General features: G+C 71.7%; 197 protein-coding genes, 1 other RNA gene and 5 pseudogenes (2 of these 203 running past the window's edge). 90 read left to right on the top strand and 113 right to left on the bottom strand.

Going from position 1 to position 226,626, the window contains the following annotated elements:
* Positions 1 to 52: the 5' portion of a MarR family winged helix-turn-helix transcriptional regulator gene (locus BS80_RS36060; protein ID WP_035805898.1), read on the bottom strand. Its footprint begins 479 nt before the window's first position; 52 of the gene's 531 nt are visible here — the first part of the coding sequence; the start codon lies at positions 50 to 52; its stop codon lies off the left edge, out of view.
* A gap of 117 nt (positions 53 to 169) precedes the next feature.
* On the opposite strand from BS80_RS36060, the gene BS80_RS36055 reads away from it, so the two are divergent.
* The 4 genes from BS80_RS36055 to BS80_RS36040 all read left to right on the top strand — a co-directional run bounded on the left by BS80_RS36055 (position 170) and on the right by BS80_RS36040 (position 4,690).
* Positions 170 to 1,483, top strand: coding sequence for an MFS transporter (locus tag BS80_RS36055; RefSeq protein ID WP_035805896.1), 1,314 nt, complete (start codon positions 170 to 172; stop codon positions 1,481 to 1,483).
* 70 nt (positions 1,484 to 1,553) lie between these two features.
* Positions 1,554 to 3,119, top strand: coding sequence for a dolichyl-phosphate-mannose--protein mannosyltransferase (locus BS80_RS36050; protein ID WP_051967645.1), 1,566 nt, complete (start codon positions 1,554 to 1,556; stop codon positions 3,117 to 3,119).
* Positions 3,120 to 3,124: 5 nt separating this feature from the next.
* The gene (locus BS80_RS36045; protein ID WP_035805894.1) at positions 3,125 to 3,907 is read left to right on the top strand and encodes an ABC transporter permease; all 783 of its coding nucleotides are present in this window, start codon (positions 3,125 to 3,127) and stop codon (positions 3,905 to 3,907) included.
* A 204-nt stretch (positions 3,908 to 4,111) separates the two neighbouring features.
* Positions 4,112 to 4,690: a TMEM165/GDT1 family protein gene (locus tag BS80_RS36040; protein ID WP_035805892.1), complete on the top strand. Its 579-nt coding sequence runs from the start codon at positions 4,112 to 4,114 to the stop codon at positions 4,688 to 4,690.
* 12 nt (positions 4,691 to 4,702) lie between these two features.
* On the opposite strand, the gene BS80_RS36035 is transcribed toward BS80_RS36040, so the two are convergent.
* Positions 4,703 to 5,296: a peptidoglycan-binding domain-containing protein gene (locus BS80_RS36035; protein WP_051967644.1), complete on the bottom strand. Its 594-nt coding sequence runs from the start codon at positions 5,294 to 5,296 to the stop codon at positions 4,703 to 4,705.
* 638 nt (positions 5,297 to 5,934) lie between these two features.
* Between BS80_RS36035 and BS80_RS36030 the strand changes: the two genes are divergently transcribed.
* Complete coding sequence (locus BS80_RS36030; protein ID WP_051967643.1) at positions 5,935 to 8,010, top strand: MFS transporter; 2,076 nt, start codon at positions 5,935 to 5,937, stop codon at positions 8,008 to 8,010.
* Positions 8,011 to 8,038: 28 nt separating this feature from the next.
* Here the strand turns inward: BS80_RS36030 and BS80_RS36025 are convergent, their stop codons facing one another.
* Positions 8,039 to 9,595, bottom strand: coding sequence for a DUF2207 family protein (locus BS80_RS36025; protein WP_035805891.1), 1,557 nt, complete (start codon positions 9,593 to 9,595; stop codon positions 8,039 to 8,041).
* Positions 9,592 to 10,173 (bottom strand): LemA family protein, encoded by a 582-nt coding sequence (locus BS80_RS42190; protein ID WP_198045702.1) that lies wholly within the window; start codon positions 10,171 to 10,173, stop codon positions 9,592 to 9,594. Before BS80_RS42190 ends, BS80_RS36025 begins: the two co-directional genes overlap by 4 nt.
* A gap of 236 nt (positions 10,174 to 10,409) precedes the next feature.
* Between BS80_RS42190 and BS80_RS36015 the strand changes: the two genes are divergently transcribed.
* From BS80_RS36015 to BS80_RS36000, 4 genes are all read left to right on the top strand, one after another.
* A complete protein-coding gene (locus BS80_RS36015) occupies positions 10,410 to 10,967 on the top strand; it encodes a carboxymuconolactone decarboxylase family protein (RefSeq protein WP_035805890.1) in 558 nt (185 codons plus the stop codon).
* Positions 10,968 to 11,104: 137 nt separating this feature from the next.
* The gene (locus BS80_RS36010) at positions 11,105 to 11,941 is read left to right on the top strand and encodes an RNA polymerase sigma-70 factor (protein WP_051967740.1); all 837 of its coding nucleotides are present in this window, start codon (positions 11,105 to 11,107) and stop codon (positions 11,939 to 11,941) included.
* A gap of 138 nt (positions 11,942 to 12,079) precedes the next feature.
* Positions 12,080 to 12,397 carry an antibiotic biosynthesis monooxygenase family protein gene (locus BS80_RS36005; RefSeq protein ID WP_035805885.1) on the top strand — a complete coding sequence of 106 codons (318 nt, stop codon included), beginning with the start codon at positions 12,080 to 12,082 and terminating at the stop codon, positions 12,395 to 12,397.
* 102 nt (positions 12,398 to 12,499) lie between these two features.
* On the top strand, positions 12,500 to 12,895 hold the full coding sequence (locus tag BS80_RS36000; protein ID WP_035805883.1) for a nuclear transport factor 2 family protein: 396 nt from the start codon (positions 12,500 to 12,502) through the stop codon (positions 12,893 to 12,895).
* On the opposite strand, the gene BS80_RS35995 is transcribed toward BS80_RS36000, so the two are convergent.
* The 10 genes from BS80_RS35995 to BS80_RS35950 form a co-directional block, all read right to left on the bottom strand.
* On the bottom strand, positions 12,837 to 13,736 hold the full coding sequence (locus BS80_RS35995) for an ECF transporter S component (RefSeq protein ID WP_035805881.1): 900 nt from the start codon (positions 13,734 to 13,736) through the stop codon (positions 12,837 to 12,839). The two genes, BS80_RS36000 and BS80_RS35995, sit on opposite strands and share 59 nt — an antisense overlap.
* Positions 13,733 to 15,343 (bottom strand): ABC transporter ATP-binding protein, encoded by a 1,611-nt coding sequence (locus BS80_RS35990; protein WP_035805878.1) that lies wholly within the window; start codon positions 15,341 to 15,343, stop codon positions 13,733 to 13,735. The genes BS80_RS35995 and BS80_RS35990 overlap by 4 nt, the downstream gene beginning before the upstream one ends.
* Positions 15,340 to 16,533, bottom strand: a complete 1,194-nt coding sequence (locus BS80_RS35985) for an energy-coupling factor transporter transmembrane component T (RefSeq protein WP_408607474.1) — start codon at positions 16,531 to 16,533, stop codon at positions 15,340 to 15,342. The genes BS80_RS35990 and BS80_RS35985 overlap by 4 nt, the downstream gene beginning before the upstream one ends.
* Before the next feature lie 4 nt (positions 16,534 to 16,537).
* Complete coding sequence (locus BS80_RS35980) at positions 16,538 to 17,188, bottom strand: SCO2322 family protein (protein ID WP_035805876.1); 651 nt, start codon at positions 17,186 to 17,188, stop codon at positions 16,538 to 16,540.
* On the bottom strand, positions 17,185 to 18,426 hold the full coding sequence (locus BS80_RS43715; protein ID WP_035805874.1) for a prenyltransferase/squalene oxidase repeat-containing protein: 1,242 nt from the start codon (positions 18,424 to 18,426) through the stop codon (positions 17,185 to 17,187). The genes BS80_RS35980 and BS80_RS43715 overlap by 4 nt, the downstream gene beginning before the upstream one ends.
* A gap of 34 nt (positions 18,427 to 18,460) precedes the next feature.
* Entirely contained in the window at positions 18,461 to 19,093 is a 633-nt protein-coding gene (locus BS80_RS35970; protein WP_035805871.1) for a DUF6629 family protein, read from the bottom strand.
* Positions 19,094 to 19,105: 12 nt separating this feature from the next.
* The gene (gene ctaF, locus BS80_RS35965) at positions 19,106 to 19,498 is read right to left on the bottom strand and encodes an aa3-type cytochrome oxidase subunit IV (RefSeq protein WP_035805869.1); all 393 of its coding nucleotides are present in this window, start codon (positions 19,496 to 19,498) and stop codon (positions 19,106 to 19,108) included.
* The gene (ctaD, locus tag BS80_RS35960) at positions 19,495 to 21,156 is read right to left on the bottom strand and encodes an aa3-type cytochrome oxidase subunit I (RefSeq protein WP_035805868.1); all 1,662 of its coding nucleotides are present in this window, start codon (positions 21,154 to 21,156) and stop codon (positions 19,495 to 19,497) included. The genes ctaF and ctaD overlap by 4 nt, the downstream gene beginning before the upstream one ends.
* A complete protein-coding gene (qcrB, locus tag BS80_RS35955) occupies positions 21,153 to 22,826 on the bottom strand; it encodes a cytochrome bc1 complex cytochrome b subunit (RefSeq protein WP_408607465.1) in 1,674 nt (557 codons plus the stop codon). Before qcrB ends, ctaD begins: the two co-directional genes overlap by 4 nt.
* A 76-nt stretch (positions 22,827 to 22,902) precedes the next feature.
* The gene (locus BS80_RS35950; protein WP_035805867.1) at positions 22,903 to 23,499 is read right to left on the bottom strand and encodes a TetR family transcriptional regulator; all 597 of its coding nucleotides are present in this window, start codon (positions 23,497 to 23,499) and stop codon (positions 22,903 to 22,905) included.
* A 219-nt stretch (positions 23,500 to 23,718) separates the two neighbouring features.
* Between BS80_RS35950 and BS80_RS35945 the strand changes: the two genes are divergently transcribed.
* The 3 genes from BS80_RS35945 to BS80_RS35935 are packed head-to-tail and all read left to right on the top strand — an operon-like array spanning position 23,719 to position 26,916.
* Positions 23,719 to 25,050, top strand: coding sequence for a glycosyltransferase family 4 protein (locus BS80_RS35945; RefSeq protein ID WP_051967641.1), 1,332 nt, complete (start codon positions 23,719 to 23,721; stop codon positions 25,048 to 25,050).
* Between the two features lie 55 nt (positions 25,051 to 25,105).
* Positions 25,106 to 25,840 carry a class I SAM-dependent methyltransferase gene (locus BS80_RS35940; RefSeq protein WP_035805865.1) on the top strand — a complete coding sequence of 245 codons (735 nt, stop codon included), beginning with the start codon at positions 25,106 to 25,108 and terminating at the stop codon, positions 25,838 to 25,840.
* On the top strand, positions 25,837 to 26,916 hold the full coding sequence (locus BS80_RS35935) for a prenyltransferase/squalene oxidase repeat-containing protein (protein WP_035805863.1): 1,080 nt from the start codon (positions 25,837 to 25,839) through the stop codon (positions 26,914 to 26,916). The genes BS80_RS35940 and BS80_RS35935 overlap by 4 nt, the downstream gene beginning before the upstream one ends.
* A 62-nt stretch (positions 26,917 to 26,978) precedes the next feature.
* On the opposite strand, the gene BS80_RS35930 is transcribed toward BS80_RS35935, so the two are convergent.
* From BS80_RS35930 to BS80_RS35915, 4 genes are all read right to left on the bottom strand, one after another.
* The gene (locus BS80_RS35930; protein ID WP_083975744.1) at positions 26,979 to 28,031 is read right to left on the bottom strand and encodes a hypothetical protein; all 1,053 of its coding nucleotides are present in this window, start codon (positions 28,029 to 28,031) and stop codon (positions 26,979 to 26,981) included.
* Between the two features lie 166 nt (positions 28,032 to 28,197).
* A complete protein-coding gene (locus tag BS80_RS35925; protein ID WP_408607464.1) occupies positions 28,198 to 28,854 on the bottom strand; it encodes an N-acetylmuramoyl-L-alanine amidase in 657 nt (218 codons plus the stop codon).
* 276 nt (positions 28,855 to 29,130) lie between these two features.
* A complete protein-coding gene (locus BS80_RS35920) occupies positions 29,131 to 30,237 on the bottom strand; it encodes a hypothetical protein (RefSeq protein ID WP_035805862.1) in 1,107 nt (368 codons plus the stop codon).
* A 160-nt stretch (positions 30,238 to 30,397) separates the two neighbouring features.
* A complete protein-coding gene (locus tag BS80_RS35915; RefSeq protein WP_035805860.1) occupies positions 30,398 to 31,054 on the bottom strand; it encodes a class I SAM-dependent methyltransferase in 657 nt (218 codons plus the stop codon).
* 228 nt (positions 31,055 to 31,282) lie between these two features.
* Here BS80_RS35915 and BS80_RS35910 point away from each other — a divergent pair, with 228 nt between their 5' ends.
* A complete protein-coding gene (locus BS80_RS35910) occupies positions 31,283 to 32,359 on the top strand; it encodes an alcohol dehydrogenase catalytic domain-containing protein (protein ID WP_035805859.1) in 1,077 nt (358 codons plus the stop codon).
* Between the two features lie 82 nt (positions 32,360 to 32,441).
* Here the strand turns inward: BS80_RS35910 and BS80_RS42185 are convergent, their stop codons facing one another.
* The 3 genes from BS80_RS42185 to BS80_RS35900 form a co-directional block, all read right to left on the bottom strand.
* Positions 32,442 to 32,600: a hypothetical protein gene (locus BS80_RS42185; RefSeq protein ID WP_198045701.1), complete on the bottom strand. Its 159-nt coding sequence runs from the start codon at positions 32,598 to 32,600 to the stop codon at positions 32,442 to 32,444.
* A gap of 192 nt (positions 32,601 to 32,792) precedes the next feature.
* Complete coding sequence (locus BS80_RS42180; RefSeq protein ID WP_051967639.1) at positions 32,793 to 34,787, bottom strand: S9 family peptidase; 1,995 nt, start codon at positions 34,785 to 34,787, stop codon at positions 32,793 to 32,795.
* Entirely contained in the window at positions 34,784 to 36,391 is a 1,608-nt protein-coding gene (locus BS80_RS35900; RefSeq protein ID WP_035805857.1) for a protein kinase family protein, read from the bottom strand. Before BS80_RS35900 ends, BS80_RS42180 begins: the two co-directional genes overlap by 4 nt.
* Before the next feature lie 381 nt (positions 36,392 to 36,772).
* Here BS80_RS35900 and BS80_RS35895 point away from each other — a divergent pair, with 381 nt between their 5' ends.
* From BS80_RS35895 to BS80_RS35885, 3 genes are all read left to right on the top strand, one after another.
* A complete protein-coding gene (locus BS80_RS35895; protein ID WP_035805855.1) occupies positions 36,773 to 37,615 on the top strand; it encodes a Nif3-like dinuclear metal center hexameric protein in 843 nt (280 codons plus the stop codon).
* An 83-nt stretch (positions 37,616 to 37,698) separates the two neighbouring features.
* The gene (locus BS80_RS35890; RefSeq protein WP_035806955.1) at positions 37,699 to 38,442 is read left to right on the top strand and encodes a zinc ribbon domain-containing protein; all 744 of its coding nucleotides are present in this window, start codon (positions 37,699 to 37,701) and stop codon (positions 38,440 to 38,442) included.
* A gap of 4 nt (positions 38,443 to 38,446) precedes the next feature.
* The gene (locus BS80_RS35885) at positions 38,447 to 39,631 is read left to right on the top strand and encodes a bifunctional RNase H/acid phosphatase (protein ID WP_035805852.1); all 1,185 of its coding nucleotides are present in this window, start codon (positions 38,447 to 38,449) and stop codon (positions 39,629 to 39,631) included.
* 12 nt (positions 39,632 to 39,643) lie between these two features.
* Here BS80_RS35885 and yaaA read toward each other — a convergent pair whose 3' ends face one another.
* The gene (gene yaaA / locus BS80_RS35880; protein ID WP_035805850.1) at positions 39,644 to 40,435 is read right to left on the bottom strand and encodes a peroxide stress protein YaaA; all 792 of its coding nucleotides are present in this window, start codon (positions 40,433 to 40,435) and stop codon (positions 39,644 to 39,646) included.
* Positions 40,436 to 40,577: 142 nt separating this feature from the next.
* Between yaaA and BS80_RS35875 the strand changes: the two are divergent.
* Positions 40,578 to 42,053: pseudogene (locus tag BS80_RS35875) on the top strand (DHA2 family efflux MFS transporter permease subunit); the annotation flags it as partial.
* Between the two features lie 5 nt (positions 42,054 to 42,058).
* Positions 42,059 to 42,459: RNase P RNA component class A (gene rnpB / locus BS80_RS38430), an RNA gene on the top strand.
* A 183-nt stretch (positions 42,460 to 42,642) separates the two neighbouring features.
* Here rnpB and BS80_RS35870 read toward each other — a convergent pair.
* Positions 42,643 to 43,632 carry an XRE family transcriptional regulator gene (locus BS80_RS35870; protein ID WP_232246771.1) on the bottom strand — a complete coding sequence of 330 codons (990 nt, stop codon included), beginning with the start codon at positions 43,630 to 43,632 and terminating at the stop codon, positions 42,643 to 42,645.
* Positions 43,633 to 44,110: 478 nt separating this feature from the next.
* Between BS80_RS35870 and BS80_RS35865 the strand changes: the two genes are divergently transcribed.
* The 3 genes from BS80_RS35865 to BS80_RS35855 are packed head-to-tail and all read left to right on the top strand — an operon-like array spanning position 44,111 to position 46,793.
* On the top strand, positions 44,111 to 45,103 hold the full coding sequence (locus BS80_RS35865) for a Gfo/Idh/MocA family protein (RefSeq protein ID WP_051967637.1): 993 nt from the start codon (positions 44,111 to 44,113) through the stop codon (positions 45,101 to 45,103).
* Entirely contained in the window at positions 45,100 to 46,353 is a 1,254-nt protein-coding gene (locus tag BS80_RS35860) for a DegT/DnrJ/EryC1/StrS family aminotransferase (RefSeq protein WP_035805845.1), read from the top strand. The genes BS80_RS35865 and BS80_RS35860 overlap by 4 nt, the downstream gene beginning before the upstream one ends.
* Positions 46,350 to 46,793: an NUDIX domain-containing protein gene (locus BS80_RS35855; RefSeq protein ID WP_083975742.1), complete on the top strand. Its 444-nt coding sequence runs from the start codon at positions 46,350 to 46,352 to the stop codon at positions 46,791 to 46,793. The genes BS80_RS35860 and BS80_RS35855 overlap by 4 nt, the downstream gene beginning before the upstream one ends.
* 196 nt (positions 46,794 to 46,989) lie before the next feature.
* On the opposite strand, the gene BS80_RS35850 is transcribed toward BS80_RS35855, so the two are convergent.
* Entirely contained in the window at positions 46,990 to 47,469 is a 480-nt protein-coding gene (locus BS80_RS35850; protein ID WP_035805844.1) for a macro domain-containing protein, read from the bottom strand.
* A gap of 112 nt (positions 47,470 to 47,581) precedes the next feature.
* Here BS80_RS35850 and BS80_RS35845 point away from each other — a divergent pair, with 112 nt between their 5' ends.
* Positions 47,582 to 47,941 carry a hypothetical protein gene (locus tag BS80_RS35845; protein WP_035805843.1) on the top strand — a complete coding sequence of 120 codons (360 nt, stop codon included), beginning with the start codon at positions 47,582 to 47,584 and terminating at the stop codon, positions 47,939 to 47,941.
* 32 nt (positions 47,942 to 47,973) lie between these two features.
* Here the strand turns inward: BS80_RS35845 and BS80_RS35840 are convergent, their stop codons facing one another.
* Complete coding sequence (locus BS80_RS35840) at positions 47,974 to 49,113, bottom strand: PucR family transcriptional regulator (protein WP_035805841.1); 1,140 nt, start codon at positions 49,111 to 49,113, stop codon at positions 47,974 to 47,976.
* A gap of 87 nt (positions 49,114 to 49,200) precedes the next feature.
* Here BS80_RS35840 and BS80_RS35835 point away from each other — a divergent pair, with 87 nt between their 5' ends.
* The 3 genes and pseudogenes from BS80_RS35835 to BS80_RS41400 all read left to right on the top strand — a co-directional run.
* Positions 49,201 to 50,256 carry a ferredoxin reductase gene (locus tag BS80_RS35835; RefSeq protein WP_035805839.1) on the top strand — a complete coding sequence of 352 codons (1,056 nt, stop codon included), beginning with the start codon at positions 49,201 to 49,203 and terminating at the stop codon, positions 50,254 to 50,256.
* A gap of 7 nt (positions 50,257 to 50,263) precedes the next feature.
* Positions 50,264 to 51,382 (top strand): fatty acid desaturase family protein, encoded by a 1,119-nt coding sequence (locus BS80_RS35830; RefSeq protein ID WP_035805838.1) that lies wholly within the window; start codon positions 50,264 to 50,266, stop codon positions 51,380 to 51,382.
* A gap of 693 nt (positions 51,383 to 52,075) precedes the next feature.
* Positions 52,076 to 52,312, top strand: a pseudogene (locus BS80_RS41400) (tyrosine-type recombinase/integrase); the annotation flags it as partial.
* A 149-nt stretch (positions 52,313 to 52,461) separates the two neighbouring features.
* Here BS80_RS41400 and BS80_RS40075 read toward each other — a convergent pair.
* Together BS80_RS40075 and BS80_RS35820 are read right to left on the bottom strand one after the other, a co-directional pair.
* Positions 52,462 to 52,923 carry an SUKH-3 domain-containing protein gene (locus tag BS80_RS40075; protein WP_083975741.1) on the bottom strand — a complete coding sequence of 154 codons (462 nt, stop codon included), beginning with the start codon at positions 52,921 to 52,923 and terminating at the stop codon, positions 52,462 to 52,464.
* 603 nt (positions 52,924 to 53,526) lie between these two features.
* Positions 53,527 to 54,042 (bottom strand): hypothetical protein, encoded by a 516-nt coding sequence (locus tag BS80_RS35820; protein WP_157536774.1) that lies wholly within the window; start codon positions 54,040 to 54,042, stop codon positions 53,527 to 53,529.
* Between the two features lie 218 nt (positions 54,043 to 54,260).
* Between BS80_RS35820 and BS80_RS35815 the strand changes: the two genes are divergently transcribed.
* The 3 genes from BS80_RS35815 to BS80_RS35805 are packed head-to-tail and all read left to right on the top strand — an operon-like array spanning position 54,261 to position 57,498.
* A complete protein-coding gene (locus BS80_RS35815; protein ID WP_063772151.1) occupies positions 54,261 to 55,982 on the top strand; it encodes a replication initiator in 1,722 nt (573 codons plus the stop codon).
* Complete coding sequence (locus BS80_RS35810; protein WP_035805832.1) at positions 55,979 to 56,164, top strand: helix-turn-helix domain-containing protein; 186 nt, start codon at positions 55,979 to 55,981, stop codon at positions 56,162 to 56,164. Before BS80_RS35815 ends, BS80_RS35810 begins: the two co-directional genes overlap by 4 nt.
* Complete coding sequence (locus BS80_RS35805; RefSeq protein ID WP_035805830.1) at positions 56,164 to 57,498, top strand: tyrosine-type recombinase/integrase; 1,335 nt, start codon at positions 56,164 to 56,166, stop codon at positions 57,496 to 57,498. Before BS80_RS35810 ends, BS80_RS35805 begins: the two co-directional genes overlap by 1 nt.
* 96 nt (positions 57,499 to 57,594) lie before the next feature.
* Here the strand turns inward: BS80_RS35805 and BS80_RS44230 are convergent, their stop codons facing one another.
* The gene (locus tag BS80_RS44230; RefSeq protein WP_083975740.1) at positions 57,595 to 58,065 is read right to left on the bottom strand and encodes an SUKH-3 domain-containing protein; all 471 of its coding nucleotides are present in this window, start codon (positions 58,063 to 58,065) and stop codon (positions 57,595 to 57,597) included.
* 2 nt (positions 58,066 to 58,067) lie between these two features.
* Positions 58,068 to 66,266 carry a polymorphic toxin-type HINT domain-containing protein gene (locus tag BS80_RS43710; protein WP_051967636.1) on the bottom strand — a complete coding sequence of 2,733 codons (8,199 nt, stop codon included), beginning with the start codon at positions 66,264 to 66,266 and terminating at the stop codon, positions 58,068 to 58,070.
* Between the two features lie 418 nt (positions 66,267 to 66,684).
* On the opposite strand from BS80_RS43710, the gene BS80_RS35795 reads away from it, so the two are divergent.
* A complete protein-coding gene (locus tag BS80_RS35795; protein WP_198045699.1) occupies positions 66,685 to 70,935 on the top strand; it encodes a ricin-type beta-trefoil lectin domain protein in 4,251 nt (1,416 codons plus the stop codon).
* Between the two features lie 81 nt (positions 70,936 to 71,016).
* On the opposite strand, the gene BS80_RS35790 is transcribed toward BS80_RS35795, so the two are convergent.
* Together BS80_RS35790 and hemC are read right to left on the bottom strand one after the other, a co-directional pair.
* Positions 71,017 to 71,211 carry a hypothetical protein gene (locus BS80_RS35790; RefSeq protein ID WP_035805824.1) on the bottom strand — a complete coding sequence of 65 codons (195 nt, stop codon included), beginning with the start codon at positions 71,209 to 71,211 and terminating at the stop codon, positions 71,017 to 71,019.
* A gap of 133 nt (positions 71,212 to 71,344) precedes the next feature.
* Positions 71,345 to 72,298, bottom strand: a complete 954-nt coding sequence (hemC, locus tag BS80_RS35785) for a hydroxymethylbilane synthase (protein WP_051967635.1) — start codon at positions 72,296 to 72,298, stop codon at positions 71,345 to 71,347.
* Between the two features lie 110 nt (positions 72,299 to 72,408).
* On the opposite strand from hemC, the gene BS80_RS35780 reads away from it, so the two are divergent.
* Positions 72,409 to 73,869, top strand: a complete 1,461-nt coding sequence (locus BS80_RS35780; RefSeq protein ID WP_051967634.1) for a DUF2079 domain-containing protein — start codon at positions 72,409 to 72,411, stop codon at positions 73,867 to 73,869.
* Between the two features lie 103 nt (positions 73,870 to 73,972).
* Here the strand turns inward: BS80_RS35780 and BS80_RS38390 are convergent, their stop codons facing one another.
* Complete coding sequence (locus BS80_RS38390; protein ID WP_157536772.1) at positions 73,973 to 75,013, bottom strand: lytic transglycosylase domain-containing protein; 1,041 nt, start codon at positions 75,011 to 75,013, stop codon at positions 73,973 to 73,975.
* Positions 75,014 to 75,278: 265 nt separating this feature from the next.
* Here BS80_RS38390 and BS80_RS43325 point away from each other — a divergent pair, with 265 nt between their 5' ends.
* Positions 75,279 to 77,378: an NEW3 domain-containing protein gene (locus BS80_RS43325; protein WP_083975737.1), complete on the top strand. Its 2,100-nt coding sequence runs from the start codon at positions 75,279 to 75,281 to the stop codon at positions 77,376 to 77,378.
* A 363-nt stretch (positions 77,379 to 77,741) separates the two neighbouring features.
* Here BS80_RS43325 and BS80_RS35765 read toward each other — a convergent pair whose 3' ends face one another.
* On the bottom strand, positions 77,742 to 78,320 hold the full coding sequence (locus tag BS80_RS35765; RefSeq protein ID WP_035805820.1) for a TetR/AcrR family transcriptional regulator: 579 nt from the start codon (positions 78,318 to 78,320) through the stop codon (positions 77,742 to 77,744).
* 144 nt (positions 78,321 to 78,464) lie between these two features.
* Here BS80_RS35765 and BS80_RS35760 point away from each other — a divergent pair, with 144 nt between their 5' ends.
* The gene (locus tag BS80_RS35760; RefSeq protein WP_035805818.1) at positions 78,465 to 79,226 is read left to right on the top strand and encodes an SDR family NAD(P)-dependent oxidoreductase; all 762 of its coding nucleotides are present in this window, start codon (positions 78,465 to 78,467) and stop codon (positions 79,224 to 79,226) included.
* A 105-nt stretch (positions 79,227 to 79,331) separates the two neighbouring features.
* Here BS80_RS35760 and BS80_RS35755 read toward each other — a convergent pair whose 3' ends face one another.
* Positions 79,332 to 79,835 carry a DinB family protein gene (locus BS80_RS35755; RefSeq protein WP_035805816.1) on the bottom strand — a complete coding sequence of 168 codons (504 nt, stop codon included), beginning with the start codon at positions 79,833 to 79,835 and terminating at the stop codon, positions 79,332 to 79,334.
* Between the two features lie 526 nt (positions 79,836 to 80,361).
* Here BS80_RS35755 and BS80_RS35750 point away from each other — a divergent pair.
* A complete protein-coding gene (locus tag BS80_RS35750) occupies positions 80,362 to 80,994 on the top strand; it encodes a hypothetical protein (protein WP_198045719.1) in 633 nt (210 codons plus the stop codon).
* A 122-nt stretch (positions 80,995 to 81,116) separates the two neighbouring features.
* Here the strand turns inward: BS80_RS35750 and BS80_RS35745 are convergent, their stop codons facing one another.
* The 5 genes from BS80_RS35745 to BS80_RS35725 all read right to left on the bottom strand — a co-directional run bounded on the left by BS80_RS35745 (position 81,117) and on the right by BS80_RS35725 (position 84,065).
* Positions 81,117 to 81,689, bottom strand: a complete 573-nt coding sequence (locus BS80_RS35745; protein WP_035805812.1) for a hypothetical protein — start codon at positions 81,687 to 81,689, stop codon at positions 81,117 to 81,119.
* Between the two features lie 68 nt (positions 81,690 to 81,757).
* Positions 81,758 to 82,036, bottom strand: a complete 279-nt coding sequence (locus BS80_RS35740) for a hypothetical protein (protein ID WP_157536771.1) — start codon at positions 82,034 to 82,036, stop codon at positions 81,758 to 81,760.
* Positions 82,017 to 82,319, bottom strand: coding sequence for an ImmA/IrrE family metallo-endopeptidase (locus BS80_RS35735; RefSeq protein ID WP_035805807.1), 303 nt, complete (start codon positions 82,317 to 82,319; stop codon positions 82,017 to 82,019). Before BS80_RS35735 ends, BS80_RS35740 begins: the two co-directional genes overlap by 20 nt.
* Before the next feature lie 171 nt (positions 82,320 to 82,490).
* Complete coding sequence (locus BS80_RS35730) at positions 82,491 to 83,279, bottom strand: TnsA-like heteromeric transposase endonuclease subunit (RefSeq protein WP_232246770.1); 789 nt, start codon at positions 83,277 to 83,279, stop codon at positions 82,491 to 82,493.
* An 81-nt stretch (positions 83,280 to 83,360) separates the two neighbouring features.
* Entirely contained in the window at positions 83,361 to 84,065 is a 705-nt protein-coding gene (locus BS80_RS35725) for a hypothetical protein (protein ID WP_035805802.1), read from the bottom strand.
* 684 nt (positions 84,066 to 84,749) lie between these two features.
* Between BS80_RS35725 and BS80_RS44225 the strand changes: the two genes are divergently transcribed.
* A complete protein-coding gene (locus BS80_RS44225) occupies positions 84,750 to 85,133 on the top strand; it encodes a PadR family transcriptional regulator (RefSeq protein ID WP_051967632.1) in 384 nt (127 codons plus the stop codon).
* 19 nt (positions 85,134 to 85,152) lie between these two features.
* Here BS80_RS44225 and BS80_RS35715 read toward each other — a convergent pair whose 3' ends face one another.
* Complete coding sequence (locus BS80_RS35715; protein ID WP_198045698.1) at positions 85,153 to 85,347, bottom strand: hypothetical protein; 195 nt, start codon at positions 85,345 to 85,347, stop codon at positions 85,153 to 85,155.
* Positions 85,348 to 85,706: 359 nt separating this feature from the next.
* Here BS80_RS35715 and BS80_RS35710 point away from each other — a divergent pair, with 359 nt between their 5' ends.
* Positions 85,707 to 86,411 (top strand): bifunctional DNA primase/polymerase, encoded by a 705-nt coding sequence (locus BS80_RS35710; RefSeq protein WP_035805798.1) that lies wholly within the window; start codon positions 85,707 to 85,709, stop codon positions 86,409 to 86,411.
* 38 nt (positions 86,412 to 86,449) lie between these two features.
* Here BS80_RS35710 and map read toward each other — a convergent pair whose 3' ends face one another.
* Positions 86,450 to 87,298, bottom strand: coding sequence for a type I methionyl aminopeptidase (gene map, locus BS80_RS35705; RefSeq protein WP_408607463.1), 849 nt, complete (start codon positions 87,296 to 87,298; stop codon positions 86,450 to 86,452).
* A gap of 94 nt (positions 87,299 to 87,392) precedes the next feature.
* Between map and BS80_RS35700 the strand changes: the two genes are divergently transcribed.
* The gene (locus tag BS80_RS35700) at positions 87,393 to 87,626 is read left to right on the top strand and encodes a hypothetical protein (RefSeq protein ID WP_035805796.1); all 234 of its coding nucleotides are present in this window, start codon (positions 87,393 to 87,395) and stop codon (positions 87,624 to 87,626) included.
* Between the two features lie 7 nt (positions 87,627 to 87,633).
* Here BS80_RS35700 and BS80_RS35695 read toward each other — a convergent pair whose 3' ends face one another.
* Entirely contained in the window at positions 87,634 to 88,959 is a 1,326-nt protein-coding gene (locus BS80_RS35695) for an MFS transporter (protein ID WP_051967631.1), read from the bottom strand.
* A 126-nt stretch (positions 88,960 to 89,085) separates the two neighbouring features.
* A complete protein-coding gene (locus BS80_RS35690; protein ID WP_083975733.1) occupies positions 89,086 to 89,718 on the bottom strand; it encodes a hypothetical protein in 633 nt (210 codons plus the stop codon).
* Between the two features lie 257 nt (positions 89,719 to 89,975).
* Between BS80_RS35690 and BS80_RS35685 the strand changes: the two genes are divergently transcribed.
* Complete coding sequence (locus BS80_RS35685; RefSeq protein WP_035805793.1) at positions 89,976 to 90,161, top strand: hypothetical protein; 186 nt, start codon at positions 89,976 to 89,978, stop codon at positions 90,159 to 90,161.
* Positions 90,162 to 90,185: 24 nt separating this feature from the next.
* On the opposite strand, the gene BS80_RS35680 is transcribed toward BS80_RS35685, so the two are convergent.
* Positions 90,186 to 90,995 (bottom strand): site-2 protease family protein, encoded by an 810-nt coding sequence (locus BS80_RS35680; RefSeq protein WP_035805790.1) that lies wholly within the window; start codon positions 90,993 to 90,995, stop codon positions 90,186 to 90,188.
* Between the two features lie 53 nt (positions 90,996 to 91,048).
* On the opposite strand from BS80_RS35680, the pseudogene BS80_RS44220 reads away from it, so the two are divergent.
* Both BS80_RS44220 and BS80_RS35675 read left to right on the top strand, forming a co-directional pair.
* Positions 91,049 to 91,991 (top strand): annotated as a pseudogene (locus BS80_RS44220) (AfsR/SARP family transcriptional regulator).
* A gap of 89 nt (positions 91,992 to 92,080) precedes the next feature.
* The gene (locus BS80_RS35675) at positions 92,081 to 94,540 is read left to right on the top strand and encodes an ATP-binding protein (RefSeq protein ID WP_232246768.1); all 2,460 of its coding nucleotides are present in this window, start codon (positions 92,081 to 92,083) and stop codon (positions 94,538 to 94,540) included.
* A 25-nt stretch (positions 94,541 to 94,565) separates the two neighbouring features.
* Here the strand turns inward: BS80_RS35675 and BS80_RS35670 are convergent, their stop codons facing one another.
* From BS80_RS35670 to panB, 3 genes are all read right to left on the bottom strand, one after another.
* A complete protein-coding gene (locus tag BS80_RS35670) occupies positions 94,566 to 95,399 on the bottom strand; it encodes an ABC transporter permease (protein ID WP_035805788.1) in 834 nt (277 codons plus the stop codon).
* Positions 95,396 to 96,424, bottom strand: a complete 1,029-nt coding sequence (locus tag BS80_RS35665; RefSeq protein ID WP_051967628.1) for an ATP-binding cassette domain-containing protein — start codon at positions 96,422 to 96,424, stop codon at positions 95,396 to 95,398. Before BS80_RS35665 ends, BS80_RS35670 begins: the two co-directional genes overlap by 4 nt.
* Before the next feature lie 101 nt (positions 96,425 to 96,525).
* Positions 96,526 to 97,422, bottom strand: coding sequence for a 3-methyl-2-oxobutanoate hydroxymethyltransferase (panB, locus tag BS80_RS35660; RefSeq protein ID WP_083975732.1), 897 nt, complete (start codon positions 97,420 to 97,422; stop codon positions 96,526 to 96,528).
* 230 nt (positions 97,423 to 97,652) lie between these two features.
* On the opposite strand from panB, the gene BS80_RS35655 reads away from it, so the two are divergent.
* The 3 genes from BS80_RS35655 to BS80_RS35645 all read left to right on the top strand — a co-directional run bounded on the left by BS80_RS35655 (position 97,653) and on the right by BS80_RS35645 (position 101,114).
* Positions 97,653 to 99,269 carry a DHA2 family efflux MFS transporter permease subunit gene (locus tag BS80_RS35655; protein WP_035805783.1) on the top strand — a complete coding sequence of 539 codons (1,617 nt, stop codon included), beginning with the start codon at positions 97,653 to 97,655 and terminating at the stop codon, positions 99,267 to 99,269.
* Positions 99,270 to 99,292: 23 nt separating this feature from the next.
* Entirely contained in the window at positions 99,293 to 99,955 is a 663-nt protein-coding gene (locus tag BS80_RS35650) for a TetR/AcrR family transcriptional regulator (RefSeq protein ID WP_083975730.1), read from the top strand.
* Between the two features lie 130 nt (positions 99,956 to 100,085).
* Entirely contained in the window at positions 100,086 to 101,114 is a 1,029-nt protein-coding gene (locus tag BS80_RS35645) for an endonuclease/exonuclease/phosphatase family protein (protein WP_035805779.1), read from the top strand.
* A 7-nt stretch (positions 101,115 to 101,121) separates the two neighbouring features.
* On the opposite strand, the gene BS80_RS35640 is transcribed toward BS80_RS35645, so the two are convergent.
* Complete coding sequence (locus tag BS80_RS35640) at positions 101,122 to 102,876, bottom strand: NAD+ synthase (protein ID WP_035805777.1); 1,755 nt, start codon at positions 102,874 to 102,876, stop codon at positions 101,122 to 101,124.
* 190 nt (positions 102,877 to 103,066) lie between these two features.
* Here BS80_RS35640 and glnA (BS80_RS35635) point away from each other — a divergent pair, with 190 nt between their 5' ends.
* Both glnA (BS80_RS35635) and BS80_RS35630 read left to right on the top strand, forming a co-directional pair.
* Complete coding sequence (glnA, locus tag BS80_RS35635) at positions 103,067 to 104,428, top strand: type I glutamate--ammonia ligase (RefSeq protein WP_035805776.1); 1,362 nt, start codon at positions 103,067 to 103,069, stop codon at positions 104,426 to 104,428.
* A gap of 250 nt (positions 104,429 to 104,678) precedes the next feature.
* Entirely contained in the window at positions 104,679 to 105,944 is a 1,266-nt protein-coding gene (locus BS80_RS35630) for a hypothetical protein (RefSeq protein WP_035805775.1), read from the top strand.
* Here BS80_RS35630 and BS80_RS35625 read toward each other — a convergent pair.
* The gene (locus tag BS80_RS35625; RefSeq protein WP_051967627.1) at positions 105,908 to 107,062 is read right to left on the bottom strand and encodes an acyltransferase family protein; all 1,155 of its coding nucleotides are present in this window, start codon (positions 107,060 to 107,062) and stop codon (positions 105,908 to 105,910) included. The two genes, BS80_RS35630 and BS80_RS35625, sit on opposite strands and share 37 nt — an antisense overlap.
* Positions 107,063 to 107,171: 109 nt before the next feature.
* Here BS80_RS35625 and BS80_RS35620 point away from each other — a divergent pair, with 109 nt between their 5' ends.
* Entirely contained in the window at positions 107,172 to 110,198 is a 3,027-nt protein-coding gene (locus BS80_RS35620; protein WP_035805774.1) for a bifunctional [glutamine synthetase] adenylyltransferase/[glutamine synthetase]-adenylyl-L-tyrosine phosphorylase, read from the top strand.
* Between the two features lie 22 nt (positions 110,199 to 110,220).
* Here BS80_RS35620 and BS80_RS35615 read toward each other — a convergent pair whose 3' ends face one another.
* On the bottom strand, positions 110,221 to 111,186 hold the full coding sequence (locus tag BS80_RS35615) for a phosphatase PAP2 family protein (RefSeq protein ID WP_083975728.1): 966 nt from the start codon (positions 111,184 to 111,186) through the stop codon (positions 110,221 to 110,223).
* Between the two features lie 456 nt (positions 111,187 to 111,642).
* Here BS80_RS35615 and pulA point away from each other — a divergent pair, with 456 nt between their 5' ends.
* Positions 111,643 to 117,111, top strand: coding sequence for a pullulanase-type alpha-1,6-glucosidase (pulA, locus tag BS80_RS35610; RefSeq protein WP_198045697.1), 5,469 nt, complete (start codon positions 111,643 to 111,645; stop codon positions 117,109 to 117,111).
* 252 nt (positions 117,112 to 117,363) lie between these two features.
* Complete coding sequence (locus BS80_RS35605; RefSeq protein ID WP_035805771.1) at positions 117,364 to 119,115, top strand: carbohydrate-binding module family 20 domain-containing protein; 1,752 nt, start codon at positions 117,364 to 117,366, stop codon at positions 119,113 to 119,115.
* Between the two features lie 57 nt (positions 119,116 to 119,172).
* Here the strand turns inward: BS80_RS35605 and BS80_RS35600 are convergent, their stop codons facing one another.
* On the bottom strand, positions 119,173 to 119,928 hold the full coding sequence (locus BS80_RS35600; RefSeq protein WP_035805768.1) for an SDR family oxidoreductase: 756 nt from the start codon (positions 119,926 to 119,928) through the stop codon (positions 119,173 to 119,175).
* 218 nt (positions 119,929 to 120,146) lie between these two features.
* Between BS80_RS35600 and BS80_RS35595 the strand changes: the two genes are divergently transcribed.
* Both BS80_RS35595 and BS80_RS35590 read left to right on the top strand, forming a co-directional pair.
* Positions 120,147 to 121,427 (top strand): ROK family transcriptional regulator, encoded by a 1,281-nt coding sequence (locus tag BS80_RS35595; RefSeq protein ID WP_051967626.1) that lies wholly within the window; start codon positions 120,147 to 120,149, stop codon positions 121,425 to 121,427.
* 26 nt (positions 121,428 to 121,453) lie between these two features.
* Positions 121,454 to 122,536, top strand: a complete 1,083-nt coding sequence (locus BS80_RS35590) for an enolase C-terminal domain-like protein (RefSeq protein WP_198045696.1) — start codon at positions 121,454 to 121,456, stop codon at positions 122,534 to 122,536.
* Between the two features lie 297 nt (positions 122,537 to 122,833).
* On the opposite strand, the gene BS80_RS43310 is transcribed toward BS80_RS35590, so the two are convergent.
* A complete protein-coding gene (locus BS80_RS43310) occupies positions 122,834 to 123,043 on the bottom strand; it encodes a hypothetical protein (RefSeq protein ID WP_232246767.1) in 210 nt (69 codons plus the stop codon).
* Here BS80_RS43310 and BS80_RS35585 point away from each other — a divergent pair.
* The 3 genes from BS80_RS35585 to BS80_RS35575 all read left to right on the top strand — a co-directional run bounded on the left by BS80_RS35585 (position 123,024) and on the right by BS80_RS35575 (position 125,920).
* Entirely contained in the window at positions 123,024 to 123,851 is an 828-nt protein-coding gene (locus tag BS80_RS35585) for an alpha/beta hydrolase (RefSeq protein ID WP_232246766.1), read from the top strand. The two genes, BS80_RS43310 and BS80_RS35585, sit on opposite strands and share 20 nt — an antisense overlap.
* Positions 123,852 to 124,033: 182 nt before the next feature.
* Positions 124,034 to 124,756 (top strand): hemerythrin domain-containing protein, encoded by a 723-nt coding sequence (locus BS80_RS35580; RefSeq protein ID WP_035805763.1) that lies wholly within the window; start codon positions 124,034 to 124,036, stop codon positions 124,754 to 124,756.
* A 201-nt stretch (positions 124,757 to 124,957) separates the two neighbouring features.
* Positions 124,958 to 125,920 (top strand): DUF1152 domain-containing protein, encoded by a 963-nt coding sequence (locus BS80_RS35575; protein ID WP_035805761.1) that lies wholly within the window; start codon positions 124,958 to 124,960, stop codon positions 125,918 to 125,920.
* A 56-nt stretch (positions 125,921 to 125,976) separates the two neighbouring features.
* On the opposite strand, the gene BS80_RS35570 is transcribed toward BS80_RS35575, so the two are convergent.
* The gene (locus BS80_RS35570) at positions 125,977 to 126,528 is read right to left on the bottom strand and encodes a DUF1697 domain-containing protein (protein WP_035805760.1); all 552 of its coding nucleotides are present in this window, start codon (positions 126,526 to 126,528) and stop codon (positions 125,977 to 125,979) included.
* 79 nt (positions 126,529 to 126,607) lie between these two features.
* On the opposite strand from BS80_RS35570, the gene BS80_RS35565 reads away from it, so the two are divergent.
* Positions 126,608 to 127,084: a pyridoxamine 5'-phosphate oxidase family protein gene (locus BS80_RS35565; RefSeq protein WP_035805758.1), complete on the top strand. Its 477-nt coding sequence runs from the start codon at positions 126,608 to 126,610 to the stop codon at positions 127,082 to 127,084.
* Between the two features lie 22 nt (positions 127,085 to 127,106).
* On the opposite strand, the gene BS80_RS35560 is transcribed toward BS80_RS35565, so the two are convergent.
* Positions 127,107 to 127,484, bottom strand: a complete 378-nt coding sequence (locus tag BS80_RS35560; protein WP_035805756.1) for an ArsC/Spx/MgsR family protein — start codon at positions 127,482 to 127,484, stop codon at positions 127,107 to 127,109.
* Between the two features lie 100 nt (positions 127,485 to 127,584).
* On the opposite strand from BS80_RS35560, the gene BS80_RS35555 reads away from it, so the two are divergent.
* From BS80_RS35555 to BS80_RS35535, 5 genes are all read left to right on the top strand, one after another.
* Positions 127,585 to 128,796, top strand: a complete 1,212-nt coding sequence (locus tag BS80_RS35555; protein WP_035805754.1) for a cytochrome P450 — start codon at positions 127,585 to 127,587, stop codon at positions 128,794 to 128,796.
* A 198-nt stretch (positions 128,797 to 128,994) separates the two neighbouring features.
* Positions 128,995 to 130,275, top strand: coding sequence for a PP2C family protein-serine/threonine phosphatase (locus tag BS80_RS35550; protein ID WP_157536769.1), 1,281 nt, complete (start codon positions 128,995 to 128,997; stop codon positions 130,273 to 130,275).
* A 54-nt stretch (positions 130,276 to 130,329) separates the two neighbouring features.
* Positions 130,330 to 130,695 (top strand): hypothetical protein, encoded by a 366-nt coding sequence (locus tag BS80_RS35545; RefSeq protein WP_035805751.1) that lies wholly within the window; start codon positions 130,330 to 130,332, stop codon positions 130,693 to 130,695.
* Positions 130,696 to 130,927: 232 nt separating this feature from the next.
* Entirely contained in the window at positions 130,928 to 131,581 is a 654-nt protein-coding gene (locus BS80_RS35540; RefSeq protein WP_051967622.1) for a TetR/AcrR family transcriptional regulator, read from the top strand.
* Positions 131,571 to 133,244: an FAD-binding dehydrogenase gene (locus BS80_RS35535; RefSeq protein WP_035805748.1), complete on the top strand. Its 1,674-nt coding sequence runs from the start codon at positions 131,571 to 131,573 to the stop codon at positions 133,242 to 133,244. The genes BS80_RS35540 and BS80_RS35535 overlap by 11 nt, the downstream gene beginning before the upstream one ends.
* A gap of 152 nt (positions 133,245 to 133,396) precedes the next feature.
* Here BS80_RS35535 and BS80_RS44215 read toward each other — a convergent pair whose 3' ends face one another.
* From BS80_RS44215 to BS80_RS35495, 8 genes are all read right to left on the bottom strand, one after another.
* Positions 133,397 to 133,606 (bottom strand): hypothetical protein, encoded by a 210-nt coding sequence (locus tag BS80_RS44215; RefSeq protein ID WP_035805745.1) that lies wholly within the window; start codon positions 133,604 to 133,606, stop codon positions 133,397 to 133,399.
* 3 nt (positions 133,607 to 133,609) lie between these two features.
* On the bottom strand, positions 133,610 to 134,446 hold the full coding sequence (locus BS80_RS35525; RefSeq protein WP_157536768.1) for an FAD:protein FMN transferase: 837 nt from the start codon (positions 134,444 to 134,446) through the stop codon (positions 133,610 to 133,612).
* Positions 134,447 to 134,451: 5 nt separating this feature from the next.
* Positions 134,452 to 134,949 (bottom strand): FMN-binding protein, encoded by a 498-nt coding sequence (locus BS80_RS38745; RefSeq protein ID WP_035805742.1) that lies wholly within the window; start codon positions 134,947 to 134,949, stop codon positions 134,452 to 134,454.
* 15 nt (positions 134,950 to 134,964) lie between these two features.
* Complete coding sequence (locus tag BS80_RS35515; protein ID WP_035805740.1) at positions 134,965 to 136,374, bottom strand: ferredoxin reductase family protein; 1,410 nt, start codon at positions 136,372 to 136,374, stop codon at positions 134,965 to 134,967.
* A 283-nt stretch (positions 136,375 to 136,657) separates the two neighbouring features.
* Positions 136,658 to 137,614, bottom strand: coding sequence for a hypothetical protein (locus tag BS80_RS35510; protein WP_035805738.1), 957 nt, complete (start codon positions 137,612 to 137,614; stop codon positions 136,658 to 136,660).
* The gene (locus BS80_RS35505) at positions 137,611 to 138,273 is read right to left on the bottom strand and encodes a cytochrome b N-terminal domain-containing protein (RefSeq protein WP_051967621.1); all 663 of its coding nucleotides are present in this window, start codon (positions 138,271 to 138,273) and stop codon (positions 137,611 to 137,613) included. Before BS80_RS35505 ends, BS80_RS35510 begins: the two co-directional genes overlap by 4 nt.
* The gene (locus BS80_RS35500; RefSeq protein ID WP_035805736.1) at positions 138,270 to 138,458 is read right to left on the bottom strand and encodes a hypothetical protein; all 189 of its coding nucleotides are present in this window, start codon (positions 138,456 to 138,458) and stop codon (positions 138,270 to 138,272) included. The genes BS80_RS35505 and BS80_RS35500 overlap by 4 nt, the downstream gene beginning before the upstream one ends.
* A 241-nt stretch (positions 138,459 to 138,699) precedes the next feature.
* On the bottom strand, positions 138,700 to 139,413 hold the full coding sequence (locus BS80_RS35495; RefSeq protein WP_035805734.1) for a VIT1/CCC1 transporter family protein: 714 nt from the start codon (positions 139,411 to 139,413) through the stop codon (positions 138,700 to 138,702).
* A gap of 379 nt (positions 139,414 to 139,792) precedes the next feature.
* Between BS80_RS35495 and BS80_RS35490 the strand changes: the two genes are divergently transcribed.
* From BS80_RS35490 to BS80_RS35485, 3 genes are all read left to right on the top strand, one after another.
* Entirely contained in the window at positions 139,793 to 140,266 is a 474-nt protein-coding gene (locus BS80_RS35490; protein ID WP_035805732.1) for a hypothetical protein, read from the top strand.
* 159 nt (positions 140,267 to 140,425) lie between these two features.
* The gene (locus BS80_RS43705; RefSeq protein WP_269676609.1) at positions 140,426 to 140,548 is read left to right on the top strand and encodes a hypothetical protein; all 123 of its coding nucleotides are present in this window, start codon (positions 140,426 to 140,428) and stop codon (positions 140,546 to 140,548) included.
* Positions 140,549 to 140,851: 303 nt separating this feature from the next.
* Entirely contained in the window at positions 140,852 to 141,376 is a 525-nt protein-coding gene (locus BS80_RS35485; RefSeq protein ID WP_035805731.1) for an RICIN domain-containing protein, read from the top strand.
* Positions 141,377 to 141,570: 194 nt separating this feature from the next.
* On the opposite strand, the gene BS80_RS40060 is transcribed toward BS80_RS35485, so the two are convergent.
* A complete protein-coding gene (locus BS80_RS40060) occupies positions 141,571 to 143,535 on the bottom strand; it encodes a PAS domain S-box protein (RefSeq protein WP_083975726.1) in 1,965 nt (654 codons plus the stop codon).
* 194 nt (positions 143,536 to 143,729) lie between these two features.
* Positions 143,730 to 143,996 carry a DUF1918 domain-containing protein gene (locus tag BS80_RS35475; protein ID WP_063772149.1) on the bottom strand — a complete coding sequence of 89 codons (267 nt, stop codon included), beginning with the start codon at positions 143,994 to 143,996 and terminating at the stop codon, positions 143,730 to 143,732.
* 206 nt (positions 143,997 to 144,202) lie between these two features.
* Here BS80_RS35475 and BS80_RS35470 point away from each other — a divergent pair, with 206 nt between their 5' ends.
* Entirely contained in the window at positions 144,203 to 144,640 is a 438-nt protein-coding gene (locus BS80_RS35470) for a universal stress protein (RefSeq protein WP_035805729.1), read from the top strand.
* 383 nt (positions 144,641 to 145,023) lie between these two features.
* On the opposite strand, the gene BS80_RS35465 is transcribed toward BS80_RS35470, so the two are convergent.
* The gene (locus tag BS80_RS35465) at positions 145,024 to 145,413 is read right to left on the bottom strand and encodes a DUF302 domain-containing protein (RefSeq protein WP_035805726.1); all 390 of its coding nucleotides are present in this window, start codon (positions 145,411 to 145,413) and stop codon (positions 145,024 to 145,026) included.
* A 158-nt stretch (positions 145,414 to 145,571) separates the two neighbouring features.
* Between BS80_RS35465 and BS80_RS35460 the strand changes: the two genes are divergently transcribed.
* On the top strand, positions 145,572 to 146,258 hold the full coding sequence (locus BS80_RS35460) for a pyridoxamine 5'-phosphate oxidase family protein (protein WP_051967620.1): 687 nt from the start codon (positions 145,572 to 145,574) through the stop codon (positions 146,256 to 146,258).
* Between the two features lie 33 nt (positions 146,259 to 146,291).
* Here the strand turns inward: BS80_RS35460 and BS80_RS35455 are convergent, their stop codons facing one another.
* The 11 genes from BS80_RS35455 to BS80_RS35405 form a co-directional block, all read right to left on the bottom strand.
* Positions 146,292 to 147,149 carry a universal stress protein gene (locus BS80_RS35455; RefSeq protein WP_035805724.1) on the bottom strand — a complete coding sequence of 286 codons (858 nt, stop codon included), beginning with the start codon at positions 147,147 to 147,149 and terminating at the stop codon, positions 146,292 to 146,294.
* 256 nt (positions 147,150 to 147,405) lie between these two features.
* Positions 147,406 to 148,602: a DUF5994 family protein gene (locus tag BS80_RS43960; protein WP_063772148.1), complete on the bottom strand. Its 1,197-nt coding sequence runs from the start codon at positions 148,600 to 148,602 to the stop codon at positions 147,406 to 147,408.
* Positions 148,599 to 149,612 (bottom strand): Acg family FMN-binding oxidoreductase, encoded by a 1,014-nt coding sequence (locus tag BS80_RS35445; protein ID WP_035805723.1) that lies wholly within the window; start codon positions 149,610 to 149,612, stop codon positions 148,599 to 148,601. Before BS80_RS35445 ends, BS80_RS43960 begins: the two co-directional genes overlap by 4 nt.
* A gap of 27 nt (positions 149,613 to 149,639) precedes the next feature.
* A complete protein-coding gene (locus tag BS80_RS35440; RefSeq protein WP_157536767.1) occupies positions 149,640 to 149,921 on the bottom strand; it encodes a dsRBD fold-containing protein in 282 nt (93 codons plus the stop codon).
* Positions 149,922 to 150,187: 266 nt separating this feature from the next.
* On the bottom strand, positions 150,188 to 153,154 hold the full coding sequence (locus tag BS80_RS35435) for a cation-translocating P-type ATPase (RefSeq protein WP_063772147.1): 2,967 nt from the start codon (positions 153,152 to 153,154) through the stop codon (positions 150,188 to 150,190).
* Positions 153,155 to 153,161: 7 nt separating this feature from the next.
* On the bottom strand, positions 153,162 to 153,611 hold the full coding sequence (locus tag BS80_RS35430) for a CBS domain-containing protein (protein WP_035805722.1): 450 nt from the start codon (positions 153,609 to 153,611) through the stop codon (positions 153,162 to 153,164).
* Complete coding sequence (locus BS80_RS35425) at positions 153,608 to 154,309, bottom strand: CBS domain-containing protein (protein WP_035805719.1); 702 nt, start codon at positions 154,307 to 154,309, stop codon at positions 153,608 to 153,610. Before BS80_RS35425 ends, BS80_RS35430 begins: the two co-directional genes overlap by 4 nt.
* Before the next feature lie 13 nt (positions 154,310 to 154,322).
* Entirely contained in the window at positions 154,323 to 155,036 is a 714-nt protein-coding gene (locus BS80_RS35420; protein ID WP_051967613.1) for a CBS domain-containing protein, read from the bottom strand.
* A 110-nt stretch (positions 155,037 to 155,146) separates the two neighbouring features.
* Positions 155,147 to 155,368, bottom strand: coding sequence for a cupin domain-containing protein (locus BS80_RS35415; RefSeq protein ID WP_051967611.1), 222 nt, complete (start codon positions 155,366 to 155,368; stop codon positions 155,147 to 155,149).
* 117 nt (positions 155,369 to 155,485) lie between these two features.
* Complete coding sequence (locus BS80_RS35410; protein WP_051967609.1) at positions 155,486 to 155,869, bottom strand: DUF6069 family protein; 384 nt, start codon at positions 155,867 to 155,869, stop codon at positions 155,486 to 155,488.
* 83 nt (positions 155,870 to 155,952) lie between these two features.
* Positions 155,953 to 157,548 carry a CocE/NonD family hydrolase gene (locus BS80_RS35405; protein WP_035805717.1) on the bottom strand — a complete coding sequence of 532 codons (1,596 nt, stop codon included), beginning with the start codon at positions 157,546 to 157,548 and terminating at the stop codon, positions 155,953 to 155,955.
* 105 nt (positions 157,549 to 157,653) lie between these two features.
* Between BS80_RS35405 and BS80_RS35400 the strand changes: the two genes are divergently transcribed.
* From BS80_RS35400 to BS80_RS35390, 3 genes are all read left to right on the top strand, one after another.
* Complete coding sequence (locus BS80_RS35400; protein ID WP_051967607.1) at positions 157,654 to 158,271, top strand: TetR/AcrR family transcriptional regulator; 618 nt, start codon at positions 157,654 to 157,656, stop codon at positions 158,269 to 158,271.
* 103 nt (positions 158,272 to 158,374) lie between these two features.
* On the top strand, positions 158,375 to 158,836 hold the full coding sequence (locus BS80_RS35395) for a universal stress protein (protein ID WP_035805715.1): 462 nt from the start codon (positions 158,375 to 158,377) through the stop codon (positions 158,834 to 158,836).
* 55 nt (positions 158,837 to 158,891) lie between these two features.
* Complete coding sequence (locus tag BS80_RS35390) at positions 158,892 to 160,634, top strand: GAF domain-containing sensor histidine kinase (RefSeq protein WP_035806886.1); 1,743 nt, start codon at positions 158,892 to 158,894, stop codon at positions 160,632 to 160,634.
* Here the strand turns inward: BS80_RS35390 and BS80_RS35385 are convergent.
* Positions 160,626 to 161,345 (bottom strand): response regulator, encoded by a 720-nt coding sequence (locus BS80_RS35385; RefSeq protein ID WP_035805713.1) that lies wholly within the window; start codon positions 161,343 to 161,345, stop codon positions 160,626 to 160,628. The genes BS80_RS35390 and BS80_RS35385 overlap by 9 nt on opposite strands.
* A gap of 224 nt (positions 161,346 to 161,569) precedes the next feature.
* Between BS80_RS35385 and ppsA the strand changes: the two genes are divergently transcribed.
* Positions 161,570 to 163,939, top strand: coding sequence for a phosphoenolpyruvate synthase (ppsA, locus tag BS80_RS35380; RefSeq protein ID WP_035805710.1), 2,370 nt, complete (start codon positions 161,570 to 161,572; stop codon positions 163,937 to 163,939).
* Between the two features lie 367 nt (positions 163,940 to 164,306).
* Positions 164,307 to 165,329, top strand: coding sequence for a 1-phosphofructokinase family hexose kinase (locus BS80_RS35375; RefSeq protein ID WP_083975722.1), 1,023 nt, complete (start codon positions 164,307 to 164,309; stop codon positions 165,327 to 165,329).
* A 98-nt stretch (positions 165,330 to 165,427) separates the two neighbouring features.
* Here BS80_RS35375 and BS80_RS35370 read toward each other — a convergent pair whose 3' ends face one another.
* Both BS80_RS35370 and BS80_RS35365 read right to left on the bottom strand, forming a co-directional pair.
* Complete coding sequence (locus BS80_RS35370; protein ID WP_035805708.1) at positions 165,428 to 165,871, bottom strand: universal stress protein; 444 nt, start codon at positions 165,869 to 165,871, stop codon at positions 165,428 to 165,430.
* Positions 165,872 to 165,992: 121 nt separating this feature from the next.
* On the bottom strand, positions 165,993 to 167,138 hold the full coding sequence (locus BS80_RS35365) for a site-2 protease family protein (protein ID WP_051967603.1): 1,146 nt from the start codon (positions 167,136 to 167,138) through the stop codon (positions 165,993 to 165,995).
* Positions 167,139 to 167,321: 183 nt separating this feature from the next.
* Between BS80_RS35365 and BS80_RS35360 the strand changes: the two genes are divergently transcribed.
* Complete coding sequence (locus tag BS80_RS35360; RefSeq protein WP_232246765.1) at positions 167,322 to 168,812, top strand: MBL fold metallo-hydrolase RNA specificity domain-containing protein; 1,491 nt, start codon at positions 167,322 to 167,324, stop codon at positions 168,810 to 168,812.
* A 194-nt stretch (positions 168,813 to 169,006) separates the two neighbouring features.
* On the opposite strand, the gene BS80_RS35355 is transcribed toward BS80_RS35360, so the two are convergent.
* Positions 169,007 to 169,315: a hypothetical protein gene (locus tag BS80_RS35355; RefSeq protein WP_051967602.1), complete on the bottom strand. Its 309-nt coding sequence runs from the start codon at positions 169,313 to 169,315 to the stop codon at positions 169,007 to 169,009.
* A gap of 288 nt (positions 169,316 to 169,603) precedes the next feature.
* Between BS80_RS35355 and BS80_RS35350 the strand changes: the two genes are divergently transcribed.
* Entirely contained in the window at positions 169,604 to 170,281 is a 678-nt protein-coding gene (locus BS80_RS35350) for a sigma-70 family RNA polymerase sigma factor (protein WP_035805706.1), read from the top strand.
* Positions 170,282 to 170,443: 162 nt separating this feature from the next.
* Here BS80_RS35350 and BS80_RS35345 read toward each other — a convergent pair whose 3' ends face one another.
* The 3 genes from BS80_RS35345 to BS80_RS35335 all read right to left on the bottom strand — a co-directional run bounded on the left by BS80_RS35345 (position 170,444) and on the right by BS80_RS35335 (position 175,231).
* On the bottom strand, positions 170,444 to 170,980 hold the full coding sequence (locus BS80_RS35345) for a potassium channel family protein (protein ID WP_051967601.1): 537 nt from the start codon (positions 170,978 to 170,980) through the stop codon (positions 170,444 to 170,446).
* A gap of 141 nt (positions 170,981 to 171,121) precedes the next feature.
* Positions 171,122 to 172,258: an FUSC family protein gene (locus tag BS80_RS35340; RefSeq protein ID WP_035805704.1), complete on the bottom strand. Its 1,137-nt coding sequence runs from the start codon at positions 172,256 to 172,258 to the stop codon at positions 171,122 to 171,124.
* Positions 172,259 to 172,507: 249 nt separating this feature from the next.
* Positions 172,508 to 175,231, bottom strand: a complete 2,724-nt coding sequence (locus BS80_RS35335) for a bifunctional acetate--CoA ligase family protein/GNAT family N-acetyltransferase (protein WP_035805701.1) — start codon at positions 175,229 to 175,231, stop codon at positions 172,508 to 172,510.
* 250 nt (positions 175,232 to 175,481) lie between these two features.
* Between BS80_RS35335 and BS80_RS35330 the strand changes: the two genes are divergently transcribed.
* Positions 175,482 to 176,372, top strand: a complete 891-nt coding sequence (locus BS80_RS35330; RefSeq protein WP_083975717.1) for an MIP/aquaporin family protein — start codon at positions 175,482 to 175,484, stop codon at positions 176,370 to 176,372.
* A 90-nt stretch (positions 176,373 to 176,462) separates the two neighbouring features.
* Entirely contained in the window at positions 176,463 to 177,371 is a 909-nt protein-coding gene (locus tag BS80_RS35325) for a universal stress protein (RefSeq protein ID WP_051967600.1), read from the top strand.
* 29 nt (positions 177,372 to 177,400) lie between these two features.
* On the opposite strand, the gene BS80_RS35320 is transcribed toward BS80_RS35325, so the two are convergent.
* The gene (locus BS80_RS35320; protein ID WP_035805699.1) at positions 177,401 to 177,724 is read right to left on the bottom strand and encodes an MDR/zinc-dependent alcohol dehydrogenase-like family protein; all 324 of its coding nucleotides are present in this window, start codon (positions 177,722 to 177,724) and stop codon (positions 177,401 to 177,403) included.
* A 182-nt stretch (positions 177,725 to 177,906) separates the two neighbouring features.
* Here BS80_RS35320 and BS80_RS35315 point away from each other — a divergent pair, with 182 nt between their 5' ends.
* Complete coding sequence (locus BS80_RS35315) at positions 177,907 to 178,416, top strand: flavodoxin domain-containing protein (RefSeq protein WP_035805697.1); 510 nt, start codon at positions 177,907 to 177,909, stop codon at positions 178,414 to 178,416.
* Between the two features lie 61 nt (positions 178,417 to 178,477).
* Here the strand turns inward: BS80_RS35315 and BS80_RS35310 are convergent, their stop codons facing one another.
* The 3 genes from BS80_RS35310 to chrA form a co-directional block, all read right to left on the bottom strand.
* A complete protein-coding gene (locus BS80_RS35310) occupies positions 178,478 to 180,865 on the bottom strand; it encodes a glycoside hydrolase family 65 protein (RefSeq protein ID WP_035805695.1) in 2,388 nt (795 codons plus the stop codon).
* Positions 180,866 to 181,010: 145 nt separating this feature from the next.
* Positions 181,011 to 181,865 carry a universal stress protein gene (locus tag BS80_RS35305; RefSeq protein ID WP_035805694.1) on the bottom strand — a complete coding sequence of 285 codons (855 nt, stop codon included), beginning with the start codon at positions 181,863 to 181,865 and terminating at the stop codon, positions 181,011 to 181,013.
* Between the two features lie 243 nt (positions 181,866 to 182,108).
* Positions 182,109 to 183,287, bottom strand: coding sequence for a chromate efflux transporter (gene chrA, locus BS80_RS35300; RefSeq protein WP_083975715.1), 1,179 nt, complete (start codon positions 183,285 to 183,287; stop codon positions 182,109 to 182,111).
* 243 nt (positions 183,288 to 183,530) lie between these two features.
* Here chrA and BS80_RS35295 point away from each other — a divergent pair, with 243 nt between their 5' ends.
* Complete coding sequence (locus BS80_RS35295; protein ID WP_035805692.1) at positions 183,531 to 184,574, top strand: zinc-dependent alcohol dehydrogenase family protein; 1,044 nt, start codon at positions 183,531 to 183,533, stop codon at positions 184,572 to 184,574.
* Positions 184,575 to 184,720: 146 nt separating this feature from the next.
* Here the strand turns inward: BS80_RS35295 and BS80_RS35290 are convergent, their stop codons facing one another.
* Positions 184,721 to 185,503, bottom strand: coding sequence for a CBS domain-containing protein (locus tag BS80_RS35290; protein WP_157536765.1), 783 nt, complete (start codon positions 185,501 to 185,503; stop codon positions 184,721 to 184,723).
* A 254-nt stretch (positions 185,504 to 185,757) separates the two neighbouring features.
* On the opposite strand from BS80_RS35290, the gene BS80_RS35285 reads away from it, so the two are divergent.
* The gene (locus tag BS80_RS35285) at positions 185,758 to 186,753 is read left to right on the top strand and encodes an Acg family FMN-binding oxidoreductase (protein ID WP_035805690.1); all 996 of its coding nucleotides are present in this window, start codon (positions 185,758 to 185,760) and stop codon (positions 186,751 to 186,753) included.
* Positions 186,754 to 186,781: 28 nt separating this feature from the next.
* Positions 186,782 to 187,201, top strand: coding sequence for a pyridoxamine 5'-phosphate oxidase family protein (locus tag BS80_RS35280; RefSeq protein WP_198045695.1), 420 nt, complete (start codon positions 186,782 to 186,784; stop codon positions 187,199 to 187,201).
* 243 nt (positions 187,202 to 187,444) lie between these two features.
* Here BS80_RS35280 and BS80_RS35270 read toward each other — a convergent pair whose 3' ends face one another.
* Complete coding sequence (locus BS80_RS35270; RefSeq protein WP_035805685.1) at positions 187,445 to 188,122, bottom strand: MmyB family transcriptional regulator; 678 nt, start codon at positions 188,120 to 188,122, stop codon at positions 187,445 to 187,447.
* A 390-nt stretch (positions 188,123 to 188,512) separates the two neighbouring features.
* Between BS80_RS35270 and BS80_RS35265 the strand changes: the two genes are divergently transcribed.
* From BS80_RS35265 to BS80_RS35255, 3 genes are read left to right on the top strand one after another with little or no spacing between them, the layout of a single operon-like run.
* Positions 188,513 to 189,490 carry an aldo/keto reductase gene (locus tag BS80_RS35265; protein WP_035805682.1) on the top strand — a complete coding sequence of 326 codons (978 nt, stop codon included), beginning with the start codon at positions 188,513 to 188,515 and terminating at the stop codon, positions 189,488 to 189,490.
* Positions 189,487 to 189,684 (top strand): hypothetical protein, encoded by a 198-nt coding sequence (locus BS80_RS35260; protein ID WP_035805680.1) that lies wholly within the window; start codon positions 189,487 to 189,489, stop codon positions 189,682 to 189,684. The genes BS80_RS35265 and BS80_RS35260 overlap by 4 nt, the downstream gene beginning before the upstream one ends.
* Before the next feature lie 40 nt (positions 189,685 to 189,724).
* Positions 189,725 to 190,576 carry an aldo/keto reductase gene (locus tag BS80_RS35255; protein WP_035805677.1) on the top strand — a complete coding sequence of 284 codons (852 nt, stop codon included), beginning with the start codon at positions 189,725 to 189,727 and terminating at the stop codon, positions 190,574 to 190,576.
* Positions 190,577 to 190,639: 63 nt separating this feature from the next.
* Here the strand turns inward: BS80_RS35255 and BS80_RS35250 are convergent, their stop codons facing one another.
* Together BS80_RS35250 and BS80_RS35245 are read right to left on the bottom strand one after the other, a co-directional pair.
* On the bottom strand, positions 190,640 to 191,485 hold the full coding sequence (locus BS80_RS35250) for an SDR family oxidoreductase (protein ID WP_035805675.1): 846 nt from the start codon (positions 191,483 to 191,485) through the stop codon (positions 190,640 to 190,642).
* 93 nt (positions 191,486 to 191,578) lie between these two features.
* Entirely contained in the window at positions 191,579 to 191,911 is a 333-nt protein-coding gene (locus BS80_RS35245) for an SDR family oxidoreductase (protein WP_083975712.1), read from the bottom strand.
* A 117-nt stretch (positions 191,912 to 192,028) separates the two neighbouring features.
* On the opposite strand from BS80_RS35245, the gene BS80_RS35240 reads away from it, so the two are divergent.
* Positions 192,029 to 192,913, top strand: coding sequence for a helix-turn-helix transcriptional regulator (locus BS80_RS35240; RefSeq protein ID WP_035805673.1), 885 nt, complete (start codon positions 192,029 to 192,031; stop codon positions 192,911 to 192,913).
* Positions 192,914 to 193,723: 810 nt separating this feature from the next.
* Here the strand turns inward: BS80_RS35240 and glnA (BS80_RS35235) are convergent.
* The gene (glnA, locus tag BS80_RS35235) at positions 193,724 to 195,139 is read right to left on the bottom strand and encodes a type I glutamate--ammonia ligase (RefSeq protein ID WP_035805669.1); all 1,416 of its coding nucleotides are present in this window, start codon (positions 195,137 to 195,139) and stop codon (positions 193,724 to 193,726) included.
* 302 nt (positions 195,140 to 195,441) lie between these two features.
* Here glnA (BS80_RS35235) and BS80_RS35230 point away from each other — a divergent pair, with 302 nt between their 5' ends.
* On the top strand, positions 195,442 to 195,909 hold the full coding sequence (locus BS80_RS35230; RefSeq protein ID WP_035805666.1) for an RDD family protein: 468 nt from the start codon (positions 195,442 to 195,444) through the stop codon (positions 195,907 to 195,909).
* Positions 195,910 to 196,006: 97 nt separating this feature from the next.
* Here BS80_RS35230 and BS80_RS35225 read toward each other — a convergent pair whose 3' ends face one another.
* From BS80_RS35225 to BS80_RS35200, 7 genes are all read right to left on the bottom strand, one after another.
* Positions 196,007 to 196,696: a DUF4191 domain-containing protein gene (locus BS80_RS35225; RefSeq protein WP_035806860.1), complete on the bottom strand. Its 690-nt coding sequence runs from the start codon at positions 196,694 to 196,696 to the stop codon at positions 196,007 to 196,009.
* A 77-nt stretch (positions 196,697 to 196,773) separates the two neighbouring features.
* A complete protein-coding gene (locus BS80_RS42175; RefSeq protein ID WP_198045722.1) occupies positions 196,774 to 196,938 on the bottom strand; it encodes a hypothetical protein in 165 nt (54 codons plus the stop codon).
* 148 nt (positions 196,939 to 197,086) lie between these two features.
* A complete protein-coding gene (lipA, locus tag BS80_RS35220) occupies positions 197,087 to 198,040 on the bottom strand; it encodes a lipoyl synthase (RefSeq protein ID WP_035805663.1) in 954 nt (317 codons plus the stop codon).
* A gap of 105 nt (positions 198,041 to 198,145) precedes the next feature.
* Positions 198,146 to 198,922 (bottom strand): lipoyl(octanoyl) transferase LipB, encoded by a 777-nt coding sequence (gene lipB / locus BS80_RS35215; RefSeq protein WP_035806858.1) that lies wholly within the window; start codon positions 198,920 to 198,922, stop codon positions 198,146 to 198,148.
* A gap of 82 nt (positions 198,923 to 199,004) precedes the next feature.
* The gene (locus tag BS80_RS35210; protein WP_035806856.1) at positions 199,005 to 201,008 is read right to left on the bottom strand and encodes a helix-turn-helix domain-containing protein; all 2,004 of its coding nucleotides are present in this window, start codon (positions 201,006 to 201,008) and stop codon (positions 199,005 to 199,007) included.
* 16 nt (positions 201,009 to 201,024) lie between these two features.
* Positions 201,025 to 202,362, bottom strand: coding sequence for an MFS transporter (locus BS80_RS35205; protein WP_035805661.1), 1,338 nt, complete (start codon positions 202,360 to 202,362; stop codon positions 201,025 to 201,027).
* Between the two features lie 77 nt (positions 202,363 to 202,439).
* Positions 202,440 to 203,225 carry an SDR family oxidoreductase gene (locus BS80_RS35200; RefSeq protein WP_035805659.1) on the bottom strand — a complete coding sequence of 262 codons (786 nt, stop codon included), beginning with the start codon at positions 203,223 to 203,225 and terminating at the stop codon, positions 202,440 to 202,442.
* Positions 203,226 to 203,532: 307 nt separating this feature from the next.
* On the opposite strand from BS80_RS35200, the gene BS80_RS35195 reads away from it, so the two are divergent.
* On the top strand, positions 203,533 to 205,254 hold the full coding sequence (locus tag BS80_RS35195) for a regulator (RefSeq protein WP_232246764.1): 1,722 nt from the start codon (positions 203,533 to 203,535) through the stop codon (positions 205,252 to 205,254).
* A gap of 196 nt (positions 205,255 to 205,450) precedes the next feature.
* On the opposite strand, the gene BS80_RS35190 is transcribed toward BS80_RS35195, so the two are convergent.
* The 3 genes from BS80_RS35190 to BS80_RS35180 all read right to left on the bottom strand — a co-directional run bounded on the left by BS80_RS35190 (position 205,451) and on the right by BS80_RS35180 (position 209,436).
* On the bottom strand, positions 205,451 to 206,680 hold the full coding sequence (locus BS80_RS35190; RefSeq protein ID WP_035805657.1) for a cation:proton antiporter: 1,230 nt from the start codon (positions 206,678 to 206,680) through the stop codon (positions 205,451 to 205,453).
* A gap of 132 nt (positions 206,681 to 206,812) precedes the next feature.
* On the bottom strand, positions 206,813 to 208,144 hold the full coding sequence (locus tag BS80_RS35185) for an NAD(P)/FAD-dependent oxidoreductase (protein ID WP_232246763.1): 1,332 nt from the start codon (positions 208,142 to 208,144) through the stop codon (positions 206,813 to 206,815).
* A gap of 386 nt (positions 208,145 to 208,530) precedes the next feature.
* The gene (locus tag BS80_RS35180) at positions 208,531 to 209,436 is read right to left on the bottom strand and encodes a TIGR01777 family oxidoreductase (RefSeq protein WP_035805655.1); all 906 of its coding nucleotides are present in this window, start codon (positions 209,434 to 209,436) and stop codon (positions 208,531 to 208,533) included.
* 154 nt (positions 209,437 to 209,590) lie between these two features.
* On the opposite strand from BS80_RS35180, the gene BS80_RS40055 reads away from it, so the two are divergent.
* Positions 209,591 to 209,902: a DUF2510 domain-containing protein gene (locus BS80_RS40055; RefSeq protein ID WP_035805652.1), complete on the top strand. Its 312-nt coding sequence runs from the start codon at positions 209,591 to 209,593 to the stop codon at positions 209,900 to 209,902.
* Positions 209,903 to 209,942: 40 nt separating this feature from the next.
* Here BS80_RS40055 and BS80_RS35170 read toward each other — a convergent pair whose 3' ends face one another.
* Complete coding sequence (locus BS80_RS35170; protein ID WP_157536764.1) at positions 209,943 to 210,326, bottom strand: hypothetical protein; 384 nt, start codon at positions 210,324 to 210,326, stop codon at positions 209,943 to 209,945.
* Positions 210,327 to 210,396: 70 nt separating this feature from the next.
* Between BS80_RS35170 and BS80_RS35165 the strand changes: the two genes are divergently transcribed.
* Positions 210,397 to 210,696: a hypothetical protein gene (locus BS80_RS35165; protein WP_035805646.1), complete on the top strand. Its 300-nt coding sequence runs from the start codon at positions 210,397 to 210,399 to the stop codon at positions 210,694 to 210,696.
* A 30-nt stretch (positions 210,697 to 210,726) separates the two neighbouring features.
* Here BS80_RS35165 and BS80_RS35160 read toward each other — a convergent pair whose 3' ends face one another.
* From BS80_RS35160 to cobU, 7 genes and pseudogenes are all read right to left on the bottom strand, one after another.
* Positions 210,727 to 211,242, bottom strand: a complete 516-nt coding sequence (locus BS80_RS35160) for a DUF4240 domain-containing protein (RefSeq protein WP_035805645.1) — start codon at positions 211,240 to 211,242, stop codon at positions 210,727 to 210,729.
* 162 nt (positions 211,243 to 211,404) lie between these two features.
* Positions 211,405 to 213,182, bottom strand: a pseudogene (sucB, locus tag BS80_RS35155) (2-oxoglutarate dehydrogenase, E2 component, dihydrolipoamide succinyltransferase).
* Positions 213,183 to 213,238: 56 nt separating this feature from the next.
* A complete protein-coding gene (gene lpdA / locus BS80_RS35150; protein WP_035805643.1) occupies positions 213,239 to 214,627 on the bottom strand; it encodes a dihydrolipoyl dehydrogenase in 1,389 nt (462 codons plus the stop codon).
* A 468-nt stretch (positions 214,628 to 215,095) separates the two neighbouring features.
* A complete protein-coding gene (locus BS80_RS35145; protein WP_035805640.1) occupies positions 215,096 to 216,589 on the bottom strand; it encodes a leucyl aminopeptidase in 1,494 nt (497 codons plus the stop codon).
* A 225-nt stretch (positions 216,590 to 216,814) separates the two neighbouring features.
* On the bottom strand, positions 216,815 to 217,567 hold the full coding sequence (locus tag BS80_RS35140; protein ID WP_232246762.1) for an adenosylcobinamide-GDP ribazoletransferase: 753 nt from the start codon (positions 217,565 to 217,567) through the stop codon (positions 216,815 to 216,817).
* Between the two features lie 3 nt (positions 217,568 to 217,570).
* Entirely contained in the window at positions 217,571 to 218,689 is a 1,119-nt protein-coding gene (locus tag BS80_RS35135; RefSeq protein WP_035806848.1) for a nicotinate-nucleotide--dimethylbenzimidazole phosphoribosyltransferase, read from the bottom strand.
* A 25-nt stretch (positions 218,690 to 218,714) separates the two neighbouring features.
* Positions 218,715 to 219,281, bottom strand: a pseudogene (cobU, locus tag BS80_RS35130) (bifunctional adenosylcobinamide kinase/adenosylcobinamide-phosphate guanylyltransferase); the annotation flags it as partial.
* A gap of 115 nt (positions 219,282 to 219,396) precedes the next feature.
* On the opposite strand from cobU, the gene BS80_RS35125 reads away from it, so the two are divergent.
* The gene (locus BS80_RS35125) at positions 219,397 to 219,597 is read left to right on the top strand and encodes a hypothetical protein (protein ID WP_035805637.1); all 201 of its coding nucleotides are present in this window, start codon (positions 219,397 to 219,399) and stop codon (positions 219,595 to 219,597) included.
* A 19-nt stretch (positions 219,598 to 219,616) separates the two neighbouring features.
* On the opposite strand, the gene BS80_RS35120 is transcribed toward BS80_RS35125, so the two are convergent.
* Both BS80_RS35120 and BS80_RS35115 read right to left on the bottom strand, forming a co-directional pair.
* On the bottom strand, positions 219,617 to 220,336 hold the full coding sequence (locus BS80_RS35120; RefSeq protein ID WP_198045718.1) for a class I SAM-dependent methyltransferase: 720 nt from the start codon (positions 220,334 to 220,336) through the stop codon (positions 219,617 to 219,619).
* A gap of 272 nt (positions 220,337 to 220,608) precedes the next feature.
* The gene (locus BS80_RS35115; RefSeq protein WP_035805635.1) at positions 220,609 to 221,208 is read right to left on the bottom strand and encodes a DUF3043 domain-containing protein; all 600 of its coding nucleotides are present in this window, start codon (positions 221,206 to 221,208) and stop codon (positions 220,609 to 220,611) included.
* Positions 221,209 to 221,472: 264 nt separating this feature from the next.
* Here BS80_RS35115 and BS80_RS35110 point away from each other — a divergent pair, with 264 nt between their 5' ends.
* Positions 221,473 to 222,306 (top strand): PspA/IM30 family protein, encoded by an 834-nt coding sequence (locus BS80_RS35110; RefSeq protein ID WP_232246761.1) that lies wholly within the window; start codon positions 221,473 to 221,475, stop codon positions 222,304 to 222,306.
* Positions 222,307 to 222,338: 32 nt separating this feature from the next.
* Positions 222,339 to 222,632 carry a PspA-associated protein PspAA gene (gene pspAA, locus BS80_RS35105; RefSeq protein ID WP_035805630.1) on the top strand — a complete coding sequence of 98 codons (294 nt, stop codon included), beginning with the start codon at positions 222,339 to 222,341 and terminating at the stop codon, positions 222,630 to 222,632.
* A 69-nt stretch (positions 222,633 to 222,701) separates the two neighbouring features.
* Here pspAA and nadA read toward each other — a convergent pair whose 3' ends face one another.
* Entirely contained in the window at positions 222,702 to 223,895 is a 1,194-nt protein-coding gene (nadA, locus tag BS80_RS35100; RefSeq protein WP_035805627.1) for a quinolinate synthase NadA, read from the bottom strand.
* A gap of 160 nt (positions 223,896 to 224,055) precedes the next feature.
* Between nadA and BS80_RS35095 the strand changes: the two genes are divergently transcribed.
* The 3 genes from BS80_RS35095 to BS80_RS35085 form a co-directional block, all read left to right on the top strand.
* A complete protein-coding gene (locus BS80_RS35095; protein ID WP_035805626.1) occupies positions 224,056 to 224,982 on the top strand; it encodes an NADP-dependent oxidoreductase in 927 nt (308 codons plus the stop codon).
* 70 nt (positions 224,983 to 225,052) lie between these two features.
* Positions 225,053 to 225,517, top strand: coding sequence for an Lrp/AsnC family transcriptional regulator (locus BS80_RS35090; RefSeq protein WP_035805624.1), 465 nt, complete (start codon positions 225,053 to 225,055; stop codon positions 225,515 to 225,517).
* Positions 225,518 to 225,692: 175 nt separating this feature from the next.
* Positions 225,693 to 226,626, top strand: partial view of a pyridoxal phosphate-dependent decarboxylase family protein gene (locus BS80_RS35085; RefSeq protein WP_035805622.1) — the 5' portion only. 413 nt of this gene lie beyond the right edge of the window; only the first 934 of its 1,347 coding nucleotides appear in the window; its start codon is at positions 225,693 to 225,695; its stop codon lies off the right edge, out of view.

Here is a 226,626-nt window from a genome sequence, read left to right as displayed (position 1 = left end):
CGTCGACGGACAGCTCTTGGGCGGTCGTCGGCGCGGGTCTGGGAGCGGTCATGGTTCCCAGTCTCCCACGCTCCGCTGCTCCGGTTAAGCCTTTGACATCACACTCTTACGGTTTGTATATTTTAGCTCTGAAATCTTGCAGCCTAAAAACTTGAAGGGGTGTCCACCCATGAAGAAGCAGCACACGTCCGGAGCGGGTGGCCCCCTGCGCCGGGTCCAGGTCGGCAACGCGCTGAGCGCGTTCGGCAGCGGGTTCACGATGCCGTACATGTTCGTGTACGTGGACCAGGTGCGCGGGCTCGGTTCGCTCGCCGCCGGCATGGTCTTCACCGTCTTCGCGCTGGCCGCGCTCTTCGTGCTGCCGTTCGCGGGCCGCGGCATCGACCGGTACGGGCCGCGCCCGGTGCTGCTCGCCGGCGCCGCGCTGGCCGCCACCGGCGCGTTCAGCTTCGGGCACGCCACCGGCACGGCCGCGCTGCTGGTCTCCTCCTTCCTCTTCGGCGGCGGCGTCACCACCTGCCAGCCGGCGCTGGCCACGATGATCGTGCGCTGCTCCACCCCGAAGACCCGCTCGCACGCCTTCGCGCTGCAGTTCACCCTGGTCAACCTGGGCATGGGCTTCGGCGCGCTGGTCGGCGGCCAGATCGTCGACGTCTCCGACCCGGCCAGCCTGACCCGGCTCTTCACCATCGAGGCGCTGGCCTTCCTGGCGCTGGGCGCCGTCACCGGCACCGCCAAGATCGCCCGGGACCACGGCCTGACCGCCACCCCGGTGGCGCTGGCGGCCGTCTCCGACGCTCCGAGCGGGCTGCGCGCGCTGAAGGCGGACAAGGCGATGCTGCGGCTCTGCCTGCTCGCCGGCCTGATCTTCTTCACCTGCTACGGCCAGTTCGAGTCCGGTGTGGCGGCCTTCGCCACCGACACCGTGCGGACCGCGCCCGCCACCCTCGGCATGGCGCTCGGTGCCAACGCGCTGACCATCGTGGTGCTGCAGATGTTCATGGTGAAGATCACCGCGCGGCACCGCCGGACCACCGCGATGGCGGCCACCGGAGTGATCTGGCTGGGCGCCTGGGCCGCCGCACTGCTCGCCGGCCTGATCCGCGGCGAGGCGATGGCCGCGACCGTCGCGATCGTCTCCATCTATGTGCTCTTCGGGATCGGCGAGTCGATGCTCGCCCCGACCCTGGGCCCGATCGTCGCCGACCTGGCGCCGACCCGGCTGCTGGGCACCTACAACTCCGCGTTCGCGCTGGTGAAGCAGCTGGCCATCGCGGTCGGCCCGGCCGTCGGCGTGCTGCTGATCGGCACCGGGATGTGGCCGGTCTACCTGGCCGCGATGACCGGCTGCACGCTGCTGATCGTCGTGCTGGCGCTCGGTCTGCGGCGCTACCTGACGCCGGCCCAGGACAACGTCCGGGGCGCGGAGGCCACCCCGGAGGCGGTCCTCGTGCCGGTCCGTGAGCTCCAGACGGCGGCATGAGAGGGTGACGAGGCTGGCCACCGGGACATAGGGTCAGTCCTCTGGTCAGCGCGTCGACATCGGTGGGGTCATGGCAGAAACGGCAGTCACCGAACGGCTCGACATCGGTCCGCGGGACGCCGGGCCGCCGCCCGTCCTGAACGTGCTGGACACGCTGGCCGGGCGGACGTCCTGGCTAGTGCGCCACTCCGGCTGGCTCGGCCCGATCGCCGTCGCGCTCTTCGCGGGCGTGCTGCGGTTCTGGAACCTCGGGCTGCCCAACGCCTTCGTCTTCGACGAGACGTACTACCCCAAGGACGCCTGGTCGCTGCTCCAGCAGGGCTACGAGGGCACCTGGCCGGCCACCGCCAACGACCAGATCCTGGCGGTGCCGCAGGTCATCCCGCTCTCCCCGGAGCCGGCCTTCGTCGCCCACCCGCCGCTCGGCAAGTGGGTGATCTCGCTGGGGGAGTGGGGTTTCGGTCTGCACCCCTTCGGCTGGCGGCTGATGGTCGCGGTGGCCGGCACCCTGTCGGTGCTGATGCTGGCCCGGATCGGCCGCCGGCTCTTCGGCTCCACGCTGATCGGCTGCACCGCGGCGCTGCTGATGTCGGTGGACGGCCTGCAGTTCGTGATGAGCCGGGTCGGGCTGCTGGACGGCATCCTGATGTTCTTCGTGCTGGCCGCCTTCGGCTGCCTGCTGATCGACCGTGACCAGACCCGGGCCCGGATGGCGGGCGTCGACGGCGACCGGGTGCGACTGGGCCTGCGGCCCTGGCGGCTGGCCGCCGGACTGCTGCTCGGCGCCGCCTGCTCGGTCAAGTGGAACGGTGTCCAGATCCTGGCCGCCTTCGGTCTGCTGACGGTCCTCTGGGACCAGGCCGCCCGCCGTCGGGCCGGTGCCCGCCACCCGCTGCGCAGCATGCTGCGGCGCGACGCGGCACCGGCCTTCGGCTCGCTGGTCCTGGTGGCCGCCGGGACCTACCTGGCGGCCTGGTCCGGCTGGTTCGCCACCAGCGGCGGCTACGACCGGCACTGGGCGGACGGCCGCTCCGGCCTGCTGCCCGCCGCGCTGCGCAGCTGGTGGCACTACCAGGCGGAGATGTACCGCTTCAACACCACGCTCACCTCGCCGCACCAGTACCAGTCCAACCCCTGGAGCTGGCTGGTCCAGGGCCGTCCGGTCTCGATGTACGTGGAGAACTCCTCGGCCGGCCAGCACGGTTGCACCGCCGTCGACGGCTGCACGGCGCAGATCCTGGCGCTCGGCACCCCGCTGCTCTGGTGGACGGCCTGCTTCGCGCTGCTCTACCTGCTGTGGCGGTGGTTCTTCCGCCGGGACTGGCGCTCGGGCGCGGTGCTGTGCGCGGTGGCGGCGATCTACCTGCCGTGGTTCGGCTTCCAGCAGCGGACCATCTTCTCCTTCTACATGGTGGTGCTGGTCCCCTTCCTCTGCCTGGCGGTGGCCCAGATGCTGGGCGCGATGCTCGGCCCGGAGGGCAGCAGCCGGCAGCGGCGCGCGATCGGCGCGACGGCGGCCGGGGCGATCGTGCTGGCGGTGGTGGTCTGCTTCGCCTACTTCCTGCCGCTGTACACCGGAGCGGTGATCCCCACGACCGTCTGGCGGGACCACATGTGGTTCGTCAGCTGGATCTGACCGCCATGCCGCTCGCCGCCTCGGCGAACAACCAGCTGTTGCCGGTGACCCCGGTCCTCGGCGTCGCCATGGTCCTGCTGCTGGTCGTGGCGGTGGCGGTGGCCGGCTGGGGGATGCTCGGGCAGGGCCACGCGGTGCTGCGCGCCGGGCTGCGGGCGGTGGTGCAGCTGGCGGCCGTCGCCTTCGTGATCACCTGGGTGGTGCACTCGCTCTGGTGGACGGCGCTGTTCGTGCTGCTGATGTTCTCGGTGGCGGTGCGCACGGCCGGCCGGCGGATGACGGACGCCCCGGGGTGGGAGTGGGCCTGGGCGGCGGCTCCGATCGGCGCGGGCGTGCTGCCGGTGCTGGCGCTGCTGCTCGGCGCCCGGCTGCTGCCCTGGCAGGGCCTGTCGATCGTCCCGGTGGCGGGCATCCTGATCGGCGGCGGGCTGACCGCGACCTCGCTGGCCGGCCGCCGGGCACTGGACGAACTGGCCCAGCGGCACGGCGAGGTGGAGGCCGCGCTGGCGCTCGGTTTCGACGACCGGGACGCCCGGCTGGAGATCTGCCGGACGGCCGCGGCCACCTCGCTGGTACCCGCGCTGGACCAGACCCGGACGGTGGGCCTGGTCACCCTCCCCGGCGCGTTCGTCGGCATGCTGCTCGGCGGTGCCTCGCCGGTCTCGGCGGGGGCGGTGCAGCTCTTCGTCCTGGTGGCGCTGCTGGCGGTCGAGGCGGTGGCGATCGTGGTGGTGCTGGAGCTGGTGGGCCGGGGCCTGGTACGGCGTCCGGTACAGTGGGGGCGTTGAAGGGGAGTAGCCCTCCACCGGACCGTCGACATACTGGCGTCCCGCTCGCGCGGGAGGCCCGGCGCCCGGGACATCCGCGGTGACCGGGGTGTTGGCGAGACCTTCGGCCGCAGTGCTGTGATCATGACCAGTGCTGCCGGGCCGGGGTCTCTTTTTTTATGAGGCGGATCGGCCGGGCAGCCCCAACCTAGGGAACCGACCCCGATGGATCTGAGCGTATTCGCCGTCACCTTCGGCATCATCTTCCTGGCCGAGCTGCCGGACAAGACGGCGCTGGCCGCGCTGATGCTCGGCACCCGCTACCGGGCCGCGTACGTCTTCGCCGGGGTGGCGGCGGCGATGGCGGTGCAGGTCGGCCTGGCGCTGGTCGCCGGCAGCCTGCTGGCGCTGCTGCCGCACCGCTGGGTCGAGGGCGTCACCGGCGCGCTCTTCCTGGCCGGCGCGGTGATGCTGCTGCTGCACAAGGACGAGGAGGCGCACGAGGCGAAGGAGCCGTCCTCCAGCAGCTTCTGGAAGGTGGCCGGGACCAGCTTCCTGGTCGTCGCGGTGGCCGAGTTCGGCGACCTGACCCAGATCATGACCGCCAATCTGGCCGCCAAGTACGCCGACCCGCTCTCGGTGGGCCTGGGCGCCTGGCTGGCTCTGTGCGCGGTGGGCGGCCTGGCGATCGTGGGCGGGCAGAAGCTGCTGAAGCACGTCCCGATGAAGGTGATCATCCGGGTCGCGGCTGCCGCGATGCTGGTGCTGGCGGGGATCAGCATCGTCGGGGCGATCACCGGCTAGAGCTTGCGCGGCTCAGCAGGTGGTGCCGGACTCCAGGGCGGCGCGGGTCTGCGGGCCGTAGACGCCCCACTGGTCCTGCCAGAGCTGGTTCTCCTCCTGGAGGAGGACCACCGCCTGTTCGGTCGCGTCGTCGTAGACGCCGCTGTTCAGGTGCCGGCCGCAGCCGGCGGTCATCAGCTGGTGTTGAAGCGTCGTCACCTGGGGGCCGCGGTCGCTGTAGCTCAGCGTCTGTGCCGGGGCCGAGGTGCTCGGGGCGGCGGACGGGCTCGGTGGCGGGCTGCTGGGGCTGGGCGGGGCGGAGCTGGGGGCGGGCGCGGACGGCGCGGGGGCGCTGGTGACCGAGACCGGGGTCTGCGTGGTCGGGCGGGCCGCGGGTCTGGAACGCGAGGCGGACGCCGACGGTTTGGCCGAGGTGGCGGGTGGGCTGCTGGGAGCGAGGGTGGGCGGCGCGCTGGTGGGCGGCGGGGTGGGAGCGCCGGTCGGCGCCTGGTCCGGGACGCTGGTGGGCAGCGGCACCAGCGCGTCGTGCTGGACGTCCGGCGGGGATCCGAGCGCGAAGGCCAGCCCGACGCCGAGGGCCACCACGCCGGCGCCCGCCCCGACCACCGCCAACCTGGCGGCGCGGTGGCGTCCCCCGCGGCGCGCGGCGACCCGTCCGGGGCGGGCTGCGGCGCGGCGGAGAGGGGGTAGAGGCCGAGCTCGCGCGGCGTCGACGGTGCCGCGGTCGGCTGCGTGGGGATGTAGGGCATCGGCCCCGCGGCCGCAGGCGCGGGCGGCTGGGTGGGCGGGCCGGGCGGCGCCGCCGGCATGGCGGGGAGCACCGCTGTGCCGTACAGGTCCTCGGACCACTCCGCGGCCGCGCTGACGGCGGGCACGTACGGCCGGACCAGCGGTGGGCCCTCGACCTGCGGCAGGACCGCAGTCTCCGTGGCGTCCGCAAAGCAGCCGCAGCCGTAACCGGTCTGTGCGGCACCGCATGCGGGGCAGTGGCCTCCCTGCATGGGCCGTTCCTCCTCGGATCGCTGACAGCGGGTCGAACGCGCCCGATTATGCAGGACGCGGCGGTGGGCGAACAGAGCTGACCGCCGGTTTCGGGCTTACGGATGGCCCAGTCCCGTGCTGCAAAACGGGGCAAATCTGACACGATAGGAAATCGGAGTGATCATCAGATTGTCGATGTGTCGATTCGTCGCGCATCGACTCGTCAGCTGATCGCCGCATCAGCGCCCAGCAAGGAGGACCCGATGGCGGACCCGGCTGCCGAGCCCGAGCGCATCGACGCGCAGCCCGAACCGCCGATCTCCCAGGAGGCGGGCGTCCACAACCTCTGGGTGCCGATCGGGGCGCTGCTGCTGGCGCTGCTGATCGCCGCGCTCGACCAGACCATCGTCTCCACGGCGCTGCCCACCATCGTCAGCGACCTCGGCGGCCTCGAACATCTCTCCTGGGTGGTCACCGCCTATCTGCTGGCCTCCACGGCGGCCACCCCGCTCTGGGGCAAGCTCGGCGACATGTACGGTCGCAAGCGCTTCTTCCAGGCCTCGATCGTGATCTTCCTGATTGGCTCGGTGCTCTGCGGAATCGCCCAGAACATGGGCGAGTTGATCGCCTTCCGGGCCTTGCAGGGCCTGGGCGGCGGCGGCCTGATCGTGCTGAGCCAGGCGATCGTCGGCGACCTGGTGCCGCCGCGCGACCGGGGCAAGTACCAGGGCCTGTTCGGCGCGGTGTTCGGCGCCACCAGCGTGCTCGGCCCGCTGCTCGGCGGGCTGTTCGTGGACAACCTGTCCTGGCGCTGGGTCTTCTACATCAACGTGCCGATCGGCATCGTCGCGCTGGTCGTCATCGCCGCGGTGCTGCACACCAGCGAGACCAAGCGCCAGCACCGGATCGACTACCTGGGCACCGTGCTGATCGCCTCGGTCGCCACCTGCCTGGTCCTGATGACCTCACTGGGCGGCGTCACCTGGCCGTGGGCCTCCTGGCAGGTGATCGGTCTGGGCGTGCTCGGCGTGCTGCTGCTGGTGGCCTTCATCGCCGTCGAGCGCCGGGCCGACGAGCCGGTGCTGCCGCCGCGGCTCTTCGCCTCGCGCACGTTCAGCCTGGTCGCGGTGATCTCCTTCGTGGTCGGCTTCGCGATGTTCGGCGCGCTGACCTTCCTGCCGACCTTCCTCCAGGTGGTGCAGGGCGTCTCACCGACGCTCTCCGGTATCCACATGCTGCCGATGGTGCTCGGCATGCTGCTCACCTCGATCGGCTCCGGCCAGATCGTCGCCCGGACCGGGCACTACCGGATCTTCCCGATCGCCGGGACCGCCGTGGTGACGGTGGGCCTGCTGCTGCTCTCCCGGCTCACCCAGGACAGCAGCACGCTGGTGATGAGCCTCTACTTCCTGGTCTTCGGCCTGGGCCTGGGCCTGGTGCTCCAGGTGCTGGTGCTGATCGTGCAGAACTCCGTCGGCTACCAGGACCTCGGCGTGGCCACCGCCGGCGTCACGTTCTTCCGCTCGATCGGCGCCTCCTTCGGCGTCTCGATCTTCGGCACGATCTTCACCAGCGGCCTCAACCGGCGGCTGAACGACGCGCTGGCGGGCGTCCCGCTCCCGGCCGGATTCTCGCCGAGCGCGATCACCTCCGACCCGCAGGTGGTGAAGAGCCTGCCGGCGCAGGTCCAGCACGACGTCCTGCACGCCTACTCCTCGTCGATCACCCAGGTCTTCCTGTACGCGGTGCCGGTGGCGGCGGTGGCCTTCGTGCTGGCGCTCTTCGTCCGTGAGCAGCCACTGCGCGCCACCGTCACCGCGCCGGACCTCGGCGAGGCGATCGGGATCAACCCGGTGGAGCGCTCCTCGGTGGACGAGATCGCCCGCGCGCTGACCGTCCTGAACAGCCGGGAGGCCAGGCGCGATCTCTACCGGCGGATCACCGCCGAGGCCGGGCTCGACCTCCAGCCGGCCTCCAGCTGGCTGCTGATGCAGATGCACCGCCAGGGCTCGGTGGAACCGGCCGAGCTGGCCGAGCAGAGGATCATCCCCCCGCAGGTGGTCGAGGCGGCGGCCCGGGAGGTCGAGGGCCGGGGGCTGGCGCACCGCAACGGCCTGCCGATGCGGCTCACCGAGACCGGTGAGGCGATGGCCGTGAAGCTGCTCGCCGCCCGCCGCTCCCAGCTCTCCCAACTGCTCGGCGACTGGGACGAGAAGCAGTTCGCCGACCTCGCCGCACTGCTCACCCGCCTCAGCAACAACCTCTGCGGCGACGTCGGGGACCGGCCCGACCCCACGCCGCAGGAGCACGTCCCGCACAGCGAGGGCCGCTCGTTCTGAGCGGCCCCGGTGGCTCCTGCGGCTGGCCTCAGCTGATGGTGCTGTTCGGCTCGCGCTGCTGCGCCTTGTAGTCCGCGCCGAGGGCGAGGACCTGGACGACGCGGACCCGGCGGGTGGACGGCGTCACGGTCAGCCGGACCGTGCTGCCGGTGGCGAAGCCACTGGGCGGCCCGGGCAGCGCCCAGGCGACCGTGCGGTCGGCCGAACCGTCGTCCACGGCCAGGAAGTTCGGCCACTTCTCGTTGTAGCGCGACTCGATCCGCAGCACCTCGCCGGTGATCGTCACGCCCGGCCTGCTGTCCAGGACGGCCAGCGCCAGATAGAACCCGGCCACCGCCGCGAAGACCCCGATCGCGACCCACTCGCCGAGCAGCGGGCCCGACCCGTCCAGTGCCCGGTCTCCGATCCGGTCGCCGAGGGCGCCGTTGGCGAACGCCCCCGCGAAGAACACGAGACCCGCCGTCAGCCGGCTGAAGCGCCCGGCCAACGCGATGCCGAGCCACGCGAGCACCATCCAGCCGAGCGCCAGCACCGCGTGGCCGGTGCCCAGGGTGCCGCCGCCGTCCGTCCAGGACTGCTGCCGGAGCTCGGCGAAGAGCGCGAGCCCGCCCGACACGACGGCCGCGGCCAGGGCCCGTTGCAGCAGACCGCGGTTGGTGGCGCCGTAGCCGGGCCACACCCGCGGGTAGCGGATCCGCACCTCGCGCCAGGTGCCGCCGTACCCGGACCAGACCCGGCGGCGGTTGCCGGTGCCGAAGTCGAGCAGCTGGTTGACCCGTACGGTGACGTCCAGCGCCGCGCCGTACGCCAGGTAGCGCTCCCACACCGTGACGGCGGCGGGCGGCAGTTGGGTGAAGCTCTCGTGCGCTTCGAGCCACTGGCGCACGCCGGCCCAGTGCCCGGCCCGGTCCAGGCCCGCCGGGGTGGCGCGCTCGGTGACCGCCGTGGCCAGCAGGAAGACCAGCACGATGAAGGTCACCGCGCCGGCCAGGAGACCCGCGCGGATGCCGTGCGAGCCCCCGATGGTCAGCAGTGCCAGGCCGAACAGCACGGCCGGGACGACCGCCGCCGCCATCAGCGTCGTGCCCAGGGCGCTGCCGATGCGAGGCCGGGAGAGCCCGCGTTGGCGGGCCTCCGCGACGATCTCCCGCCGCAGCAGCCGGTTCCAGGTCGCCGCCTGCTTCGCCGCGCGGAACGCGACGGCTCCGATCGGTGCGCCGTCGGTGCCGGCCTGGGCGGTCACCCGGGCCAGCACCCGGTGCTCGTAGGGCCGCAGGACGGTCGGGGCGTTGTCCGTGAGGTGCACGGTGGTGTCGGCCGGGTTCTCGCCGGCCTGGCGCAGTTCGAGATGCCCGCGCGCCGCGAGGTCGAGCAGGGTGGACTCGGCCGCGTGGGCCGTGGAGCGCCAGCCGTTGGCGAGCAGGCTCACCACGGCGGGCGGTTCGGGGGAGTCGCCGAGCTCCTGGGTGGCCGGGCCGGCCTGGACCGTCCCGTTGCGGGTGGCGAGCAGGACCAGCCCGAAGGCGAGCAGCCACAGGACGACGGCCGCCGCGCCGCCCGCGCCGAACTCCGCGCTGACGCTCACCGGAATCTCACCTGGACGCTCTCGCGGCTCTCGGCCCCGGCCTCGAAGTACTCCTGGCGCGCGTGCTCGGACAGGCCGGCGACCAGGTTGCCGGGGAAGGACTCCTGCGCGGTGTTGTAGGACTGCACGGCGGCGTTGTAGAACTGCCGGGCGTAGGCGATCTTGTCCTCGGCGCCGGCCAGCTCGCTCTGCAGTCGGAGGAAGGTCTGGCTGGCCTTCAGCTCCGGGTAGGACTCGGCGGTGACGAGCAACCTGGCCAGCGTGGAGGAGAGTGCGTTCTCCGCCTCGGCGCGCTCGGCCGTCCCGAGGTCGGGCGAGGCGGCGGCGCCGCGGGCGGTGGTGACCGCCTCGAAGGTGCCGCGCTCGTGGGCGGCGTACTCGGCGGCCGTCTCGACGAGGTTGGGGATCAGGTCGTGCCGCCGCTTCAGCTGCACGTCGATCTGGGCCCACGAGGCCCGCGTCTGGTTACGCAGCCTGATCAGCCGGTTGTAGGAGCGGACGACCGTCCATACCAGTCCGACGACGACTATGGCTATGACTGCGCCGACCGCGCCCACGACGACACCCATGGTGTCCATCCCCCGTATCCACTCTGTGCAGAGTTCCAGCTCATGTGACCAGCCTCAAAGCGGATCATCGAGATAGTAAACCCTTCGTCAAGTGCCCGGCTCGAGGTTTATCGCCGCACAGGGCCGCACAGGGCCGAGCGGGCCCGGCAGGCCGGCCTGCTCGGCCCGTGTCACGTTTTCGGTGGCTGTCCTGTCAGTCCTGTGGAGGGGCCGCCCGGCCCCCGGCTCCGGAGGAGGACGACGTCATGGCTCGCATCTCGCTCAACCCGCCGCGCACGCTGCTGGTGCGGTTCGGGGAGTGGTACTCGCGCCGCACGTACGGCAAGGTACTGGACCCCGGGCAGGCGTACGGGCACCACAGCGGCGTGCTGATGGGCTACGCGCGCTTCGAGCGCGGGGTGGCCAAGTGGAACAAGCTGGACCCGCTGCTGAAGACACTCGCCGTGATGGCGACGGCGGTGCGGATCAACTGCTCGTGGTGCACGGACTTCGGCTACTGGGAGGGCACCCGGCACGGCCTGGACGCGCTGAAGATCAGCAAGGTGCCGGTCTGGCGCGAGGCGCCCGAGGTGTTCAGCCCGTTGGAGCGGCTGGTCATGGAGTACGCGGAGGCGATGACCGACACCGCGCCGACCGTCACCGACGCGATGGCCGCCGAGTTGATCGCCCGCCTGGGCGAACCGGCCTTCGTGGAGCTCACCACGATGGTCGCGCTGGAGAACATGCGCTCCCGGGTGAACAGCGCATTCGGCCTGACCAGCCAGGGATTCTCCGAGGCCTGTGCGGTACCGTCGGCCGGGTGATCGACCGACAGGACGGGCCGGACCCGCAGGACTTGGCCGGGCAGGACGTCGCCCGGCAGGACGTGGCCCGGCAGGACGTGGCCCGGCAGGGCTTGGACGCTTCGGAACGGGCGGCCGCCTTCTCCGAGCACCGGCGGATGCTCTTCGGCATCGCCTACCGGATGCTGGGCAGCGTCGCCGACGCCGAGGACCTGGTGCAGGACACCTGGATCAGCTGGAGCCAGGCCACCGCCCAGGTCGCCAACCCGGGCGGCTACCTGGCCCGTACCGTCACCAACCTCTCGCTGAACCGGCTGCGTTCGGCCGTCGTCCAGCGGGAGGCGTACGTCGGGCCGTGGCTCCCCGAGCCGCTGGTGACCGCTCCGGACGCGTCGGCCGACGCCGAACTCGCCGAGGCGGTGTCGCTGGCGATGCTGGTGGTGCTGGAAAGCCTGTCGCCGCTGGAGCGTGCGGTCTTCGTGCTCAAGGAGGTCTTCGCCTTCTCGTACAAGGAGATTGCCGAGGTGCTGGAGCGCGGCGAGGCCGCCGTCCGGCAGCTCGGCAGCCGGGCGCGCGCACACGTCCAGGCGCGCGACGCCCGCTACGACGCGCCGGCCGAGACCCGCCGGCAGGTCACCGACGAGTTCCTGGCCGCCTGCGTGGGCGGCGACCTGAACCGGATGCTGGAACTCCTCGCCCCCGACGTCACCGCCTGGACCGACGGCGGCGGCAAGGTCCGGGCCGCGCTGCGCCCGGTCCACGGCGCCGACAACGTCGCCCGGTTCATCCTCGGCATCATGGCGCGCCGGATCCCCGACTTCGGCGTGCGGGCCGTGCTGGTCAACGGGCAGCCCGGCCTGCTCGTCACCAGCGAGGGGCGGACCGACACGGTGGCCTGCTTCGAGGTCGCGGACGACCGGGTGGCGGCGATCCACCTCGTACGCAACCCCGACAAGCTCACGCACGTGCGACCGGCGGACCTCGCGGGCGACTGACCTGTTCCCCGTCCTGGCGGTATGTCAGGCCTGGAAGAGCGTCGGCCCGCTGCCGTCGATCCTGCTCCTGTCGGGGCACTTCTCGCTGTCGCACACACAGTGCTCACCCGCCGCCAGCCCTTGAGGCAGGATGGAGCCATGAGCATCGTCAAGATCAATGTGCTGACCGTCCCCGCCGAGCAGCGGGAGGTGCTGGAGAAGCGGTTCGCGTCGCGGGCCGGGTCTGTGGAGAACTCCGACGGGTTCGAGTGGTTCGAACTCCTCCGCCCGGTGGAGGGGACGGACCAGTACCTCGTGTACACGCGGTGGGCGACGGAGGAGGCGTTCCAGGCCTGGATGTCGGGGCCGATGCAGGCTGCGCACCGGCCGAGTGGGGATGCGCAGGCGCGGCCGGCGGCTTCGGGGTCGACGCTGTGGTCGTTCGAGGTGGTGCAGTCCACGGGCCCGAAGGGCTGAGGTTCGTGGCGTGAACCCGGCCGGTGTGGGTGATCCCTGCCGGCCGGGTTGCGGGGGGACACGGTGGTGCCAGGGTGGTGGGTAGGAAGGTGGTGAGGTGCCATGGCTGAGCATCCACATGCGGCGCTGGTTCGCAAGGGTTACGAGGCGTTCTCGCGCGGTGACATGGACGCCCTCAGAGGGATGATGACGTCGGACTGCACGCATCACGTCCCTGGAAACAGCCCAATCTCCGGCGACCAGAAGGGCATCGACGCCGTCCTCGGTCACTACGGGCGGCTCGCGGCGGAGACGAACGGGACGTTCCGGGTCGAGTTGCGGCACGTGCTGGTGGACGGCCGGGGGCATGTGATGTCGGTGCACGGGTTCACCGCTGAGCGCGGCGGCCGGAAGATCGACGCGAGGGGCGGCATCGTGTTCCGGGTGGTCGGGGACAAGATCACCGATCTTGACGAGTGTGTGGAGGACATGGAGGAGTCGGACGCGTTCTGGGCGTGAGCTCACCGTTGTGGTCCGGCTGCGGGGGGACGAAGGCGACCGGGGCGGCGAAGGCGGCTCGGCGGGTGGCCCGGCGCAGGGCGCGCAGGACGGGGGTGCCGAGGGTGAGGCAGAGGACGGCGGTGAGGACGGCGCGGGGGAGGTCCCAGCCGAGGGAAGTGGTCAGGCAGTAGACCAGGAACCGCGGCAGGTTGGCGCTGAGCGGGTCACCGGGGACGAACGCCACCGAGCTGCTGAGGCCGCCGATGTAGGGCCAGCCCTGGAGGTTCATGATCGTGCCGTAGAGGACAGCGGAGACCGCGCCGTAGCCGGCGAGCAGCAGCAGTTCGCCGCGTCCGCGCAGGGTGGCCGGGCGGGGGAGCAGGCCGGCGCCGAGACAGACCCAGCCCATGCTGAGCATCTGGAACGGCAGCCACGGGCCGACCCCGCCGGTGAGCAGCGCGGAGGCGAACATCGAGACCGAGCCGAGGACGAATCCGAAGCCCGGTCCGAGCGCGCGCCCGGCGAGCACCATCAGGAAGAACATCGGCTCCAGGCCGGCCGTCCCCGCGCCGAGCGGGCGCAGTGCGGCGCCGGTGGCGGAGAGCACACCGAGGAGGGCGACGGCCTTCGGGTCCAGGCCGGACTCGGAGATCTGCGCGACCACCACGGCCAGCAGCAGCGGGAGCAGCAGCGCGAAGAGCCAGGGCGCGTCGGCGGAGTGGCCGACCGCGGCGGAGCCGGTGCCCGCGAGCAGCGGCCAGCCGAAGGCGGCGACGCCGATCAGCGAGGTCAGGACGAGGACGGCGATCGAGCGGTGGCCGAGCGGGACGGGCCGGGCGAGGGGCATCGCGGGAGTCATGAGGACGACTCCAGCGCGGCGGCGACCTGGCGGACGGTCAGCCACGGTTCGGGCTGCAGCACCTTGGCGACCTGCGGCGCGAACGCGGGCGAGCCGAGCACCACGTCCGCCGACGGCCCGTCGGCCACCACCTCGCCGTCCGCCAGGACGACCGTGCGGTGGGCGAGTTCGGCGGCGAGTTCGACGTCGTGGGTGGCCAGCAGGATGGCGTGCGAGTCCGCCGCCAGTGCGCGGAGGATCTCCACCAGCCGTGCTTTGGCGGCGTAGTCGAGGCCGCGGGTGGGCTCGTCGAGCAGCAGCAGGGCCGGGCGGGCGGTCAGCACGACGGCGAGTGCGAGGCTGAGCCGCTGGCCCTCGGAGAGGTCGCGTGGGTGGGTGTGGTCGGCGATGCCGGGGAGCAGGCGCTCGACCAGGGCGCGGCAGGTGCCGGCGGCGGCGCCGGCGTCGTGGTCGGCGGCCGTGCACTCGGCCTCGACCGTCTCGCTGTAGAGCAGGTCGCGCGGGTCCTGCGGGACCAGCGCGACCTGGCGGATCAGCTCCTGCGGGCGGGCCTTGTGCGGGGTGAGCGCGCCGATCCGGACCGTGCCGGAGGCGGGGGCTTGCAGGCCGGCCAGGGCGCCGAGCAGGGTGGACTTGCCGGCGCCGTTGCGTCCCATCAGCGCGGTGACCTCGCCCGGGCGCAGCGCCAGGTCGACGCCGCGCAGGGCCGGGACGGGCCCGCGCCGCACGGTCAGCCGGGCGGTCTCGGCGAGCGGTTCGGCCGCGACGGGTGCCGGGACCTCGGGCCGCAGGCCGGCCAGCCGCGCGCGCAGCGGTGCGGCCCGCCGCCGGGCGTCGCGGACGCTGAGTGGCAGCGGCGACCAGCCGGCCACCCGGCCCAGGCCCACCACGGGCGGGAAGACCGGCGAGTGCGCCAGCACCTCGGCGGGCTCCCCGAGGACCGGCGGCTGCCCGCCGCCGGGCAGCAGCAGCACCTGGTCGGCGTACTGGACGACGCGCTCCAGCCGGTGTTCGGCCATCAGCACGGTGGTGCCCAGATCGTGCACCAGCCGTTGCAGGACGGCGAGCACCTCCTCCGCCGCGCCCGGGTCCAGCGCGGAGGTGGGCTCGTCCAGCACCAGCACCTTGGGGTGGACGGTGAGCACCGAGCCGATCGCCACCCGCTGCTGCTGGCCGCCGGAGAGCGTGCCGAGCGCCCGGTCGCGCAGGTCGGCCAGGCCCAGCAGGTCCAGCGTCTCCTCCACCCGGCGGCGCATCACCTCGGGCGCGATGCCCAGCGACTCCATGCCGTACGCGAGTTCGTCCTCGACCGTGTCGGTGACGAAGTGGGCGCGCGGGTCCTGGCCCACGGTGCCCACCACGTCGGCGAGTTCGCGCGGACGATGGGTGCGGGTGTCGCGTCCGGCGACGGTCACCCGGCCGTGCAGGACGCCGCCGGTGAAGTGCGGGACGAGCCCGCTGACGGTGCCGAGCAGGGTGGACTTGCCGGCGCCGGACGGGCCGACCAGCAGGCAGAGTTCGCCCTCGGGGAGGGTCAGGTCCACGCCGGTCAGGGCGGGTTCGGCGGCGTCGGTGTAGTGGACCGAGACCTGCTCGAAGGTGATCACGACTGATCGGGCTTTCTGTCGGCCCTCGCGGTGGAGGGCAGCGCGCCGGAGGGCGGCGAGGGGGCGGCGAAGGCGGGCAGCAGGCCGAGCAGGACGGCGGCGGCAGCGGCCAGTGGCAGCACGGGCGCGGCCGGCGGGACCACGGAGGTGGCGAAGGCCGCCGGGTCGCGCCCGGAGAGCCAGATCGTCGCACCGGCCACCGCGAGGCCGGAGCCCGCCACCAGCCACTCCGCACGGGCCCAGGGATCGGGCCGGTAACGGGTTCTGACGGTCCGTCGGCTGCCGAGCAGCAGCCCGCCGCCGGCCGCGCCGAGGCCGAGCAGCAGGACGGGCACGGTCCAGTCGCCGCTGCCCGCGGTGAGCAGCCCGTAGACGGCGGCGCAGATGCCGAGCAGTCCGCAGACGGTGAGTGCGGCGGTGGCCCGGGCGATCGACCGCGGGACGGGCGCGGTGCGGCCGAAGCCGCGGGTGTCCATCGCGGCGGCCAGCGCGACCGAGCGCTCCAGCGCGCTCTCCAGTACCGGCAGCCCCACGCTGAGCACCGAGCGGATGCCGTGGTCCGCCCGCCCGCGCAACCGGCGTGCGGCGCGCAGCCGTTGGACGTCCGCCACCAGGTTCGGCGCGAACGAGGTCGCCACCACCGCGGCCACCCCCACCTCGTAGAGCGCGCCGGGCAGCACCCGCAGCAGTCGGGCGGGGGAGGCGAGGGCGTTCGCGGCGCCGACGCAGATCAGCAGGGTGGCCAGCCGCAGCCCGTCGTACAGCGCGAAGAGCACCGCCTCCAGGGTCACCCGGCCGCCGATCCGGACTCCCTGCGCCCAGCCGGGGAGCGGCAGTTGGGGCAGCGTGAAGAGGACGTGCGAGCCGGGGACGGGCGAGCCGAGCAGCACCGCGAAGAGCACCCGGACGGCCAGCACGGCCAGTCCGATCCGCAGGAAGGCACCGTAGGAACGGGACCAGGGGGCGTCCGAGCGCCGGGCGGTGACCACATAGGCGGCCACCGCGACGATGAGCAGGAGCAGCAGGGGATTGGTGCTGCGCGAGGCCGCCGCGGCCAGCCCGAGCGACCACAACCACCAGGCGCCGGGGTGGAGGTGGCGCGGGCCCAGGGCTGAGCGGGTGCCGCGCGTGCGGGTCGCCGGGGTGGCCGGGGTGGCCGGGGGCACCGGGGTGGCTGGGGTCACCGGGATGCCCTCAGCCCTGCGACCGGCGCCGGCCGGCCTGCCACCAGGCGCCCGCGCCGAGCAGCACGACGAGCGCGCCGCCGGCGATCAAGCCGAGGTTCGGGCCGGCGCTCTTCGCCGCGCCGGCCGGGGCGGCGACACTCGCAGCCTCGCCGCAACCGCTGGTCGGGTAGCCCGCGATGGCGCAGATCAGGCCCGCCGAGCTGTAGCGCAGCGGCGGGGCGACGGCTGCCAGCGCGTCGGCGGAGCTGGCGCCGGGGGCCAGCGCCGCGCAGCCGGTGCGCGGCGCCGACGCCGGGACGGCCTCGGCGACCCCGTCGGCCGGGGTGCCGTAGTCCAGCACCAGGGCGACCCGCTTCTTGCCGGGCTGCGGCGGGGTCTTGGCGCAGATGGTGGCGAAGTCGCCGCCGGCGCCGGGGCGTTCGGTGTCCGCGGCGCCGTCGGGGCTGAGCGTGAAGCGCCAGCCGTCCACCGAGCCGTCCGCCGGGACGTAGCCGGTCGCACCCTGTTGCTGATACGTCCAACTGTCGCCGCCCCAGCGCCAGAAGGACCAGTAACGGTAGCTGGTGGCACTCGCCGGGGCGGCCGCCAGCAGGGCGACCAGGCCGAGCAGGACGGCGGCGAGCAGGCCCGCCGCCGTCCGTCGAAGCGCCGTGGTCACTTCCCGGTCCGCTGGCCGCGCTTGCGGTTCATGCTGATGTACATCCCGGCGCCGATGCCGCCGAGCAGGCCGAAGCCGATGACGAGGAGCGGGGAGCCGGCCTTCTTCGCACTGCTCGCGGCGGCCTTCGGCGTGGGGCCGGCCGCGGTGAGCTGGGCGACCAGGTCGGTGCCGCCGAAGGCGTGCAGGTTGTGGCCGGTGGCCTCGGCGGCCAGCAGCAGCGTCGCGGTGGCCGAGGCGTCCGTGCCGGACGGGCCCTTGGCCCAGCTGCCGGCGGTGTCGGCCAGCCAGGCGACGGAGTCGGCCGCCTGCTGCGGGTGGCCGGCCCGGACCAGGCTGATCGCGGCCCAGGCGGTCGCGTTGTAGTCGGGCGTCGGGGTGGCACCGGGCATGGCGAGCATCAGGTGCTTGCCGCCGGTGGCCAGCTGGCCCGCGAGGTAGGCGGAGGCGCCCTCGGCCGATCCGGCGCCGGAGAGCTTGGCGGTGGCGTCGGCGCAGGCCGGCGCGGTGGGGGCGGGCCCGGTGGGGCTGCCGGCGGCCACCGGCAGTGAGCCGCCGGCGGCGGCCAGCGCGGCCTGCGAGGTGGCCAGCGCGTTGGCGGCGAGTGCGCCCTTGGCGTCCGGCTGGTAGCCGAAGGCGCCGCGCTGGTCGGCCGGGGCGTCGCAGCCGAGCTGGAAGGCCTCCAGGCCCTGCAGGCCGTTCCGGCCCGCCTTGGCGACCGTCGACGGGTCGGTCTTCGCGGCCCGCAGCGCGCTGACGACCAGGCCGGTGGAGTTCGCGTCACCGGGGGTGCCGGGGTTGTAGGACCAGCTGCCGTCGGCGTTCTGGTTGCTCTTGATCCACTGCACGCCCTTGTCCACGGCGTCCTGGTGCCCGCCGAGGGTGGTCAGCGCCTGGATCGCGACCGAGGTCGCGTTGCTGTCCTCGGCCGAGGGGATGCAGGACATCGCGGTGTTGGCCCGGAAGGAGGGCCAGCCGCCGTCCGCGCACTGCTGGCCGGTCAGCCAGGAGACCGCCGAGTCGGCAGGGTTGATCTTGGCGGCGGCCAGCGCGGTGAGCGCCAGCGACTGGCGCCAGACACCGTCGTACGTCGGGTCGCTCTTGCCGTACAGCGCGGCGGGGGCCGCGACCGGCGAGGGCGACGGCGAGGCGGAGTCGGCGACAGCGGGCCCGACGGCGAGGCCCGCCAGCAGGCCGGCGGTCAGGAGGGCGGCGCCGGTGCGGGCGGGGGAGAGCATGAGAACGCTGGGCCTTTCGAGCGGGTGGACGGCCTTAAGACTGTACCTGCCGTCTCGCGGCGCCCACCCAGACCAGCAACAGCAGGCTCGCCACGGCGGCCAGCGCACACCAGGTCGACACGAACGCCAGCTGCCACACCAGCGCGCAGATCCCGGCGCCCACACCCACCACCGCGCCGAGCAGCCGCAGCAGCGCGTCGCCGCTCACCAGCAACGTCCCCACCGTGGCCAGCAGGTAGCCGGTCAGCAGCAGCGCCGCGTGCGGCACGCCCACCCCGTATGCCAGGGTGTGCCCGTGCACCCGCGCCGTGACGGGGTGCGCCGCCACCGCCGCCGCGAGCGGGACGCCGACGGCGACCCCCAGCACCGCGAACGCCGCCACCCGCGCGCGGCCGGTGGCGCACCACACCCCCACCGGGACGAGCACCGGCAGCAGCGGCAGCGCGATCACCGCCCACAGGGTCCGTGCCCAGGCGGTCGGGCCGGCTCCGGCTCCGCCGTCCGCCCCCAGCCAGACCACCGCCTCCAGCAGCTGGTGCAGGCCCAGCACCAGCGGAAGCGCCGCGAGCGGCAGGTCCCGGGCCCGCCGGACCCGGGCCAGGCAGGCCAGCCCGAGGCCGGTGACGACGGTGCCCGCCACCAGGTCCGCCTGCGCGCTCCAGCACATCGGCGGGCCGGCTCAGCCGTCGTCGCGTCCGGCGTACTGGAGGACGAAGCCGATGACGGCCCCGGCCACCAGCGCGAAGCCGACCGCGACCAGCCAGAGGGCGAAGACCACCCCCAGCGCCAGCACGGTCAGCCCCAGCGCGACGGCCACGGGCCAGCCGCTGCGCGGCGGGAAGAAGCCCAGCGGCCCGGCGGTGTCGGCGATCCGGCCGGTGCCGGTGTCCTGCGGGCGCGGCCCGCAGCGGCGGTACTGCACGTAGTAGAAGAACCCGACCAGCGAGGACATCAGGAACCCGACGGTCAGCGCGGTGGTCCCGGCCGGCTCCCGGGCGAAGATCCAGTAGACCAGCGCGGTGCCACCCAGGAACAGCGCGAGCCCGCCGAACAGGCGCCCCTCCAGCTTCATCGGACGACCTCCTGGCGCGCGGAGGCCTCGACCTCGGGGTGGTGCAGGTCGAGCGCGGGGGACTCGGAGCGGATCCGCGGCAGGCTGGTGAAGTTGTGCTTGGGCGGCGGGCAGGAGGTCGCCCACTCCAGCGACCGCCCGTACCCCCAGGGGTCGTCCTCGGTCACCCGCGGGGCGTGCCGCGCGGTCCACCAGACGTTGTAGAGGAAGACCAGCGTCGAGGAGCCCAGCACGAACGAGCCGATCGAGGAGACCGTGTTGAGCGTGGTGAAGCCGTCGGAGGGCAGGTAGTCGGCGTAGCGGCGCGGCATGCCGATCGCGCCCAGCCAGTGCTGCACCAGGAAGGTGGTCTGGAAGCCGACGAAGAGCAGCCCGAAGTGGATCCGGCCCAGCCGCTCGTCCAGCATCCGCCCGGTGAACTTGGGCCACCAGAAGTAGAAGCCGCCGAAGGTGGCGAACACCACCGTGCCGAACAGCACGTAGTGCATGTGGGCCACCACGAAGTAGCTGTCGGTCACATGGAAGTCGATCGGCGGCGCGGCGAGCAGCACGCCGGTCAGGCCGCCGAAGAGGAAGGTCACCAGGAAGCCGATCGACCAGAGCATCGGCGTCTCGAAGGAGAGCGAGCCCTGCCACATGGTGCCGATCCAGTTGAAGAACTTCACCCCGGTGGGCACCGCGATCAGGAACGACATCAGCGAGAAGAACGGCAGCAGCACCTGGCCGGTGGCGAACATGTGGTGCGCCCAGACCGTCATCGACAGCGCGGTGATCGCGATGGTCGCGCCGACCAGGCTGGCGTAGCCGAAGACCGGCTTGCGGCTGAAGACCGGCAGGATCTCGCTGATGATGCCGAAGAACGGCAGCGCGACGATGTAGACCTCCGGATGCCCGAAGAACCAGAACAGGTGCTGCCACAGCAGCGCGCCGCCGCTGCCCGCGTCGAAGACGTGCGCGCCGAACTTGCGGTCCGCCTCCAGCGCGAGCAGGGCCGCGGTCAGCACCGGGAAGGCCATCAGCACCATGATCGAGGTGAAGAGCACGTTCCAGGTGAAGATCGGCATCCGGAACAGCGTCATCCCGGGGGCCCGCAGGCAGGTGATGGTGGTGATGAAGTTGACCGCGCCCAGGATCGTGCCCAGACCGGCCACCACCAGGCCCATCGTCCACAGGTCGGCCCCCGAACCGGGCGAGAAGACCTGGCCGTTGAGCGGCGCGTAGGCGAACCAGCCGAACGCGGCGGCGCCCTGGGCGGTCAGGAAGCCGCTCAGCACCATCAGCGCGCCGAGCAGGAACGCCCAGTAGGTGAACGCGTTCAGCCGGGGGAACGCGACGTCCGGCGCGCCGATCTGCAACGGCATCACCGCGTTGGCGAAGCCGACGAAGGTGGGGGTGGCGAAGAGCAGCAGCATGATCGTGCCGTGCATCGTGAACAGCTGGTTGTACTGCTCGTTGCTGACGAACTGCAGCCCGGGACGCATCAGTTCGGCCCGCATCAGCATCGCCAGGACACCGCCGACCAGGAAGAACCCGAAGGAGGTCGCCAGATAGAGGTTGCCGATCATCTTGTGGTCGGTCGAGGTCACCCAGCGCAGCACCGTGCGGCCCTGGCGCACCGCCGCCCGGCCGGTGGTCGGTTCGGTGACGACGGCCGTCATGCGTCCTCCTGCTGGTGGTCGGTGCCCGCGCGGGCCGGGGGTGCGACGGCGGCGGCGATCGCGCGGCGCTGCTGTTCGGTGGCGGGCAGCTCGACCCGGTCCGCGTGGAACCAGCGGCTGAGCGCCGTGCGCACGCGGGCCAGCAGGCGCAGCACCCGCGGTCCGCGTACCGGCGGCGCCGCCAGCGGGTCGGGGACGTCCCGGGCCAGCAGGACGTAGCGCTGCCCGGCGGTCAGCGCCCGGTGCCGCTCGGTGTAGCCGCCCTCCACCGACTGGACGACGTCGCCGCTCTCGTCGCCGCCCAGCAGCCGTTCGCGGTCGTGCGCCTGCAGGGCCAGGCAGAGCCGCTTGGTCAGCAGGAAGCAGAGCGGCGGCAGCAGGACCAGCAGGGCGCGGAAGGTCCAGACGAAGGCGTTCACCGACAGGCCGAAGGCGTAGACGATCACGTCGTCGCCGCCGGCCACCAGCAGCACCCCGTAGAACGCGATGCCGGCCACCCCGAGGCCCGTCCGGGTGGGCTGGTTGCGCGGCCGGTCGCACAGGTGGTGCTCGCCCCGGCCGCGGGTGATCCAGCGCTCGGCGAACGGGTAGAGGTAGAGCGCCGTGAAGATCACCCCGGGCAGCAGCACCGCCGGGACGAACGCTCCCCAGGAGATGCTGTGCCCCAGCGCCCGGGTCTCGGTGGCCGGCATCAGGCGCAGCGAGCCCTCCAGGAAGCCCATGTACCAGTCGGGTTGCGAGCCGGTCGAGGCCTGGTCGGGGCGGTAGGGGCCGAACAGCCAGATCGGGTTGATCTGGGCGAGTGCGCCGAGCGCCGCCAGGACGGCGGCCACCGCCAGGAAGAGCCCGACGGTGCGGGTGAGGAACTGCGGGAAGAACGGCAGCCCGACCACGTTGCGGTTGGTCCGCCCGGGCCCGCCCCAGTGGGTGTGCTTGAGGGTGAAGACCAGCTGGAGGTGCGCGCCGACCAGCGCCACCAGCAGGCCCGGGATCAGCAGGATGTGCAGCGAGTACAGCCTCGGGATGATGTCGGTGCCCGGGTACTGGGAGCCGAACAGGAAGAACGCCAGGTAGCTGCCGACCAGGGGCAGCGAGAGGGTCACGCCCTCGGCGATCCGCAGGCCCTCGCCCGAGATCAGGTCGTCCGGCAGCGAGTAGCCGGAGAAGCCCTCCAGCAGGGCGAGGACGAACAGCGTCACGCCCAGCAGCCAGTTCAGCTCGCGCGGGCGGCGGAAGGCGCCGGTGAAGAAGGCCCGCAGCATGTGCACGCTGAGCGAGGCGGTGAACACCACCGCCGCCCAGTGGTGGATCTGACGGATCAACAGACCGCCGCGGACGTCGAAGGTGATGCCCAGCGCCGACGCGTACGCCTCGGTCATCCGCACGCCGCTGAGCGGTCGGTACGAGCCCTGGTAGATGATCTCGCCCATGCCCGGCCGGAAGAACGCCGTCAGGTAGACGCCGGTCAGCAGCAGGACGGCCAGCGCGTAGAGGGCCAGTTCACCGAGCAGGAACGACCAGTGGTCCGGGAACACCTTGCGGACCACGCCCTTGGCGACGTCCAGCAGCGGCAGCCGCTGGTCCAGCGCGGTCGCGGCGGCCTCCAGCCTCGGCGTGCCCCGCGCCCACGCGAACGCCGTCCGCCGCTGCGGCCCGCTCTGCTTCGTCACACGCGGTGACGCTAGCCGGGTGGGCCATCCGGAGGCGGCGGGCTCGCCGTGCTGTCCCCGGGACGGAGCACAGGGCTCAGAGCGAGAGCAGCCGGGCGGCGGTGCCCAGGTCGGCCCGGACCTCGTCGAGCGAGGAGCGGCCGGACAGCCAGCTGACCAGCGCCGAGTGCCAGGTGTGCTCGATCACCCGGACCGCCGCCCGCTGCCCCTCGTCGGGGCTCTCCGGACGGCCGATCGCGTGCAGGATGATCGCCGAGGTGAGCTTGCTGACCTCGTCCACCTCCACGCTCACCGAGCGGTCCGCGAAGGAGAGCGCCCGCACCATCGCCTCGGCCAGCTGCGGCTCGCGTTGCAGCGCGTGGAACGCCCGGGTGAGCGCGTCGGCCACCCGGGCCGCCGGGTCCTCCCCGGTCGGCGGGTGCCGGCGAACCTGGTCGAGCAGCCGGCCGAGCTGATCCTGCATCACCGCGACCAGCAGGTGGACCTTGGACGGGAAGTACCGGTACAGGGTCCCCAACGCGACCGAGGCGTCCTCGGCCACCTCGCGCATCTGCACGGCCTCGTAGCCGCCGCGGCAGGCCAGCGCGGTGGCGGCGGCCAGCATCCGGCGTCGCCGTTCGGCCTGGCGAGGCGTCAGTGCGAGGCGGGCGGGCGGATGGGCGGTGGCACTCAACGGGACCCCTGACGGCGCACGGCGGCGGCATGGCGGCAGCACGGCCGCAGCGTGTCGCGAATCACCAGCCCTGCTTCCGACGGCGAAGCTACGGGCCGGTATCTTCGAGGTCTCTCATTGTTCACATGTCCAATGACGAATTCCACACCACCATGAAACTTGATCTACTTTTCCGCTGAGGCCGGCCGGCCGGGGGGAAGTGGGCAGAAGGGGCCGACCATGACGGGGCAGCCACCCTCCACTGCCGCCCGGCGGCCGCTGCGGATCGCGCTGCTCTCCTACCGTGGCGACCCGTTCTGCGGCGGGCAGGGCGTCTACGTCCGCCACCTCTCGCGCGAGCTCGCCCGGCTCGGTCACCACGTGGACGTCATCGGCGCGCAGCCGTTCCCGGTGCTGGACGAGGTGGCGGGCCCGGGCTCGGTCCGCCTGGTCGAGCTGCCCAGCCTGGACCTGTACCGCGCGGACGACCCGTTCCGCACCCCGCGGCTGGACGAGTTCCGCGGCCCGGTGGACCTGCTGGAGGTCGCCGGCATGTGGACCGGCGGGTTCCCCGAGCCGCTGACCTTCTCGCTGCGCGCCCGCCACTACCTGGCGCGGCACAAGGGCCGCTACGACGTCGTGCACGACAACCAGACCCTCGGCTACGGTCTGCTGGGCCTGGAACGGCACGGGTTCCCGCTGGTCACCACGATCCACCACCCGGTCACGGTGGACCGCCGACTGGAGCTGGAGGCGGCCCCCACCCGGCTGAGGCGGCTCTCGCTGCGCCGCTGGTACGCCTTCACCCGGATGCAGCGCCGGGTGACCGGGCGCCTGGAGCACATCATCACCGTCTCCGGCAGCTCGAAGGCCGAGATCACCGCGCAGCTGGGCGCCGCGCCCGGCGCCGTCTCGGTGGTGCCGATCGGCGCGGACACCCGGCTCTGGTCGCCGTCCGAGGCGGTCGCCGTGGTGCCCGGACGGATCGTGGCGACCTCCAGCGCGGACGTGCCGCTCAAGGGCCTGGTCCACCTGGTCGAGGCGCTGGCCAAGGTGCGTACCGAGCGGGACGCGCACCTGGTCGTGGTCTGCAAGAAGCAGGGCACCGGACCGGTCGCGGACGCGGTGCGGCGCTTCGGCCTGGAGCCGTACATCGACTTCCGCACCGGGCTGACCGACCAGGAGCTGGTGGACCTCTACCGCTCCGCGGAGGTGGCCTGCGTGCCCTCGCTCTACGAGGGCTTCTCGCTGCCGGCCGCCGAGGCGATGGCCACCGGCACGCCGCTGGTCGCCACCACCGGCGGGGCGATCCCGGAGGTGGCGGGCCCCGACGGCGAGACCTGCCTGGCCGTGCCGCCGGGCGACGCCGGCGCGCTGGCGCAGGCGCTCGGGCGGCTGCTGGACGACCCGGAGCTGCGTGCGCGCCTCGGTGCGGCCGGGCGCGAGCGGGTGCTCGCCCGGTTCACCTGGGAGCGGGCCGCCGAACTGACCGCCGACCGCTACCGCGCGGCCCTCGCCACCGGCGTCGGGCAGCGGGCCCGGGCCGGCGCCGGCTGGCGCTACGTCGCCTGATCTGCCCGACCCGCACACCAGACCTGACCCTCCGTCACCCTCCAGGAGACCCGCAGTGCTGACCGTCGACTTCTCCCGCTTTCCGATCGCTCCTGGCGACCGGGTGCTCGACCTGGGCTGCGGCGGGGGCCGGCATGCGTTCGAGTGCTACCGCCGCGGCGCCAACGTGGTGGCGCTGGACCAGAACGGCGAGGAGATCGCCGAGGTCAAGAAGTGGTTCGACGCGATGGCCGCCGCCGGCGAGGCCCCGGCCGGCTCCTCCGCCGTCGCGATGGAGGGCAACGCGCTGGCCCTGCCGTTCGAGGACGAGAGCTTCGACAAGATCATCATCTCCGAGGTGATGGAGCACATCCCCGACGACAAGGGCGTGCTCGCCGAGATGGCCCGGGTCCTCAAGCCCGGCGGGCTGCTCGCGGTGACCGTGCCGCGCTGGCTGCCGGAGAAGATCTGCTGGGCGCTCTCCGACGAGTACCACGCCAACGAGGGCGGGCACATCCGGATCTACCGCGGCGACGAGCTCCTGGAGAAGCTGGGCTCGGCCGGCCTCACCCCGTACGGCACCCACCACGCGCACGCGCTGCACTCGCCGTATTGGTGGATCAAGTGTGCCGTGGGCGTCGACAACGACAAGGCGCTGCCGGTGAAGGCCTACCACCAGCTGCTGGTCTGGGACATCGTCGGCACCCCGGTGATCAGCAAGCTCACCCGCGCCGCCGAGGCCGCGCTCAACCCGGTGATCGGCAAGAGCTTCGTCGCGTACGCCAGCAAGCCGAACCGGCCCGGCGCATGATCCCGGGGGAGGGGCTGGCCGTCTCCGAGGCGCTGCTCCTGCCGGGGGTACTGGACGCCGCCCAGGCCGCCGCCACGGTGCGCAGCATCCTGGCCGAGCAGCGGGCCGACGGCGCGATCCCGTGGTTCACCGGTGGCCACCTGGACCCGTGGGACCACACCGAGGCCGCGATGGCGCTGGACGCGGCCGGTGAGCACGCCGCCGCCGAGCGCGCCTACCGCTGGCTGGCGCAGCGGCAGAATCAGGACGGCTCCTGGTATGCCGGCTACTTCGGCGACGGCGCCGAGGGCGTCTCCAACGCCGCCGTGGAGAGCAACTTCTGCGCCTACGTCGCGGTCGGCGTCTGGCACCACCACCTGAGCACAGGGGACGACGGGTTCCTGGACCTGATGTGGCCCATCGTCCGGCGCGCGCTCGACTTCACCGTCGGGCTCCAGCTGCCCGGCGGCCAGGTGGCGTGGCGGCTGGACGAGGACGGCGGCGCCGTCCAGGAGGCGCTGCTCACCGGCTCGTCCAGCATCCTGCACGCCCTGCGCTGCGGCCTGGCGATCGCCGAATACCGCGAGGAGCCGCAGCCGGACTGGGAGCTGGCGGCCGGCCGGCTCCAGCACGCGGTGGCCCGCCACCCCGAGCGGTTCCTCGACAAGGCCCGCTACTCCATGGACTGGTACTACCCCGTGCTCGGCAGCGCGCTGCGCGGTCCGCAGGCGCAGCGGCAGATCGCCGAGGGCTGGGACCGCTTCGTCGTCCCCGGCCTCGGCGTGCGCTGCGTCAGCGACCGGCCCTGGGTGACCGGCGGGGAGAGTGCCGAACTCGCGCTCGCCCTCTGGGCGGTGGGCCAGTCGGACCGCGCCCTGGAGATCCTGCGCTCGATCGGTCACCTGCGGCACGAGGACGGCTCGTACTGGACGGGATACGTCTTCGAGGACGACGCGATCTGGCCCGACGAGCGCACCACCTGGACGTCCGGCGCCCTGCTGCTCGCGGTGGCGGCGCTCGGCGGCGACCCGGCGACGGTGGCCGTCTTCGGCGCCGACCAGCTGCCGGCCGGGCTGGCCATCGAGGGCTGCTGCTGACTGCGCGGACACAGCAGGAGGGCCCGGCGGGAAACTCCCGCCGGGCCCTCCGCGTGTGGGGATCAGCCGCGCTGGATGCCCGAGACGTCGTTCAGCACGCCCTGGGTACCGTCCTGCAGCTGGGCGACCAGCGCGCTGCCGCGCTGCTCGACGGCCAGGTACCAGGTGCCGGGCACCAGGTCGCCGACGACCGGGCCCGGGGCACCGTCCTTCGGGGTGAGCCGGCGGGGCTCCGGGACGGCGAACCAGAACGGCGCGAAGTCGGCGGCCGGGGCGGCCGCGGCGGCCGCGGCCGGAGCGGGTGCCGGGGCGGCCTCCTGGGCCTGCGGGGCGTGCTGCCCGAAGGCGGGCGCCTGCTGGGCGGCCTGCTGGCCGAAACCTGCCTCGGGCTGGCCGACCGCCGGGGCCTGCTGAGCCTGCTGGGCCTGCTGGCCGAACGGGGACGGCTGGGCGGCCTGCTGGCCGAAGCCGGCGTCCTGCGGCTGACCGGCACCCGGCGCCGGGAATCCGTAGCCGCCCTGCTGGGGCTGGGGCTGGGGCTGGCCGCCGAAGCTCTGGCCGCCCGGGTAGCCGTAGCCGCCCTGCTGGGGCTGCGGCTGGCCGCCGCCGAAGGTCTGGCCCGGGCCGGGGTAGCCGCCGCCGACCGCGCCGGGGTACGCCTGCTGGGCGGGGACCGCCGGCTTGTCGCTGACCAGCGGGCCCGCCAGCGCGGGCACCAGCGGGCCGGCCAGGGCGGCACCGGTGAGCACGATCAGCGAGAGGATCCCGAGGTAGGCGCCGATCGAGTGGTTGGAGCCCGCGCCGAGCGACCAGAGCGAGGTCCAGAGCGCGACCACGGCGAACGAGCTGCCCCACTGGTCCAGCCGCAGGCCCAGGATCTGACGGGTCTTCGCCGCCTCGCCCTGGAACTTCTGAAGCAGGATCAGCGCCGCCGCGGCGATGCCGAGCAGGTAGATCGAGGGCAGCACCGGCAGGAGGTTGGTGGCCCACGCGCTCGACGAGCAGGCGGAGGCCGAGCAGTCCACGGACCAGTAGGGCAGGAAGGACGAAATCAAAAGCAGGACGGCCGCACCTGCGATGGCGGCGTCTCCCCTGGTGAGAGCGCGCAGATTCACTAACATTCCCCTCGCTGGTGTGTCGTGGACGGCATGACGGGGTGTGATTGTACTGAGCGCACGCACATCCGGTCGGACCAAGAGCCTAGGGCCATCGTGTCAAGCGGTGCACGGCGGGCTCCCGGAACCGGACAAGGACCGTCCCCGCCGAGCGGGTTGGCCGCGGTCATCCGGAAGCCGTGGTCAGGTAGGCCGTGAAGGCGTCGGCGATGCCCTGAGCGGCCTTCTGGCGCCACTGAGGGTCCGTCATCCGTCCGGCGTCGCCGGCGTTGCGCATGTTGCCGCATTCGATGAAGACCTTCGGCACCGTGGAGAGGTTGAGACCGCCCAGATCACTGCGGGTGTCCAGCCCCTGCTGCGCGACGTAGTCGGCGTACGGCTCGGCGGTGGCGGCCTGGAACTTCTCGCGCAGCAGCAGGCCGAGGCGGTGCGAGGGCGCGACGATCGGGCCGGTGTCGGCGGCCCCGCCCTTCACTTCGGCGGGCATGATCACGTGGAAGCCGCTGCCGGTGGCCGGGCCGCCGTCGCCGTGGATCGAGATGGCGGCGTCCGCGTGGGCGGCGTTGCCGATCGCGGCGCGCTCGGTGACGCACGGGCCCCAGGGCCGGTCGCCGTCCTGGGTCAGCACCACCTTGGCGCCCAGGGTCTGCAGGAGGTCCCGCAGCCGGTTGGAGACGTCCAGGGTGTAGGCCGCCTCGGAGTAGCCGGCGTCGGTCTCGGTGCCGGTGGTGTCGCACTCCTTGTGGCCGTTGCCGACGTCCACCTGGGCGTTGATCTCGGTGGTGTGGTCGACGTTGCCGGGGTTGTGGCCCGGGTCGATCACGATGGTCCGGCCGGCCAGTGGCTCGGCGGACGGGGTCGCCGCGGGCGTCGGGGCCGCGCTCGGTGGCGGCGTCGGCGCCGCCGACCCGGACGGCGGGGGCCGGCCGGGGAGGCGACGGGTGCCAGTGCGGCGGCTGCCGGGGGTTCGCCGGCCGGTGCGCCGGCGGCCGTACCGCAGCCGGTCAGGCCGGTCAGCAGGAGCGGGGCCGCGAGCAGCAGCCGCAGGCGGCGGGAGCGCGGGGTCGGGGGGTGCGGGTGCGGATGGTTCAAGGGAGTGTCAGATCCTGTCCCAAGTCCGTGCGGCCAGGCCGTACGTGCTCGCCAGCGCGTTCCACTTGGCGACGAAGTCCTGCTTGGACTGCGTGGCCTGCGGATTGAGGTCGTCGGCATGCTGCTTGTCGGGGGTACTGGGGGCGGTCCTGGAGGTGCCGCAGCCCTGGGCGCCGACCGTGCGTGCCCAGGCGGCGTAGGAGCGGTCGATGTCCTCGGACTGCTGCCAGGCGGTCTTCAGGCTCTGTGCGGCGTCGTTTCCGCCCGGCAGGTCGCTGAAGCTGAGTTTGCCGAGCTGGCCGAGCAGCTGGTCGCGCTGGGCGGCGCCGGAGTCCAGGATCTGTGCCGCGCTGTCGATGTCGGCCTTCGCGGGGCAGCTGGCGACCATCGCCACCGCGTTGCCGATCGGCGCCTTGGCGGCCTCGCCCTGGGTCAGCAGGCTGTCCAGCGCCTGGGCCTGGCCCAGCGCGTTCGGCCCGGCACTGTCACCGACGCCCGGTCCGGTGCCCGCGCCGGTGCTCGCGCCACTGCTAACGCTGCTGCCCGGGCTCGGCGCGGCGCTCGACGGGGTCGAGGGGGCCGAGCCGGACGGCGTGCCGCCCGGGTGCTGCGAGGCGGTGGCGGGCGGCGCGGGGTTCGCCTGGGCCTTGCTGGAGCCGCCGCTGTTCTGCAGCGCCAGCGCGACGCCGCCGCCGACGGCGAGCAGCAGCACGACGCCGACGCCGACCAGCAGCGGGTTGCGCTTGGCCGCAGTCGGCTCGGCGGCCGGGACCGGCTCGTACCGGTAGGGCTGCGCCGGTGGCTGCTGCGGGGAGAGTGGCGGGTACGGCGGGGGCAGCGGTGGCGGCGTAGGCGTCGGCGTCGGTGCCTGGACCGGCGGGGTGGGCTGGACGGTCGGGGCGTCCAGGAAGGACTGGAGATAGGGGCGCGCCGTCAGCGGCGGACCCTGGTCACCCACCGAGCCGGCCCCCGGCTGCGGCGCCACCGGGCCGACGACGGGCGCCGCGGGCGTCGCGGGGCGCGCCTGGGAGGGCGACCGGCGGACCCAGCCGCCGGCGCCGTCCCGCGCGGTCGGGTCCCAGATCGCCGGTGTCGGCTCGTTCTGGTCCGTCATGGTGTGGCCCCCGCCTCCGTGCGCCTCGCCCGATCCCGGAGCCCCGTGTTCCGCAGAGCCTGCGGGTCACGGAGCCGTTTGGCTCTTAGCCCGACACCGTACCGGCCGATGGTGTGGCGGCGGCGGCGCCTCCCGGAGGAGGCCGGGAATCACCGTCCGGTCAGCCGCGGGCCGTTCGGCGCAGCACGCGCAGCGAGCCCGTGACCGAGATCTCCTCGAATCCCTCGGCCAGCGCCCGCAGGTAGACCCGGTAGGGAGCCTGGCCGCCGTCCGCCGGGTCGGGGAAGACGTCGTGCACCACCAGCAGACCGTCCTCGGCCAGGTGCCGCACCCAGCCCTCGTAGTCGCCGGTGGCGTGTTCGTCGGTGTGCCCGCCGTCGATGAAGACCAGGCCGAGCCGGCCGCCCCAGAGGGCCGCGATCTGCGGGGACCGGCCGACCAGCGCGACCACGTGGTCCTCCAGGCCGGCCGCGTGCAGGGTGCGGCGGAACCGGGGCAGGGTGTCCATCAGGCCGACCTCCGGGTCGACCAGGCTCGGGTCGTGGTACTCCCAGCCCGGCTGCTGCTCCTCCGAGCCGCGGTGGTGGTCGACGGTCAGCGCGACCGTCCCGGCCTCGCGGGCGGCGGCGGCCAGCAGGATCGCGGAGCGACCGCAGTAGGTGCCGATCTCCAGCACCGGCAGCCCGGTGCCGCGGGCCGCCTCGACCGCGGCGGCGTAGAGCGCCAGGCCCTCGTCGACGGGCATGAAGCCGGTCGCCGCCTCGAACGCCGCGAGCACCTCGGGTGCGGGGAGGGACTGCGCCCGGGGGTCGGTCATCTGGTGGCTCCCTGTGTCCTGCCGTGTCCGGCGTGGCGGGGCGCCGCGCCTCGTCCGGGACCCTACTCGATGGGCCGACGCCGACGGTTACCGGCCGGTAGAGGGTTTGTCCCGGCCTTTCCCGGCCTTCCCGGCTCCCGGCCGGTGCGGTATAGCTGCGGTGTACGGGACAATTCCGCACGGTAGAACGGGTTCTACCTTTCTCTGGCGACAACCGGGAGGGCCAGCATGCGCGCAGCGGTTCTGCACACCATCGGCGACCAGGAGCTGGAGGTGCGCGACGACGTCGAGGCGGTCGGTTTCGGGCCCGGCCGGGTCCGGGTCCGCCTGCGGGCGGCCAGCCTCTGCCACTCGGACCTCTCGGCGATGAGCGGTGTCCTGCCGCAGCCCGCGCCGTTCGTCCCCGGGCACGAGGGCGCCGGTGACGTGGTGGAGGTCGGCGAGGGGGTCCGCGGCCTCGCGGCCGGCGACCGCGTGGTGCTCTGCTGGATGGCCCCGTGCGGCCACTGCCCGCACTGCCGGCGCGGCCAGGGCCACCTCTGCGTGGACAGCCTCGGCCGGCTGCGCGTGCCGGGCTTCCGGATCGGCGCGGACACCGACGCCTTCGGCTTCTACAGCACCGGCACCTTCGCCGAGGAGGTCGTGGTCGCCGCCGAGAGCGTCCTCAAGGTGCCGGCCGACATGCCGTACGAGCTGGCCGCGCTGGTCGGCTGCGGGGTGACCACCGGGCTCGGCGCCGCCGTCAACACCGCGCGGGTCGAGCCGGGCGCCGCGGTCGCGGTGATCGGCGCGGGCGGCGTGGGCATCGCCGCCGTCCAGGGCGCCCGGGTCTGCGGGGCGGCCCGGATCACCGTGATCGACCCGGTGGCCTCCCGCCGCGAGCGCGCACTCGCCTTCGGCGCCACCGACGCGATCGCCCCGGAGGAGCTGAAGGGCGCGGCCAGGAGCCTGCCCTCGGGCGGCTACGACTACGTCTTCGAGGCGGTCGGCCACGGCGACACGGTGCGCGCGGCCTACGACGCGGCGCGGCGCGGCGGCGCGGTGGTGGTGATCGGCGCGGGCGCCCGGGACGACATGGCGCAGTTCAGCATGGCCGAGCTGTTCTTCAACGAGAAGCGGCTGCTGCCCTCGATGTACGGCGGCGGCGAGGTGGCCCGCACGGTCGCGCTGGCGGTCGAGCTCTGGCGGACCGGCCGACTGGAGCTGGCGGGCATGGTCACCCACCGGGTGAAGCTGGACGAGGTGAACCTCGCGCTGGCCCAGATGCGCAGCGGCGAGGCGCTGCGGACCGTGATCACGCTCTAGCCGTACGGACTCGTACGGACTCGTACGGATGTGACGGAGGCCCGCCGCGCCGAGCGCAGCGGGCCCCGAGGGTGCGGACGGATCAGGAGGCGTCGGCGGCACCCAGCCGGTGACGCCCGTGCGGGTCGGCCTCGGGGGTGTCGTCGGGAGCGGTCACACCGCGGTGCCGGCCGTGCAACTGGTCCTCGGCGGTGGCCTCGTCGGCGCCGTGCTCGGTGGTGTCGGTGAGGGTTTCGGACATCTGAATCGTCTTCTCCGTGCGAGGGTACGGGTCTGTGGCGCCGCAGGACGCCGTCGGCCGTGAGCCGGCCGACCGTGGGGAGTGTTCCCCCGGAGCGCCGCAGTACCCCACGCCACGCCGGGACTCGCACGCCCCATCCGTGCGTCACCCTAGCCGCCGATTCGAACGGAAAGCCATCGAGGCACGTGCGCCTCAGCCGACCCGCCCGGTGCGCAGGAACCCCGCGAGCAGCTCGTGCAGCGCGGTCGAACCCTCCTCGGCGAGCAGTTCGTGCCCGGCACCCGAGGCCTCGACGTACCGGAAGTCGACGCCCTCGACGCGGCCCTGGCGCAGCAGTTCGTGCCGCAGCGCGCGCGACTGGCCGACCGGCACGGCCTCGTCCCGGTCGCCGTGCAGCATCAGCAGCGGCGCGGTGAGTCGGTGGACGAGCCGGAGCACGTCGCGCGGGCCGCGCTCGTCGTCGATCGGGTCGGCGCCGCCGAGCCGGGTGGTCAGCGCCTGGACCGCCGGTGACGCCTCGGCCAGCAGGCGGGCCCCCGACAGGAAGGGGGCGACCACCGCGCAGCGCGAGATCCGGTCGGCGGGCGCGTGGGCGGCGGTCAGCAGGGCCAGGAACGCGCCGTAGCTGACCCCGAAGAGAGCCGGGGCCTCCAGGCCGAGCGCGGCGCGCTGCCCGGCCAGGCCGTCCAGCAGCATCAGGACGTCCGCCAGGTCCGGGCCGCCCCAGGCGCCGTGCACGGCCATCGCGTGCGGCAGGCCGTACCCGGTGCTGCCGCGCTGGTTGGGTGCCAGTACGGCCAGGCCGGCGGCGGCCAGCCGTTGCAGGGCCGGGTCGAACTCCAGCCGCCAGGCGTCGGCCGGACCGCCGTGCAGCGCGACCACCAGGTGTGGACTGCTCAGCCAGGCCTCGTCGCCGTAGAGCACGGACTCGATCGGGCCGGCCGGGCCGGCCAGCTCCACGCTGCGCGCGGGGAGCCAGCGGCCGCCGTCGGCGGGCGGGGCACTGCCGTCCAGCCGCCAGCCGGCGCGTCCGACGGTGGGCGGCGGGCTGGTCCTCGGTGACTGCGGGCCGATGCCCCGGCCCGCGCCCAGCGGCGCGAACTGCAGCGGCAGCGGGACGGCGCCCGCGGCGGGTCCGGCGGCGGACGCGAGCAGGGCGTCGACGTCCAGGGTGGCGAGCGCGGCGGGCCGGTCCGGCGCGGAGTAGGGCATCCGGAGCCCGGCCGCCGACCAGTGGCCCACCGCGCCCAGTCTCCCGGGCGGCACCGGGAGTGGTTCGAGCCGTCCGTCGGCCGGGCGCCACAGCGCGAGCGTGGAGGCGGCGCCGCGGTCGATCTGGACGGCCACCCGGCTCTGTGCCGCCTCGGGGGCGCCCGGCTCCAGGGCGACCGGGCGCGGGAACAGCCCGGGCAGCTGGAGGCATTCGGGGAAGCGCACCGGCTCCGGGCTGCCGAGCACCCCCCAGCCCAGCCGGTCGGTGCCCGGCGCGTCGCTGCGCAGCACCAGGAGCCGGGTGTCCGGGTCGAACAGCACCAGGCGGTCGTTGCTGCTCTCGGCGATCTCCAGCAGCGGGGTCACCGAGCCGTGGTCGAGATCCAGGACGACGCTCTTGACGGCTCCCGCGTGCACCCGGTCCAGCGCGAGCAGGCGTCCTGCCCGGTCCAGCCAGACGCCGCCGCCGTGCAGGCCGGGGAACTCGGCGACCTGGCGCGGCTGGCCGCCGTCCGCCGTGATCAGCCAGACGGTGGTCACCGGGCCGGCCTCGCTGCCCAGGGCGATCGCGACCGGTCGGCCGGGCGGTGCGTCGGCCGTGTGGGCCGTCGGCAGTGGGAGTAGTCGCAGGCCCGGCAACTGTACGGTGGCCAGCGGGAGTTCGATGGTTCTCCGGTCGGGGTCCGGGTCGGCGGCGAGCAGGACCAGGTCGTGCCGGTCGCGCTCGTGCCGGCAGAGCAGCACCCGGCCGTCGGGCAGCGAGACCAGCTGGGAGTGCAGACTCTCCGAGCGGCCGCCGGGCAGCGGCAGCGCGGTCGGGTGGGCGGGCTCCGCGCCGTCCAGCCGCCAGCTCTCGGTGTACCAGCGGCCGTCGGTGCCGGCGGCCAGGCAGGCGGCGTGCGAGCCGTCCGGCGCGAAGGTGAAGCTCAGGCGGCGCAGTGAGCGGGTCGCGGTGGCGTGCAGGGCGGCGCTCATCCGGCGGCCGCAGGGGTGCGGGGGAGCGGGGTGGCATGTCGCAGCCGGAGCAGGAAGGCCAGCGGGTGGGCGATGTGGGCGGGGGCCTCAGGGAGTGGTGGGATCAGCAGGTGGCCGTCCCGCAGGGTTGCTCCGGCCGCCAATTGGCGGGCGGCGTGTTCGGCGCCCGAGCGGAACCGGGCCTCCCCGGTGGCCTCGGCCAGATCGAGCAGGAACGCGCCGTCGTCGGCCGGTCCGTGGCAGCCGCAGGCGTCCGGGCGGCCCAGCAGCGTCAGGCCGGCCGCGTGTGCGCGGTCGAGCGCGGCCCGGTCAGCGGTGGCCCGCCAGCGCCGGAGCTCTCGCAGGCCGACGGCGGCCGCGCTGCCACAACCGTCGCGCGCTGCGCCGCCGTCCGGGCGGTCCGGGCGGCGGCAGGGCAGTGGCAGGCGTCCGGCGAGGCGGTCGGCCCGGGCGGCGAGGCCGGGATCGTCGAGCACGTCGGCCGCGTCGCGCAGTGCCCGCAGGTCGGAGCCGTCGAGCAGGGCCGGGATGCCCCCGGCGGCGCAGCGTCGCGCCAACCAGTCGGCGGCCGTCCGGGCGGTCCGGGCGGCGCTCGCGCGCAGTTCGGGCGGCAGGCCGGTGGTGACCGCGGCCCGGACCAGCACGGCGAGGGCCGGCCCGGCGGGGAGGTCCGGCCAGAGGCGGTCGGGCCGGTGCGGGGTGATGCTCTCGGCGAGGTGGCGCAGTCCGTCGTGCAGCACGCGCTCCACCGGCGGCGCGGTGGGCCGGTCGGTGGGCCGGTCGGTGGTTGGGTCCGCCGCGGGTGGTCCCAGCGCCTCGCGCACCCGGGCCGGCTGCCAGCGCTGCTGCGGGCGCTCGGCGCGGAGGCCCAGCACGGCGGGCGCGAGCCGGCGGGCCGTCAGCCCGTCGCGGGCCGCCAGGCTCAGCCAGCGGCCCAGGGCCTGTCCGGCCGATCGCGTCGGGCGCGCGAGGTTCGGCCATGCGTGGACCGGGCGGGCCCGGGGCAGATCCTCGGGCAGCTGCGGGTGGTGGCCGGTGGCGAGCAGGAAGAAGAGGCCGCCCAGGGCGTACCGGTCACCTTCCGGTTCGGCGGGGCAACTCCCGTACCGGCGCCCGACGATGGACGTCGGTGCCTGCTCGGGGGCGCGGTAGCCCGGGCAGCTGTCCCGGTCCTCGCCCGGTCTCGCGTCGGTACCCGCCGGGCGGAGAGCCGCGAGGTCCACCAGGATCGGACGCCCGCCCGGCAGGACGATCACCCGGTCCGGTGCCAGGTCGCGCAGCACCAGGCCGGCCGCGTGCGCCCGCTCGACCAGGTCGAGCAGCGCCAGGGCCATCGGACGGGCCTCGGCCCACGGGACGCCCGGCGTGCCGTCCGTCGACAGCCGGGCGGCGACCCAGCTGTCCAGCGGCCGGCCCGGTGGGCGTTCCCGGACGGGCAGCGGCGCGTCGTCCCGCTCCACCAGGTGCAGCGGGCGCGGGGCGGGCCCGCTGCCGCCCGGCAACGCCCGCCGACCGCCGCCGTCCCCCGCCGCCCTGCCGTCCCCGGTCGACCCCCTCCCCTCGACGGGGTCGACCGGCTGGGCCTCCCCGCCCCGGTCGTCCACCGGTCCCGGTCCCCCAGCAGGCCGCAGTGGTGTGCGTGCCCACATCTGCCTCACACCCCTCGGTTGTCCGGCTGTTCCGGAATCGGTCGTGGCGGTCGTGGCGGCCGTCGGCGGTGCCCGACCCCGCGCCCGGCCCACCCGTGCCCTGTACGCCCCCGGGCCGGGCGGCTTGCGTGGCCGGGACAACTCCCTTTCGCCTCAGTGAAGTTACTTTCCGGCCCAGGACGGCTCAACGGCTACACCGGTCACTTCACTCATTAGGGTGATCCAGATCCGATTCGGCATCGCCACCCCCGCCCCGGTGTGGTGCGCACCTGTACGCGGCCCGGCCCGCACCGGCCTCTGCCCCGGTCGGGTGGCTGCGCGCGGTAGTCTCAACGGGTGCCGAAACTGTCCGACGTCATCAGCGTGCTCGAAGAGCGTTACCCGCCGCGGTGGGCCGAGTCCTGGGATGCCGTCGGCCTGGTCTGCGGCGACCCCGACGACGAGGTGCGGCGCGTGCTGTTCGCCGTCGACCCCGTCCAGGCGGTGGTCGACGAGGCCATGGAGTGGGGCGCCGACCTGGTCGTCACCCACCATCCCCTCTATCTGCGCGGCACCACCAGCGTCGCCGCGACCGGCTTCAAGGGCCGGGTGGTGCACACCCTGATCCGCGCCGGGATCGCCCTGCACGTCGCCCACACCAACGCCGACCACGCCGACCCGGGCGTCTCCGACGCGCTGGCCGAGGCGGTCGGCCTGCGGATCACCGGCCCGCTGGTGCCGGACCCGACCGACCCGGCGGGTCGCCGGGGCGGCGGCCGGATCGGCGAGCTGCCCGAGCCGATGGCGCTCTCCGCCTTCGCCGCCCAGGTGGCGGCCGGACTGCCGGCCACCGCGGCCGGCGTGCGGGTGGCGGGTGACCCGGACCGGCCGATCAGCCGGGTCGCGGTCTGCGGCGGTTCGGGCGACAGCATGCTCGCGGCCGTCCGGGAGTCCGGCGTCGACGCGTACGTCACCGCCGACCTGCGTCACCACCCGGTCTCGGAGGCCACCGAGGCCACGCCGCTCGCCCTGATCGACGCGGCCCACTGGGCCACCGAATGGCCCTGGCTGGCCGCGGCCGCCCGTGAGCTCGGGGTGGACGCGGAACGGCTCGGCTGGCCGCTGGAGACCCGGGTCTCCACCCGGGTCACCGATCCGTGGACGGCCCACGCGCCGATGCCCTTCACCGCCTCGCCCTGATCCCTCCGGATCTCCCGCGCCGGGACACCGCGCGCACCGACACGTCCGCCCCGCTCGACATCTTCACCTCAGGAGCCCCCCGCTTGAACGCCGCGCCCGCCGACCAGATCCGTCTCCTCGACCTGCAGGCCATCGACGCCAAGCTCGACCAGTTGGCCCACAAGCGCCGCTCCCTGCCCGAGCACGCCGAGATCGACAAGGCCACCGCCGACCACACCGCGCTGAAGTCCCTCGTCGTCGCCGCCGAGGCCCAGCTCAGCGACACCTCCCGCGAGCTGACCAAGGCCGAGCAGGACGTCGAGCAGGTCCGCGCCCGCTCCACCCGCAACCAGGAGCGGATGGACTCCGGCTCGGTCACCTCCGCCAAGGACCTGGAGAACCTCCAGCACGAGAACGGCTCGCTGACCAAGCGCCAGGCCGACCTGGAGGACGTCGTCCTGGAGGTCATGGAGCGCCTGGAGTCCGCGCAGACCCGGGTCACCGAGCTGACGGCCCGTCTGGAGCACTCCACCGTCGTCCTGGAGGAGGCCGTGGCCCGCCGCGACGCCGCCTTCGCCGAGATCGACGTCGAGGTCGCCAAGGTGGCCCGCGACCGCGAGACCGTCGTCGCGGTGATCCCGGCCGACCTGCTCAAGCTCTACACCCGGCTGCGCGAGCAGCAGGGCGGCGTCGGCGCGGCCCGCCTCTACCAGCGCCGCTGCGAGGGCTGCCGGGTGGAGTTCTCCACCAACGACCTGAACGCCATCAAGGCCGAGCCGAAGGACGCCGTGGTGCGCTGCGAGAACTGCGGCCGGATCCTGGTCCGCACCGCCGACTCGGGCAACTGATCCCGTGACGGCCCGCAGGTTCATCATCGAGGCGGACGGCGGCTCCCGGGGCAACCCGGGCCCGGCCGGCTACGGCGCGGTCGTCCGCGACGGTGACACCGGCATGATCATCGCCGAGGCGGCCGAGTTCATCGGCCGGGCGACCAACAACGTCGCCGAGTACAAGGGCCTGATCGCCGGTCTGCGGGCCGCGTACGAGATCGATCCGTCGGCCGCCCTGGACGTCCGGATGGACTCCAAGCTGGTCGTCGAGCAGATGTCCGGGCGCTGGAAGATCAAGCACCCGGACATGCAGCCGCTGGCCGCCGAGGCGCGCACGGTCTTCCCGCGTTCGCAGGTCACCTACTCCTGGATCCCGCGCGAGCGGAACAAGGACGCCGACCGGCTCGCGAACGAGGCGATGGACGCGGGCCAGGCCGGCCGCCAGTGGGAGCCGAAGGGCCGTCCGGCCGCTGGCGCCGCTGCCGTCGCTGATGCTGCTGGCGGCGTTGACGCCGCTGTCGTCGTCGAGGCCGAGTCCGAGACGGCCGCGCCGAAGGCCGGCTGGTCGCAGGCGGCCGACCTGGGCATCGCCACGACCTTCGTCCTGCTGCGGCACGGCGAGACGGCGCTGACCCCGCAGAAGCGGTTCTCCGGCAGCGGCGGCAGCGACCCCGAGCTCTCCGAGAAGGGCCTCTGGCAGGCCGAGCGGGCCGCCGAGGCGTTCGCGGCGCGCGGCAGCGTCGAGGCCGTGGTCAGCTCGCCGATGCGGCGCACCCGGCAGACCGCCGAGGCGGTCGCCCGCCGGCTCGGCCTGGAGGTCCGGATCGAGGAGGGCCTGCGCGAGCTGGACTTCGGCGACTGGGAGGGCCTGACCTTCGCCGAGGTGCAGCAGCGCCACCCCGAGGACCTCAACGCCTGGCTGGCCTCCAGCAGGGTGAAGCCGACCGGCAGCAACGAGAGCCTCGCCACGCTGAGCCAGCGGATCGGTGTGACCCGGGACAGGGTCCTGGCCCGCTACGCCGGGAAGACCGTGCTGCTGGTCTCGCACGTCAGCCCGATCAAGACGCTGGTCCGGCTGGCGCTGGGCGCCCCGCCGGACGCGGTCTACCGGATGGAGCTCTCGGCGGCCTCGGTCTGCGCGGTGCAGTACTACTCCGACGGCAACGCCTCGCTGCGGCTGCTCAACGACACCAGCCACCTGCGCTGATCCGTACTTCCGCTAGTGCACGTCGGTCACCACGACGTCGAGCTGCCACGGCTTGCGGGCGGTGCCCTGCGCCGCCACCTCGACGGTGTAGCCGAGCCCGCGCAGCGCGTCCACCAGCTCGTCCGGCGCGGTCGGTTCGGCGCCGGAGACCAGCAGGTCGCGGACCAGACGGCCCTTGGTGGCCTTGTTGAAGTGGCTCACCACCGAGCGCTTCCCGTCGCGCTCCTGGAGCACCCGGACGGTCGCCGTCCGGGCCACCAGCTCGCCGGCCGGCTTCCAGGACGCCGCGTACGCCGCGCTGCGCAGGTCCAGCACCAGGCCGGGCGCCTCAGCCGGCAGCACGTCCGCCATCTCGCGCCGCCAGTACGCTCCGAGCGCCCCCAGCGGAGGCAGTTTCACCCCGCCCGAGCAGCGGTAGGACGGGATCGCGTCGCCCACCCGGACCGCGCCCCAGAGCCCCGAGAAGACCAGCAGCGAGCGTTCCGCCCGGGCGTACGCCTCGTCGTCCAGCTTCGCCAGCCCGAGCGCGTCGAAGAGCACCCCGGTGTACACCTCGCCGGCCGGCAGCGTGCCCGCCGTCCGCAGCCCGGCGTTGCGGGCGATCTCGCCGCGCAGCCCCTGGCTCAGCCCGAGCACCTCGGCGGCGGCGTCCTCGCCGCCCCGGCAGAGCTCCACCAGCGCGTCCAGGACCCGGGCCCGCGCGTCGTTCAGCCCGGGCAGCGACAGCGCGGCGAGATCCAGCGGCGCGCCCTCCCGGGTGGGGGCCTTGCCCTCCGACGGCGGCAGCAGGACCAGGAACGGCATCGGTGGATCTCCTCAGAACGTGGAACTACGGGAAGCAATCTACCCGGGCCCGGCCCGCCGCCCGCCGGTCCGTTCCAGCTGGTGAGACCCCCGGGGACGGCATGGCCGCAATTCATCCCACCAATGCGACAATGCAGACGTGATGGACGAAAGCACCCAGCTGACCCGCCGCAGACGACTGTTGATCCTGGCGATCTGCTGCCTGAGCCTGCTGATCGTCGGGCTGGACAACACCATCGTGAACATGGCGCTGCCCTCGATCCAGCGCGATCTGAACGCCCCGGCGTCCGGCCTGCAGTGGATCATCGCTGCCTACACCCTGGTGCTGGCCTCGCTGCTGATGCTCTCCGGCTCGGTCGCCGACCGCTTCGGCCGGCGCCGGATCTTCCAGACCGGCCTGCTGCTCTTCGTCCTCGGCTCGCTGCTCTGCAGCATCGCGCCGAGCCTGGGCTGGCTGATCGCCTTCCGCGCGCTGCAGGCGGTCGGCGGCTCGATGCTCAACCCGGTGGCGATGTCCATCATCACCAACGTCTTCACCGACCCGCGCGAACGGGCCCAGGCGATCGGCGTCTGGGGCGGCGTGGTCGGCATCAGCATGGCGCTCGGCCCGCTGGTCGGCGGGCTGCTGGTGGAGAGTGCCGGCTGGCCCTCGATCTTCCTGATCAACGTCCCGATCGGCCTGCTCGCCTGGCTGCTGGCCGCCCGTTACGTCCCCGAGTCGCGGGCCGAACACCCGCGCCGGCTCGACCCGGTCGGCCAGCTGCTCGCGCTGGTCGCCCTCGGCGCCGGGACGGCCACCATCATCGAGGGCCCCGGCCACGGCTGGACCTCGCCCGCCATCCTCACCCTCGGCGCGGTGGCGCTGGCCGCGCTGACCGCCTTCCCGCTCTGGGAGCGGCGCTGCGCCGAGCCGCTGCTCGACCTGCGGTTCTTCCGCAGCGTCCCGTTCACCGGCGCGACGGTGATCGCGGTCTGCTCGTTCGCCTCGCTCGGCGGATTCCTCTTCCTGAACACCCTCTACCTCCAGGACGTCCGCCACTTCAGCCCGGTCGAGGCCGGCCTCTGGACGCTCCCGATGGCCGGGCTCACGCTGGTCTGCGCACCGCTCTCGGGACGGATCGTCGGCGCGCGCGGCCCCCGGGTGCCGCTGCTGATCGCCGGCGGCTCGTTCGTCGCCAGCGGCCTGCTGCTCACCGGCCTGAGCGCGACCTCCCCGGCGGCCCTGCTGCTCGTCGCGTACGCGTTGTTCGGGCTCGGCTTCGGCATGGTCAACGCCCCGATCACCAACGCCGCCGTCTCCGGCATGCCGCGCTCGCGGGCCGGCGTCGCGGCGGCGGTCGCCTCGACGAGCCGTCAGGTCGGGCAGTCGCTGGGCGTCGCGGTGGTCGGCACCGTGGTCACCTCGGCCGTGGTCGGCCCGATGGCGACGGGCTTCGCCCCCGCCAGCCACGCGGGCTGGTGGATCATCACGGGCCTCGGCCTGGTCGTCCTCGTCCTGGGCGTGGTCACCACCACCCCCTGGGCCCGCGCCACCGTCGCCGCCGCCCTCGCCGACGGCCGCCGCTCCGACCCGCCCGGTCCGAGCGGCCCCGCCCGACCGGCTACGATGACCAGTACGGCGGACGAGCCGGCCGGGCGGTCGCGTCGGGTCCCGTGAGGGTCCCGCCGAGGAACGTCCGGGCTCCACAGAGCAGGGTGGTGGGTAACGCCCACCCGGGGTGACCCGCGGGACAGTGCCACAGAAAACAGACCGCCTGCGGCTTCGGCCGCAGGTAAGGGTGAAACGGTGGTGTAAGAGACCACCAGCGACCGAGGTGACTCGGCCGGCTCGGTAAACCCCACCCGGAGCAAGGTCAAGATCGGTGCCTCCGGGCACCGTGCGCGGATGACCGAGGGCTGCTCGCCCGAGTCCGCGGGTAGACCGCACGAGGCTGTCGGCAACGGCAGCCCTAGATGGATGACCGCCTCCCCGAAGGCCGCAAGGCCGAGGGAGACAGAACCCGGCGTACAGGCCGACTCGTCCGTCCCTCATCTGAGGAGAGGCCTCCTGATCTGCGAGTGAGCAGGCCAGGAGGCCTTTTCTGCGCTTCGGATCTTGTAGTAGCTCGCTGACTCTTCGTGTCTTTTGCTGCCTGTTTCCGGGTGGTGAGTGGAAATCATGTGGAAGTGGGACTCGATCTTCTGGCCAGCGGGCTGCCGCCGCTCTGTCAGCTGGCCTTGAGGCGTTCGAGGAACTCCGGGACGCCGTCCACCTGTCGGTAGAGCCTGAAGGCCGGTGCGAGCTCGCGGACGAGGGCGACGCACCGTGGCGCGCCGATGCGGGTGGCCAGGTCCAGCGACTCGCCAGTGACCGCGAGCGCCTGTTCGACGTCGTTGGCCTGGAGGTAGCCCTTGGCCTGGTAGGTCAGGAAGATCCCGCGCGTCTTGTCCCTGGCGCGGGGCAATAGCGCCATGCCCTCAGCCATGCGCGCGTGTGCTTCGCCGGTTCGGCCGAGGTCCAGAAGGCATTGGCCCGAGTCGACGGCCAGGTCGGCCGGGCTCATCCACGCGCACCAGCCAGGTGCGGGGTCGGCGGCCTCGATGGCCAGCGCGGTTTCGGCCTCGGACAGGTCGCGATAGCAGGCAGAGCGATCACCGAGGGCGGCGTGGGCCCTGGCTCGGCGGAGGAACAGCAGCGACCGGGCGGTGGGGTGCTCGGTGCCGGACAGCGCGTATCCGAGTTGGTCCACCGAGACCTGTGGCTGGCCGAGCCAGTTCGACTGGTAGGCGAAGTCGGACAGTACTCCGGCGCCGAAGTCGCGGTCGTCGGCGGCGTGCGCGGAGTGCAGGGCAGCCCCCCAGAACTTTCCGGCCACCCAGTGCTGTCCGAGGTCGAATCGGTGCCAGCCGCAGGTGGTGGCGAGGGAGGCGGCGAGCAGGTGGAGCCGCTGACCGGTCGTTTCGCTGTAGCGACCGTCCTCGATCAGGTCGGTCACCGTGGCGAGGTGGGCGTCCATCAGGCGGATCGTGTGTTGGCGCTGTTCGGTGGGCAGAGCCGTCAGTTTCGCGCTGGTGTCCTCCAGCCAGTCCACGAGTTCCGAGTCCACCCGTTTGCCGCTGAGGGCCGAGGTGAGACGGTCCGGTTCCAGGGTGGCCCACTGGGCGGCGAGGCCGGCCAGTGAGACGGCGCTGTAGGTCATGAAGCTGCGGCGGTCCATGGCGGCTCTCTGTGCGTCTCGGAGTGCTTGAGCGGTGCAGCCGGACCCCAGCGGCAATGGTTCGTCTCGCCCGGGAAGCCAGTGGGGCCAGCCGTACGCCTCCGTGTCAGAGACCGGGACGCCGAAGGCTTCGGCGATCAGGAGCTGGGAGTTGAGGTCCGGTGTCTTGCGCCAGTGCTCCCACCTGCTGATGGCCGTCTTGTCGGCACCGGAGCGGAGTCCATGGCTGCGGGCGGCGATGGCGAGCCGGGCGACGAGGTCGCCCTGCGACCAGCCGCGCTGTTCGCGTGCATAAGCGAGGGGGTGCCGGATTGGGTCGTTCACGGGCCAATCCCATCATCGACAGTGACGGTGAGCCTACTGCCGGCGAGGGCGGGACAACCCCAGGACTACGGACAATGCCTGTTCGGTGGCTGTCCGTTGGGCTGTACTCGACACGCATCGACAAGTTCCCTTGCGAAGCGGAAGGAGTCTGCCCATGAAGCGACGCGCTGCGGTCATCGGTCTCGGCCGCCAGGCTCTCGAAGACCACCTGCCCGGCTTGCTCGGTTCCGGCAGAGCCGGACTGGTCGGGGTCTGCGACAGCGACCCTGACGTTCTGCGCCATCGTCGGAGATCGTTCCAGGTACCGGCTTTCACCAAGGTGGCCGACCTGTTGGAGGCGGTGGAGCCGGACTTCGTGATCGTCGCGGTCCCGCATCACGCGGGCCGGACCGTGATCGAGGAGTGCGCCGCCCGAGGCGTCCACGTCCTCAAGGAGAAGCCGTTCGCCATCTCGCTCAGCGAGGCCCGCGAACTCACCGCCATCTGCGGTGCCGGGCGAGTGGAGTTGATGGTCACGCTCCAACGCAGGTTCAACCCGATCCACACCAGCATGCCGAGTCTGCTGGACCAGATCGGCACCCCGTTCCTCATCGACGGCCAATACACGTTCCACGCCGACGACCCCGGAGCAGGCTGGCGCGGGAACGTGGAGCAGGCCGGTGGCGGCTGCATCATCGACATGGGCTACCACCTCATCGACCTGCTCCTCTGGTACTTCGGCATGCCCAGCCGGGTGATAGCCGATTTCTCCGCCTCCGCCCTGCCCGACGTCGGCTACGACGCCGAGGACACCGCCGTCATCCAACTCGGTTACGACGCCGATCTGTACGGATCGGTCCTGCTGTCGCGCTGGGCGGCCCCGAAGACCGAGAAGCTGCACGTCGTCGGCACGCGGGGCGCTGTGTTGCTGACGAGAGACCAGGTCCAGCGACTCGACCTCAACGGCAGGGTCGTGGAGGAACTGACCCGCCCGCAAGCCCCCGCGAGCGTGGCCAGCGCCCAGATCGACTACTTTTGCCGGGTCCTGGACGGTCAGCGCCCGAACACCTCCGGCCCTGAACAGCACTTGGCCCACGCCGCCTTCATCGCCGCCTGCTACGAGTCCAAGGCAGCCGGGTGCTACATCAACCCGAAGGAGATGCTGTGACCTCCACCCTCGCTCTGCTCGGCGGAGTACCCGCCGTGACCGCCAGCGGTCCTCACTTCGAGTGGCCGCCGATCGACGGCACCACCCGTTCCAAGGTCGCCGCCCAGCTGGATGCGGCCGTGTCCATTCCCGGCCGGGCCGGCATCGTCGCCGAGCTGGAGGACGGCCTGCAAACGTACTTCGGCGTGCGGCACGCGGTCACCACGAGCTCCGGCACGGCAGCTCTGCACGCGCTCTACTCGGCCGTTCGGATCAAGCCCGGAGACGAGGTGATCGTTCCGGCCTGGACCTTCCACGCCACCGCCTCTCCGCTGTTCCACTTCCGCGCGGTGCCGGTGTTGTGCGAGACCGGTCCGGACGGCAACATCGACCCGAACCGGGTCGAGGAGCTGATCACGCCGCGTACCCGGGCGCTGATGGTCACGCACCTCTGGGGTCGCCCGGCCGACGTGGCCGCTCTCGCCGAGATCGCCCAAGTTCACGGTCTGGAGCTGTTGGAGGACGGCTCGCACGCGCATGGCGCCAGCGTCCAGGGGCAGAAGGTCGGCACCTTCGGCATCGCCTCGGCATTCTCCCTGAACGGTCCCAAGCCGCTGAGCGGGGGTGAGGGCGGGTTCGTCCTCACGGACGACGATGACACCTACTACCGGGTGCTGACGTTCGCCCACTGCAACAAGCGGTGCAGGTCGGAGATCCCGCAAGGCCATCCACTCGCGCGGTACGCGGTCACCGGGTCCGGTCTCAAGCTCCGTATCCACCCGCTGGCCGCCGCGCTCGCCGTCGACCAACTCGGTCGGCTCGACGGCTACCTGGCCGGCCGGGCGGAGATCGCCCGGCGCCTCACCGAGCGGTTCAGCCGGGTACCGGGGTTGGAAGTCGTGCCGGTGAACGATGGGGTGGTCCCCTCCTGGTACGGATTGACGCTCACCTATCGGCCCGACGAGCTGGGCGGTCTGCCCATTGAGCGGTTCCAGCAGGCCCTGCTCGCCGAAGGTGCGGTGGAGTTCGACCGGCCGGGATCCACCCGTCCCCTCCACGAACTGCCGCTCTACCAGAACCCCGACCTGCTGTTCCCTGGCCACCCGCACCACCACCGGCAGTACTCGCCAGGCGCGTTCCCGGTCGCCGAGCACGCCTACCGGCACACGATCAAGCTCCCGGTCTGGCATCGTGAGCAGGATCTCGCGCTGGCGGAGCAGTACGTCCGCGCGGCCGTCAAGGTGAGCGACCACCACGAGGAGTTGCTGTGACCATCCCCTCCGCCGAGTTCCTGGCCGGCCTCGTCAGCGACGCCCGGCGGGACGGCGTCACCCGCCTCGTAGCCGCTGCCATTGTGACCGATGGCGACCGGGTCCTCCTGGTGCGGCGCAGGCCTGACGACTTCATGGGCGGGATGTGGGAGATCCCCTCGGGCAAGGTCGAGGAGGGCGAGAGTCTCCTGGAGGCGCTCCACCGTGAGACCGCCGAGGAGACCGGCCTGATTATCGACGGCGTACACAGCTACGTCGGGCATTTCGACTACCCGAGCAGTCGCGGCGGCACGACCAGGCAGTTCAACTTCGCTGTCACGGTCGAGAAGAGCGAGCCGGTCGCCCTCACCGAGCACGACGCCCACCAGTGGGCCGTGCCCAGTGATCTGCCCGAGGTGAGCGACGCAGTGCGCGGGCTGATCGCGCGTCGCGACAGCTGAGAACGAAGCTGCCGTCCGGGGTGTGGCGATACGGTGGCGATTGGGCCCACCCGGACGGTGTTCTCACAGGTCACTGCCCTGAAGAGACTGTTCCCGGCGTACAGGCCGACTCGTCCGCTGCCACCAGCAGCTTTGCCCCGGAGAGGGCCTCTGACCTGCGTCGGAGGCCCTCTCCGGTTTTCGGGGGCTTGATAGGTCAGTCGTGGTCGTACACGGTCACGGCGATGCTGCGGCCCGTCAGCCGCGCGAGGACCAGTGGTTCGACCCGCTCCCATCGGCCGCCTGACAGCCCGCAGCCGATGCGGGGCATGTGGACGGACGCGCCGAGCTCGACCGCGCGTTCGGCGAGGGCGTCCAGCGCGGTGTCGATGGCCTCGTAGCGCACGGGGACGCCCTTGCTGCCGGTGCGTATCCCGCGCTGGCCGACCATGTTGGCGACCCACAGCAGTCGGTCGACCTGCACCACCTGGACGGCTCCGAGGCCGAAGTCGTTGCCCGCCCGCTCACGGTGCCAGCGCCGGTACGCCGTCTCGGGCTCGGGCCAGCGTCGGGAGAGGGCCAGGACGAAGCCCTTGCCCCAGCCGCCCAGGTCGTTGCAGACATGCGCGATCACCTTCGGGCCCTTGCCCAGTGGCGTGGTCGCGTCGCCCCGCACGTACTCGATCCCCGTTGCCATACCGCGCACGGTAGCGGGTGGCACTGACAACGAGGCAGTGATTATCCCGTGGTCCTCGGCTCGGGGTGGCTACTACGGTGGGCAGTCGATCAGGTGAGCGAAGGAGACCACGATGCCTCAGGCAGAGCTGACGACGCTGTGGCGTCCGACCGGCCCCGAGGAACTCGCGCTGGTCGAAGCGTCGGGTTGGCGGGCCTGGCCGCCGCGCCTGCCCGAACAGCCCATCTTCTACCCGGTGCTCAACGAGGACTACGCGATCCGCATCGCGAGGGACTGGAACGTGCCCGCCTCCGGGGTCGGTTATGTGACCCGGTTCGAGGTCGACGCCGAGTTCCTGGCGCGCTACCCGGTTCGTCAGGCGGGTGGCGAGACGATCCTGGAGCTGTGGGTGCCGGCCGAGGAGCTGGCGGAGTTCAATCAGCACATCATCGGCTTGATTGAGGTCGTCCACGAGTTCCGGCCGCAGGCGTGAGCGTCTAAACGCTGGACCGTTCGAAGGACACGTCAGCCCACCCGGAGACCGACCGCCAGCGTCAGTTCGAGGACCCGCTGCGGCGATCCGAGATCCGGAAACAGCTCCCGTAGCTGCGACATCCGGTACCGGACGGTCTGGGGATGGACGAACAACGCCGCCGCCACCTCGTCCCGCCTGCCCTGGTGCAGCAACCACGCCCGCAACGTCTCCTCCAGCCGCCGCGCGGTCGCGGCAGGCAGGGTCCGCAGCGGTGCGAGGGCTCGGGCGCGCAGGTCGGCGAACGCGTCCGCGTCGGCGCTCAGTACCAGCTCGGGCAGGTGCTCCTCGGTGTCGCGGATATCGGAGGAGAGGGAGCGCGCCCGTACGGCTCGTGCGTAGGAGGCGGACGCACGCGTCCATGGCCGGGCCGGGCCGACCACGGTGGTGCGGTCGGGCAGCTGCCTCAGGAGATGTGCTCGGTCGGCATCGGGGACGAAGAGCACGCCGGAGGCGTCCGGCAGATCGTCCAGGACAAGGGTGCCCGGGTCGAGCGTGCGGTAGGCGGGCCGGGCCTGGGCGGCGGGCAGCAGGACTGCGGTCAGCGAAACCGGCGGCTGCCACCCGGCCCGTTGAGCGGCAGCAAGGAGCACGTCCGGGCTCGCGCCGGCGAGGAGGTCGCGGGCGAGTTGTTCCAGGTGGCGTTCGTGGGCCCGGCCCCGGGCGGCCAGTTCGTCGGCGTGGCCCGCGGCGCTCGCGGCGGAGAGCTCGTCGATGTAGGCGAAGGTCAGCTCGGCGAACTTGGCGACCTCGGCGGCGGGCAGACCTGCGGGTACGGCACCTGCGGCCAGGCCTCGCCAGGCCACGCGGGCGCCGACCCGGTAGGCGCTGAGCAGGGCGTCCATCGAACGGCCGTCGCGGACCTCGCCGCGGCCCAGCTCGTAGGCCGCGTCGCCGGCGTCGCCGCCCGTGGCGTTCCCGCTAGCGAGGTCCAGGTAGAGGCCCAGGGCGGTGCGGACGGCTCGGCGGATGGTGGCGCCCATGCGGCCCGAAAGCGCGTTGGCGTAGGGAGGGACCTCGTCGATGATCGCCTGGACGACCTCGTCGGCGGTGGTCCTCAGCGCGGCCCGAAGCGCGGCGACCGTCGTCTCGTCCAGGACCAGTTCGCTGGCCCTCCGGATTGCTTGGCTCACGTTTTTGTTCCTTGCGAACAATTCCACCGATCAGATTCACGTCCTACGTACAGGACTTTACCCTCGGAAGCGCACCAAGCTGGGGTCATGACGACTGCAGCCCTCCGCAGTAGGGCGTGGAAACTGCTGGAGATGGTCACGACGCCGCTGCTGCCGTCGGACTACCTCGACCTGGTCAGCCCGCTGCGCGCGGGTGCCGACCTGCGGGGGCGCATCGAGGCCGTGCACCCCGAGACGGGTGACGCCGCGACCGTCGTGATCAGGCCGGGACGGGACTGGCGCGGCCACACGGCCGGTCAGTATGTGCGGATCGGGGTCGACGTCGACGGGGTGCGCCTGTGGCGTGCCTACTCCATCACCTCGCCGACCAACCGCCAGGACGGCCGCATCACGATCACCGTGAAGGCGATCGCGGACGGCAAGGTCAGCAACCACCTGGTCCGCGGGGCGAAACCGGGCACGCTGATCCAGCTCGGCCAGGCGACCGGTGACTTCGTGCTGCCGGAGGCCAAGCCCGCCAAGGTGCTCTATCTGACGGCCGGCAGCGGCATCACGCCGGTGATGGGCATGCTGCGCGACACCGGGCTCGAGGACGTCGTCCTGGTCCACTGCGCGCCGCGGCCGCATGACGTGATCTTCCGCGACGACCTGCACGACCTGGTCGCGGACAAGAAGCTGCGGCTCATCGAGGTGCACACCGACACCGACGGCAGGCTCGACATCGCCCGTCTCGACGAACTCGTCCCCGACTGGGCCGAGCGCGAGACCTGGGCGTGCGGGCCCGCGGGCCTGCTCGACGCCGCCGAGGAGCACTGGACCGGGCACGGCGTCCCGGAGCGCCTGCACACCGAACGCTTCCGTCCCAGCGTCGTCGTCGCCGGCGACGGTGGCCAGGTCACGTTCAGCACCACCGGCAAGACCGTCGACGCGGACGGCGCCACGCCGTTGCTGGACGTCGGCGAGGAGGCCGGCGTGCTCATGCCGTCCGGGTGCCGGATGGGCATCTGCTTCGGCTGCGTCACGCCGCTCAAGGCGGGCGCCGTCCGCGACCTGCGTACCGGCGAGATCACCGAGGCCGAGCCGGGCGTCCTCATCCAGACCTGTGTGTCCGCCGCGGCGGGCCCCTGCGACATCGAACGGTAGGAGCGCCTTGACCGCCATCGACCCCACCGCCCACCTGACCGCGGAGCAGATCGAGGAGCTCGGCCGCGAGCTGGACGCGATCCGCGACGAGGTGATCGCCGGCCGCGGCGAGAAGGACGCCGCCTACATCCGCAAGGTCATCTCGGCGCAGCGCAAGCTCGAGCTGGCGAGCAGGGGCGTGCTGCTGTTCTCGATCTTCCCGCCCGCGTGGCTGATCGGCACCGCCGGCCTCTCCGTGGCGAAGATCATGGAGAACATGGAGATCGGCCACAACGTCCTGCACGGCCAGTGGGACTGGATGCGGGACCCGAAGATCCACTCCACCACCTGGAACTGGGATCACGTCTCGCCGGCCGACCAGTGGAAGCACTCGCACAACGAGCTGCACCACACGTACACCAACGTGATCGGCAAGGACAACGACCTCGGCTACGGCATCATGCGCGTCGACGAGGACCAGAAGTGGCACCCCTTCCACCTCGGCCAGCCGCTGTGGAACTTCCTCAACGCCTGCTTCTTCGAGTACGGCATCGCCGCCTACGACCTTGAACTCGGCAAGAACCTGCACAAGCGCCGCCGCAAGAACCCGGAGTTCCGCGCGCGGGTCAGGGCCGTGGGCCGCAAGATCCGCAAGCAGGTGCTCAAGGACTACGTGATCCACCCGCTCCTTTCGGGCCCGTCGTTCCTCACCACGCTCGCCGCCACGTTCACCGCGAACCTGGTCCGCAACCTCTGGACCCACTCGGTGATCATGTGCGGGCACTTCCCCGAGGGCGTGCAGGTCTTCGAGCGCCGGTCGATCGAGGGCGAGACGCGCGGTCAGTGGTACCTGCGCCAGATGATGGGCTCGGCGAACATCAGCGGCAGCAAGGCCATGCACTTCATGACCGGCAACCTGTCGCACCAGATCGAGCACCACCTGTTCCCGGACCTGCCGAGCAACCGGTACGCCGAGGTCGCGGTGAAGGTGCGCGCGCTGTTCGAGAAGTACGAGCTGGCATACGTCACCGGGCCGCTGCCCAAGCAGGTGTACTCCGCGTGGCACAAGGTCTTCCGGCTCTCACTGCCGAACAAGAAGCCCAAGGTCACGACCCCGGACCGCGAGCGGGAACTCGTCGCGGCCTGATCCCGGTAGGGGTTCGAATCCTTCGGCCGTACCGGTGGCACCGCCGGTCTCGGTGAGATCCATTGGAAGGCCCGGTTCGCCACACCCAACTCGTTGACGTGGGCGTACCGGTGCCCCGGACGGTTCAAGGCATCGGAGCGGTCCTCTGCCGCCTGCTCATCAACCGACTTAGGTGCGTTTTCCTGACACAGAGCAATGATCGGACCTGTGGCTCGGCACGGTGAGGGCATGCTCTCCTGAGGATCGATTCCTGGTCACCGATGAGACCAACGCACCAACGTCGTTTGGGAGGCTACGCCCTGTGCTTACCTTACTGAACTTGATTGAGTGAAGCCGGGCTGTTCTCCTGACGGCGCGGGTTCGGGTCCGGTAGATAATGGCGGGAGTGCGGCGAGGGCGGGGTCCACGTTCCGCAAGGCGTAATGAGTCCTTACCCCACCACTTGCTCCCATCGGGCGCCGGTCGAACCCGCCTCTGACTCGCCTGCTCTCGGACGGCCCCTGCACCGGCCTCATGCACTGGTCCAACCCTTGTCGGTCGGCGACGTCGGGCCAGCTCCAGCGGGCTGGTCCCGCCGTGAGCCGCGTAGAGAAAATCTGGACGCACGCCTCCGGCCGGCACCGGGGGTTGGGAATTGCGAGCCTGCCGGAGTGGGGTGGCTGGTCAGCAGAGCCGGACGCGGGTGATGACATAGACCTGCGGCACTCGACCGCGACTCTCCTTCTCGAACAGGGCATCGAACTCGTCGTGATCAAGGAGCTCCTTGGCCACGCCCACATCGGCGTCACCGCCACCGTGTATGCCCACGTCCGGCTCCGCCTCCAGCGTGACGCCATCGACCTCCTCAGCCGCACGCTCGGCAAGCCTCCCGAGGCCGCCACCGAGCCCGACAACGACGACGACCCGCCGCTTTGTGCAGCACTCGTTCGCGACGTTGCCGTCAACTACTGCCGTCAAGGCACGACGCATTTTCGCAGGTGCGCACCATATCCCTACGCGGAGGAGCCTCACCGAATCACGCTTCGGTGAGGCTCCCCACAGGCATTCAAAGAGGCCAGGCGCCCGACAGACCCCACGGATCAGATCGGAGACAAGTCCGCTCTCCGGCCAATAGCTTGAAGCGCGTGGTATCCATCATCGGCCACTTTGGCGAGAAATCGGTCATGCCCCCCGTATGTGGCCCCATCCGGCGCCATGTACAGAAATAGGTTTCCGCTCGCCGAATAGCCGATGGGGCACAGTTCGACGCCAAGTCTCTCCTCGTAATCCATCACGAGCGACCGGGCGACCTGTTGCGCCGAAAATGCCCCAGAGACCAGGCATCCATGCGTTCCACCGACTGCCGGATGTCGGGGGTAATCAAACTGGAGACCGCTACACTCCGACATGAATTCTAGAACGGAGCCGGAAGCGGCGTACCCCTCAGTTGACCATGCCTCAAGATCGCCCTGCAGATCGACATATCGTCCGGGGAACCATCCGATTCCTTCCAGGAAGTCAATCAAATTGGCATCCCTGGCCGGAAAGTCGAGCAAACCCATTAGTTCACCGCCTCCCTTGCGCCGCCGCCACCCAACAGGAATCGACAATTGTCGCAGGATGGGAAATTCAATCCAGTTTTTCTGACAATGGTGGCGTACCCAACCTCATCAAGGCGCGCCGTTGGCACCTTGAAGAGCAGATTATTGCAGGCGTTGAATTCTGCACATTCACCAGCTGGCCATGATTCCAAGGGCCCTCCGTGCTGCTCCATCAAATCATCGAGGCGCCCGCGCAGTTGAGGATGAATCCGTGCAGGTACTGTGCCGCTCTCCCCATATGCCCACTCCCCTGTGTAGGTATCGCGGGCGACCGCCCCAGCAGTATTGGAAGTGGTTGACTTCGCCGATTCGGCTGGCCAAATCGTGCAGATCACAGTTGTGGACGAGGGCCGGCGTCGTCCCCGCCAGCACATAGTACGTGTGCGGATTGATGAACAGCGAGGCGGTGCGAGGGCGGCCGAGCATGTCAGCCTTCCGCTCACCTTCGATGCAATCCCAAGTAAGACGATGAGAGGCCTGCCCAAAAAGGTGAATCTGGGCAGGCCTCTCATCGTGCCTCAGCTTTTCACTTGGCCGTTACGATATCATTTCGACAACAGATGATCACGACCACTCCTCCTCCGGAGAAAACAGCGCGTTATAGACCTTCGCGTGCTCAATTCCCGGAAATGTCAAGTCAATAGCTGCGGCCAGCTGAACGTCCGAAAGTACACGGAAGCCCCGTGTCATCAGTAGCCGCAATACATCCCGCTCAAAGTCGGACGAACAGGTTGCATGTGAATGTATAAATTTGACAGCCCTTTCATCATGCGATCTGGCAAAGGTGACATACGGGCCGACCATCGAAAGACGGACGAAAAACAAGCCGTCCAACTCAAGCATGTAGGTGAAGCACACGTCACAGTTGATATCAGTGTCGTCCGTCACGCTGGCCATCGCGCCCAAGGCGCCGATGAGATCTCGGTACGGTTGCTGCCGCGCAGCGGTCAGCGCGAAGGCCCTTCTTGGATTACGGAGATCCTCATACGCAATTCGCACATTTTGCATCAACTCGTCCCAGGCCTGCCAGGGCCAGGAGAGTTTCGCGTCTGCAGAATTCCGCTTCTTCATCTCACTCATCAAAGTATTCGGGGCCGGCTGGGTGCGCGTGTATCTTGCCCGACTGGTCAATATGAGCCCGCACCTTTGTCTGCCATCCACCATTTGGGCCTCTGCCTACCGGTTGGCCATACTGGTAATCGCGAACATTGGAACGGCCAGGCACCGGAGTCCCATTCTCCCATGCGTGTTGCGCGTAGGCATCCGCTTCGCTGCGAGTACTGAATACTGATGTCGGCGTGCCATTACTCCCCGCCCCCGCAACCACCTCCACTCCCGCCAGCACGGAGTTCGCCGCACCGGCGCTCACCACCAGCGCCGACACGTCCGCGAACAGGAACTCGGCGCTGGAACGCCGGGCGCGGCTGACCGCCAGGCTGGCCAAGCTCGCCGCCGCCGGACACCTCGCACCCCTGGCCCGGCAGATCGGCTCCCTGGGCGGCTGCGCCCGCCCGATCCGCCTGACCGGGCACCGCACCCGCGTGGACCGTGCGACCGGCCAGATCCTCGACCACCTCGACACCTGCCACCTGCCCGCCGGCGAACTCCTGGTGCGCTGCGGCAACCGCCGCACCACCCGCTGCCCGGCCTGTTCCACCCTCTACCGCTACGACACCTACCAGCTCATCGCCGCCGGACTGCGCGGCGGCAAGACCGTCCCCACCACCGTCGCCACCCACCCCCGCGTCTTCGCCACCCTTACCGCCCCCGGCTTCGGCCCCGTCCACAACCAACCCGGCACCACCCCCTGCACCTGCGGCACCCGGCACGCCGACGGCGACCCCCTCCTCGGCACCCCGCTGAACCCACAGCGGTACGACTACACCGGCGCGGTGCTGTGGAACGCCCACGCTCCCGCCCTGTGGTCCCGCTTCACCACCCACCTGCGCCGCGAGATCGCCAACGCCGCCGGACTCACCCAGCGCACCCTGCGCCACCACGCGACCCTGTCCTACGCCAAGGTCGCCGAATACCAAAAGCGCGGCCAGATCCACTTCCACACCGTCATCCGCATCGACGGACCCACCGGCCCCAGCAGCACCCCGCCTGCCTGGGCCACCACCGCGCTCCTCGACCACGCCGTCCGCGCCGCCGCCAACCGCACTCGCGTCCAGCACCAACACCCCTCCCGGGCCGGGGAGGCCGACCCGGCACAGTCGGCAGAGCCCATGGTGTTTCGCCTCGGGCGGCAGATCGACGTCCGCGCCATCCGCAGTACCGACTTCACCGGCGACGCCCCCGTCACCGACCGCCACGTCGCCGCCTACATCGCCAAATACGCCACCAAGGGCGCCGAAACCACCACCGGCACCCTCGACCGCCGACTCCGCCTCCTGGCCGAACTCGCCCAGCACGACCTCACCGACCACGCCCGCCGCATGATCCACACCGCCTGGCACCTCGGAGCCCAGCCCCAGCACACCCACCTCCGCCTGCGGCAGTGGGCCCACATGCTCGGCTTCCGAGGCCACTTCTCCACCCGCACTCGCCACTACTCCACCACCCTCACCCACCTCCGCGCCGAACGCACCACCTGGCGCACCCGCCAAGACGACGCCACCTCTGCCTCGACGCCGCTCGACCCGGCAGCTGTTGGCCGACACGCCGGTCAGGAACCGACCGATGAGGGCCAGCCGGCCACTGACCGGCACAGTGACCGCGAGGACCGCGCTGACCTGACCGCCGGTCACACCGACCCCGGCCCCGGTCACCGCGCAGGTCACCGCGCGAAGGACAGGCGGCGTGGCGGCGCGGACACGACTCTGGTGATCTCGCACTGGCAGTACGCGGGAACCGGCCTCCTGCCCGAACTCGCCCACCTCGCTGACCTCCTGTCCACCACACCGCGCACCCGGACCGAACAACCAAGCCGCCCCCGGCAGGCGCGGCGCGCCAGTGACCCGGCCGGTCACACCACCGACCCGCTGACCACCGCCGTCCAGACGGGGGCGATCGCGTGACCGCCGAGGCCGAACTCCTCACCGTTCCCGAGGTCATGGCACGCCTAAAGATCAGCCGCTCCACCGTCTACGACCTCATCCGCACCCGGCGACTGGCCTCGATCACCATCGGCCGCGCCCGCCGCATCCCCACCCACGCCCTGTACACCCTCGTACACCACCAACTCGCAGAGGCAGCCTGATGACCACCCCGGACACCAACCCCACCACCGGTTCTCGCAGGGTTCGCGCCAACGGTGACGGCACCGTGTACCAGCGCAAGGACGGCCGCTGGGAAGCCGCCGGCTACGTCCTCGCCACAGGCGACACCCGCAAGCGCGTCAGCGTCTACGGCACCACCCGCAAGGACGCCCTCGCCAAGCTCACCGAGAAGACCGCCGCCAGCAACCGCGGTGTCCCCGTGGTCTCCGCCCAGGGCAGCCTCGGGGCGTACCTGACGTACTGGCTGGAGAACGTCGCCGTCCATCAGCTCCGCGAGAACACCCACACCCGCTACGCTGCCGTCGTGCACCAGTACCTCATCCCGGGGCTGGGCCGGAAGAAGATCGCCAAGCTTGCCGCCAAGGACGTCCGCACCTGGCTGAACGAGCTGCGGACCGTCTGCCAATGCTGCGCACGCGGCATCGACGCCCGACGCAAGCCCGACGCGCAGACCGACCGCCGCCCGCGCTGCTGCGCGCTCGGGAAATGCTGCGGCAAGCACCTCTCCCCGCTGACGCTCGCCTACCTCCACTCCGTACTGAAGTCCGCGCTGGAGCACGCGGTACGCGAGGAAGAGATCCCTCGCAACGTCGCCCGCAACGTCCGCACCGGCACACCCCGACCGCGCCGCTTCGAACCCCTCACCACCGACGAAGCCCGCACCTTCCTCTTCGCCGTGCAGGGTCACCGCCTGCACGCCCTGTTCGAACTCGCCCTCCGCACCGGACTCCGCAAGGGCGAACTCCTCGGCCTGCGCTGGGAAGACCTCAACCTGACGGCCAGCACCGCCAGCATCCGACGCACCCTCCAGCGCACCAGCACCGGCGGCCTGACCACCCTTCCCACCAAGACCGTCAGCTCCGAACGTCGCATCGCCCTGCCCGCTCCCTGCCTGCGCTCACTGCGCGACCACCGCGACAAGCAGACCCGGGAACGGAAGAAGGCCGGCCGGAACTGGAAGGAGAGCGGTCACGTCTTCACCCGGCCTGACGGCCACCCGATCGAACCCGCCACCCTCACCCGACACTTCAAGGCACTCCTCCGCCGAGCCGGACTCCGTCAGATCCGCTTCCACGACCTCCGACACTCGACCGCGACCCTTCTCCTGGAACAGGGCGTCGAACTCGTCGTCATCAAGGAAATCCTCGGCCACGCCCACATCGGCGTCACCGCCACCGTCTACGCCCACGTCCGACTCCGCCTCCAGCGCGACGCCATCGACCTCCTCGGACGCGCCCTCCACAACCCCGCCGAGACCACCACCCAGCCCGACGATGGCGACGACCCGCCTCTTTGTGCGGCCCACGTCCGCTGACGTTGCCGTCAACTACTGCCGTCAGACGCCACAGAGGCCCCGCAGGAAACAAATCCAGCGGGGCCTCTGCAAGCTCCTCAATAAACTGACCAGAACTTACAGCACCCAGGCCCCTATAAGCTGCGGCCTGGTTCCATCAGCTAGCTTCGCAAAGAATTCGTCAGCAGAGCCCGAATATGCGAATACCGAAGCGTCCATCCCGGCGAAGAACTTGCCGGAAGGCGAAATGTACACAGTGAGGTGGAATCCGTCAATTCCCACTGGGCACAGTGATTCACCGGCCACCTCAGAGCACAGGGTCGCAGTTCTCGCATCGCGCTCCGTGCATACCCGAGTCGGATCGAATTCGGTCCAGCAGAATAGGTCTTTTCCATCTATGTTGATGCTTGGCTGATGCTCGATCCGCAGGCGCCAGAACTCTTCTAGGAACTTGTGGGCCGCAGTTGATACATCGAAGCCGACACGCCTCATCTCATGGATAAGTCCGGAGATGTCGACCGCCCGCTCGGGGCTCCAGCCTGCCGCTTCAGCCAGACTGCGACCTCGGCCACGGATAGCGAAGTCCATGCTCACCCTCTCGATAGGTCAGTCGCGCCACGCCGCACAAGCGCGCTCTGACAGGATAGGCATGCTGCCTCTGGCGCGCCATTGAAGCTTCTGACCGTCAGAAATTCGATGTCGCTGAGCTGCAATGGACGCCCGAACGTTTCCTCGAAATCTGCTGCATGATTAGCAAACAGGGCATTGCATGCACGCATCTCCGCGCAGTTTGCTGCGTCGCCCCCGAACATCTGCCCGCCGTCGGCAGCGGCGTCCTCGATCTCAGGTTCAAGGAAAGCAGGGCGAGAAGAGGGTCCGGAGTAACCAATTTCCGTGATGTTTGTATCCTTGATGCGCGCAACTGCAGTCATTGTTGCATCCTGAGGCGCATTCTTCGCGGCTGCACGGGCAGCAGCTCCCATATCTGGCCCACAGGAATTGTGGACCAAGATCGGCGTGGTACCTGCGAGCACATAGTACGTGTGGAGGTCGGCGACCGTGAGGTTGTAGGCGGTCTGCTCAGGGGTCTCGTAGTTCCGTACCGAACGGACGGTGACAGTGCTGCCGTCCGTGGTCAGGAGCTGGTCGCCGACGTGGAGGTCGGCGGCGTCGGTCCAGCGGTGGGTGGTGACGTTCCAGTAAGGGTGGTGCTGGGTGGAGGTGAGGGCGGCCGCGGTCTGACTCGTGGTGGTCAGGGTGAGGGCGGTGAATGCGTGGTCATCGGGGGTGACGATGGTCTGGGTCACCGGTTCGGCCAGTGTCAGGCTGGTCTGCGGATCGGTCGAGGCGACCTGGTCGCCCGTTGTGAGTTTGTCGATGGCCTTGGTCGCACCGTTGGCGAGCAGGACCAGAGTGCCAGCGGGGAAGCTGTTGGAGCACGGGTTGAGGAAGTCCGCGAGCTTGCCGAGGACGGGCTTCGCGGCGATGCCCACTCCTTCTCCGACGATGGCGCTGTATTCGCCGCTCGCTGCTCCGTCGAGGATGCTCTCCTGTTGGCCGCCAGAACTCAGCAGATTGTGCGCTGCGGTACTGGCAGCACCAGCCACTGCACCACAGCCGGCCACGCCGGCTACCAGGGTTGCCCCGGCCGTTTCTGCCGCGCCGAGTCCGGCTACCGCATAGCAGCCTGCGAAGACACCCGCGTAGGTGACGGCCTCCGCGATGTCGGCCTTGTGGTCCCAGCTCCAGCCGACCGGGTCCTTCCAGAAGGACTTCTTCTTTGGTTTGCCGTTGCCGCCCTTACCCGAGCCGTTTCCAGGCGAGGATGCCGGCTTGCCGAGGCCGGTAGGCGCTTGGATCGTGGGTTCCGGGGTGTTGTCCAGGCTGCAGCCGGTGGGGTCGGTGCAGGCGGTCTCGCCGGCGCCACCGCTGTAGTAATCGGCCTGGTGCATGCGGCCCGTGGGGTCGGAGCTGTTGACCGGGTCGTTGTTGCTGTAGGCGTAGCCGTTCCACTGCTGGGGGTCGGAGGTGTCCAGGAGTGGATCGGGGTTGAGGAAGCGGCCGTGGACGGGGTCGTACTCGCGGGCCCCGAGGTTGGTGAGGCCGGTGACGGGGTCCAGGGTGCCGCCGACGAAGCCCTTGTCGCCGGCCCAAACGCCGGAGTCGAGCGGGTTGCCGCGGGGGTTGCCGAAGGGATCGGTGAGGCGGCGGGTGACGGTCTGGGCCGGGTCGGTGCCGATCTGGACGCTGTTGGTGCCGTGCGGGTCGGCGGCCTGGTAGACGGTGGTGCCGCCGGGGTTCTGAGCGGTGAAGGTCCTTGTGATGGTGATGCCACCGGACGAGCCGTAGTAGCGGACATCGCTCAGCGAGTTGTCGGAGGTGGAGAGAGTCAGTTCGTCGGTGCCGAGGTTGACCGTGGTGCTCGATGGCTCGTAGCGGATGAGCTGGTTGCCGTCGGCGTCGTAGAGGTAGCTGGTGCTCCCGTTGTGGCCTGTGGTCGAGACGGAGGCCAGCTGGTCCTCGTTGTTCCAGACCATGCTGGTGGTGCCGGAAGTCCCGGTGACGGAGGTGGTGTTGCCGAGCTGGTCGTACTGGTAGCTGGAGGCGCCGGTGGAGGCTCCGGTGGTCGTAGTGGAGAGCAGTGCGTGCGGGCCGCCCGTGCCGCCGCCGGTGTTCGGGGCCTGGGTGGAGGTATTGACGGTCTTGGCTGCGCCGAAGGTTTGGGTAGTCGTCGTCGGGTGGTCGGTGATCACCTGCTGGGAGAGTGTCGCCCAGGCGTTCCAGCCCAGGCTGACACCGTTGCGCATGGTGTAGCTGACATTGCCCGCGCCGGCGGTGAGGATCTTGAGGTTGGCGCCGGTGCTGGTGGCGGCGATCGTGGTCTGCGACGAGATCGCGCCGGCCGCGCCGGTGACGTCACCCCAGCTCTGCCAGGTGCCGTCGTTGTGGCGGATGGTGTGCCACGGGGTCCCGCCCGAGAGGGCGATGACCTGCAGGCCTGTCGAGGTGCCCGTCAGGCCGAGTTGGCCCCCTCCCGGCAGACCGTGCGGCAGCGCTCCGGTCTCCCCGTAGACGTTGCCCCAGGCCTGCCAGGTGCCGTCGCTGTGGCGGACGGTGTGGTTCAGTGTGCCGCCGGCCGTGACGATCACCTCCATGCCGGAGGGTGTTGCCGCAACGGCGACCTGGGAGGGTGAGGTGAGGGCCCCGGCCGCGCCGTAGACGTCGCCCCAGACCTCCCAGGTGCCATCGGCGCGGCGCACGGTGTGCAGCAGTCGGCCGCCGGACAGCGCCATGATCTCCAGGCCGGAGCTCGTCGCGACGATCGCGACCTGAGTGGCGGCTTGGGCGAGTGCTCCGACGGCCACGGTCAGGTCGGTCCAGCCGCTCCAGGTACCGTCGGCGTTGCGGGTGGCCTGCCAGGGCTTGCCGTTCGCGAGGGCCACGACGGTCAGCTGGCCGTTGTACCAGGTGGCGGCCACGGAGGTGACTCCGCTGAGCTGGCCGGAGGTTGCCGTCACGCTGGTGAAGGGGACCCAGCTGCCGTCCGGGTTCTGCTGGGAGGCCCAGACCGTGCCGCCGGCCACGCCGACCCCGAACGTCTGGTTGGCGCCGTCGCTGGCGATGGCCAGTCCGGTGACCTGGGACGGGTCGAGTGGTCCCTTGGCCGACGAGACCTGGTGGGAGGTCAGGCCGGTCCGGTTGCCGGTTGCGTCGTAGGTGTAGCTCTGCCAGTACGGTGACGGACCGCCCACGCTGGCGGGCCCGGCCGGGCCGCCGGCGTTGTTGCAGCCACCGATACCGGGGACGGAGATCGAGGTGCCGGAGCCGATCGGCGCGCCGCCGGAGGAGTCGTTCCAGGTGCCGGTCGGACGAGTCTGCGTGCCGCCGGTGTCCGTCCAGGCGCTACTGAGGCGCCCGAGATAGTCGTAAGTGAAGCACTGGGTGTCGGTGGCCGCGGTGCTCTGGTTGTCGCTGACCGAAGTGACGTTGCCGGAGGGGTCGTAGGTGTACGTGTACTGGTCGGCGGCAGATGTGGCGTTCTGCGGACCGACATAGGAGCTGATGACGCGCCCGGAGGCCTGGTCGTACTGCTGGGTGGAGGTGACGGCATTGCCGGGTGCGCCGACGGTGGTTTTGACCGGCCGGCCGTAGGCGTCGTAGTTGACTGCCTGGACCAGCTTGTTGTTGCCGCCGGAGTCGATCAGATAGCCGGTGAGAGTGCGGTCGTAGCCCACCTTCTCCGCCGGAGTTCCGGCTGGTAGGAAGGGCAGCGCCGGCATCGTACTGGAGGCGAGAGTGCCGAGGACCGGGTCATAGGTGTTGGTGGTGGTGTACGTACCGGCCAGCTTCCCCTCCGTGGACGGGATGGTGATGCTGGTGCCGAGCGGGTGGTAGGCGGTGTCGTAACCGGTGGTCGCCTCGACGTAGGCCGGGCCGCTGGTGCCGCCCTTTCCGTAGCGGGTGGAGGAGGTCAGCTGTCCCAAGGCCAGGGTGTCGTAGGTCCAGCCTGCCTGCTGGTTGGCAGGTGCGACGGTGCCGTTGTAGAGGCCGGTCTTGCGGCCGAGCAGGTCGTAGCTGTAAGCGAGGGTGTTGCCCTTGGCGTCCGTGGTGTGGTCGACCCGTGCGTCGGCGTCGTAGACCGTCTTCGTGACACCGGTGTCCGGGTCGGAGGAGGACGTCTGGCGGCCGAGCAGGTCGTAGGTGTAGCTCCAGGTGTTTCCGGCAGCGTCCGCCCGCGAGGCCGGTTGCCCGCTCGGGGTGTAGCTGTAGGACGTGACGTCGGCGTCGGTGGCGTTACCGGTCGCGGTGGGGGTGTGGTACTGCCACAGGGCGGTGGTGTGTCCGCGAGAGTCGGTCACGGTGCTGGTGGGCGTTCCGCCCTGGGGCGGAGTCACATCGGTGCGGTCGGCGCCCGGGTAGGCGGTGTTGGTACCCCACTGCGGCACGTTGTACGACAGGAACTCGCTCTGGGTGACCCGGCCCATCCCGTCGTAGATGGTCTTGGTCTCGCCGGGGACCTGGGAGTCAATCGAGTCAATCGGCTTGACGAGCGTGCCGTTCGGGAGGGTGTTGATGTCGAAGTACGGCGACCTGGTGAGGACGGCCCAGCCGTGCGAGTCGTACACGGTGTCGGAGATCAGTCGTCCGTTGCCCGTCTGGGGGACGGTGGTCTGGGTCTGCACCAGCCGGCCCAGGCCGTCGTAGAGCTCGGTCTTCCAGGAGAAGTCGCTGATCTCGGTGTTGTTGCCGTTGGTCTCGCGCTGGGTGCGGGTGGTGACCACGGACGGAGCCTTGACCCCGTCGATCGCGTAGGAGTACTCGACGTTGGAGGTCTGGTCGGTGGAGCGGCCGGGTTGCCAGACGTCGACCAGGCGACCGAGGCCGTCGTAGTGCTCGGTGGTCACCCGCTTGTTGGGATCGCTCGATGTCAAGGGCAGCGAGCGGCCCGGGTCCAGGGTGACCGTGCTTGTCCAGCCGAGCGGGTTGGTGGTGGTGATGGAGGTCGGAACCGCGCCGGTGGCCGGGGTGTAGGCGGTGGTCGTGGTTGCCACTGCCGTGTTCGGGCCGGTCAGTTGATTTCCGGCGGTGTCGTAGGTCGAGCCGTCGGTCGTGGAAACGCTCAGGGTTCGCCCGTAGACATCGGTGGGGGCCAGGCTGCCCGACAGGACGTAGACCGGACTTCCGCTGGTGTCGTAGTGGTCCAGCGCCTGACTACTGGACGGGTCGCCGAGCGCGCCGAGTTGGCCGAAGGGCTTGCCGTCGTACAGGGTCCGAGTGTCGGACACCGTGTTGGCTGCCGTCGCCGTGGTACCGCAGGCGCCCGCGACGGCCTGCTTCTCACTGACTGCCGAGAGCACCGCACTGGTGGGCACGGTGGGGTCGGTGGGACCGGTCGCATACTTGATGTGGGTGCAGATCTCCGGGGCCGCGCTGGTCCCGTCACCCTTGTCGTCGCTCCAAGTCAGGCGGGCACCGTAGGCCTGATCGATGGTGTCTACCTTGGTGGTGGTCCGCCAGGTGGTTCCGTCGGCCAGGCGCGCCATGACCTTCGACGTGAGTTGCGTGGCCGGTGTGCGTGCGATCAGCGCTGGGGCGCCGTTGGTCGGCGCAGGCGTCTGAGTGGCAGTGGGCTTCTGGTCGGTACTCGACGTGGTCCCGGTCATCGACTGGACCGTGCCGTTGGCCTGGTCGTAGACCTGAGTGGCCAGGACCGAACCGGCAAGCCAGTCGCTGTCGGTGACGTTCGGGCCGCCGAGCGGGTTGGCGACCTGGCCGGTGCACTGCGAGTTGGTGGCCCAGGCATCGCCGTCCATGCCGCGCAGGTAGGTGACGGTCTGCTGGGTTCTGGGTGTCTCTCCGGCGTTCGTGCTGCCGGTCGTGGTGGTGACCGTCTGGTAGCCGCGGAAGTTGTCCCAGGTCCGAGTGACCGGATCGGTGAACGGGGAGTCGTTCTGGTGCCAGGCCGCGCCCCCGCAGCCGCCGTAGGTGTAGTGGGTCGACTTGATGATGCCGGTGACCGCATCCTGCTCGGTCACGTCGGTGACCAGGTACTTCTGGAACCAGTCGCTGACCGGTGTGGTGGTACTGCCCCCCGGGAAGTACCACTTGACGGGCATGCAGGGCTGCGTGTTGGCGGCGGGCGACGGAGCCGAGGAGGAGGTGAACGAGCAGGGTTTCGGGTTGGTGCCCGATTGGTCGGTGTCGTTGTAGATGATGTTGATCTGACCACCGGTTTCAGTGGTGATCGTCTTCATTCGCGGCTGGTTGAACAGCGGCAGGCCCAGCGTCTGTGGCGGCACTGCGTCAGGTTTGGCGACGGTCGTGGTGACCCGGTTCGCCATCTCGCCGCCGCCGAACATCACCGGCGGCAGCGGGGTCGGGTTACCGCTGGTGTACCCGGTGCGGATGATCGAGTCCAGCCACAGCGACTTCGGGGTTCCGTCTCCGGGATCGGCCCATGACTGGGCGAGGGCCCACGAGTCCACAGCTGAGTAGGAGGAGCCAACCAGCACCTTCGTGGAGATGGAGGTCAGCCGCTTGGTGCTGAAGAAGGTCGGACTGGTGTTCGTGCAACTAGCGCCGGTGCAGACCTGGTCGACGGGGATGTCGTGCCAGGCAGCGGCGTCGGCGGTCGTCAGCTCGCTCTCGTTCGGGGCACAGGTGACCGTGGCGTTCGGCTCGCACCGCTCGCCGGTACCGAAGGTCACCACGGAGGCCGGTGACAGCTTGCCCTTGGCCGCGATCTGGTCGGGGAGCCGCTGGCCGTAGAAGATCTGTGAGAGTGTGCCACCGCGGATGTAGGACGCGGGCTTTCCGCCGCCCTTGTTCTGGCCGCCGCCCTGCTGGTAGTTGTTGGTCTCGGGGTTGTAGGTGTAGCTGATCAGGTTCTGGTGGACGTCGACCACGTAGTCGAGGTTCCAGCGCCAACCCATGGTGCACGACGAGCCCGCGCCGGTGGCGTCGTTGTAGCAGGGGCCGTCTGCCTTGTTGGGAGAGTAGACGGGCTCGGACCAGGCCGAGTTGGAGGGCGCGTCGGTGCCGTCGCCACCCGGCAGACGGTTCTGTCCGAAGTAGTACTTCGTGCCGTCGTCCGTGGTGACCAGCCAGTACTCGCCTGTCGGAAGCAAGTTGGGGGCGCCGGTCAACTGCCGAACGGTGGTCCCGTCGTCATTCTGGGGATGCCACAGGGTCTTGTCGTTCTGGTCCTGGACGAGGGGGCCTGAGTGGCCCGCAAGGCTCATGGTGGCATTCTGACCGGCCCAGCAGTTGTCCCCGCTGCCGGGGATGCCGTCCTTGGAGCAGCTCTGGTAGGAGCGCTCGATGAAGCCCGGCTGGTAATCCCAGCCGGTGCCGACCCAGGAGGACTGCGCGTTCTGCGACGACGTCATGCCGTCCACCGCGGAGGAGTCGTAGGACAGTGCCACGGAGGGCGCTACGCCGCTCACCGAGGGCGGCAGCTGGACCGGGTAGGAGTAGGTGAAGTTGCCGACGTTGGACCCTGAGTTCCAGGCCATTGACGGATTCAGCGACGTGGCAGCGTAGTTGCCTCCCGAGCCGGCTGCCGTCGCGATGGCGCCCAGCAGGATCTTGGGCGCCTCCGACGTACTGCCGGACGCCGCGGGGGAGAGGGAGACCTCGGCTGTGAGTGTGCCCGAGGCTGGGTCCACTGTTGAGGTGACCGGTGTCTGCACGCGGCAGTCGGTCGCGTCCGGCGTCGTCAACGCACAGGCGGGCACGGCCACGAGACGGGCACGGTCGGCCCACAGTTGGCCGCCCAGTGGCTTCAGGTCCAGGGCGACGTTGACCTTGCCGTCCGTGGCGCCCTTGTCGGCGTCGGTCAGGGTGACGAGGGGTGTCGGGATGCCGACGGCCTTGCCCTTGGCCGGGTCGGAGACGGTGACCTGAACGGTGCGCGCGGCGCCGGTCGTGTCCGTGCCCACCGAGACCGGGAGCTGTCCGGCCTGTACCAGTGTGGAACCGCCGGAGGCCGGAGAGCCGCCACCGGTGGCCGCACGGGCTGCCCGCGCCTCGGTCGAGTCGACGCCGAGCTGGACCGTCGCGCTGCCGGTGTGCAGGGGCGGTGCGGCGGGCGTCGGCGTGCTCGTCGGCGCCGCCGCCGGCTTCAGCGGCGTGATCTTCACCGGGCTGACGCTGACGGACTTGGTCGGCGCGTTGAGCGGGGTGCCCGTTGGGCTCCAACTCTTGCCGGAGGAACCTGCGTTGAGTGCTGACGCTGTGGGTGCGGTCAGCAGTGCGAGCAGGACCGCGAACACGAGCGACAGGCTCATGCCGCTCGTGCGGGGACGCCGTTTGCGTCCCGAAGGCGTACGCGTACGCCGAACCCCCACCACAGGCACTCCCCAGTGCTGTTCAACCTCACGGAGCGTCACGAGATGAGTCCGGTGACGCGATCTCACCAGACCCTAGGCGAACGAATATTCGGATCACCAGCCCGTTTGCCGTCGACTTGAAAGACTTTGTAAACCCTTGACCTATCTGCTGGAACCAAACCGGGCATGTCATCACAACTTGCCGTATCGGCTTGACCCTGGCCGGGTCAAGCAGCAGGGTTCCGAATCGAACGCCTGCTCGTGGAGTGGGCTGTAGGGAGGGACGAGGATCGTCATGTCACAAACTGAACGCATCTGGCGCAAGACAGCACCACACAGGAAACGGTCAAGTGCCGCCCACCTGCTCACTCTGGGGGTGAGCGGAGCGCTCGCAGTGGGGATGCTCGTCGCCCCCGCTGCCCAGGCCGAGACCCCGGTTCCCGTACCGGTGCCAACCGGTGCGACGGCGACGGGCTCGGCCGCGCCCGCACTGTCGCCGACCGCGCAGGCGATCCTCGACGCACGCACCAAGGCGAAGACGAGCGGGCAGGCTGTCGCCGTCGATGCCCTCACCACGGGCTCGTCCACGACGGTGGTCAACCCCGACGGTACGCTCAGCACCACCGATTACACGGCTCCCGTACGGATCAGGCAGAGCGCCGGCTGGGCCGCCATCGACGCCACCCTGCGAACGAACACCGACGGGACCCTGAGTCCTACCGTCTCGCCGACCTCGTTGAAGCTGTCGGGCGGTGGCAGTGGTGCTCTCGCGACGCTGACCACCCCGGACGGCAAGCAGCTGTCCGTCACGGCTCCCTTCACACTGCCCAAGCCCACCCTGTCCGGGGCAACGGCCACCTACGCGGGTGTGCTGACGCCCGATGTCGACCTTCAGGTGACCGCAGACCCCCAGGGTGGCTGGCGGGATGTCATCGTCGTCAAGACCGCTGCCGCCGCTGCCAATCCGGCACTGACGTCCCTTCACTTCCCGATCTCGACGACAGGGTTGACCGCCGGATCGGACGCGGCTGGCAACCTTGCCTTCACCGACAGCACCGGGGCCGTGCGGCTGCACGCCCCGACGCCGATGCAGTGGGATTCCACGCCGCCGCCACCCGCCGTTCCGACCGCCTCGGGTGCCGTGGCTGCCCGGGCCCGTTCGCTTTTCGCGGCTCCCGCACCCCAGCCCACGAGTGGGTCCACACCTGACGCGCCCGGCGAAGGCGCGAACGTCGGCACGATCGGTGTCACGGCCAGCTCCGATGCCATCGACCTGACCCCGGATCAGAGCGTCCTTGGGAAGGGCGTCGGGCCTTGGTACCTCGACCCCAGCATCAGCGTGAACAGCGCTGCCCAGGCCTGGGACATGGTCCAGGAGAACCATCCCGACACCAAGAACTACATGGCACCGGCAGACCTGGGCATCGGCTATTGCGGCTACGGCGACTGCACCGGCTACGGCAGGTACCGCGCCTATGTCCAGATCGGGATCAACCCAGCCATCTACACTCAGCCCGGCGGCGCTCCGGCGCCCCCGACCGTCTACAACTCCACGCTGTTCGTGAACATCACGGACGCCTCCAGCCCGTCCACCCAGACCCCGCTGGGTCTCTACTGGACGGACCCGATCAACGGCGACACCAACTGGAACAACCAGCCCTGCGGCACTGGCGGGACCATGCTCGGATGCAGCAAGATCGGTTCCAGCATCGTCACCGGTACCGGGCCGATCACCTTCGACGTCACCTCTCAGATGCAGACGGCCGCCCAGCAGAAGTGGGGCAACTGGACGATCGGCATCGCACCCGACGACGAGAACAACGCGCTCTACCGCCACCACATCGGCAACAACCCGCACATCGTCACCACCTACGACATCGCCCCCAGCCTCTGGTGGCCGCGCGTCACCCCGCAGCCGGGCTTCGCCAACGCTGACGGCAGCGGCCACCCGACAGGCTCCGACTGCGCCACCAGCAGTACGAACGCCCCTTGGGTCGGCGGCAACCAGAACGTCACCCTCACCGCCTCCAACTTCTCCCCCGCCGGGATGAACCTGCACACCGTCTTCCGCCTGTGGAACGACGCCGGGTGGTCCTGGACCGGCGACAGTGGCTGGGCCGCCTCGCAGAACTCCAACGTCAGCGTCAACATCCCGGGCACCTCGCTGGCCGACGGCCACCTGTACGCGTGGACGGCCAACGCCTACGACTCCGATCCGCCGAGCGGAGGCCTTGGCTCCCCGGACGTCGCGGCCTGCTTCTTCCGGATCGACAAGACCTCACCTACCCTCGCCGTCAACTCGAGTGAGTTCCCGCCCTCCGGCACTCCCAACCCCCACCCCACCGTGTACGCGGGCAGCAGCGTGGGGGGGACTTTCACGCTGACCGGCAACGACCCCGCCCCCGCCGGCGGCACCGCCTCCGGCACGGCCTGCTACCGCTGGAGTACGGACCCGACCCCCGTCACCGGTTGGAAGTGCTCCGACGGCGCCGGGGCCGGCATCGTCCTCCAGTCCAGCCCCAGCTTCACCTACACCCCGGGCTCGGCGAGTTGGGGGACGAACATCGTCTATGTGCAGGCCCAGGACAACGCCGGCAACTACGGCCAACCCGCTGCCTACTCGTTCTTCGCACCCTGGAACCCGAAGGGCACCTCGGCCTACGGCGACGTGACCGGCGACAGCAAACCCGACATCCTGCTGCCGGACGCCGTCGGCAATCTCCGGATCGTCACCGCCGGCGTCGACCCCGCGAACGCCATCAGCGCCTATGCCACGGCGGCGCCCACCGAGAACTGGAACACCGTCCAGGTCACTCACCGGGGCAACCTGGACGCGGGCACGGTGGATGACGTCGTCGCGCTCAATAGCGCTGACAGTACTCTCAGGTGGTACAAGAACTACGGGAACGGCACGTTCTCTTCTTCCGGAAATGTCAAACCGGCTCCCACGAGCTGCACGGACCTGAGCGGCAAGGCATTGCCGGGCGTCTGCCCGTTCACCGGAGCTCAGCCCTGGGCGGGGGTCACCCAGATCCTCGCGCTCGGCACGCCCAGCGGTGAAAGCACCAGTGCCGCTTCGATCGGGCGCACGTCGCTGCTCGTGGTCGACGGCTCCCAGCTCTGGCTGCTGAACTCCGCAGCACCCGGCGCCAACTCAGACCAGCTGGACGGCACAGCTCATCTGGTCTCCACCGCGGACTGGAGCAACTACGACCTGATCAACCCCGGCCCGGCCAACGGTCCCAGCCTGAGCGCCGGCGGTGCGATGCAGCCGACGCTCTGGGCCCGTAACCGCAAAACCGGCCAGCTGACCGCCTACCCGATCACCGGCGGTAGTGTCCCCAACTACAGCCAACTGGCCGATCCCACCAAGGGTCTTACCATCGCGGGGGTCAACCTCCAGGTGACGGACTACCCCCAGGTCGGCTCGTCCGGTGACCTCAACGGCGACGGCGTCCCCGACCTGTGGGCGACCACCTCGACCGGCCAGCTCGTCATCTGGACCGGCAGCACCACGGGTTGCCCCGCGTCGACGTCGTACACCTGCTTCATCTCCACGAGCCAGACCCATCCGGCCGATCTGCGCACCCCCGTCGGCCGCTGGCCGTTCACCGGGAAAACGACGGGGCCCACCGGCGTCATCACGACTCCAGATGCCCTGAACCAGCACGCTGGTGTCGTTACCGGTGCGGTCACCTTCCTCCCTGACGCCATCGACGGCGTCGCGACCAACGTCGCGCAGCTGGCCTCGAACGGCGTCGGCGAGATCGACATGACGGGCAGCACGCTCGACACCAGCAAGTCCTTCACCGTCAACGTCTGGGCCAAGCCGACCGCTGCCGGCGGGATCGTGGCGAGCGAGGACGGCATCAGCGCCAGCGGCTTCATGCTCTGGCCCGACAAGAACACCAACACCTGGCGGTTCGCCCTCAGCAACGCCGACAACAACGGCTGGCCCTACGACCAGACCGACGACGTCATCAGCAGCTCCGGCACAGTCCAAACCGGCGTCTGGACGCACCTCGTCGCCAGCTACGACGCCGACAGCCACCAGACCAGCCTCTACGTCAACGGCACACTGGCTGCCAACGGCCACCACACCACCAACTCCGGCATCAAGGGTCCCCTCGTGGTTGGCCGTTACCAGCTGGCCGGGCAGCCCAGCTCCTACTACGACGGCTCGGTCGCCGACCTCGTGGTCTCGCCCTACGCCACCAACACCGCCAACCCCGTCCCCAACCGCATCATCTCGGGCATCGGGGCCAACAAGTGCCTCGACGACAACGGCGCCGGCACGGTGCCGGGTGCCGTCATCCAGATCACGGACTGCAACGGGACGATCGCCCAGAACTGGACTGTCAACGCCAACGGCACGCTCAACGTCATGGGCGGCTGCCTCGACAACACCAACGCCGTCAACAGCAACGGCAACCTCCTCCAGTGGAACACCTGCACGGGCAGTCCCGCCCAGCAGTGGATCCCGCGCGCCGACAGCAGCATCTACAACCCGGCCACCGGCCGCTGCCTGGACGACCCCGGCGGCAGCACGGCCAACGGGACCCGTCTCCAGCTCTACGACTGCAACGGCAGCCCCGCGCAGCGGTGGCTGATCGCGCCGGGTAGCTGATTCGCCCGTTCCCTCGACACGCAGGGCCCGCTTTCCCCGGCCTGACGCCCGGTGGAGGCGGGCCCTCTGCGCTGTCCGGTCCTACCGGTGGGTGCCCATGACGTGGCCGCAGAGGCGGCAGCGGCGGGTGAGGGCTTCGGAGAGGCCGAGGGTGGCGAGGGCGGCGGTGCTGCGGACGGTGCCTCGGACGGTTGCGCGGGCGGCGTTGCCGAGGGGGGAGCCGGTGCAGCGGGAGCAGTCGCGGCAGCTGCTCTCGATCTTGACTCGCTTCGCCATGGTGACCTCTGACCTCTGGAGTAGCCGTCGCCGGTGAGGATCGTGCCGCTCCCATGGTAGGGGGCGGCACGACCGCTTCGGGGGTGGTTTCCGGTCATCAAGGGGCGGAGCGTGGACGGATTTTGACGGGATGTCAGTGCGGGATGCTGTCGATCAGCTCCCGCGCGCCCTGCCGGAGCAGTGCGACGGCGACCGAGGTGCCGAGGGTGGCGGGGTCGAGGGGGCCGGCCCATTCGTGGGCGTCCAGGACGGTCTTGCCGTCGGGGGAGAAGACCCGGCCGCGCAGTGAGAGCCGGCCGTCCCGTTCGGCGCGGGCGAAGCCGGCGATCGGGCTGTTGCAGTGGCCCTGGAGGACGTGCAGGAACATCCGTTCGGCGGTGGTCTCCCGCCAGGCGCCCGCGTCGCCGAGGCCCGCGACGGCGGCGCTGGTGACGGCGTCGTCCTCGCGGCACTGGAGGGCCAGGACGCCGGCGCCGATCGGCGGGCACATCGTCTCGACCGAGAGGATCTCGGTGATCCGCTCGGTGAGCCCGATCCGGGCCAGTCCGGAGGCGGCGAGGAGGAGGGCGTCGGCCTCGCCGGCGTCGAGCTTCTCCAGCCGGCGGTTGACGTTGCCGCGGAACGGGACGCAGGTCAGCTGAGGGTGTGAGACGGCCAGTTGGGCCACCCGGCGGACGGACGAGGTGCCGATCCGGGTGCCGGGCGGCAGCTCGTCGAGGGTCAGGCCGCCGGGGTGCACCAGCGCGTCGCGGATGTCGTCGCGGCGCAGGAAGGCGGCGAAGACCGTACCGGCCGGGAGCGGGCGGTCGGCGGGGACGTCCTTGACGCAGTGCACGGCGAGGTCGGCCTCGCCGGCCAGCAGTGCCGCGTCCACCTCCTTGGTGAACGCGCCCTTGCCGCCGAGCTCGGAGAGCGCGCCGGTCCAGCGGTCTCCGGAGGTGGTGACGGGCACCACCTCGGTGCGCAGGCCGGGGTGGAGGGCGGCCAACTCGGTTCTGACGCGCTCGACCTGGGCCAGGGCCATGGGGGAGGAGCGGGAGACGATCCGGATCGGACCGATGGGGGCGGGCGGCGGCGACGACGGCATGGCGACCACGATAGAGCGCCACGCCCCACTGGTGGGACTGCCGACACCATGTGGTCTCGCGGTAGCGTGCGTCAGTCGCACGAGAAATCGAGTAGTCGAGAGAGGTTCGGATGGCCGAGACCCTGGGGACCGCGGTTCCGGCCAGGCGGGTGCCCAGCTGGGGCCGGGCGGCCCGGGTGGCCCGCGCCGCCGGAGCCGGGCGGCTGGACGACGTCCTGCCGCACGTCGCACTCGCGGCGTTCTTCCTGCTCGGCTACACCGTCCTGGCGGTCCTGCGCTACCAGCGCTTCGGCTCGCCGTCCTGGGACTTGGGCATCTTCACCGAGGCGGTGAAGGGCTACGCGCACTTCCACGCTCCGGTGGTCTCGATCAAGGGGCCCGGTTTCAACGCGCTCGGCGACCACTGGTCGCCCGTCCTCGCGTTGCTCGCGCCGTTCTTCTGGGCCTTCCCGTCCGCGGTGACCCTGCTGGTCGCCCAGGCCGTGCTGTTCGCCTGGTCGGTCGGCGTGGTCTCGGACACCGCTGCCCGGCTGCTCACGCCCAACCGGGGGCTGCTGATCGGCGTCGCGTACGGGCTGTCCTGGGGCCTGCAGCGGGCGGTGGACGCGGAGTTCCACGAAATAGCTTTCGCCGTGCCGCTGTTGGCCCTGGTCGGCCGGCAGCTGCTGTTCGAGCGCTGGGAGCGCGCGGCGTGGTGGGCGCTGCCGCTGGTGCTGGTCAAGGAGGACATGGGGCTGACGGTCGCGGCGGTCGGCGTCGTGCTGGTTCTGATGGCCCGGCGGTGGTTCACCGGGGGCGTGCTGGTCGTCTTCGGCCTGGCGTTCACCGCGCTCTCGGTCCTGGTGCTGATTCCGCACTTCAATCCGCAGCACCACTTCGACTACTGGTCCAAGCTGCCGGGCGGCACCCATCCGAAGATCTGGCAGGTGCTCATCGGTCCGTTCACCCGGCTGACGGTCTGGAAGACCAGCGGGTGGATCTTCGGCATCGTCGGGTTCCTGGCCCTGCGCTCGCCGCTGGTGGTCCTGGCGCTGCCCACGCTGGCCTGGCGGTTCGGCTCGTCCAACCCGATGTTCTGGGGCCCGGACTGGCACTACAACGCGACCCTGATGCCGATCGTCTTCCTCGCGCTGGTGGACGCGGTGCAGCGGATGGGCCGCTCCGAGCGCCCGGGCGTACGGGCGTTCGCGGACGGGATGGTGCCGGCCGCGCCGGCCATCGCGGTGGCCTGCCTGGTGAGCCTGCCGGTCGGCTTCGGCGGCCTGACCGACCCGTCGGCCTGGAGCGGCGGCACGCACGCGGCGGCGCTGCGGGCGGCGATCGCGCAGATCCCGCCGGACGTCCGGGTGGAGTCCTCGATGGGGCCGCTGGCGGCGCTGGCCGCGCGCGACGACACGTACTGGCTCGGCGGCTGCAAGCCGGCGGCGCCGGACTACCTCCTGGTGGACCGGGACGGCTGGGGCGACGCGCCCGCCGACATGCCCGGGTACGCGACGGCGCTGCACCCGGGCGCGCGGTACGGCGCGGTCTTCGACCAGGACGGCGTCGTCGTGCTGCGCCGGCTGCCCTGACCCGGCGTCGGCGACGACGGCTCCGACGTGGTGCCGTGACGACGGCTCCCACGTGGTGCCGGGCAGGCTGCCCGCAGGCGGTCGGCGCGGCACCACGCGGGGGTCAGCCCAGACAGCTGCAGTTGGTCATCAGCGCCTCGACGCTCTTCACATAACCCGGGTTGGGGATCACCTCGGTGCCGGTGGCGGTGACCAGGCCGCTGGCCGGGTCGGTGCTGCTGACGGTGTTGTAGTGGACGTTGCCGGCGCCCGCGTTGTAGGCCGCGACGACCACGTCGAGCAGCGGGCTCTTGCCGGTGACCGGGTCCGGCGACAGGTCGTACTTGCCGCCGAAGTCCGAGTCGCCGTAGTAGGCGACCAGTTCGTCCAGCAGCTCGGCGCCGAGGTCGGTGTTGCCGGCCAGCGTCTGGACGTCGTTCTTCGTACCGAACTTGCCGTTCATCCAGGTCGCGGTGGCGGGCATGATCTGCATCGTGCCGATGCCGCCGTCGCAGGCCAGGATGGCCGACTGCCAGCCGCTCTCCTGCCAGGCGATCGCCTTGACCAGGTTGACCGGCAGCGGCGGGAGCTTGTCGGTGCCGCCGCTGCCCAGCGTCAGCGTCCTGGACTTTCCCGCGGCGGCGGTGAGGGCGGCGCCGACGTCGCTCTGCGGCTGGTTGGTACCGGTGAAGCTCTTGCAGCCGCCCTGGGCCGGCGGGGTCTGCGGGGCGGTGACGGGCGGAGGCGGCGGTGCGACCGGGCCGGGCTTGGCGGTCGGCGCGGGCGCGGCGGAGGCGGCGGCCTGGGTCTTCGGAGTCGTGCCGCCGGGCTGCGTGGAGGCGGTCGCGGACGAACCGCGCGAGGTCGAACGGCTCGCCGAGGCACTGGGCGAGGCGCTGCGCGAGGCACTGGCCGAGGCGCTCGCGGACGGGCTCGCGCTCGCGCTCGGCGACGGGAGCGCGGAGTCGCTCGGCGGGCCGGTCGGGGACGGGACCTGCCCGGCGGGCGGGTCGGCGACCGTGACGGTCCGTACGTCGGCTGTGGTGTGTTTCGCCCCCAGCTCCGAGACCCCGTAGGCGCCGAACGCGCCGGCCACCGCCACCGCCGCGAGTCCTGCCGCGGCCTTCTGGCGCCTGCCCATGCCCGTGCCCATGCCGATGCCCATGGTCCCCACCCCCGTTGTGTTCGTCGCGCCTGTGCTCACACAGGAGTTCGTCATGCTACCCATCGGTTGGGCGGTGATCGGTGCCAGGTTCGACTGTTGAAGTTTGGGTGATTCTGCCGACTTTCCGCGTCCATGGCTTCAGTTTGGTGTGAGTTATTGACCGATGATGTGGAGTTTTGATTCCCTGGGTCCGCCATGCGCATGGCGGACGCACCACGCACGAGCACCCTCCCTCCCCAGCACCTCTCACCACCCAGGAGATGGCATGAAGAAGGCGTGGGCCGCGCTGCTCGCCGCCGCGATGACGGCGGTGCCGCTGACCGTCGTCACGGCGACGGCGACACCGGCGGCCGCAGTGGACAACGGACTGGCGAAGACGCCCCCGATGGGCTGGAACGACTGGAACACCTTCGGCTGCGACGTCAGCGAGAAGCTGGTCGAGCAGATCGCCGACAAGCTGGTGGCCAGCGGCATGCAGCAGGCCGGCTACCAGTACGTCAATATCGACGACTGCTGGATGAGCAAGTCCCGCGATGCGGCCGGCAATCTTGTGCCCGATCCGGTCAAGTTCCCGGACGGCATCACCGGCGTCGCCGCGTACGTGCACAGCAAGGGCCTCAAGCTCGGCATCTACGAGAGCGCGGGCACGATGACCTGCGCCGGCTACCCGGGCAGCCTGGGCCACGAGGACGCGGACGCCGCCTCGTTCGCGTCCTGGGGTGTGGACTACCTCAAGTACGACAACTGCTACAACCAGAACATCCCGAGCCAGCAGCGCTACAAGGCGATGGGCGCGGCGCTCGCGAAGACCGGCCGTTCGATCGTCTACTCGCTCTGCAACTGGGGCAATGAGAACGTCGCGTCCTGGGGGGCCGGCGTCGGCAACCTGTGGCGGACCACCGGTGACATCAGCGCCGACTTCGGCTCGATGCTGGGTAACTTCCACACCAACGTCGCGCTGGCCGCCGGTGCCGGCCCGGGCGCCTGGAACGACCCGGACATGCTGGAGGTCGGCAACGGCATGACCCCGGCCGAGGACCGGTCCGAGTTCTCGCTCTGGGCCACGATGGCCGCGCCGCTGATCTCCGGCGCCGACCTGCGCGCCGCGTCCGCACAGACCATGGCGATCTACACCAACCGCGACGTCATCGCGGTCGACCAGGACCCGCTGGGCAAGCAGGGCGTGGAGATCGCGCACAGCGGCGGCCTGGACGTACTCGCCAAGCCGTTGGCGGACGGCAGCGTGGCAGTCGCGCTGTTCAACGAGAACGCGACCACCGCGACGATCAGCACCACCGCCCAGGCCGTCGGACTCGGTGCGGCCAAGGGCTACACGCTGCGCGACCTGTGGAGCAAGGCGACCACCGAGACGCCGGGCACCATCAGCGCCGCCGTCCCGGGCCACGGGACCGTCCTCTACCGGGTGGCGAAGACCGACAAGCCCGGCCAGTTCGCGCCGAGCATCTCCCTGAACACCGCGATCCCCGCCCAACTGGACGGCGCCACCGCCACGGTGACCTCCTCGTTCACCAACAACGGCAGCTCGGCGGTCGGTCAGGTCACCCTCGGGCTGAACGCGCCGGCCGGCTGGACGGTCGAGCCGCTCACCGCCACCGGGTTCGGCACGGTGCGCCCCGGCCACATGGCCATCGCGGCGTTCCGGATCACCGCGCCGACCGTGCTCAGCGTGCCGATCGAGACCGACACGCTGACCGGAACGGTCGCCGCCCGCTGGAGCGGCGGCAGCACCGCGGCCGACTCGGCGGGTACCGTCCGGGTGACCGCCCCGGTGCGCGCGCCGTACCTGACCTACAGCGACACCACGGCGGTCTTCGGGCAGTCCGGCACACGGCTGGGCGTGCTCGGCGGCGGCGCCGACGCCTGGGGCAGCACGGACGAGTACAGCACCGTCTACCAGAAGGGCGCGGAGCACGACGGCTCGACCACCGTCGTGCAGGTCACCGCCCAGGCCGCCACCAGCAGTTGGGCCAAGGCGGGCATCATCGTCCGCAACGACGTGACGGCGCCGGGCAGTTCGCCCGGCTACCTGATCCTCGCCGTCACCCCCGGCAACGGCTACGTGCTGCAGTGGGACAGCACCGGCAGTGGCCGGCTGGACAGCAACTCCGCTCCCTCGAACTCGGGCCTCGGCACGGCGAGTTACCCGACCTGGCTGAAGCTGGTGCGGACCGGCGGCAGCTACACCGGCTCCTACTCGACCGACGGCACCACCTGGACGACGGTCGGCACCGCCACCGTCCCCGGCGCCGCGTCGGCCCAGGACGCCGGTGTGTTCATGACCGCCCACAACAACGGCGGCGGCACCACGGGAGAGGTGGACTTCGACCAGCTGACCCAGAACTGACACGACTGAACGGCATTGTGGGGGCGGGTCTCGACAGAGATCCGCCCCTGCGGCGTCCGCTGCCGGTGTGAAACTCCCGCCGCGTCGACCCCATCGTCAGATAGCCGAAGTAGGAGCCCAGTTCAATGCCGCTCTCGACAAGCGAAGAGCGCATCCTCCGTCATGCTCTGGCACATGTAGTGAGCGTTCGCCCCCATACCATCCCCGACGTTGACTACCAGCAGGCGGTGGAGACTTCGGTCGCGTGGCCCAAGTCCTGACGCAAGTGGGTGGGGTGCGGTAGGGCGGCGCCGGCACACCGCGTTGCTCCGTGACGGCTGGCGGGACTCCGACATGTTCAGCCTCCTCGAAGGGGTGATCGCATCAGTCCGTCACGCCGTACCTGAGGCCGTCCAGGATGAGGTCCAGGAGGTGTTCGGCCTGCTCGCGCTGTTCGGGCCTTCCCGAGGCGAGGGCGACGCCGGTCAGGGCGGCGAACATGTCGGTTGCCGCGATGTCCGCCCGGATGGTGCCGGCCGCGGCTGCGGCGTCCAGCAGCGAGGTGAGTGCGGTCATCATCAACTCCCGGCTGTGGGCATAGGGGTTGACGCCGGAGTCGACGACGGCGCGCAGGGCGTCGGCCATGCCCAGTTTCGCCGTGGCGTAGTCGATGAAGTGGCCCATCCAGGCACGCAGCGCCGCGCGTGGCGGCATGGTCGCGAGCAGTTCGGGGGCGGCCTCGCACAGTCGGTTCAGTTCGTTGCGGTAGGCGGCCTCGATCAGGAGTTCCCGGGTCGCGAAGTTGCGGTAGAGCGTGCCGGTCCCGACCCCCGCTTCCCTGGCGATGTGCTCCAGGTGCGCATCCAGTCCCTGTTCCGCGAAGACGCGTACCGCGGTGGAGAGGATCTTCTCCCGGTTGCGCCGTGCGTCGGCCCGCAGCGGGCGCCCGGTGTCCGTACTCATGGGAGGGCTCTTTCGTTGACGAGTTGCTAAGTGGCGGCGCCTCCGCTTACCTTGGCGAAAGTGGCGGCGCCTCCACTTTCGAGTGTAGGGCACCCTGCCGCTGCCGTCCGCAGGCTGCGGGCAACTCACTCAGAGGAGAAAACGATGAGCCTCCCGCTCGAAGGCAAGGTCGCTGTGGTCACCGGTGGCGCGTCCGGGGTCGGCCTGGGTATCGCCCAGGAGTTCGTGGACCAGGGCGCCCGTGTGGTCATCACCGACCTCCAGCAGAAGCAGCTGGACGAGGCGGTCGCCGTGATCGGACCGAACTGCTCGGGCATCGTGGCCGACGTCACCGCGCTCACGGACATGCAGGCCGCGTACGAGGAGGTCAAGGCCCGGTACGGGCGGCTCGACGCCGTCGTCGCCAACGCCGGAATCGGCGCACACGCCCCGCTCGGCGAGATCACCGAGGAGCAGTTCGACCGGACCTTCAACGTCAACGCCAAGGGCGTCCTGTTCACCGTCCAGCCGGCACTGCCGCTGCTGCCGCCCGGCGGCACCGTCGTCATCATCGGCTCGACGGCCTCCATCCAGCCGCCGCGCGGAATGGGCCTGTACGGCGGCTCGAAGGCCGCGGTGCGCGCCTTCATCCGGTCCTGGATCCAGGACATCAAGGGCTCCGGCATCCGCATGAACGTCCTCAGCCCCGGTGCGGTCGACACCGAGTCCCTGCGGCGCGCGCTGGCGATGGCACAGGGCGCCGACCAGGTGGGCGCCGCCGTCCACCGCATGGGCGAGGGCAACCCGACCGGCCGGATCGCCGATCCCCGTGAGATGGGCAAGGCCGCGGCGTTCCTCTCCAGCGATGCCTCCAGCTTCATCACCGGCGTCGAACTCTTCGTCGACGGCGGCATGGCGCAGGTCTGAGGCGCCAGCCGCGACGCGCGCCCAGCGGCCGGGGCCACCGGGGACGCCTCGCGGCCGCCGGAAGCCCGGTGATCGAGGGCGGCAGCCCGGATCGACCTGCCCGGATCAGCCCCGGTTGTGGTCGCCGGTCGAGCCGTCGATGAGCTCGCGCAGGATGTCCAGGTGGCCCGCGTGCCGGGCGGTTTCCGTCGTCATGTGGATGAGTACCCAGCGCAGCGACACGTCATTGCCGGCGTAGGACCTGCCGAGGTCGTCGAGTCCGAGCTCGTCGATCACCTTGTCGGCTGCCGCCCGGGCACGGCCGTAGAACTCCAGTACGTCCGCGGTGGACTCGTGCGGCTCTATCCGCATGTCGGAGGTTTCGTCCACCTCGAAGTCGAACGGCAAGGGCCCCGTTTCGCGGCCGAAGGTCTCGCAGAACCAGCCGAGCTCGGCACCCCCCAGGTGCTTGACCAGCCCCAGCAGGTTCGTCCCCGACGGAGTCATCGGCCGCCGCAGCTGCTCGTCGTCAAGGCCTTCGAGCTTCCACAGCACCGCATCACGATGCCGGTCGAGGGCAACGTACAGACTGTCCTTCTCATCACCGGTGAATGGCACACGCTTTGTCATGCGCGGACCGTAGCAGCACGCCAGGACACCTCACTCCGCAGTGCAGCTGCGTCCCTGGCTCTGTCCGGGGGAGGCCCAAGTCCGAGCTCGGGACCTGACTGAGCGGCTCCAGGGACGGGTGGGACTCGCAGCTGACCAAAACAGGACATCAAGTGTCCCGTCCCGATTTAGCTTGTCGGCAGGGGGTGTCGCTGACCTGCGGATAGGCAAGGTGGGTGGGACAGGACCGCAGTTGGCGTCCCGGAAGACGTTGCCACCCAAGGCGCTTTGAGTGCGACTGTCCCGTTTTAGGTTGCCTGTGGGGCGCGAACCGCAGGCGTGGGACTGGGCTGATCGGACCTGCACTCCCGAAGCTGCCGTGACGTGAATCTGCGGGACAGGCCGCATCCGGCTGTTGACTGTCGGCGTACACAGGTATGTGCTCAGCGGCGTACAGCCAAAGGTGCGCAGCTCGGCGGGGTTGGGTGCTCCAGGAATAGGCATGCGATCCGGGTGGAGATGCCGGACACTTCACCGGGTGATCGTGATGCAGCCCGTCGTGGAGATAGTCGCCCCCGATGCGTTCGGCCTCTGGCCTGTCGCCGAGGTCGAGCGCTTCGGCTTCCAGTCGCTCAGCGGCAAGCTCTCACCCGCCGAGGTCGGGACAGCAGTAATGGGCATCATCCGCTGCAACGACACCGAACCGGACGGCGATCACCCGCCGCGGCCGACCGACCCGCTCAGCTCCTTCCTCCACGGACTGCTGACCCTCGACCCCCTCTTCGCAGCTGGCGGCTTGCGGGTGTCGGACACGTCAACAGGGGTCACCTTCCTGCCCGGGTGCTGCGACGGGCTGGAAGACTGGCGGGACTGGCACCGGCTGATCAACGACGGCGGCTCGCTCTGGTTCGGCCACGATCCCATGTCACCGCTCGCCGAACGCATCGGCGACACCGTCCGGCTCACCGTCGACACCTGCCGACACGACAGCCCGCTGATCGAACTGCCCGTGACCGAGCTCGTCCACCTTCTCGCCGACGCCGAACGCGACCTGGCCGACTTCCTCACACTGGCGGCCGACTGGGCCCCCGCGCACGTGCCCGACCACATCGACTCCGTTACCGCCGCGCTCGCTCGACTATTCGGTCTGCCGGCTCCGGCCTCACCACCAAAGGCGTGAGCAACAGCAGGACGTAGCCGTGTGCTCACCTACGGCCGCGGTGGGCGCGTTCACGTGTACCTGGCTGAGCAGTTCGACATGTACGCCGACATTGGCCTGTGCGCCCGTTTCGAAGCCGTTGATCAGACCCCGAGTCCGGCGCGCTTGGCGACATCCGTGTCGAAGATGACGAGCACATCGTCAGTGCACAAGTAGAACGGCCCAGGCCCGTCAGGCTCGTAAGTGGCCGAGCGGCCGGCGGCGATCCACACCTGACCACTGGCGGTCCGCAGGTGGATGGCCTCCGGCAGCGGAGTCGGAGCGCCGTGCTCCTCGCCGCACCATTGGATGCGACACGACTCGATCGGGCAGGAAAGGATCCCGGTCCAGAGAGGGTGCTCCGTGACCGCGACGCGCGCCGACCCGCCCGGCTCGCCGAGGAGGGAGAGGAAGTCGCGCATAGGCGCCGAGTAGAGCTCGACTCCGTAGCAGTCGAAAGTGTTGCCCCAGATAACCGAGTAGGTGGCGCCGTTGTCCATGGTCAGCTCGACGCCCATCGTGGGCTCGTGCCACGTTCCGTAGTCCCACTCGTCAGGATCGGTACCCTCGTCCCCGACCATCAGTACGAAGTAGTCGACCGCGACGATGGTTCGTCCGCGCAGGCCAACGACGAGTCGTTCGTAGCTGTCGGAGGTCAGGAGCGGCGCGGTACTCACCGGGACATCCTGTCAGTGGCACTTCGACCTGGGCGACCGGATTTCGCGGTCACCGTGAGGGCGGCCTGTCACTTCGCGGCAGTTTCCGGAGTGCGGGCCTGGTCGACCGACAGGTCGAGTCCGCGCATGAGGCCGTTGAGCTCCCAGAGGGGGAGGCAGAGCTGCTCGGCGACGTCGAGCGGCGTGATCCCCTGGGTCTGGAGGGCCTCGAACACGTGGGGCAGCACGTTGCTCTTCTCCGGTGCGGAGTGTTCGCGAAAGCTGAAGGACGCCTTCTTGACCTCGGTGATCGCTCGTCGGAAGGACCATTCCTGCATCAGACCCAGGTCATGCAGGCGATAGGTCAAGGCTTCGGCCGTGACCCCCCCAGATGTGGTTGGCCGTGGTGATCCTCTCGAAGGTGACGTTGCGGAGCATGTGGCTCAAGACTCCGGTGCGGGGCATCAGGAATGCGGCGGCGAACTTGCCGGCCTCGGCGTCCAGAGCTCGCCAGTCCATGCGGGTGTGTTCGGGCCGAAGCACGAGGTGCCCGAGTCCGCGGGCGGCGTCGAGGCGGTCTTGTGCGCCGCGCTGTCCGGGGGCGAGAAAGACGAACGGCGTGTCACGGTGAATGACCGAGAACGAGCCCACGTCTGAGCAGTCCAAACTCCGGCGACGCCATCAAGGTCGGCAGATGCATCGCCGCAGTGCCACCCGCCTCGTCCGCGAGCCGGACCAGCACCCCCGAGATCCCGGCGACGGTTTGCACCCTGCCCTCGAACCTGACCCGATCGCCCGGCCGGATCACCAGCGGAACGCGCATCATCCGGCCAGGCCCCCTTCGGGAGCGGAGCCGACCAAAGTGTCCGGCCCCAGCGGACGTTCACTCAGATCCGCGGTCAGCAGGCGCCGCCAGAGCAGGTGATAGAGCACTGGCAGCACGGCCAACCGGTCCCCGACCGCCGACGCCCCCGCGAACAGGCATCTCGGCTCCGCGAACACCTCCCGCAGCCCCGCAGCTGTCCGCGGCTGCCAGTAGCGCGGATGGCGATAGCCCGCCAGCCAGCGAACGTTGGCCAGCAGCACCGGGGCGATCACCCCAACCCGGCGGAACGACCAGCCCGCCAGCTCGCAGGCCCGAGCCGAGGCCGCGAACGCCTCCGCGTCGCCCGGCTCGATCTGATCATCCGGCCGAACGTCCACCAGCACCGTCGTGCCGTCCGCCAGCCGTACGAAGAAGTCCGGGACGTGGCCTCGCCGTCCCCGCTGTCCCGGCCAGAACAGGCGGAACGGCTGCGACACCAGCCCAACCGCCAGCGGGTCGAAGTCGAACAACATCGCGTGGTCCCGCTCCAGCCGCGACTCGCAGCTGACCACCTGCCCCGTCCGGGCGAACCAGTAGTCCCTGACCACCGAGCGCTGCCCATGGAAGGAGCGCACCTTCCGGACCGGCTCCATCTCCTCGAACCGAGTGGTCCACACCGCGGGCAGCGGCTCGTGCCGCCGGATTCCGCCCTCGTCGACGTACTCGACGGAGAAGACACCAGCCTCGACAGCTGCGGGCGCACTCGCAGCCACCCGTTCCTCGCCCTGTACCCGTGCCAGCTTCACGAGCCAGCTCTTACCGGGCCACGAAGTGCCGAACCGCCAAACCGCCCTATAAGGGGAAATTCAGTGGCTTCGGAGGGCCTGTCAGCTGGACAAGGCGCCGCGCCATACGACTGCTTCGTCCGGTAGCAACCAGATACCAAGCATGAACGGGAAGACCGGACTCAGCGTCAGCCGATGCAACTGCCGTCCATCTTTGAATTCGCCAGGCACAGCATCAACCTTGACTACATGTCGCAGCTCCACATTGAAGACCGCCGTTGACGTCATCGCTCGAAGCCCAGAGCCCCGTTCCAGCGTGATCGTTGCGTCACCGCTCGGTCCAGTCGTCAGCAGCGGCTCGACCGCCCCTGATGCAACCAAGCCATCAGAACGAGCCGGGACGCCAAGATGCCGAGTCGGTCGACGGGTCGTGTCCCGACCAGCCGCGGTCACGGCGGCCGGAGTAGGGATCACGATCGAAGGTGCTGAGTGCCGCCGCACCTCTACGGCCCGACGCGTCAGGGCCAGAACCAGCAGCGCAGCAGTCAGCCCCACGGCCAAGCCAGCTTCCTGGTTCGAGTGGCCCCAGAAGGGGGCGCCCACGATGCCGATGAGGCAGCCGACCATGCTCCCGGACGCGAACGCGCTCACCACGTTCGGGATGACGAACGCGAGGAAGGCCGCTGCGGCACCTATCAGGAGGGCGGCGAGGACCCCGTGCCACCAGGCAGATATGCGCTCGCTGTTCGCGTGTTCAGCGGGGAAGCCGATACCCCAGATGAACACGAACCCGTAGACGATGAACATGTTGCGGATCCCTCGGCAGGCGATGTGAGGGCCACATCATGGCGCACCAGCGCCTGCGGTGTCAGTGGTTCACCGTCCGCGACAACACAGCGGGCGGCGGCAATCTCCAGCGGGACGAAGACCGCTCAGCGGCAAGCTCGCTCGGGATGGGCGTGCCTGCTGTTCATCGGAGCGGGAACCTCACGCCGGACGAAACGCGAACCGGACAAGACACGGTGGACGGCGGCAACCTACGCCGGGACAGGACATCAAGCCTCGTCGCATCGAGACAGTCGCCGATATATCGGTGAGCGTTGACGAGCGACCGTTAGCGATATATCGTCGAAGTATCGAGACAGTACTTCGACAGGAGGTGCTGCCGATACATCGAGAGGTGGTGCGCATCATGCGCGCGGAATATTCGTTCGGACCCGGCCCTGGCGGCCGGGGCAGGCGTGAGCAGGGCAGGCGGCGCGGGCCCGGGTTCGGGGGCTGCCGGGGGACGGCGGGGAGCGCGTCGAGGGGCGCGGGCGCGGGGGGTTCGGGCCGCCGTTCGGCGGTGGCGGGCCCTTCGGTGGCGGGCCGTTCGGCGGGGGTGGGCCGTTCGGGCACGGCGGTGGAGGCCGGGGGCGCGGGCGGCACGGTGGCCGGGCGCGGCGTGGGGACGTTCGTGCCTCGCTGCTGGCGCTGCTCAAGGACCGGCCGATGCACGGCTACGAGATGATCACCGAGATCGGTGAGCGGACCGAGGGCGCCTGGCGCCCCAGCCCGGGTTCGGTCTACCCGACCCTCCAGCTACTGGAGGAGGAGGGGCTGATCGTGGCTCAGGAGTCCAGCGGGAAGCGGCTGTTCGAGCTGACGGAGGCCGGTCGCGCCGAGGCCGAGGCCGGCCCGGCGGAGCCGTGGATGCAGACCGGCCGCGAGGTCGGCTGGGAGGCGGTCCAGGAGGTCGGCCAGGCACTCGCCTCGGTGGACCACGCCATTCGCCAGGTGATGGGCACCGGCACCGAGGAGCAGCGCGCCAAGGGGCTCGCGGTCCTCGTCGAGGCCCGCAAGAAGCTCTACCTCATCCTGGCCGAAGAGGCGTGAGAAGGAGCACAGGGGCGGGTTATTCCGGTGGCGGTGCGTACTCGTACCGCCACCGGGAGCGTCCCTTGGCGTCGTACTCCTTGGCCCGGACGTAGCGCAGCGTCTCGGCCGGAACGTCCCCGTGCGCGGGCACCGGCACCCGGTAGACCTTGGGGACGCTGTGAAACGGCGACAGCAGGATGGGCAGGACCTGGCCGTCCAACGGCCCTCCCACGAATTCGGTGTCCGCACTCCTCATCCGCCCAGCTTCGCACCTGATCGGGTACGGACCCAAACCCCTGGGTCCGCAGGAGCCCGGCGCTCCCTTATCCTGCTCAGTACGCCCCCGGGGTTCACCCGGGTCAGCGGCCCCGTGCGGGCCGGGTGGCGCGCGGAAACGCGCCTTCCCGCCGAGCCTTCCGTTCTCGCGCTCCGCACTGTGGACCAAGGCGTCGGCCGACCGGTGACCCCGGCTACGGCTGCCCGGCCGATTGACCTGATGCCCCCGGGAAGCAGCGGGTGGCGCGGGACGTTGCGTCGGATGTGCGTCGAGCGCTGTGCCACACCAGACACAGCGGGTGCGAAAGGGGACCGATGGAAGCCAGCAGCAGGTGGACCACGTGGTGGCAGCGACGCGATCAGCGCACCGGAACGGACACCGGCGGCGCGACTTCCCCGGCTGCCCGGCTCGATCTGCTACTGGCCGCCGTCCGGGCCGGCTTCCCGCTCGCCCCGGCCGCCCATCCGGCCGGCCATCGCTGTTCCTGCGACCGGGTCGGCTGTCCGGCCCCGGCCCAGCACCCGGTCTCGTTCGCCTGGCAGTCCCAGGCCACCACCGACGCCGAGCAACTCGCCCGCTGGCTCTCCCGTGACCCGCAGGCCAACTTCATCACCGCCACCGGCCGGGCCCACGACGTCCTGGACGTACCGGTTTCGGCGGGCAAACTGGCGCTGGAGCGGCTGACCGAGGCGGGCGTCGGGGGCCCGGTGGCCGCGGTCGGCGAGGATCGCTACCTCTTCTTCACCGCCACCCGCGGTACCCCCGCGGACGAGGACGAGTGGTGGTCCAGTGCGCTGGACACCCACCCCGACACGGTCTCCGAGCACCCCGGCCTGCGCTGGCACTGCCGCGGCTCGTACACCCTGCTGCCCCCGGCCGCGCTGCCGGACGGCTCCGAGGTGCGCTGGCTGCGCGGCCCCGAGCAGCCGCTGCCGGACGCGCTGCGCGTGCTGGACGTGCTGACGGACGCCTGCACCGAGGTCGGCGCGGTCGCCGAGGAGCAGTGGCTGATCGGCTGACCGGCCGTCAAACGGACGCGGGGGCAGTGGGGAAGGCGTCAGGGGAGGGTGAGGACCTCGGCGCCGTCGGCCGTGACCACCAGCGTGTGTTCGAACTGCGCGGTGCGCTTGCGGTCCTTGGTGACCACGGTCCAGCCGTCCGCCCAGATCTCGTAGTCGTACGTGCCCAGGGTGAGCATCGGCTCGATGGTGAAGGTCATCCCGGGCTTGATCACCTCGGTGGCCCGCTCGCTGTCGTAGTGCGGCACGATCAGGCCGGAGTGGAACGACGTGTTGATCCCGTGCCCGGTGAAGTCCCGGACCACGCCGTAGTCGAACCGCTTGGCGTAGGACTCGATGACCCGGCCGATGACGTTGATCTGGCGGCCGGGCTTGACCGCCTTGATCGCCCGGGCGAGCGACTCCCGGGTGCGCTCGACCAGCAGCCGCGACTCCTCGTCCACGTCGCCGCACAGGTAGGTGGCGTTCAGGTCGCCGTGCACCCCGTGGATGTAGGCGGTGGCGTCGATGTTGACGATGTCGCCGTCCTGAAGGACCGTCGAGTCCGGGATGCCGTGGCAGATCACCTCGTTGACCGAGGTGCAGATCGACTTCGGGAAGCCCCGGTAGCCCAGGTCGGACGGGTAGGCGCCGTGGTCGCACATGTAGGTGTGGGCGACGGCGTCGAGTTCGTCGGTGGTGACCCCCGGCGCGATCAGCTTCGCGGCCTCCGCCATCGCCTGTGCGGCGATCCGGCCGGCGATCCGCATCTTGTCGATGGTCTCCGCGCTCTGCACCTCGGGTCCGGTGTACGGCGTCGGCGCGGGCTTGCCGACGTACTCCGGACGGGCGATGTGCGCCGGAACCTTGCGGACGGGGGACTGGGTGCCGGGAACGAGGTGAGCCATGGCCGCGATTCTATCCCGCAGGCCCGTTCCACCCCGGTTGTGTGTGCGAGCGGGACGGCCGGGAATGATCTCCCTGAACGAGAGGAAGAGGCCCATGCCCCTGGGATTCGGCCGCAAGCCCACCGGAAAGCCGGGCGAGTGGTTCTACTGCGTCAAGCACGGCAAGGTCGAGGAGGGCCCGGAGTGCCCGGCCAAGGACCGGCTCGGTCCGTACGCCACCCGTGAGGAGGCTGCGCACGCCCTGGAGACGGCCGCGGAGCGCAACCGGGAGTGGCAGAACGACCCACGCTGGGACGACCGTCCCGCCGAGGACCGCGAGCAGGACTGACCCGGCGTCAGGCCGCCGGTGCGACGTCGGTGGCCTCGGCCGTCCGCTCCCGCTGGGCGCGGACGGCCGCGACGTGCGGGTCGGTCCTGGAGTCGTAGGCGAGGAGCTTCGGCAGTACGGCGGCAAGTCCCAGCACCCCGGCCACGCAGGCCACCCCGCCCATCCAGACCGAGCCGCGCACCCCGACCAGCCCGGCCATGCCGCCGGCCCGGACCTGGCCGAGCTGCGGTCCCACCGAGTAGCTCAGCAGCTCCACCCCCGCCAGCCGGCCGCGCAACTCGTCCGGAATGGACTGGTTCCAGATGGTCGACCGGCCCATCCCGCTGACCATGTCCGCCCCGCCCGCGACCGCCAGGAAGAACAGCACCAGCCAGAGGTTGCCCACCAGCCCGGCCAGCGCCATCGCGGCGCCCCAGCCGAGCGCGGCCAGGACCACCATCCGGCCGTGCCGGTGCACCCCGGACGCCCACCCGCTGGTCGCCGAGACCAGCAGGCCGCCGACCGCCGAGGCGCCGTACAGCAGCCCCAGCGCCCAGTGCGCGTGCAGGTCGTCGGCGAGGAACGGGAAGATCGCGACGGGGAACGCGAAGAGCATCGCGACGATGTCCACCACGTAGGTGCCCAGCAGCTCCGGACGGCTCCAGGCGTACTTCACCCCCGCCACGACCGCCGCGACGGACGGCTTCTCGGCGCCGCTGGGCGGCGGCACCGCGCTCAGCTTGGCGAGCAGCAGCAGCGAGATCGCGAAGGTGGCGACGTCCAGCGCGTACGCGGTCTGCACGCCCGCGAACGCGACCACGAATCCCGCCAGCGCCGGGCCGAGCACCGAGCTCGTGCTGCGGTAGAGCGAGAGCAGCGCGTAGGCGGCGGTCATCTGGTCGTGCTCGACGATGCGCGGGACGAGCGTGTCCAGGGCCGGGCGTTGCAGGCCGTCCACGGCCGCGACCATGGCGGTGACCAGGTAGATCGGCCAGAGCACCGGGTGCGGCAGCAGGGCGTTGACCAGCAGCAGGGCGATCAGCAGGCCGAGCCCGGCCTCCGAGGCGAGCACCAGCTTGCGCCGGTCGAGCGCGTCGGCCAGCGCACCGCCCCAGAGTCCGAAGACGATCAGCGGCAGCAGTTCGACGGCGCCGATCAGGCCGACCGCGAGGTAGGAGCCGGTGAGTTCCTTGACCTGCAACGGGACCGCGACGTAGGTGAGGAAGCTGCCGAAGGAGGAGATGCAGCCCGAGCCCCAGAGGAGCCGGAAGTCCCGGGAGGTGCGCCAGGGGGTCAGGTCCGGCCGGATTCTGCTGAACAGGCTGCTGCTGGTACTTCGGCTGTCGTCACTCACGGGAGGTCATGATGCGCGGGCCCGGCGCCAGGGGCAACGGGATTTCCGCCCGCAGCCCGCAGCCCGCAGCCCGGCGCCCGCAGCCCGCAGCCCGCAGCCCGGCGCCCGCCGATGAACGCCGCCACGTCACCAGCGGTTGACCGGCTCCGTACTGAACGTCGCCAGCAGGCGCGAGAGCCGGGAGCCGGCCCGCCGCCGCTCCCCGGCCGCCGCGCTGACCAGGTGCTGGACGAGGTCGAAGCCCGGTTCGTCCGGGCTGTCCACCGTCAGGCTCTCGTGCGCGAGCGAGGCCAGCTCCTGGTCGCCGGCCTCCAGCGTCAGAACGGTCGCCCCGGCGCGGCGGGCGTCCTGTACCCGGTCCAGCAGGACGGCGCCGGCCGCTACCGGTGTGACCACCAGGACCGTCTCGCCGCGCCGGGCGTCGGTCAGCCGCCGCAGGTCGTGCCGCAGATGCGCGGGCGCCCCGGCCGGGACCCGGTGGCGCACCAGCGCCGGCGCCAGCAGCGGGGCGCCGGACCAGGCCGCTTCGTCCTGCAGGTGCGCGGCCAGGTGCCAGGGCTCGTGCTGCGGGGCGCCGACCAGCAGCAGCCCGCGGGCGGAGCGCCGGGTGACCGACCCGCGCAGCGCCCCGGCGAAGGCGCGGGTCGCCGCGAGCAGACCCGAGCCGGCGCCGGGCGCGCCGTGCCGCCCGCCGCCGTGCTGCCCGCCGAGTCGTTCGTCGAGCTGTTCGGTGAGTTCCGACACTCGCTTCGCGTCCATGCGCACCAGGATGGAGCCGTCGGCGGATCCCCGAAAGGCTCTTCGGCGCAGGGTCCCCCGATCCGGTGACCGCGCGGGCGGCTTGGGCCCGAGGACGACCGGTACGTGGCGTTCCGCGACGCTCCGCGATCGGACGGCGACCGTTGCGTGAAGATCGTGTGGCGACACGGCGGCCCGGACCTCACCCGGATGCCGGCCTCCGCGGACCGTCGGTGAGAATGAAGGCCGACAGACCCCGACCCCTGGAGCCGGCTGCCATGCCCCGCAACGCCCTGTATGCCTCGATCGTCTTCGTCCTCGCGGTCGCCGCCGCCGTGGTCTCCTTCGTGCAGGGCAACTGGTTCGGCGTGATCTGGGTGCTGCTGGGCGGCCTCTCCAGCAACATGGCGTGGTTCTACCTCCGCAAGGAGCGCCTCAACCAGGCGGCCGAGCGCAACGGCTGAACGGACGGACCGGAGTGCGTCCGGTCAGTGCGTCCAGAAGCGGAACAGGTACTGCCCGGCCTCCGCGAACCCGTCCTGGACGCCGAACAGGCCGAGGATGTCGTGCACCAGGCCGAAGAACCACTGGTTCACCTGCGACTGCCAGAGCACCACGAAGACCGCCATCAGCCCGTACGGCGCGAACGGCTGCACCGCGCGGCGGGTCTTCAGTGACAGCCAGGGTTCGATGATCCCGTAGCCGTCCAGCCCGGGCACCGGCAGCAGGTTCAGCAGTGCGGCGCTCACCTGGAGCAGGCCGAGGAAGGACAGCGCGGCGGCGAAGGAGCTCACCGGGTAGCCGTCGACCGCGACGGTGGCCGGCAGGTCGTCCAGCCAGCCGGCGCCGACCGGGACCAGCAGCAGCACCGCGCAGAGCAGGTTCACCAGCGGCCCGGCCGCCGAGATCAGGCTGTGCTTGAGCCGCCCCTGGATGCGGTGGCGCTCGATGAAGACCGCGCCGCCGGGCAGGCCGATGCCGCCGAGGATCACGAAGACCACCGGCAGGACGAAACTCAGCACGGCGTTGGCGTACTTGAACGGATTGAGCGTCAGATAGCCCTTGGCGCCGACCGTGATGTCCCCGCCGTGCAGCGCGGTCCGGGCGTGCGCGTACTCGTGCAGGCAGAGCGAGACCATCCAGCCGGCCACCACGAAGAGGAAGACGCCGAAGCTCGCTGTGCCGTAGCCCGTCCACACCGCCCAGCCGGAGGTGCCCAGTATCGCCAGCAGGACCCAGAACACCGGGCTGATCCGGCGCTCCTCGCGGCTCGGGCGGCGCGTGTCGGCATAGCTCATGGTGTTCGGGTCTCCGGGGGGACTGGGCATCGGGCGGTCGGACCCGACCGATCATGCCGGGCGGTGCGGCTGCGGACAAACGACGGCTGAGCGAACACTGGGCGGGCGCCGGGCGGAGGCGCATCCTGCTCCCGGCCTCCCGCAGAGGGGAACGTCCGCAGCCCGGTCCCCGGTTCCGTTCCGGCTACCGACAGAATGGACAGGTGCACTACGGCATCCTCGGTACCACCACGGCCCACCACGACGACGGCACCCAGGTCCCGCTCGGCGGCGCCCGGCTGCGCGCGCTGCTCGCGGCGCTGGTCCTGCGCCAGGGCCGGCCGGTCCCGGCCGACACACTGGTCGCCGAGGTCTGGGACGGTGAGCAGCCGCAGGACTCGGCCGCGGCGTTGCAGACCCTGGTCGGGCGGCTGCGCCGGACCGTCGGACGGGACGAGATCGGCTCGGGGCCCGGCGGCTACTGGCTGACCGGGCGGGACACCGACCTGGGACGGTTTCAGGAGCTGGCCGAGCGCGGCCGCACCGCCCTGGAGGCGGGTCGGCCGGAGCAGGCCGCGCAGGAGCTGCGGGCGGCTCTGGCGCGGACCGGTGCTGGCGGACCTGCCGGACCCCTCGGGCAGCGCCGTCCGGCTGGAGGCCCAGCGCTCCGAGGCGCTGCGCCGGCGGATCGCCGCCGACCTGGAGCTCGGGCGGGCCGCCGAGCTGACCGCCGAGCTGGCCGGCCTCTGCGCGGACCGGCCACTGGACGAGCCGCTGCACGTGCTGTGGATCCGCGCCCTGCACGAATCCGGGCGTACGGCCGAGGCGTTGAGCCGCTACGACGCGGTGCGGCGGGCTCTGGCGGACCGACTCGGCGCCGACCCCGGTGCTCAACTCACCTCCCTCTATCGCGAGTTGCTGTCCAGTGACGGCAGCCCCGCCACCCCGGCGCCGGCCCAGGCCGTCACCCCGCCCCCGTCACCGCAGCCCCGGCCGGCAACCTGCGGGCTCGGCTGACCAGCTTCGTCGGCCGCGAGCAGGATCTCGCCACGCTGGCCGACCTGTTGGGGCTGGGCTCTGAACCGGCCCGGGCCACCGCCCGGTTGGTGACCCTGACCGGCCCGGGCGGCTCGGGCAAGACCCGGCTCTCGGTCGAGGCCGGCCGCCGCGCCCAGTCGGCCGGGTGCTGGCCCGACGGCACCTGGCTGGCTGAACTCGCCCCGCTGGAAAGCCCGTCGGCGGTGCCGGGCGCGGTGCTCTCGGCGCTCGGCCTGCGCGGCACGGTGCTGCACCTGGCCGATGCCGCCGAGGGACGCCCGGAGGACCCGCTGCGCCGGATCATCGAGCACTGCGGCCCCGGCCGGATGCTGCTGATCCTGGACAACTGCGAGCACCTGATCCAGGCCGCCGCCGAACTGGCTGACCAACTGCTTACCGAATGCCCGGGGTTGACCATCCTGGCGACCAGCCGCGAGCCGCTCGGAGTGCCCGGGGAGGTGGTCCTGCCGGTCGAGCCGCTGCCCGACTCGACGGCGCTGCGGCTGCTCGCCGAGCGCGGCGCCGCCGCCCGTACCGGCTTCGACCCGGCCGACGACCCGGCCGCCTGCGCGGAGATCTGCCGCCGGCTGGACGGCCTCCCGCTCGCCATCGAGCTGGCGGCCGCCCGGCTGCGCAGCATGGCGCCGGCGCAGCTGGCCACCCGCTTGGACGGCCGGTTCGCCCTGCTCACCAGTGGCAGCCGGACGCTGCTGCCGCGTCAGCAGACGCTGCGCGCGGTGGTCGACTGGAGCTGGGAGCTGCTGGACGCGCGCGAGCGCGCGGTGCTGCGCCGGCTCTCGGTCTTCGCCGGCGGCTGGACCCTGGAGGACGCCGCCCAGGTCTGCGCCGACGCCGTCGACGTGCGGGCCGAGGACGTCGCCGACCTGGTCTTCTCGCTGGTCGACAAGTCCCTTTTGGTGGCCGGCCTGGACCAGGACGGCCCGCCGCGCTACTGGATGCTGGAGACCATCCACGAGTACGCCGCCGAGCGGCTGGCCGAGGCGGTCGAACCCGAGGTCGCCCTGCGCCACCTGGCCTGCTTCCGCGAGGTGGTGCGCACCGCCGAGCTCCATCAGCATGGCGCCCGGCAGGTGCACTGGCTGGGGGTGCTGGAGCGCGAGAAGGACAACGTCCGGGCGGCGCTGCGCCGCGCGGTGGACATCGGCGCCGAGTCCGACGCGCTGGTGCTGACGCTGGGCATGTCCTGGTTCTGGGCCCTGCGCGACTACCGCGAGGAGTCCCGGAGGTGGTTCGAGGCGGTGGCCGCACTGGGCCCCGACCCGTACGCCGACGACGCGCCGGCGCCGCAGCCGCTGGACCGCCGGCTGCCGGAGTACCCGCTGCCGATGTCCGAGCCGGTACTCCAGGAGGCCCGCCGCCAGCTGCGACTCCTGCTGCTGGTCAGCAAGTTCGACGGCGGCATGGACGTGATCGGCGACGAGGACGGCGCCGAGCTGGCCGAGCGGGTGCTGCGGCTGTACACCCCCGACCTGCCGCAGTCGTACACGATCACGCCGCTGCTGCGGATCTTCGCGGCCTTCCTGTCCGGCTGGGTCGACCGGATGGAGGAGTTGATGGACGACGCGGTGGCGGGCTGCCGCCGCTACGGCCGGGACACCGCACTGGCGTTCAGCCTGCAACTGCGGGCGAAGCTGTCCAACGACCGGGTGGGCGGCCAGGCGCAGGCCGAACGGGACAGTACCGAGGCGTTGGAGATCTACACCCGGCTGGAGGACGTCTGGGGCATGGCCGAGGCCCTCGGCGCACTGGCCGAGACGGCCTCGCACGGCGGTGATCCGGCCGCGGCCGCACCCTTCTACCGCCGGGCCATCGAGCTGGCCGACCAGCTGGGCGCCACCCAGGACGCGCCGGTCCTGCGGGTGCGGCTGGGCGAGGCGCTGCTGGCGACTGACGAGGCGGCGGGGGAGAAGATGATCATCGAGGCGCTGGCCGGTCTGCGGCCCGGCTCCATCGCCTCGGCCGGCCCGCTGTTCTACGGGCACATGGTGCTCGCCGCGCTGTACAGCGACCGTGGTGACTTCGCCGACGCCGAGCGGCAGTTGGACCGGCTGGACGAGGTCAACGGTCACCTCGGCCCGGCCGTCCCCGGCGTCTTCCACGGCATGCTGGCCTGTGCGCGCGGCCTGGTGGTCGCGCGCGGTGGTGACCTGCCGCGCGCGCTGGAGTACCTGAGGCAGGGGCGCAGCCGGCTGAGGGCGGTCTCGGGCTCCGCCACGGTCTTCGCCCAGCACGTCACGATGATGACCATGCCGCTCGCCATCGGCGTCCTGGTGCTGCTGGCCGAGCGGGAGGCGGACCCCGAACTGTCCCGGCGGCTGGCCCTGTTGTTCGGGGCGCATGGCGGGCAGATGGTGAACGGCTCCTACCTCCAGCAGCGCGAGCACGACCGCAGCCGCGACATGCTGGTCGCCCAGCTCGGCGAGCCGGAGTACCAACGGGCATACGCCGAGGGCGGCGACCTCCCCTGGGAGGAGGCCGTCGCCCTGCTGGACGGGCTGGTCGGCTGAGCGGCCGGCTGGCTGACCAGCCCGATCAGGCCTTCTTGCGGAACCGTGCCACCGCCAGCGGCGCGGTGATCGCGGTGACCGCCACCGACCAGACCAGCACCATGGTCACCGAGTGGGCCAGCGGCCCGCCGTTGATCAGGCTGCGGCAGGCGTCCGCCAGGTTGGAGAGCGGGTTGTAGCGGGTGAAGGTCTGCAGCCAGTGCGGCATGGTGCTGGTCGGGGCGAAGATCGAACTGCCGAACTGCAGCGGCATGATCACTATCATGCTCACGCCCTGGACGGCCTGGGCGCTGCGCATCACCAGGCCGAGCAGCATCGAGATCCAGACCATCGACATGCCGAAGACCATCGAGAGGCCGACGGCGGCGAGTACTCCCAGCGGACCGGTCTTGAGCTGGAGCCCGAGGATCAGCGAGAAGCTGATCAGGACGGCGAAGGAGATCATCCCGCGGCAGGCCTCGGCCAGCATCTTTCCGATCAGCACCGAGGAGCGGGCGATCGGCAGGGTCCGGAAGCGGTCCATCACGCCGGTCTGGAAGTCGGTGTTCAGTCCGGTCCCGACGGCCATCGCCAGGTTGAGGCCGGTGGTGCCGAGCAGCCCGGGGATCATGTACTGCTTGTACTCCTGCTGACTGCCCGAGACGGCGCCGCCGAAGACGTAGACGAAGAGCAGGGTGAAGATGATCGGCACCAGCAGCGCGTCGAGCATCGACTCCGGGTCGGCCTTGATCCGTACCAGGTTGCGCCTGGTCAGCGCGCCGATGTGGCGCAGGTTGCCGGCCAGGCCGATCCGGCTGTCCGGCTCGGCGTAGGCCGCGGCGGCGGGGTGGGTGGCGGCGGGGTAGGTCGCGGTGCTCATGCCTGGGTCTCCTTGTCGGCCGGTGCGCTGCCGGACTTGCCGGTGATGGTGAGGAAGACCTCGTCCAGGCTCGGCACCTGGGTGTCGATGCCCGCCACGCCGAATCCGCGGGTGCCCAGCACCCCGATGACGGCGGTCAGTTGCTCGTCGCCGGTGATCGGCACCGCGAGCACTCCGGCATCGGCCGAGACGGTCGCTCCGAGGATCCCGGCCTCGGCCAGGCAGCGGGCCATCTCCGGGAGTTCGGCCGGGTGGGTGGCCCGTACCTGCAGGGTCTGGCCGCCCACCTGGGCCTTCAGGCCCGCCACCGACCCGGCGGCGATCACCCGGCCCCGGTCGATCACCGTGAGGTCGTCGGCCAGCTGCTCGGCCTCCTCCATGTACTGGGTGGTGAGCAGCACGGTCGACCCCTCGCGGACCATCCGCTGCACCTCGTCCCAGACCTCGTTGCGGGTGCGCGGGTCCAGGCCGGTGGTCGGCTCGTCCAGGAAGAGCACCTGGGGCCGGCCGATCATGCTCGCCGCCAGGTCGAGCCGGCGCCGCATGCCGCCCGAGTAGGTCTTGGCCTCGCGCTTGGCGGCCTCGGTGAGCGAGAAGCGCTCCAGCAGCTCGGTGGCGCGGGCCTTGGCCTCCTTGCGCGAGAGGTCGAGCAGCCGGCCGATCAGGTAGAGGTTCTCGTAGCCGGAGAGCAGTTCGTCGACCGAGGCGTACTGGCCGGTCAGGCCGATCGTGCGGCGCAGCTGCTTGGGCTGGCGCAGGACGTCGAACCCGCCGACGAAGGCGCTGCCGGCGTCCGGTTTGATCAGCGTGGAGAGCACCCGGATCAGCGTGGTCTTACCGGCTCCGTTCGGCCCGAGCACGCCGCGCACGGTGCCCTGCTGGACGGTGAGGTCGACGCCGTCCAGCGCCTTGGTCTCGCCGAAGTGCTTGACGATGCCGCGGGCCTCCACGGCGTTGCCGGAGTCGGTCCGGCTCTCGGTGTGCTGCTGCCCCTGGTCGTTCGGGGCGGTTGCGGTCTGTGTCATGCCCCCAGGTTGTCCGGCCGTGCTGTCAGCCCGCTGTCAGGGCGCTGTCGCCACCGACAGCGGGCTGTCATACCGGTCCCGCGGTTCCTACCCGGCCCGCGTCAGTGGAAGCTGTGCTCCGCGGCCGGGAAGCTGCCGCCCGTCACGTCGGCGGCGAACTCCCTTGCGGCGTCGCCGAGTACGGCGCGCAGGTTGGCGTACTGCTTGACGAACTTCGGGACCCGTCCGGCGGTCATCCCGGCCATGTCCGTCCAGACCAGCACCTGGGCGTCGCAGTCGGGACCGGCGCCGATGCCGACGGTCGGGACCGCCAGCGACTCGGTGACCTGGGCCGCCAGCTCGGCCGGGACGGCCTCCAGCACCACGGCGAACGCGCCGGCCTGCTGGACGGCCTTGGCGTCGCGCTGCAGCTTGTGCGCCGCCTCGTCGCCGCGGCCCTGGACGGGGTAGCCGCCCAGCGCGTGCACGGACTGCGGGGTGAGGCCGATGTGGGCCATCACCGGCACCCCGGCGTCGACCAGCAGCTCGATGGTGCGGGCACTGCGCTCGCCGCCCTCCAGCTTGACCGCGCCGACCCCGGCCTCCTTCATCAGCCGGGCCGCGTTGCGCAGCGCCTGGGCGGGGGACTCCTGGTAGGAGCCGAACGGCATGTCGCCGACGACCATGGCGCGCTTCGTTCCGCGCACCACGGCTGCGGACAGCATCGTCATCTCGTCCATGGTGACCGGCACGGTCGTCTCGTACCCGAGGTGACAGTTGCCCGCCGAGTCGCCGACCAGCAGGACCGGGATGCCGGCCTCGTCGAAGACGCCGGCGGTGAGCGCGTCGTACGCGGTGAGCATCGCCCACCGCTCGCCGTGCTGCTTGGCGGCGGCCAGGTCGCGGACGGTGACGCGGCGGTTGGTGATCCCGCCGTAGAGAGAGGTGCCCACCGAGGTGGAGGCCGGGGCCGAACCCGCGGTCGGCGTCTGGGCAGGCGAAAGCGGAGAAGCGTTCATCGAACTGGCTCCTGAAGGGTTGTCGTCTCGTGGCGCCGTGCGGCGTCCCCGGATCCCCTCCATGCTTGCACGCCGTCCCCGCACCGCAAAAGCCCCGCGTCGTTGCCCAATGTTTATTCGATACGGGTCCGTCTCGTATCGAAAAGGCGCTACGCTGATGGGAGCAATTACGAGACGCAGGCGTCTCGCAGTACCTCGGCACACCTTCTTCGTCCGAACGGGGCACACGTATGACCACCGCAGTAGCCGCCACCCCACCACGCGTGCCGGAGGCCATCCACCGCCGCCGCTGGGCCATCCTGGGCACGCTGATCCTCGCTCTGCTGGTCGTCGTGCTGGACAACTCGATCCTCAACGTGGCGATGAAGACCATCGCCACCCCGGCCCCGGTGGGCCTGGGCGCCACCCAGAGCGACCTCGAGTGGGCGATCAACTCCTACACCCTGGTCTTCGCCGGACTGCTCTTCACCTCGGGGCTGCTCGGTGACCGGTTCGGCCGCAAGAAGGCCCTGCTCGCGGGCATGCTGGTGTTCGGCGTCGGCTCGCTGCTCTCCGCGCTCGCCAGTGGGCCCGGTGAGCTGATCAGCTTCCGCGCGGTGATGGGCCTCGGCGGCGCCTTCGTGATGCCGGCCACGCTGGCCATCATCATGAACGTCTTCGAGCGCAGCGAGCAGCCGAAGGCGATCGGCATCTGGGCCGGCGCCGTGGGCCTGGCCATCGCGATCGGCCCGATCACCGGCGGCCTGCTGATCGAGCACTTCTGGTGGGGCTCGGTCTTCCTGATCAACGTGCCGATCGTGGCGGTCGCCCTGGTCCTGATGTTCGTGCTGGTCCCGGACTCCAAGGACCCGAACCCCGGCAAGCTCGACCCGATCGGCGTGCTGCTGTCGATCATCGGCCTGGTGGCGCTGATCTACGGCATCATCAAGGGCGGCGACCTGGCCTCCGTCACCGACCCGAAGGCCGTCGTCCCGGTGCTCATCGGCGTGGCCGCACTGGTCGCCTTCGTCTTCCACGAGAAGCGCACCAGCCACCCCGCGCTGGACATCACCTGGTTCCGCAACAAGGCCTTCTCCACCTCGGTGACCGTGGTCGGCCTGGTCTTCTTCGCGCTCATGGGCGTCTCGTTCTTCGGCGTCTTCTACACCCAGAGCGTGCGCGGCTACAGCCCGCTGGCCGCCGGCGCGCTGATGCTGCCGCTGGCCGTCGCCCAGCTGCTCTTCGCGCCGCGGGCCCGCCTGGTGGTGGACCGCCTCGGCGTCCGCGCCACCTGCGCCGGCGGCATGGCGCTGATCGCGATCGCCTTCCTCGGCTACCTGCTGCTGGGCACCGACACCCCGATCTGGGTGCTGGAGGTGATCGGCTTCGTGATGGGCGCCGGCATGGCGCACGTGATGCCGCCGGTGACCGTCGCCATCATGGGCTCGCTGCCCCGCGAGAAGGCCGGCGCGGGCTCGGCGCTCAACAACACCTTCCGTCAGGTCGGCGGCTCGCTCGGGGTCGCGGTGCTGGGCGCGGTGCTCTCCACCGTCTACCGCAACGGGATCACCGACCACCTGAGCGGGCTCCCCGCGGGCCTGCGGCAGACCGCCGGCGAGTCGATCGAGGCCACCCTCGGGGTCGCCGGGTCGCTCGGCCCCAAGGGCCAGGCGCTGGTCCACCCCGCGTACGACTCCTTCATCCACGCCATGCACGTGGTCGCGGGCCTGTCGGCCGGTGTGACGCTGGTCGGCGCGCTGCTGGCCTGGTTCTTCCTGCCCGGCAAGGTGACCGGCGCACCGTCCGCTCCGGCCGCCCCCGTGGACGCGGCGCGCGTCGCCGAGCCGGTGCGGCAGGCGAAGGCCTGACCGGTCCGATGGAGAATGGGAGCATGGACACGGATCGTCAAGCCTCTCCCAGCGCCCTCGCCGTGGAGCCGCTCTGCGCGGCTCCACGGCGAGGGCGTCCGCGCTCGGAGGCGGCGGAGCAGGCCATCTTCGCGGCCATCGAGCAGCTGATGATGGACGGCACCGGCCTGGGAGAGCTGACCATCGAGGGCATCGCGCAGGCTGCCGGGGTCGGCAAGGCCACCATCTACCGGCGCTGGCCCAACAAGGAGGCCCTGCTGGTCGACGCCGTCGTCAAGCTGGAGACCCCGGAGCCGGAGCTGAGCGGGCGCAGCGCCCGGGACGACCTGATCGAGACGCTGGAGTACATGCGGCGGCGCGGGCTGAACAAGCGCTCGCGCTGGGTGCTGATGGTCATCTTCCACCAGCTGCACTCGCTGCCCGAGCTGAAGAGCGTGTACTACGACCGGGTGATCCAGCGCCGTCGCCAGGTGATCCGGGACGTGGCCCGGCGAGGCGTCGCCTCCGGCGAGTTCCGGGCCGACCTCGACCTCGACCTGCTGGCCGAGATGCTGGTCGGCGCGATGCTCGTGCGCACCGTCCTGTGGGACGACTCACCGCTGGACGATCCGGCGCTCCCGGTCACCATGGTCGACGCGCTGCTCTCCGGCCTGGGTGGTCCAGCTCACCTCCCCGCGGGCGGGTAATCCGGACCGCGCCGCAACCCGCCGTGACCGGTCGAGCGTCTGTCCCGTCATAGGGTGGGCCGAGAATCCGATCATTTGCACCGAATCTCGGCACGGCCCGGACCGTACGCGAGCACCAAGGGGTCACGGTATGACGCAGGCCGGCGAAGCATGGGCGCCGACGGACGGCGACGAGCAGCAGCCCACCGGGAGCCCGTCCGCCCGGTGGAGCTGGGGCACCGACCGCCGCGGCCGCTCCACCTGGCGGCGCGGGTGGGTGCTCGCGGTGCTGGCCGTGCTGATCGCCCTGCTGCTGGCCTTCCACGCCCAGCTGCCGAACTCGGTCGGCAACCTCGGCAGCCTGCTGGAGACCTTCCTGCCCTGGCTGGGCCTGCTGGTCGTCCCGGTGCTGCTCGGGTTCGCGCTCTGGCGCCGCTCGGCGACCGCCCTGCTGGCGCTGCTGCTGCCGGCGGCCGTCTGGGTGAACCTGTTCGGCGGCCTGCTCAGTGACAAGAGCACCGGGCACGGCGACTTCACGGTGCTCACCCACAACGTCGAGGCCGGCAACACCGACCCGGCCGGGACGGTGAAGCTGGTGACCGGCTCCGGCGCGCAGATCGTCGCGCTGGAGGAGCTGACCGGCGCCGCGCTGACCACCTACGAGTCGGGCCTGGCCCCCGCCTACCCGTACCACGTGGTGGAGGGCACGGTCGGGCTCTGGTCCAAGTACCCGATCGGCGACACCCGGGTGGTGGACATCAGGATCGGCTGGACCAGGGCCTTCCGCACCGAGGTGACCACCCCGAAGGGGCCGGTGGCGGTGTACGTGGCGCACATGCCGTCCGTCCGGGTGAAGTTCGACGCGGGCTTCACCGCGGACCAGCGCGACGTCAGCGCCCAGGCGCTGGGCGACGCCATCCAGGCCGAGGAGCTGAAGAAGGTCCTGCTGCTCGGCGACCTGAACGGCACGATGAACGACCGCAGCCTGGCGCCGGTGACCTCGCAGATGCGGTCGGCCCAGGGGACGGCGGGCAGCGGCTTCGGCTTCAGCTGGCCGTCGGCCTTCCCGATGGCGCGGATCGACCAGATCATGAGCCGCGGCCTGACCCCCACCGACTCCTGGGTGCTGGCGGCAGACGGCAGCGACCACCGGGCGATCGCCGCCGACTACCGCTACTGACGGCGGCCTAGCCCCGCCGCCAGCCGTTGGTGATCGGCAGCCGGCGGTCGCGCCCGAAGCCCTTCGCGGAGATCTTCGGGCCCGGCGGGTACTGCCGGCGCTTGTACTCGGCGGTGTCCACCAGCCGCACCACCCGGTCCACCACGGCCGCCTCGAAGCCCAGCGCCACGATGGCGTCGCGGCCCTGGTCGCCCTCGATGTAGGCGTCCAGGATCGAGTCCAGCAGGTCGTAGTCGGGCAGCGAGTCGCTGTCCACCTGATCCGGCCGCAGCTCGGCGCTGGGCGGCTTGAGGATGGTGTTCTCCGGGATCGGCGGGGTCTCGCCGCGCTCGGCGGCCGCCTCGTTGCGCCACTTCGCGAGCCGGAAGACCAGCGACTTGTAGACGTCCTTGATCGGGCCGTAGGCGCCCACCGAGTCGCCGTACAGGGTCGAGTAGCCGACCGCCAACTCGCTCTTGTTGCCCGGCGCGAGGACGAGGTGGCCCTCCTGGTTGGAGATCGCCATCAGCAGCGTGCCGCGCAGCCGGGACTGCAGGTTCTCCTCCGCCAGGCCGGTCAGTTCGAGTGCACCCGTATAGGCGTCGAACATCGGGGCGATCGAGACGGTACGGAAGTTCAGTCCGGTGCGGCGGGCCAACTCGGCGGCGTCGTCGCGGGAGTGCTGCGAGGAGTACCGGCTGGGCATCGACACGCAGTGCACGTTCCCGGCGCCGACGGCGTCCACCGCGATGGCGGCCACGAGCGCCGAGTCGATGCCGCCGGAGAGTCCGATCAGCACCGACGTGAAGCCGTTCTTGCGCACGTACGCCCGGGTGCCCGAGACCAGCGCGGCGTAGATCTCCGCCTCGTCGTCGATCCGCGGCGCGATCTGCGCGACCGCCGGCTCCTGCGGGCGTCCGGCCGGTTCGCCGCCCAGCTCGGTACGGACCAGGTGCAGGCCGTCGCCGAGCAGCAGTCCGTCGGTGTGGTCCGAGGTCGCGGCCGGCAGTTCCAGGTCCAGGACGATCAGGCTCTCCTCGAACTGCGGTGCACGGGACAGTACTTGACCGTCCGCCTGGACCACCAGCGAGTCGCCGTCGAAGACCAGCTCGTCCTGCGCGCCGACCATGTTCAGGTACGCGAGCGTGCAGCCCGCCTCGGCGGCCCGGCGCTGCACGAGAGCGAGCCGCTGGTCGTCCTTGTTGCGCTCGTACGGCGATCCGTTGATCACCAGCAGCAGCCCGGCGCCGGCCTCCCGGGCGGCCGTGACCCGGCCGCCGTCCTGCCAGATGTCCTCGCAGACGGCCAGCGCGACGTCCACGCCGTGCAGCCGCAGCACCGGGAGCTGGTCGCCGGGGACGAAGTAGCGGTACTCGTCGAAGACGCCGTAGTTGGGCAGGTGGTGCTTGGCGAACCGGGTGGCCACCGTGCCGCGGTGCAGCACGGCCGCGCAGTTCTGCGGCGAGCCGGCCGGTCGGCCGAGCCTGGGGGAGTCGTGCTCGGAGCGGCCGAGGTAGCCGACCACGACGGGCAGCTCGCCGAGCCCCTCGGCGGCCAACCGGGCGGCCAGCTCCACCAGGGCGGCCCGGGAGGCGTCCACGAACGACCGGCGCAGCGCGAGGTCCTCGACCGGGTACCCGGTCAGGACCATCTCGGGGAACGCGACCAGCTGCGCACCGCGCTCGGCGGCGCGCCTGGTCCACTGCAGCACCTGCTCGCTGTTGTGCGCGATAGCGCCGACGGTGGGGTCGAGCTGGCTCAGGGCGAGGCGGAGACTGGGCATGTCGCCAGTGTAATCGTCGATCTGACGCTATGGGGGGTCGGGGGGCCGGGACCACCTGTTCATCCGCCCTGGGTGCCCGTGGGCCCGCGTATCCGCGATGATGGGCCCAATAGTGCATACGCCCGACGTGGTGCTCCGCCATCGCCCCAGGCGTAACACGAACGTAAAGAGCAGAGGTGAGACTGTCCCCATGGGCAAGCAGCAGGAGTTCGTGCTTCGTACGCTCGAAGAGCGTGACATCCGGTTCGTCCGGCTGTGGTTCACCGATGTGCTCGGCTTCCTCAAGTCGGTGGCGGTCGCCCCGGCCGAGTTGGAGCAGGCCTTCGAGGAGGGCATCGGCTTCGACGGCTCGGCGATCGAGGGATTCGCCCGGGTGTACGAGTCCGACATGATCGCCAAGCCGGACCCGACCACCTTCCAGATACTGCCCTGGCGCTCGGAGACGCCCGGCACCGCCCGGATGTTCTGCGACATCATGATGCCGGACGGCTCCCCCTCCTACGCCGACCCGCGCTTCGTCCTCAAGCGCACCTTGGAGAAGGCCTCCGCGCTCGGGTTCACCTTCTACACCCACCCCGAGATCGAGTTCTTCCTGCTCAAGAACCTCCCGCACGACGGCACCCCGCCCGAGCCCGCCGACCAGTCCGGCTACTTCGACCACACCCCGCGCGGGGTGGGCCACGACTTCCGGCGCCAGGCGATCACGATGCTGGAGTCGATGGGCATCTCGGTCGAGTTCTCGCACCACGAGGGCGCCCCCGGCCAGCAGGAGATCGACCTGCGCTACGCCGACGCGCTCTCCACGGCCGACAACATCATGACCTTCCGCCTGGTCATGAAGGAGGTCGCGCTGGAGCAGGGCGTGCACGCCAGCTTCATGCCGAAGCCGTTCTCCCAGCACCCCGGTTCGGGCATGCACACCCACCTCTCGCTCTTCGAGGGTGACCGCAACGCCTTCCACGAGACCGGCGCGGAGTACCAACTCTCCAAGGTCGGCCGCTCCTTCATCGCCGGCCTGCTGCGCCACGCCGCCGAGACCGCCGCCGTCACCAACCAGTGGGTCAATTCGTACAAGAGGATCTGGGGCGGCTCGCAGCGCACCGCGGGCGCCGGCGGCGAGGCCCCCTCGTACATCTGCTGGGGTCACAACAATCGCTCCGCGCTGATCCGGGTCCCGATGTACAAGCCCGGCAAGCAGGGCTCCACCCGCATCGAGGTCCGCTCCCTCGACACCGGCTGCAACCCCTACCTCGCGTACGCCGTCACCCTGGCCGCCGGCCTCAAGGGCATCGAGGAGGGCTACGAGCTCCCCCCGGGCGCCGACGACGACGTCTGGGCGCTCTCCGACGCCGAACGCCGCGCCATGGGCATCCAGCCGATGCCGCAGAACCTCGGCGAGGCGATCGACCTGATGCAGCGTAGCGAGCTGGTCGCGGAAACCCTCGGTGAGCACGTCTTCGACTTCTTCCTGCGCAACAAGCGCCAGGAGTGGGAGGAGTACCGCTCCGAGGTCACCCCGTTCGAGCTGCGCAAGAACCTCCAGGTGCTGTAACCGCTCGGCGAACGGGCCCGGGCCGGCGACACGAAGTCGCCGGCCCGGGCCCGTTCGTCGTGCAGCCCGCGCGGAAGGGGTTGTTCCCGTACGACCGAGCGGGGCCGGGTGACGGATTCCGACCGATCACCAATGGCTGAACGTAACAGGGCAGGCACAGAGGGTTCGTGCTGCGATGGGGGTAGCGCCCTCACGAGGGGCGCTGCGACCGGTGATCCGGGGTGTTCCGGGTCCGAATCGAGAGGTGCTCATGTCCCCTACCGCAGGGCGTGCCGCAGACGCGCGCACGCTGGCTCGTCGTTGCGGAGTCGCCGCCGCCGCGACGGCCGCCGCCGCCGCCCAGTTCCTCACCGTTCCGGCGGCCGGCGCCCAGCCGGTCACGGCTGTACCGGCCGGCGCCGTCGAGCGTGGTGGCCCGGGGGCGTCGCACCGTGACGACCCGAACGCGCCGGTGCTGAGCGAGCACCAGATCCCGCTCACCACCCGGTTCCAGGCCGACATGCACGGCTCGATCACCCGGATCGCCAACACGCTGATGACCTGTGACGAGACCAAGCCGCCGGTCAAGGCCGGGGTGGCGTCCTGCGAGGACGCGCGCCGGGGCGTCGGCCAGGGGATCTTCAACAACAACTACCCGATGAAGTACGTCAACATCGAGCAGCCCGGCACCATCGGCCCGCTCGGCGACGAGATCTACTCGTCCAGCTCGGCCGACCTCAAGCTGGCCGACCAGTCCGACATCAAGTACGCCCGGCTGTACTGGGGCGGCACCCGCGGTATCGGTACCGACGTGCTGCCGCTGAGCCAGGTCGACGAGGTCTACTTCAAGGCCCCGGGCGACAGCGACTTCCGTGACATCGCCAACGACGGCGGGCAGAGCAACATCGGTCAGATCAACACCACCGAGGAGACCGCCTACCAGGCGTCCGCCGACGTGACGGACATCGTCAAGGGAGCCGGCAACGGCACCTACGAGGTGGCCAACCTCGACTCGGTGGTCAAGCCGCACAGCTGGGGCAGCTGGACGCTGGTCGTGGCGTACGAGAACTGCAACAAGCCGCTGCGGCGGATCAACCTGTGGGACGGCTTCCAGGTCGAGCTTCCCAACTCGCCGCCGATCGACGTCAAGCTGAACGGCTTCAACGTGCCGGCGGACGGGTCGAAGATGGGCGCCAAGCTCGGTTACGTGGCCTACGACGGCGACCGGACCTACACCGGGGACTCGCTCTCGGTGAAGACCACCAACGGCCCCGAGACGCAGCTCAGCGACGCGGAGAACCCGGCCGACGACATCATGAACTCGACCATCACCGAGACCTCGCCGGCCGACAGGTTCAAGCGGGTCCCGAACTACAACAACACCTTCGGACTGGACGCCGACCGGTTCGACATCTCCAAGCTGATCCGGCCCGGCGACACCGACCTGCGGATGCGGTTCAACACCGCGAAGGACGGCTACCAGGTCGGCGCCGCCTACACCTACCTCAACCTGGACGACAGCGACGACGCCAGCTGATCCTCCCCGTGCTCCTCGCGCCCCCGCGCCGCCGGTACCCCGGTGGCCGGGGGCGTGGCGCGTCCACCGCGCAGCCGGCGTTCGCAGGGGACTTCCACCGTGTGGTGGAGCAGGGCGGCGACGGCCAGGGTGAGCGCGGTCAGCAGCAGCCAGACGGCGGCGGTGGCCGGGCCGGGGGAGGGTTGGCCGAACCGGTGCAGCCAGAGTCGCAGCACGATCTCCTGCACCAGGTACCACGCGTACGACCAGTGCCCGAGCCGGACCGCCCAGCGGCTGCCCAGCAGGCCCGGGGCGCGGGCCAGGTCGCGCTGGGCGACCGCCGTGATCAGCCCGGCGAAGAGCACGGCGGGGCCCAGCTGGGCGGCCGAGTACGGTCCGTACCAGCGGTCGTCGCCGGCCGCCTGCGACCACGGGACCAGCAGCAGGTGCCAGCCGACCAGCGCCGCCGCCCACCAGCGGGCCCGCAGTCGGGGCAGCCGGCCGCGGCGCACCGCGAGTCCGGCCAGCACGCCGAGCACGAACTGCGGCGTGCGCGAGAGCGGCAGGTAGTCGAGCAGCCACCAGCGCAGGGCGGTGTCGTGGGTCAGCGAACCGCTCCACCAGAGCGCCGGGCCGGCGGCCGCGCAGAGCAGTGCCAGCGGCAGCCAGAGCCGGGCCCGTCCGCGCAGCAGCGCCAGCAGGCCGGGGAGCAGCAGGTAGAACCATGCCTCGTCGCCGAGCGACCAGGAGGCCGGATTGCCGCCCTTGGCGAGGTCCTGCACCCAGGGGTGCACCAGGAGCAGCGACCAGAGCGCGGCGCCGACCGGCACCGTGGCGCCGATCGCCGCGTAGGCCGCCAGCGACAGGGCGGTGGTCAGCGCGTGCAACGGCCAGATCCGGGCGAGCCGGCGGCGGTAGAAGCGGACCGCGCCCACCTCGGCGGCGTCGTAGGTCCAGGCGAGGACGAAGCCGGACAGCACGAAGAAGAAGGTCACCCCGCTGCGGCCGTACCAGACCAGCGGCCCGATCCCGGGCAACGGGCCCAGCTGGCGGCTGAGGTGATAGAGCACCACCAGCAGGGCCGCCCAGAAGCGCAGTCCCGTCAGGGAGGGCAGCCGGGCGCGCGAGGAGGAGGACACCTGGGCCTAACGGTTCGACCGGCCGGTGAGTCACTCGCTCGGGCTGGGGAATGAGCCTGACGAACATCTACGCTACAAAAATGATCAGTCGGATACGAGGAGGCGCCGGATGACGGCAGCGGGCAGCCGTACCAGCAGGCCGGAGGTCCGGCTGGTACGCCGTGGCTTCACGGACCCCGAGGCGGCCGTCCGGCGGCTCTCGGCTCCCGCCCTGACCGGGCTGGCCGACGACGCGGTGCTGCTCGACGCACTGGGTGCCACCGCCGACCCCGACCTCGCCCTGCTCGGCCTGGCCCGGCTGCTGGAGGCGCTGGGGGAGTCCGAGCGGCACGCCCTGCGCGACACGCTGACCACCTCCAAGCCGCTGCGCGACCGGCTGCTGAGCGTCCTGGGGGCGTCCGCCGCGCTCGGTGACCACCTGGCGGTGCATCCGCGCGACTGGCACGCCCTGGTCACCTTCGACGTCTTCGACATGCACCCGGGCACCGCCGAGTTCCACCACGAGCTGACCCAGCGGGTCGCGGCCCACCCGGGCGACCCCGCCGACGCGCTGCGGGCCGGCTACCGCCGCTGCCTGTTGACCATCGCCGCCCGCGACCTGACCGCCACCACCGACCTGGCCAAGGCCGCCGCCGAGCTGGCCGACCTGGCCGCCGCCACGCTGCGGACCGCCCTGGCGATCGCCGCCGAACAGGACGCGGAGGCCGCCGACGCCTGCCGGCTGTCGGTGATCGCGATGGGCAAGTGCGGCGGCCGGGAGCTCAACTACGTCTCCGACGTGGACGTGATCTTCGTGGCCGAGGCCCGCGAGGGCGTCGAGGAGCACCGCGCACTCCAGGCCGCCACCCGGCTGGCCGCCAGGATGATGCGGCTCTGCTCGGACACCACCGGGGAGGGCACGATCTGGCCGGTGGACGCCAATCTGCGCCCCGAGGGCCGCAACGGGCCGCTGGTACGCACGCTGGCCAGCCACCTGGCGTACTACCAGCGCTGGGCCAAGACCTGGGAGTTCCAGGCGCTGCTCAAGGCCCGCCCGGTCGCGGGGGACGCGGCGCTGGGTGAGGCGTACGTCGAGGCGCTGGCGCCGATGGTCTGGCAGGCGGCCGAGCGGGAGAACTTCGTCGCGGACGTGCAGCGGATGCGCCGCCGGGTGGTCGAGGCGATCCCGGCCACCGAGTTGGACCGCCAGCTCAAGCTGGGCCCGGGCGGCCTGCGGGACGTCGAGTTCTCCGTCCAGCTGCTTCAACTGGTGCACGGCCGCACCGATCCGGCACTGCACAGCGCCAACACCCTGGAGGCGCTCGCCGCGCTCTCGGCCGGCGGCTACGTCGGGCGGGCGGACGCGGCCTCGCTGGACTCCGCCTACCGCTTCCTGCGCTCGCTGGAGCACCGGATCCAGCTCTACCGGCTGCGCCGCACCCACCTGATGCCCACCGACCCGGCCGACCTGCGCCGGCTGGCCCGCTCGATGGCGTCGATGATCAACGACGACACCAAGGCGGACCCGGTGGCCGCGCTGGAACGGGAGTGGAAGCGGCACGCGCTGGAGGTCCGGCGGCTGCACGAGAAGCTCTTCTACCGGCCGCTGCTCGACGCGGTGGCCGGGCTCTCGGCGGGGGAGGCGCTGACCCCCGGGACGGCGGCGATGAGCTCGGCGGCGGCCAAGGCCCGGCTGGAGGCGCTCGGCTTCGCGGACCCGTCGGCGGCGCTGCGCCACCTGGGCGCGCTGGCCGCCGGGGTCAGCCGCAAGGCCGCCATCCAGCGGACGCTGCTGCCGGTGCTGCTCGGCTGGTTCGCCGACTCCGCCGACCCGGACGCCGGGCTGCTGGGGTTCCGGCAGGTCTCCGACGCGCTCGGCCGCACCCCGTGGTACCTGCGGCTGCTGCGCGACGAGAGCGCCGCCGCCGAGCAGCTGGCCCGGATCCTGTCGGCCGGGCGGCTCGCGCCCGACCTGCTGTTGCGCGCCCCCGAGGCGGTGGCGATGCTGGGCGATCCGCAGGGCCTGGAGCCGCGCGGCCGGGCGGCGCTGGAGCAGGAGATCCTCGCCGCGGTCGGCCGCGCGCCCGAGCCCGGCGCGGCCGTCGTGGCGGCCCGTTCGGTGCGCCGCCGGGAGCTCTTCCGGACCGCCGCGGCCGATGTGATCGGCCGGTTCGGCGACGATCCGGGCCAGGCCCTGGAGGCCGCCGCCGGGGCGCTCACCGCGCTCAACGCCGCCACTCTGCAGGGCGCGCTGGCGGCCTGCACGGCCGGCTGGGAGGCGGCGCACGGCGAACCGCTGCCGACCAGGATCGCGGTGATCGCGATGGGCCGGTTCGGCGGCCACGAACTGGGCTACGGCTCGGACGCGGACGTGCTCTTCGTCCACGAACCGCTCCCCGGCACCGAGCACGACGCGGCCGGGGCCGCCCGGGCGGTCTGCAACGAGCTGCGCACCCTGCTGGCCGCGCCGTCCACCGAGCCGCCGTTGCTGGTCGACGCGGACCTGCGTCCGGAGGGCCGGCAGGGGCCGCTGGTGCGCACCCTGGGCTCGTACGCGGCGTACTACGCGCGCTGGTCGCACGTCTGGGAGAGCCAGGCGCTGCTGCGGGCCGAGCCGATCGCCGGGGACGTCGAGCTCGGTGAGCGGTTCCGCGCGCTGATCGATCCGCTGCGCTACCCGCTGCAGGGCGTGCCGGAGCGGGACCTGATGGAGATCCGGCGGATCAAGGCGCGGATCGAGAGCGAGCGGCTGCCGCGCGGCGCCGACCCGACCACACACACCAAGATCGGCCGCGGCGGCCTGGCCGACGTCGAGTGGACGGTGCAGCTGCTCCAGCTCCAGCACGGGCACGAGCTGCACGGGCTGCGCACCACCCGGACCAGGCGGGCGCTGCTCGCGGCACACGACGCCGGGCTGCTGGCGGTCGAGGACGCCGAGGTGCTGGACGCCGCCTGGGTGCTGGCCTCGCGGGTGCGCAGCGCGGTGATGCTGGTGCGCGGGCGGCCGGGCGACAGCTTCCCCGGCGAGGCGCGCGAGCTGGCCGGAGTGGCCCGCTACCTCGGGTACGGGGAGGGCCACTCCGGCGAACTGGTGGACGACTACCGGCGCACCACGCGGCGGGCGCGCAGCGTGGTGGAGCGGCTCTTCTACGGGTGACGCGGGGGGCGGGCCGCCGGCGTCAGCGGCTGCCGGCGCCGATCGGGCTCGGCCGCTGCTCGGGTACCGCGGGGGGCGTGGCGGTCTGCCAGGAGGCGGGGATCTGCGGGAACTGGAAGGCCCAGCGGTCGTAGATCAACCGGGCGGCCAGGAAGCCGATGCCCAGGCAGAGTGCGCCGCCCAGGGCGTCCATCCAGTAGTGGTTGGCGGTCGAGATGATCACCATCAGGGTCGCCGCCGGGTAGAGCAGTCCCAGCGCCCGCACCCAGGCCCGTTCGGCCAGGAAGAAGAGCGTCAGGCCGCACCAGAGCGACCAACCGATGTGCATCGAGGGCATCGCCGCGAACTGGTTGGACACGCTGGCGCCGGCCCCCGAGGCCAGCGAGCCCCAGGTGTGGTGGACCTCGACGGTGTCGATGAAGCCGCCGTTGGTCAGCAGGCGCGGTGGGGCCAGTGGGAAGAAGTAGAAGCCCACCAGGGCGATGCCGGTGGTCACGAAGAGCACCGTGCGGCTGGCCGCGTACCGGCCGGGGTGGCGTCGGTACAGCCAGACCAGGACGCCGATGGTCATGATGAAGTGCAGCGTCGCGTAGTAGTAGTTCATCCCCACGATCAGCCAGCCGACCGAGTTCACGCCGTGGTTGATCGAGCGCTCGACGGCGACGCCGAGGTTCTGCTCCAGGTGCCAGATCCAGGAGGCGTGCTTCTCGGCGATCGACTGCTGCTCGGGGACCGCGTTGCGGACCAGCGAGTACAGCCAGTAGCTGATGCCGATCAGGGCGAGTTCGAAGAGCAGCCGCGGGCGTACCGGCCGGCGGCGCTGGGCGCCGATCCGGGTGCGCAGTGCGGTCGCGCCCCGCAGGCCGGTGCTCCCGGTGGCTCCGTCGGCTCCCTCGTCGCTGGGGCGAGGTGCTGCGACGGAACCGCCTCCGGTTGCCGTGGCGGTACGGTCGGCGCCAGGCTCATGGTTCTCGGTCGGTTCCCCCATGAACGAGAAGTCTGCCAGACGTTCCGTGGCCGTCCGATCATCCTCTGGTCGTGGATTCGTCACCGGCTGTCCTCCCACAGTGCTAGTTGGCTACCCCGACCGGCGTGGGGGGAAGCGGCACGGGTCGCGCGAGTAGAGCGCGTCGGAGAGACACACATGCGTTCCATTGTTACTCGTTCGCAACGTCCTCGGCGAGGCGGCCCCCCTGGTGACGGTTCCCCCGGTCAGGGGCGCCAGCAGGCTGGCAGGGGACAGGGGTGCCCTGCTCGGGTGGCGGTGGAGCGAACGATGGAAATCCTTTCAGCATCTTGCTGAAACATATTGCAGCCGCTAGCGTCCAGCCACTCGACGACGACGTCCCGCCCAAGGGAGCCCGCTGTGGCCGCTGTTCAGCTCCGCCCTGCCCGGAGCACGACCGCCCGAACGAGATCCGGCCGGAGCCGACCACCGAGCGGGGTGCTGCTGGCCGTCGTGCTGACGGCCGCCACGCTCGGTGCGGCCCCGCTCGCCACGGCCGCCGCCGCGCCGCCGCCGCCCTCGGACCAGCGGCTGGCCGCCGCGGCCGACCGGCACGACCTGACCCGTGAGCAGTACTACTTCGTCCTGCCGGACCGCTTCGCCAACGGCGACACCGGCAACGACACCGGTGGCATCACCGGCAGCCGGATGGACAACGGCCTCGACCCCACCGACAAGGGCTTCTACCACGGTGGCGATCTCCAGGGCGTGATCGACAAGCTCGACTACATCCAGAACCTCGGCACCACCGCGATCTGGATGGCGCCGATCTTCAAGAACAAGCCGGTCCAGGGCACCGGGGACGCCGCCTCGGCCGGCTACCACGGCTACTGGATCACCGACTTCACCCAGGTCGACCCGCACTTCGGCACCAACGCGCAGCTCAAGGAGCTGATAGCGAAGGCGCACGCCCGAGGCATCAAGGTCTTCTTCGACGTCATCACCAACCACACCGCCGACGTCATCGACCACACCGAGCCGGGCAGCGCCTACCGCTCGACGGGCGCCTACCCCACCCTCGACCAGGACGGCGCGCCGGTCGACGAGACGGCGGTCGCCGACGCCGACGCGGCCACCGGGAGCACCGCCTACCCGAAGCTGACCGCGAACTCGTTCCCGTACACCCCGGTCGTCACCGACCCCAAGGCCAAGACGCCGGCCTGGCTGAACGACCCGTCGCTCTACCACAACCGCGGCGACTCGACCTTCGCCGGCGAGTCCGGCACCGAGGGCGACTTCTCCGGGCTGGACGACCTGGACACCCAGAACCCCAAGGTCGTCCAGGGCTTCGAGAAGATCTACCAGGACTGGGTCAAGCAGACCGGCGTCGACGGCTTCCGGATCGACACCGTCAAGAACGTGAACATGGCCTTCTGGCAGCAGTGGGCGCCCGCGCTCAAGGCCTACGCCGCCAAGCAGGGCAACAAGAACTTCTTCATGTTCGGCGAGGTCTACGACGCCGACCCGGCGGTCACCTCCCCGTACGTGACGAAGGGCAAGCTGCAGGCCACCCTGGACTTCCCGTTCCAGGACGCCGCCCGGCGCTACGTCTCGCAGGGCGGCTCCGCCCAGGCGCTGGCCGCGCTGTACGCGCAGGACTACCGGTACACCACGGCCGACGCCAACGCCTACGAGCTGCCGACCTTCACCGGCAACCACGACATGGGCCGGATCGGCGGCTTCCTGCAGGCCGACAACCCGGGCGCGGACCCGGCCACGCTGCTCGCCAAGGACGAGCTCTCCGACCAGCTGCAGTTCCTGACCCGCGGCCAGCCCGTCGTCTACTACGGCGACGAGCAGGGCTTCACCGGTCCGGGCGGGGACAAGGACGCGCGGCAGGACATGTTCGCCTCGAAGGTCGCCTCCTACAACAGCGACGCGGTGATCGGCGGGACCCCGGGCCCGGCCGACCGCTACGGCCAGAGCGGCCCGCTCTACCAGGGCATCGCCGACCTCGCCGCACTGCGCCGGGCGAACCCCGCGCTGGCGGACGGCGCGCAGGTCCAGCGGTACGCCGCCGACGGGCCGGGCGTCTACGCGTTCTCCCGGATCGACGCCAAGCAGCAGGTGGAGTACCTGGTCGCGGTCAACAACGCGACCGAGCCGAAGACCGTCACGCTGGACACCTACTCGGCCGCGATGGGCTTCGACCAGCTCTACCCGAGCGGGGGGCAGCGGCTCACCAGCGGCGCCGACCGCAAGGTGACGGTGACCGTTCCGGCGCTCTCCTCGGTGGTCTACAAGGCGGCCGGTCGGCTCGCCCCGTCAGCCTCCGCGCCCGCCATCACGCTGAGCGCGCCTGCCGCCGGCTCCACCGGCACGGTGACCGTGGGCGCGAACGTCGACGGGTCCGACTTCCACCGCGTCACCTTCGCCGCGGAGGTCGGCAACGGCCCCTGGCAGACCCTGGGCGGCTCCGACACCGGCGTGGACAAGGTGACGCAGGACCTGAGCGGCGTCGCCCCCGGCACGGTCGTGCACTACAAGGCGGTCGTCCAGGACTCCAGCGGCCACCTGCGCTCCACCACCGGCAGCTTCACCAGCGGCACCCCCGCCCCGCAGCCGCCGCCGACCGCCACCGCGCACCCGTACGCCGTCGTCCACTACCAGCGCAAGGACGGCGACTACGACGGCTGGAACCTCTACGCCTGGGGTGACATCGCCGACGGCGAGGGCACCAGCTGGCCCGCCGGGCACCCGTTCACCGGGCGTGACGCGTACGGCGCCTTCGCGTACGTCAAGTTGAACAGCGCGGCCTCGGACGTCGGGTTCATCGTCGAGAACAACGGCACCAAGGACGGTTCGGCCGACCGGCACATCGACGTCGGCTCGACCGGCGAGGTCTGGCTCAAGGACGGCGATCCGACCGTCTACACCCAGGATCCGGGCCCGGCCTCCACGGTGCCGGCCGGGATGGCGGTGATCCACTACCACCGGGCCGACGGCGCGTACGCCGGCTGGGGGTTGCACGACTGGACCGGCGCGGCCACGCCGACCGACTGGACCAGCCCGCTGCAGCCGGCCCGCCAGGACAGCTTCGGGGACGTCTTCGAGGTCCCGCTCGCGGCCGGTGCGACCAGCCTCAGCTACATCCTGCACAACGGCGACACCAAGGACCAGAGCGCCGACCAGTCGCTGGACCTGGCCACCTTCGGCCACGAGGTCTGGGTGCTCGGCGGCCAGCCGGGCTACCTGCTGCCGCAGGTGGCGACCACCGGCGCGCAGCTCGACCTGGGCACGTCCAAGGCGCAGTGGATCGACGCGAACACGGTGGTGGTCCCGGCCGGCTACGGCGCGGGCGACGGGGAGTTGAACGGCGGCACCAGCGCCCAGCTCGTCTACGACCCGGCGGGTGGCATCACCGTCGACAAGGGGGTGCTGAGCAAGCAGGGTTACTGGCTGCGGCTCGACCCGGTGGCGGGCGGCCTGACGGACGCGCAGAAGAAGAAGTACCCGAACCTCGCCGGTTACCGCGCCTTCCGCGTCGACCCGAGGGACACCGGGCGGGTGGCCAAGGCGCTGCGCAGCCAGCTGGCCTTCACCGAACACCTGCCGAACGGCGCCGTGCTGGCCGCCACCGGGGTGCAGATCCCGGGCGTCCTGGACGCGTTGTACGCGGGCGGGGCGGCGAAGGCGGCGCTCGGACCGGTGTACAGCGGCGGTGCGAGCTGGTGGCCGTGGGACCGCAAGGTCACCCTGTCGCTCTGGGCGCCCACCGCCGCCGACGTGTCCGTCCAGCTCTTCGACGGCCCCACGGGCGGGACACCCCGGACCGTCCCGCTGCACCGCGACGACGCCACCGGCATCTGGTCGCTGACCGCGGGCCGGGACCAACTGGACGGCCGGTACTACCTGTTCCAGGTGAAGGTGTGGGCGCCGAGCGTCCAGCGGGAGGTCGTCAACCTGGTGACCGACCCGTACTCGGTCGCGCTCTCCACCGACTCGCAGCGCAGCCTGGTCGCCGACCTGGCGGCCCCCGCGGCCAAGCCGGCGGGCTGGGACGGCAGTCGGAGCCCGGCGCCGATCCCGGCGGGCAAGCAGCAGATCCAGGAGCTGCACGTGCGCGACTTCTCGGCGGCGGACAGCACCGTGCCGGCCGCCGAGCGCGGCACCTATCTGGCCTTCACCCAGTCGCAGTCGGCCGGTATGCAGCACCTGCGCGACCTCGCCAAGGCGGGCGTCACCACCGTCCACCTGCTGCCCACCTTCGACAACTCCTCGATCCCGCCCGCCTCCGAGCAGAAGCTGCCCGCCTGTGACCTGGCCGCGCTGGCGGCCGACAGCGACAAGCAGCAGGCCTGTGTGGCGGCCGTGCAGGCCGACGACGCGTACAACTGGGGCTACGACCCGGTGCACTACACGGTGCCGGAGGGCGCCTACGCCACCGACCCGAGCGGGCTCGGGCGGACCGTGCAGTTCCGTCAGATGGTGCAGGCGATGCACCAGGTCGGGCTGCGGGTGGTGCTCGACGTGGTCTACAACCACACGGCGGCGGCCGGGCAGGATCCGCGCTCGGTGCTCGACCGGATCGTCCCCGGCTACTACCAGCGGCTCAGCGACACCGGCGCGGTCACCACCGACAGCTGCTGCGCGGACACCGCGCCGGAGCACGCGATGATGGACAAGCTGGTCGTCGACTCCGTGGTCACCTGGGCCAGGCAGTACAAGGTGGACGGGTTCCGGTTCGACCTGATGGGCCTGGACCCGAAGTCGACCATGCTCGACGTGCAGTCCGCGCTGCGGACGTTGACACCGCAGCGGGACGGGGTCGACGGCTCGTCGCTCTTCCTCTACGGCGAGGGCTGGAACTTCGGCGTGGTGGCGAACAACGCGCGCTTCGAGCAGGCCACCCAGCAGAACATGGCCGGCACCGGCATCGCCACCTTCAACGACCGGATCCGCGACGCCGGGCGCGGCGGGAACTTCATGCTCTCCTCCGCGCCGCAACAGGGCTTCGCCTCCGGCCTGTTCACCGACCCCAACGGCTCGGCCGCGAACGGGACGCCCGACCAGCAGAAGGCCGCGCTGCTGCACCAGATGGACGAGATCAAGGTCGGACTGACCGGTGACCTGGCCGGCTACGCGTTCACCGACAGCTCCGGAAAGCCCGTCACCGGCGCGGGAGTCGACTACGGCGGCTCGCCCACCGGTTACGCGGCCAACCCAGGGGACGCCGTCGAGTACGTCGACGCGCACGACAACACCGACCTGTTCGACGCGCTGGCCTACAAGCTGCCGACCGGCACCTCGCCGGCCGACCGGGCCCGGATGCAGGCGCTCGGGCTTTCGCTGACCGCACTCACCGAGGGTCCCGGGTTCGCCCAGGCCGGCAGCGACCTGCTGCGGTCCAAGTCGCTGGACAGCAACTCCTTCGATTCGGGCGACTGGTTCAACGCGATCCACTGGCAGTGCGCCGACGGCAACGGCTGGGGGCACGGACTGCCGATGGCGGCCGACAACCAGTCGATGTGGCCGACGGCGGGCGCGCTGCTGGCCGACCCGCGGCTGACGGTCGGCTGCGCGCAGATCACCGGCGCGAGCGCGCAGTACCAGGCGTTCCTGGCGATCAAGCAGTCCTCGCCGCTCTTCTCGCTCGCCACGGCGGCCCAGGTGCAGCAGCGGCTCTCCTACCCGCTGTCGGGCACGCCAGGGGAGACCCCCGGCGTGATCACCATGCACCTGGACGGCACCGGCCTGGCGGGAGCGGAGAAGGGCATCACCGTCGTCTTCAACGCCACGCCGACGGCGCAGACGCAGACGGTGGCCGCGCTGAAGGGCTCCGCCGAGGCGCTGCACCCGGCGCAGGCGGCAGGCTCCGACCCGGTGGTCAAGCAGTCCGCCTTCGACCCGGCGACAGGGACGTTCACCGTGCCGGCGCGGACGGTGGCGGTGTTCGTGCAGAAGTAGGGACGCCCGCCGAACCGCCCGAGCGAGGTGCTCGGGCGGTTCGGCATGCCCTGGCGCGGGCGCTCCGACACCGGGGTCGGGCGCTGCCAAACCGTTGCCTTCGGGAGTCTTGACGCGATCTTGAGGTCGCTCTAGGTTCAGCGCTGAAAGTTTCCTGCAAGTTTCAGAAAGCTTTCAGGGATGTGTTACCCACCGTATCCGGCTGCCCCACCTCAGCCACCCCCAGGAGACAACGTGGTCACCTCAGTTCCGATGCGCCCGGGCGGCTCTGGCCGCCGTGGCCGCAGAGTCGTCAGCGCACTCACCGCCTCGACCGCCCTCGCGTTCTCGCTGGTCTCCGGCATCGCCGCCGCACCGGCCGCGCAGGCTGCCCCGCCCGGTACCAAGGACGTCACGGCCACGCTCTTCGAGTGGAAGTTCGACTCGGTCGCCCAGGCCTGCACCAGCACGCTCGGCCCGAAGGGCTACGGCTACGTCGAGGTCTCGCCGGCCGAGGAGCACATCCAGGGCCCCCAGTGGTGGACCTCCTACCAGCCCGTCAGCTACCAGATAGCCGGGCGGCTCGGCGACCGGGCCTCGTTCCAGAACATGGTCAACACCTGCCACGCGGCCGGGGTGAAGGTGATCGCCGACGCCGTCATCAACCACATGACGGCGGGCTCGGGCACCGGTACCGGCGGGACGGTCTACAGCAAGTACAACTACCCCGGCCTGTACCAGGACCAGGACTTCCACAGCTGCCGCCAGCCGATCAGCAACTACATGGACCGCACCAACGTCCAGACCTGCGAGCTGGTCAACCTGGCGGACCTGGACACCGGCAGCAGCTACGTCCAGCAGACCATCGCCAACTACCTCAACGACCTCTCCGGTATGGGCGTCGACGGCTTCCGGATCGACGCGGCCAAGCACATTGCTGCCTCCGAGCTGGCCGCCATCAAGGCCAAGACCAGCAACCCGAACGCCTTCTGGGTCCAGGAGGTGATCTACGGCGCCGGTGAGCCGATCCAGCCGTCCGAGTACACCGGCAACGGCGACGTCGACGAGTTCCGGGTCGGCACCGACCTCAAGCGGATCTTCACCAGCGACAAGCTCGCCAACCTGAGCACCTGGGGCGCCTCCTGGGGCTACCTGCCGAGCAGCCAGGCGCGGTCCTTCGTCGACAACTGGGACACCGAGCGCAACGGCTCCACGCTCAACTACACCTACGGCAACACCTACACGCTGGCCAACGTCTTCCTGCTGGCCGAGAACTACGGCTCCCCGAACATCTACTCGGGCTACTCCTTCACCAACACCGACGACGGCCCGCCGAACGGCGGCACGGTCAACGCCTGCTACCAGGACGGCTGGAACTGCACGCACGCCTGGCGGCAGGTCGCCAACATGGTCGGGTTCCGCAACGCCGTGACGGGCACCGCGGTGACCAACTGGTGGTCCAACGGCAACAACGCGATCGCGTTCGGCCGCGGCAACAAGGGCTATGTCGCGCTGAACCACGAGTCCGGTCCGGTCACCCAGACCTTCCAGACCTCGCTGCCGGCCGGCAGCTACTGCGACGTCGAGCACGGTGACCCGGCCTCGGGTGGCTGCACCGGCCCGTCGTACACGGTGGCGGCCAACGGCACCTTCACGGCCACCGTCGGCGCGGGTGACGCGATCGCGCTCTACGTCGGTGCGCCGGGCGGGGGTTCGGGTGGCGGGTCGGTCAGCAGCGGGGCGTCGTTCGCGGTGAACGCGACCACCGTCGCGGGCCAGAACATCTACGTGGTCGGCGACAATGCGGCGCTCGGCGCGTGGAACACCGGCCAGGCGCTGCTGCTCTCGTCGGCGTCCTACCCGGTCTGGAAGCTGAACGTCCCGCTCGCCGCCGGAACGTCCTTCCAGTACAAGTACATTCGCGAGGACGCGAGCGGCGCGGTGACCTGGGAGTCCGGCGCCAACCGCACCGCCACCGTCCCGGCGAGTGGCACGGTGACGCTGAACGACACCTGGCGTCCCTGACGGTTCATCAGCTCTGCGCCGCCCCACCAGGGTTGCCTGGTGGGGCGGTCGGCGTTCTCAGCCGCGTCCGACGTAGGGCATCGTGGTGGCCAGCACGGTGACGGACTGGATGTTGGCCTCCAGCGGGAGCCCGGCCATGTGCAGGACCGTGCGGGCCACGTCGGCGACGTCCATGGTCGGCTCGACGGCGATCCGGCCGTCCGCCTGCCGCACGCCCGTGCTCATCGCGGCGGTCATGTCGGTGGCGGCGTTGCCGATGTCGATCTGGCCGCAGGCGATCCGGTAGGGGCGGCCGTCCAGCGAGAGCGACTTGGTCAGGCCGCTGACGGCGTGCTTGGTCGCGGTGTAGGCGATGCTCTGCGGGCGCGGCACCTGGGCGGAGATCGACCCGTTGTTGATGATCCGGCCGCCCTGCGGGTGCTGGCCCTTCATCTGCCGGAAGGCGGCCTGCGCGCAGAGGAAGGCACCGGTCAGGTTGAGGTCGACCACGGACCGCCAGTCCTGGTAGCTGAGCTCCTCCAGCGGGACGGGCGCGCCGAAGGTGCCGGCGTTGTTGAAGAGCAGGTCGATCCGCCCGTAGCGCTCGGCGACCTCGGCGAAGAGGGCGTCCACGGCGGCCGGGTCGGTGACGTCGGTCGGGATCACGGCGGCGGGAGCGGTGCTGGAGGCGCCGGCCAGCGCGGCGGTCTCGTGCAGCGGTTCGGCGCGCCGTCCGGCCAGCGCCAGCTGCCAGCCGGCGGCGGCGAGTTCGAGTGCCACGGCGCGGCCCACGCCGGTGCCGGCTCCGGTGACGACGGCGATCTGCTGCGACATGGGCTGCTCCCTGTGGTGCGGTGACCTCCGATGATCGCCCACGGTGGCGCCCGCGTCATTGGTGGGACGGCCCAAAGAGTGCGGGCGGGTGCCCGCCGGGGCTGGAGGGTGCCACGGGGACTCGGCCGGTCCGGGGGCTTGCCAAGGCCGTGGGGATGATTTAATTTCTGAAACTAACTACTTGGCGGCGATAGAGTGCGGGGGAGGAGGCAGCCATCGTGGACGTCCGGAACGACCAGCCCCAGGGCCTGATCACCCCAGGTCAGCGCGCCGAATACATGCGGCAGGGCAACGCCTCCGCCGTGCTGCGCGCGGTACTCGCCTACGGCCCCGTCTCGCGGGCCGAGATCGCCCGGCACACCGGCCTCTCGGCGCCGAGCGTCACCAAGCTCACCAGCACGTTGATCGATGTCGGGCTGCTCGGCCAGCTCGCACCCGTCGAGCCCACCCAGGGCCGTCCCCGGGTGCCGCTGCGGGTCGACCCGGACCGCACCGCCGCGCTCGGCCTGCACATCGGCGTGCTGCGCAGCACCTTCGGCCTGGTCGGCCTGGACGGCCGGGTCCTCGTCGAGCGCGAACTCGCGCACGCCGAGCTGGCCGACACCTCCCCCCGCGCCATCGCCGACCAGGCCGTTCGCGGGGTGCAGAGCCTGCTCGACGAGCGCCTCGGCGACCGCCGGCTGGTCGGCACCGGGGTCAGCATCGGCGGCTGGGTGGACGGCGCGCGTGGTCGGGTCGTCGAGCACGGCCCGCTGGGCTGGCGGGACGTCCCGCTGCTCGACCAGCTCGCCGGGCGGCTGCCGGGGCCGGTGGTGCTGGAGCAGACCGTCCGGGCCATCGCCCGGGCCGAACTCTGGTTCGGCGCCGGGCGCGAGGTCGACGACTTCGCCCTGGTCTTCATCGGCAACGTGCAGGGAGCGGCGATCGTGGTGGACCGGACCGTGCACCGCGGGCCGGGCGCGGCGGCCGGCGGCATCGAGCACCTGCCCGTCACCGACGACCCCGAGGTCCGCTGCCCGCGCTGCGGCGCCGGCTGCCTGAGTGCCGCCGCGGGCGACATCGCGTTGACGGCCCAGGCCCGCGCGGCCGGCCTGCTCGGCCCGGCAGAGGGCACGCCCGGCGGTGAGCACGGCGCGGCGGGCTATGGCCTGGACCTCGAACGTCTGGTGGCCGCCGCCCGCCCGGCCGGCTCCGGCACCGGTGACGTCCGGGCGCAGGACCTGCTGCGCCGCCGCGCCCGGCGGGCCGGGCGGGCCGTCGCCACCATCGTCGACCTGCTCAACCCGAGCCGGATCGTGCTGGCCGGCGGCATCCTGGTCGCCGAGGAGTACCTGGACGACCTGCGGGCCGAGGTCGCGCTGCGCAGCCACCGCGGGGCCGCGGTGGTCGAGGACATCGTGCCCGCCGTCTTCGGCGCGCGCACCCTGGTCCGTTCCTCCGCGGTGCCCGCGCTGGAACGGGTCATCACCGAACCCTTCGCTGCCCTGGGGATGCTGTGACCGCTGTGACCACTGGGATGACCACTGTGACCACTGGGATCGACGCCCAGCAGGTCGAGCTGTACCGCTGCTCGGTCAGCCTGCGCACCGACTGGCTGCTGCTGCGGCTGACGGATGCCGACGGGGTGACCGGCTGGGGTGAGTGCTCGGACGCCGGGCCGGTCGGCGCGGTGCTCCGCCAGCTCGACGGCTGGGCCCAGGACCCGCTGGACACCGGGGCGTTCACCCGCACCACGCTGCTCGGCGGCTTGGAGCAGGCCCGCGCCGACCAGGCCGCCCGGCGGGCCGGCCAGCCGCTCTGGCGGTGGCTGGGTGGCAGTGCGCCGACGGACGCGGCACCCTCGGTCGAGCTGTACGCCAACGTCAGCCGCGCATCGCGCGGCCGGGCCCCCGCCGAGGTGGCGGCGACGGCTGCGGCCGCCGGCGCGGCCGGGTTCCGCGCGGTGAAGCTGGCGCCCTTCGACACGCCGGGCGGCGACCGCCTCGCCGACCTCGGGCTGGCCCGGGTGCGCGCGGTGCGCGAGGCGGTCGGCGCCGGGGCCGAGGTGCTGGTGGACTGCCGTGAGCGCCTCCCACTGAGTGAACTGTCGCGCCTGCTGGACGCGTTCGCCGAGCTGCGGATCGGCTGGCTGGAGGACGGCGTGGGTGTCGACCGCCCGGAGGAGTTGGCCGAGCTGCGGGCGCGGACCGACATCCCGTTGGCCGGCGGCGAGTTCGCCGGCACTGCGGAGGAACTCAAGGCGGTGGCGGGCCTGTTGGACATCGTGATGCCGGACGTCAAGCACGCCGGTGGCCCGAGCGCGGTGCTCGCGCTGGCCGCCGCCGCGGCGGGGGCCCGGATCTCGCTGCACAATCCGGCCGGGCCGATCGCCACGCTGCACAGTGCCCACCTGGCCGTGCAGTTGCCGCCCGAGCCGCTGGAGTACGCCTTCGGCGAGGTGCCCTGGCGCTGCGACCTGCTGGGTGGCGCCGAGCGGATCAGCGCCGGACGGCTGACCCTGCCGACGGGTCCGGGCCTCGGCGCGGAGCCCGACCTGCGCCACCCGTCGGTGACCCCGCTCTGGCGCGGAGCCGCGGACCTCGCCGGAGCCTGTTGTCCGGTCGGCTAGTGCGGCAGTAGTTACCGGTTTCCCGAGGTGATTGTCGGACAGTCCGTCTGACACATTTCCAGTCCTTCCGACAGAACTCAGAATTCCGGCGGAAACCCCGCCGATCGGCCCCCGCCGATCGACTGGAATTTTGCCAAACCCGGACCAAATGTTGGCTGGTGGGCTGCCTGGTCGCAACCATCGGAGGCTGGGGCCACGTCATAGGATCAAACCATCGTGCGCTGCTCTGCCCCCCGCGGCGCCGCCCGGATCCTGCCATGGTCCGGGTGCCACCCCGAGCCGGAAAGACCCGCCTTGCTACCGCAGTCCGCCCGCCCACGCGCCGTCCTGACCGTCACCGCCGTCCTGGCGCTGGCCGCCACACTCTCCGCCTGTGGTGGGGACGGGGGCAAGCCGGCCGCCCAGAGCAAGCCGGCCGCCCAGCGCGCCCGGCAGCCCGGCCGCGGTGCCGCCGAGTTCGACGCCGTCGCCCTCCGACAAGGTGCTGATGCCGACCGGTCCGGCCACCCAGCTCAGCAAGGCGCGGGACACCGCGGCCGGCCCGATCATGATGACCACGCTGACCGGAAAGAAGTCCGGGGTCAGCGCCAAGGTCTGGGTCTGGCTCCCGCCGGAGTACAACGACCCGAAGTATGCGAACTACGGCTTTCCGGTGATCACCCTTTTCGCGGGTGGCCAGAGCAACGGCTACAACACCTGGACCGACGACCAACTGCCGATCCAGGTGGCCGACGCCGAGCTTTCCAAGGAGGGCAAGGCCCACCCGTTCATCATGGTCATGCCGGTACAGAATCTGATCTCCGACGAGCAGCGGGCGCTGGACTGCAGCGACATCCCCGGCCAGCCGAAGATGGGCACCTGGATGTCCCAGGACGTCCCGGACTTCGTGCGCGCCAACTTCAGGACCCTGAAGAGCCGGGACGGTTGGGGCCTGATGGGTGCCTCGACCGGTGCCTTCTGCAGTGCCAAGCTGGCGCTGGAGCACCCGGACCAGTACAAGGCCGCGGTGCCGATCGACGGCTACTTCAAGCCGGACTCGCTGGACTGGAAGGGGCACGACGCCGAGCGGCTGGCGGGCAGCCCGGACGTCCTGGTCGGCCAGGGCAAGGCCGACGTGCGGATGCTGGCGACCGCGGGCGGCGGAAACCCCCCGGAGGCCAACCTGGTCAAGGCCTGGGTGGCCAAGGCCGCGCCGCCGCTGAAGATCGACTACTACGAGCAGCCCGGCGGCAAGCACCTCACCTCGGACTTCAAGAAGATGATCCCGAACACCCTGCAATGGCTGACCCAGAACATGGCCGGCCCGTCGGCCTGACGCCCCGGGCGGCCGGCCCCGCACAATCCGTCAAACCGGCTCTGACCTGCACGGCAATCGGGCATTGATTCGCTGCTGATCGACTGTGACCACATTGGACGGCAGCGCCGTTCGTCACCGGTCTCACCACCGGGCCGAGCGGCGCCGCACCGTCCCCGAGTTTCAGTCGTGAAGAGAGCGCCATGCAGACGCACCTTCTGTCCGTCCCCGCCCCGCGCGGCCCCGCCGAGCCGGTCCAGCCGGTCCGGCCGCCGCTCCGCTTCGCAGGGCTGCGCCTGGTCCATGCCGCACTGCGCCGGGACCTCGCCCGGCTGCCCACCGCGCTGCGGCTGCTCCAGCCCGGCGACGAGGCCGGCGCGACGGCGCTGCGCGGCCACTGGGAGTTCCTCACCGCGATGCTCACCTGCCACCACGAGCAGGAGGACCACCGGGTCTGGCCGCTGCTGCGCCGCTTCGCGCCCGAACTGCGCCTGCTGGTCAACTGGCTGGAGGACGACCACCACAACCTGGATCACTCGTTCACCCGCGCCACCACGTTGATGCGGGTGGCCACCGGGGATCCGGCCAGCGCCTGGCCGGTCGCCTACGCGCTGGAGGAGCTGGCGGCCCGCCTGGAGACCCATCTGCGGGTCGAGGAGGACCAGGTGCTCCCGGCGATGGAGGAGCTGTTCTCGCCGCACTCCCGGGTCGGCACCCTGGCCGAACTGCTCGACCTGCTCCGCGCCGCCGAGGGGCCGGGTGCGCCGGACGCGCTGGCCTGGCTCCTGGACGGGGTCGCGCCGGAGGAGATCGAGGCGCTGATAGGCCAGTGCGACGACCTGACCGCTCGGCAGTGGCCGCACTGGCAGGCCGTTTACGCCCGCTGCACGGCCCAGTTGTGGGGGACTCTGCCGATCGGCGAGTGAAGGTTCCGGGTGTGATGCAGGTAGCCGGTGTCGCTCGCGTGACATCCGGCGTACATGCGGCCTGTGAATCCTCCGGGCCTGTGCGAACGGCGAGTTGACGCGCGTTCGACCGTGGACCGGCGGGTGGGGTCGGGGTGGGGCAGACGTCCCTCCGTGGGCGGGGAGCTGACCCGCCGTCGTCGCCCTGCTAGCGTCCTGCGGATGTCCTCACTCCTCGAACCGCCCCTGTTCGCCCGCCTGAAGGGCGCCTCGCGGATCCTCGTCGCGGGCGCCGGTGGCGGTTTCGACGTGTACGCGGGCCTGCCGCTGGCGCTGGCGCTGCGGGCGGCGGGCAAGGAGGTCCATCTGGCCAACCTGTCCTTCAGCCACCTCGGCGGCCTGCCGCTGGACGTCTGGCTGGACGCGGACGTCGCCGCGATCGGCCCGGACACCCCCTCCCAGGAGCGCTACTTCCCCGAACGCACGCTGGCCCGCTGGCTGCGCCTGCACGGGATGCCCGAGACGGTCTGGGCGTTCGCCTCCGTCGGCGTCCAGCCGCTGCGGGCCGCCTACCGCGCGCTGATCGCTCACCTCGGCATCGACGCGGTGGTGCTGGTGGACGGCGGCACCGACATCCTGATGTGCGGCGACGAGATGGGCCTCGGCACGCCGGAGGAGGACATGGCGAGCCTGGCCGCGGTGGCCGGACTGGACGGCCCGGCCGAGCGCCTGGTGGTCTGCCTCGGATTCGGCGTGGACGCCTATCACGGGGTCAGCCACGCGCTCGTGCTGGAGAACCTGGCGGCCCTCGCGCGCAGCGGCGACTACCTCGGCGCCCTGTCGCTGCCGCGCGACAGCCGTGAGGGCACGCTCTACCTGGACGCCGTCGCGCACGCCCAGGCGGCCACCCCCGAGCACCCGAGCATCGTCCAGGGCTCGGTGGCCGCCGCCCTGCGTGGCGAGTTCGGCGACGTCCGGTTCACCGAGCGCACCCGGCACAGCGAGCTCTTCGTCAACCCGCTGATGACGCTCTACTTCACCGTCACCGTCAGCGGTCTGGCCGCCCGCAACCGCTACCTCGACCGGCTGGAGCGGACCGTGCTGATGCGTCAGATCAGCACGGTGATCGCCGAGTTCCGGGACGAGCTGCCGCACCAGCGCCCGCCGCGTGCCTACCCGCATTGAGTCGCGCCGACGGGAGGCGGCCGCTCGGGCCTTCTTCGCGTCAGCTCGTCTTCGCGTCAGGTCTTCTTCGCGGCGGCCACGATCTTGACCGTGGTGTGCAGGAAACGGGCGGTGCCCTGGCCCTGGTAGGACTTGCCGAAGACCGCGCCGGGATTGCCGGCCGGGCGCCCGTTGATGATGTGCGCCACCACGAAGGCCGCGCCATCGGTGGCGCCGATCACCTCCAGATCGCCCTTCGGGGTGCTGCGGGGGAGCTCCAGATCGGCCGGCAGCGGCTCGGAGAGGAAGACCACGCAGAACCTGTTCTCCGCGGTCAGCTCGATCCCCGCGAACGGGTCGGCGGCGAGGAGCTCCTCGACCTCGCCCACCGTGCGCAGCATGGTCGGGACCGGGAAGCCGAGGGCCTGCTCCAGGTGCGCCTCGATCCTGCGGGTCAGCGCGGCCCGGTCGGTGCCGGCGGCTGCGGAGAAGAAGACGTTCCCGCTCTGGATGTACGTCCGCACGTCCGCGAGGCCGAGCTCGCCGAAGAGCTCCCGTACCCGTGCCATGGTGACGGTGCGTCCGCCGACGTTCACGGCGCGCAGGAATGCGATGAAGGTCTCTGCCATCGTTCCAGTCTGGCACCGGCCACTGACAACGACGGGCGGTGCCCCGTCGTTGTCAGTGGCCGGTGCCAGACTGGGAGTCATGGCTACTTGGCAGGATTTCGAGAAGGAAGCCCCCGATCTCGCCCCCGCCGTGCTCGCACGCCTGGAGGCCCACCGCCACCACGTGCTGGCCACGCTCCGCAGGGACGGATCGCCACGGGTCAGCGGCACCGAGGTGCTGGTGATGGGCGCCGATCTGACGCTCGGCTCGATGCCCGACGCGGTCAAGGTGCGCGACCTGCGCCACGATCCGCGTTTCGCGCTGCACGCCAACCCGGGCGACGGGTCACTGGAGGGCGGCGACGCCAAGCTCTCGGGGCTGGCCGTGGAGATCGTCGACGAGGTGGGCCGGCTGGCCTACGAGTCCGAGCTCCCGCAGCCGCCGTCCGGGCCGTACCACGCCTTCCGGCTGGACATCACCGAGGTCGTCCTGACCTCGATCGGCCCGGGCGGTGACCACCTGGTGATCCAGAGCTGGCACCCGGGCGAGGAGGTGCGCACGGTCCGTCGCGCCTAGCGGTGCCGCGCGGGTCGCGCGGTCAGCGCTTCTTCTTCGTCGGCTCCGGCAGCACCGAGCGCAGCGCCTCCGGCGTGCGGGCGACGATGGCGTGCCCGTCGTCGGCGGTGATGATCGGGCGCTGGATCAGGATCGAGTGCTCGGCCAGCGCCGCGATCCAGCGTTCCCGGTCGCCGTCCTCACGGCTCCAGTCGCGCATGCCCAGTTCCTTGGCGATCGGCTCGTCCAGGCGGGTGATGTCCCACGGGTCGAGCAGCAGCCGGCCGAGCACCTGCTCCAGCTCGGCCGCGGTCGGCCGGTCCTCCAGGTAGCGCCGCACGGTGTAGTTCGCACCGACGGCTTCCAGCTCGGTCAGGGCGGCGCGGCACTTGCCGCAGCGTGGGTTGATCCAGATCTCCATGCCGCCAGCGTACGCACCCGGCCGAAACCGGAACGGGGAACTCCGTCCATCGCGTCGCCGGTTCACCTAGCGGTCCGGAATCTCAGCGAGAGGCTCAGGCATGGACGGTACGCAGATCATCGACCAGTTGCTCACCCCCGAAGGGTCGGCGGACCCGTACCCGCTCTACGCGCAGGCGCACCGGCTCGGCCCGGTCGCCCCGATCTGGGACGACATGCTGATGGCGGTCGGGTACCGGACGGTCCACCGGCTGCTGCGCGATCCGGGGTTCGGGGTGGCCGACGCCGAGCGGCGGGAGGTTTTCGACCCCGAGTACCTCGAGCACAGCTCCAGAACGCTGCTCAGCTACTCCGTCCTGGAGGTCAACGCGCCGGACCACGCCCGGATGCGCTCGCTGATCGCCTCGGTGTTCACCGCCCGCCGGGTGGCGGCGCTGGAGCCGGCCGTGGCCGCCACGGTCCGCCGGCTGCTCGACGAGATGGCCGAACTCGGTTCCGGCTCGGCTGCGTTGGACTTCATGGACACCTTCGCCTTCCGCCTGCCGGTCAACGTCATCTGCGAGCTGCTCGGCGTCCCCGAACAGGACCGCTACCTGTTCCGCACCCTCGCCGCCGACCTCACGGTCTCGCTGGAGATGATCGTCGAACCGGACGACATGCTGGCCGCGGACGCCGCCACCGACCGGCTCGCCGCGTACTTCACCGAACTGGCCGCGCGGCGCCGCGCCGACCCGCGCGACGACCTGGTCAGCGCCCTGGTCCAGGTCGCTGACGCGGCCGACGCCCGGCTCACCGATCAGGAACTGCTGGCCAACCTGGTCCTGCTGCTGGTGGCCGGGTTCGAGACCACCACCAACCTGCTCGGCAACGGGCTCGCGCTGGCCTTCCAGCACCCGTGGACGGCGGACGGCCTGCGCACCGGCAAGGTCACCCCGGCCGGTTTCACCGACGAGGTGCTGCGCTACGACTCGCCCGTACAGCTCACCTCGCGCCTGCCGCTCAAGCCCGGCCTGACCATCGAGGGCCACCCCGCCGGCAACGGCGCCTTCCTGCTGCTCGGCGCGGCCAACCGGGACCCGGCCCGCTTCGTGGACCCGGACGTCTTCGACCCGACCCGCACGGAGAGCCAACCGCTCTCCTTCGGCGGCGGCCCGCACTTCTGCCTGGGCGCCCAGTTGGCCCGTCTGGAGGCGAACCTGGCGCTGCCCGCCCTGCTGTCGCGGTTTCCCGCCCTCACTCCGGCGGGCGATCCCGTCCGCCGCGACCGCCTGGTCCTGCGCGGCTACCAGTCGCTTCCGGTCGCCCTCGCCTGAGTGGTCGCCCTCGCCTGAGTGGCCGGCGTCCCGGGGAATCCAACCGGGACGAAGGTCCCGACCGTGCGGGGCAAAGGGCTCCCTCGGCGTACGGGGGCGCCACGGGAGAATGGAGCTTCCACCCCGCCCGTTCCCGACTCCCCGTCCCCCTTCCCTGTTCCCTGTTCCCGCTCGTCGCGCCGGCTGAGGAGGCCCGCAGTGTCCGCACCTGCCCAGCTGCGCCATACCCCGGCCGCATCGCGCGGTGACGCATCGCGCGGTGACGCGTCGCGCGGTGACGCGTCGCGCCGTGACGCCGGGCGCCGTGCCACGCCGCCCGGCCGCCGTACGCCCGGTGGCCGTGTGCCCGGCGGCCGTCCGCCCGGCCACGCCGCCACCGCCGCCGAGCGGCGGATCGATCCGCGCTGGATCCGCTGGCTGCCGGTGCTGCTGGTCCTCATCGACCTGATCATCGAGGCGGCCCTCCCGCAGGCCACCGCGGCCGGCTTCCTGCTGACCACGCTGCCTGTCCTGGTGGCCTTCGGCTTCGGCCCGCTGGCCACCGGCCTCTCCACGGTGGCCGCGCTGGCCCTCCAGCTGGCGCTCGCGGCCCGGGTCGACCACCTGCTCGAACACCACCACCTCTGGGTCTACGTCTCGACGATGCTGGCGGGCCTGGCCGGTGTGGCGCTAGCCCACCAGCGCACCCGCCAGGACGGCTACCTGGTGCGCGCCCGGACGGTCTCCGAGGCCCTGCAGCGCACCGTGCTGCGTCCGGTGCCCGAGCTGGTCGGCGGCCTGCGCACGGCGGGCCTCTACCGGGCGGCCGAGGCCGAGGTGGCGATCGGCGGTGACCTGTACGAGGTCTGCGACACCCGTTTCGGCACCCGGATCCTGCTCGGCGACGTTCGCGGCAAGGGCTTGGAGGCGGTCCGGACCGTGGCCGACGTGCTGGGCGCCTTCCGCGCCACCGCCCACGAGACCGCGGACCTGGTCGAGCTCGCCGAGCAGCTGGACCGCCAGGTCCGCCGGGAGGCGGCCGAGTGCGGTGACGAGGAGCTCTTCGTCACGGCCGTCCTGGTGCAGCACGAACCCGGCTCCGGCCGGGCCGAGGTGGTCAGCCGGGGCCATCTGGACCCGGTCCTGCTGACCGGCGGCGCCGTGCGGACCGTGCCCTGCTCGCAGGACCTCCCGCTGGGCCTGGGCCACCTGCGCGCGCAGGGCCCGCCGCCGTCCACCTCGGTCCCGCTCGGCCCCGGGCAGACCCTGCTGCTGCACACCGACGGCGTCACCGAGGCCCGCGACCGGGCCGGCCGGTTCTACCCGCTGACCGAGCGCCTCGCCGCCCGCTTCGAGGGCCGCAGCACGGTCGCCCCCGACCAGCTGGTCGCCTTCCTCGGCGAGGACGTCTGCGCCTACGGCGGCCAGGCCACCGACGACCTGGCCGTGCTCGCCCTCTCCCCGCTCGCCCTCTCCCCGCTCCTCTCCGCGCCGGAGTAGCCCAGGCTCGTCCGTTCCGCCGGGACGGCGATCTGACGTGTCGTCACGACCGCCTTGAGTGACGACCGTCACTGCTCCGAGATCGTCACGCAGACCGACCTGTTGAGGTCCCGGATCGAGGGCGCGGACCTGACGCTCCCGGTGCCCCCGGCCTCGGTCGAAGCCCTGCAGGTGCTGCCCCTGGTCGCGACGGTCGGCTTCCTGCTGGTCGCGCTGCGGGCCACCGTGGTGATCGGCGACCCGCGCTGGGCGATCGCCGCCGGGGTCTACCTGATCCCCGTCGGCCTCTCCGCCGCCGCCATCGCGATCACCCGGCCGGGCGCCCTGGTGACGCTCGACGACCAGCTGCCGGCCGTCCTGCTGGCGGCCGCCTGCGCCGTGACGCTGGTGCGCCGCCCCCGGCGCCGCGCCGCGAACTGACCGCGAGCCCGGGCCTGTTCCACAAACCATATTTCCCGTGCCCACCGGACCGCACCCGGTGGGCACGGGACGCTGCACCCCATCGACACGTCCCGTCCGGATCCCGTGGCCGGACCGGACTACCGCCGCGAGCCTGCCGAGCCGGGGCCGGGCAGATCGTCCCTGGACTGCCGAGCCACGCATTGATACATTCCCGTATCGGATACGTTGGTGTATCGAACTGAGGATGCCGATGGCCACGCTTGTACCCGCGCCCCCTCCCGACGCCCACGCCCCACGCGTCACCCGGCGCCGGATTCAGACCCGGGCGCGTCTGCTCGACGCCGCCTTCGACGTCTTCGCCGCCGTCGGGTTCGGGCAGGCGTCCATCGAGGGCATCTGCGAGGCCGCCGGCTACACCCGGGGTGCGTTCTACTCGAACTTCACCGGCCTGGACGAGCTGTTCTTCGCCCTCTACGACGTCAGGGCCGAGCTGATCACCCGCCAGCTCGCCGATGCACTCGCCACGGCCGACGGGATCCTCGACCAGTCGCTGCCCGACCTGCTCGGCCGCGTCACCGACGCCCTGCTGCTCGACCGCGACTGGCTGCTGGTCAAAACGGAGTTCCTGCTCCACGCCGCCCGCCGCCCCGCCGTCGCACAGGCGTTGGCCGCACACCGCGCCACGCTCCGCGCGACCGTCGCCCAGCGCCTGCGCGAAGTGTCCGTCCACCACGACCTGCCGCCGCTGCTGGCCGACCCCGACACCGCCGCGCACGCCGTGGTGGCCGTCTACGACGGTGTCACCGCCCAACTGCTCCTCGACGGCGACACCGCCGCCGCCCGCACCGCGCTCCACCGGCTGCTGACCACCCTGCTCACCACCGAGGAATCCCATGGACGCTGACGTCATCATCGTCGGAGCGGGCCTCGCCGGGCTCACTGCCGCGCACGAACTCACCTCCCGCGGACGGAAGGTGGCGCTGGTCGACCAGGAGAACGCCGCCAACCTCGGCGGGCAGGCCTGGTGGTCGTTCGGCGGCCTGTTCCTGGTCGACTCCCAGGAGCAGCGCCGGATGGGCGTCAAGGACTCCTTCGACCTGGCCTGGAGCGACTGGCAGGGCAGTGCCCAGTTCGACCGCCTGGACGACCAGGACTCCTGGGCGGTGCGCTGGGCCCGCGCCTACGTCGAGTTCGCCGCCGGTGAGAAGCGTTCCTGGCTCACCGGCCACGGCCTCTCCTTCCTGCCCACCGTGGGCTGGGCGGAACGCGGCGACCTGCGCGCCGACGGGCACGGCAACTCCGTACCCCGCTTCCACGTCACCTGGGGCACCGGCACCGGCGTCGTCGAGCCCTTCATCCGCTCCGCCCACCAGGCCGCCGCACGCGGGCTGCTCAGCTTCCACCACCGCCACCGGGTCGACGGGCTCGTCGCCACCGACGGCACCGTCACCGGGGTGCGCGGCCGGGTACTCGCCGAGGACCGAGCGCCGCGCGGCGCCGCCTCCAGCCGCGAGGAGGTGCGCGACTTCGAACTGACCGCCCAGGCCGTCGTGGTGACCACCGGCGGCCTCGGCGCCAACCACGACCTGGTCCGCGCACACTGGCCTGCCCGGCTCGGCACCGCGCCTCAGCACATGGCCACCGGGGTGCCCGCCTATGTCGACGGCCGGATGCTCGCCATCAGCGCCGAAGCCGGCGCCCGCCTCGTCAACAGCGACCGGATGTGGCACTACACCGAGGGCGTGCACAACTGGGACCCGGTCTGGGCCGGCCACGGCATCCGGATCCTGCCCGGCCCCTCCTCGATGTGGTTCGACGCCCTGGGCCGCCGCCTGCCCCAGCCGTACCTGCCCGGATACGACACCCTCGGCACCCTGCGCCACCTGCGGACCACCCCCGACCTGAGCGAGCACGACCACTCCTGGTTCGTCCTCACCCAGAAGATCATCGAGAAGGAGTTCGCCCTCTCCGGCTCCGAGCAGAACCCCGACATCACCGCCAAGGACCGCCGCGCCTTCCTCCGTGAACGCCTGCTCGGCAGCGGCGCGCCCGCGCCCGTCGAGGCCTTCAAGCGCAACGGCGAGGACTTCGTGGTCGCCGCGACCCTGGAGGAACTCGTCGCGAAGATGAACGCGCTGACCGACAAGCCGCACCTGGACGCCGCACTGATGCGCAGTCAGATCGAGGCGCGCGACCTGCAGACGGACAACCCGTACAGCAAGGACGCCCAGATCCAGGGCATCCGCAACTCCCGCCGCTACCTCGGCGACCGTCTCGGACGCACCGCCACCCCGCACCGCCTCCTCGATCCGGCCGCAGGCCCGCTGATCGGCGTCAAGCTCCACGTGCTGACCCGCAAGACCCTGGGCGGCATCCAGACCGACCTCGACTCCCGCGCGCTCGGCCACGACGGCACCCCGGTGCCCGGGCTCTACGCCGCCGGCGAAGTCGCCGGATTCGGCGGCGGCGGTGTCCACGGCTACAACTCCCTGGAAGGCACCTTCCTCGGCGGCTGCCTCTTCTCGGGCCGCGCGGCCGGCCGCGCGGCGGCCGCAGCCACGGCCTGAGCCCACACCGGGAAACGGCGCCCTGGTCCAACTGTGGACCTCCAACGGCCGGTCCAACCAGACGTGGAACCAACCTGAGGGCTTCTCTGCGGACGGCGGATGCCCCGGTGGCCGGTCCCCGCAACGGCGGAGACCGGCCACCGGAGCCCTGTTCAGCTGCGCAGGCTCCACTGCTGGTTGCCCGCGCCCGAGCAGGCCCAGAGCTGGAGCTTCGTCGCGTTCGCCGTGCCGGCGTTGGTGTCGATCTTGTAGGGGGCGTCGCCGCAGTCGTGGCTGATGTCCACGGCCAAGCCCTGGTCGCACAGGCCCTCGGCGAGGCGCGCGGCCAGGCGTTCTTCGTCCTCGACGATCAGGATCCGCATGGGTCATCCTCTCGCGGAGGTGGACGCGGAGGCGGCAGGTCTGGTGAGCAGCTCGGGCAGGCCGGACGTGTACCAGGTGGCGCCCTGCGGGTCGACGGTCAGGGCCTGGTAGCCGGTGCGGTGGGCGAGGTCGTCCAGCCAGGCGTGGGCGGTGACCGGGCCGTCGGGGCCGGTGGTCATGGCGAGGGCGGCGGTGGCGTAGCCGTCGGCGAGGGTGAGGTCGGGGCCGGTGACGGTGACCTGGGCCAGGCCGGTGGCGGGGCGGGCGGTGCGCGGGTCGAAGACGTGGGCGCCGCGCTCGGTGGTGCCGGAGGTGGCCACCGCGCCGTCGTGCACCTGGAGCACGGTCAGGACGGTGCCCGGGTGGTGGGGGTCGGTGATGCCGACCCGCCAGGGGGCGGCGGGGTCGTGGCCGCTGTGCAGGCGGACGTCGCCGCCGGCGTTCAGGACGTGCCGGGGCAGGCCGTGGGCGATGGCCAGGGCGGAGGCGCGCTCTGCGGCCCAGCCCTTCACCGCGCCGCACGGGTCGAAGTGGGGTGGGTCGCCGACCGCCCAGGCGTCGAACGCACCGTCGCTGTCCTGCTTCAACTGCTCGCAAAGGTGCAGGACTTCGCGAATGCCTGGGCCCTCGGGGTGGTCGGCGAGGGCGGTCAGGGGCAGGCGTCCGTCGCGGATGCGGCTGATCGGGCTGTCCGGCTTGAAGGGCGAGAAGACCTCGTCGATGTGGTGGAGGTGGGCGAACGCGGCGGTGGCCGCGGCCTGGAAGAGCGCGGGGTCGGTGGTGCCGGGGGCGCTGAGGGAGACGACGGTGCCCATGACGTGGTCGGTGGCGGTGCGCACGGCGGTCACCGGTGGGCCGCGTCGAGGGCTGCCTGGAGCGACTGGGCGTATCCGTCGGAGGTGTAGGTCGCGCCGGAGACGACGTCGATGTTGGCGCTCTGCGCCTGCAGTGCCTCGGCCTTGAGCTGGGGCAGGGCGTAGGAGTCGATCTGCGAGCTGTGGCCGCCGGTGGTCTGCTGCAGCACGGTGATGTCGGTGATCTTGCCGGCGGTCAGGACGGCCTGGACCTGGACCGGGCCGTAGCGGGTGTCGACCACGCTGCCGGTGAACCGCCCGCCGGCCGAAGCCCCGGCGGAGCCCGGGGTGCTCGTGCCACCGGACGGTGCCGCAGCGGTGGGTGCGCCGGGGTTCGTGGAGCTGCCGCCTGCCGGTGACTGCGCGCCCGGCGGGCCGGAGGTCGCGACGAGGGCGGAGTGCGGGGAGGTGGCGGACTCGACCTTGGCTCCGATGACCAGGGCGAGGCCGGCACTGGTGGCGAGCAGCGCCATCGTGGTCTTGCGCATGGGGCGTCCGCCTTCCTAGAACTCGAATGCTTCGCTGTGGATCCGCCGTGCGGGGACCCCCAGGTGGCGTAGCTGGCGCTCGGTGGCCTGTGCCATGCCGGCGGGCCCGCACACGTACACGTCTCGGTGGGCGACGTCGGGCACGCTCTGGCGCAGGCGTGCGGCGGACAGTGGGTCGCCCTGGGGTCCGCTGCGCGGGCCGACCAGCGGGTGGAGGCCGAAGCCGCGCCGGTGGGCGATCTCCTGCAGCTCGCGGTAGAGGACGAGGTCCTCGGGACGGGAGGCGCGGTAGAGCAGGATGACGTCGTTGCCGGTGCCGGGCAGGCTCTCGTAGAGGGCGCGGATCGGGGTGATGCCGGCGCCGCCGGCGATCAGCAGGACCTTGCGGGTGGGGTTGCGGCGCTGTCCGGTGAAGGCGCCGTAGGGGCCTTCGAACCAGACCCGGGTGCCGGGGCGCAGGCGGCCCAGGGCGGTGCTGGAGTCGCCGAGGTTCTTCACGGTGATCCGCCACTGGCCGCGCTCGGGTGCGGCGGACAGCGAGTAGGGGTGGGACTGCCACCACAGGCCGCGGGCCAGGAAGCGCCAGCGCAGGAACTGGCCGGCGCGGGCGTCCAGCGTGTCGAGGTCGTGTCCGGTCAGGTGGATCGAGACGACGCCGGGCCCTTCGGGGACGACGCGGGCCACGCGGACCTGGTGGCGCAGGGAGCGGCGCAGCGGCAGTGCGACGCGGAAGAGGAGGACGGCGGCGGCCACGGCGATGTGGGCACCGGACCAGAGCAGGCGGTTGCGCGGCGAGGCGGAGAAGTCGGCGCCGACGGAGAACTCGTGGGCGAAGGCGAGCGCGATGGCGACGTAGACGAGCAGGTGGATGTGGTACCAGGTCTCGTAGGGCAGCTTGCGGCGCACCGCGCGGGCCGAGACGACCCCCACCAGGACCAGCAGGGCCAGCGCGATGGTCGCCAGCAGCACGTCCGGGTAGTCGAAGACGACGGTGACCGTCTCCGAGAGCGGGTTGGTGCCGGACTGCCAGGAGTAGCCGAGGATGATCAGCACGGCATGCGCGGCGGCCAGGGCGACGGTGTACTCGCCCAGCGTCCGGTGGTAGCGGGTCACCACGTCGGAGCCGACCCGGTTCTCCAGCCAGGGGATGCGCGCCATGAGCGCGACCAGGACCAGCAGCAGGTAGGCGGCCAGCAGGCCGGACAGGCGCCCGGCCGAGGTCACGTAGTCCCCGGCGCCGCGCAGCGAGCCGGGGATGGTGTTCTGCCACCAGATCGCCAGGACGGCCGGCACCCCGGCCCAGATGACCAGCAGCAGGGCCCGTGACCAGAGGTGGCCCACCGGCGGCAGACCGGACGGCTGCTGCGGGGGCGGGCCGGCCCGGTGGCGGGCATGCCGTGCGGAGTGCGCGCTGACGGTGGACACCGGCGGCTCCCATCACTGAGCGGGATCTTCCAGTGCCACTCTTCCCCCCGCCGCATAACACTCCGGTAACAGCCCGGTGCGCGAGCTCACGCGGGTTCGCCGACCCTGTCGCGGGCGGTCCGACTCCCGGTGGGCGCCATGCGCGCGCCGACCAGCCCCGGATCAGGACACGACCGGGTGTCCGGCGGCAGTCGATCAGAATGCCGATCTGCGAAGCGCGGCGGAATGCCGATCCACCGACTGGCTGCACGGGCCGGAGCTGCCGCGCCCGGCCTCGACCGTGTCAGCGGGGCGGCTGCTGGGTGCGGTAGTAGTCGCGCCAGATCAGCCGGTGGACCCGGGTCCAGCGGGGGATGGACCGGATGCCGGGGATGAAGGGGACCAGGACCAGGGCCACGCTCAGCAGGGCCATCAGCGCCCAGACGAGGGCGTCGGCGTTGCCGGAGCTCTTGAACGGCTCGATCTGGTACCAGAAGGTGTAGAGCCACAGCCAGGCCTGGCCGGGATAGTTGCCGGTCTCGTTCATCATGCCCCACTGGTCGCCCGCCAGATGCTGGGCCTGGGCGAGGTTGGCGAAGTAGGTTCCGTCGCCGAGGAAGAGCAGCGGGCGGGTGTAGTCGGTCTGGTAGAACTGGCCCCCCTCGGTGAGCAGTTCGCCGTCCAGGGCGCCCGACTGCGCCAACTGCAGAAGGCGGGAGGTGAGCACCGGGACCGGGCCGTAGCCGCCGGGGGCGACCTGGGCGGGGTCGCCGTTGGGGGCCTTGCCGAGCGCGTCGGAGTAGGCGGAGGCCCACGCCTGCTGCTGGTTGGCGGGTGCGGCGCTCCAGGCGGCGAGGGCGTCGGTGACCGCGGGAGGTTCGGGGGCCTGGCGCAGGGGCTGGATCACGAAGTCGTCGGCGGTGTCGATCGGGATGCGCACCCCGGCGAGCCGTTGCAGGCCGAGCGGTCCGATCTTCTGTCCGGCTCCCGGGGTGTGGTTGTACGGGGGGCCGTACTGGGCGGTGGTGCTGGTGCCGTCGAGTTCGGAGACCGCGGTGGCCGTGAAGTCCGCCGAGGCGGTGCGGGACCAGGAGCCCAGGGTGACGGGCCGCTCATCGGGGGAGGAGAAGAGTGCGGCGAGGCCGGCGGTCAGTGCGGCGACCAGGACCATCGCGATGGTGACCTCTTTGATCAGGTCGTAGGGCCGGGTCGGGAACGCCGACGACTCCGGCGTGGCGGCCCGGCGGTTTCTTCGGGTCACGCTCGCTCCTCCTGGCCGGGCGGGATCAGGTGGGTGTCGGGTGCGGGGGCGTCGATGGGTGGCACGATGCCGCGCAGGCGTACCAGCAGCACGTGCCACGCGCTCAGCAGGCAGATCACGGCGGGGAACAGGACGATGTGCCACGTCAGCATCTGGCCGAAGTCCAGGACGTTCCAGAACGCGCCGATGCCGACCGCGTTCATGCCGTCCTTGGCCTGGTCCGCGATCCACTGCGAGTCGAAGTTCTGCTGCACCAGGTAGCCGGAGAAGGCCGTGCCGATGGAGGTCAGGAACGCGACCGCGCCGGTCATCCAGGTCAGGACGCGCCGCCCCCGCCAGGCGGCCATGAAGAACTTCGCCCACAGGTGGAGTACCAGGACGAACATGAACAGCTCGACACTCCACAGGTGCAGGCTGTTGACGTACTTGCCCACCGCCGAGACGTGCCACCACGCCGGCCCCTTCAACGCCAGCAGCCCACCGCTGACCAGCACCACCGCCAGCGACGAGACGGTCGCGACGCCGAAGAGGTAGACCCACGACGACATATAGGCCGGCTGGGAGTCGGGCAGCAGCTTCTCCGGCGGCAGCGCCGCGACCACCCGACGGCGCAGCCACCCGGTCCAACCGTGTTCGGGAGCCGGGGCGGCGCTGCTCATCGGCGCTTCCGTCCGCGCGGGAAGGGCAGCAGCACGGCGAGCACGAAGACCAGCACCATCAGGGCGATCACCACGAGGTTGGCGACGGAGATCTGCACGACACCCCAGTGCACGTAGCGCCCGGTGCCGTCGAGGTCGATCGGCGCAGCCAGCGTGCGTGTGAACTCGTACCCGGATCCGACCATGGGGCCCCGACTTCCTCAACAGACAAGTGAACTGACCGGAGCTCGACCGCTCCGGGCCGGCCGCGTCCCGCGTCAGCGGCCGCAAGGAGGCTTCCTCATGCCTTCGAGGTGGCACGCGGGACCGATTGTCGCCTGCCGGTGCCGCGCAGCGCCCGAGGCGCCACCGGGGTTCACCCGGTGGGCCGAGTGATCACACCGGCTCCGGCGAGAGGGAGAACGAGGCGACGGCCAACAGCCGGTGTCAGATGCCTGAGGCGTGGGCGAGCTGTCCGACCGCCGCGGTGACGGCCATCGCGAGCGCGCCGCCGACGACGACGCGCAGCGTCGGACGCAGCAGGGGGGTGCCGGCCACGCGGGCGGCCAGGAGGCCCGCGACGGCGAGGCCGCAGAGGGTGACGGCGACGATCAGCCACAGGCGGGCGGTGGTGCCGGTGGCCAGCAGTCCCAGGAACGGCACGAGGCCGCCGGTCAGGAAGCTGCTCGCGGAGGCGAGGGCGGCCTGGAGCGGCCGAGCGGCACTCTGCTCGCTCTGCCCGAGCTCGTCGCGCAGGTGCGCCTCCAGAGGGTCGGCCTCGTGCAGGGCCTTCGCCACCTGCAGAGCCAGCGGGCCGGGGACCCCCCGGGCTTCGTAGATGGCGGTGAGTTCGGCGAGTTCGGCCTCCGGGTCCTCCGCCAGCTCCCGGGTCTCCTTGGCCCGGTCCGCCACCTCGACGTCGACCTGGGAGCTGACCGAGACATACTCCCCGGCCGCCATCGCCATGGCTCCGGCGGACAGCGCCGCCAGACCACCGGTGACCACCGTCGACGTGCTCGTCCCGGCCGCCGCCAGGCCAACCATCAGGCTCGCGACCGAGACCAGACCGTCGTTGGAGCCAAGCACTGCGGCGCGCAGCCAACCCGCCCGGCCGGCACTGTGGCCCTCCGGGTGTGGACTCAGCTGATCGAGGAAGGACATGGCGCAGACGCTCCTCTCCGGGACGACACAGCCATCGTCCACCGCCCATGGCCGTTGTGCCCGTCGCGGCAGCCCGGTCGGCCTCCGCACCGACCATGCTCGGCGAGGACCGGCGAGGACCGGCGAGGTGACTGTGGAACGCCGGCCCCTTCACGCCGACCCTGAACGGGCGGGATCCCGATTCAGAGGCTTCTCCTAGCCTTCAGCGGTAGCCAGGGTTCTGATCCTGCGTCAGCATTGTCCCCGTCACGTCAAGTCCGCGCTCGGCGGCAGCTCTCCGACGTGCATCCGCGGGGAACCGTCGGGCTCGCCGACGCGCCCGACGCCCCGGTTTTCCGCACCATCCCGGCACGCCTTTCCCCATGCCCCGGAGGCTCTGATGCCCACGCCCGCCCCCACTCCCGCCCGCATCCTCCCCAGAGCGGCAGCCGCCCTGCTCTGCCTGGCCGTGTCCTGGATCCACGTCCAGGACCAGGGCGGATTCCCCGGCGACAAGACACCGCACTACGTCGCCATCGGCTACTACCTGCTGGAGGCGACCGGTGTCCTCTGCGCGGTCCTGCTCCTCGCAGGAAGCAGACTGCGCGGGCTGCGCAGCGACGCCTACCCCGTCGAATGGCTGCTCGCCGCCGGCGTCGCTCTCGGCCCCCTGCTCGGCTTCGTCCTCTCCCGCGGCCCCGGGCTGCCCGACTACAGCGACGACAAGGGCAACTGGACCGAACCCCTCGCCCTCATCAGCCTCGCCGTCGAGGGCACCCTGCTGCTCATGGCTGCCGCGATCGTCCTGGCCGCCTTCAGGACGGCGCAGGCCACCGCAGGACGGCGCGTGCCCAGCGGCTCCTCCGCCCGCTGACCGAGCCGGCGCAGGGGCAGCACCGCGCCCTCGTCACTCGGACCAGTCCGGCCCAGCTCCGGCGCGGGCCTCAGCCGCTCCGGCGTCGTCGACTGGCGCTGGGACGTCAACCCTCAGGCCAATTCCGGGGGAACAGCCTCTTCATCGAGGCGAGTTGCGGTGCGCGGATCGCCGGCCCCGGCACTCACGGACTCCGGCCGATACTGCGGCCTCGACCAGGCATGGGACGGCTACTCCCAGCAGTGGGCCTACCAGGAGCAGGTCTGCGTCACGGTCCCCTGAGTGGGCCCAGGAGGTTCCAAGCCGGTGGCGAGGGGCATCGCACGGCCCCCGGTCCTGCGCGGAAGACTCGGGACCGACTTCAGGAGAGGGAGCACAGTGAGTCGGCGTACACCCCTGGCCGCTCTCATGGCGGGCGGTGTCCAACTCCACTCGTCAGGCACCAGTTCAGCAACTGCCCCCTGACGATCCGCCTCCGCTCGCACCCGCTCGCCCGACCGGACAACGGGCACCGGCGCCGGTCGAGCGCCGGCAAGTACGAGCCGCTCGCGGACCGACCGCGGGCGGGGGACAGGAGAACTCCTCGTGATCAGCAAGCCCCTCCTCGTCGCGGCGACAGCCGCCGCGGCCGCGGGCGCGATCGTGGCACCCCAGACGGCCGCCGCGCAGACAGCGCCGATCAGCACCATCTACTCGGCCACGCAGAACACCTGCCTGGACACCAGCACGACCAACCCCGGTCAGTACTTCCTCGACACCTACGGCCACTCCTGCAACGGGTCGACGAGCCAGAACTTCGCCTTCGAGGCGGTCGCCGGCACGCCCGCCACCTACCAGATCGTCAGCCAGGCCAACGGCCAGTGCATCGAGAAGCTCCGCTGGGGCGTCCGGCAGGCGGTCTGCAGCAGCTACACCGAATGGACCCTCCACCCCGTCGGCGCAGGTGGCAACCGGTACCAGTTCGCCGCTCCCAGTATCTACGCCTACCCCGAGGCCGACTGCATACAGGTTTCCCCGACACCCAACGGATACCCGGGCCCCCTGTTCGACCTGGCGGCGTGCAACAGCTCCAATCCCGCACAGATCCTCGCGCTCAGCACCGCTCCGTAGCATCCGTCATCGCCCGGCACCGCTGCACGCCGTCGAAGGGAGCTGAACGTGCTCGCCGACTTCTCGCCCTGGTGAGGCTGTGCCGTGGCGTGGACGGCGTCGTGGCGGCGACTGACCGGCTCGGGTACCGGATCGACGGCATCGTCCCGGGCGATCCGGTCGGCAGCACTCCGTCGGTGGCGTGAAGCGAGGCGTCACGGGTGCGGCACCGTGAACCAGACCGTCTTGCCGGAACTCGTCGGCCGGGCACCCCAGCTGTGCGCCAGGGCCTCGACGAGGAAGAGGCCGCGGCCGTCCTCGCTCGCGCTGTCGGCCAGCCGCGGCGCCGGGAGCTGGGTGCTGCCGTCGGAGATCTCGATGGTCAGCTCGCGACGGGTGCGGTGCACCCGGAGCCCGATCGGGCCCTGGGCGTGCCGCACCGCGTTGGTGACGATCTCGGAGGCGAGCAGGCAGGCGGTGTCGCAGGCGTCCTCGCACTCCCAGCCCCGCAGGGTCGTGCGCAGGAAGCGGCGGGCCGCCGACGCCGTCACCGGCTCGGCCCGGAACTCGGCTGCGGCGCTCGCCAGCGGTGCGGCCGGAAGGTGGGCCAGCAGCAGGGTGACGTCGTCGGGGTAGCCCTCCGAGCGCGGCAGCATGGCCTCCAGGACCTGGTCCGCGCACTGCTCCAGCACCGGCGTCCGGGTGAAGGCGGCCTGGAGCTCGACGGTCAGTTTGGCGATCTGCACATCCAGGTCGCTCGCTGGTGTCTCCACCAGGCCGTCGGTGTACAGGACCAGGGTCGAACCGCGGGGGACGGGCAGCGTGGTCTGCCGGTGGGTGACCTCGCCCACGCCGAGCGGGACGCTGATCGGGGCCGGAAGCTGACGGACCTCGTTGGCCGGCGCCACGAGCAGCGCGGGCAGGTGTCCGGCCGAGCAGATCGTCACCTCGCCGGCGTCCGGGTCGACGATCAGGTAGCAGCACGTCACCAGCTGGTCCGGGAGGTCGGCGACGACGGCGTCCAGAGCGTGCATCAGTCGGCTGGGCTGCATGCCGGTCTTGGCCAGTGCGTGGGCGGCTGAGCGCAACTGGCCCATCACGGCCGCCGCCTCCAGCCCGCGGCCCATCACGTCGCCGATGATGACGCCGATCCGGTGGGCGCCGAGCGGGATCAGGTCGAACCAGTCGCCGCCGACACCCGCGCCCTGGGTGGAGGCGAGGTAGCGGCTGGCCGTCGGCATGCCCGGCACGTCGGGCGGCGAGCCCATCAGGCTGCGCTGCAGGGTGAGGGCGATGTGGCGCTGCTGCTCGTAGAGCCGGGTGAGTTCGAGTTCGGCGCGCTTGCGCTCGGCGACGTCGCGCACGATGGCAGAGGCGCCGGTGATCTCGTAGTCATGGCCACGGGTGGGCCAGAGCGTCGCGTCCACGTGCAGCAGGCGCCCGATGTCGGTCACCCGCAAGGTCTCGCAGTGCTCGATCCGCTCGCCGTCGGCCAGGCGGTCCAGCAGGGCCGCCACTTCGTCCTTGTGTTCCGGGGGAGCCAGTACGGCGAGGTGCAGGCCGACCGCCTCGGCCGCGCTGTAGCCGTAGAGGATCTGGGCGGCCGTGTTCCAGTAGGTGATCCGGCCGTCCCGCGTCGTAGTGATGATGGCGTCCTGTGACGACTCGACCAGGGCCGCGAGTTCACTGATCCGCGCCTCGGCCGCCTTGCGGTCGCTGACATCGCGGATCGCCGCGGAGACCAGCAGCCCTTCGGCCGTTTCCAGCGGACTGAGGCTGATCTCGACCGGGAACTCCGTGCCGTCCCTGCGCAGCCCGTACAGCTCCAGTCCGGAACCCATCGGCCTGGTGCGGCGGTTGGTGGTGTAGCCGGCGCGGTAGTGGGGGTGCCGGGTGCGGAACCGCTCGGGCAGCAGCACTTCCACCGGGCGGCCGAGCAGCTCGTGGCGGTCGTAGCCGAACAGCGCCTGGGTCTGCGCGTTGACCAGCTTGATGGTCCCGGAGTCGTCCACGATCACCATGGCGTCGGGCGCGGACTCCAGCAGCCCCCTGAACCGTTGTTCGGCAGCGCGCAGTTCGCTCAGATCCTGGACCGTGGTCCGCCGCGTTCGGGTGGCCGACTCCTCTCTCGCCTCTGGTACGGACACCGCGTCAGTCGAACCGCCCTGGGTGGCAACCATGCGCTGACGCTAGTGCGCGCCGCGGTGGTACGCAGGTGCTGCCCCAAGGCGCTCGCTTTTGCCCGTAATTGATTCTGAAGGTGGGTGGTTCCGACCGCTGGGGGCAGTCTGCCCGGCTGTACCGATCAGGCGGGTCGCTCGTCGTGCCCGTCCTGTTCTGGCACGACGGCGACCGGACACGAGGCATGGTCGGCCTACGGGTCCGTCAGGTCACGCGCGTGAGAAGAGGGCGCGGACGGCCAGGTCGTCGGTGCGGGCGTGCTCGTCGCGCTGTGGGTGAAGTGGTGCAGGTGGGTGTCCGGGCCGGGGAACAGCGTGGTGGTGTGGCCGTTGTCCGACCAGAGCACATCCCAGGGCGGGCTGCCGTCCTCATGGTGCAGCCCGACGATCCGCCCGTCTCGGCGCACTGCGCCGGGACGTGTGCCCTCCACGATGACCCGGTCTCCGATGCCGGCCTTCATGGCAGCCTCCAGGTGTGTGAAGCGTTCGACGTTCGGGCTCGACCGCCCCTTTGCTCCAGATCCAGACCATCAGAATCGGCCGGCGCTGACCAGGGCCGATTGGGTCGGCAGGGTGGGGCCGGCCGGAGGCTTCTGCTGGCCGGTCGGGCGGAATGGGAGCAGCGTGGGGGTTGAAGGTTTCGGTAGCGACGGTGAGGTGGACTGGGATGACCGGGAACGATGCGGCGCCGCGGGTTGTGGTCGGTGTCGACGGCTCGCCGTCGTCGTACGCGGCTCTGCGGTGGGCGATCCGCCAGGCGCAGCTGATCGGGGGGACGGTGGACGCTGTCGGTGCGTGGGAGACGCTGGTGGCGTACGGCTGGTCAGCCCCCATGATCGCCCCGGACCTCGACGAGGGCGTCGCCCGCCGGAAGTTCGATCAAGAACTCGGCGAGGTGCTCGGTGCCGGGCAGCCGGTGGAGGTGCAACGGCGGCTGGTCCCTGGGAACCCGGCCGACGTACTCATCGACGCGGCGCGCGGCGCAGAGCTCCTGGTGGTGGGAAGCCGGGGGCACGGCACTTTCGCGCGGGCACTGCTCGGCTCCGTGAGCGAGCGCTGCGCTATGCACGCCCCCTGCCCGGTGGTCATCGTCCGGGAGGGCTGAGCCGGCCGGCCCTACGGGGCCGTACGAGCGGTATCGGGTGGTGGGCCCACCGGCCCAGCAGCCGGGGGTTCGGATATCGCTCTGGGTCGACGACAGCGGAAAGCAGGCAGCGACCCCGCAAGCCGACCGCCGGCTGGAGACGACGGCCGGCATGTACGGGCTCGGCGTCTTCGCCGTGACAGGTGCAGCGGTGTGGACCGGTCGCGCCGTCCGTCGGCGGGTGCTCGACCTCGGGCTGCGTGCGGGTGGGAGCACGACTGGCAGCAGGTCGAGCCGCTCTGGTCCGGGCGAAGTCGGCGCCCGGAGAACGGTGAGCGCTGAACGCTCAGAGCTCTGTCCTCGGGGCCTCGACTTCGACGGTGGCATCGCCGTCGGAGTCGAGGTCAGTCGTGCAGGGTGTCCAGCGCGGCACGGAGCCGGGCCGTCGCCTCGTCCGCGACGGGCGTCAGCTCCGTCCGGTCGCTGATCCGTACCATCACCTGCGGGTTCATGGCCTCGACCACGGTCCCGCCGTCGGCGGCGCGGACCACCACGTTGCACGGCAGCAGCAGGCCGATCCGGCGGTCGACGCCGAGGGCGCGATGTGCGAGTGGGGGGTTGCACGCGCCGAGGATCAGGTAGTCCTCCATCTCCTCGCCGAGTTTGGCGCGAAGCGTCGCCTGTACGTCGATCTCGGTCAGAATGCCGAAGCCCTCCGCGGCCAGTGCGGCTCGCACGCGTTCGACGGCGTCTGCGAACGGGAGGTCGAGCCAGACACTGAGTCCGTAGTCCATGGTCTTCTCCGATGCCGGTTGGCCGCCCTTCCATGGTGGGCCGGACCGGCTCTCGCGGCCAGGCCAGCCCGTCGGCGGGCGCGCGGCGAGGCCACGGTTGCCTCATGCGGCCCCTCTGCGCTGCGGGTGTCATGCTCGGTGGGAGGAGGTGATCGGTCGTGAGCGAGGACACCACGCCGCCTGACGAGCCCGGCCGTTCGACACCAGGCCGGCAGGGCGGGTTCGCGCAGCGGGTGGCGCAGCGCCGGCGACAGCTCGGACTCACCCACGAGCAGCTGGCGACCCGGGCCGACATGGCGCCGCGCTACCTCCAGCTTCTGGAGGAGCTCGGCGGCGACTTCGACAGCGTCGGGCTGCACCGACTGGCGGCGGCTCTGGAGACGACGCCACGGGAACTGCTGGACGGCAGCGGTGACGGGCCGCCCGGGCAGGGCGACGCGGCCTCCGGGCAGGGACTGTGGAAACTGGATCCCGAGGAGTCCCGCGACCGGCTCGGCTCGCACGGGATCGGTCGCTTAGGGCTGTCCACGCCCGACGGGCCCGCCATCGTCCCGGTGAACTACACCGTCCTCGGCGGGACGATCATCTACCGCACGGCCCCCGGCACCGTGACCGCGGCCGTGCCGGGCGGCGAGGTCGCCTTCGAGGTGGACCAGATCGACGAGACCCGCAGCCGGGGGTGGAGCGTCGTGGTCGTCGGGACGGTCGAGCACGTCACCGAGCCCGCAGCCGTCCAACTGCTGATGGAGCAGTCCGCGGCGGAGCCCTGGGCGGGTGGCAGGCGTGACCTCTGGGTACGGATCAACCCGACCCGGGTCACCGGCCGGATCATCCGCCCGGCCTGAGCGCGTCACGGCCGCCAGGGCTGTCGGGGCGGCTCATCCCAACGGCACCACGGCGACCGGGCAGTGCGCGTGCTGCACGACGGCCTGGCTCACCGAGCCCAGACGCCGCAGGGGCCCGCGTACCGCCCCGTGACGCCCGACCACCACCAGCTGATGGGCTTCGGAGAGCGTCACCAGCAGCTTCGCCGCGCTGGAGCGCACGGCGATCACCGCCACCTCCACGTCGGTGTGCTTCTTCATCGTCTTTGCGAGTGCCTCGGTGAGCATCCGCTCCCGCTCAGCGGCGATCCGCTCTTCCTCGTACACGGCGGGGAAGGCGTGGCCCGGCCCGCTGACCAGGGGATAGCTCCAGGCGTGCACGGCCTGCAGCGGCAGGTTCCGCCTGCCGGCGGCCTCGAAGGCGAAGGTGAGCACCTCCTCGCCGCCCTGCTCGCCGTCGACGCCCACCAACACGCCACCGGGCGTCGACCGGGCCTCTCGCGGATGGACCACGACGACCGGGCACAGGGCGTGGACGGACAGGTGCAGGCTCGTCGAGCCGACCAGCAGGCGCGAGAAGCCGCCGGAGCCGCGGGCCCCGAGGACCAACAGGTCCGCCTCCTCCGACGCGGCGAACAGGGCTTCGCGGGCGTAGTCGTCCAGCAGCTCGGTGGTGACCTCCAGACCGGGGCTGTGCATGCGGGCCTGTTCGCGAGCCGCTCCGAGGGCCTCCTCGCCGGCGTCGCGGGTCTGCCGGGTCACCTGCCCGGCCGGCGCGTTCAACGTCTCGCCGAGCCAGGCGTGCACCACGTGCAGGGGGACGCCACGCAGACGCGCCTCCTCGGCGGCCCAGCCGACCGCGTCGTGGCTGGCGTCCGTGCCGTCGATTCCCACGATGACCGGGTGTCTCATCGGCTTCTCCCTCGCTCCACGGACCGTCGCCGAAGTCGCCGGTAGCCCGTCCGTCGCCATGCCCGACGTCCTCAGTCGGCTCCTGCGCTCCTTCTCATCGTCCTGCCGCGATGGGCTGCTGTCCTGGCCTGGCCACCGTGCCGGACAGACGTTTCACGGTGCCACGGTGCCCGGCGCCGAGGTGTCGGGAGCCGGGTGCGTGCGAATGGCCCGGGTTTTTGTTGCCCGCAGCGCACTGCGGGCAACAGCACGGGTGTCACTTCTGCAGGGTCGCCCTCTCAGCCGTGGGCGCGCCGTAGGCCGCCAGCAGGTCGGTGCCGGTGCGGGCGTTGGCCGGGTCCGCTGCGGCCGTCATCAGGCGCTCGGCGACGGATGCCTCGGTCCCGGGGGGAATCACCAGCAGTTCAAGGCGCCGTGGGATGAAGGAGCAGACCATCACCTCGTCCGCGTCCTGCTCCTGTTCGAACCAGCCGAGTTGGATGACGTGGCCGGTGACCGGGACCTCGCGGGGGATGACCGGCCAGTGCGTCGGGTTCACGGTGACGCGGATGATCCGCCCCCACCTGGGGTCCATCTCCGCTGCGAGTGAGGGGAGTTCGCGCACGAGGTCATGCGAGCGCGGCCACCACGCCCCGTCCAGTCTCCCGGGGGATGCACCGGTGGGTGTCAGCGAGACCCGGGCCGGCAGGTCCGGTGCCTGGGTGGTCGCGGGATCGAAGGAAGTCGTCATCTCTGTACCTGCCTCGGGATCGAGTCGGACTGTCGGGGGTGCCGATCGGCACCCCGTGTGATCAGAGGGAGCCACCGGACCTGATCGTGACGCCGTGCGGTCGGTGACGGATACGACGCCGTCGACGGAGCGGCACAAGCGCAGCACGATCGGGGTCAGGCGGCGCGGTTCGATGACGCCGCTGAGGACGACGCGACCCTGCGTGACCTCGACTCCGACGGCGGCCGGGCTCACGCCCTCGATCTGGCCCAGGACGTCCTCCACGATGTCGTGCTGGATGACCTGGTCGTCACGCAGGAACACTCTGAGCAGGTCGCTGCGGCTGACCATGCCCGCGAGTCGGCCGTCCTCGTCGACGACGGGCAGTCGCTTGACGTGATGGCGGTCCATCGCGCGGGCGGCGGCCACCACGCTGGTGCTCGGCGTGGTGCACAGGGCGGGGGCGGTCATCAGCTCCTGCGCTGTTTCGGCGCCGGTCCGGTCCGGGCCCTCGGCCTGCGCGGGTGGTGGGGGCAGCGGGGAGGACGGATCCTCCTGGGCCTCCTGGGTGTACATCAGATCGGCTTCCGAGACGATGCCGATCGGATGGTCGGCATCGTCGACCACGGGGACGGCGGTGATGTCGAACTCGGTGAGCAGGGCCAGGATCTCGTGGAAGCCGGTGGTGGGCACGACGCGGACCACCTGGCGGGTCATCACGTCCTGGACCGTGCGGTGGCTCATGGTTCACCGCCCTCCGAGGTGTTCCGCATGCCGCTCAGGTCCAGCGTCTGCGCCACCGGGCGGCGGGGCGTGGCGGATCCGGGCGGCCCGTAGCCGATGCGTAGGACGAGCTGGACGTGGCCGGGGCCCTCGGCCGGGTCGCGCAGTCCCCAGCGGGTGTCGGGCCACTCGACGGCCTGGTGCAGCACCGAGACGCGGACACCCTCGACCGTGGCCAGCAGCCACACGCGCTGCATCGCCTGGCCGGCGCGCAGCCAGTCGGCCGGCAGGTCGGCACGGGTGGTGAGGGTGGCCAGTTGGGGCAGCGCCTCGAATCGCTGGGAGTGTGCGGCGTCCGAGGACGGACGACCGGTGAAGCTGCGCATCGGCACATGGGCCTCGTGGTCCTGCGGGCCGAGCGCGGCCTGCGGGATGCCGTCCGTCGCGGGCTGCTCCACCCGCAGCCAGCTGCGGGTCTCGGCCATCCGGGCCAGGTCGGCGTCCGTGCGCCGCTCGGCCTGCGCGGTCAGTGACAGGACCCGGCGCACTCCGTCCTCCTCCAACGCGGACAGCACCACGCCCTCGTCGACGGCCGCCGCCATCAGTTCGCCGAGCACCGCCTCGGGGACGTCGCGATTGGCGAACGGCTGACGGCTGGAGTGGCGCTGCGTGATCGCCCGGTAGAGGTCCCGGCCGTAGGGCTGTGGGTCGGCGCCGGGCTGGGAGAGGTCCAGTACCGCGACCAGGTGGGGGTCGCTTGCGTGGGGAAGCAGTCGCACCGCTGGCTCCCGTCCGAGGTGGAGGGCGGCGAGCCGAAGGTTGAACAGGGCTGCGCCCAGCGAGATGTGCAGGGCCCGGCCGTCGGGGTCGGTGAGCGGGACGGACCGTTGCGGATCGGCGGACAGGCACAGACCTCGCGCGTCAGGGGTGGGCCAGAAGGCCCACGGCTGGCTGTTGTGCAGCGACGGCGCCGCTCCGCCGGCCTCGGCCAGCAGGCGCAGTTCGTCGGGGGTGAGGGCTTGCATGGTCATGGTGAGTACCTCCTGGCCGGCAGGAAGTCAGTCGTGCGGCGCGGGGTCGTCCGTCCAGGAGTCGGTCCGGCCGGCGTTGATCAGTTGTCGGCCGAGGTCGAGGAGGGCGCGGCCGGCCGCGTACTCGTCGCCGATCTCGGGGGCGGGATCATCGTGCGGGTTGCGCTGGGCGGAGGCGTGACTTCGCAGCGTGTTGTCGCCGGTGTTCAGAACGGCGTGGACCTTGGTGATGTCGCCCTCCTCGAAGATGTCGAGGTGCAGCGTCCACTGCTTGGTGCGCGCCTGCTGCGTCGTGGTGCGTTCGTTCATGGCCAGGTGCATCCTTCCGTCTGTCCTCCCGGGGCGCAGTCGCGCGGGCTGGTGCGGATCGGTGGCGGTCTGCCGCCGCCCGTAGGTGACGAAGCGTGATGGCTCGGACAGCCGGTGTTCGCGATGCCGGACACTCGTGATCCGAAGCCTTCGCCACGGCGACCGCCTCCTTTGCTCCCTGTCACCTACAAGCCTGCGCTGTCGGAGGGCTCCGGGCTTGGGCCGTCCGGCCCTCATCCGGTTCCGGACGGACCCGTTCGGCGTGTTCACGGCCCTCGCCTACCGTGCTCGGCGCCGACCCGGTGGGCGTGGGCGACGATGTCGGCGGCCGCGTGTTCGCTCACGTCCAGGGCGCGGGAGAGTCGGTGGGCACTCCAGCCGTGGCGGGCGAGCAGGACGGTCAGCGGGTGGTGGCCGCCGCTGTCGGCCGCAGGTTGGGGGAGTACCGGTGCAAGCGGAACGGACTGCGGCACCGGGAGTGGGCCGGCGCGGTGGCGCAGCAGCGCCCGGCGTAGTTCGTCCGCGCCCCAGACGATGAAGGGGAAGGGCAACACGGTGGCGAGCTGGAGCGGGGTGAGGGCCGCGGTGCCGAAGACGGAGTGCAGGGGCGGCAGGTAGACGAGCGCGGCGGCGAAGGTGAGGGAGAAGACGATGCCGCCGAGCAGGTAGCGGTTGCTGAACACGCCCAGGGAGCGCAGCGAGGCGTGTTCGGTGCGGACGGCGAAGGCGGTGCCGATCTGGCAGCTGACGATGCCGAGCCAGGTGACGGTGGTGGCCTGCTGGTAGGTGTGGTGCAGTGCGGTGCCGGCTCCGGTCGGGTCGCCCGGGTGCCAGCCGCCGCGGCTGAGGGTCAGGAAGTAGCCGCCCATGACGAGGACGGCGGAGATCAGTCCGAGGAACCCCCAGGCGCGGGCGAGCATCGCGGGCTGGATGACGCCTTCGTTGCGTGGTCGGGGCGGGCGGTCCATCAGCCCGGGTTCGGCTCTCTCCCGGCCCAGGGCGAGGGCGGGGAGGGTATCGGTGCCCAGGTCGATCGCGAGGATCTGCATCACCGTCAGCGGCAGCGGGATCATGCCGCCGGCCAGGGCGAAGACCAGGAACGGGACGACCTCGGGGACAGCGTGGGCGAAGATGTAGACGATGAACTTGCGGATGTTGTCGTAGGTCCGCCGGCCCGCCTCGACGGCGGCGACGATGGTGGCGAAGTTGTCGTCGGTGAGCACCATGGTCGCCGCCTCGCGCGCGACGTCCGTGCCGGAGCGACCCATGGCGATGCCGATGTCCGCGCGGCGCAGGGCCGGTGCGTCGTTGACGCCGTCACCCGTCATGGCGATGGTGTTGCCGGCGGCGCGCAGCGCGTCGGCGATCCGCAGTTTGGCCTCGGGCGAGGAGCGGGCGAAGATCACCTCTTCGCCGCGGGCGAGCAGGGTGTCCAGTTCGCGTTCACTCATCGCCTCCAGTTCGGTGCCGGTGACGATGCGCATGCCGCGGTGGCCGATGCCGACCCGCGCGGCGATGGCGGCCGCGGTCAGGCCGTTGTCGCCGGTGACCACGTGCACGGTGATCCCTGCGTGGTGTGCCAGTTCGATGGCGTGGGCGACCTCGGGGCGCGGCGGGTCGGCCATGGCGACCAGGCCGAGGAAACAGAGGTGCTGCTCGGTGTCCTCGCGGCTGCCGGGTGGGAGCTGCCCGCGGGGAAAGCGTCGACGGGCCACGGCGAGGACCCGCAACCCCCGCTGGGCCAGCGATCCGACGGTGTGGACGATCTCCGCCCGGTCGGCGGGGGTGAGCGGGCGCTCGCTCCTGTGGTCGAGGACGGCGTCGGCGTGGAGGAGGAGTTCCTCCGGCGCGCCCTTGCTGTGCAGGACCACGGCGTCGTCGTCCTCGGCATCGGCGGTGGTCATCAGTTTGATCCGCGGGTCGAAGCGGAACATCGCCCGTCGCCGCCGGTCGCGCTCCTCGGGCGGAGCCTGGTCGCCGAGGCGGGCGGCGAGGTCGAGCAGCGCGAGTTCGGTGGGGTCGCCGGTGGGGTGGCCGTCCGGCCCGGCGGCCGACGTCGCCGTGGTGCAGGCGGCGGCGGCAGCGGCCAGCAGGTGGACCTGCTCCGGTACGGCCCCGGGGATGGCATCTCCCAAGTCGCTCTCGCCCCCTGGGGTCCAGACCGTGGTGACCCGCATCCGGTTCTCGGTCAGCGTCCCGGTCTTGTCGGTACAGACGACCCGTGTCGAGCCGAGCGTCTCCACAGCGGACAGCCGCTTCACCACCGCACCGCGCCGGGCCAGCGCGCGGACCCCCGAGGCAAGCGCGAGGGTGACCGTGGGCAGCAGGCCCTCCGGCACGTTGGCGACCAGCAGGCCGATCGCGAACGCCACCGTGGCCGTCAGCGACAGCCCGGACGCCAGACCCAGCGGTACGAACGCCACACCCACACCCACCGCGATCACCGCGATCAGCCGAGCCACCCGCTTGACCTGGTGCTCCAGCGGGCTCTCCTCGCGCTGGGTGCGCTGGCTGAGCGCCGCGATCCGCCCCAGCTCCGTGTGCATCCCGGTGGCCGTGACGACAGCCAGAGCCTGCCCGCCCGTACACGTCGTGCCAGTGAAGAGCAGCTCGCGAGCCTGGAGCAGTGGCCCGGAGGCGTCGATGAACTCGGCCGACCGGAACACCGGGACCGACTCGCCGGTCAGCGCCGACAGGTCCACCTCCACCCCGCCCGACAGCAGCCGGGCATCCGCGCAGATCCGACTGCCCTCCTCAACCACCAGCACGTCACCGGGCACCAGCGCGGTCGCCTCGACCTCCTGACGCACCCCGTCCCGGACGGCCGCCGCCCGATCGGGAAGAAACGCCGCCAACGCCTCCACCGCCCGCTCCGCCTGCTGCTCCTGCGCGAAGGCGAGCAGGGCGTTGAGCACGATCACGGCCAGGATCGCCAGCGCGAGCGCCGGTGCGCCGGTGGCCGCGGCGAGGACCGCGGCCAGGGCCAGCAGCAGCGCCAGCGGTTGCGTGAACTGCTGAGCAAGCTCGCGGGGCCAGCGCCGCCCGCCTCGTCGTGCCAGCGTGTTCGGCCCGTAGACCGTCAGCCGGCGGGCCGCCTCGCGCGCCGCCAGCCCCTGCGGCGAGGTTCGCATGTCGCGCAGGAGCAGGGACAGCGGCTCGCGCGGGTCGGGGGACCCTGGACCCTCGGTGCCGACTGTCGGCGGATGCGACAGGGGCAGTGCCTTGCCGGCCATGTCCTGCTCAGTCCGTCGCCTGGTCTGCGCCGTCCCTGACGCCGTCGCGCAGAACGCTCCAGGAGATGGGGCCGAGCAGGTCGGCCAAATGCTGGAGGACGTCGCGGAAGAGGTCGTCGATGGCGAGCATGCCGACCGGGCGGTGGCCGTCGAGGACGGGCAGGCGTCGAACGCCGCTGCGGTTGAAGAGCCGGTAGGCGCTCTCCAGGTCGTCCGTGACGTCCAGGGTGACCACCGGCGTGGACATCAGCTGGCTGACGGGGGTGTCCGGGGCGAGTCCGCGGGCGAGCGTACGCACGGTCAGGTCCCGGTCGGTGACGAGGCCGTGGAGGTGCTCGTCATCGGCGACCAGGAGGCACCCGACCGCCTCCTCGTCCATCCGTAGCGCTGCCTGCCGAGCGGTGGCAGCGGGAGCGGCGACGACCGGCGGGGAGGTCATCAGGGCGGAGACCTTCATCGTGCTGCTCCGCTGGTGCGGGTGGCCGGATCGGCGCCGCGGTCGGCCTCCGGGACCGGTCCGACGCTGACGAGGGTCTCTACGTCCACGACTCCGGGTACGGATCGGGCCAGCAGGTCCAGGACGCCGAGCGGGGAGGGCTCCGGCACGGTGCCGCGCAGGGTGACCATGCCCTCCTCGACCTTCACGCCTATGCCGGACGCGTCGGTGGGCAGCGGGTGGGCGAGCAACGCGCGGCGCACGTCAGCCTCGATGTCCTCGTCGGGGCGCAGATAGACCTTGAGCAGGTCGCCCCGGCTGACCACGCCGATGAGGTGCCCCTCGGCGTCGATCACGGGCAGGCGTTTGACGTGGCCGTGCACCATGGCCCGGGCGGCCTGGGCCGTGGTGGCTTCGGGGTGCACGGTGATCGCTGGGAACGACATCAGCTGCCCGGCCGTCACCGCGTGGGCCTGCCGTTGGAGGGTCGCGTCCGCCGTCCGGTCGGACGGCGGCAGGACGGCGTCCCTGAGTTCCTCCCGGGCCAGCAGGTCGGCCTCGGAGACCACGCCGACCACGCGTCCGTCGCCGGCCAGCACCGGTAGCGCGCTGATCCGCCACTTGCGCAGGTTCTCCACGATCTCCTGGAACGGCGCGTCGCGGCCGACCGCGATCACGGCGTGGGTCATGACGTCGCCGACGGTGTGCAGGTGCTTCATGGTGTCCTCCGTGTCAGTGGCGGGCTGTGTAGGGGCCGACCATGCCGCGGACGAGGGGCTTGCCGAGGTCGAGGTCGGTGTCGTCGGTGGCGTAGCCGAGGGTGTGGTGTACCGCGACGACGCCGTCCACCGAGCGGCAGAGCCGTTCGACGATCGGGATCAGGCTCTTCTGCTCGACGCGACCGGCCAGGGTGACGACCCCGTCGTGCACGGTGACCTCCACCGCGGTGGGGGCCAGCCAGAGGGTCTCGCCGAGGACGTCGTGCATGATCTCCGCGCGGATCTCCGCGTCCTGGCGCAGGAAGACCTGCAGCAGATCGGTGCGGCTGACGATGCCGACGAGCCGCCCGGCCTCGTCGACCACCGGCAGTCGCTTGACCTTCTTGCGGTCCATCACCCGGGCCGCCTCGACGATGCTCCAGTCGGGGCGGGCGGTCACGGCGGGGCTGCTCATCAGACCGCCGGCCGTCTCGGCCTCGGCGCGGGCCCGTTCGTGCGGGCTCAGCCGGGCTCCGGCGGAGTGGCCCTCGGGGTCCGGCTGGACGGCCTCATTGCGCAGCAGGTCCGCCTCGGAGACCATGCCGAGTGGGTGGTCCCGGTCGTCGACGACGGGGACGGCGGTGATGTCGTTGCGGTGGAACAGCCCGGCGACCTCCTTGAACGGGGTGTCGGGCCGGGCGGTGACGACCCCCTGGGTCATCACGTCGTGGACGGTACGGTGCTGCATGGCCCTCACGCCTCCTGGGTGTGAATCCCTGCCGAGGACACGATCGCCCTCCTGCTCCCAGACTGCGCCCACGCCGCCGGCCCGGACAGGGCCGATCGGTCCCTGCCTGGCTACCGGGCATCCTGGCGCGCCTCTCCCATGAGGAGGAAGAACACCTCGTCCTCGCGGGTGTGCACGTGGAAGGGCGGAGCCTCGCCCTTGGGGACGTCGAAGAGTCCGACGGTGAGCCGTCCTTCGGTGGCCTGGCTGTCGAGCAGGACCGTGAACAGGCCGCCATGGAGCCATTCCAGGGTCTGCCGCTGGTCGCGTTGGGCGAGGTAGGGCATGGTCATGACGGTCTCCGGGGCAGGTGCGGTGGCCCGCGTGGGGCGGGTCAGGAGGGGAGGCCGAGGCGTCGTTGGCGGCGTTGGTGATGGCACCACGAGCTACTCGGGCGGCCTGAGCAGGCGTCAGGATCGGCGTAGTGACGTGATCACGAAGGCGGGGATCACCGCCGCACCGATGATGAGGTGCAGCAGGGCCAGCAGGAGCTGGTCGGACGGTGTGACGCCGGCCCCGTTGTAGGGGAGGCCGCCGACGAGCACCAGAACGGCGAGCGTTCCCCAGATGGCGGTGGCGCGCCGTGGGGCCCGTCGTTCCAGCAGCTCCAGGAGGCCCCAGCCGAGCAGCGGCGGGATGACGGAGCTGGCGATCACCAGGCTGATCAGGATGGACTGGGCCGGCTGGCCGAACACGGCGGGAGTCCTGAGGTCGTATCCGGCGATGTCGGTGAGGACGATCACGTACGCGAGGTTCGCGAGGAGACCGATGCCGATGGCGGCCGGTCGCACCACCCGGCTTGTGGTCGTGGGAGGGCGACGGGTTCTCGACAGTGTGGTGGCCATGGTGGCTGCTCCGTTGGCTTGGGGGGCGTCGGTCAGTGGATGACGGGCAGGACGAGGTGGGAGGGGTGGTCGGCGTCGTGGTGGATGAGGTTGCGGCCCGTCTGGTGGCCGTAGTAGTGGTGGAACAGGCCGTCGGAGACCGGGGAGTCGCCGTTGGCGATCTCCAGGCGGATGCGGCTGCCCTTGGGGAACAGGTAGGAGGTCGGCCAGACCTCGATCTCGTAGCGGACGACGGTTCCCGGCTCGACGGGCTGGGGCGGGCGGGTGCGGTGGGAGGCCTTCAGCCAGCCGCGGGTGACCATGGCGGAGGGCGGCGGTACGTTCTTGGCGACCTTGCGCATGAGGGTCTGCCTGAGCTTCGGGACGGCCTTCTGCTCGGAGACCTTGACGTGGAACTCGGTGTCGCTCTGGTCGGACTCCGCGTACAGCACCAGGGTGATCTTCCCGGTGACCTCGGTGTCGCGCTCCAGCGGCGGGGTGGTGAAGGTGAGGATGCCGCGGGTGGGTTGTGGGATGCCGTCGGTGATGACGGTGGTGCCCACCGTCCACTCGGGGTTGGGGTAGTCGTAGGCGGTGGGCTGCCCGGTCGGCTGGGTGGGCGCGGTGGCGGTGAGGCTGCCGTCGTTGAGTGAGTCGACGGCGTGCGCGGGATCGGGGTGCAGGTAGAACGTGGTCGGCACGGCGCGCCGGGGCGGCCATTCGGCTTCCTCGCGCGGCGGGCACCCGGAGTTGGCGACCTGGATACGGACCGGCGGCCCGTCCATGACGCCGTTGTCGACGCCCTTGAGCCAGTGGTCGTACCAGGGGCGGATGTGGGTGTCGAGGAACTCGGGCCGGTAGTAGCGCTCGTGGCTGTCGGTGCCGGCGAGCACGACGAGGCGCTTGTCGGTGCCGCCGAGTCGCTCGTAGCCGTCGAGTTGGCCGCGCAGATGCAGCCCGACGCTGTACCACCAGGCGATGTTGAGCACCGGGACGTCGATGTCCTCGACTTTCACCGCTCGCTGGTCCCACCAGTCGTCGGCGACGGGCCGGTCCAGGGTCATGCCGATGATGTCGGTGGTGATGCCGCCGGGGCGTGGCGGGGTGCCGCCGCCGATGGTGGCGGCGGCGCGGAGGTGGTCGGTCGACCAGAAGGTGAGGAACCCCAGGGAGTAGACGCCGCCGTGGTAGACCGCGTCGTGGTGGAGGTTGGTGAACCCGTTGTAGATCAGTGCGCAGGTCAGGTGCGGCGGGCGCTGCGCGGCGGCCAGCCACTGGTTCACGCTGTAGGCGCTCTCCCCGATCATCGACACCTTCCCGGTCGACCAGGGCCGGGCCGCGATCCACTCGACGGTGTCGTAGAAGTCGCGTTGCTCGGCGGGCCCGAACAGCGCGAACTCCCCTTCGGACTTGCCGGTGCCGCGCTGGTCGCCGACCACCACCGCGTAGCCGTGTCCGGTCCAGTAGTCGATCGGGCCGGTTTCGATGTACCGGAACGTCGACACCGGCGGCAGGTACAGCAGGTCCTTCTGGTACGGCGCCACCGCGTACAGCGCCGGGAACGGGCCATCCCCAGCGGGCAGGTAGACATCGACGCAGATCCGGACGCCGTCGGACGCCGTGATCCACTCATCTTTGAGCGCGTGCATGACCAACTCCTAATTTCCTCACATGTGGAAACTAATTTCAGCGTATGCTGAAACTACTGAGAAGGGGAAGCCCCCTCTTCGACCCGTTGCGAAAGGTGGTGCGGAGTGACTGGGCGAGGCCCCCGGGGAGAACGCGGAGAACAGGCGGACAAGATCCTCGCCGCCGCCCGCAGATCCATCGCCACCCGCGGCTACACCGCGACCTCACTGCGGTCGGTCGCCCAGGACGCCGGTGTCGACCCCGGCTTGGTGCACTACTACTTCCGCACCAAGCCCGGACTACTGGAAGCAGTCATGGAACCCCCCGAGGCGTTCGGCGCAGCAGTGGCGGCCGCCGCCGAGCAGCCCATCCACCAACGCGGACGCGCGTTCGTGCAGGCCAATCTCCGCCTGTGGGAGGACCCCGCTGCCGCCGAGATCCTGCGCGCCATCATCCTCACCGCCGCCCAGGAACCCGCCGCCATGAAGCGCCTGCGGCAGCTGTTCTCCCAACTCGTCCTGGCCGTCGTCTCGCACAGCCTGACCGACGACGAACGCAACCTGCGCGCGAGCCTCATCGCCACCCAGATCGTCGGCCTGGTCATGAACCGCTACATCTGGCAGGTCGGCGACATCGCTGTCCTCCCCGCCGACGCCGTCACCGACCTCCTCGCCCCCACCATCCAGCGCTACCTCGCCGACCCCCTGCCCACGACGCTCGGCGACCGCCCGACGCCGCGCTGACCGGGCCCGTCCGGGTGCAGGCCGGCGAGCCCTGGAGTGGCTGCATCCCGCTCCTCCGGGCAGGGTGGGAGACGGGTGTTCCGAGCGCCGGAGGCGGTACACGATGACTGACGACGTGATGGCTTCGCCGCGGATCGTGGTGGGGGTCGACGGGTCGGACCCGTCCAAGGCTGCGCTGTGGTGGGCGGTGCGCCAGGCGGGGCTGATCGGCGGCGTGGTTGAGGCGGTCACGGCCTGGGAGTACCCGTCCGCCTGGTACGGCTGGACGCCTCCGCAGGCGGAGGTCTTCGACTACGAGAAGAACGCGGGCAAGACCCTCACCGAGGCCATCGACCGGGCCATCGGCCCCGATCGGCCGGTGGAGATCCGCACCCGGGTGGTCCGGGGACACCCCGCCGCCGTGCTGCTGCACGCCGCCCGAGGGGCGCACCTCCTCGTCGTCGGCAACCGTGGCCACGGCGGGTTCGCGGAGGCCCTGCTCGGCTCGGTCGGGCAGCACTGCGTGCAGCATGCCTCCTGCCCGGTCGTCGTCGTGCGCGGCCCCGGGGAGAGCGGCGGCAACTGAGGTCGGCCCCGCCCAGCCGCAAGCAGTACCCGTCCCGAGCGCAGGGAGGATGTCCGTGGACCATCCGTCCGAGGCGGACTCCCCGCGCGTGCCGCAGCTGCGGCTGGACGACCTGCTGGACGAGCTGCAAGCCAGGCTGGACATGGCCCGGGGGGCCAGGGACCGGGTGCACGGCCTGCTGGAGGCGGTGCTTTCGGTGGGGCGGGAGCTGGAGCTGGGCCAGGTGCTCCAGCACATCGCGGAGGCCGCGGTGGAGCTGGTGGACGCCGAGTACGGGGCTCTGGGAGTGATCGGCGAGGACCAGTGGCTGTCGCAGTTCATCCCGGTGGGCCTGAGCGAGGAGCAGACCCGGCGAATCGGCCCACTGCCGGCCGGTCATGGACTGTTGGGCGAGCTGATCCGCCACCCCGCACCGCTGCGCTTGGCCGAGTTGTCCGAGCATCCGGCCTCCTACGGCTTTCCGGCCCATCACCCGCCGATGCACAGCTTCCTCGGGGTGCCGATCCGGGTACGGGACAAGGTCTTCGGCAACCTCTACCTCACTGAGAAGCGCGGCGGTGGGGAGTTCGACGCCGAGGACGAGGCGGTGCTGGCGACACTGGCGGTGGCAGCCGGGGTGGCGATCGACAACGCCCGGCTGTACGCCCAGGCGCAGCTGCGCGAGCGCTGGCTGTTGGCGACCGGTGAGCTCACCAACAGTCTCATGTCGGGGCACTCCCAGGAGGAGGTGCTGGACCTGTTGGTCGCCCGGGCCGGTGAGATCGCCGGCGCCGATCTGACCGTGGTCGCGCTGCCGCTGCCCGACTCCGACGAGTTGGAGGTGCGGTTCGCCGTAGGCCTGGCAGCGGAGGTACATCGCCGGTTGGTCCTGCCGGTGGAGGGTTCCTTCGTGGGGGCAGCGGTCCGCAGTGGGGGGCTGGTCACCACCGTCGATGTGACCAAGGACCCGAGGATCACGGTTGGTCCGCCGCGCTGGGAGGGTTTGGGCCCGGCGGTGGCCGTCCCGATCGGCACGAGCGGGGGCGGAGTGCGCGGAGTGCTGATGCTGGCCAGGGCGGCGGGCCGCCCGGTGTTCGAAGCGGAGGAGTGCGCTCCGCTGCCGGGCTTCGCGGGACAGGCGGCGGTGGCGATGGAGCTGGCCGAGCGCCGACGGGACTCCGAGCAGGTTGCCCTGCTGGAGGAGCGCGACCGTATCGCCCGGGACCTGCACGACCAGGCGATCCAGCGGCTCTTCGCGACCGGGATGACCCTGCAGGGCGCGGCCAGGCTCATCGAGCACCCGGAGGCCGCCGAACGGGTGCGGCGGGCCATCGACGATCTGGACGACACGGTCAAGACCATCCGGTCCACCATCTTCGGGCTGCGGGCGAGGAAGGACGGCCCGGCTGGCAGTGGCCTGCGGGCCGACGTGGTGGCTGCGGTCCAGCGGGCCGCCGCCACCCTGGGGTTCGTGCCGGCGCTGCGGATGCAGGGCCTGATCGACTTGCGGGTGCCCCCGTCGCTGGCCGAGGAGGTGTTGGCCGTGCTGGTGGAGGCGTTGTCGAACGTCGCCCGGCACGCGGGGGCGCGAACGGTGGAGGTGGTGCTGGCTGCGGAGGGTGAGCTGGCGTTGACCGTCACCGACGACGGTGTCGGCCTGCCGGAGGGTGGGCGCCGCAGCGGCCTGGGCAATCTCGCCGAGCGGGCGGCGAGGCTCGGCGGGACCTTTCGAGCCGAGGCGGCCCCCGCGGGTGGGACGCGTCTGGAGTGGCGGGTGCCGCTGCCCGAACTCGGCGAGCCCGGCCGGACCTCAGGATGAGCTGCGGGGGTGTCGAGCGCTGCGGGAGCCGTCTGGCCCAGGGCCCGTCTGCTCAAGCCTGGTGGCGATGACCGCGGCCTGGATCCGGCGCTCGACGCCCAGTTTGGCAAGGATCCGCGAGATGTGGTTCTTCACGGTCTTCTCGGCCAGATAGAGCTCCTGGCCGATCTGCCGGTTGGTCTCGCCCTTGCCGATCAGGGCCAGCACGTCCTGCTCCCTGGGGGTGAGATCGGAAAGTCCGGGACCTGCTTGGGGCTCGTCGCGGTGGCGCAGGCTCGCCATCAGGTGGGCGGTGGTCGCCGGGTCGAGCATCGACTGGCCGGCGGCGACGGTGCGTACCGCGGTGACCAGGTCGGCGCCCTTGACGTCCTTGAGGACATACCCCGCGGCGCCGGCCATGATCGCGTCCAGCAGCGCGTCGTCGTCGTCGAACGAGGTGAGCATCAGACAGGCCAGCTCCGGCAGCCGGGAGCGCAGCCCCCGGCACACGCTGATCCCGTCGCCGTCGGGCAGCCGGACGTCCAGCACGGCGATCTGGGGCCGCAGCGCCGGCACCCGGACGAGCGCCTGCGCGCAGGTCCCGGCCTCGCCGACCACCTCGACGTCCGGTTCGGCCTCCAGCAGGTCCCGCAGCCCGCGCCGGACCACCTCGTGATCGTCGAGCAGGAACACGCGGATGGACTGCGGGTCGCAGCTTGCGCTCGTGTCCATGGGTGCTCCCGCCGGGGCAGATCTGGAGTGTCATCTCCGAGTGTGCCGGGAAGGCCGGCGCCCGGCCCGTCGAGGGGAGTCGTCGGGCGTTGGCGACACGCTTCGTACGGTGGTCCCATGGAAGCAGCAGGCCCGGCCCGGACGAAGGTGTGGGGAGCGGCTGACGGACTCACCCCCCAACGCAGGCAGGCCGGTTGGTCACCCCCTTGCCCGCGGAGGTAGTCATGGCCTCGACTCGTCGTGTCATCCGGTTCTCCGGGATCGGCCGTGCGGATGTGAGCGTCGTCGGTGGGAAGAACGCCTCGCTCGGCGAGATGGTCGTCAATCTCGGCCCCGCCGGCGTCCGGGTGCCCGACGGCTTCGCGAGCACCGCCGACGCCTACCGGGAGTTCCTCGACACCGGCGGGCTACGCGAGCGGATCACCGAGCAGGTCGCGCTGTTGCACGCAGGCACACCTCTCGACGAGGTGGGCGCCGCGATCCGCGCCCTGGCGCTCAGCACTCCGCTACCGCCCGCCTTGGAACGGGAACTCGCCGACGCGTATGCCGACCTCGGCCGGGAGGCCGGCCGGGCGGACCCGGATGTCGCGGTGCGCAGTAGCGCCACGGCCGAGGACCTGCCGGAGGCGAGTTTCGCGGGGCAACAGGACACCTATCTCAACGTGGTGGGCCGCGAAGCTCTGCTGGATGCCTGCCGCCGTTGCTATGCGTCGCTGTTCACCGACCGGGCGATCGACTACCGCGAGCGGATGGGATTCGACCAGCTCGCGGTGGCGCTGTCGGTCGGTGTGCAGGTGATGGTCCGCTCCGATCTCGCGGGTGCCGGGGTGATGTTCACCCTGGACACCGAGAGCGGCTTCCCCGACGCGGTGGTGGTCAGCGCGGCCTGGGGACTGGGCGAGACCGTGGTCAGCGGGCAGGTCGACCCCGACGAGTACCTCGTCTTCAAGCCGCTGCTCAAGGACCCGGGCCTGAACCCGGTGATCCATGCCGAGACCGGCGCCAAGCGCCGCAAGGCCGTCTACGCCGACGAGGGGCTGACCCGCACGGTGGACACCACCGCGCAGGAACGCGCAGGGCGGGTGCTGGACGAGGCGGAGGTGCGCACGCTCGCCCGCTGGGGCGTGGCCATCGAGCAGCACTACGGCTGCCCCATGGACATCGAGTGGGCCAAGGACGGTCGCACCGGCGAGATCTTCGTCGTGCAGGCCCGCCCCGAGACCGTCGTGTCCCGGCGGCGCGCAGCGATCCTGCACCGCTACCGGCTGACCGGCACCGGTCACGTGCTGGTCGACGGCATCGCGGTCGGCGAGGCGATCGGCGTCGGCGCGGTGTGCGCGCTGTCCACCCCCGTCGAGCTGGAGCGCTTCCCGGCCGGAGCGGTGCTGGTCACCGGGATCACCGACCCGGACTGGGAACCGATCATGAAGCGGGCCGCCGCCATCGTCACCGACCACGGTGGCCGCACCTCGCACGCGGCCATCGTCAGCCGCGAGTTGGGCGTGCCCGCGATCGTGGGGACGGGCCGGGCCACCGAGCTGCTGCACGAGGGCCAGGCCGTCACCGTGTGCTGCGCCGAGGGCGAGGACGGACACGTCTACGCCGGACTGCTCGACTACGAGCAGTCCGAGATCGACCTCGCCGGCCTCCCGCGCACCCGCACCCGGGTGATGCTCAACCTTGCCGCCCCGGCAGCGGCGTTCCGCTGGTGGCAGCTGCCGGCGGACGGCGTGGGGCTGGCCCGCACGGAGTTCGTCGTCGCCCACCAGGTCAAGGTCCACCCGATGGCGCTGGTCCACCCCGAGCGCCTCGACCCCGAGGAGCGGCGCCAGGTCGACGCGCTTACCGACGGCTACGCCGACCGCACCCGGTACTTCACCGACCGCCTCGCCCAGGGCGTCGCCCGGATCGCCGCCTCGCGCTGGCCCGACCCGGTCGTCGTGCGCACCAGCGACTTCAAGACCAACGAGTACGCCAAACTCGTCGGGGGCCGCCCCTTCGAGCCGGTCGAGGCCAACCCGATGATCGGCTGGCGCGGCGCGAGCCGCTACTACAGCGAGGGTTACCGCGAGGGCTTCGCCCTGGAGTGCCGGGCGCTGCGCCAGGCCCGTGACGAGATGGGCCTGACGAACGTGGTGGTGATGATCCCGTTCTGCCGCACGGTGGAGGAGGCGGACCGGGTGCTCGCGGTGATGGCCGAGGAGGGCCTGCCGCGCGGCGGGAACGGGCTGAAGGTGTACGCGATGGCGGAGATCCCGGCGAACGTGATCCTCGCAGCCCAGTTCGCCGAACGCTTCGACGGGTTCTCCATCGGCAGCAACGACCTCACCCAGCTCACCCTGGGCGTGGACCGCGACTCCGACGCCCTCGCGCACCTCTTCGACGAGACCAACCCCGCCGTCACGCGCAGCATCGAGACCCTGATCGCCACCGCCCACGCGGCCGGCCGCCCGGTCGGTCTCTGCGGCCAGCGACCCAGCGACGACCCGGAGTTCACCCGCTTCCTGGTGCAGGCCGGGATCGACTCGATCTCCGTGGCACCCGACAGCTTCGTCGCGGTCAAGCAGCACGTGGCCGCCGCCGAGCAGGACTGACCCGCAACGCGCTCGGTCGGTCTCCACGCCTGCTTGCTGTGCCGGATGCTCCGGGGGCCGCACGGCCCTGGCGGTGGGCGGGGTGACCGCGTCGGCATGGTCGGCGTGCCCTGATCAACGGTCCGGAGCCGGCGCATGGGCCGGTGGCCGCCGGGTGCTCCCGATCGCGCCTCCTGTGCTCGCGCAGCAGGATGGAAGGAGTGACCGAGTGAGGAGGTCGACGTGGCGGGTGAACTGCGCGATGGGCGTGGGGTAATGGTGGCGTTGCTGGACCTCTTCGAGCGCTCCCCATGGAGTTCCGCCGCTCTGCGGAGGACCTGGGAGAGCAGCCGCGGACGATCGAGGTCACAACCCTCGTGTCACCGCGATGAGCGGCGCTGAAGTGTCCGGTCCGCTTTCGGCGGGTCGGGGCGAGGCGAGTCCGCTGTCCGAGGCCATGCCTGCGATCCTCACCCTGACGGTGAACCCCACCGTCGACATCTGCTACCAGGTCGACCGTCTGGCGGGCATCGGCAAGACCCGCGCCCGAGTCAGGCACGTGGCCGCCGGCGGTGGAGGGATCAACGTCGCCCGGGGCCTGTCGCGTCTGGGAGGACGGGCGACGGCTGTCCACACCGCAGGCCGTGAGGTCGGCCAGCGCCTGAACCGGCTACTGGACGAGGAAGGGGTCGACCACCTCGCCCTCGGGATCGCGGGTGAGACCCGCGAAGCGTTCGTGCTGTTCGAGACCGAGACACGCCGCAGCTACCACATCGTGCCGCCGGGCCCGCGACTGGACGACGGCGAGGGAGAGCGTCTTGTGGACGTGCTGGGCCGAGCAGCCGGGAGTCACCAGTACGTCGTGGCCAGCGGCAGTCTGCCCAGCGGCCTGCCCGACGCTTTCTACGCGGCTGTTGCCCGCCGGGTCAAAGAGGCCGGGGCCCGGCTCGTGCTGGACACCTCGGGACGGGCCCTGCGCGAGTCTCTGCGTGAGGGCGTCTATCTGCGAAGGTGCAACAATCACGAGGCCGCCAGCCTCGCCGGCCGGCCCGTCCGGACCTTCGACGACGCCCGTGCCGTCAACGGGTACCTACTCGCCGGAGGAGCGACCGAGGTCGCCATCACCACCCTCGGCGAGCTGGGCGCACTCTGTTCGACCAGGCACGGCCACACCGAGTTGCGGGCCCCGCCGTTGCCCGGGGAGGCGCTCAGCGACGCCGGGGCCGGAGACGCCATGGTGGCGGCACTCACCCTTCGGCTGGCTGCGGGCGACGATCCAGTCGAGGCTTGTGCCCTCGGGGTCGCCGTGGCCGCCGCAGCAGTACTCACCCCGGACACCGAACCGTTCGATCGAGAGGTGGCCGAGTCCCTCCGTCGCGCGGTGCGGATAAAGCGGCAAACCGGCTCATGACCCACTCGTGCCGGCGTCTTCGATCCCCGCGGAGTTCGACGCGGCGGTTGCGGCAGCTTACGACGCCCTGCACAGCCGGCTCCCGGATGGACGGCCGGTCAGTTCTCGGCCTGTCGGATCACGACGACCGGGCAGTGTGCGTGCTGCACGCAGTGCTGGCCCACCGAGCCCAGCAGAGCGCCGGAGAAACCGCCGTGGCCCCGGCTGCCGACCACCAGCAACTCGGCCCCGTTCGCCTTCTCCAGCAGCACCTCGGCGGCGTTGCCGAGTACGACGCTCTCGCGGACCTCCACCGGCGGGTTGTCCCCGACCACCTCGGCCACCGTCTGGGCGAGCATCTTCCCGGTGACGTCGGGGAGTTCGGGATCCACCCCGGTCATCCCCCACCCGTAAACCGTCGGATAGGCCCAGCAGGCGACCGTATCCACGAAGGCCCCGGTCCGCTGGGCTTGATCGACCGCCCAGCGCAGCGCGGCCTTCGAGGACGGCGAACCGTCCACGCCGACCACGATCCGACTTCCTGTCGACTGTCCTGCACTCATCTCGCACCTCGCAACTCGGTTAGCAGTCTCAGGCTGCTCCTTTGGCGCCCGACCGCCCAGGGCCGGACGGCCCCTGGCTCGGCCCGTTCGGGCCAGACAGCCCGGCCGTCCGAACGGGCGGTCAGCCGGTCGGCCAGGCCCCGGTGGCGTGCGGCTCGGGCACGCGTTGCTGTGCGATCCGGGAGATGTCGTGGCCGGTGACGATGCCGACCAGTCGTCCGGCGTCGAGCACCAGGATCCGCAGCGGCGTCGTCACGCCCGGTCGCTCCAGCGCGTCGAGGAGGGTGTCGTCAGGTGCGGCTTGTGCGCAGCGCGCGAGGGGGGTGGCCCCGTCGCGGGCTCGTAGCTCGGCTCGCCGCGCGGGCGGGACGGCCGAGAGCCGGCGCAGCTCGACGATGCCGCTCGGGTGTCCGTCGAAGTCGAGCAGGGGGATCGCCGAGTGGCGGCCCTTCGTCGCGGCCTCGTCGAGGAATCGGTCCACGGTCAGCCAGTCGGCCCCGGTGGTGACCGGCGAGGACATCGCCTGGGCCACGAGCACGCCCCGCAGCGCGGTCTCCAACGTGGCGCGGCGGACCTCGGCCACCGCGGACAACGAGATGAAGAAGCCGACGAGGATCAGCCACAGGCCGGCGCTCGCGCCGTGGGTCAGCTCGACCCAGCCGGCCACGGCCATCAGCGTTCCGGCGACCTGGCCGGTGCGACCGGCGATCCGCTGCGCCTGTTCGCGGTCGCCCCGGCGCCACCAGAGCACCGCTTGGAGGACCCGTCCGCCGTCCAGTGGTGCGGCGGGCAGCAGGTTGAACGCGCCGAGCAGCAGGTTGGCCCAGCCGGTCCAGAGCAGCACGGCCGAGGGAATCGCCCAGTGGAGGGCGTGCTGCGTCGCGAGACCGGCGGCGATCGCGACTCCGCCGAGCGCCAGGCTGGTCAGGGGCCCGATCGCCGAGACGCTGAGGCCGACCCGGGGAGTCTGGGCGCGACCCATTCGGGTGACCCCGCCCAGCCCCCAGACCGTCACGTCCTCGACCTTGATTCCGGCCCGTCGCGCGGTGACCGCGTGCGCCGCCTCGTGCGCGAGCAGGCTCGCCATCAGCAGGAGTGCACCGACGAGGCCGGCTGTGGTGTAGGCGGTGGTGGAGTGCCCCGGCGCCCAAGCGGGGAGAGTGCTGCTGCTGAGGCTGTCGGCCAGGAGAAGGACCAGCAGGGGCGCGCTCCAGTGGATGCGCAGGGGCACGCCGAGGATCCGTCCCAGGGGTACGGCGCCCTTCATGGTGTCCCTGCCTTCTGGCGTTACCGCGCTGCCGGGGCGGCCGGGCCGGCTGGTGCCTGCTCGGTCGATACGGAGGCCACTTCCATCGTCGTCCTCACACTCCCTCGGGACAGGGCCGGTCGGTCCCCACAGCGGGCCGATCCGGCCCCTGCCGGGCGCGCCTCACGGTGTGACAGTGGACAGATGGGGATCCGGTCCGCGCGTGGCGCGGCCCGCCGAGGAGAGGCGGCCACCATGGTCGACGACGTCGAGAGCGGCAGCGATGCCGGGAGCGGGCCGAAGCTTCGGCCGGGGCTGCTGACCTTCCTCGGCGGGGTGGGCACGGTCACCGGTAGCAAGTTCATGGTCGAGACCGACCATGCCCGGGTGCTGGTGGACTGCGGCATGTTCCAGGGCATGGCCGAGCTGCGGCGGCGCAACTGGCGCCCGCTGCCGCTGGACCCGGCCGACGTGCACGCCGTGGTCCTCACCCACGCGCACCTCGACCACTGCGGCTACCTGCCGCGTCTGGTCAAGGACGGCTTCCACGGCCGGGTGGTCTGCACCCCCAACACGGCCCGCCTCGCCGAGATCGTGCTGCGCGACAGCGCCCACCTGCAGCAGGAGCAGGCCGAGCACGCCAACTCGCACGGCTGGTCCAAGCACAGCCCCGCCCAGCCGTTCTACGACGACGCGGATGTCGACCGCGCCCTGAGCCTCTTCGAACCCGCGCCCGTCGGGGCCGAGACCGAGATCACCACCGGCACCGTGCTGCGCCTGCACCACGCCGGCCACATCCTCGGCTCCGCCTGGGCCCACCTCACCCTGGAGGACGGCCACACCCTGGCCGCCAGCGGAGACCTCGGCCGCCCCGTCCACCCGCTGCTGCGCCCGCCCGACCCGTTCACCGGCGCGGACGTCCTGCTGATGGAGTCCACCTACGGCAACCGTCACCACGACGAGCGCGGCGCCCGGGCCCGGTTCGCGGACGCGCTGTCGCACACCCTGGCGCGCGGCGGCACGGTCGTCATCCCGTCCTTCGCGGTGGACCGCACCGAGGTCGTGCTGCATGAACTCGCCCAGCTGCGCCGCTCGGGACGGCTGCCGGCCGGGGTGCCGGTCTACGTGGACAGTCCGATGGCGCTCGCTGCCCTGCGCGTCTACCAGGACGCCTTCGCGGACCACGCGCCGGAACTCCGGACGGAGGTGGTCCGCGGGGACGGGTCGGTGCTGGACCCCGCGCCGTTCACGGCGGCGCGGTCGGTGCAGGAGTCGGCTGCGATCCAGCGCTCGGCGATGCCGTCGATCATCGTCTCGGCCTCGGGCATGGCCACCGGTGGCCGGGTCGTGCACCACCTGCGCCGACTGCTGCCCGACCCGCGCAACACCGTGCTGATCGTCGGCTTCGCAGCGATCGGCACCAGGTCCCGGGACCTGGTGGACGGCGCGCGCACGTTGAAGATGTTCGGCACCTACGTGCCGGTGCGGGCAGAGGTGGTGAGCGTTCCCGGGTTCTCCGCACACGCCGACGCGGGCGAGATCCTGGAATGGCTGGGCGGAGCGCCGCCGCCCAGCGCGACCTACCTGGTGCACGGCGAGCCGGAGGGCTCCCAGGCGCTGCGCGACCGGATCGACCGGGAGCTGGGCTGGACAGCCGTGGTACCACGTTCGGGCGAGCGGGTCCTGGTCCAGTGAAGTCGCAGGCCCGGTGCACCGGGGTGGAGTCGGCCAGCCACACGTCGTCGTCTTCACCAACAGTGCGGTCGTGAGGGTGTCCAGGTCGGCGTTGACCAAGCCTCCAGGCTCCGGCGTCGGGGCGGTGCGGGGCCGGAGCCTGGAAGTACGGTGCTGACGGCCGGGAATCGCGTACCGAACCGGGAGCGATCAGATCATTCAGCGAGTTCGAATCGGTCGGCGATCTGCTCGATGAGTGGCAGGTGCTCCTCCCAGGTCGCGCTTCCCATGCCGAGCACGAACGCGGCGTTCCCGCGTACGGCGAAGTACTCCCGCGTCCGGCGGACGACTGTCCCCTCGGTGTTGCGGGTGACGAAGTCGAGCGCTACTGCCGACTGTCCGGCGAACTGAGTCACGGTGCGTGTGAAGTCCTCGAAACCATGGGCTGCGAGCCTCTCCTGCGCCGCGTCCGCCACCCGGGCAGCGGTCAGTCCCCTGGCGGGCATCTTGAAGACGATCAGCATCTGACCGGATCCTCCGGTGGCTCGCAGGATCTCCGGCCCGTTCGCCGGGACGGGAGGCAGCGCCTCCCAGCCAATTGGTACATGCAGGATCGCCCCGTACGGGGTGATCCTGATTGCTTGCCAGGTGGCATTACTGATGTCAGACATACGGCGGCCTTCCGGGGCGACGTTCTCGGTTGCCAGGTGTGATACCGGCAATCGCCCGCAGTGCGAACCTCGCACAAGCCGCCCGGGCCGGTATCCGTAGGAGCGGCAACCACACAAGCGTCGAATGAGGAGACCACCGTCGTGACCAGTCAGCAGGCCGAGCCGGACGCCTGCGAACGCGAGCGCCTCGTGGCCTTGCACGGCGACCTCGTCGAGCGCGAGGTCGCCCGCTACCGCACCTGGCACATCGACCGGGCCGACCTGCGACAAGCCGGCATCCTCGGGCTGCTGATCGCCGCGAGCCGCTTCGATCCCGAGCGCGCCGTGCCCTTCGGGGCGTACGCGCACACCTGGGTACGCAAGGAGATCCAGCGCGCCATCTCCCGACAGGAGTTCCCCGCTGTCCTACCCGCCGACCTCGTCGGCCGCACCGTCGCCCTGCGCCGAGCCCTGGACGAGAACGCCGACAGCCTGAACCTGGCAGCCGCCGCACTGGGCATCTCACCGGCGACCGTCGCTGCGCTACACCGGCAACTTCGCACCACCGGCCCTGAAGACGACGAAGAACTGCCGGCACCTGGCTACGTCCTGACCGATCCCGCGCACACTGCTGTCGCACAGGACTTCATCAGCACGGTCCGTACCGCTCTGGCCCGCATCGACTCGCGCGAGGCCGAGGCGCTGATCCTGCGCTACGGACTGGATGACCGCCCAGAACGGTCCTTCCGTGAGATCGGCCGTCACCTCGGTGTCTCCGACCACACCGCCAAGAAGCTCGTCGAACGCGCCCAGGACGAACTGCGTCGCCTCATCACCTGACGCATCCAGGCCCTCCACCCATGACTGCCCGCCGGCTACCCCTTGGAACAGATCGTCCAGGCGCCGGCGGGTCCACCGGGTCAGCTGACATCAGCCGCCCTCGCACCACCCATGTACCAGTGACCAGCAGGCTCCGCCGAAGGACTGGTGGCAGACGCGAGGTCAGGTGGCATGTCGATGTCGCCCGATGTTGACGGCATTGAGGACGAGGCGGACCACCACGCCCAGGGCCAAGAGGTCCAGCATCATCTGGGTGGTGACGATGATTCGGGCGGCATCGCTTTTGGCCGTGATGTCACCGAATCCCACGGTGGTGAAGACGGTGGCTGAGAAGTACATGGCACCGACGCGGCTGAGAGGCTCGCTGAAGGTCGTGGCTTGGGTGTGGCTCATGAGGAAGTAGACGGTGGCGAAGAGGAGAACGAAGAGTGGGACGGTGAGGGCGAGTGCCTCGATGGCCTGGATTCCGGGGCGCTTGGCTCGCATGATCCCGCGCAGCTGCCAGGCCACGACGACGACGAGCACCAGAATCCCGAGGACCAAGCCTGTCACCGTCGCGGCGTTCACCGTCCGGTCCATCGGGATCAGGAAGTAGACGGCCGTGACCAGCGTGATCCGGACCGTCGTTCGCAGGGTCGCGACGACCAGGAGGCGTCGTCTGGGCGGGGCCGGCAAGTCGTCAAGCTGTGTCTGCGCCATGCCGGCTCTCCTGTAGGGGCGTCGCAGTATCGGGTGGAAGCAGTACCTCGGCAGCGGAAGCGCACATCCGACCAGCACAGCGAAGCCCTGGGGGGTGTTGTTGAGGGGGTTTCCCGGCGGCCGGGCTGTGGGGGAAGGCGGTCAGGCTGGTCCTGGGGGTGCTTGTGCGGTGGGTCTGGCGAGCAGGCCGGCCAGCAGCATGACGAGCAGGCCGATTCCCACGCCGCACAGCGTCCACAGCATCCGGTAGCCCTCGGCGGCGTAGTCGGAGGGCTGCGGGAGGTCCACCAGGATGAGGACTCCGGCGGCGATGGCCGCGCAGTAGAGCGCGTAGTTCCAGAAGCGGATGGCTGCCCCGTGCATCAGCAGGATGAGGGCGACCACTTCGAGTCCGCGGGTGAGCGCGAACAGTCTGAGTCCGTGTTCACCGGCGGGCAGGAGCAGCAGCACCGCGGCTGCGGTCGCGCCGATCAGTGCGCCGGCGAGGCGCTGTGCGGCGACGAGCGTGGCCTGCTCCAGGCTGGGTTTCATGGCGATCATGGCCGCGATCGGCAGCCAGTAGCCGTGCGAGAGGTTGAGTCCGAAGGCGAGCGCGACGGTGCCGGCGATGGTCAGGGCGCGGATCACCGCGAACATGATCAGCGGCCGGGTCAGTTTTTTGCGTGAGGTGTCGCCGGGGAGCTCGGCGACCGGCTGGGGCCGGTCCACGCGCCCGCGGATCAGCCACCCGGTGAACGTCACCGCGATCCACAGCGCCGATCCGCCGGCCCAGGCGAGTGTCTGGGCCCAGGTGTAGCTGGTGATGCGGGTGTAGTGATGGAGGCTGGAGGCGACCCCGAGGGTGACGATGAACCAGAGGTTGAGCAGCAGGGCGGTGACGAACCTGCGCACCCCGAACGCGACCGCCAAGCCGGCCACCAGTGTGACCGCGAAGGCCGCGAGCACCAGCCAGCCCCAGGCGTCCGCGCCGATCCCGAACCCCAGCGCGGTCACCCCTGCGCCGGTCAACGCGAAGACGCCGATGTGCGAGGCGCGTTGCCCGTAGCCGCCGCCCGGGTCGTCCAGCATCGCGAACAGCAGTCCGAACAACGCGCTGAGCAGGTACTGCTCGTGCCCGATCGCCCAGAAGACGACCAGCGGCACCAGCGCGACGTCCAGGAACATCACCGCTCGCGGCCAGTTGATCCCCGAGCGGTCGAGCTCGAACACCTTCGACAGCCAGCCCGCGACCCGCCCCCGGTGAACGGCCTGTCGAGGATCCTCGCTCGCAGTGCCCATGCCGCCCTCACTCGCCTGAGTCGCTAGGTGTACCGCTCCAGTCCCGCATTCTGCGGTTCCGCCGAGACCGCCGCGGTGCGACCCGCAGGGTCTGATCGAAGACAGCCTGTCCCTCAGCCATACAGCGGAGCGAGCCGACACCCGGCGAGCATCCTCCGGGCCCGGGCCTCCCACCTCACACCAGCCACCTGGTGACCTGCGGCGTCAGGGTGGAACATTCCCAAGGGCAGCCTCGACTGCGTCAGGCACTCAGCTCGCCGCCGGCTGGCGCAGCCTGCGCAGGTAGGGGTCGAACGGGTGCCGGGGCTCCAGCCGCACCCTCGCGTCCACGCAGAGCAGCCCGTCGGGGGTGGCGATGACCGGGTTGAGGTCGGCCTCGGCGAGTTGGGGGAGGTCGTCCGCCAGCCGGGAGAGTCTGGCGAGCATGTCCTGAACGGCTGTCAGGTCGGCTGCGGCCCGGCCGTGGTAGCCGAAGAGCACCGGGGCGCAGCGCAGTTCGGTGGTCATGGTGTGCAGGTCGTTCTCGGTGAGCGGGGTGAGCCGGGCGGTGCGGTCGTCCAGCAGGTCGGTGGTGGTTCCGCCCATGCCGAAGGCGATCAGCGGGCCGAAGACCTGGTCCTGGACGACGCCGGCGAACAGCTCGGTGCCCGGCGCGGCCATCGGCTGGACGACCACGCCGGCCAGCCGTTCGCCGAAGCGGTTCTCGAAGTCCTGGTAGGCGGTGCGGACCGACGCGTCGTCACCGGGGCCGAGGTATACGGCGCCGGCGTCGCTCTTGCGGACCTGGCCTGGCCAGTACGCCTTGAGCGCGATCTTGTCCTCGTGGCCGAGCTGGCGCATGGATCGGGCGGCGAGCACCGTGCCGTGCTCGTCGGGAGCCCAGATGGACGTGGTGAGCGGCAGGCCGTAGCAGCGCAGGAGGTCTTCGGTGAGGGCGGGGTCGAGCCGGCCGCCGTCCGGGTGCGCATCGAGGAACCGTGCCACCAGGTCCTTCGCGGTCTGCTGGTCGCAGTCGTGGACGGCGGTTTCGGCACCGGGCGGTTCGGCCAGCCAGCGGGCTCGGTCGCGCGCGTGGGCGAGGGCGCGGGCGGCGGCCTGCGGATCGGCGTAGACGGGGATGCGCGCGCCGTCCGCGCAGTCCAGGTAGCGCACCGGGACCTGCTGATCGAGCAGCACGGCCGCCACCGGGATGCGGCGCCGGCCCGGGCCGTCGAGCAGGGCGCGCAGGGGGTCCTGCGCGCGATCTGTGGCCAGCGCGGTCGGGACGAGGCAGACGAGCACCGCTTCGACGGCCCGGCTGCGCGTCAACAGGTCCAGGCAGGAACGGAGTTCGGTCGGGCCTACGGCGGCGCCGGTGTCGACCGGGTTGGCGGCCGATGCGCCCGCGGGGAGGACCCCGGTCAGTTCCAGTGCCAAGTGGGCCGGAAGTTCGGGGAGCACGAGCCCGAAGTCCATGCAGGCATCGGCGGCCAGGATTCCCATCCCGGCGGCGTTGGAGACCACGGCGACGGCGGAGCGGGCGTCGGGCAGCGGCTGGGCGTGCAGCAGTGCGGCGGCCTCGACGAGTTCGGCGATACCGTGCGTGGCGGTGATGCCCGCCTGGCGGAACAGGGCCGTGCGGGTCACGGTCGGGGTTGCGCCGGCCGCGGTGTGCGCGGCGACTCCCCGTCGGCCCGCGGCGGAGCGTCCGGCATCCACGGTGAGGATGGGGAAGCGGCGGGTCACCCGGCGGGCGGTGCGGGAGAAGGCGCGCGGGTTGCCGAAGGACTCCAGGTGGAGCAGGGCGAGGTCGGTGCGGCTGTCGCTCTCCCACCACTGCAGCAGGTCGTTGCCGCTGACGTCGTACTTGTCGCCCAGCGACACGAAGTCGGACACCCCGATGCCCAGCCAGTTCAGCCGCTCCAGCAGGGCTATCCCGACGCCGCCGGACTGTACGGCCACCCCGGCGGTGCCGGACAGCGGCTGTGCGGCACCGAACTCGGCGTCCAGCCGGACGGCGTCGTCGGTGACCGCGATACCCAGGCAGTTCGGTCCGACCAGGCGCATGCTGTGCCGGCGGCAAGCAGCCAGCAGCTGCCGCGCGTCGGCGCCGCTCAGCCCGGAGGCGAGCACTACGAGGGCACGGACACCAGCCCGGCCGCACTCCTCAGCGGCGTTCGCGACGGCACCCGGCGGCACGGCGAGCACCGCCAGATCCGGCGTCCCGGGCAGTGCGCTCAGCGCCGGGTACGCCGGCTCGTCCGCGATCTGCCGAGCGTGAGGGTTGACGGCCCACAGCTCCCCCCGGAAACCGCCCTGCCGGATTTTCTCCAGCACCGTCCGGCCCACCGAACCCGGCCGCTGGGAAGCGCCCACCACCGCGACCGAGCGGGGGCGCAGCAGCGGCACCAGGCTCGCCACGTCCGCGCTGCGCCCGCGTTCCTCCACGGCGCTGCGGTAGTGCTCGTCCGTCTCGTCCAGGGGCACCCGAACGCGGATCTCACCGTGGTCGAGGCGGCGGTGCACCCGCAGCCCCAGGTCGGCGAAGACCTGGTGGACGGCCCGGTTCCCGGCCAGGGTGTCGGCCTCGATGGTGCGCACGCCCTGCTCGCGAGCGGCGTGCAGAAGATGCTCCAGCAGCAGCGTCGCCACCCCGTGGTGCTGCCACCGGTCAGCCACGGCCAGCGCGATCTCGGCCGCGTCGGGTCGCTCGCGGACGATCTCGTAGTCCGCCGCGCCGACGAGTTCCCGGTCGACCCAGGCACCGAGCGCCATGAACCCCGGGCGCGGTTCACACAGCCGGTCGGCCGCCAGCTTCGGGGCCAACCGGCTGGCCCCGAAGAAGCGCTGCCGACGGCTCTTCTCGGACATCCGCACGGCGTGCAGGTCGTACGCGGCTTCCCGGTCGGCCGGCCGCAGCGGTCTGATGGCTGCCGTGGTGCCGTCCGAGAGCAGGGCCTCGACGGTCGGCGGGAGGGGCTGGACGGTGGACATGCGGGCTCCCGGGCTCGGCGCCGCCGTGCCGCGGCAACTCGGCCGGGCGGACACGGAGGCGGTGCCATGCCGGGTGCCCCGGACGTGGCACGCCCGGCCGCTCACCTCCAGGCTCCGCCGGGGGCCGACCAGCCGCACAGGGCCGGTCGGGCCAGGACGGTCCGCCCGGCTTACCCCTTTCGGCCCTGGGGACCCGGTCGGCCGCTGCCGAGAATGGAACAGGCGACTGCTGAAGGGCGGGGCGGGAACGATGAGCGACGACAGTGCGAGCGCGGTGCCCCGAGGGGTCTCCAGAATTCGACAGGTGCGGGCCCGCCGAGCCGCGGCAGCCGAGGCGGTCAAAGGGCCCTGGCCGGAGTGGGAGCGCCTGACCGCCGAGGCCGTCGGCACGTTCTTCCTGGTCCTGGTGGCCGCCGGAGCGGGTGTGGTCGCCGCCGTGTCCGGCGGGGAGGTGAGTCCGGCCGCTCAGGCCGTCGCGCCGGGGGCCATGGTGGTCGCGCTCATCTACGCGCTGGGTGAGACGTCGGGTGCCCATCTCAACCCGGCGGTGTCGGTGGCCTTCGCGGCGCGCGGCGACTTCCCCTGGCGCCGGGTGCCGGGATACCTCCTCGCTCAGTTGGTCGGGGCATTCGCCGCGGCGGGACTGCTGCGTGCGCTGTTCGGCACGGTGGGCCGACTGGGGGCCACCGTGCCCGGTCCGGGGGTGGGGGACGGGACCGCGCTGGTCCTGGAGGTCGTGCTGACCCTGGGCCTGGTGACGGTGATCCTGGGGACGGCGTCCGGGGCCCGCAACATCGGGCACAACGCCGCCATCGCGGTCGGTGGCTACGTGGTGTTGGCCGGGCTCTGGGCCGGTCCGGCCAGCGGCGGATCGATGAACCCCGTGCGCAGTCTCGGCCCCGCCGTCGTCAGCGGCAGCGCTGGCCAGGTGTGGATCTACCTGGTGGGCCCGCTGGTGGGCGCGGTGCTCGCTGTCCCGCTCGCTTGGGTCCTGCGCGGGCCGCACACGGCGGCGGCCGTCCTGGCAGCCCAGGGCCGGTGGGCTCGTCTCGCGGATGAGCGGACCGACGTCGGCTCCCACAGCGGCGGCGGAGCCGAGCCGTCGGCCATCTGCCCCGAGTGCGGCAGGCCGCTCGACTGACCGCGCTCCAGCCCGGCTGCCGTCGGGCGCCGGGAGGGGGAGGCTGTGAGGGGGACGTCAGCGCGTGCGAACGGACGGAAGGAGAACGCGATGCAGTCGCAGAGGCCCTCAGCCGTTGTCGTCGGAGTCGACCCTGGGCACCCCAGCCTCATGGTGCTCGCCTGGGCGGCCGACGAGGCCGGCCGCCGCGACCTGCCGCTGCGTCTGGTGGTGGTCTGTCGACCGCCGACACACGTGAGCGCGCGGCCGCTGCTCTGGGCCGAGGTGGAGGAGGAGGCCAAGCGGATCCACGCGGCCGGGGAGCGGACCCTCCGGGAGGCGGCACGGTTCGCCGGCGAGCGGCGGCCCGGGCTGGTGGTGGACGCCGTGCTGGCGGACGGCGAGCCGGCCGAGGTTCTGCGCTCCGAGGAGCAAGGGGCGGCGCTGCTCGTCCTGGGCTCACAGCACCTGCCGGCGGTGCGGGAGCTGTTCGCCTCCGGCTCGGTGGCCGTCTCGCTGATCGCTCACGCGAGCCGCCCGGTGGTGGTCGTTCGCGACCCCGAGCATGTGACCCGGCAGCCTCCCTACCTGGTGGTCGGAGTGGACGGCAGCCCGGTGTCGCAGGCCGCGCTGGACTACGCTTTCGCGGCCGCCTCCCGGCGTGGTGCGGGTCTGCGGGTGATCTACGGACTCCACGCCGGACGTCCCGGCCGGGCTGACGAGCACCAGAGCGAGCAGGAGGCCCGCCGAGTGGTCGCCGAGGCCACGGCCGGGCGCGCCCAGGTCTATCCCGATGTCGACGTGACGCACGAAGTGGTGTACGGCCACCCGGTGGCCGTCCTGTCCGAGGCGTCCGAGCACGCCTTGGCCCTGGTGGTCGGAACGCGCGGACGCGGCGGCTTCACCGGCATGCTGCTGGGCTCCGTCAGCCAGGGAGTGCTGCACCACGCGCGTTGCCCGGTCGTCGTCGTGCCCGGACCGTCGGGTGACGGCGACCGGCGGGACGGCGGTGCCGCCTGAGCCCACCCGGCCGGGGGCGATCGGCGGTGTCAGTCGGCGAGCAGGAGGGCGACGCCGGTGATCCGGTCGGCTGCGAGGTCCGTCGGCGCGATGTCGGCCCGGCTCATGGCGTAGCGCTGTACGTGGACGGCGGGGTGGTGCGGCGCGGCTTCGGCCAGGTAGGCGCGGCCGTCCTCGCGGGTGTTGGCGGTGACGCTGCGCAGGGTGCGTTCATGGAACAGGTGGCGGTCGTAGTTCAGGCTGGGGATGTCGGTGAGGAGCAGCGGAGCGAGTTCCTCGTCGGCTGGGCCTTCGGGCAGCGGGTAGGCGAGCGGGTGTCCACCGTCGTGTGTCCGGCGTAGCCGCCGGGACATGGGCCGGGGCGACGACAGAAGCCACCCGCCCCCACTCCATCCTCCTCCAGGAGCGCACAGGGGCCGAGCGTCGGCGCGATGGACCCGATCGGCCCTACCCGGCCGCGCCGGACCCGGCCAAGCTGGAGGTGCGGTTGGCCAAGCGGGCCGGCCCAGAGCCCACCGAGCGCAGGAGGCGTGCCATGAAGAGGCAGCGGATCCTGGTGGCCTACGGCAGCAAACACGGTGCCACGGCCGGTATCGCCGAGCAGATCGGCCGCACGCTGGAGGAGGAGGGCTTCGACGCAGCGGTCCATCCAGCGCGGGACGTTCGGGAGGTCGAGGGGTTCGACGCGGTGATCCTGGGCGGTTCGCTCTACGCGGGCCACTGGAACCGGGACACCATGCGCTGCGCCCACCGCAATGCCGAGGCGTTGTCGCACCGGCCGGTGTGGCTGTTCAGCAGCGGCCCGGTGGACAGCTCCGCCGAGCGGCACGAGATCCCGCCGGTGCCGGCCGTGGCCGAGGAGATGGAACGCCTGCACGCGAAGGGGCACCGCACGTTCGGCGGCAGCATCACGGCCGGCACGCCCGGCCTGGTCGCCCGGACCCTGGTGAAGCACGGCAAGGGCGGCGACTTCCGCAACGCGGAGGCGATCCAGAGCTGGGCCCACCAGGTCGGCGAGGAACTGCGCGCGGACGGGAAGGCGTAGCCCGATATCGGTGATGGAGATCGGCGCGGGTGCCACCGTTCCGATCGTGCTGGATCGGGCCTCAGAGGGAGAACGTGTGGCTCCTCCCAGGCAGGATCGCCCTCGTCGAGCCTCGGAACGCGACCCGGACCGGCGGCTGGCGGCTCTCGGGCAGGCTGACGGTGACCGTGTGCCGGTCAACAGAGATCCGGATGCCCCAATGGCCTCGGTAGCGCAGGTCGAGTTCGAGCCGGCCAAGGGCCGAGGGCAGGTGCGGATCCAGCCAGAGGGTGTCCTCGCGGATCTCCAACCCCGTGTAGCAGCGTTGCAGGAGGTCGACGGCGCCGGCCATCGCGCCGAGGTGGACGCCTTCGGCGGTGGTGCCGTGCTGGAGGTCGAGGAGGTCGCTGCTGAGCGCGTCGCGGAAGAACCGCCAGGACCTGCGGCGGTCGGCCCTGGTAAGCACCCAGGCGTGCACGACCGCGCTGAGGGTCGAGCCGTGGACCGTTCGGCGCAGGTAGTAGTCGGTGGTGCGGCGCAGCAGCTCGTGCCCGGCCGGATAGCCGAGGCGGCGCAGCAGGCCCCGCAGTTCGCGCGGGGAGAAGAGGTAGCAGAGCATCAGGACGTCCGCCTGCTTGGACGCCTTGTAGGTATTGACGGTGTCGCCTTCGGCTTCCAGGATCCGGTCGAGGCGCTGCAGGTCGGGGTAGCGGCGCCGGTAGGCGGGCCAGTCCAGCTCGGTCAGGCGCTCGTAGCCGTCGAACTGGCTGATCACGCCGTCGTGGAACGGCACGTGCAGGCGGCGGCCTACCTCCTGCCAGCGGTCGAGTTCGGTCCGGTCGACGGCCAGGCGCTCCAGCAGTTCGTCCCGGCGGTACCCGGGCAGCAGCTCGACGGCCTCCAGCGAGCGGGCCAGCACCCAGGAGGCGAGCACGTTGGTGTAGGCGTTGTCGTCCAGGCCCGGACCCTCGGCCCACGGGTAGGCGTCGTGGTACTCGTCGGGGCCGAGAACGCCGCGGATCGAGTAGCGCCCGCGGGTCGGGTCGTAGGTGGCGGCGGATGACCAGAAGGAGGCGATCTCCAGCAGCATCTCGGCGCCGGTGGTGGCGAGGAAGTCGAGGTCGCCGGTGGCCTGGTAGTGCTGCCAGACGTTGTAGGCGACGGCCGAGCCGACGTGTCGCTGCAGGTGGCTGTGGTCGGGCAGCCAGCGTCCGGAGAGCGGGTTGAGGTGCAGTTGCTGGGACTCCTCGCGGCCGTCGCTCGCGCTCTGCCACGGGTACATCGCCCCGCGCAGGCCCGCCTCGCGGGCGGCCGACCGGGCGGCGGGCAGGCGGCGGTGGCGGTAGTTGAGTACGGCGCGGGCCAGCTCGGGGAAGCGCAGGTTGAGCACGCGCAGGACGAAAAGCTCGTCCCAGAAGACGTGTCCCCGGTAGCCCTCGCCGTGCAGGCCGCGAGCCGGGATGCCGACGTCCAGGTCGACCGAGTGCTCGGAGTAGGTCTGCAGCAGGTGGAACAGGTTGAGATGCAGGGCCGTCATGCCGTCGAAGTCGGCTTGAATGCGGCAGCGCCGCCACAGTTCGGCCCAGTGCAGAGTGTGCTCGTCGAGCAGCTGCTCGAACCCCGGTGCCCGGGCCGCCAGACGCCGTGCGGCCGGCAGAGGTGCGTCGATGGCCGGGTCGTGGGAGGTGTACACGGCCACGGTCTTCTCGACGGTGACCGGAGAGCCCTCGGAGACGTCCAACGTGAGGAGTTCGGCCGCCCAGCCGTCCCGTAGCCGACTGGTGCGGCGCAGCTCGGGCGGTGTCGCCCGGGTGCGGGCGGCGAGGGCGATGTGCAGGGGCGATCCGGCGGTGGCGACCTGCAGCCACAGCGTGCCGTCCTCGTCCAGACCCTGTCCGGCGGGTACCAGGTGACGGCTGGTCAGGCCCTGGTAGCGGGCGACGCCGGTGTTGGTGACGGTGCCGTCCAGGGTGGAGCGGATTTCGAGCGGGCCGGACCAGTTCTCCGCCAGCAGCTCGGTCTCCAGCACGACCAGATGCGGCTGGGCCTGGCTGGCGATCCGGCGCTGCACGAGACGGGTGCGCCGACCCTGCGCGTCCACGACCAGGGCGTGCCGGGTGAGCACGCCCTGGCGTAGGTCGAGGTCGATCCGTTGCTCGGCCGGCGGCCCGGTGAACCAGTCCCCGTCGGCGGGGCGGAAGCTGAAGGACTGCCAGTTCGGGCAGTTGACCAGGTCCTCGTTCTCGACCGTCCGGCCATCGGCCACCGACACCGCCCGGTCGTAGACGCCCGCCAGGTAGGTACCCGGGTAGTGCACGCCGTCCGCGGACGACTCCGGCGCGGCGGCACGGCTCACCAGGTAGCCGTTGCCGACCGCGCAGAGCACCTCGCGGACACCCTCCTCGGCCGGGTCGAAGCCCTCGAATCTCAGGTGCCACGCGTCTGCCGGGTCCTGGGTCGGGGCCGTCACGGTCGTGGGTCGAATCCGGCGACGATCGGTGTGTTCACGGTGATCCTCCGGATTCCGTCACGCCCTGGGGACGGTGGCCCGTCCTCCATCGTGCGCGCCGTAGGCAGAGCGGGCCAGCGGAGCGTGCCCCGGCGATCGCGGCAGGTCAGGTGGGCACGACGGCGACCGGGCAGGCCGCGTGGAGCACGGTGGCCTGGCTCGTGGAGCCCAGGCGGCCGAGCGGGCCGTGCGGTTCGCCGTGGCGGCCGACCACGACCAACTGGTGCTCGTGCGAGCGCGCGACCAGTTCCCCGGCCGGATGAGCCCGGACGGCTGTCGCGGTGACGTCGACCTGCGGGAACCGCTCACGCCAGCCGGCCAGTACCTCGGCGACCAGTCGATCCTGCTCCGCGCCGATGTGGGTCTCCTCGAAGACTGGAGGGTTGGCGTGGCCGGGCATGGCGATCAGCGGGTAGGTCCAGGCGTGCACGGCGAGTAGTGGTAGGTTCCGCCGCTGGGCGAAGTCGAAGGCGAACGCCAGGACTTCCCCGTCCCCGTGGTCGCCGTGGATGCCCGCGACCACCCCGCCTCTGCCGGGCTCGGTGTCGGTGGGCCGGACGACCACCACCGGGCAGGTTGCGCGCGCCGCGACGAAGAGGCTGGTGGAGCCCGCCAGCAGCCCGGGGAACCCGCCCGACCCGCGAGCCCCCAGCACCAGCAGGTCCGCGTCGGCTGCCGCCTCGGTCATCACGTCGCGCAGCCGCCCGTCCGGCAGCTCGATCGAGATGTCCAGGTCCGGGTGCTGCCGAAGGGTCCGGGCGAGGGCCTCGTCGAGCAGCGCCTCGCCGGCTTCTCTGCTGGGCGGTGACTCCTGGCCGTCGGGCGCCTTCGTGGTCTCCTCGACCCAGATGTGCCGGACGCTCAGTGGCTCGGCGCGCAGCTGCGCCTCGTCGGCCGCCCAGTCGAGTGCGTGCCTGCTGGCTTGTGATGAGTCCATACCCACGATGACCGGTCTGCCCATCGTCGGCTCCCTTCGCTTGCGGAGGACCGCCTCGTCCCCGCCGGGTTCCTGGTCGGTGCTCTCGGTTCAGGCTATGTCGGCGGTCGCCGTGCGGCAGGGCGGCCCACCGCCCGTACGGTCACTGTCTCGCGGTGGTCGGTAACGGTACCGTCGGCACAGCCGTGCTGATCGGTGCCGGCAACAGTCCCAGCAGGCACAGGGCGTCCGGGCTGAACGGTGACTCCGGCCCGTGGGTCCGTTCGGTCAGCTCACCGGCCAGCCGGCCAGGGCGACGACGGTGCCGATCACTCCCGCGCCCAGTAGGGCGCCGACCACGCCGCGACGGGCCGCCAGCAGCCAGACGGCCGCCCCAGCCAGCACGCCGAACTGCCACCCGTGCTGCAGTGCCAGTGCGAGGGGGATCGCGGAGCCGGCGATCGCGCCGATCACAGCAGGCCCGGCACCGGTCAGGAACGCCTGCACTCGCAGGTCGGCCCGCAGCCGGTCGAACCCGGGGCCGCCGAAGATCACGAACAGGAAGGACGGGGTGAACGCCACCACGGCGGCCAGCAGCCCGCCCCACACCCCGGCGGCGGCATAGCCGACCACCGCGACGGTCTGCACCACCGGACCCGGCGTGATCTGCCCCAGTGCCACCGCGTTGAGGAACTGGCCGTCCGTCATCCAGTGGTAGTGATGCACAGCGTCGGCCTGCATCAACGGGATGATCACGAACCCGCCGCCATAGGACAGCGCGCCGACCTTGAAGGCCACCCACGCCAGCGCCAGCAGGCCCCCGGCGCCCGCCGCCGGGGCAGCGGCCAGCAGCGGCCACGAGCCCTGCCGGGTCGACCCCGCCGAGGAGCCGGCCCGCACCGCGACCTCGATCAGGCCGGCACTCACCAGCACCAGGACCAGCCACGGCCCCAGCAGCGCGGCCGCCATCCCGCCCGCAAGGCCGTAGCCGATCCACCGGCCTCGGGCGGCCAGCACGTCGCCGGTCCGCTTCCAGCTCGCCGGTACCAGCGAGGAGGCCGCCTGCACCGCGACCGCCGCCACCGCCGCCCCCGCACCGGCCGCGGCGCCCCGCACCCACAGCGGCGGATGCCCGGCCAGGAACAGCGCGGCCAGCGCCAGGATCAGCACCAGTCCCGGCACGATGAAGCACACCCCGCCGACCAACGCGCCGGCCAGCCCGCGCAGCCGCCACGCCGCGAAGATCGCCAACTGGGTCGACGCCGGACCCGGCAGCAGATTCGTCGCCGCGATCCCGTCCTCGAACTCCGTGGCGGCGATCCACTGCCGTCGCTCCACGCACAGCTTCCGCAGCAGCGCGATATGGGACGGCGGCCCGCCGAACCCGATGCAGCCGATCCAGCCCCACTCCAGGGCGATCGTCCCCAGCCCAACCCGGCCACCGGCCGGGACCTCACCTGTCACCACGTTGCGTTCTCCTCGCCGGCCCACACAGCGGCGCGACCCTACAGGCACGGGCTGAACGAAGAGCACCGTCCCGCCTCCTCCCGCGGCTCGAACCCTTGGACCACACCCCACTGCACCTGGAGCGGCAGCGGCGTTACCCCCTGAGGCCCACCCCTCCGGGACCGATCGGCCCTGTGCCGACCGGACGGGCAGCGGGAGCCTGGAGATGTCAGCCGCCGCCACACGCCAGGAGAGTGATCTGACATGAAGGCCCTCACCTATCACGGCCCCGGACGCCGCACCTGGGGCGACGTCCCCGACCCGGTGATCCAGGACGCCGAGGACGCGATCGTCCGCGTGGATGCCGTGACCATCTGCGGCACCGACCTGCACATCCTCAAGGGCGACGTCCCGGAGGTGACCGACGGCCGCGTCCTGGGCCACGAAGCCGTGGGCACGGTCGTGCAGACGGGGGCGGCCGTGCGGACGCTGAAGGAAGGCGACCGCGTCCTGGTCTCCTGCATCTCCGCGTGCGGGCGCTGTGCCTACTGCCGGACGGCGACTTACGGCCAGTGCACAGGCGGCGGAGGCTGGATCCTCGGCCATCTGATCGACGGCACGCAGGCCGAGTACGTTCGCACCCCCTTCGCCGACAACTCCCTCCACCGGCTCCCCGCCGGGGTGAGCGACGAGACCGCGCTGCTGCTCGCCGACATCCTGCCCACCTCCTACGAGGTCGGCGTCCGCAAGGGGCAGGTCGAACCCGGCGACACCGTGGCAGTCGTCGGGGCCGGGCCGATCGGGCTGGCCGCGATCACCACCGCCCGGCTCTACAGCCCCGCCCGGATCATCGCCGTCGACCTGGCGCCCAGCCGCCTGGACGCCGCCAAGCGCGCAGGCGCCGACATCGCGCTCACCTCGGCCGAGGCCACCGAGGAGGCGGTCCGCGCCCTGAGCCGTGACGGCCGTGGCGTCGACGTGGCGATCGAGGCCGTCGGCGTGCCCGAGACCTTCGAACTGTGCACCCGTGTGGTCCGCCCCGGCGGCCGGGTCGCCAACGTCGGCGTGCACGGGAAGCCCGCCACCCTCCACCTGGAGGACCTCTGGATCAGGGACGTCACCATCACCACGGGCCTGGTCGACACCAGCAGCACCCCCCTGCTCCTCGACATGGTGGCCGCCGGCCGACTCGACGTCTCCGAGCTGGTCACCCACCGGTTCGGCCTCGACGAGATGCAGGAGGCGTACGACGTCTTCGCGGACGCCGGAGCGAACGGCGCGCTCAAGGTCGCCCTGTTCCGTACCTGAGAACCGCCAGGAGACTGTGCGCGTGCGCCCGGGACGGGATTCCCCCGGCCCGGAGCGCCTGCCACGCGCCCCCACTACTCCTGCTACTCCTGCGGCCCGGTGAGAGCCCCCTCGCTTACGCTCTGGCGCCACGTCACTCGGTGGTGTCAGGTTTGGGGACCGGCCAGTCCCTCGTCCTCGATCTCCCAGCGCAGGTCGTCGGCGACGCTGACGACGCCCTCGACGGCCCGTACGCGGTGCAGCAGTTGGTCGGCTTGGTGGTGGTGGACGGTGCGGGCCTCCAGGGCGACCCGGCCATGGACGCAGCCCACCCGCAGGGTCGAGGCCACCGTGCCGAGGTCGGGTGCGAGGGCGACCACCTCGACCTCGGCACGGACGGCGGCGTCGTCGCGTCGTAGGACTTTCAGCAGGTCGCACAGGCATACGATCCCGGTGAGCCGCCGTTGGGAGTCGACCACCGGCAGGTGGTGGACGCGGTGTCGCAACGCCAGCAGGGCCGCCTGCTCCACGGTCGTCCGCTCGCCGACCGTCACGACCGGCGTGCTCATGAGTTCACCGGCCTCGACGCCGGCCGCCTTGCGCCGGATCGTCCGCGCGTTTCGGGACTCCCACAGCATGGCCCGGGCCGGCAGGGCTTGGACTGCGAGCTTGGTGAGCAGGTCGGAGGCGCAGACCATGCCCATCACGTGCCGCTCCCGGTCGACCACGGGCAGCATGTCGTGGTGGTGCTCCTGGAGGGCGGAGACGACCACGGCGAAACCTGCCCGGGGATCGACCGCGACGACCTGGCGGGACATCACCTCGCTCACCCGAGTCCGGTGCGGGAGCTCGCTCGGTGGGCTCGATGGCTCGTCGGCCCGGTAGTGCCTTGTCTTGAGGCTCTCGGTGCTGTCGGTGGGCCTGGTCCGTCCGTTCGACTGTCGGGACACGGCGATCGCCTCCTCGTCCTCGTCCTCGTCCTCGTCCTGCTTCCCTCCCCGGTGTGCGGGTCAGTGCTGCTCGCGGAGGAGGCGCAACCTCCTGGTCGTCCCCGAGAACCACTCTGCGCCGATGACAGACGGAGCGAACAGGGCCGCTCGGCGCGGAAGGCGGGGCCGGTCGGCCCCCGCGTACATACGCCTGCCGCGCGCACGATGAGCAGTGGGAGGAGGAACTCCCTCTTCCGCCGGCGGAGGAGGCTCTCATGCTCACCTCGACTCTGGACGCTGCGACTCTGGAGCACCTGGTCTCCGCCGCAGTCGCGGCGCCGTCCATGCACAACACCCAGCCCTGGCGTTTCCGCTTCCGCCCCGAGACGACCACGCTGGAGGTCCGGGCCGTGCCGCAACAGGCGCTGCAGGTCACCGACTCCGCCGGCCGTGGGGTTCACATCTCCGTCGGCGCGGCCGTGTTCAACCTGCGGGTCGCCGTCCGCCACTTGGGCTGCGAGCCGGTCGTGCACCTCCTGCCCCGCCCGGCGGAACCGGACCTACTGGCAGCCCTCCGTCTCGCCGGCCCCACCCGCATCGTCGCGGACGGCGATCGGGACCTTTACGAAGCGATCTGGCACCGGCACAGCAGCCGTCTCCCCTTCACCGGTCGGCCGGTCGACCCGGCGATCCTCGCCGAACTCGCCACTGCGGCCCGCGCGGAGGGCGCCGAACTTGAGATGCCCGACGATGTGGAGGTTCTCCGGCTGCTGGCGGTGACGGCGGAGGCCGAGCGACGCAACACCACCGAGCCCCGACGGAGCGCCGAAAGCCGCCACGCGATCCACGCGGCCGACATCGGTCCGCACGGCATTCCGGTGGCAGCCCTCGGCCCGCAGGATTCCGCAGGCCGACTGCCGGTCAGGGACTTCTCCGCCATCAGCCCCGCCGAGCACCTGCCGCCCGTCCACTTCGAGGCCCACCCGTGCATCGTCCTGCTGTCCACCGCTCACGACGAGCCGGCCGACTGGCTGCGCGCAGGCCAGGCACTCGAACACGTCCTGCTGCTCGCCACCGAATACGGCTTGCAGGCATCCCTGCTGCACCAGGCCATGGAGTGGCCCGACCTGCGCTGGTCGCTGCGCAACCCGGAGCACGGCCCCGGCCACCCCCAGATGCTGATCCGCCTGGGACACGGGCCCGAAGGCGCAGCCACACCCCGCAGCCCGGCGCGCGACGTCCTGGACGGTGAGTCCCATGATCCCCGCTGAAGCCCCCAGGTCAGCGCCGCAGCCCAGCGTGCTGCCGATCGACCCGTCCGGTCAGTCCGGTGACACCTGGACCCGCGTGCAGAGCTTGGATCTGCTGCGCCAGACCGCGGCCGGTCGCCTCATCCACACCGAGGGCGCGATGCCGGCCGTCACTCCGATGTGCTTCGTACTCGACCCCGACGGCGCCGTGGTGGTCCCGCTGCCGGCCGGCTCAGGGCTGGCCACGTCACTGGAGGACGTCGTCGTGGGATTCCAAGTTGATCGGCTCGACGAACAGACACTCCAAGGCTGGTCCGTAATGGTCATCGGTCGATCCCATCTGCTCACCGACCCGACACGGCTCGCCGACCTTCGCCAGGACGGGCCGCAGCCGTGGGGCCACCAACACGTGGGCGCGTACCTGCGCATCGAGAGCGAGCTGGTCACCGGCACGCCGCTCGGATTCTGAGGCGACCCCGAGCCCAGGCGCCCCCAGGCTGACGCATACGCCACGTCGCCAGCTCCCTCGCCTCCCACGAGCGCATCGGACGCTCACGGGCGCACTGGCGCGAGCACGGGTGCCCCACCTCGGCGTCGCCGCCGTGGACGAGCAGCGTCACCAACGCCCACTCCGGATCGGGGTGGAGACCGGTGGCGCCGCCGCGGGGGAAGGACCCGTACGTCTCTGCCAGGTGCGGCGTGTGGAACGTCGTCATGCCGACGAAGAACACCGGCGGCAGCGCGGTCGGGTGGCTTCGGTGGCGTTCCAGCTGGCGAGGAGATTGAGGGCGTCGGCGTCGCGACTGCCGGGCACGACGCCACACACGACGAGGGACAGACCCTCGTCGGCGGCGAGTTCCATCGTTTCGTAGTTGATCGTCAGCTGTCCGACCAGTGGGTGATTGAGGCGTTTGGCGCCGGCGCGGTGGCGGCGGACTTCGTGTCGAGCCCAGCGTTGGCGGAAGGTGTCGCCGCGGGTGGAGAGTTCACCGATCAAGTCGGACAGGGCCTTGTCGTACGGGTTGCGGCCGACTTCGGCGCGCAGGGTGGCGACGTTCTGGTCGGCGACGGCGTCCCAGTCGGGGTAGAACTCGGCGGCGGCCGGGTCCAGGAACGTGAAGCGGGCGGAGTTGACCGGTCGGGCAGGGCTGTCGAAGACCGGCGCGAACAGGGCGCGGGCGAAGGCGTTGCCCGCCAGCAGGTCCAGGCGGCCGTTGCGGATGTAGGCGGGGACAGCGCTCATCGCCTCCAGCATGTTCCACAGCTCCGGGCGCAGGCCCGGGACGCGGCGTGTTCCCTCCAGGGGGGAGGGCTTGAGGCCGGCCTGCTCGGGGGTGACGCGGGCCCGGCGGGTGGTGAGGAAGTCGCGGATCTCGGTGCGTCGGTCCATGCCCCGACCCTACGGCCGGGCGCTGTGCCGCATGCGGGCGTGGGGGACCTTGTCAGGGTCTGCTTGGCGGCCCCGAAGGCGTGCTGGGCGGTGTTGTCTGGAGGAGAGCTTCGTCCCCGGCCCACCGCAGGAGGTTCCCCCGGAACGGAGCAGTCCCTGCGACACGCCCCACCCTGCCGACCGACGCCGATCGACCTGTGGAGAGTGAGTCCCGTGTCTTCGATCAGAGCTTCGCCCTGGACCGGACCCGCGACCTCTACCGGGCCATGGCCGATCGTCGCACCCCGAAGGCCCTCATCACCCTGTGACCACACCTCCCGGACCGGTCAGGCCACGACCCGCCCCTGCCCGGCGCACGACCCCGACCAGCGAACGAACAGGACTCCTCCCGTGAAGCACATCCACCTGCGCGACCTCGACGTCTCCCGCATCGGCCTTGGAGCGATGGGCATGTCCCACGGCTACACCGGCGCCGGAACCGACGACGACCAGTCCATCCGCACGATCCACCGCGCCCTGGAGCTGGGCGTCACCTTCATCGACACCGCCGAGGTCTACGGCCCCTACACCAACGAGGAACTCGTCGGCCGCGCCCTGAAGGGCCGCCGGGACCAGGTGGTGCTCGCCACCAAGTTCGGCCTGATCTCCCACACCGGCCGCCCCGGGGGTACCGACAGTGGCCCGGCCAACGTCCGCGCCGCTGTCGAGGGCTCGCTCAAGCGGCTGGGAACCGACCATATCGACCTCTACTACCAGCACCGCGTCGACCCGGGTACACCCATCGAGGAGACCGTCGGAGCCCTGGCCGAGCTGGTGGCCCAGGGCAAGATCGGGCACATCGGCCTGTCCGAGGCCGGGCCCGAGACCATCCGCCGCGCCCACTCGGTCCACCCGGTCACCGCGGTGCAGTCGGAGTACTCGCTGTTCACCCGTGACCCCGAGGCCCGGGTGTTGCCGGTGTTGCGGGAGCTGAACATCGGCTTCGTTCCCTTCTCCCCGCTGGGGCGAGGCTTCCTGACCGGCACGATCCGCTCCGCCGGGCAGTTCGACCCGGACGACTTCCGCGCCGACAATCCGCGCTTCACCGGCGAGAACTTCGAGCACAACTTGCGGCTGGCCGACCAGGTCGCCGCCGTCGCGACCGAGATCGGCGCGACCCCGGCGCAGGTGGCGCTGGCCTGGCTGCTGGCCCAGGGCGAGAACATTGCGCCCATCCCTGGCACCCGGCGTGTCGCCCGGGTCGAGGAGAACGCCGCCGCCGACGCCGTCCAGCTCACCGAGGATCAGCTGACCCGGTTGAGCGCCCTGCCCCAGGCCGCCGGTGACACCCACAACGAGGCCGGCATGCGGATGATGGAGCGCTCATGACCGGCACCAATCCGCGCGTCGCCCCGGACCTCGTCCGCCAGCACGCCACGCCCCGAAACTCGCCGACCTCACCGATGACGTGCTCCTCGCCGACGTCTGGCAGCGGCCCGACCCGTCCCCGCGCGAGCGCAGTATGGCCCGCCGCCATGAGCGCCACCGGCGTCCTGGCCTCGGTCACCGAGTCCACCGACTGACCCCCATCTGCTCGACCACCAATCCGTTCAAGGAGCACCCGTGCAGCACGTCACCCTGAACAACGGCGTCCAGATGCCGATCCTCGGCTTCGGCGTCTACCAGATCCCGGCGGACAAGACCGAGCAGGCCGTCTCGGACGCCCTGGCCGTCGGTTACCGGCTGCTGGACACCGCCGCCGCCTACGGCAACGAGGAGGCCGTCGGCCTGGCGATCAAGAACAGCGGCATCCCGCGCCAGGACCTGTTCGTCACCACCAAGCTCTGGGTCCAGGACGCACCCGCGCAGGACAACACCCGCCGCGCCATCGAGACTTCCCTGACCAAGCTCGGCCTGGACCACGTCGACCTGTACCTGATGCACCAGCCCTTCGGCGACGTCTACGCACAGTGGCGCGCCATGGAGGCCGCCAACCGTGAGGGCCTGGCCAAGGCGATCGGTGTCGCCAACTTCTACCCCGACCGCCTCCTGGACCTGATCTTCAACAACGAGATCACCCCGCAGGTCAACCAGATCGAGACCCACCCGTTCTACCAACGCACCGCCGACCACGACCTCATGCGCGAGCACGGCGTCCAGCACCAGGCGTGGGGCGGCTTCGCCGAAGGCAAGAACGACCTGTTCACCCACCCTGTCCTCAGCGAGATCGGCGACGCCCACGACAAGTCCGTGGCCCAGGTCGTGCTCCGGTGGATGATCCAGCGCGGCATCGTCACCATCCCCAAGTCGGTCAACCCCGACCGGATGGCACAGAACATCGACGTCTTCGACTTCAAGCTCACCGACGACCAGATGGCCCGCATCGCCGCCCTCGACACCGGCACCACGCTGTTCTTCGACCACCACGACCCCGAGATGGTCGCCTGGCTCAGCAAGCGCCGCCTGGACAACTGAGCCGCAGCACCAGCTCCACCGGAGGCTGATGCCCCGGCGCGTGGCACACGGAACTGCGGCAGGTCAGGCGTTGGTGTCGTCGAATGCCAGATTGCCGCCCAGCTCGCGGGAGGCACGAGCCTGAGCGAGCAGTTCCTGAGCTTTGGCCTCGACACCCTCGATGGCGTCGGCGCCGGCCACGAACCGCAGCGGCGGGGTGTCCTGGGCGGCGAGGGCCAGCAGGGCCTGGGCGAGCTTGACGGGGTCGCCGCCCTGCTGGCCGTTCATGCTCTTCCAGGCCGCGATGGTCGCGGTGGTGCGCTCTGCGTAGTCGTCGATGGTCGGCTCGGGCCAGGTGGTGGAGGCGTCCACCAGCAGCTCGGTCCGGAAGAAGCCGGGCTCCACGACCGTGGTGCGGATGCCGTACGGCTCCACGTCGTAGCGCAGGGACTCCATCCAGCCCTCCACGGCGAACTTGGAGGCGGCGTAGGCGACGCAGAACTCCTGGCCGATCAGTCCGGCGGAGGACGAGAGCGAGATGATGTGACCGGCGCGCTGCTTGCGCAGGATCGGCAGGACGGCGCGGGTGACGTTCATGGGGCCGAAGAGGTTCGTCTCGAACTGCTGGCGCATCTGCTCGGGGGTGATCTCTTCGAAGTAGCCGGCGAAGAAGTTCCCGGCGTTGTTGACCAGGACGTCGATGCGGCCGAAGCGCTCGACCGCGGCCTGTGCGGCCGCCTGCGCGTCCTGCGGGCTGGTGATGTCCAGCTTGGTGACCAGCAGGTTGTCCTGCGGACCGCCCAGGGTCTTCTCGACCTCTTCGGGGCGGCGGCCGGTGGCGACGACCTGGTGGCCGGCCTTGAGGGCCTGGAGGGCGATGTCCGTGCCCAGACCGCGTCCGGCACCGGTGATGAAAATGACCTTGCTCATGAGGGGGCTCCCTTACAGGCACCGTGTCCGGCACCCGGTGTGGTGTGGTGTAGATGTGCGGGTGTCGCCGACGGCGTTAACCGCAGTTCGCGGTCAGGCCTGGTCGGTAGGCATGATCCACAGTTCGCCGACGGAGGCATGGCGGGGACGGGTGACCATGTAGGCGACGCCGTCGGCGATGTCCTCGGGGGCGAGGACCTCGGTCTGCTCGTAGAAGCTGTTGATCGCCTCGCGAACCTCGGCCTTGTGGTCGTTGTGCGAGCCCAGTTCGGTGGCAACACCGCCCGGCTCCAGGACGCCGACACGTACGTGACGCCGCGTCACCTCCTGGCGCAGGGACTCGGTGAAGCCGTTCACCCCGAACTTGGTGAGGTTGTAGACGCCGTAGCCGTTCCAGTGCCACGATCTGTGCAGTGGGCCCTGCATCCAGGCAACCACGTGCCGACCACGCCCGGACGGCCATACGGGGCACCGCTCTGCCGGGGGTCTGCCAGTACCCCTTCAGGCGCCCCAGGGTGCGGGGGCCGGCCGTACCGTGGACCCATGGACCGCAGCACCGAGATCCGTGAGTTCCTGCGCACCCGCCGGGCCCGGATCACCCCCGAACAGGCCGGCCTCGCCCCCGACCCGCGGGTTCGTCGGGTGCCGGGGTTGCGCCGCGAGGAGGTCGCCCAGCTCGCCGGGGTCAGCGTGGACTACTACATCCGCCTGGAGCGCGGCCGAACCCAAGGCGTCTCCGGAGCCGTCCTGGACGCCGTCGCCCGTGCCCTGCAGCTGGACGACACCGAGCGCGCCCACCTGTTCGACCTTGCCCAGCCCACCGCCACCCGGGCCCGCCGCCGCAGGCCGTTCAGCCCGCAGCGGGTGCGCCCGGTCATGTACCGGGCCCTGGACTCCCTCAGCGCCCCCGCGCTCATCCAGGGGCGACGCATGGACGTCCTGGCCTCCAACCCGCTCGGCTCCGCGCTCTTCGCCGACTTCCAGGCCCGGCCCCACCGCGAGCGCAACTTCGCCCGCTTCGTGTTCCTCGACGACGCCGCCCACAGCCTGTACGCCGACTGGGAGAAGGCCGCGGGCGACTGCGTGGCCACACTGCACCTGTACGCCGGACGCCACCCCGACGACCCGCGGCTCACCGAGCTGATCGGCGAGCTGTCCCTGCACAGCGACACCTTCCGGCGCATGTGGGCCGACCATGACGTCCTGGCCCACGCTAGCGGCACCAAGCGCCTGCACCACCCGGTGGTCGGCGACCTGACCCTCGACTACGTGGTCCTGGCGGTCGAAGGCGACCCCGACCAGACCCTGGTCATCCTGACCCCCGAGCCGGCGTCCCCCTCCGCCGAAGCCCTTGCCATCCTCGCGAGCTGGACCGGCACATCCACCACCGGGCCGTACACCCCTGAACGGACCACCCGACCCGTCTGATGGGCTGACTATCCCTTCGGGCGCCATCGGGACCTTGAACGCCGTCCTGGCGCCCGCCGACCTCATGGCCTCCGCCCACGCGCGGACCGCGTCACTGTTGACCTTTTCCACGGGGTGGGGGATGGAGAGCCGTCGACTCAACTGGCGGTTCCAGCAGTAAGGAGCCGTCCGGCGGCCTTTGGCTCGACGACGGCGGGCGGTGGATTGGTTCGCGCGCAGGCCTGCCATTGGTCAGCTTCTGACGCATCGTCAGCCGATGCCACGTGATGGCACACAAGTCGCATCGCTCGGGGTCCGTGGGCGGAGGCCGATCCGGTCGGTTGGCGCCGGTTCGCCGACGGGCCGCGGGGGCGGTTGGACCTGAGGCGGGCGAGGCTGGCCTGCTGGCCCAGGCCCTGGGAAACGGACGGTCGGCCCGGGACGCTTGGTGGCCGTCGCCGACGAGCTGGACTGCCGCCACGCAGAACGCTCGGCCGGGGAATCCCAGCCGAGCGCACGCACGGACTACTCGCGGTCTGATCAACCACACGTGATCCAACGACCCGTCGAATCCGTCCGTCAGGTGGCAATCGGGACCACGGCGCACAGCCGACGGCTACTCATCGTCACGTGAGCAAGGGTCGCGCTGTGGCGGTTCAGGTCGCTGAGAGGTCTTGTGCTGAGTTCGATCTCCGCGCACTCTCATTGCACATCGCAAGCCTCTGAACCTTCGATGCCAGCCCTCCCGTGGACGTTTCCGCAGGTCAGCGAGGTGCTGACCTGCGGAAACAACAAGAGATCGAACTGCGTTTCCGCAGGTCGGAGGCACCCCTACAGGTCGTAGTAGAGCTCGAACTCGTGCGGGTGCGGGCGCAGGGCGATCGGGGCGATCTCGTTGGTGCGCTTGTAGTCGATCCAGGTCTCGATCAGGTCGGGCGTGAAGACGCCGCCCGCGAGCAGGTACTCGTGGTCCTTCTCCAGGGCCTCCAGGACGGCCGGGAGGGAGGCGGGGACCTGGGGGACGCTGGCGTGCTCGTCGGGGGCGAGCTCGTAGAGGTCCTTGTCGACCGGCTGGAGCGGCTCGATCTTGTTCTTGATGCCGTCCAGGCCCGCCATCAGCATCGCGGCGAAGGCGAGGTAGGGGTTGGAGGACGGGTCGGGGGCGCGGAACTCGATGCGCTTGGCCTTGGCGTTCGAGCCGGTGATCGGGATGCGGATCGCGGCCGAGCGGTTGCGCTGCGAGTAGACCAGGTTGACCGGGGCCTCGAAGCCGGGCACCAGGCGGTGGTAGGAGTTCACCGACGGGTTGGTGAAGGCGAGCAGCGAGGGCGCGTGCTTCAGCAGGCCGCCGATGTAGTAGCGGGCGGTGTCGGAGAGGCCGGCGTAGCCCTGCTCGTCGTAGAAGAGCGGCGCGCCCTCGGCCCAGAGCGACTGGTGCACGTGCATGCCGGAGCCGTTGTCGCCGAAGATCGGCTTGGGCATGAAGGTGGCCGTCTTGCCGTTGCGCCACGCGACGTTCTTGATGATGTACTTGAACAGCATCAGGTCGTCGGCGGCGTGCAGCAGGGTGTTGTACTTGTAGTTGATCTCGGCCTGGCCGGCGGTGCCGACCTCGTGGTGCTGGCGCTCGACCTCCAGGCCGGAGGCGGCCAGCTCCAGCGACATCTCGGCCCGCAGGTCGGCGAAGTGGTCCACCGGCGGGGTCGGGAAGTAGCCGCCCTTGTACTTGACCTTGTAGCCGCGGTTGCCGCCCTCCTCGATCCGGCCGGAGTTCCAGGCGCCGGCCTCGGAGTCGATGTGGTAGTAGGAGGCGTTCGCGGTGGTCTCGAAGCGGGCCTCGTCGAAGACGTAGAACTCGGCCTCGGGTCCGAAGAAGGCGGTGTCGGCGATGCCGGAGGAGGCGAGGTAGGCCTCGGCCTTCTTGGCGACGTTGCGCGGGTCGCGGCTGTAGGCCTCGCCGGTGATCGGGTCCTGGATGAAGAAGTTGATGTTGAGGTGCTTTTCCTTGCGGAACGGGTCCAGGCGAGCGGTCGCCAGGTCCGGGACGAGCGCCATGTCCGACTCGTGGATGGCCTGGAAACCGCGGATCGACGAGCCGTCGAACATCAGGGTCTCGGCTGGGTCGAACGTTGCCGCAGGCACCGCGAAGTGCTGCATGACTCCGGGCAGGTCGCAGAACCGCACATCGACGAACTTGATGTCGTTCTCGGTGATGTACGCCTTGACCTCGGCGGCGTTCTTGAACATCAATCCTCCTCAGCCCGGCCGCTGAGCCGGGTTCAGACGTTCACGGACCAGTCGTCCCAACCGGCCGTGGTGCGGCTCACGATAGGAACCGGCCGTTTCCTGGTCGTGACCCCATCGTTTCGCCCATGTTAACCAGGCGCCCCGGATGGGCGGCAAAGCCGCACGGCTTCGGGCAAATCGCATCCCGGCGCAGGCCGGGCTCCTGAACTGGTCTGGACCACTTGAAAGGAGCGGGTGTGGCGGATTCACCCGCAGGGGGAGTCGATGACGGTCGACGGCCGCTGCCCGGATAGTGTGCGTTCGTGGACAGCAGAGAAGCGTTGGGATCGTGGATCGACGGGCCGAAGGCCGCCGCCGAGCGGATGGGCGCCGACTTCGGCTACCGGGGCGAGCGGCTCGGCCTGCCGCAGGAGGGCACCGGCTCGATGGCCGGCGTGGGCCGGCGGATCGGCGCGCTCTTCGTCGACGGGTGGCTGTGCAGCCTGGTCGCGTACGGGCTGCTCGCGCACGGTGAGCAGTCGCGGGCGAACCTCTGGACCACCCCGCTCTTCTTCACGGTCACCGTGATCCTGCTGGCGACCACCGGGACGACCATCGGCAAGCGCCTGTTCGGCCTGCGCGTGGTGCGCCTGGGCGGTACCCGGGCCTCGATCCCGCAGGTGCTGCTGCGCACCTTCCTGCTCGTCCTGCTGGTGCCCGCCCTGGTCTGGGACCGTGACTCCCGCGGCCTGCACGACAAGGCCGTCGGCACCGTCGAGGTCCGGATCTGAGGTCCGGATCTGAGGCGCGCCCCACGCCCGAGGGCAACGAGAGGCCCCGCCGCGGAGATCTGCGGCGGGGCCTTGGGCTATTCGGGAGCGGTGGGGCTCAGCGGCCCTGGCCGCCCTTGGGCATCCTGGCACCCTTGGGCATCGGGCCCTTGGGGATCGGCGCCTTGGAGAGCAGGTCGCCCAGCGCCCGCAGCCGGTCGTTGGTCTCGGTGACCTGGGCGGGGGTGATCGCGCGCGGCAGACGCATCAGGTGGATCTGCAGCTTCTTCAGCGGCACCTCACCCGGACCGTCGCCGACCACGATGTCGTGCACCGGCACGTCGCCGACCACCCGGGCCATCTTCTTCTTCTCGGCGGCGAGCAGCGGGCGCACCCGGTTCGGGTTGCCCTCACCGATCAGCGCGATGCCGGCCCGGCCGACCGCACGGTAGATCGCGTCCTGGTTGCGGGTGACCGCGACCGGGGTGGGGTTGCTGCTCCAACCGCGCTTGATGTTGTTCAGCACGGCCGCCGCAGCGCCCGGCTGTCCCTCCATCTGCCCGAAGGCGGCTCGCTCGGCCCGTCGTCCGAAGACGATCGCCATGGCCAGGAACGCCACGATGAAGCCCAGGATGCCCAGGTAGATGGGATGACCGATCAGGAAACCGATGGCGAGGAACACGCCGAAGGTGAGGAGGCCAACGCCCCCGATAATCAGGCCGATCTTGGTGTCGACCTTCCTGGTCATGCTGTACGCCTGACGGATCTGCTTGAGCCGCCCGGGATTCTCGGATGTTTCCCTCGCCATGAACGTCATGGTACGTGGCGGGGTGATCGGATCACGAAGCCCGGTCCCGATTGGGCGGAACTGTGATCCGGATGGTCTTACTTCGCAATCACAGCAGTGCGGGCCGCCTCGCGGTCCGCGGCGTAGCGGCGGTTCTCGCAGACCGAGGTCCACGCGTTGAGCCTGGCCTGCTTGCGGCCGCCGGCCAGGAGGACGCTCTCCGCCAGCCTGATCGCGCTGCCGATGGTGGTCGTGGTACCCATGCCTGGCATCTCCTTTCGCTGGGCTCGGGCCCAGTCTCCGCCGCCGGTGTTTCCGGACAGTGACCAACCGGTCAAACGCGGATGAAAAGATGAAACCAGAAGAGCCCGGCCGCCTCTCGGCAACCGGGCCCCACACGGGTGAAAACCGTCAAACGGCGGTGCGCTCGCGGTGCTCCAGCGCCTGGCGGTACAGCCGGCCCGCCCGGTACGACGAACGGACCAGCGGCCCGGACATCACACCGGCGAAGCCGAGCTCCTCCGCCTCCTCCTGAAGCTCCACGAACTCGTGCGGCTTGACCCAGCGCTCGACGGGGTGGTGGCGCACGGACGGCCGCAGGTACTGGGTGATGGTGATCAGCTCGCAGCCGGCGCCCACCAGGTCCTCCAGCGCCTGGCTGACCTCCTCGCGGGTCTCGCCCATGCCCAGGATCAGGTTGGACTTGGTCACCAGGCCGGCCGCGCGGGCCTGCGTGATGACGTCCAGCGAACGCTCGTAGCGGAAGGCCGGGCGGATCCGCTTGAAGATCCGCGGCACCGTCTCGACGTTGTGCGCGAGCACCTGCGGACGGGACGAGAAGACCTCGGCCAGCTGCTCGGGCACCGCGTTGAAGTCGGGGATCAGCAGCTCGACGCCGGTCTGGCCGCCAGCGCGGTCGGCCGTCAGCGCGTGCACCTGGCGGACCGTCTCGGCGTACAGCCAGGCACCGCCGTCGGGCAGGTCGTCGCGGGCCACACCGGTGATGGTGGCGTAGTTCAGGTCCATCGTGACGATGGACTCGGCGACCCGGCGCGGCTCGTCGCGGTCGAAGTCGGCCGGCTTGCCGGTGTCGATCTGGCAGAAGTCACAGCGCCGGGTGCACTGGTCGCCGCCGATCAGGAAGGTGGCCTCGCGGTCTTCCCAGCACTCGAAGATGTTGGGGCAGCCGGCTTCCTGGCAGACCGTGTGCAGGCCTTCCTTCTTCACCAGCGACTGGAGGGCGTTGTACTCCGGGCCCATCTTCGCCCGGGTCTTGATCCACTCCGGCTTCCGCTCGATGGGGGTCTCGGCGTTGCGGACCTCCAGGCGGAGAAGCTTCCGGCCGTCGGGGGCGACAGCGGACACGTGCGACTCCTAGAACTAGACGGGGTACCCCCCAGGGTACGCCTGTGCTTGTACGGTCTTGGCCGAGCCTGAGCCCCGCATTCGCAGGGCAACAGTCGGCGCAGGTCAGGGATTCCCGATCAAGGCGGGTTCCGGCAGTTCGGCGAAGACCTCGGCCAGGTAGCGCTCGACCACCGGCAGGGCCTCGCCCACGGGGACGTCCCGGCCCAGCTCGGTGGAGAGCGAGCCGACTCCGGCGTCCCGGATCCCGCACGGGATGATCCGGTCGAACCAGGTCATGTCCGGGTTGCAGTTGAGCGCGAAGCCGTGCATCGTCACGCCGCGCGCGACCCGCACGCCGATCGCCGCGAGCTTGCGGTCGTCGCCGCGCTGACCGGCGTTGGAGGGCGCGTACTCGGGACCCGCCAGCCGCGGGTCGATGCCCAGCGGCAGGCCCATCCGCAGGGTGAGGCGCCCGATGTCGAGCACCTGGGACGGGTCCACCCGGGCGTCCGGCAGTTCCTCGCCCAGCACCCAGACGCCGCTGCGGCCCTCGACCCGGCTGGACGCCACGCCGAACTCGGTGCAGGCGCGGATCAGCGCCTCCTCCAGGCGGCGCACGTACGCGACGACGTCCATCGGCTCGGGCAGCTTGACGATCGGGTAGCCGATCAGCTGGCCGGGCCCGTGCCAGGTGCCCTCGCCGCCGCGGTTGACCTCCACCACGGGGGTGCCGTCCAGCGGCAGGTCCTCGGGCTTGGTGCGCCGGCCGGCCGTGTAGACCGGCTGGTGCTCCAGCAGCAGCACGGTGTCCGGGATCTCGTCCGCCCGCCGCAGGGCGTGCAGCCGCTGCTGCTCCTCCCAGGCGACCTGGTACGGCACCGCGCCCTCGCCGATGCCCATGCGTATGAACCGCACGTTCTCGCTCACCACTGCTCCTTGCCCAGGCGTTCGAGACCAACCTGGCTAGCGTACGCCCGCTCGCTCACCTGCCCGAGAGCAGCTGGAGCCTGAGCGCGAGCTGGAGCTCCAGGGCGCGCTCCGGCTCGTTCCAGCGCGGGCCGAGCAGCGCCTGGACCCGGTCCAGCCGCTGGACGACGGTGTTCACGTGCACGTGCAGCTCCTCCTTGGCCCGGGTCAGGCTGCCGCCGCAGTCGAAGTAGGCGCGCAGGGTGCGGACCAGCTCGGTGCCGCGCCGCGCGTCGTACTCCAGCAGCGGCCCGAGCGTGCGGCCGACGAACCCGCCGACGTCGTGCCCGTCGCCGAGCAGTACGCCGAGGAAGCCGAGCGACTCCGCGGACGCGCCGTCCCCCTCGCGGCCGAGCACGCGCAGCGCGCGGACGCAGCGCAGGCCCTCGCCGTACGAGGCGGCCAGCGCGGACGGGCCTGCCGCGCTGCGTCCGGTGCCGACGGTCACCGGCTGGCCGACGAGCCGGGTCAGCCGCTCGGCGGCGAGGGCGGCGGCCCGCGCCGGGTCGGCCGAGCCGTCGTCGGGCAGCAACAGCACCACGGACTCGCCGTACTCGGCACTGACCCCGCGCGAGGCACCTGCGCCGCGCGAGGCGCCCACCCCCCGCGAGGCGCCCACCCCGCGCGAGGCGCCCACCCCGCTCGCGGCACCAGCGCCCTCCCCCCGCGAGCCCGAGCCGAAGAGCAGCCGCACCGCGGCCCCCGCCAGCCGCGCCCGGCCGTCCGGCGCGGTCTCGGCGACCAGCACCAGGTGCGGCCGCCCCAGGTCCACGCCCAGCCGCCGCCCTCGGGCCAGCAGCCCGGCCGGGTCGCGCCCGGGCTCGCTCAACAGGTCGGCCAGGAGCTCGCCGCGGACCCGGTTCTCCGCTTCGGCGACCGAGCGGCGCAGCAGCAGGAGCAGCGCGGTGACCACCCCGGCCCGTTCGAAGAGCCGTCGGTCCGGGTCGTCCAGCTCGGGCCGGCCGCGCAGCAGCAGGCTGCCCAGCGGCTCCTGCCCGGCGAGCACCACGCAGACCCAGCTCTCGCCGTGCCGCACCGCCCGCCCCTCGGCCCGCGAGCGCTCCACCGCCGCCGCCAGCGCGCCCGCCCCGGCCGGCCGCCCGGCCAGCGGACGGCCCTCGGGATCGTGCACCGCCACCTCGCCCTCCAGCAGCACGGCCACCTCCGCGGCCACGTCCGCCACCTCGGCGCCGCGCAGCACCAGGTCGGTGAGCCGGTCGTGCGCCTGCTCGGCACGCTGCACGGCCGCCGCGTGGGCCCGGATCACGGCGTTGGCGCTGTTCAGCTCGGCCAGCGCGGCCCGGGTGCCGGCCACCGACTTGGCGGTGTCGATGGCGATCGCGGCGTGCGCGGCCAGCGAGCAGAGCAGCGCGACCTCGTCGGGGGAGAAGGAGCGCGGCGAGCGGTCGGCGGCGAAGAGCACCCCGATCACCCCGCCGCCGAGCAGCAGCGGCACCCCGAGGATGGCCACCAGGCCCTCCTCCAGCACGCCCGCGTCCACCCGTCCGGTGTGCTGGAAGCGTTCGTCGCTGCGGTAGTCGGGCGACGCGTACGGGCGCGCGGTCTGCGCGACCAGGCCGCCCAACCCCTCGCCCAGGCGCAGGCGCAGGCTCTGGAAGAGCGGCGAGACCGACCCGTCGGTGACCCTCATGTACGTGTCGCCGGCGTCCTCGTCCGGCAGCGTCAGGTACGCGGTGTCGGTGCCGAGCAACATTCGGGCCCGGCGGACGATGGCGCGCAGCACCGCGTCCGGGTCGCGGGAGGCGGCCAGGTCGCCGGCGGTGTCGAAGAGGGCGGTCAACTCGGTCTCCCGACGCCGGTGCTGACGCAGCGTCCGGTGGATCCGCAGGGCGACCCAGACGGCCTCGTCGACCTCCGCCAGCACCGCCGGTTCGACCTCCCGGCGGCGGGTCTCGGCGAGCACGTCGGTCAGGTCCTCGGCGGCGGCGCCGGAGGCGAGCAGGTCCAGCAGCCGGCGCAGTGCGGGTGCCGCGCCGGCCGCGGGTGCTGAGTCATTCATGGTGCCGGACACCGTCTCACACGGGCACGACGCTCGCAGCACCCTCCAGCGCGACGCCCGCCGGTTCGACCTCGGCCAGGTCGCGGCCGCGGGTCTCCCTGGCACAGAGCACCGCGATCACCGTGACCACCGCCGCGAGGGCCACGTAGACCGCGATCGGGGTGGCGTTCCCGTAGCCCTTGAGCAGCGCGGTGGCGATCAGCGGCGCCGGTGCGCCGGCCGCGACCGAGGAGAACTGCGCACCGATCGAGGCACCCGAGTAACGCATCCTGGTGGCGAACAGCTCGGAGAAGAACGCCGCCTGCGGCGCGTACATCGCGCTGTGGAAGAACAGGCCCACCGTCACCGCCAGCACCAACTGCCCGAAGCTCCTGGTGTCCACCAGTCCGAAGAAGACGAACGCCCAGACACCGGTGCCCAGCGCGCCGAACAGGTAGACCGGTTTGCGGCCGACCCGGTCGGACAGCGCGCCGAAGAGCGGGATCAGCGCGAACTGGACGGCGGAGCCGATCAGTACCGCGTTGAGTGCGGTCTGCTTGTGCAGGTGCACATGCTCGACGGCGTAGGCCAGGACGAAGGTGGTCAGTACGTAGTACGAGATGTTCTCCGCCATCCGGGCGCCCATCGCGACCAGCACGTCCCGCCAGTGGTTGCGCAACACGGCCACCAGCGGCGGCTGTTCGGGGACCGGCCGGGCCTTCGCGGCGGCCAGCGCCTGCTGGAAGAGCGGCGACTCGTCCACCGAGAGCCGGATCCACATCCCGACCATCACCAGCAGCGACGAGAGCAGGAACGGCACCCGCCAGCCCCAGGCGAGGAAGGTCGCGTCCGACTGGAAGGCCGTCAGCAGCGAGAGCGCGCCGGCCGCCAGCAGGTTCCCGGCCGGTGCGCCGCCCTGCGGCCAGGACGCCCAGAAGCCGCGCCGCCGCTGGTCGCCGTGCTCGGAGACCAGCAGCACCGCGCCGCCCCACTCGCCGCCGAGCGCGAAGCCCTGCACCAGGCGCAGGGCGGTGAGCAGGACCGGTGCCAGCGCGCCGACCTGGCGGTACGTCGGCAGGCAGCCGATCAGGGTGGTGGCTCCGCCCATCAGCAACAGGCTCACCACCAGCAGGCGTTTGCGGCCGATCCGGTCGCCGAAGTGGCCGAAGACCAGGGCGCCGATCGGCCGGGCGGCGAAGCCGATCGCGTAGGTGAGGAAGGAGAGCAGCGTGCCGGTCAGCGGGTCGGTGTTCGGGAAGAAGACCTTGCCGAAGACCAGCGCGGCCGACGTTCCGTACAGGAAGTAGTCATACCACTCGATCGTGGTGCCGATCAGACTGGCGCCGACGACCTTCCAGAGGTTGGTTCTTGGCATCGGTCAACGTCCTTCCGGGCAGTGGGGCGATGGCAGTGGGGCGATGGCAGCGAGGTGATGACAGTGGGGGACGGGGGTCAGCGCGCGGTCCAGCCGCCGTCCACGGGCAGGCTGGCGCCGGTGACGAAGGAGGTGTGCGGCGAGCAGAGCCAGAGCGCCACGGCGGCCACCTCGGCCGGTTCGATCAGACGCTTGACGGCGTTGCGGTCGAGCATGATCCGCTCCACCACCTCGTCCTCGCCGATGCCGTGCACGCGGGCCTGGTCGGCGATCTGCCGCTCGACCAGCGCGGTGCGGACGTAGCTGGGATTGACGCAGTTGCTGGTCACGCCGTGCGGCGCGCCCTCCAGGGCGACCGTCTTGCTCAGGCCCTCCAGCGCGTGCTTGGCGGTCACGTAGCCGGCCTTGAACGGGCTGGCCCGCAGGCCGTGCACGGAGGAGATGTTGACGATCCGTCCCCAGCCCCGCGCGTACATGTGCGGCAGGGTGCGGCGCAGGATCCGGAACGGCGCCTCCACCATCACCCGTTGGATCAGCGCGAACCGTTCCGGCGGGAACGCGTGGACGGGGGCGACGTGCTGGAGTCCGGCGTTGTTGACGACGATGTCGACCTCGGCCGGCAGCGTCTCCACCAGCTCCGGATCGCCCAGGTCGACGACGTGCGCCACCCCGCCGATCCGCTCGGCCAGTTCGAGCGTCGGCCCGGCCGCCAGGTCGACGACGTGGACGAGGGCGCCGGCCGCGGCGAAGGCCTCGGCGCAGGCCAGGCCGATGCCCGCGGCGGCTCCGGTGACCAGGACGGTCCGGCCGGTCAGATCGGTCCCGCCCGGGTCGGGACCCGGCGGCGGTGGTGTGGTCTCCATGACCCAGAACGGTAGGAATCCGCGCGTCCGGACCCCATGTGATGGACAGCCACAGACGGCCGCCGTCCCATAGTGCCGGACACCATGTGGGCGCCGAACCGAGACACGCAAGCAGAGCCAAACCCCCAGTGAGGCACCTTCCCCACAACGGACGCCCGTCCTTCACCCGTTCGGAGGATTGCCTGCCCAGAACCACCCATAGCGCCCGAATGCTCGCTACATTCACGCCGATTCCCGACAGGGGGCGCCGCGCCGGGCAGCGGGGGATTGGACTTCCCGGTGCGCCGTCCGAGAGGTGTTGACTGACATGTCCCAACGGCCTGCGACCGACAGCCCGGCCTACGGTCCGCTCGACCCGCACGAACGGCGGGCCGCGCGGTCCCTGCCGGATGCCTCCCTGTCCGCACCGCCTGACGACGAGCGCGCGGACGAGATCGCCGCCGGCGGCCGGACGCCCGTCGAGCGTGCCCAGAACCCGGCGCTCGCCGCGCTGATCGAGGAGGCCGGCTTCTCGCACGCCGGCCTGGCCCGCCGGGTCGACCAACTGGGCCTGGAGCACGGGCTCGACCTGCGCTACGACAAGACCTCGGTGACCCGCTGGCTGCGCGGCCAGCAGCCGCGCGGGGCCACTCCGGCGTTGATCGCCGAGGTCTTCACCCGGCGCCTGGGCCGACGGCTCTCCGCCCAGGACATCGGCCTGGACGCCTGCGCGCCGGTCTACGCGGGCCTGGAGTTCGCGCAGACCCCGCAGGAGGCGGTGGACATCGTCGCCAGCATGTGGCGCAAGGACACCGGGCCGCAGTCCGAGCTGCGCCGGATCGCCTTCACCCCGGCCGGCCTGGTGGTCCCCAGCCGGGACTGGCTGATCGGCCGCAGCGACGAACAGGTCGCCCGGGACGGCTCGGTGGGCGGCTACCCGGCGGGCCCGGGCCTCCCGCCGGACCCGGCCGACCCGGCGGACCACCCGCCGCTACGCCCCGGCAGCGTCCCCGCCGCCCGGTCGGCCGGCGCCGGGCGGGTCCCCTCGCAGAGCCGTCGGCCGCTGGTCTCCGAGTTGCGATCGCCCCAGGCCGCGGTGGCGCCGCCGCCGGACCCAGGCACCCGCGTTCCGCGCCCCGGGCTGCGGGTCGGCCGCGGCGACATCGCGGCCGTCCGGGCCGTCGGCGACCTCTTCCGCGCCCTCGACCACGCCTATGGCGGCGGCCACGCCCGGCAGGCCCTGGTGCGCTACCTGGAGAGCGAGGCCGAGCCGATGCTGCGCGGCCGCTACGGCGAGCAGATCGGCCGGGCGCTGTTCGCCGCCGTCGCCGACCTGACCAGGCTGGCCGGCTGGACGTCCTTCGACATCGCCGCCCACGGGCTGGCGCAGCGCTACTTCGTCCAGGCGCTGCGGCTCTCCCAGGCGGCCGGCGACCGGGTGCTCGGCGGGTATGTGCTGATCACCATGAGCCAGCAGGCGGTGCACCTGGGCCACGGCCGCGAGGCGGTGCAGCTGGCCCGGGTCGCCCAGCAGGGCGTGGGCACGGCCGCGCCGGCCGCCGTCCAGTCGCTGATGCACGCGGCCGAGGCCCGTGGGCACGGAATACTGGGCGACGTCCGCTCCTGCACCACCGCGCTGGTGCGCTCCGAGCGAGCCCTCGCGGTCGCCCGCAGCGGCGACGAACTCCCCTCCTGGGCACGATACTTCGACGAGGCCCAGCTGGCCGACGAGTTCGCCCACTGCTACCGCGACCTGCAGCAGTGGCGGCCCGCCGCGCAGCACGCCGAGAAGTCGCTGCGGCTGCGCTCGGCCGTGTACGCGCGCAACCGGGTCTTCTGCCGGATGGTGCTGGCCGCCTCCCGGCTGGGCATGGGCGATCTGGAGGAGTCCTGCGCGATGGCCACCGAGGCCCTGCGCGCGGCGGGGGAGATGCGCTCCGCCCGGACGGTCGAGTACCTGCGCGACTTCCACCGCCGGCTGGCCCCCTACCGCGGCAGCCCGGTGGCCCGCGCCTTCGAGGAGGCCGCCCGGCAGGCGGGGGTGATCTAGTGCCGCGTCAGGCAACCTTCACCCCGTCGCGACGCCCGGTGCGCACTCTCGCCGCACCGGCCGAAAGCCCAAGTACGTCCAGTACGAGGACTTCCGGCCGACACGCCGAGAGCACGCACCGGACACCGCTCCTTGACGGGCAAAAGTTGCCTGACGCGGCATTAGGCGCAAGGACCGTACGGCCGCGGGCGACTGCTCACCAGCTCTCCGCCCGCGGCCGCCGGGCCGACCCGGCGGCCGACAGCTCGCTCCCGCCGCGCAGGTGCTGGGCGAGCAGCGGCAGGATCAGTACCGAGAGCATCCCGGCGCCGACCAGCGCCGCCGCCGTGGAGCCGGCCAGTTGCTGCTCCTGCACCTCGATCGTGGTGATCACCACGATCAGCGGCAGCGCCGTGGCCGCGAACAGCCCGAGCGCGGCCCGGTCCCGGACGGTCAGGTCGGGCGGGCCGAGCAGCGCCGCCGGGAGGCCGCGGACCGACACCAGGAGCAGCAGGAAGACCGGCACCAGCAGCAGCGTCCCGGGGTCGTCGAGGAGCGCCTTCAAGTCGAAGGTCATCCCGCTGTAGACGAAGAACACCGGCACCAGCACGCCGAAGCCGATCGCCTCCAGCTTCGCGTCGATCACCGCCTCCTGGGCCTCCGGCACGTCGCTGAGCAGCAGCCGCGAGACGATCCCGGCGGTGAAGGCGCCGAGCAGCATGTCCAGCTCCAGCCAGACGGCCGCCGCGACCATCACCGCGAGCACGAACACCACCGCGCGGATCGCGAACTGCCCCGAGGTCCGCAGCGTTTGCTGGATCAGGTGGGTCGCCCACGCCGGCCGGGGGCGGCGTGCGTAGGCGACCGCGAGCGCGGTGATCCCCGCGAACACGGCGAGGATCACCGCCGACCGCCCCGGTGTGTTGCCACTGAGCAGCACCGCGATCGCGATGATCGGGCCGAACTCGCCCACCGAGCCGGTGGCCATCACCAGCGAGCCGAACCGGGTCCCCAACTCGCCGGAGTCGCGCAGGATCGGCAGCACCGTCCCGAGCGCGGTGGTGGTCAGCGCCAGCCCGGCGAAGGCGCCGGTCAACGCCGACCGGTTGACCAGCGCCCCGACGCCCAGCGCGACCACCAGCGCGATCAGCCAGGCCGCGCCCGCCCGCCTCAGTGGGCCGCCGCGCAGCCGGGCGAAGTCCAGCTCGTAGCCGGCCAGGAACATCAGCATTGCCAGGCCGAACTGCGACATCGCCGCGACGAGCGGGCCGGTTTTCGCCCACCCCAGCCCGTCCGGTCCGATCAGCACACCGAGCACGATCTCGAACACCACGGTCGGCACCGCAAGCCAGCGCCGTGCCCGGTCCGCGAGGAGCGGAGCGGCGAGCGCGGCGGCCGGGACGAGCACCAGCGTCAGCGGCTGGACCTGCACTGTCGTGTCGGACATGGCGGCATCCTGGCACGCGCCGCACCCGCCGCCGCGGACCGAACCGGAGCGCGGGCCCGTACGGGTACCGGCCCGTCGCCGAGCCGGTACCCAAGCCATGCCACTGTCCGTGCCGCGCCGCCTGAGTCCTCCTCAGGCCGCCTCGCGGGCCTCCCGCGAGCCGGCGTCGCCCGCCATCCCGAGGTCACGCAGCACGGCCTGCGCCGCCCGCCGTCCCGAGAGCAGCGCCCCCTGCGCGCTGCTGGTGTCCCGGTGGTCGCCGCAGACGTACAGACCGGCCAGCACCCGCACCGGCCGGCGGAAGTTGTGCGGCGGCGGCATCGCCGGGACGGCGTCCGGGAGATGGCGCACGCTCAGGAACTCCCACTCCCGCGCGGACACCCCGTACAGCTCGGTGAGCCGGGCCCGGACCGCCGGTTCGAGCCCGGCCGGGCCGCCGGCGTCGAAGCTGCGCCGCCCGAGCACGGTGGTGGCCACCAGCGAGCGCCCGGCCGGGGCGTAGGACGGGTGCACCTCGCTGAGCACCAGCGAGTGCGAAACCGGAGCCGCGCCGCTGGGCCGCTCGGCGTCCAGCAGCAGTACTGCCTCGGCCAGCGGCGAGCCGGCCGTGGAGTGGTAGTACGTGGTCACCGGGTGGAAGTCCGGCAGCCGCAGCCCGGGCAGCAGTTCGGCGGCCGACCGGGCGTCGGTGGCGAGCAGCACCGCGCGGGCGCCGATCCGCCCGTGCTCCTCGGTCAGCACGCCACCCGCCCCGATCGAGGTCACCCGCACGCCCAGCCGGACGGTGCCGGGCGGCAGCGCGTCGGCCAGCCGGCCCGGCACGGCGGCCGTCCCGGCGGCGGGCAGACAGAGCCGTCCACGGGCGTAGCCACGCAGCACCAGGTCGGCGACCCGGCTGCTGGTGCCCAGCGCCGGGTCGCTGAGCAGCGCGGTCAGCAGCGGGCGCAGGAAGCCGTCCACCATCCGGGGGGAGAGCCCCCGTTCGCTCAGCGCCCGGGCGGTGGTGGTCTCCGGCCGGGCCAGCAGCCGGGGCACCGGGGTGGCGGCGAGCCGGCTGAGCGCCGAGCCGAGCCTGGCCTTGTCCAGCGAGCCGCCCAGCGGCGCGCGGGCGGTGGCCTGACGGATCGCCGGCGGCTGCGGGCCGACGGTCCGGTAGCGGCGGCCCGCGCTGTGCACCTGGACCCCGGGGGCCAGTGCACGGAGCTCCAGACTGTCCAGGTCGAGCCGGCGGATCAGCTCGGGAAAGTCGGTGTTGAGCAACTGCCCGCCGTGGTCGAGCCGGTAGCCGTCCAGCTGGTGGTCGGCCATCCGGCCGCCGATCCGCTCGGTCGCCTCCACCACCTGGACGTCGAGTCCGGCGGCGATCAGCGCCCGGGCGGCGGCGAGGCCCGCCAGGCCTGCGCCGACCACGACCACGTCGGGGTCGGCGGGGCGGCTGCGGCGGGTGATGTCATATGCGGTCACGGGCGAGCTCCCTCCCTGGTCCCGGAGCTCCGGCCGGCGAACGGCTGCGGGGTGCCGGGACGGTCCGAACAGGTGATGCCCCGTCAAAGCCTTGTTCAGCCAAGGGCATTCGCTCGGATCTGGGCGGTCCCCGCCGTGCCGGTGGCACGCCCGTCGGGAACGGCGGCGCGCCGTGCGCTGTCGGGCGCCGCGGAGTGCCCCCGTGCGCCCCCTCTGCGGCCCTGCTGGCGCTCCCCGCCGCCCCTCGCCGCCCCCGGGCGCCGCCGCGCGCCAGCACCCCGCACAAGGCCGCCGTAGCCCGCCGCCGCACGGCCGTACCCGCTGCCCTGCGGCCGTACCCGCTGCCCTGCGGCCGCCGCACGAGGCCGCCGCACGGATGGGTACGGCTAGCGAGCCGCCAGCGCCGCCGCGTCCACGGTCGGGTGGGCGAAGCGGAACCCGGCGTCCAGCAGCTTGCGCGGCACCACCCGGTGGCTCCCGACCACCTCCACCGCCATCTCGCCCAGCGCGACCCGCAGCACCGCCTCCGGCACCGGGAACGGCGTGGGCCGCCCCAGCGCCCGGCCCAGCGCCGCCGTGAGCTCGCGGTTGGTCACCGGCTCCGGCGCCGTCAGGTTCACCGGGCCGCTCAGCTCCTGGTGGTCGATCAGGAACCGCAGCGCCGCCACCTGGTCGACCAGCGAGATGAAGCTCCAGAACTGCTCGCCCGAGCCAAGCCGCCCCCCGAGGCCGAGCTTGAAGAGCGGGAAGAGCCGTCCGCCGGCCCCGCCCTGGGAGGACAGCACCAGCCCGGTGCGCGGGTGCACCACCCGCACACCCGCCTCGGCGGCCGGGCGGGCGGCGCCCTCCCACTCCACGCAGACCCTGGCCAGGAAGTCGTCCCCGGGCGGTGCGCTCTCGTCGATCACCCGGTCACCGGTCTGCCCGTAGTAGCCGACAGCCGAGCCGCTGACCAGCACGGCCGGCGCCTTGTCCGCCGCCAGCAGCGCGGTGACCAGGGTGCGGGTGCCGCCGACCCGGCTGTCGTGGATCGCCCGCTTGTACGAGTCCGTCCAGCGCCGGTCGCCGACCCCGGCGCCGGCCAGGTGCACCACGGCGTCCGTCCCGGTCAGCGCGGCCTGGTCGAGCTGGCCGAGTTCGGGACTCCACCCGATGCCGACCGACCCGTCGGGCTGCGGGCCCACCGCGCGGCGGTGCCGGACCAGCCGGACCACCTGGTGGCCGTCGGAGAGCAGTGAGCGGACAAGGGCGGAGCCGATCAGGCCCGAGGAACCGGTGACAGCGATACGCATGCCGCCATCCTGGCAGGCACCCCGCCCCGTCCGGTCCCTGGACCCGGGCGTGTCGCCACCTGTCACCCGCCGCCCGGTGACCGTCGCGAGCCGTCCGACGGTCCGTCACCCGGTTGGCCTGTCTGCCGCCGCTCCCGACCGATACGGTACGGCGGTGAGCAACTCGACTCCTCCCGGCTGGTACCCGGACCCGCAGCGCGGACCCGACGGCGGCGCTGCGCAGGAACGCTACTGGGACGGCGGCGGCTGGACCGCGCAGACCCGGCCGCCCGCCGCGCCGCCGCGCTGGGACGCGGTCGGTCCGGCCGTCCCGCCGCCTCACCGCTCGGTGGTGTCCGACGCCTCACCCGCCTACGGTCACCCGGCCGTCCCCGCCCCGGTCGAGCCCCCGGCTACGGCTTCCCGCCGCAGCCCCCCGCCCCGGCGGCGTACGGGTTCCCGCAGCCTGCGCCGTACCCCCCGGTAGGCCCCCCGGCCTATCCGCCGACCGCACCGTACGGCGGCCCCTACCTCCCGCCGCAGCCCCCGCGCCAGCGCACCGGGCTGATCGTCGGCGTCCTGGCCGGCGCCCTGCTGCTGGTCGGCGTCACGGTCGTCGGCGCCGCCGCGCTGCTGAGCGGCAGCGCCGGCCCCAGCAGCAGCGCCGCCGTCGCCCCGACCCCGGCGGCGAGCGCACCGGCGGACGGCGCCGCGCCGCAGCCCGCGCAGCCGACCCCCGGTCCCTCCGACCAGCCCCAGCCGCAGAGCAAGGCCCCGGTCTCCCCGGACGGCAGCTCGGCCACCGACACCACGCACGGCTGGACCGTCCCGCTGCCGACCGGCTGGACCTCCACCGACCACGGCGCCGGGACCGCGCTGCTGACGGTCACCACCCCGTACGACTGCAGCACGCCCGGCGGTTGCGTCCGCGGCAGTTTCTCGATCGACAGCGCCCCGACCCAGGGTGCCGACGCGCAGTCGGTGGCCCGGGCGACCATCGCGGACTACGCGCCGCAGCTCTACGGCGACCTCGCCTCGCACCAGGAGCTGGCCTCGGCCCCGATCACCGCGGCCGGCCTGACCGGCTACGCGGTCCGCTGGCACGTGGTTCCGTCCACCGGCACCCAGGGCTACATCCTGCTGGTGGCGCTGCCCTCGGCCGGCGGCGGCTTCTCCATCCTGGTCGGCTCGGTCGACGACGATCCCAGCGCGCCGCAGCCCGCGGTGCTCGAACAGATCGTCGCCGGGATCCGCGTCGCCGCGCCGGCCAACGGCGTCTGAGGACGCTCTGCCGGACCGTCCAGCCGGCTTCTAATCCCCGTACTGCTCCCAGAGCTTGGGGAATCGTTTCGCCATCTCGGCCGCGTCGTCGAAGTCGAACGGCGCGCCCTCCGGCTGCCGGGGCTGCTGCGTCCCCAGGTCCGGCAGCGGCATGCCGGTCAGCCGCTCGTGCGCCTCGTCGGCGGCGTAGCCGAACTCCTCGGCGTCGCCGTCCTCCTCCTCGTCGAAGTCGGAGACCAGCTCGGCGAGGTCGTCCGGGTGGTGCACCGCACCCTCGAAGACCTCCCGCCCCTGGGCGATCAGCCAGCACCGGAAGTAGTCGAAGGCGTCCTCGGACGCCCCGTCGAGCATCAGGTACGCCGCGCCCCAGAGCTCGCGCGTGTAGGCCCGCTGGAAGCGCGCCTCGAAGAGCCGGGCGAAGTCGATCACCTCATCGGGCGTCAACTGCCCGAGCCGCTCCACCAGCAGGTCGGCCTGGTCGTCCGGATCGCCTTCCGCGGCGTCGCGGGTCTCATCGATGATCTGCCAGAAGTCCGTCTCGTACATCACCGCTCCAGCATCCCTGGTCCACGAACCGAACGCACACCCTATGCGCCGCCCGTGCGCCGCGCGCGTCGGGCGGAGAAGCGCCGAGCCCCGGACCGCGCAGTGACGGTCCGGGGCTCGGCGATGGTGCAGATGGTGCCTGCTGCCTGAGGGGCAGGTGCCTTACAGGCCGAGGTCGCCCTCGAAGGCGCCGTCTTCCAGGCGCGCCTTGACGGTGCCCAGGAAGCGGGCCGCGTCGGCGCCGTCGACGATCCGGTGGTCGTACGACAGAGCCAGGTAGACCATGTCGCGGATCGCGATCGTCTCGCCCAGGTCCGGGTGGTTGATGACCACCGGGCGGCGCACGGTGGCGCCGATGCCCAGCATGCCCACCTGCGGCTGGTTGAGGATCGGGGTGTCGAACAGCGCGCCGCGCGAACCGGTGTTGGTCACCGTGAAGGTGCCGCCGGCCAGCTCGTCGGGCTTGAGGCCACCGTCGCGGGTACGGGCCGCCAGGTCGGCGACCTTCTTCGCGATACCGGCGATGTTGAAGTCACCGGCGCCGTGGACGACCGGGACGAAGAGCCCCTTCTCGGTGTCCACCGCGATGCCGATGTTCTCGACGTCGTGGTACGTGATGGTGTCGTCGTCGTTCACCCGGGCGTTGACGATCGGGTGGACCTTGAGCGCCTCGGTGGCGGCCTTGATGAAGAACGGCATCGGCGAGAGCTTGACGCCCTCGCGCTGCAGGAAGCCGTTCTTCGCCTTGGCGCGCAGCTGCATGATGCGCGTGACGTCGACCTCGACCACGGTGGTCAGCTGGGCCGACACCTTGAGCGACTCGACCATGTGCTTGGCGATCGCCTTGCGCACACGGGTCATCGGCACGGTCTGGCCGCGCAGCGGCGACGGGGTGACCGGGGCGGCGGCCTTCGCGGCAGCCGGGGCGGCGGCCGGAACGGCGGCGGCCTGGCGGGCGGCGGCAGCGGCCTCCGCGGCGGCGATGACGTCCTGCTTGCGGATCCGGCCACCGACACCGGTACCGGCGACCGAGCCGAGCGCGACACCCTGCTCGGCCGCGAGCTTGCGGACCAGCGGGGTGACGTAGGCGTCACCGGCGTCGGCGACCGGCGCGGCGGCGACGGGCGCCGGGGCAGCGGCGGCCGGAGCCGGAGCGGCCACGGGGGCCGGAGCGGCCGGAGCCACCGGAGCGGCGGGCGCGACCGGCGCGGGGGCCGGGGCGGCGGGGCCGGAGCCGGGGCAGCGGCGACCGGGGCCGGAGCGGCCACGGGGGCCGGAGCAGCCGGGGCTGCCGGAGCGGCGGCGACCGCACCCGCCACGCCGATCAGCGCGAGCTGAGCGCCGACCTCGGCCGTCTCGTCCTCGCCGACCAGGATCTTCACCAGCACACCGGCGACCGGCGACGGGATCTCGGTGTCGACCTTGTCCGTCGAGACCTCGAGCAGCGGCTCGTCGACCTCGACGGTCTCGCCCTCGGCCTTGAGCCAACGGGTGACGGTGCCCTCGGACACCGACTCGCCGAGCGCGGGCAGCAGGACCGGGGTGGCGTCGGCGGCGGCGGCCGGAGCGGCAGCCACCGGGGCGGCCGGAGCCTCGGCCACGGGGGCCGGAGCGGCCGGAGCCACCGGAGCGGCCGGGGCCTCGACGACCGGGGCCGGCGCAGCGGCGGCGGCCGGGGCGGCAGCGGCCACCGGGGCGCCCGAGCCGTCGTCGATGATGGCCAGCTCGGCGCCGACCTCGACGGTCTCGTCCTCGGCGACCTTGATGGAGGCGAGGATGCCGGAGACCGGCGCGGGGATTTCGGTGTCGACCTTGTCCGTCGAGACCTCAAGCAGCGGCTCGTCGGCCTCCACTCGCTCACCCTCGGCCTTGAGCCAACGGGTGACAGTGCCCTCGGACACGCTCTCGCCCAGTGCGGGCAGCGTTACTGAGACCGCCATGGTTTCAGCGACTCCTATCAAGTCTTGCGTTCAGGAAGGGGGAAGTGGAGGGGCGATCAGTCGTGCGAGTGCAGCGGCTTGCCGGCCAGCGCGAGGTGCGCCTCGCCGAGCGCCTCGGACTGCGACGGGTGCGCGTGGATCAGCTGCGCGACCTCGGAGGGCAGGGCCTCCCAGTTGTAGATCAGCTGGGCTTCGCCGACCTGCTCGCCCATCCGCGCGCCGACCATGTGCACGCCCACCACGGCGCCGTCCTTGACCTGGACGAGCTTGACCTCGCCGGCGGTCTTCAGGATCTTGCTCTTGCCGTTGCCGGCCAGGTTGTACTTGAGCGTGACGACCTTGTCCTTGCCGTACACCTCGATGGCCTTGGCCTCGGTGATGCCCACCGACGCGACCTCGGGGTTGCAGTACGTGACGCGCGGCACGCCGTCGTAGTCGATCGGCACGGCCTTGAGGCCGGCCAGCCGCTCGGCGACCAGGATGCCCTCGGCGAAGCCGACGTGCGCCAGCTGCAGGGTCGGGACCAGGTCGCCGACGGCCGAGATGGTGGGGACGTTGGTGCGCATGTACTCGTCGACCAGGACGTAGCCGCGGTCCGTCGCGACGCCGGCCTCCTCGTAGCCCAGGCCCTGCGAGACCGGGCCGCGGCCGATGGCGACGAGCAGCAGGTCGGCGTCGATCTGCTTGCCGTTCTCGGTGGAGACGCGCACACCGTTCTCGGTGTACTCGACGCCGGAGAAGCGGGCCTTGAGCTCGAACTTGATGCCACGCTTGCGGAAGGCCCGCTCCAGCAGCTTGGAGGAGTTCTCGTCCTCCAGCGGTGCCAGGTGCGGCAGGGCCTCGACGATGGTGACGTCGACGCCGAAGGACTTCCAGACCGAGGCGAACTCGACGCCGATCACGCCACCGCCGAGGATGACGGCGGACTGCGGGATGCGGTCGAGCTTGAGGGCGTGGTCCGAGGAGATCACCCGGTCGCCGTCGATGGTCAGGCCCGGCAGCGACTTCGGCACGGAGCCGGTCGCGAGGACGATGTGGCGGCCCTCGTAGCGCTGGCCGTTGACGTCCACCGAGGTCGGCGAGGAGAGACGGCCCTCGCCGGTGACATAGGTGATCTTGCGCGAGGCGACGAGGCCCTGCAGACCCTTGTAGAGGCCCGAGATCACGTCGTCCTTGTACTTGTGGACGCCCTTGATGTCGATGCCCTGGAAGGTCGCGAGCACGCCGAACTCGGCGGCCTCGCGGGTGTCGTCGGCAATCTCGGCCGCGTGCAGCAGCGCCTTGGTCGGGATGCAACCCCGGTGCAGGCAGGTGCCGCCGAGTTCGCCCTTCTCGATCAGGGCCACGCTCAGACCCAGCTGAGCGGCGCGGAGCGCCGCGGCGTAACCGCCGCTTCCGCCTCCGAGAATGACTACGTCGAAAACGGTGCTGGCGTCGTTCGCCACGTCACGTCCTCCATGCAATGGGGTGTGGATCGTCCGGGCCGGGGCTGGTCCGGTGTGTCGGGCGGGCCCTTGTGGGGCGCCCAGTCGTGCCGGAAATACATCTTCGCACTTGTTCGCGGCGGCTGATGTCCGGGTCCACTCCGCAGGGGGTGCGCGGGGGCCGGGCAGGGGTTTCGGCGACCCCCTTTTCCCGCCGTCTGTGCAGGTCAACGCCGCAACGCCGGGGTCTGTTCCGGGTGCTGCGCCGATCGTGACCGAACTTGATTCCGCTTTGTGGAACAAAGTTTCGCCCCAAGCGAACACGAAGGCGCGAGCCGCTGAGGGGCTACCAATTGGTAACCGGGAAATGCGGACACCCGGGGTGATCCGGCGGGCACGCAGCCGTCACGGCAACGCAGCCGTTATGGACGCGCAAACCCCGCAGGGCCCGGCGCCGAGGCGGCCGGGCCCTGCGGAGAGAAGGCTGCGTCAGGCCTGCGCGGTCTCCTGCGCGAGCTGCACCAGGGTGCGCACGGCGCTGCCGGTGCCGCCCTTGGGGGTGTAGCCGTACGGAGCGCTCTCGTGGAACGCCGGACCGGCGATGTCCAGGTGCGCCCAGTCGATGCCGTCCGCCACGAACTCCTTGAGGAAGATGCCGGCCACCAGGCCGCCACCCATCCGCTCGCCCATGTTGGCCAGGTCGGCGACCGGCGAGTCCATGCTCTTGCGCAGCTCGGCGGGGAGCGGCATCGGCCAGGACTGCTCGCCCGCGCGCTCGGCGGTGGCGTGCAGCTTGTCGCGGAACGCGTCGTTGCCGGCCATCACGCCGAAGGTGCGGTTGCCCAGCGCCAGCACCATGGCGCCGGTGAGGGTGGCGACGTCCACGATCGCGTCCGGCTTCTCCTCGCCGGCCCGGACGATCGCGTCGGCCAGCACCAGGCGGCCCTCGGCGTCGGTGTTGAGCACCTCGACGGTCTTGCCGCCGTACATCCGCAGCACGTCGCCGGGGCGGGTGGCGGAGCCGGACGGCATGTTCTCGGCCAGCGCGAGCCAGCCGGTGACGTTGACGGCCAGGCCCAGGCGCTTGGCCGAGACCACCGCGGCGAAGACCGCGGCCGCACCGGACATGTCGCACTTCATGGTCTCGTTGTGGCCGGCCGGCTTGAGCGAGATGCCGCCCGAGTCGTAGGTGATGCCCTTGCCGACGAAGGCGAGGGTGGCCTTGGCCTTCGGGTGGGTGTAGGCCACCTTCACCAGCCGCGGCGGGTTGGCGGAGCCGACGCCGACGCCGAGGATGCCGCCGAAGCCGCCCTTGGCGAGCGCCTTCTCGTCCCACACCTCGACCTTGAGGCCGTGCTCCTTGCCGGCCGCCTGCACGATGGCGGCGAACGCCTTCGGGTGCAGGTCGTTCGGCGGGGTGTTGATGAGGTCGCGCGAGCGGTTCATCTCCTCGCCGAGGACGGTGGCGCGCTCGACGGCCGCCTTGGCGTCCTTGCTGCCCTTGCGACCGGTCAGCACGACCAGGTCGCCGACCGGCTCCTTGACGCCCTCACCCGTGCGGTAGACGGTGAAGTCGTACGAGCCGAGCAGCGCGCCCAGCGCGACCGCCTCGATCTCCTCGGCCGACTCGGCGGGCAGCGCCAGGCCGGCCTTCTTCGTGCCGGACAGGGTACGGGCGGCGACGCCGGCCGCACGGCGCAGCGCCTCCAGCGGGTAGCCGCCCTCGGCGGCCTCGCCCAGGCCGACCGCCAGCACGAAGCCGGCCTTCAGGCCTGCGGGGGACGGCAGCTTGACGGCCTCGCCCTCGGCACCGTTCGCGCCCAGGGTGGCGAGGGTCTCGGCCAGCTTGCCCTCGAACGCCTCGATGACGGCCTCGGCGCCGGAGGTCACGACGAGACCCTTCGGCCCCTTCGCCACGCCGATCACCAGAGCGTCCGCACGCAGCGCGGCGGCTGAGGAGGTGCTCACAGACAATGCAGTCACGTAATTGCGTCCTGTTCTTTCGCGGTCCACGGCCGGATTACGGCATGGGTAAAGCCCCAGCGTGCTCCGCCATGACGGCGCAGGGCTACGGTGCTTCCCCGCATGGTAGTCCGCATGTTGGGACTGTGTTGCCCCCGGTCCTTGCGGGAGACCGACGGGTGTGCTTCAGCGTCATGGCAGCTCATCGCAGTGTGACAGCTGCGGTCTCGTTGAACGAGAGGGCGCTCAGCGGCGGCTGAGAGTCAGCCCGATCAGGCAGAATACGGCGGCCGTCTCGGTCATCGCGCCCAGCACGTCACCGGTGATGCCGTCGAAGCGGCGCACGCAGCGGCGCAGCAGCAGCCAGGCGGCGAGCAGACCCAGCGTCAGGGACAGCGCGTAGCGCGGGTCCGCTCCGAGCAGGGCGAGGGCGACGGCGCTGAGCAGCGAGACGGCGGTCGCGCCGGCGGGGGAGACCGTGCCGGCCACCATCGCCCCGAGACCGCCGGGGCGGGCGGCGGGCACCGACCGCAGGCACCCCCAGCCGAGCGCGCACCGGCCGGTCACCGCCGCGGCCAGTACGGCCAGCGCGCCACGTGCGGCGGAGTGCGCGAACTGGGCTTCCAGGCAGGCGATCTGAGCGAACATCAGGAGAACGAGCGTCAGTACACCGAACGGGCCGATGTCGGACTGCTTCATGATCCGCAGGGCGTCCTCGGCCGGTCTGCCGCTGCCGAGGCCGTCCGCGACGTCCGCCAGGCCGTCCAGGTGCAGCCCCCGGGTGAGCGCGGCCAGCGCGGCCACCGAGGCGACGGCGGCGAGGAGCGGGGCGCCGCGCCAGGCGGCGACGGCGCCCAGCGCGCCGGCGAGGACACCGAGCACCACGCCGACCAGCGGCGCGGCGAGCATCGCCCGCCCGGCGGAGGCCCGGTCCCAGCGATCCACCCGGACCCGCAGGACGGAGAGCGTGCCGAAGGCGAAGCGCAGGCCGTGCAGCACCACTCAGCCCTTGCCCAGCAGCTCCAGCGCGGTGGGCAGCTTGGCCGGCTCCTTCGGCAGCAGCGGCGCGGCCGGACCGGCGGAGCCCTGCTCGGCCAGCGCGTCGGAGGCCGCCTGCAGCATCGGCAGGGCCATCAGCGCGCCGACGCCCTCGCCCATGGTGATCTCCTGGTCGTGCAGCGCGGTCAGGGTCAGCCGGTCGTACGCCTTGGCCAGGGCCGGCTCACCGGTCAACAGACCCGCCCGCCACCACTCCGGCGCGCGGAACGAGACCCGCTGGGCGACCAGCGCGCAGGCCGCCGAGACCACGCCGTCCAGCACCACCGGCAGCTTGCGCACCGCGGCCTGGAGCAGGAAGCCGGTGATCGCCGCGAAGTCCGCGCCACCGGTCGCCGCGAGCAGCGCGAGCTGGTCGCCGAGCACCGGCCGGGCCCGCCGCAGCGCGTCGCGGATCGCGGCGCACTTGACCATCCACACCTTGTCGTCGATCCCCGAGCCGCGCCCGCAGACCGCCGCGGCGTCGGTGCCGCAGAGCGCGCCGATCAGGACGGCGGCCACCGTGGTCGAGCCGACGCCGAGGTCGCCGAGGATCACCAGGTCGGTGCCGAGGTCGGCCTCCTCGTCGGCGACCGCCATGCCCGCCGCGAACGCGGCGGTGGCCTCCGCCAGGGTCACCGCGTCCTCGACGTCGATCCGTCCGGAGCCGCGCCGCACCCGGTGCCGGACGACCTCGGCGGGGAAGTCCGCCGGGTCCGCGTCCACCGAGAGGTCGACCACCCGCACGTCCGCGCCGAACCGGCGGGCCAGCCGGGCCACCGGCGCACTGCCGTCGAGCACCGCGTGCACCCGCCGGGCGGTGCCGCCCTCGGCGGACATCCGGGAGACCCCCAGCGAGGCGACGCCGTGGTCGCCGGCGAAGAGCAGCACCTTGGGAGCGGTGATCGCCCGCACCGGGGACTGTCCCTGGACAGAGGCCAGCCAGCTGCCGAGCTCCTCCAGCCGGCCGAGACCGGCGCGGGGCTTGTCCAGGTCGAGCCAGCGCTCCTCGGCCGCGCGGCGGGCCGCGTCGTCGGGGCGCTCGACGAGCGAGGCGAAGGTATCGAGATCCACGGTGGTGTCCATCGTGGCGAACATTACCAACCGGTGCTCACGCTGTCCGGTGGCCGGGGCCCGCAAGCTCCTTGATGGCGAGTACCTGCCCCGCCACCACCAGCAGCACCCGGTCGGACTCCTGCGCCATCGCCATGTTCAGCCGGCCCAGGGCGTCGCGGAACCGGCGGCCGGCGGCGGTGCCCGGCACCACGCCCATGCCCACCTCGTTGCTGACGGCCACGACCTGGCGCTCCGTCAGCCGCCAGGCCTCGGCCAGCTCGGCGCAGCGCGCCTGCACGGCCTGCTCGGCGCCGGCCGCCCAGGCGCGGTCGTCCCAGGCGTCGGCCTCGTCCATCGCGGCGGTCAGCCAGAGCGCCAGGCAGTCGATCAGGACCGGCGCGGAGTCGGAGCGGTCGGCCAGCACCGCCGGGAGGTCGCAGGTCTCGACGGTCCGCCAGCTCGCCGGACGGCGCTCGCGGTGCAGCGCGACGCGCTGGGCCCACTCGCCGTCGCCGTCCCGGTTGCCGCTGGTCGCGACGTAGCAGACGTCGGGGTGGTCGAGCAGCAGCTGCTCGGCCCGGGTGGACTTGCCGGACCGGGCGCCACCGAGGATCAGAGTGCGTGCCATGGCCACCATCCTGCCCGAGCGCGGTTGACGCCGATCGCCTCAGGGCAGCCTGAGAGTCTGGGCAGGGGCGGTAGCCTGCGCTCAAGCATTTCCGAGGGAGGAGCCGGGCATGGCGTGGACGTGGCGGTACGAGGCGGCGGACGGTTCGGTCATCACCCCGGCCGAGGAGGCCGAGGACTTCCCCGGGCAGGGCGACGCGGAGTCCTGGATCGGCGAGGAGTGGAAGCAGCTCCTGGAGCAGGGCATCGAGAAGGTGGCGCTGCTGGACGACGGCCGGGAGATCTACACGATGAGCCTGCGCGAGAGCTGACGCCCGAGTGGGCACGGAGCTACTTCGTGCCCACCAGGTGGAGCAGCGCGGCGACCTGCCGGTACGGGTCCTCGCGTCCGGCCCGCTCCTCGGCCTCCAGCAGCTGGGCGAGCTGGCGCCCGTCCACCGGCAGCGCGGCGTGGTCCGGGGCGGCGTCGGTGAAGACCCGTACGCCGTACCAGTGCCGCAGCGGCACGGAGACCTCGGAGAGCGTGCGGGCCAGGTCCGCCAACCGGTCGGCGCGTGCGGTCAGGCCCAGCCGGTTGGCGTAGTGGTCGTTGTCGAACGCCTGCAGGGCGGCCCGCCAGTCGCCGGTCAGCCCGGCTCGCATGGCCAGCGCGTCCCCGTTGCGGGCCAGCAGCGAGAGCAGCCCGCCGGGGGCCAGCATCCGGGCCAGCGAGGCGATCATCGGATCGGGGTCCGGCAGGTACATCAGCACGCCGTGGCAGAGCACCAGGTCGAAGCTGCCGGCGCCGAACCAGCGGCCGCACTGGTGGCCGTCGCCACCCAGCAGCCGGACCCGCTCGCGCACCTCCGGCGGCTCGGCCGCCAGCTGCGCCTGGGCCGCGCCGAGCGTCACCGGGTCGGAGTCGAGGCCGGTGACCAGGTGGCCGGCCCGGGCCAGCCGCAGCGCCTGGGTGCCCTGGCCGCAGCCGACGTCCAGCACCCGCAGCGGCGCGGCGGTGGCGCGCTCGCCGAAGTGCGTACCGATCCGCTCGGCCAGCTGCCGGGCCACCATCTCCTGGCGGACCAGGTTGCGCAGCCCGCCCTGCCGGTCCAGCCATGCTCCGGCGCCGCCCGCGAACGAACCGCTGCGGGCCGGCACCCGGCCGTGGCCGGTCCGGTCGTACGGCGCCAGGTCGTAGCCGGCCCGCTGGTCGTACTCCGGATAGCTGTCCCGCTGGTCGTAGGCGGTGCGCTGGTCGTGCCCGCCGGCCGCCTGCCCGGGCAGCGCGTACAGACCGGGCCCCTGCGCGGCGGGGGACCAGCCGTACGGCAGCGGCTCGGCGGTCAGGGGCGCTCGCCCCGCTTCACCCGCGGCTTCGGCAGCCGCAGCCGGCGCATCTGCAGGATGCGCATCAGGGCGTAGCCGACGGCACCGCGGCTGTTCTCGTTCGGGAACCGCTCCGCGACCTGCTTGCGCAGGCCGAAGCCCAGGCGCAGGAAGTCCAGCACGACCAGCACGAAGAAGAGCAGGAAGAGCACCGTGGAGAGCAGCTGCAGGGCCGGCACCCGGACCACGCTGAGAATCAGGATGATCACGGCGAAGGGCAGGAAGAACTCGGCCAGCGACCAGCGGGAGTCCACGTAGTCGCGGGCGAACCGGCGGACCGGGCCCTTGTCACGGGCGGGCAGCGCCCGCTCGTCACCGTTGATCAGCGCGACCCGTTGCTTCTCGCGCTCGCCGCGCAGCCGCTCACGGGACTGCTTGGCGGCCTCCTTGCGGTCCTTGGGGACGACCACGCGGGTGCGGCGGTTGGCCTCGGCGTCGCTGCGCTTGGGTGTCGGGCGGCCCTTCTTGGCCTGCGGATCGCGGGCCTGGGTCGCGTCATCCTGCTCGGCCAGCGCAGTGGCGGAGGAGGGGGCATCATCTGAACGGCGTCGGAACACACCACAAGCCTACGTGCTGGTCCAGGTGGACTCTGGGTGGTGGAGGACCCAAACCCGTATCGATCTGCCCGGGCGCTCCTCAGGGGACACCCTGACGGGGGGCCCACCTGCGCATCCACCCACGGGATGACGTCGCGCGGCGATATCCGTAGCAGTCTTGTAGCAGGCCGGTGTACTGCGGTGGATGGCACGCTGCAACTACACTCGCACTAGATTTGGTACGAGATAGAAACCGCAGGCCGGAGAAGGGGGCACCCGAGGCCCATGAGCGACGGAATCATGAAGCGTATGGGGCTGATCTTCAAGTCCAAGGCCAATAAGGCCTTGGACCGTGCAGAAGATCCGCGAGAGACGCTCGACTACTCGTACCAGAAGCAGCTGGAGCTGCTGCAGAAGGTGCGCAGGGGCGTGGCCGACGTTGCCACGTCGCGCAAGCGCCTGGAGTTGCAGCTGACTCAGCTGCAACAGCAGTCGTCCAAGTACGAGGACCAGGGCCGCAAGGCACTGTCGCTGGGCCGCGAGGACCTCGCCCGTGAGGCGTTGACCCGTAAGTCGGCGATGCAGTCGCAGATCAACGATCTGGAGGTGCAGTACCAGCAGCTCCAGGCCGAGGAGGAGAAGCTGACGCTCGCCTCCCAGCGGCTGCAGGCCAAGGTGGACGCCTTCCGCACCAAGAAGGAGACCATCAAGGCCACCTACACGGCTGCCCAGGCGCAGACCCGGATCGCGGAGTCCTTCTCCGGGATCTCGGAGGAGATGGGCGACGTCGGCCTCGCGATCCAGCGGGCCGAGGACAAGACCGCGCAGATGCAGGCCCGGGCCGGCGCGATCGACGAGCTGCTCGCCTCCGGCGCTCTCGACGACTCCAGCGGCCTCGGGCGCAAGGACGACATCGAGGCCGAGCTGGAGCGGGTGGCCGGCGGTTCGGATGTCGAGCTGGAGCTCGCCCGGATGAAGGCCGAGCTCGGCGGCGGGTCCTCGGGCCCGGCCGCGATCGAGCAGGGCAACGGCGGCGCGGCCCAGCAGGGCGGCCAGCACGGTGGTCAGCAGGGTGGCGCTCCGCAGGACACTCCGCCCACCATCAATTACCACAAGTAAGCGGCCCGTCGACAGCAGGGAGAAACGCCAGCATGATCATGAGGATCATGGGTGAGGGTCAGTTCCAGGTTGCGGACGAGCACCTGAACCGGCTGAACCAGCTCGACGACGAGCTGCTCACCGCTCTGGATTCAGGCGACGAGACCGCTTTCCGCACCGCCCTGGGCAGTCTGCTCACGGCGGTCCGCGAGGTCGGTTCTCCACTGCCGGACGACTCCCTGGAGCCGTCCGAGCTGATCCTGCCGGACGACGGCGCCACCCTCGACCAGGTCCGCGAGTTGCTGCGGACCGAGGGCGACGGGCTCATCCCCGGTCTTCCGGAGTAGGGCCCGAACAGCAGACGTGAGAGGGGCGGCGCACCGGTCGGTGCGCCGCCCCTCATACGTGCTCGTCCGCTACGGCAGGGCCAGCATGCGGTCCAGCGCGGCCTTGGCGTACTTCTCGGTCTCCGGGTCCACCGTGATGACGTTCGGCACCCGGCCCTCGACCAGCGACTCCAGCGTCCACACCAGGTGGGGCAGGTCGATCCGGTTCATCGTCGAGCAGAAGCAGACAGCCTTGTCGAGGAAGACGATCTCCTTGTCCGGGTGGGCCTTGGCGACCCGGCGGACCAGGTTCAGTTCGGTGCCCACGGCCCACTTGGAGCCGGGCTCGGCGGCGTCCAGCGCCTTGATGATGTACTCGGTCGAGCCCACCTGGTCGGCGGCGGCGACGACCTCGTGCCGGCACTCCGGGTGCACCAGGACGTTCACGCCCGGGATCCGCTCGCGGACCTCGTTGACCGAGTCCAGCGTGAAGCGCCCGTGCACCGAGCAGTGCCCGCGCCAGAGGATCATCTTGGCGTTCCGCAGCTGCTCGACGGTCAGGCCGCCGTTCGGCTTGTGCGGGTTGTAGAGCACGCAGTCGTCCAGCGAGAGGCCCAGATCGCGCACGGCGGTGTTGCGGCCCAGGTGCTGGTCCGGCAGGAAGAGCACCTTCTGGCCCTGCTCGTACGCCCACTCCAGGGCGCGCTTGGCGTTGGAGGAGGTGCAGATGGTGCCGCCGTGCTTGCCGGTGAAGGCCTTGATGTCGGCGGAGGAGTTCATGTACGCCACCGGCACGGTGACGTCGGCTATGCCCGCCTCGGCCAGCACGTCCCAGCACTCGGCGACCTGCTCGGCGGTGGCCATGTCGGCCATCGAGCAGCCTGCGGCGAGGTCCGGCAGGATCACCCGCTGGGTGTCGCCGGTCAGGATGTCGGCCGACTCGGCCATGAAGTGCACGCCGCAGAAGACGATGAACTCGGCCTCCGGACGGGCCGCGGCGTCGCGGGCCAGCTTGAACGAGTCACCGGTGACGTCGGCGAACTCGATGACCTCGTCACGCTGGTAGTGGTGCCCCAGGATGAAGACGCGGTCCCCGAGCGCGGCCTTGGCGGCGCGGGCGCGCTCGACCAGGTCCGGGTCGGAGGCGGGCGGCAGGTCGCCGGGGCACTCGACGCCCCGCTCGCTGTTCGGATCGGCCTGGCGGCCGAGCAGCAGCAGAGCGAGCGGCGTCTGGCTCGGCTCGGCGAACCCTCCGACGGACGGAATCTCAACGGTGGTGGTCACGGGCGGGTGCCCTCCTGTGCGGCCGGAGGTTCCCAGCCTTCTCGTCTTTCTGACATTATCTATGATAACGCGTTCGCGTCACTCTGACGATGGCCATCGTGTCGATGTGACGCGATCCGCTCGACAGGACGTCGGTGGACCGGTCGTGTTCGCTGGGGTCATGAAGGCAATCGCGATACGTCAGTACGGCGGCCCGGAGGCCGTCGAGTACGTCGAACTCCCCGATCCCAAGGTCGGCCCCGACTCGGTGCTGGTCAGGGTACGCGCGGCCGGGGTCAACCCGGTCGACTGGAAGGTCCGCGAGGGGTATCTCGACGCGGTCATGGACGTGCACTTCCCGCTGGTGATGGGCTGGGACATGGCCGGAGTGGTGGAACGGGTCGGCCCGGCCGTCACCGAGTTCCGGCCCGGTGACGAGGTGATCGGCTACGTCCGCAAGGACGCCGTCGAGCACGGCACGTACGCCGAACTCGTCTCCGCGCCGGTCCGCTGCCTGGCCCGTAAGCCGCCCTCGCTGGACTGGGCGCAGGCCGGCGGTCTGCCGCTGGCCGGGCTGACCGCCTACCAGGGCCTGGTCAAGGCGCTGCGGGTGCGGGCCGGCGAGACCGTCCTGGTGCACGCCGCGGCCGGCGGTGTCGGCGGCTTCGCGGTGCAGATCGCGGCGGCGCTGGGCGCCCGGGTGATCGGCACCGCCAGTGAGCGCAACCACGCCTACCTGCGGAGCCTGGGCGCCGAGCCGGTGGCGTACGGCGAGGGGCTGGCCGAGCGGGTCCGGGCGCTGGCGCCGCAGGGCGTCGACGCCGCCTACGACCTGGTCGGCGGTGACGCGGTGGAGGTCTCGCTCGGCCTGGTCGCCGACCCGTCCCGGATCGCCTCGGTCGCCAACCACGAGGTGCTGGCGGCCGGTGGCCACTACGTCTTCGTCCGCGCGGACGGCGCCGACCTCGCGGCGCTGGGCGAGCTGGTCGAGACGGGCAAGGTCCGGGTCACCGTCGCCTCCACCTTCCCGCTGGCCCAGGCCGCCTCGGCGCAGGCGCTCAGCGCGGAGGGACGGACCAGAGGCAAGATCGTGCTGATGGTGGACTGATCGGCGGATGTCGTCAGAATGGGAGCACACCCCCACCGCCCCGGCCCGATCTCGTGGAGACCCCGCACCGATGAGTACCACCCGACCGCCCGAACCGGCCGGTGTCTCCCTGGACGAGACCGACCGCCTGCTGCTGGCCCACCTGGCCAGGGACGGGCGGGCCTCGTATGCGGACATCGGGGTGCTCAGCAACCTCTCCGCCACCGCCGTGCGGCGCCGGATCGACCGGCTGCGGGCGCGCGGGGTGGTGCGCGGCTTCACCGTCGTCCTCGACCCGGCGATGCTCGGCTGGCAGACCGAGGCCTTCGTCGAGGTGTACTGCCGCGAGCGCACCGCGCCCGAGGAGATCCTGGCCAGCCTGCGGCAGTTCCCCGAGGTGGTCGCGGCCTGGACGGTGACCGGCGACCCGGACGCGCTGGTCCACCTGAGAGCCGCCGACACCCGCCATCTGGAGGCCGTGATCGAGCGGATCCGCAAGGAGCCCGGCGTGCAGCGCAGCCGCAGCTCCGTGGTGCTGTCGCGGCTGATCGGCTGACCCTCACGGCCGCGCAGGATTCCTGCGTCCCACCGGTCGAACACGCTCGAAAGCTGCCTGGTCGGGCGCATTCCGACGCGCGGGCGCACGCCCCCGCTGCCTAGGCTGATCGACAGGCCTCAGCCGGCCTCAGCCCGATCGAAAGGCCCGGACCGTGACCGCAGCACCGCACCGTATGCACCAGCCCGACAACGAGCTCGTCGACCTGGTTTTCGGCTACATGCGAGAGCGCCTGCAGTACGACCCGGTCCCGCTGGACCACCCCGGGGACGGCGAGCAGCTGCGCAGCCACCTGGCCGGCCTGCTGAACGAGCACGGCAACCCGGCCGCCGACGTGCTCAAGCTCTACGACCACGAGCTCTCCCGCGCGGTGATCTCCGCGGACAGCCCGCGCTACCTCTCGTTCATCCCGTGCGCCCCGACCAAGGCCGCGCTGCTCTTCGACATGGTGGTCTCCTGCGCCTCGCTGCAGGGCATCTCCTGGCTGGAGGCGGCCGGCGCGATCGCCGCCGAGAACCAGGTGCTGCGGCTGATAGCCGACCGTGCCGGGATGCCCGCCTCGGCCGGCGGCACCTTCGTCTCCGGCGGCTCGGCCGGCAACCTGTCCGCGCTGGTGGTCGCCCGCGACGTGGCGCGCCGCAAGCTGGGCGTGGGCCCCGAGACGCGGCTGCGGGTGGCGGTGGCCGACCAGGTGCACTCGTCGGTCAAGAACACCTTCAACATCATCGGCGTCGAGGCCTTCAAGGTCCCCACCGTGGACCGCCGCTTCACCGGCGAGGCGCTGCGCGCCGCGCTGGCCGCCGACCCGCACCCCGAGACGGTGATCGCGGTCGTCGGCACGGCCGGCACCACCAACGAGGGCATCATCGACGACCTGGCGGGCCTCTCCGAGGTCACCCGCGAGCGCGGCATGTGGTTCCACGTCGACGGCGCGTACGGCGGCGCGGGCCTCTTCGCCCCCTCCGTGCGCGAGCGCTACAACGGCATCGAGCACGCCGACTCCTTCGTCGTCGACCCGCACAAGTGGCTCTTCGCGCCCTTCGACTGCGCCGCGCTGCTCTACCGCGAGCCGCAGCTGGCCAAGGCCGTGCACACCCAGGACGCCTCCT

It is taken from the genome of Kitasatospora mediocidica KCTC 9733, assembly GCF_000744225.1.
In the GTDB taxonomy this organism is placed as follows: Bacteria; Actinomycetota; Actinomycetes; order Streptomycetales; family Streptomycetaceae; genus Kitasatospora; species Kitasatospora mediocidica.
The sequence above is the reverse complement of the archived record's forward strand: the minus strand, read 5'-3'. Positions and strand labels throughout refer to the sequence as shown.

What these genes read in the sequence shown, in the direction of transcription:
- BS80_RS35405 (WP_035805717.1), bottom strand. Translation starts at nt 157,548, where the DNA reads ATGCACGCGCTCAAAGATGAGTGGATCACGGCGTCCGACGGCGTCCGG.
- BS80_RS35580 (WP_035805763.1), top strand. Translation starts at nt 124,034, where the DNA reads ATGCAGACGCACCTTCTGTCCGTCCCCGCCCCGCGCGGCCCCGCCGAG.
- BS80_RS35445 (WP_035805723.1), bottom strand. Translation starts at nt 149,612, where the DNA reads ATGACCATGCAAGCCCTCACCCCCGACGAACTGCGCCTGCTGGCCGAG.
- BS80_RS35725 (WP_035805802.1), bottom strand. Translation starts at nt 84,065, where the DNA reads ATGTTCATCGTCTACGGGTTCGTGTTCATCTGGGGTATCGGCTTCCCC.
- BS80_RS35330 (WP_083975717.1), top strand. Translation starts at nt 175,482, where the DNA reads ATGAGCGACGACAGTGCGAGCGCGGTGCCCCGAGGGGTCTCCAGAATT.
- BS80_RS43715 (WP_035805874.1), bottom strand. Translation starts at nt 18,426, where the DNA reads ATGCTCTCCCCCGCCCGCACCGGCGCCGCCCTCCTGACCGCCGGCCTG.
- BS80_RS35535 (WP_035805748.1), top strand. Translation starts at nt 131,571, where the DNA reads ATGGACGCTGACGTCATCATCGTCGGAGCGGGCCTCGCCGGGCTCACT.
- BS80_RS35120 (WP_198045718.1), bottom strand. Translation starts at nt 220,336, where the DNA reads ATGGTGGCCCGGCAGCTGGCCGAGCGGATCGGTACGCACTTCGGCGAG.
- BS80_RS35920 (WP_035805862.1), bottom strand. Translation starts at nt 30,237, where the DNA reads ATGACGGACCAGAACGAGCCGACACCGGCGATCTGGGACCCGACCGCG.
- BS80_RS36050 (WP_051967645.1), top strand. Translation starts at nt 1,554, where the DNA reads ATGGCAGAAACGGCAGTCACCGAACGGCTCGACATCGGTCCGCGGGAC.
- BS80_RS36030 (WP_051967643.1), top strand. Translation starts at nt 5,935, where the DNA reads ATGGCGGACCCGGCTGCCGAGCCCGAGCGCATCGACGCGCAGCCCGAA.
- BS80_RS35370 (WP_035805708.1), bottom strand. Translation starts at nt 165,871, where the DNA reads ATGAGTGCAGGACAGTCGACAGGAAGTCGGATCGTGGTCGGCGTGGAC.
- BS80_RS35995 (WP_035805881.1), bottom strand. Translation starts at nt 13,736, where the DNA reads ATGACTCCCGCGATGCCCCTCGCCCGGCCCGTCCCGCTCGGCCACCGC.
- BS80_RS35670 (WP_035805788.1), bottom strand. Translation starts at nt 95,399, where the DNA reads ATGAGCACCGCGACCTACCCCGCCGCCACCCACCCCGCCGCCGCGGCC.
- BS80_RS35690 (WP_083975733.1), bottom strand. Translation starts at nt 89,718, where the DNA reads ATGGACGCGAAGCGAGTGTCGGAACTCACCGAACAGCTCGACGAACGA.
- BS80_RS35935 (WP_035805863.1), top strand. Translation starts at nt 25,837, where the DNA reads ATGATCCCGGGGGAGGGGCTGGCCGTCTCCGAGGCGCTGCTCCTGCCG.
- BS80_RS35440 (WP_157536767.1), bottom strand. Translation starts at nt 149,921, where the DNA reads ATGAACGAACGCACCACGACGCAGCAGGCGCGCACCAAGCAGTGGACG.
- BS80_RS35585 (WP_232246766.1), top strand. Translation starts at nt 123,024, where the DNA reads ATGCCGACCGGTCCGGCCACCCAGCTCAGCAAGGCGCGGGACACCGCG.
- hemC (WP_051967635.1), bottom strand. Translation starts at nt 72,298, where the DNA reads ATGCCGTCGTCGCCGCCGCCCGCCCCCATCGGTCCGATCCGGATCGTC.
- BS80_RS36045 (WP_035805894.1), top strand. Translation starts at nt 3,125, where the DNA reads ATGCCGCTCGCCGCCTCGGCGAACAACCAGCTGTTGCCGGTGACCCCG.
- BS80_RS35565 (WP_035805758.1), top strand. Translation starts at nt 126,608, where the DNA reads ATGGCTACTTGGCAGGATTTCGAGAAGGAAGCCCCCGATCTCGCCCCC.
- pspAA (WP_035805630.1), top strand. Translation starts at nt 222,339, where the DNA reads ATGATCATGAGGATCATGGGTGAGGGTCAGTTCCAGGTTGCGGACGAG.
- BS80_RS35240 (WP_035805673.1), top strand. Translation starts at nt 192,029, where the DNA reads ATGGACCGCAGCACCGAGATCCGTGAGTTCCTGCGCACCCGCCGGGCC.
- BS80_RS35365 (WP_051967603.1), bottom strand. Translation starts at nt 167,138, where the DNA reads ATGAAGGGCGCCGTACCCCTGGGACGGATCCTCGGCGTGCCCCTGCGC.
- BS80_RS35205 (WP_035805661.1), bottom strand. Translation starts at nt 202,362, where the DNA reads ATGCCAAGAACCAACCTCTGGAAGGTCGTCGGCGCCAGTCTGATCGGC.
- BS80_RS36055 (WP_035805896.1), top strand. Translation starts at nt 170, where the DNA reads ATGAAGAAGCAGCACACGTCCGGAGCGGGTGGCCCCCTGCGCCGGGTC.
- BS80_RS35210 (WP_035806856.1), bottom strand. Translation starts at nt 201,008, where the DNA reads ATGAATGACTCAGCACCCGCGGCCGGCGCGGCACCCGCACTGCGCCGG.
- BS80_RS35685 (WP_035805793.1), top strand. Translation starts at nt 89,976, where the DNA reads ATGCCCCGCAACGCCCTGTATGCCTCGATCGTCTTCGTCCTCGCGGTC.
- BS80_RS35285 (WP_035805690.1), top strand. Translation starts at nt 185,758, where the DNA reads ATGCTCACCTCGACTCTGGACGCTGCGACTCTGGAGCACCTGGTCTCC.
- BS80_RS35665 (WP_051967628.1), bottom strand. Translation starts at nt 96,424, where the DNA reads ATGACACAGACCGCAACCGCCCCGAACGACCAGGGGCAGCAGCACACC.
- BS80_RS35200 (WP_035805659.1), bottom strand. Translation starts at nt 203,225, where the DNA reads ATGGAGACCACACCACCGCCGCCGGGTCCCGACCCGGGCGGGACCGAT.
- BS80_RS35500 (WP_035805736.1), bottom strand. Translation starts at nt 138,458, where the DNA reads ATGGTCGGATCCGGGTACGAGTTCACACGCACGCTGGCTGCGCCGATC.
- BS80_RS35640 (WP_035805777.1), bottom strand. Translation starts at nt 102,876, where the DNA reads ATGCCCAGTCTCCGCCTCGCCCTGAGCCAGCTCGACCCCACCGTCGGC.
- BS80_RS40075 (WP_083975741.1), bottom strand. Translation starts at nt 52,923, where the DNA reads ATGGGTTTGCTCGACTTTCCGGCCAGGGATGCCAATTTGATTGACTTC.
- BS80_RS44230 (WP_083975740.1), bottom strand. Translation starts at nt 58,065, where the DNA reads ATGGACTTCGCTATCCGTGGCCGAGGTCGCAGTCTGGCTGAAGCGGCA.
- BS80_RS40060 (WP_083975726.1), bottom strand. Translation starts at nt 143,535, where the DNA reads ATGGTTGCCACCCAGGGCGGTTCGACTGACGCGGTGTCCGTACCAGAG.
- yaaA (WP_035805850.1), bottom strand. Translation starts at nt 40,435, where the DNA reads ATGCCGTTCCTGGTCCTGCTGCCGCCGTCGGAGGGCAAGGCCCCCACC.
- BS80_RS35605 (WP_035805771.1), top strand. Translation starts at nt 117,364, where the DNA reads ATGCGCCCGGGCGGCTCTGGCCGCCGTGGCCGCAGAGTCGTCAGCGCA.
- BS80_RS35650 (WP_083975730.1), top strand. Translation starts at nt 99,293, where the DNA reads ATGGACACGGATCGTCAAGCCTCTCCCAGCGCCCTCGCCGTGGAGCCG.
- BS80_RS44215 (WP_035805745.1), bottom strand. Translation starts at nt 133,606, where the DNA reads ATGCGGATCCTGATCGTCGAGGACGAAGAACGCCTGGCCGCGCGCCTC.
- BS80_RS35335 (WP_035805701.1), bottom strand. Translation starts at nt 175,231, where the DNA reads ATGTCCACCGTCCAGCCCCTCCCGCCGACCGTCGAGGCCCTGCTCTCG.
- BS80_RS35540 (WP_051967622.1), top strand. Translation starts at nt 130,928, where the DNA reads ATGGCCACGCTTGTACCCGCGCCCCCTCCCGACGCCCACGCCCCACGC.
- ctaD (WP_035805868.1), bottom strand. Translation starts at nt 21,156, where the DNA reads ATGACGGCCGTCGTCACCGAACCGACCACCGGCCGGGCGGCGGTGCGC.
- BS80_RS42190 (WP_198045702.1), bottom strand. Translation starts at nt 10,173, where the DNA reads ATGGACACCATGGGTGTCGTCGTGGGCGCGGTCGGCGCAGTCATAGCC.
- BS80_RS35190 (WP_035805657.1), bottom strand. Translation starts at nt 206,680, where the DNA reads ATGTCCGACACGACAGTGCAGGTCCAGCCGCTGACGCTGGTGCTCGTC.
- BS80_RS35375 (WP_083975722.1), top strand. Translation starts at nt 164,307, where the DNA reads ATGAGCGGCGCTGAAGTGTCCGGTCCGCTTTCGGCGGGTCGGGGCGAG.
- BS80_RS35325 (WP_051967600.1), top strand. Translation starts at nt 176,463, where the DNA reads ATGCAGTCGCAGAGGCCCTCAGCCGTTGTCGTCGGAGTCGACCCTGGG.
- BS80_RS35700 (WP_035805796.1), top strand. Translation starts at nt 87,393, where the DNA reads ATGCCCCTGGGATTCGGCCGCAAGCCCACCGGAAAGCCGGGCGAGTGG.
- ctaF (WP_035805869.1), bottom strand. Translation starts at nt 19,498, where the DNA reads ATGAAGCTGGAGGGGCGCCTGTTCGGCGGGCTCGCGCTGTTCCTGGGT.
- BS80_RS35945 (WP_051967641.1), top strand. Translation starts at nt 23,719, where the DNA reads ATGACGGGGCAGCCACCCTCCACTGCCGCCCGGCGGCCGCTGCGGATC.
- BS80_RS38745 (WP_035805742.1), bottom strand. Translation starts at nt 134,949, where the DNA reads ATGCGCAAGACCACGATGGCGCTGCTCGCCACCAGTGCCGGCCTCGCC.
- BS80_RS35560 (WP_035805756.1), bottom strand. Translation starts at nt 127,484, where the DNA reads ATGGAGATCTGGATCAACCCACGCTGCGGCAAGTGCCGCGCCGCCCTG.
- BS80_RS35495 (WP_035805734.1), bottom strand. Translation starts at nt 139,413, where the DNA reads ATGTCCTTCCTCGATCAGCTGAGTCCACACCCGGAGGGCCACAGTGCC.
- BS80_RS35415 (WP_051967611.1), bottom strand. Translation starts at nt 155,368, where the DNA reads ATGACCATGCCCTACCTCGCCCAACGCGACCAGCGGCAGACCCTGGAA.
- BS80_RS35910 (WP_035805859.1), top strand. Translation starts at nt 31,283, where the DNA reads ATGCGCGCAGCGGTTCTGCACACCATCGGCGACCAGGAGCTGGAGGTG.
- BS80_RS35655 (WP_035805783.1), top strand. Translation starts at nt 97,653, where the DNA reads ATGACCACCGCAGTAGCCGCCACCCCACCACGCGTGCCGGAGGCCATC.
- BS80_RS35755 (WP_035805816.1), bottom strand. Translation starts at nt 79,835, where the DNA reads ATGACAAAGCGTGTGCCATTCACCGGTGATGAGAAGGACAGTCTGTAC.
- BS80_RS35630 (WP_035805775.1), top strand. Translation starts at nt 104,679, where the DNA reads ATGTCCCCTACCGCAGGGCGTGCCGCAGACGCGCGCACGCTGGCTCGT.
- BS80_RS35160 (WP_035805645.1), bottom strand. Translation starts at nt 211,242, where the DNA reads ATGTACGAGACGGACTTCTGGCAGATCATCGATGAGACCCGCGACGCC.
- BS80_RS35790 (WP_035805824.1), bottom strand. Translation starts at nt 71,211, where the DNA reads ATGGCGAAGCGAGTCAAGATCGAGAGCAGCTGCCGCGACTGCTCCCGC.
- BS80_RS35125 (WP_035805637.1), top strand. Translation starts at nt 219,397, where the DNA reads ATGGCGTGGACGTGGCGGTACGAGGCGGCGGACGGTTCGGTCATCACC.
- BS80_RS35570 (WP_035805760.1), bottom strand. Translation starts at nt 126,528, where the DNA reads ATGGCAGAGACCTTCATCGCATTCCTGCGCGCCGTGAACGTCGGCGGA.
- BS80_RS35465 (WP_035805726.1), bottom strand. Translation starts at nt 145,413, where the DNA reads ATGGACTACGGACTCAGTGTCTGGCTCGACCTCCCGTTCGCAGACGCC.
- BS80_RS36000 (WP_035805883.1), top strand. Translation starts at nt 12,500, where the DNA reads ATGGCTGAGCATCCACATGCGGCGCTGGTTCGCAAGGGTTACGAGGCG.
- BS80_RS35340 (WP_035805704.1), bottom strand. Translation starts at nt 172,258, where the DNA reads ATGGGCACTGCGAGCGAGGATCCTCGACAGGCCGTTCACCGGGGGCGG.
- BS80_RS35615 (WP_083975728.1), bottom strand. Translation starts at nt 111,186, where the DNA reads ATGGGGGAACCGACCGAGAACCATGAGCCTGGCGCCGACCGTACCGCC.
- BS80_RS42185 (WP_198045701.1), bottom strand. Translation starts at nt 32,600, where the DNA reads ATGTCCGAAACCCTCACCGACACCACCGAGCACGGCGCCGACGAGGCC.
- BS80_RS35865 (WP_051967637.1), top strand. Translation starts at nt 44,111, where the DNA reads ATGAAGCGACGCGCTGCGGTCATCGGTCTCGGCCGCCAGGCTCTCGAA.
- BS80_RS35295 (WP_035805692.1), top strand. Translation starts at nt 183,531, where the DNA reads ATGAAGGCCCTCACCTATCACGGCCCCGGACGCCGCACCTGGGGCGAC.
- glnA (WP_035805669.1), bottom strand. Translation starts at nt 195,139, where the DNA reads ATGTTCAAGAACGCCGCCGAGGTCAAGGCGTACATCACCGAGAACGAC.
- BS80_RS35180 (WP_035805655.1), bottom strand. Translation starts at nt 209,436, where the DNA reads ATGCGTATCGCTGTCACCGGTTCCTCGGGCCTGATCGGCTCCGCCCTT.
- BS80_RS35680 (WP_035805790.1), bottom strand. Translation starts at nt 90,995, where the DNA reads ATGAGCTATGCCGACACGCGCCGCCCGAGCCGCGAGGAGCGCCGGATC.
- BS80_RS35090 (WP_035805624.1), top strand. Translation starts at nt 225,053, where the DNA reads ATGAGTACCACCCGACCGCCCGAACCGGCCGGTGTCTCCCTGGACGAG.
- BS80_RS35360 (WP_232246765.1), top strand. Translation starts at nt 167,322, where the DNA reads ATGGGGATCCGGTCCGCGCGTGGCGCGGCCCGCCGAGGAGAGGCGGCC.
- BS80_RS35425 (WP_035805719.1), bottom strand. Translation starts at nt 154,309, where the DNA reads ATGAAGCACCTGCACACCGTCGGCGACGTCATGACCCACGCCGTGATC.
- BS80_RS35750 (WP_198045719.1), top strand. Translation starts at nt 80,362, where the DNA reads ATGCAGCCCGTCGTGGAGATAGTCGCCCCCGATGCGTTCGGCCTCTGG.
- BS80_RS35505 (WP_051967621.1), bottom strand. Translation starts at nt 138,273, where the DNA reads ATGAGCAGCGCCGCCCCGGCTCCCGAACACGGTTGGACCGGGTGGCTG.
- BS80_RS35305 (WP_035805694.1), bottom strand. Translation starts at nt 181,865, where the DNA reads ATGGGCAGACCGGTCATCGTGGGTATGGACTCATCACAAGCCAGCAGG.
- BS80_RS36010 (WP_051967740.1), top strand. Translation starts at nt 11,105, where the DNA reads ATGCTCTTCGGCATCGCCTACCGGATGCTGGGCAGCGTCGCCGACGCC.
- BS80_RS43960 (WP_063772148.1), bottom strand. Translation starts at nt 148,602, where the DNA reads ATGAGCCACCGCACGGTCCAGGACGTGATGACCCGCCAGGTGGTCCGC.
- BS80_RS35315 (WP_035805697.1), top strand. Translation starts at nt 177,907, where the DNA reads ATGAAGAGGCAGCGGATCCTGGTGGCCTACGGCAGCAAACACGGTGCC.
- BS80_RS35845 (WP_035805843.1), top strand. Translation starts at nt 47,582, where the DNA reads ATGCCTCAGGCAGAGCTGACGACGCTGTGGCGTCCGACCGGCCCCGAG.
- BS80_RS35710 (WP_035805798.1), top strand. Translation starts at nt 85,707, where the DNA reads ATGGAAGCCAGCAGCAGGTGGACCACGTGGTGGCAGCGACGCGATCAG.
- BS80_RS43710 (WP_051967636.1), bottom strand. Translation starts at nt 66,266, where the DNA reads ATGAGCCTGTCGCTCGTGTTCGCGGTCCTGCTCGCACTGCTGACCGCA.
- BS80_RS36005 (WP_035805885.1), top strand. Translation starts at nt 12,080, where the DNA reads ATGAGCATCGTCAAGATCAATGTGCTGACCGTCCCCGCCGAGCAGCGG.
- BS80_RS35355 (WP_051967602.1), bottom strand. Translation starts at nt 169,315, where the DNA reads ATGCTGATCGTCTTCAAGATGCCCGCCAGGGGACTGACCGCTGCCCGG.
- BS80_RS35250 (WP_035805675.1), bottom strand. Translation starts at nt 191,485, where the DNA reads ATGAGCAAGGTCATTTTCATCACCGGTGCCGGACGCGGTCTGGGCACG.
- BS80_RS44225 (WP_051967632.1), top strand. Translation starts at nt 84,750, where the DNA reads ATGCACGGCTACGAGATGATCACCGAGATCGGTGAGCGGACCGAGGGC.
- BS80_RS35095 (WP_035805626.1), top strand. Translation starts at nt 224,056, where the DNA reads ATGAAGGCAATCGCGATACGTCAGTACGGCGGCCCGGAGGCCGTCGAG.
- BS80_RS35555 (WP_035805754.1), top strand. Translation starts at nt 127,585, where the DNA reads ATGGACGGTACGCAGATCATCGACCAGTTGCTCACCCCCGAAGGGTCG.
- BS80_RS35620 (WP_035805774.1), top strand. Translation starts at nt 107,172, where the DNA reads ATGACGGCAGCGGGCAGCCGTACCAGCAGGCCGGAGGTCCGGCTGGTA.
- BS80_RS35820 (WP_157536774.1), bottom strand. Translation starts at nt 54,042, where the DNA reads ATGAGTGAGATGAAGAAGCGGAATTCTGCAGACGCGAAACTCTCCTGG.
- BS80_RS35850 (WP_035805844.1), bottom strand. Translation starts at nt 47,469, where the DNA reads ATGGCAACGGGGATCGAGTACGTGCGGGGCGACGCGACCACGCCACTG.
- BS80_RS35870 (WP_232246771.1), bottom strand. Translation starts at nt 43,632, where the DNA reads ATGGACCGCCGCAGCTTCATGACCTACAGCGCCGTCTCACTGGCCGGC.
- BS80_RS35195 (WP_232246764.1), top strand. Translation starts at nt 203,533, where the DNA reads ATGTCCCAACGGCCTGCGACCGACAGCCCGGCCTACGGTCCGCTCGAC.
- BS80_RS35320 (WP_035805699.1), bottom strand. Translation starts at nt 177,724, where the DNA reads ATGTCCCGGCGGCTACGCCGGACACACGACGGTGGACACCCGCTCGCC.
- BS80_RS38390 (WP_157536772.1), bottom strand. Translation starts at nt 75,013, where the DNA reads ATGGGCATCGGCATGGGCACGGGCATGGGCAGGCGCCAGAAGGCCGCG.
- BS80_RS35345 (WP_051967601.1), bottom strand. Translation starts at nt 170,980, where the DNA reads ATGGCGCAGACACAGCTTGACGACTTGCCGGCCCCGCCCAGACGACGC.
- map (WP_408607463.1), bottom strand. Translation starts at nt 87,298, where the DNA reads ATGGCTCACCTCGTTCCCGGCACCCAGTCCCCCGTCCGCAAGGTTCCG.
- BS80_RS43325 (WP_083975737.1), top strand. Translation starts at nt 75,279, where the DNA reads ATGAAGAAGGCGTGGGCCGCGCTGCTCGCCGCCGCGATGACGGCGGTG.
- lipB (WP_035806858.1), bottom strand. Translation starts at nt 198,922, where the DNA reads ATGGGCATCGGCGAGGGCGCGGTGCCGTACCAGGTCGCCTGGGAGGAG.
- BS80_RS35575 (WP_035805761.1), top strand. Translation starts at nt 124,958, where the DNA reads ATGTCCTCACTCCTCGAACCGCCCCTGTTCGCCCGCCTGAAGGGCGCC.
- BS80_RS35270 (WP_035805685.1), bottom strand. Translation starts at nt 188,122, where the DNA reads ATGGACCGACGCACCGAGATCCGCGACTTCCTCACCACCCGCCGGGCC.
- ppsA (WP_035805710.1), top strand. Translation starts at nt 161,570, where the DNA reads ATGGCCTCGACTCGTCGTGTCATCCGGTTCTCCGGGATCGGCCGTGCG.
- BS80_RS35420 (WP_051967613.1), bottom strand. Translation starts at nt 155,036, where the DNA reads ATGCAGCACCGTACCGTCCACGACGTGATGACCCAGGGGGTCGTCACC.
- BS80_RS35225 (WP_035806860.1), bottom strand. Translation starts at nt 196,696, where the DNA reads ATGGCGAGGGAAACATCCGAGAATCCCGGGCGGCTCAAGCAGATCCGT.
- BS80_RS35760 (WP_035805818.1), top strand. Translation starts at nt 78,465, where the DNA reads ATGAGCCTCCCGCTCGAAGGCAAGGTCGCTGTGGTCACCGGTGGCGCG.
- BS80_RS35970 (WP_035805871.1), bottom strand. Translation starts at nt 19,093, where the DNA reads ATGTGCTGGAGCGCGCAGGCGGACCTGGTGGCGGGCACCGTCGTCACC.
- BS80_RS35475 (WP_063772149.1), bottom strand. Translation starts at nt 143,996, where the DNA reads ATGAAGGCCGGCATCGGAGACCGGGTCATCGTGGAGGGCACACGTCCC.
- BS80_RS35110 (WP_232246761.1), top strand. Translation starts at nt 221,473, where the DNA reads ATGAGCGACGGAATCATGAAGCGTATGGGGCTGATCTTCAAGTCCAAG.
- BS80_RS35600 (WP_035805768.1), bottom strand. Translation starts at nt 119,928, where the DNA reads ATGTCGCAGCAGATCGCCGTCGTCACCGGAGCCGGCACCGGCGTGGGC.
- BS80_RS35455 (WP_035805724.1), bottom strand. Translation starts at nt 147,149, where the DNA reads ATGAGACACCCGGTCATCGTGGGAATCGACGGCACGGACGCCAGCCAC.
- BS80_RS35490 (WP_035805732.1), top strand. Translation starts at nt 139,793, where the DNA reads ATGCCCACGCCCGCCCCCACTCCCGCCCGCATCCTCCCCAGAGCGGCA.
- BS80_RS35135 (WP_035806848.1), bottom strand. Translation starts at nt 218,689, where the DNA reads ATGGACACCACCGTGGATCTCGATACCTTCGCCTCGCTCGTCGAGCGC.
- BS80_RS35805 (WP_035805830.1), top strand. Translation starts at nt 56,164, where the DNA reads ATGACCACCCCGGACACCAACCCCACCACCGGTTCTCGCAGGGTTCGC.
- BS80_RS35780 (WP_051967634.1), top strand. Translation starts at nt 72,409, where the DNA reads ATGGCCGAGACCCTGGGGACCGCGGTTCCGGCCAGGCGGGTGCCCAGC.
- BS80_RS35835 (WP_035805839.1), top strand. Translation starts at nt 49,201, where the DNA reads ATGACGACTGCAGCCCTCCGCAGTAGGGCGTGGAAACTGCTGGAGATG.
- BS80_RS42180 (WP_051967639.1), bottom strand. Translation starts at nt 34,787, where the DNA reads ATGAGCGCCGCCCTGCACGCCACCGCGACCCGCTCACTGCGCCGCCTG.
- BS80_RS35385 (WP_035805713.1), bottom strand. Translation starts at nt 161,345, where the DNA reads ATGGACACGAGCGCAAGCTGCGACCCGCAGTCCATCCGCGTGTTCCTG.
- BS80_RS35245 (WP_083975712.1), bottom strand. Translation starts at nt 191,911, where the DNA reads ATGCAGGGCCCACTGCACAGATCGTGGCACTGGAACGGCTACGGCGTC.
- BS80_RS35395 (WP_035805715.1), top strand. Translation starts at nt 158,375, where the DNA reads ATGACTGACGACGTGATGGCTTCGCCGCGGATCGTGGTGGGGGTCGAC.
- panB (WP_083975732.1), bottom strand. Translation starts at nt 97,422, where the DNA reads ATGAACGCTTCTCCGCTTTCGCCTGCCCAGACGCCGACCGCGGGTTCG.
- BS80_RS35645 (WP_035805779.1), top strand. Translation starts at nt 100,086, where the DNA reads ATGACGCAGGCCGGCGAAGCATGGGCGCCGACGGACGGCGACGAGCAG.
- glnA (WP_035805776.1), top strand. Translation starts at nt 103,067, where the DNA reads ATGGGCAAGCAGCAGGAGTTCGTGCTTCGTACGCTCGAAGAGCGTGAC.
- BS80_RS35260 (WP_035805680.1), top strand. Translation starts at nt 189,487, where the DNA reads ATGACCGGCACCAATCCGCGCGTCGCCCCGGACCTCGTCCGCCAGCAC.
- BS80_RS35470 (WP_035805729.1), top strand. Translation starts at nt 144,203, where the DNA reads ATGACCGGGAACGATGCGGCGCCGCGGGTTGTGGTCGGTGTCGACGGC.
- BS80_RS35435 (WP_063772147.1), bottom strand. Translation starts at nt 153,154, where the DNA reads ATGGCCGGCAAGGCACTGCCCCTGTCGCATCCGCCGACAGTCGGCACC.
- BS80_RS42175 (WP_198045722.1), bottom strand. Translation starts at nt 196,938, where the DNA reads ATGGGTACCACGACCACCATCGGCAGCGCGATCAGGCTGGCGGAGAGC.
- BS80_RS36040 (WP_035805892.1), top strand. Translation starts at nt 4,112, where the DNA reads ATGGATCTGAGCGTATTCGCCGTCACCTTCGGCATCATCTTCCTGGCC.
- BS80_RS36015 (WP_035805890.1), top strand. Translation starts at nt 10,410, where the DNA reads ATGGCTCGCATCTCGCTCAACCCGCCGCGCACGCTGCTGGTGCGGTTC.
- BS80_RS35430 (WP_035805722.1), bottom strand. Translation starts at nt 153,611, where the DNA reads ATGAAGGTCTCCGCCCTGATGACCTCCCCGCCGGTCGTCGCCGCTCCC.
- BS80_RS35765 (WP_035805820.1), bottom strand. Translation starts at nt 78,320, where the DNA reads ATGAGTACGGACACCGGGCGCCCGCTGCGGGCCGACGCACGGCGCAAC.
- BS80_RS35915 (WP_035805860.1), bottom strand. Translation starts at nt 31,054, where the DNA reads ATGACCGACCCCCGGGCGCAGTCCCTCCCCGCACCCGAGGTGCTCGCG.